The sequence below is a fragment of the Homoserinibacter sp. GY 40078 genome, from assembly GCF_008017545.1.
Lineage (GTDB): Bacteria > Actinomycetota > Actinomycetes > Actinomycetales > Microbacteriaceae > Homoserinibacter.
In genome coordinates, this window is sequence record NZ_VRTZ01000003.1 from 1 (window position 1) to 225314 (window position 225314).

Sequence of the window (225314 nt, forward strand, 5' to 3'; positions counted from 1 at the left end):
CGTGCGATCCGGTCGCGCTGGCACGTGACGCGGGGCTCCTCGACGGGCTGGGATACGAGCTCACGGGGCTGCGGGCCTTCGATCTCTTCCCGAGCACGCATCACGTCGAGGCGGTCGCCTCCTTCGTGCGCCGCTGAGCACAGCCCCGGGTCCGACAGGCCTGTCGCGGTGTGGGACCGGTACCATGGGCTCCGGCGGAGAACCCGCCGCTGATCGGGGGAGAACATGAGCACCGTCGCTGAGTCGTCGGACGCGCCGAGCGAGACGCAGTCCGCGCGCGTCGCCGTCGTCGACGATCACGAATCGGTGCGGGTGGGCCTCCAGGCGGCGTTCGTGGAGGCGGGTCACGACTTCATGCTCGCTGCGCCGAACGTCGACGAACTCATCGCCGGGCTCGCCGGTCGCGAGGTCGACGTCGTGGTGCTCGACCTCTCGCTCGGCGACGGATCCAGCGTCACCCGGAACGTGAAGAGCGTCCAGGCGATCGGCGCCCCCGTCCTCGTGCATTCGATCGCCGACCGCGTCGACCTCGTCCGCGAGGCGCTCGCGGCGGGAGCGGCCGGGGTCATCCCGAAGTCCGCGTCGATGCGCACCGTGGTCACCGCTGCCGCGACCGTCGCGCGCGGCGAGGTGCTCAACAACCTCGAGTGGGCGACCGCGATCGATGCGGACCGCGACTTCGCGAAGGCCGAGCTGGGTCGTCGTGAGCGGGAGATCCTGCACCTCTACGCCTCGGGTCTTCCGTTGAAGCTCGCCGCGGAGCAGCTGGGCATCGGGTACTCGACCGCACGCGAGTACCTCGATCGCATCCGGGCCAAGTACGTCGAGGTGGGGCGCCCCGCGCCCACGAAGGTGGACCTTCTGCGTCGTGCGGTGGAGGACGGCATCCTGCCGGGCCTCGACCCCGACGGCGATGGCTGATCTTCCCGCGGCGTTCATCGCGCCGCCGCCTCGCGGGCGTAGCGTCCGCAATCCGCTGAGCCTCGTCCGCGTCGACACGGCCATCGCCCGCACGGCCGCGGGTTTCGGGATCGCGTTCTTCCTGCAGTCGATCCCGGCGATGATCGAACAGTTGCCGAACCTGCAGCCGGTCTGGTCGAGCGTCATCGTCACCGCGCTCGTCGTGTCGCTCGCTCTGACCGCCCTCGCCTCGGCGGTGCGCAAGCAGGTGCGCGCGGCCCACATCATGTTCGCGGTCATCTATCTCGTGGCGTTGGTGAGCTGGCCGTTCGCCGTCATCGATCCGGATCGCGCCACCCAGGACAGCTACTGGCTCTACTACCTGCTGACGATCGCGACGGCGATGGCGACGGTCGGCTTCCCGCTGCGTGTCGCCACGGCGTACCTGCTCCTCGCCCCGGCGATCTACTCGGTCATCCGCGTCATGCCCGCCGGTGGTGGCGTGACGTCGGTCCAGACGGCGCTCGACTCGGTCTACGCGGTCATCCTCGGCGGGGCGATCACGATCATCACGGCGATCCTGCGGACCGCCGCCTCGTCGGTGGACCGTGCCCAGGCGACCGCGCTCGACCGCTACGGTCACGCGGTCCGGCAGCACGCGATCGAGTCGGAGCGTGTGCAGGTCGACGCGATCGTGCACGACAGCGTCCTGACGACCTTCCTGTCGGCGGCCCGGGCCGAGACGCCGGAGGCGAAGGAGCTCGCGGCACGCATGGCCGGCAATGCGATCGGATACCTTCGGGACGCCGTCTCGGTGGCGCCTCCGAGCGAGGCCGACATCTCGATCGAGGTGCTCGCGAGCCGGATCGTCGATGCGGCGGGCGCGCTCTCGGAGCCGATCGAGATGGACGTCGAGGATGCGGTGGGCGGGCATGTGCCTGTCGCGGTCGCCGAGGCGATGTACTCCGCTGCGGTGCAGGCGATGGTCAACAGCCTGCAGCACGCCGGCCAGAACGTGGAGCGGTGGGCGCGCGTTCGTACCGAACGCGGTGGCGTCGTCGTGGAGGTGGGCGATCGCGGAGCCGGATTCGATGCCGCCCTCGTGCCGAACGAGCGTCTCGGCGTGCGGGTGTCGATCCTCGAGCGTGTGGCGAGCGTCGGCGGCGCTGCGGTCGTCGACACCGCCGTGGGAGAAGGCACCGTCGTGCTGCTGCAGTGGCCCATGCCTCCGACGGGCGGCTCGCGACCATGAAGATCGGTGTGCCTCGGGCGCTCATCGTCGCGCTCGCCGCCCTGTTCTCGGGGTACCACCTGCTCCTCGCGGGGTACTCGCTCCAGTTCCCGTACGCGTCTGATCCGGGCGCGGTCGTCGCGGGAATGATCATCTACGCGGTCGTGACTCTCACGGTGCTGCTGCCCGGGCGCGAGACCCGCATGCCGGTCTGGATGGCGGCGTTCTCACTCGGCGTCACGATCGCCCTGCCGCCGCTCGTCACGGCGGTACTCGACCCCATGCGTGAGGGTGGGAACGGCTACGCCACGTGGTACGTCGCCGCGGTCGGCACCCTGATGACCATCACGGCCGTGCGTCTGCGACCCGGATTCGCGTGGGCGGGGGTCATCTTCCTCGGCGTGCAGACGCTGTTCTGGGCCGGACCGCAGGCGCTTGCGACGATCGGCGTGATCGGCTCCGCGTCGTGGGTGGGTGTGGCGCATATCCTCACCAACACCCTGGCCAAGGCTGCGCGCGACTCCGAGCGGTTCGCGCTGGCGGAACGTGAGGCCACGGAGTGGCAGGCGGCGCAGGAGGCGCACCTCAATGAGCGGCAATACCGCTTGGGGCAGACGAGCATCACGGCGCTGCCGATGCTGCGCACCATCCGCTCCTCGGGGGGTGAGCTCACGGCCTCCCAACGCGCCGAGTGCCTCCACCTGGAGGCCGCGATCCGCGACGAGATCCGCGGGCGGCGTCTCCTCGACGACGCCGTGCGCGAGCAGGTGATGCTCGCGCGTCGTCGCGGCACCGTCGTGACGCTCCTCGATGAGGGGGGCATCGATGAGCTGTCCGAGGAGGACCGCGAGCGGGTGCTCGGGCGCCTGGCGCTCGCCTTGCGCGACACCACTGCCGACCGCGTGATCGCCCGGACCGTCCCGGAGGGGTCGGATGTCGCCGTCACGGTGGTCGGGCTGCGCACGGTCGACGATGAGTCGGTGACGTTGCTCGGTGGGGAGCCGGACGACGAGGTGGAGCTCTGGCTGGAGATCCCGCGGCAGGCGCCGGCGGCGGACTGATGGCGCCGGTCCGGCGCACGATCTGGATGCAGGTCTCCGGATATGAGTGAGGGGCCGGACGCTTGGCGCCCGGCCCCTCAACTATTCGAGTCAGGGCGACAACCCGAATATCGCCCTGACTCGCCCCCACATCATCGGCCTGCTTACCCTAGACGACCGGTGATGCTGTGTAACTCGATGAAGAGATACACCTGCTGAAACAAGTATGGTGATCTGCGCCCCGCCTATCAGTCGTCATTTAGGGGGACATTCGGGGTACAATTTCGGGTGACGACCAGGGATTACCGGGGAAGTTTGGCCCTTGGTAGGGGTACACGCAGCTTACCTCCTACGGAATCCGCTGTTTGTGAGCGCTCCCGCGACGGAATTCGTCGTGATCAGGAGGCCCAGGTGGTCCAGCTGCCCCGTTCCAGGGGCTGACGCAACCCTCGACGGTTGCGTTCCCACGCCGAGCGTCGACGCCCCGCCATTCGCTGCATGCCCGCGAACTCGTCGAGAGCGGCCTGCAGCACGGCGCTCGCGGCGGCGAGCTCCTCCGGGGTCGGATCGCCGCCCAGTACTCGCAGCGTCTGGTCGGGCTGTCGTTCCTCGCTCACAGCGGGATGTTCCCATGCTTCTTGGGCGGCATCGACGCGCGCTTGGTGCGCAGCGCCCGGAGGGCCTTTACGATCACGAGACGCGTCGCGCTCGGCTCGATGATTCCATCCAGCTCGCCGCGCTCCGCCGCCAGGAACGGCGACGCGACGTTGTAGGTGTACTCGTTGGCGAGGCGAGTGCGCACGGCGGCGACGTCCTCGCCGGCGGCCTCGGCGGCCTTCAACTCGTTGCGGTAGAGGATGTTGACCGCCCCTTGCCCGCCCATCACGGCGATCTCGGCGGTCGGCCATGCGTAGTTGAGGTCGGCGCCCAGCTGCTTCGATCCCATGACGATGTACGCGCCGCCGTAGGCCTTGCGCGTGATGACCGTCACGAGAGGCACGGTCGCTTCCGCGTAGGCGTAGAGCAGCTTCGCGCCGCGGCGGATGACGCCCGTCCACTCCTGGTCGGTGCCGGGGAGGTACCCGGGCACATCGACGAGCGTGATGATCGGGACCGAGAACGCGTCGCAGAATCGCACGAACCGCGCGGCCTTCTCGCCGGCCTCGATGTTGAGAGTCCCCGCCATCTGGCTCGGCTGGTTAGCGATGATGCCGACCGACCGGCCCTCGATGCGGGCGAAACCGATCACGATATTGGGTGCGAAGAGCGGTTGCACCTCGAGGAAGTCGCCCGCGTCGACGATGCGCTCGATGACGTCGAGCACGTCGTACGGCTGGTTCGGGGAGTCCGGGATGATCGTGTCGAGTCGGCGGTCGGAGTCGTTGACCTCGAGCTCGGTCTCGGATTCGTAGACCGGCAGCTCCGCCTGGTTGTTGTCGGGGAGGAACGAGACGAGCGCACGCGCGTAGTCGAGCGCGTCGTCCTCATCAGAGGCGAGGTAGTGCGCCACACCGCTCGTCTTGTTGTGCGTGAGGGCGCCGCCCAGCTCCTCGAATCCGACGTCCTCGCCGGTGACCGTCTTGATGACATCCGGACCGGTCACGAACATGTGCGAGGACTTGTCGACCATGATCACGAAGTCGGTGAGGGCCGGGGAGTAGACGGCGCCACCCGCGGCCGGTCCCATCACGATCGAGATCTGCGGGATCACGCCGGATGCGGCGGTGTTGAGGCGGAAGATCTCGCCGTACTTGCCGAGCGCGACGACACCTTCCTGGATGCGCGCACCGCCCGAGTCGAGCATGCCGATGATCGGCACCCCGGTCTTGAGCGCGAGCTCCATGACCTTGATGATCTTCTCGCCCGCCACTTCGCCGAGCGACCCGCCGAAGATCGTGAAGTCCTGCGCGTACACGGCGACCTGCCGACCATGGATGGTTCCCGTGCCCGTCACGACCGCGTCGCCATAGGGGCGGTTCTTCTCCATGCCGAAGGCGTGGGTGCGGTGCCGCACGAACTCGTCGAGCTCGACGAAGGAGCCCTGGTCGAGCAGCTGCTCGATGCGCTCGCGCGCGGTCTTCTTGCCCTTCGCGTGCTGCTTGGCGATGGCGGCCTCGCCGCTCGCGGTGACGGCCTCGTGGTAGCGCGCCTTCAGATCGGCGAGCTTGCCGGCAGTCGTCGAGAGCACGGGGTCGGGAGTGGCGTCAGTCACGCCGTTCAGCCTATCCGTGACCCTCCGGCCCGCGGCGTTGTGGATCGTCGACAAGTCCTGGGCCCCGCGCTTGGTCGGCTGCTCCGTTCCGCCGGCCGCCCAGCCGCCTCCGGACCCCCCAGACGGTGGTGCGCCAGATCGCCTCGGCGACGACGCCTCCCGACATCTTCGACGTGCCGGCGCGGCGCTCCCGGAAGGTGATGGGCACCTCGCGCACCGCCCACCCCGATTCGATCGTGCGGAGCGTGAGGTCGATCTGGAAGCAGTAGCCGCGGGAATCGACCACCTGGTGCGCGATGCGGTCGAGCACCGGGGCGCGGTAGGCCCGGTAGCCGGCGGTCACGTCGCGCACGGGGATCCCGAGCACGATGCGCGCGTACACGTTCGCCGTCTTGCTGAGTCGGCGCCGATAGGCGGGCCAGTCGACGAGGCGGCCGCCCTCGACCCAACGGGAGCCGATCACGAGACCGACGCCGGGCTCCTCGAGCACGGCGAGCATGCGCGGCAGCACCTCGGCCGGGTGGGAGCCGTCGGCATCGAACTCGACGACCACGTCGTATCCGTGATCGAGCGCCCACGCGAAGCCTGCGAGGTAGGCGCGCCCGAGGCCGTCTTTGGCCCCGCGATGCAGCACCTGCACCGCCTCGTCGGAGGCTGCGAGGCGGTCGGCGAGCTCGCCCGTGCCGTCCGGGCTCGCGTCGTCGACGACGAGGATGTCGGCCTCCGGTGCACTGCGGCGGAGGGCTTCGATCGTCGTCTCGAGGCTCTCGACCTCGTTGTAGGTCGGGGTCACCACGAGGACGCGCCCGGGCGGTCGGGCTCGCGCGGACGACATGAAGCTCATCCTAGGCTGACCGCCATGACCTTCGACCGGAGCCGCGAGGTGACCCCCGCCCTCTACGAGCTGCCGTCGTCGAGCTCCACCAACGGTGAGCTCGTGGCGCGTGCCGATCGGGAGGGATTGGGAGATCTCACCGTCCTGCTGACCCGCTACCAGAGCGCCGGACGCGGTCGCCTGGGCCGTTCGTGGAACGCGCCCCCCGGCGCGAGCGTCGCCGTCTCGGTGCTGCTGCGGCCGACACTCGCCGATGGCACGACCACGACTCCCGACCGTCTCGGATGGATTCCGGTGCTCGCGGGTGTGGCGATGACCGAGGCGGTCCGCAGCGTCTTGCCGGACGCGGAGGTCGGATTCAAGTGGCCCAACGACGTGCTCGTCGGCGGGCGCAAGATCTGCGGCGTCCTGGGCGAGATGCTGCCGTCGGGGAAGGGTGTCGTGATCGGTGCAGGCCTCAACACCCGCATGACGACAGACGAGCTCCCGGTGCCCACGGCGACCTCCCTCGCCATCGAGGGCGCATCGGTCGACGACGCTCTCGAGGATCTCGTGATCGCGACCTACCTCGAGGGCGTGCGGGCGCGGATCGCGCGCTATCTCGAGGTCGGCGCCGATGCGGACGCATCCGGGCTTCGGGCGCAGGCGCGTGCCGCCTGCCTGACTCTCGGGCGGCAGGTGCGCATCGAGCTGCCGGGGGGCGAGGAGCTACGGGCGACCGCGGTCGACCTGGACCCGGATGGTCGCCTCGTGGTCGCCGACGCGGAGGGGAACGCGCGGTCTGTCGCGGCCGGAGATGTGACCCACGTGCGTTAGAAAGTAGGCATGTCCGACCCGGCCTTCACCGACGCGCTCACGGGTGGCGCGTCGACGGTGCAGCCGGAAAGCGTCGTCGCGCGGCTCCGGTCGCACGGCCGCGTGCTGTTCTGGCCCTGTGTCGTGCTCATCGCGGATGCCGGTGCGGCGGGCTTCTTCGCCGGGTCCTTCGCGGAGCCGTGGCAGAACTGGGGCGTGCTGATCGCGGCGGCGCTCATCGCGATCCTGCTGGTGCTCTTCCCGCTCGTCGCCTGGCTCGGACGCAACTACACGATCACCACGCGTCGGATCGTGCTCCGGGGCGGGTTGTTCGTTCGCACCCGGCAGGAGCTCCTCCACAGCCGCGGATACGACATCACGGTGCGCAAGAACGGGCTGCAGGCGATCTTCGGCTCGGGCGACGTGATGATCAACACGGGCCTCGACCGGCCGGTCGTTCTCCGCGATGTCCCCGGGGCGACGCTCGTGCAGGCGACCCTCAACGACCTCATGGAGCACTCGATCAATCCGGTCGCGGCGCGCCGCCAACAGGAGCAGTCCCGTCCCCCGGACGAGACGACCGTGATCGGCGGTCGCTGAGCGGACGACAGGCGGACGTCGCGAAGGGCGGCGAACGCATAAAGTCGTGGGGTGAAGATCTCCGTTTTCGGTTGCGGATACCTGGGCGCCGTTCACGCTGCCTCCATGGCGAGCATCGGCCACGACGTCGTCGGCGTCGATGTGGATGCCGCCAAGATCGCCTCGCTCTCCGAGGGGAGGCCGCCGTTCTTCGAGCCCGGATTCGACGAGATCCTGCAGGCGGGCCTCGACAGCGGTCGGCTGACGTTCAGCACCGACGCCGCTGACGCGGCCGACGCCGAGGTGCACTTCATCGCCGTCGGCACGCCGCAGAGCGCCGACGGCTCCGCCGACCTGCGCTACGTGAACGCCGCGGTGGATGCCGTCCTCCCGCACCTCGCGGAGGGGGCGCTCATCGTCGGCAAGTCGACGGTCCCCGTCGGCACGGCGGCCGAGCTCGCGCCGCGGATCGACGCGGCGGGCGGGCGGCTCGCGTGGAACCCCGAGTTCCTGCGCGAGGGCTTCGCCGTGCAGGACACCCTGACCCCGGACCGGCTGGTCTATGGCGTCGCCGCGGGCGACGATGCCGCCGCGGCGAAGCTCGACGAGCTCTACGCCGACGTGCTCTCGCACGGGATGCCGCGGATCGTCACCGACCTCGCGACGGCCGAACTCGTGAAGGTCGCCGCCAACGCGTTCCTCGCCACCAAGATCTCGTTCATCAACTCGATGGCCGAGATCGCCGAGGGGGTCGGGGCGGACGTGACTCAGCTCGCCGACGCGATCGGGCACGACGCCCGCATCGGCCGCCGCTTCCTCAACGCCGGGGTCGGCTTCGGCGGCGGCTGCCTCCCGAAGGACATCCGCGCTTTCCAGGCGCGCGCCACCGAGCTCGGTTACGGCGACTCAGTCGCGTTCCTCGGCGAGGTCGACCGCATCAACCTCCGCCGCCGTGACCGGGTCGTCGACCTGGCCTCCGAGATGCTCGGTGGGGTCGAGGGGCGCCGGATCGCCGTGCTCGGCCTCGCGTTCAAGCCCGACTCGGATGACGTGCGCGATTCTCCCGCGCTCGACATCGCCAGCCGCCTCCGCGAGGCGGGGGCGCTCGTGACCGCGACCGATCCCCACGCGATCGAGACCGCCCGCCGCGTGCGTCCTGAGCTCGACTTCCGGCCCGACACCGACGACGCGCTCGCCGGCGCTGACCTCGTGATCCTCCTGACCGAGTGGCGCGAGTACCGCGACCTCGACCCGGAGACCGTGGCGGGGCTCGTGTCGGGCACGCGCGTCATCGACGGACGCAACGTCCTCGACGGTGCCGCCTATCGGGCCGCGGGCTGGGAGTACCGGGCGCTCGGACGGGGCTAACGCGACCCCGCGGAGACGCGGATCGCTCCCGTGTCGGACCCCGGTTCACCTGCCCGCGCGGACTCCGAGGCCGTGCCGTCGGCGGGGAACATCGGCGGCGAGGTGTCGCCCCGGTGCGGCGCGAACACCCACAGCCGGTAGAAGCTGAACCGGAAGAGGGTGCCCAGCGCCAGCCCGACGACGTTGGTCGCGATGTTGTCGGCGAGGATGCTCGTGAACCCCAACAGGTAGTGCGAGACCCAGAGCGACGCGAGACCGATCGCCATCCCGCCGAGGCTCACCACCAGGAACTCGGCGAACTCACGCCACAGCTGGCGCCCGCGATGCTCGCGGAAGGTCCAGTAGCGGTTGCCGATCCAGTTGGCGATGATCGCGAGCGCTGTCGAGATCGCCTTCGCGATGACGGGACCCTCGTGCAGCTGCTCGGGGCTCAGCACCGTCAAGCGCAGCAGGTTGAAGACACCGAAGTCGATCACCAGTCCGACGAGCCCGACGACACCGAAACGCGTGAACTGGGTGATGAGCTTCCGCATGCGTCCTGCCTCGCCCCGTCAGGCATCTAGGGTCGTAGAGGCGGCAGTCTAGCCGCCGACGACGAGACGACGATGTGAGGTTCCCTGTGAGGGTCGGTGTGATCGGCGGCGGGCAGCTCGCGCGGATGATGATTCCTCCCGCGGTGGCGCTCGGCATCGAACTGCGCGTGCTCGCGGAGGTGGACGGCAGCTCGGCAGGCCTCGCCGCGACCGCTGTGGGCGACTATCGCGACGAGGCGACCGTGCTCGCCTTCGCCGCCGACGTCGACGTCGTCACCTTCGACCACGAGCACGTCCCGCCGCACGTCCTCGAGGCGCTCGTCTCCGCGGGAGTCGCCGTGCATCCGGGGCCCCACGCCCTCGCGGTCGCCCAGGACAAGCTCGTCATGCGCGAACGACTCGCTGCCATCGGCGCGCCCGTACCCGGGTTCGCGCGCATCCGCGACTCGCGTGAGCTCGCCGCGTTCCTCGACGACCACGGCGGCGTCGCCGTGGTCAAGACGCCGCGCGGCGGATACGACGGCAAGGGCGTGCGTGTCGTGCGCGACGAGCACGCCGCCGACGACTGGCTCGAGACCGCGGGGGAGGAGGGGCTTCTCGTCGAGGAGTTCGTCCCGTTCCGCCGAGAGCTCGCGCAGCTCGTCGCACGCCGACCCTCCGGCGACATCGCCGCCTGGCCCCTCGTCGAGACGGTGCAGCGCGACGGCGTGTGCGCCGAGGTGTTCGCTCCCGCGCCGCGCGCGGGCTCTCTCGTCGCGGAGGCGCGGGCGCTCGCCGAGCGCATTGCGACCGAGCTCGATGTGACCGGCGTGCTCGCTGTCGAGCTGTTCGAGACCGAAGACGGCCGACTGCTCGTCAACGAGCTCGCGATGCGCCCGCACAACACGGGTCACTGGAGCATCGATGGCGCGATCACCAGCCAGTTCGAGCAGCACCTCCGTGCTGTGCTCGACCTGCCGCTGGGCGACACGTCGATGCTCGCGCCCGTGAGCGTCATGGTCAATGTGCTCGGCGGACCGGCGGGGGAGCGGATGCCCGATCGATACCGTGCTGCGATGGCCGATCGCCCCGAGGCGAAGCTGCACTCCTACGGCAAGGAGTCCCGGCCCGGCCGCAAGGTGGGGCACGTCACCGTGACCGGCGACGAGCTCGACGACGTCGTGGCGCGCGCGCGTGCCGCGGCGGCTTTCTTCCAGAACTGACCCGTAGCATGACGGGGTGACCCAGCACCCCCTCGTCGGCATCGTCATGGGATCCGACTCCGACTGGCCGGTCATGCAGGATGCTCGAGCCGCGCTCGAGGAGTTCGGCATTCCGCACGAGGTCGAGGTCGTCTCCGCACACCGAACCCCGCGCGGGATGATCGACTACGGCACCGCCGCCGCGGGTCGTGGTCTCCGCGTCATCATCGCGGGAGCCGGCGGCGCGGCGCATCTGCCCGGAATGCTCGCCTCGGTCACGACGCTTCCCGTGATCGGCGTTCCCGTACCGCTCGCGCGCCTCGACGGTCTCGACTCCCTGCTCTCCATCGTGCAGATGCCGGCCGGGATCCCCGTCGCCACGGTCTCGATCGGCGGGGCACGCAATGCCGGGTTGCTCGCCGCCCGCATCATCGGCGCCGGCGACCCGGACCTCACGCAGCGTCTCGCCGCCTACGCCGAGAGCCTCGAACAGCTCGTGGCCGAGAAGAACGCCGCGTTGCAGCAGAAACTTCGATGACGTCGGTCCTCCGCCATCCCGACCGCGGCGATCGGGCTTTCATGACCAAGCGCGCCTGGTGGCTCGTGGGGTTGAACATCCTCGTTCCGGGATCCGCGCAGGTACTCGCCGGGAGTCGACGCGCCGGGCGGTTCGGGCTCGGTGCGACCCTCGTGCTCTGGGTGCTGGTCGTCGTCGGCATCGTGATGGCGATCGTCGCCCGGGGCACGCTCATCTCGATCTTCACCAACACGATCGTGCTGTCGGTGCTCGTCGTCGCGTTGCTGTTCTATGCCGTGCTCTGGCTGAGTCTCACCCTCGACACCCTCCGGCTCATCCGGCTCGTCCGGGTGGCGCCGTCCGCTCGCGGATTCGTCGCCGGGCTCTCGGTGGTCGCGCTTGCTCTCGTCTCGGGGACGGCGGCCTATGGGGCGGTGTCGGTCACCGCAGGCATCGGCCTGCTCGACAGCGTCTTCGCCGAGCGCGCGTCCGAGCCGCCCATCGACGGCCGCTACAACATCCTGCTGCTCGGCGGCGACGCCGGTCCCGACCGCGACGGCCTCCGGCCCGACTCCATCTCGGTTGCGAGCGTCGACGCCGAGACCGGAGAGGTGGTGCTTCTCGGAGTGCCGCGCAACCTCGAGCAGGTGCCGTTCTCCGACGGCTCGCCGCTCTACACGCGATTCCCGGACGGGTACGACTGCGGCAGCAACTGCCTCATCGACTACCTCTACAGCTACGCCACCGTCTTCCACCCCGAGCTCTATCCGGATGCGGAGGATCAGAACTCGAACCCCGGCATCGAGGCGATGCGCGATGCCGTCGAAGGTGTTCTCGGCATCACCCTGCAGTACTACGTGCTCATCGACATGCAGGGCTTCGCGGACCTCATCGATGCGCTGGGGGGGATCGACATCACTGTCGAGGATCGGGTGCCGATCGGTGCCAACGAGAACCTCGACGGCACGCACGCCGAGCCGGTGGGCTACATCGAGGCCGGCGAACAGCACATGGACGGGCGTCGAGCGCTCGCCTACGCGAGGTCCCGCTACGCGACCACCGACTACGCCCGCATGGAGCGGCAGCGGCAGGTGCAGGAGGCGATCCTCGCCCAGGCGAGCCCCGCGAACGTGCTCACCCACTTCACCGATATCGCGCGCGCCGGCGCGCAGGTGGTACGCACTGATATCCCGAAGCAGATGCTGTCGTACTTCGTGCAACTCGGCGAGAAGTCGCAGGACCACGAGGTGGTCTCGCACGACTTCGTGCCTCCGGAGATCGATCCGGAGGATCCCGACTACGAGCTCATCCGCCAGACGGTGCAGGACCTGATCGCCCCGAAGGACGAGGGATAGCCGGTCCTGTCGGTTCGCCGAGCCTCAGAGGTCGGCGTGCAGCTGCCACACCTTCTCGGCCGAGTCGCGCCAGCTGAAGCCACGTGTGCGATCGCGGCCCTCGATGCCGAGCCTGCGGGCGAGATCCGGATTGTCGAGAACGCGACGCAGGCCCTCGGCGAGCCGCTCCGGGTATCCCTCGGGCTCGTCGCGCTCCACCGTGATCCCGGCGCCGCCGGCGACCTCCACGAGAGCGGGGGCGTCGGAGTGGACGACCGGTGTCTCGAGGCTGAACGCCTCGAGGATGGGGAGTCCGAACCCCTCGGCGAGGCTCGGGACGGCGACGACCTCGGCGGCCGCGAGAGCCACGGCGAGATCCTCGTCGCTCAGTCGGCCGAGCGCGTGGACGCGGCCCGCCACTCCGGCTTCCTCGGCGACGCCGGCGACGTCGACGTCGCCCCAGCCCGCGGGGCCGACGATCGCGAGTTCGACGTCGCTCGGCAGGTGGCGCATCGCCTGGATGAGAGCGGGGATGCCCTTCCGTGGCTCGAGGGTGCCGACGCTCAGCACGAAGCGGCGGGGGAGGTCGAGCGCGTCCGCGCGCTCTTCCGCATCCTGGGGAAGGTGGAGTCTCGAGCCCACCGCCCCACCGATCACGCGGATCCGCTCGCCGAGGTCGAGAACCTCTCCGAGCTCGTCCGCCACCGCGTGCGTGGGCACGACCACGGCGTCGGCGAAGCGCTCCGCACGACGGCCCATCGCACGGTGCCACGCGGCGCCGTGGGAGGTGAGGGTTTCCGGATGCGTCCACGGGATCGCGTCGTGGATCGTCACCACGGTCTGCCGGCCCGGCGAGTGCACGCGGTCATGGGCGGTGAGCGGCGCCATGATGCTCATGGCGTGCACCATGCCGCGCGCCGTGCCGCCGATGAAGCCGCGCTGCCAGGCGAGCGCGAGTGTCCGGTGATCGAGCGCCGACTTCTCGAGCCGCGCGAGCCCGGGTAGACGCTCGAGCAATTCGGCGTAGCGCTCCTCGGGGGAGGCGGGCACGAAGCCGACGACATCGACGCCCGGCGGGGCGGTCTCGATCATGCGTCGCCCGAGCTCTTCGGCGTACCGCCCGATGCCTCCGGGTATCGGGGCAACCAGCTGGTCGAGGATGACGCGCAGCTCGGTCATGCGACGAACTCCGGCATCGCCTCGTGGAGGGCCTCGCGCCACGGCCGCAGCGCAGGCACGCCCGCGCGGTCCCAGGCGGAGTGCCCGAGCACCGAGTACGACGGGCGGGGTGCGGGCCGCGCGAACGCGCCGGAGTCGGTGGGGTGCACGCGCTCGGGGTCGTGGCCGGCCTCCGCGAACACGGCCCGTGCCAGGTCGAACCAGCTCGCCTCGCCCGCGTTCGTGCCGTGGTAGACCCCGGCGGGGAGGTCGCGGTCGAGCAGCAGCGCGATCTGCCGCGCGAGGTCGATCGCCGACGTCGGCTGCCCGCGCTGGTCGTCGACGACGTCGACGGTGTCGCGTTCGCCGGCGAGACGCAGCATCGTGCGCACGAAGTTGGCGCCACCCGGGCCGTACAGCCATGCGGTGCGGACGATGTGGGCGCCCGGGTGCACGGCGGTGACGAGTCGTTCGCCCGCGGCCTTCGTGCGGCCGTAGGCGCCGAGCGGGGCGAGCGGCGCGTCCTCGGCGTATGGCGAGCTCGCGTCGCCCGCGAACACATAGTCGGTGGAGACCTGGACGAATCGAGCACCGACCTCGGCAGCGGCACGCGCGAGGTTCTCGGCCCCCGTGGCGTTGACGGCGTAGGCGTCGTCCTCGTACTCCTCCGCGTCGTCCACCGCGGTGAACGCTGCGGCGTTCACGACTGTGCCGATGCCACGCATGGCTTCACGGACGGCGTCCGCGTCGGTGATGTCGAGCTCGTGGCGACCGAGCGCGCGCACCTCGCGGCCCTCGAAGGCGCGCCGAAGCTCGCGGCCGAGCATGCCGTCCGCACCCGTCACGAGGTAGACCCCCGTCATGCGTGCCCGGCCCGCCGGTACTTGGCCTCGGTCGCTTCTTTCTGCGGGGCCCACCACGGCTCGTTGTCGCGGTACCAGTCGATCGTCGCGGCGAGACCCTCGGTGAAGTCCGAGTACCGCGGACGCCAGCCGAGCTCGGCGCGGAGCTTCGAGGAGTCGATTGCGTAGCGGAGGTCGTGCCCCGCGCGGTCGGTGACGTGATCGTACGCATCGCTCGGCTGCCCGAGCTCGGTGAGGATCAACTCGACGACCTCGCGATTGCTCTTCTCGCCGTCCGCGCCGATCAGGTAGGTCTCGCCCACTCGACCCCCGTCGAGGATCGCGAGGACGGCGGCCGAGTGATCGTCGGCGTGGATCCAGTCGCGCACGTTCTCGCCCCGGCCGTAGAGCTTGGGGCGCTCGCCGCGCAGCACGTTCGTGATCTGTCGGGGGATGAACTTCTCCACGTGCTGGTACGGCCCGTAGTTGTTCGAGCAGTTCGAGATGGTCGCGCGGACGCCGAAGGAGCGGACCCAGGCCCGCACGAGCAGGTCGCTACCCGCCTTCGTCGAGGAGTAGGGGCTCGACGGGTTGTAGGGCGTCGACTCGGTGAAACGCTCCGGGTCGTCGAGCTCGAGGTCGCCGTAGACCTCGTCGGTCGAGATGTGGTGGAAGCGGATCTCGTGGCGCCGGGCCGCTTCGAGCAAGGTGTAGGTGCCCACGATGTTCGTGTCGAGGAACGGGCGCGGGTCGGCGAGGGAGTTGTCGTTGTGGCTCTCAGCCGCGAAGTGCACGACGGCGTCGTGCGATCCGAAGAGCTCGTCGACGAGAGCGGCGTCGGCGATGTCGCCGCGGACGAACGCGACTCGGTCATCGGGCAGCCCGTCCAGCGAGGCGAGATTGCCGGCGTAGGTGAGCTTGTCGAGCACCGTGATTCGGTGATCCGTGTTGTCGACGAGGTGGTGCACGAAGTTGGAGCCGATGAACCCGGCTCCGCCGGTGACGAGGACGCGCACCCTGCGATCCTAGCGTCGCCCCTAGGATGACACCCATGCGCGCGACAGCCCTCGACGTCCCGCACGCGGTCCTCATCGAACCCGTCGTGCATCGCGATGCCCGGGGCGAGTTCCTCGAATGGTTCCGGGCCGACCGGCTCGCCGAGGCGACCGGCCGCTCGTTCGAGCTGCTGCAGGCGAACCTCTCGGTGTCGTCGCGCGGGACGGTGCGCGGCGTGCATTTCGCGGATGTGCCCCGCGGCCAGGCGAAGTATGTGACCGTCGTCGCGGGGTCGATCGTCGACATCCTCGTCGACCTGCGCGTGGGGTCGCCGGAGTTCGGCCGCTCGGTCGCGGTGGAGCTCGACTCGCGTGAGCATCGCGCCCTGTTCGTGCCGGAAGGCGTCGGGCATCTCTTCGCGGTGACGAGCGACGAGGCGACCGTCTGCTATCTCGCGACCGATGTCTACAAGCCCGAGAGCGAGCACACCGTGAGCCCCTTCGACCCCGAGTTGGCCCTCGCGATCCCGGATCCCGCATCCGCCGTGCTCTCGACCCGCGACGCCGAGGCGCCGATGCTCGCCGAGGCGCGCGAGCGCGGGCTTCTCCCCGACTGGGAGGCGTGCCTCGCGAGGTACGCCGAGGCGGCGACGGGGGCGGCGGCGTGAAGGGCATCATCCTCGCCGGAGGATCCGGCACCCGACTGCACCCGATCACGCGCGGCATCTCGAAGCAGCTCATGCCGGTCTACGACAAGCCGATGGTCTACTACCCGCTGTCGACGCTCATGGCAGCGGGCATCCGCGAGATCCTGGTGATCTCGACTCCGGAAGACAGCCCGAACTTCGAACGCCTGCTCGGCGACGGGTCGCAGCTCGGCATCGAGCTCTCCTACGCCGTGCAGCCTCGTCCGGAGGGGCTTGCGCAGGCATTCCTCATCGGTGCCGACTTCCTCGCGGGGGAGGGGGCGGCCCTCGCGCTCGGCGACAACATCTTCCACGGAGCAGGATTCGATCAGGCGCTCAGCGGCAGCGCCGCGGTCGACGGCGGGCTCGTGTTCGCCTATCCGGTCGCGGACTCACGTGCCTACGGCGTCGTCGAGTTCGACGCCGACGGGCGTGCGATCAGCATCGAGGAGAAGCCGTCGCATCCGAAGAGCGACTACGCGATCCCCGGCCTCTACTTCTATGGCGCGGATGTGGTCGAGATCGCCCGCGACATCCGCCCGAGCGCGCGCGGCGAGCTCGAGATCAGCGAGGTGAACGCCGCCTACCTCGCCGAGGGGCGCCTGCAGGTGCGGGCCCTCGATCGTGGCACCGTGTGGCTCGACACCGGGACGATCGACTCGATGGTCGCGGCCACGGAGTTCGTGCGTGTCATGGAGCAGCGCACGGGTGTGAAGATCGGCTGCATCGAAGAGGTCGCCTGGCGCCAGGGCTGGATCGACGACGCAGAGCTCGAACGCCACGCGGACGCGCTCGCGAAGAGCGGATACGGCGACTACCTGAGGGGTCTGCGGCGCGCCTGAGTCGCCTCGTTGGGCGAGCCTGACCGCGTGCTACTCTCACGCGAGTGGAGAGCACGGAGGTCACCCCGGAACTCATCGTCCGGGCCATTCTCGAGATCGGATTCCTGCTTCTCGTCATCGGGTATCTGCTCGCTGCGACCGACTTCCGACGACGGCTCGCGCCGTTGGGTGCGGGCGCCGTCGCGACGCTGCTGATCTTCCTCGGGGCGTGGGGCGCGATCCAGGCGATCGATCGCTGGCAATACGACTACCCGCAGGCCGTCTCGTTCATCCCCTTCACCCGGTTCGCGATGTACCAGGCGCAACTGAAGGAGTCGGTGTCCGAGAGCTATTCCTGGCAGGCGGAGCTCACCGACGGAAGTACACGCGAGGTCAACATCGCCGACGAGTTCTCCACGATCGGACTGCCACCGCTCTCGACCAGGATGCGGGTGCTTCTCGGGTGGATGGAAGACGAGGGCACTCCGGAGCAGCGCGCCGACGCCGAGCGTGAGCTCGAGCTCTACGCCGAGGGACTCCTCGCATCCTTGGAGGCCGACGGCGTCGAGGTGTCGAGCCTGTCGTTCGCGCGGGTCACCGGCACACCGGGTGACGAGAACGTCGAGGAGCTCGACTCCTGGAACATCGAGGAGCTGACCCGATGACCTCCTTCCGCAGCTGGGTGACCACGGTCCGCCTGCACCGCGGCGCGACGGCGCAGTCGCTCGCTCTCGCGCGCATCCTCGTGTTCGGCATCTGGACCGTGTTCGTGCTCGTCGATCCGCTCCATCAGCTGAGCCGCCTGCCGGTCGAGCTCTTCCACACCTACGGCGTTTTCCGGCTCCTGCCCGACAGTCTGTGGGTGGCCATGCTGACGCCCACGGGGCTGCTCGGCATGAAGCTGGTGTTCCTCACCGTGCTCGCATGGGCGATGATCGGATTCCGCGGTGCGCGGGTCGCAGGCATCGCCGCGCTCGTCGTCGGGCTCGTGTACCTGCAGCTGAAGAAGGGCTTCGGCGGCCACTGGGATCACCGCGAGCTGACGCTCGTCTACGTGCATGCGATCATGCTGCTCACCCCGGCCTGGGACGCCTTCGCCGCCCACCGTCGCCCGCGACCCGCTCGTCGCCCGGGCGTCTACGGCGCCTCCCTCGTCGCGATGTCGTTCATCGTCATCGTGCAGTACCTCTTCATCGGAACCGCGCGGACCTTCATCGGCGGTCCCGGTGTGTTCATGAACGGCACCCTGCAGCAGTGGGTCGAGAACAGGAACCTGCGCCCCAACCCCTTCGGGTTCGACATCGGTACGTGGTTCCTTGCGCCGTTCTGGTCGGTGCCGCTCGACCTGCTGTTCCTCGGGGGGACGGTCCTCGAGTTCGTCTCGGTCGCGCTGCTGTTCCTCAAGCCGGGTTGGATCAAGGTGCTCGTGGCGATCGGCCTCGTGGTCTTCCACGCGTCGATCTTCCTCATGATGAACGTCGCGTTCCCCGAGAACATGGTGCTCGTGCTGCTGTTCTTCGACCTTGCATGGCCCCTGCGCCGACTGCGTCGCGGTCACGACTCCGACGGCGTGCTGGTGTACGACGCCGAGAACCCGGTCGCTCGGGCGGTGGTCCGGCGTGCCTACGCGCGTGATCTCGACGGCCGGATGCGGTTCGCTTCGTTCGGTAGCGCGCCGGCATCGACGCTCGCCCTCGGCGACGCGTCGGCGGCGGATGGGGTTGCCTTCGTCTCCGACGACGGCGTGGCGCGGGGTCAAGCCGCCGTCACCGAGACCTACTTCCGGATGCCCGGCTGGGCGCTATTCGGCTGGCTGCGAGCTCGCCTCGTGGACGGCTCTCGACCGCTGCCCGCGCAACGCGGTGCCGCCGCCGAATGGTTCGTCGGCCCAGTCACGGACCCGGAACCGGCACTGCCGCACGGCGACCGCGTGCTGTCCTGACCGCCCGCGGCGTCAGTCGCCGAGCTCCGGCATCTGCGTGATGCCGAACTCGTGCCGGAGCGCGCTTCGTGCGGCGTACCACCCGCACATGCCGTGCACGGCGGTTCCGGGTGGGGTCGACGACGAGCTGAGGTAGATCCCGCGGGCGGGGGTGCGCCAGGGGTCGGTCGAAAGCACGGGCCGCCGGATCAGCTGGGGGATCGTGACCGCTCCCGCAGAGATGTCGCCCCCCACGTAGTTCGGGTTGTACGCCTCGAGTTCGGATGCGCTGACCGCGCGGTGGTCGAGGATCACCTCGCGGAAGCCGGGTGCGAAGCGCTCGATGCGGTTGATGACCGCCTCGGCGGGATCCTCGGTGGAGCCCGCCGGCACGTGGGTGTACGCCCACAGCACGTGCCGCCCGTCGGGCGCACGCGTCGGGTCCACGCGAGACGGCTGCGAGATGAGGAGGTACGGGTTCTCGGGATGCCGCCCATCCGCGACGGCGCCCTCCGCCGCCTGGATCTCGGCGCGCGTTCCCCCGGCATGGATCGAGCCGGCTTCGGCGAGCGCGGGGTTCGTCCACGGTACGGGGGCCGATAGGGCGAAGTCGACCTTCGCCACGGCGTCTCCGTAGCGGAAGCGGCCCAGCGCGCGACGGTAGCGGTCCGGAAGCCGGTCGCCCGCGATCCGGTCGAGAGCGCGGGGCGTCACATCGAGCAGCACGGCGCGCGCGGTCGGCAGCGAATCGAGCGAGTCCACCTCGTGATCCACCACGATCTCGCCCCCGTGCGCGACGAGGTCGGACGCCAGCGCATCGATGATCGCCTGGCTGCCCCCACGCGGAATCGGCCATCCCCGCGCATGCCCATGGGCCGCGAGCATGAGACCGGCGCCAGCCGTTGAGAGCCGCGGCATGCGACCGATCGAGTGGGCGTTGACGCCCGCGAGGAGCGCCGGTGCGACGTCCTCGCGGAAGCGCAGCCCCCAGGCGGGTGTGCCCTGTTCCAGCACGCGCAGGCCGAATCGGAGCGCCGTCACCGGGTCGCGGGGGATCCGCAGAAGTTGGGATCCGGTGAAATCGGTGACCCCGTCGATGTGGTCGACGAGGGGCTTCATGAGCGAGCGCCAAGCCGCGCCGTCGCGTCCGAGGCCCTCGACCGTCCGCTCGAGGTCGTGGTACGCGACCCCCGCGCGACCGTCGTGCATCGCTTGGGCATACGAGATCTCGGGAATGACGAAGTCGACCTTCTCGCGCAGGCCCCAGGCCCGGAAGAACGGCGAGGCGAGGGCCGCGGGATGCACCGCGGAGCAGATGTCGTGGTGGAAGCCGGGGAGCGTGACCTCGGCCGTGCGCGCGCCGCCACCGATCGTCGGATTGCGTTCGTACACGCGCACGGACAGCCCCGCCCGAGCGAGGGTGACCGCGGCCGCGAGGCCGTTCGGCCCGGAGCCCACGACGATCGCGTCGAACTGCGGCATGCGGCGGCCTCCTCGGGGCGAACGGTGCAGCTCGACCCTATCCGTCGGCGGTGCGGAGGGTCCGCTCGGCGCGTCGGACGGCGACACGCATTCAGTTCGATGCGGTCATCTGCATCTGCCCAGGAAGTTTGCGTACTCTGCTTTTTCGTGGTTCAGCAGACGACGTTCCGACCGGAGATTCAGGCGCTCCGCGCTATCGCGGTCACTGCCGTCGTTCTCTTCCACCTGTGGCCGAACCGTGTGACGGGCGGCTACGTCGGAGTCGACGTGTTCTTCGTGATCTCGGGTTTCCTCATCACGAGCCACCTGCTGCGCGAAGCGGACTCGTCGGGCACCATCTCGCTCTCGCGCTTCTACGCCCGCCGCATCCGTCGACTGCTGCCGGCCGCATTCCTCGTGCTCGCGTTCGTCGTCGCGGGTGTGCTGCTCCTCGCCCCGGAGAGCGACTGGCCGTACTTCCTCGGCGGGGTGGTAGCGAGCGCGCTCTACGTCGCCAACTGGTTCATCGCCGTGAACGCGGTCGACTACTTCGCGACCGACAACGCGGCCTCGCCGATCCAGCACTATTGGTCGCTGTCGGTCGAGGAGCAGTTCTACCTCGTCTGGCCGTTGCTGATCCTGCTCGCGGTCGCCCTCACACGAAAGAGGCCCCGTGCTCGTCGCTGGGTGCTCCTCGGGGTGTTCGGGGCGATCTTCGTCGGCTGTCTGACGTATTCCATCGTCGCGACTCCCGTGAATCAGGAGTTCGTCTACTTCGCCACTCCCGCGCACGCATGGGAGTTCGCGCTCGGTGGCCTGCTCGCGTTCGCCATGACCACGCTGCGCACGGTGCGCTGGGACAGCATGCACGGGCTGCGCGCGGCAGTCCAGATCATCGGCCTCGTGCTCATCGCCGTACCCGTGTTCGTCTTCGACGCCGACACGATCTTCCCGGGGTGGATCGCCCTGATCCCCGTGCTCGGAACGGCCGCGGTCATCGCCGCCGGCGTTCCCGAGGTGCGATGGTCCCCGGTGCGCGTGATGTCGCTGCGGCCGGTCCAGTTCGTCGGCGACATCTCCTACGCGGTCTATCTGTGGCACTGGCCGCTCATCGTGTTCGGGCCGTTGCTGTTGCTTCGCCCCCTGACCTTCGTCGACAAGTTCGTCATCATCGTGCTGATGGTGGTGCTCTCGTGGGCGACGAGGCGCTTCGTCGAGGTCCCCGTGATCGGGGCGCCGGCATGGCGTCCCCGACGCGTCAGCTACGTGGCGGCTCTCGCAGCGACGGCGGCCCTGGTAGCCGGGTCGGTGGTTCCGTTGACCCTGCTCGACCAGCGTGCGCAGGCGGTTCAGGAGGACATCACCGAGCGGGCGGAGACCGGTGACGCGTGTCTCGGGGCCTCCGCGATCGAGTCCGAGGGATGCAAGTACCGCCTGTCGATCGATCCGGCGATCGGCATCAGCGACGCGAGCCTCGCCGCCGACGACCTGAACGGGGTGACTGCCGACGACGGTGCTCGGATCGCGTCGCGCTGCACGGTGGGCCCATTCGAGTCCGAGGAATGCGTGACCGGTCCCTCCGACCCGTCGGGAGTCGTGGCACTCGTCGGAGACTCGCATGCGCAGGCGCTCGAGCCGGGGGTCGAGTTCACGACGACCGAGCGAGACTGGCAGGTGCGCTCCTACACCCGTCGATCGTGTCCCGCCGTGATCTCCGACTGGGTCGCACCGAAGGCGGTGTCGTACAAAGAGAACCAGCCGGAGTGCCGCGCATGGCGAGCGGATGTGGTGCAGAAGATCGCGGATGACCCGAGCATCGACGTCGTGGTCGTCTCGAGCTTCGGCCGTCGGTATGGAGCCGGATCGTCCGAACACCTCGAAGACGCCGCCCAGGCGATGAGTGACACCTGGAAGGTCTGGGTCGATGCGGGCAAGCAGGTGGTCGTGGTCGGCGATCTGCCGACGACCCGGACGGATGTCGAGACCTGCGTGGAGGAGCCCGATCCGGCGATGGCGTGCTCCCGCCCGCGCCAGGACGCGATGCAGCTCGAGCCGCTCACACTCTCGGTGGCGCTCTCGCACTCCCGCGACGTGACGCTCCTCGATCTGAGCGACGGAGTGTGCGATGCCGAGCGCTGCTATGCGGCCGTGGGAGGTCTGCTCGTCTACGAGGACTGGCACCATCTCACCCCCGCTTTCGCTCGCTCGCTGGCGCCGTTGATGCTGCCGGAGCTCGACCGTGCCATGAGACGTGCGGGAGTCCCGACCGGGCAGGCCGCCGCGGGGCAGTAGAATCGACCCTTGGTCGACGCCTCTCGCTCCCAGGATCGGTAAAGAACCCCGTGCTCAAACGCCTCTCGCCGCGTGCCCGCAAGGTGCTGCGCTACTCCATCACCGCTGTCGTGCTGGTCGTCGTCGGCGTGTTCTTCGCGCAGGCCCTGATCGCCAACTGGGGCGAGGTCCAGGCCGCGAACCTCGGCTTCGACCCCCGCATGATCGTCGCGACCCTCCTGTTCGCGCTCGCAGTGCCGCTGTCGGGCATCCTCTGGGGCCGCATGGTCAACCGCCTGAGCGACGGACCGCGTGCGGGGATCGCCGAGTCGATCGCGGTCCACTGCGCGTCGTGGCTGCTGAAGTACGTGCCCGGCCAGGTCGGATCGCTCGTGAACAAGGTGGTGTGGGGTCAGCGCAAGGGTCTCAGCCGCACGCTCATCGCGATCACGTTCGTCTACGAGAACGTCTTCCTCGTGATCGCGGCGACCGTCCCGAGCGTCGTGATCCTCGCCCTCGCCCTCGGGCTTGAGGTATTCGGCGACAACCTCGGCACGCTCGCGCTGCCGCTCATCGCGCTCGTCCCGCTGCTGCTGATCTCGAATCGCCGGGTGTTCCGCTTCATGCTCGCGCCGCTCGTGAAGCGGGTGCTCAAGCAGGAGCTTCCTGACAGCTACTTCCTCTCCAGCCCCGCGACGCTGGCCTACCAGCTCGGGTACGTCGTCCCGCGGCTCATGAACGGCGTTGGCTTCGTGTTCGTGGTCGTCTCGATCGTCGATGTCGATCCGTCGGCCTGGCTGCCGCTCGCCGCGGCGTACATGCTCGCGGGTGCGGCGGGCCTGCTTGCGGTCTTCGTGCCCAGCGGGCTGGGAGTGCGCGAGGCGGTGATCGTGCTGTTCGCCAGTCAGTACATGTCGCTCGGCGCGGCGATCCTCACCTCGCTTCTCGCCCGCCTGCTGAGCACCCTCGGCGACGGGATCGTCGCTCTGATCTATGCGGGGCTGCGGTTCTCGCTGCCCCGCGCCCCCCAGGAGGCCGTCTCATGACCACGACCCCGCACGTCGCCATCATCGGGTCCGCCCTCTCGGGCAACAAGGGCGCGTCCGCGATGCTCGAGAGCTCGATCCAGACGCTCGGCGAACGCCTTCCGGGGGTGCGTTTCACGCTCTTCTCGATGTACCCGACGGAGGACCGTCGTCAGAACCGGTACGAGAACCTCGACATCGTCGCGGCCACACCGCGCAAGCTCGGCGTGACGATCAACACCCTCGCGCTGCTCTACCGGATCCTGCCGCCGCTGCGCGGACTCATCCGCCGTCGGTCGGCCGCGATCCGTGCGCTCACGTCGAGCCAGGTGCTGCTCGACCAGGGCGGAATCACGTTCACCGATGGCCGTGAGAAGTTCCTGCTCTACAACGTCGCCTCGATCCTGCCCGCGATCAACACCAAGACACCGGTCTTCAAGTGCGCCCAGGCGGTCGGCCCGTTCCGAAACCCCATCAACCGGACCGCCGCGAAGGTCTACCTGCCGAAGGCTCAGACCCTCGTCACGCGCGGCCGGATCACGCACGAGTACGCCGAGGGTCTCGGTCTCACGAACCTCTACGCGGGCGCGGACTACGCCTTCTCGCTCGAGCTCGACGGAACGGAGGAGCAGACGGCGGCTGCCGCCTTCGACCTCGGCTTCTTCGATGACGGGGTGGTTGTGGGGCTCTCGCCGAGTGTCGTGCTCCAGAAGAAGGTCGACGCTCGCGGAGGCGACTACGCGGGCCAGATGGTCGCGTTCATCGACGCGATGACCGCGTCGGGTCGCAAGGTGCTCCTCGTGCCGCACAGCGTGCGCACGGGCACCGACAAGACCCACAACAATGACCTGCCGCTGTGCCGCGAGATCTTCTCGCGGGCCGCCCAGCCCGAGAAGGTGCTGTTCCTCGATCGCGAGCTCGACTCCCAGGTTCTCCGCTACCTGATCGGACGCTGCGACTACTTCGTCGCAAGCCGGTTCCACGCGATGGTGTCGTCTCTCGCGATGGCGGTGCCGACCCTCGTGATCGGCTGGAGCCACAAGTACGAAGAGGTGCTCGAGATGTTCGGCGCTTCCGAGTGGGCCTTCGGGCACGACAAGCTCGAAACGGCGTACCTGCTCGAGAGGTTCGAGGCACTCGCCGCGCAGGGCGACGCGGTGCGGGCGCAGCTGCAGAGCAAGCTGCCCGAGGTGAAGGCGCGATCGCTCGCGCAGGCCGATCTCATCGCGGATGTCGTCCGCGGCCGGCTCGCCGCAGGCTAGAGCGGTCCGCGGTCGTTCCGGCGACGTCCCCGTAGCTCCCACGCGAGACGCACGGCGAGCCCGGCACGGATCACGGCGCGGATGGGCGCGAGCCACCACTCGGGGTGTTTCCGCGCCATGTAGCGGTAGGCGCTGTCGTGGTGGGCGCGCAGCGTCAGCCCCGGGCTCTTACGAGCGGTCGTCGCGCCGACATGAACGACGCGCGCCGTCGGCACGTACAGGTTGGTCCAGCCGGCCTCGCCGAGTCGGCGACCGAGGTCGACATCCTCGAAGTACATGAAATACGACTCGTCGAATCCGTCCAGCTGGCGGAACGCCTCACCGCGGACAAGCACGCACGAGCCGCTCAGCCATCCCACGGTGGTCTGTTCGCCGCGAGCCACGACATCGTCCTGACGGTAGCGGGCCGTCCAGGGATTGCCGCGCCAGACGTTCGCGAAGAGCGCGTGCCCGACTCCCGTCCGGAACGAGGGGAGTGCGCGTGCCGACGGGTACGGCGTGCCGTCCTCACCGACGATGAGGGGCCCTGCGGCTCCGACCTCCGGCAGCTCCGCCGCCGCGGCGATCAGTCGGTCGACGCTGCCGGGGTCGAGCACGCAGTCCGGGTTGACGACGAGGATCCAATCCGCCTCCGGTGCGACGGCCGCGACGGCCGCGTTCACCGCTCCTCCGTAGCCGAGATTCGCGCCGTTCTCGTGCACGATCACCCGGGGGAACCGCTCACGGATCTCGGCGACGCTGCCGTCCGTCGAGCCGTTGTCGGAGACGATGACCGTCGCGGACAGGGTCGTCGCGCTGTCCAGCGAGCGGAGAAGCCCCGGCAGTACATCGCCGGATGAGTACGAGACGGTCACGATGGCGAGGCGCGGATCGGCGGTGCTCATGCGGCTCCCACTGCCTGCCGATACCCGGAGGCGTGCGCCTCGGCCGACGCGGACCAGGTGAACTCGGCGGCTCGCGCGATCGCCCGGCGGGCGAGTTCCTTCCGCTCGTCCGGATCGCCGAGCAGGCGTTCCAGGGCCGACGAGATCGCGTCGGCGTCGGGCTCCGTGTAGGCCACCGCATCGCCGCCCACCTCGGGGAGCGCGAGCGCGCGCGTGGTGAGCACCGCGGCGCCGCTCGCCATCGCCTCGAGCACCGGCAGGCCGAATCCCTCGCCGAGGCTCGGATACGCGACGACCTCGGCCCCGCCGAGGAAGCCCGGCAGCAGGTCGGCGTCCAGGTAGCCACCCAGCCGCACGTCGATCCCGGACGGCAAGCGCTCGATCACGGATGCCGTCTCCGTGTCCCACCCCGGGGCGCCGCCGATGACGAGCGGCGGCAGCGGCATCCGTTCGGCGAGCGCGGCGTACCCGCGCACGAGTGCGGCGACGTTCTTGCGGGGTTCGACGGTGCCGAGGAAGGCGATCCAGCCATCCGGCACGGAGAGCGTCGTGGCGACGCGGGCGACCTCGTCGGCGGTCGGGGGCCGGAAGCGCCCGCCGTCCACTCCGTGGTGCGCGACCACCACGGGTGCGTCGACACGTGTCGAGCGGGCGAGCTCCTCCGCGGTGGCGTGGCTCGGCACCACGATCGCGCGTGCGCGTCGCGAGGAGATGCGGGTCCACGTGCGGAAGAAGGTGCGCTTGACCCGTGTGTGCAGCTCGGGGTGCGAGAAGAACGTCGCGTCGTGGACGGTCACGACGACCGGGATCCTCGTGGCGATCGGCATCGTGTAGTGCGGTGCGTGGATCACGTCGACGCGCTCCCGCGCGGCGAGGCGCGGCAGTCCCGTCTGCTCCCAGAGCAGGCGCTTCAGGCGCGACCCGCTGCTGACCGGGGTCACCACACGCGCCGAGGGGGAGGCCTCCCGGAACCATGCCGCGTCGCGCTCCTGCGCCGCGACCACGATCTGCGTGTCGGCTCGTGCCGCGAGCGCCGGGACCAGGTGCTCCAGGTAGCGGCCCACGCCGCCGAGGTCCGGGGGCATCGACGTCGCATCGACGAGGACGCGCAGCGGACGGTGGTCGGAACTCATCGCCGAGCGGCGATTTCCCGCTCGGCGATCCGCAGGTCGTGCTCCACCATCGCGCGGACCATCTGGTCGAAGCCCGTGGTGGGCTCCCAGCCGAGATCGCGGCGGATGCGGCTGGCGTCTCCGCACATGCGGGGTGTTTCGACCGGGCGCACGAAACGGGGGTCGGTGCGCACGCGACCCTCCCAATCGTCGATGCCGGCAGCGCGGAACGCGGCCTCCACGAAATCGCGGACGGAGTGCGTCGTGCCGGTTGCCACGATGTAGTCGCCGGGGTGATCGGCGCCAGCGATCCGCGCGATCGCGTCGACGTAGTCGGGTGCCCAGCCCCAGTCGCGTTCGGCGTCGAGCGCGCCGAGCTCGAGCGTGTCCTGCAGGCCGAGTGAGATGCGGGCGGCGGCACGGGTGATCTTGCGCGTCACGAACGTCTCGGGGCGTCGGAGCGACTCGTGGTTGTAGAGGATTGCGCTCGACGCGTGGAGGCCGCGCATCCGGTACACGCCGACGAGGTGATGTGCGTACGCCTTCGCTGCACCGTACGGGGAGACGGGTCGAAGCGGAGTGTCCTCGGTCTGCGGGCTCTCGGCCGCGTGTCCGAAGATCTCGGAGCTCGAGGCCTGTACGAACCGCACCGCTGCTCCCTCGTCGTGGAGCCGCCAGCACGCGTCGAGCAGGGTGGCGACCGATGCCCCCGTGACGAGAGCCGTCAGCTCGGGCTGAGCCCACGAGGTCGCGACCGAGCTGATGCCGCCCAAGTTCACGACGAGATCCGGCCGGATCGACTCCACGAGGTGCCGCAGGCCGTCCGCGTCGCGCAGGTCTCCGGAGTGCGCGACCGCGCCCTCCGCGAGAGGCTCTTCTCCCGTCGTGTCGTCGCGCACGACGGCGTGCACCTCGGCACCCTCGGCGAGGAGTCGCTCCGCCAGGTAGGAGCCATCCTGACCGGTCGCACCGGTCATCAGGGCCACGGTCACGGGATCGCTCCTAGCGGATGAGGGCCTTCTGCTCGGCCAGGTCGCTCTCCACCATCATGGTGACGAGCTCCTCGAACGAGACCTTCGGCTCCCAGCCGAGCACGGTCTTCGCCTTCGTCGGGTCGCCGATGAGCAGGTCGACCTCGGCGGGACGCATGAAACGCGGGTCCTGCTCGACGTGGCGACGCCAGTCCTCGATCCCGGCGGCGCCGAAGGCCACCTCGAGGAGACGCTCGATGGAGTGGGTCTCGCCGGTGGCGACGACGTAGTCGTCGCCCTGGTCCTGCTGCAGCATGCGCCACATCGCCTCGACGTAGTCGCCGGCAAAGCCCCAGTCGCGCTTCGCGTCGAGGTTGCCGAGGGTCACGGTGTCCTGCAGACCGAGCTTGATGCGCGCGACCGCCTGTGACACCTTGCGGGTGACGAACTCGGGTCCGCGGCGCGGAGACTCGTGGTTGAAGAGGATGCCGCTCGAGGCATGCATGCCGTAGGACTCGCGATAGTTGATCGTCATGTAGTGGCCGAAGACCTTCGCGACGCCGTACGGCGACCGCGGCCACAGCAGCGTCGACTCGCGCTGCGGCACTTCCTGCACCTTGCCGAACATCTCGGAGCTGGAGGCCTGGTAGAAGCGCACCTTGTCGAGGTTGTCGCCCGCGTAGAGGCGGGTCGCCTCGAGCATGTTGAGCACACCCTTGCCCGTCACGTCGCTCGTGAGGCTCGCGTTCTCCCAGGAGTAGGCGACGAAGGAGATCGCACCGAGGTTGTAGACCTCGTCCGGCTGCGCGACGGCGAACGCGCGCACCAGGCTCGACAGGTCGGTGAGGTCGCCGGTCAGGATCGTGGCGTCCGGCACGGTCTCCTGCACGAGGGCGATCTTGGGGTTGTTCTGACCGCGCACGAGACCGAAGACCTCGTAGCCCTTGGACAGCAGCAGCTCCGACAGGTAGAGGCCGTCCTGGCCCGTGATTCCCGTGATGAGAGCGCGTGGCATGTGAGTCCTTATGTCGTCGAGGGTTGAAGCGGGTCGGGGCGAGGCCTCGCGAGCCCGGGACAGTCTAGCGTCTCCGAACAGGGGCTCCCTGGGGCATGCGTCGGCGTCCAGGTAGGGTTTTCGGCATGCCGTCAGCGTCAGGGGGGTTCCCCACGTCCCGCGTCGCCGCCGTCCTCGTGGCAGCCCCGCTCGGAGTCGTCGTCGTCGCCGCGGCCTTCCTCTCGGCCGGCGTGGCGACAGCGGCGGGCAACGTGTTCACGCCGTGGCTCACGCTCCCGGTCGCCATCGTGCTAGCCGTGCTGGGGCTTCTCGCGCTGCCCCGCAACCGCCCCACGTCGTGGGCTCCGGTGCTGGGGGCGATCGCGGCCCTCGTCGTGGCGGTGGTCTGGGTACTCGCCCAGATCGCCTTCCCGACCGAGTTCGTGCGCCCCACCCGCGATCCCGGTCTCTACACGATCGCGGGGACCTGGCTCGCCCAGCACGGCGGGCCGTCGATCGACGTCTCGTCGGCGCTCGCGACGATCTCGGGCCATGACGGGTTCACGGGTGCGCTCGGTGGCTTCGTCTACGAGTCGCCCGATCAGGCCGTCCACCTCCAGGGCGGAGACGGCGCGCCGTCGATCGTCGCCTATGGTGTGTGGCTCGGCGGCACCGAGGTCGCGATCCGCATGAACCTCATCGTCGGAGGGGTCGCGCTCCTCGCCGTGTACGAGCTCTCCCGGCGCCTCATTCGCAACCCGGCGTTCGCGCTCGTGCCGGTGGTGCTGCTCGGCGCCTCCATGCCGTTCATCTACCTGTCGCGCGCTCCGTATACCGAGATCGCCACGACCGCGTTCTTCGCCGCCGGCGCCGCGGTCCTGATCCGTGCGCTCCGGAGCGGGCGCCGACTCGATCTCATCCTCGCGGGCGCGCTCAGCGGCGTGGGGTGCATGACGCGCATCGACACCGCCCTGCCCTTCGCCATGCTCATCGTCGGATTCGGTCTCCTGGCGCTCGGGTTCGCGAGTCCCCCTCCGGGAATCAGACTGAGCCGCGCCTTCCTCTACTTCGCCGTTCCCGGATGGGTGCTGGGGCTCGTCGGAGTCGTCGACGTCCTCACCAACTACCGCCGCTACGTGTCCGACCTGTCGAAGAACGTGTACCCGCTGTGGGCGGTCACTGTGCTCATCACGGTCGTCGTGCTCGTCCTGGTGCTCGTTCACGATCGGCGCGGGGGTATTCGATTCAGCCCCCGTGCCGCCCGCGGCTGGTGGATCGGCGCATCGATCGCCGCCGTCGGCCTGCTCGTCTTCTGGCTCAGCCGACCGGCCTGGCTGATCTCGCACCTCACGGTCAAGGAGGGGTACCAGCGTCACGTCGTCGCCCTCCAGAATGCGGCCGGTGTCGCGGTGGACGAGACGCGCAGCTATGACGAGTACTCGCTCTGGTGGTTCGCGTGGTACTTCGGCTGGCCGCTGCTCATCGGCGTCGCCGTGGGGCTGGTGCTCTTCGCCCGGCGGATCTTCCTCGATCGCGACTCGGGCGCGCTCATGTTCATCACCCTGACGCTCGGCACCGGGCTGCTCTACATCACCCGCATCGCCATCGCGCCCGACCAGCTGTGGGCGTACCGCCGCGTGATGCCCGTGATCACGCCCGGTTTCCTCATCCTCGCCGCCGCGGCCCTCGCGGCCCTCTGGGCCTGGAAGCGCGGCCGATGGTGGGGCAAGGTCGCGGCGGCGGTCGGAGTGGTCGTCCTCCTGGCGGGCGTCCGGATCTCGTGGACCCTGCCCCTCTACAACGACATCGAGTTCTCGGGACAGCTGACCGAGCTGGAGCAGATCTGCGACCGGGTCGAGGGGCACGACCTCGTGGTGACGACGGGCGCCTCAGGCGGGGTGGGCCTCAGCATCCGCGCGTTCTGCGGTGCGGACGTCGCGGCCCTGACGATCGAGGACGATCCCGTGGCAGCTCAGCAGGCGCTCGCGGGGCTCGTCGCGGACGGCGTCGACGTCGTGGTCGTCACGGAGCACCCGGATCGCCTCGTGGGCGGCGAGGAGTTGGGGGAGGCTGACATCGTGGAACCGATCCTCAGGTGGGACAACGTGCTCTTCGGGGCCCCTGAGCGCGCGGGCATCTCTCCGCGGAGCACCTGGGTTGCGGGCGTCTCGACGGACGGGTCGCTCGTGCCCGCTGCTGACCGATGAGAACGTCCGTGCGCACCGTCGGCGTGGCCCTCCTGGCGCACGCGCCGATGGGATCGGTGATCATCTGCGCCGCGTTGATCGCCTCCGGTGTGGTCACCGCGACTGCCGGATCCTTCGTCCCCTGGCTCACGCTGCCCCTCGCGGCGGTCCTCACAGCCCTGGGATTCATGCTTCTGCCGAGGGGCGAGGTCGTGACGCGCGGGCGGCTCGTGGCGAACGCAGCCGCGCTCGTCGCCGTCGTGGCCTGGGTGGCGGTCCAGTGGGCCTTTCCCACCGAGTACATGAGGCCGGCCCGTGATCAGGGCATCTACATCGTCATGGGGCAGTGGCTCTCCGAGCACGGTGTGCCCGTGATCGATGTCTCGGATGCGGCGCGCATGGTCGGCGGCGATCCTGCGTTCAGCATCGACCTCGGCGCTTTTCACGCCCATGACTTCGACCTCGACGTGCACATGCAGGGAGGCGATGCGGCGCCATCGGTATACGCCTTCGGTGCATGGCTCGCCGGAGTGGATGGCGGGCTGCGCGCCAACATCGTGCTCGCCGGTGTGGCGCTGCTCGCCGTGTACGAGCTCTCGCGGCGCATCATCCGCGCCCCGATGTTGTCGCTTCTCCCGCCGGCGCTGCTCGGTCTCGCGCTCCCGCTGACCTTCTTCGCCCGCGCCCCCTACACCGAGATCGCGACGCTGACGTTCTTCGCCGCCGCGGCCGCGTTGCTCATCGACGGCCTGAGACATGGGGGCCGTCGCACGTTCGCGCTGGCAGGCGCGCTCGCCGGGATCGGCGGGATGACCCGTGTTGACACCCCGATGGCGCTCGCCGCGCTCTTCGCATGCTTCCTCTTCGGTGTCCTCGGGTTCGCATCCGCGCCCCCTCGCACCGGATGGGGCCGAGCCTTCGCCGCGTTCGCGGGACCCGCCCTCCTGTTCGCGGGCCTCGGCGTGCTCGACCTCTATGTCAACTACCGCGCCTATCTCGACTCGCTGCAAGGCAACCTGATCCCGTTGTGGATCCTCGCCGCAGGCGTGATCGTGCTCACCGCTGTGCTGGTGGCCCTCCTCGGTCGCCACCGTCCGCCGGGCCGCGTCGTCATCTCCGACCGTGCGATCCGGAGGTGGACGACCGTCATCACGATCGCCGTCGTCGCGATCTTCGTGTTCTGGGCGAGCCGTCCGTTCTGGCTCGAGTACAACCGCACCCACAAGACGCCGTACATGGCGCATATCTCGCGTTTGCAGGCGGATGCGGGTGTCCCGGACGACCCGACCCGCAGCTACGACGAGTACTCGTTGTGGTGGTTCGCGTGGTACATCGGATGGCCGGCTGTGGCATTGATCGTCGCGGGGTTCGTGCTGCTGATCCGTCGCGCGCTGTTGCATCGAGACCCGGGATCTCTGGCCTTCGTCGTCCTCACCTTCGGCGTCGCGCTGCTGTACCTCAACCTCGTGGCGATCTCTCCCGATCAGCCGTGGGGCTTCCGGAGGATGCTCCCGGTGATCTTCCCGGGATTCCTGATCGCCGTGGGGTACGTGATCGCGCGCCTCTGGGACCGCGACGGACCCCGCCTGACCCTTCGGCGCATCGGCGCAGGAGTGGCCCTCGTCGCCACGGTGGTGGGGATCGGCAGCGTCTGGCGGCCGTCCCTGTTCATGACGGTGAGCCGAGGCGGCGTCCTTGCCGAGACGCAGCAGATCTGTGAGCAGTTGCGGGACGCGGATCTCGTCGTCGCTCACGTGTCACGCAACGCCGAGGCGACGTTCCGCGTGTTCTGCGACGTCCCGGTCGTCAAGTTCACCGAGCCCGAGCCCGAGGCCCGCCAGGCCGCACTCGCGCGTCTCGTCGGTCAGGGTCTCGACGTCGTCGTCATCTCGGAGTTCCCCACGCGGCTCGTGTGGCAGACCGAGGAGCCCGATCCCACGCTCACCACGCGTTACACGGACTGGAAGGACAATCTGCTGGGTCCGCCCTCCTATCCGTTCACGCGCACGCGTTCGACATGGATCGGTGTCCCGGACTCGAATGGCGTCGTCGTTCCGGTGGGGTGATGCTGCCCGAGCGGTGCGCTCCAGCGGCGCGGGGGCTGGCATTCTCGGGTGACCCACGTACTCTGTCGGGGTGGGTGGAATCAGTCGAGTCGGGGGACGAGTGCGTCGGGAGCCGGTGTCGCGCCGTTGGATACGGGGCGTCGCGGCGGGGGCCGCTGCGGTCCTTGCGGCCGGTGTTCTGACCGCCACACCCGCCCTGACAGCCGAGGCGGCGGTCGCATCGAACTTCGATCCGGGGTTCATCATCAGCGACCAGGTGATGTACGACTCCACCTCGATGACCTCGAGTCAGGTCGATGCGTTCATCGACACCAAGGGCGCGTCCTGCCGCCCCACCAGCTCGATCGACTGCCTGAAGGACGTCTCCATCAACTACGCCGCACGGGCGGCGACCTCCTTCTGCAGTTCGCTCGCCGCAGGCTCCGGTCGTACGGCGGGGCAAACGATCGTCGCGGTCGCGAAGGCGTGCGACATCAACCCGCAGGTGCTGGTGGTGCTCATCGAGAAGGAGCAGTCGCTCGTCACGCGCACGACCCCGACGTCCTACGCCTACAAGTACGCGACCGGGTACGCCTGCCCCGACACCTCCGGCTGCAACGACGAGAAGGCCGGATTCGTGGTCCAGCTCTACTCGGCCGCCTCCCAGTTCCAGCGCTACGCAGCGAACCCGTCGGGGTACAACTACCGGATCGGCAAGAACCGGATCCTCTACCACCCGAATACCGCGTGCGGGTCGAGCGAGGTCTACATCCAGAACCAGGCGACCGCGTCGCTCTACAACTACACGCCGTACCAGCCCAACCGCGCCGCCCTCTCGAACCTCTACGGCACCGGCGACTCGTGCTCCTCCTACGGCAACCGCAATTTCTGGCGGATCTTCACGGACTGGTTCGGGGCGTCGGCGAGCGTGCTGCGGAACGGATCCTTCGAATCAGGTGACGTCTCCTGGAGCTATTCCGGGACGATGGACCGGCAGAAGATCACGACCTCCAGCGCTGTCGGGGGAAGCGCCGTGATGCGCATCAAGGCGCGCTCGTCGGGGGCGTCCATCAGCCAGACCGTCGCGTCGTCCGTTGCCCTCGGCGACAGCTTCGACGGCAGCATCTCCATCCGCACGGTGGGTTCGAGCGCCAGCGCGAAGGTGCGTGTGGTCGTCTGGGGGCTGGGCGGCTCCAACGAGAACGGCAAGACGACGATCGATGTCGGATCCGAGTGGAGCCAGGTGAACGCGAACCTGCTGGTGTCGAAGTCGAGGCACACGCAGCTGCGGTTCCAGATCTACGTCGAGACGCCCGGGGTGCTGCTCGAGCTCGACGAAGCGCGGCTGTTCGCCGTCGCGCCGGTAGCGCTGCGCGACGCGGTGAAGCTGAAGTCGCCGTCCTTCGAAAGCGGATTCGGAAACTGGACGCCGGGCCACGGTTTCATCAACCGGATCATCTACACGAAGGCGGGCGCGGCGGTGACCGGCTCGTCGTTCCTCGCCACCAACACGACCGTTCTCGGGCGGTCGATGTCGCAGACGGTTTCGCGCGATGTGTCGCTGAGCGACTCCTACACGGCAACGGTCTGGGTGCGCGCATCGACTTCGAAGCCTTTCACCGGATCGCTCGCGCTGTGGGCGCTCGGGTCGAGCTCCCAATCCGCATCCACCCCGTTCACGGTCTCGAACGAGTGGACCCCGGTCTCCGTGACGCTGCCGGTGAAGAAGGACGGAAACACGCGCCTCAAGATCGAGATCTATCTGAGGACGACGGGTGTGACCCTCTACGTCGACGACGCGTCGATTCAGTCCAACATCGCAGAGAACCCGTCGCTCGAGAGCGGGGTGCTCCCCTGGGAGATCGGGGAGAGCGGCACCAACCTCGTCGACTACGCGTCCGGATCAGGGCAGTACGTGGCGGTCGATGGACGCAGGCTGGGCGCCACCAACGTCGCTGCGGAAGGGGGCTCGGTGCGTCTCGACGCCGAGCGGGTCCTGCGGGCGGGGGAGACGTACACCGCGACGCTCTGGGTCCGCTCCGCGACGGTCGGGCGAACCGCGGATATCTCTCTCCGGCTGACGGCGCGCGGGGGCGCGGAAGAGGTGAGCGCCTCGACGGACGGGGTTGCCGGAGACGACTGGACGCTGATCAAGGTCCGCCTCAAGGTAACCCGATCGGATGCGACGTCGCTGCGTCTCCAGCTCGTTCAACAGACCACGGGGCGCACAATTCTCTTCGATGGAGCGCAGATATACTGAATCTCTTTCCGCGCCGTGGGTCGGCGCGTCGAGTCCGGAGGTGTGATGTCGGGATCCGGCGTGTCGACGGAGGCCGTCGACCGCGCAGCGATCGACGACTGGCTCCGCGAGCGTGAGTCCGTCTCCGCGCGCGGCGGTGGTCGCCCGTCGTTCGCGGGCGCTCTCCGGTCGAGGGCAGGCGCCTTCGGCCGTATCGCCCGCGACGAGGGGTGGGGTGTCGCGGTGCGCACGGCTGTCGACGCCGTCGTCACACGGATCGGATCCCGCGCATGACGGGTGCGGACGCATCCGCCTCCCATCGGGCTCTGCTCGACCGGCTGAATGAGGTTGCGCCGGAACTCGTCGCGGATGCGAGGCGTCAGAGCGCTGTGGGCGACGTCGCTCTGCTCGCGCGTGAGGTCCTGACAGCCGTTCGGGATGGTGGAGAACTCGCGGGCTACTGGCTGGCGTATGTCGCGTTCGCGGCGGCCTTCCCCACCGAGCCTCAGCTCGACGGATTCCGGCGCGCGATCCACCTGGCGAGCGAGAGCGATCTCGTGACCGATGCGCTCGCGTCGATCGAGATCGCACATCGCACCCACCGCCGTTCCACCCGCACGATCCGCATCCTGCGGGACGAGATCCTTGTCGACGTCGGGTTCTCGGCCACGCACGTGCACAACACCGGCATTCAGCGCGTCGTTCGCTCAGTGCTGCCCCGATGGAGTGCGGCGGGCCACCCGTTCACGCTGCTGGCGTGGACGGCCGACGACGCCGGATACCGCGAGCCGAACGGCGTGGAGCAGGCGCGCGTCCTGTCGTGGGGCGCGGACGGCGGGGCCCACACGGCAGACAGCCCCGACGATGCGCTTCTGGTCCCGTGGCGCAGTCGGATCTTCCTGCCCGAGGTGCCCCAGTACGAGCAGTGCCGACTCCTCGCGTGTGTGGCGGCGTCGGGCGCGGCCGACATCGACCTGATCGGGTACGACGTGATTCCGATCACGAGCGCCGACACGGTGATGGCCGCCGAGTCGGAGAGATTCGCGATCTACCTCGACGTCGTCAAGCGATCGCGCGCCGTCCACGCCATCAGCGACACCGTCCGCGACGAGTTCGCGGGCTTCGTGGGGGCGCTCTCCGCGCAGGGCTTGCCCGGGCCCGTCGTGAATGGCGTCTCTCTCGCAGTGGACGTCCCCGCCGCGGCGCGTGCAGTGGCCGCCGCATCGGTGGGCACCGCCGAGCTCCCCACGATGGTGTGCCTCGGAAGCCACGAGCCCCGCAAGAACCAGGAGGCTGTACTCTTCGCCGCCGAGAGGCTGCATCGCGAGGGGCGTCGGTTCCGCCTGGTCTTCGTCGGCGGGGGCAGCCGACGCGCCTACGCAGGCTTCGACCGTCGGCTCGCGCTGCTGCGTTCGCGGGGGATGAACGTGGAGTCGGCCCGGCGGATGGGCGACGACGAGTTGTGGGCGCTCATCGGATCGAGCCGCTTCAGCGTCTTCGTCTCGCTTCACGAGGGTTTCGGGCTACCGGTCGCGGAGTCGCTCGCTCTCGGCATCCCGGTCCTCACGAGTTCGCACGGGAGCATGCACGAGATCGCCGGGCACGGAGGATGCGTGGAGGTCGATCCCCGCGACGACGAGGCGATCCTCGACGGCATGCGCGCGCTCCTCACCGACGACGCGTTGCACGAGCGCCTCGCCTCGGAGGCGGCCGCGATCGCGCCACGCACGTGGGACGACTACGCGCGGCTGCTCTGGGACGGCGTGTCGGAGGGGAGGCGACGATGAACCGCGTGGATGCGGCACTCGCCGCCATCGCCGCAGCCGTTTCGGGCGAGCAGGGTCCGGCGCCGCGGTCCGAGCTGATCGGTCGACTCGAGCGGATCCTCGATCCCGCAGATCTCTCCTCGTCGTATCTCGTCCTCGGAATGCTGCGCGCCCGGATCCCCTCCCCGACGGATGTCGTCTCCTTCGGGCGGCGTTGGGCTCTCGACGGACTCTCGACGGCGGTGAAGCCGGAGCTGCGCGCGGCACGGCGAGGTCCGCTGCCGCGGATCGAGAGCAGGCTCCTGGTCGACGTCTCCGATACGTCGCGGAGCCCGTACACGACGGGGATCCAGCGCGTGGCACGGGAGAGCATCGCCCGCTGGGAGCGCAGCACCGAGATCGTGCCGGTCCGATTCGACCGTGGGCGAGGAGTGCTCCGCACCGTCGCGGACGACCAGGTCGTCCTGCCGTTCCGTTCGCGCTTCGTGCTGCCCGAGATCGCCGTCGAGCGCGAGAGGTCGCGGTCGATCGCGTCGATCGCCCGGTTCTCGGCGTCGCGCACGATGGCGATCGGCTTCGACTGCATCCCGATGACCACGGCGGAGACCTGCGGACCCGGCATGCCGGGGGAGTTCGCGCACTACCTCTCGACCCTCGCGCACTTCGACACGGTCGCGCCGATCTCGACCGTCTCCGGTGACGAGTTCCGCGGATGGCGACGCATGCTGGTCGGCGCCGGCCTCGCGGGCCCCGAGATCGTCGATGTGGCGCTGCCCTTCGCGGTGGGAGAGCCTGCCGACCTCGATGTGCGCCGCGAACTCGCGCTTGCCGCCGACGAACCTCTCGTCGTCGTGGTCGGCAGCCACGAGCCCCGCAAGAACCACCTGCGCCTGCTCGAGGCGTGCGAGCTGGTCTGGCGTCGCGGCCGTCGATTCACCCTCGTGATGGTCGGCGGCAACGCCTGGAGCACCGAGCGCTTCGTCGCATTGCGGGATCGCCTCCGCTCCGCCGGGAGGGCCATCGTGACCCGCAGCACGGCGACCGACGACGAGGTGTGGGGGCTGTATCGCGCGGCGAGCGTCACGGCGTTCGTGTCGCTCAACGAGGGTTTCGGGCTTCCGCTGGCTGAATCGCTCGCCGCGGGCGTGCCGGCCGTGACCTCGGACTTCGGGAGCATGGCGGATCTCGGCGGCGGCCGCGGCGCGGTGCTCGTCGATCCCCGCTCGCCCGATCAGATCGCCGACGCGCTCGACGCGGTGCTGTCGGATCCGGAGTATCGGGCGGAACTCGCCGGAGCGACGCAGCTCCCCTCGCGCTCGTGGGACGACTATGCCGACGACCTTCTGACCCTCGTGCCCTCGGCCCCAGCGACCGCGTGATCGGAGCGCCATGACCTTTCCCCACGACCTCTTCCTGGCGCGACAGCTCACGCGGGAGCCGTCGCCGTCGTCTGCGGCCGCGTCATCCGACGATCCTGTCGATCAGCTGAAGTCCACCCTCAGTTGGCGGGTCACCGCGCCCCTCCGCGGAGGAAAGGCGCTCGCCTCGGAGCTGCGTCGCCGATCCGGGTCGCGTGTCGACGCCCTCCGCAGCCGACTCCTGGCCGTCGCGCCGGCGCTCATCGGGCCGGAGGTCGACCCCTCGACGAAGACGCGTGACCTCCTGCGCGCGCTCATCGACAGCGCGATCGACGACGAGGATCGCATCTGGCTCCTCTTCGCGGGTGCAGTCGGCGCCTATCCCGATGCCGACGAGTTCATCGCGCTGCGCCGCCACCTCCGGCGGCTCTCGCCGGCCCAGCGTCCGAAGGCGTTCCTGGCGCACACGGTTGAGGTGCTGTCGCGCACGCACACCCACTATCGCGAGGTGGATCTCCGTGTGGGTGAGACCGTCGTGGATGTCGATTTCTGCGCGACGGTCGGCTTCACCTCGGGCGTGCAGCGGGTCGTCCGAGAGACCGTGGGGCGGTGGCATGAGCGTCATTCGGTCACGCTTCTGGCCTGGGACGGTGGGGGAAGCGCGATGCGCGTGCTCGCCCCGAACGAGGAAGCGCGCGTGTCGGGGGCGTATCGGCTTCGCGAGCGCGATTTCGACATGCGCCACGCGGAGTCGGTGATGCGCACGGTCATCCCGTGGCGATGCAACGTGGTGCTCCCCGAGGTGGCGCGAGAGCGGTACTCGCGCAGCCTGATCTCACTCGCTCGGTTCTCGGGCAACCGGGTGCGAGCGATCGGATACGACATGATTCCTGCCGTCGACGGCTTCTTCGTCGATCCTGCTCAATCGCAGTCGTTCGCGCGATACCTCACTCTCGTGAAGCACGTGGACGAGGTCGTGGCGATCAGCGAGGCCGTCGCCGAAGAGTTCCGAGGGTTCGTCGATGCGTTGACAGCGCAGGGGGTGACCGGACCGACCGTGTCTGTCGTACCCCTGTCGGAGGAGGTCTCCTTCGACGACGTCGACGCGCCGAAGCCGATCGAGGTGCCGCTCGTGCTCGCGGTCGGCAGTCACGAGATCCGGAAGAACCAGATCGCCGTCGCCGATGCCGCCGAACGGCTCTGGCGGGACGGACTTCGCTTCTCGCTGCTCTTCGCGGGAGGTCCGGGGCCCGAGTGGTACACCGACCTCGACGATCGCGTCACCGAGCTCGTCCTCGACGGGCGGAGCGTCGCGGTCGTCCAGAGCATCAGTGACGAGGAGATGCGCCGCGCATATCGCACCGCTCACGTCCAGGTCTTCGTGTCGCTTCACGAAGGATTCGGTCTGCCCGTCGTGGAGGCGCTCGCGGCTGGCACTCCCGTGATCACCTCGCGGCGGGGGAGCATGGGTGAGATGGCGCGCGCCGGCGGCTGCATCGCGGTCGATCCCGAGGACGTCGGCGAGATCGCCGAGGCGCTGCGACGTGTCCTCACCGACGACGCGGAGTACGGTCGCCTGGTCGCCGAGATCGGCGAGCGCCCGTCTCGCACGTGGGATGACTATGCCGACGCGGTGTGGGCTCGGATGACGGAGGTGTCGCGATGAACGAGATCGAGGCAGCGGTCGGGCAACGCGTCACGGCGCTCGCGGCGTACTGGGAGGTGTCCGACGACCCCGCGGCGCTCGCGGACACGCTCGAGCGCGATCCGAGTCCCGAGCGGATGTGGACCTTCCTCGCCGCGATCGGCGCCGAGATCCCGTCTCGCCGAGCCTTCGGCCACGCCATTCGCGGCCTCGCGGTGGACGGCGGCCGCGCGACCGCCCTCGCTCTTCACGGTGAGGCGCTCCGACTTTCCGGGGAACGCGCGGTGCGGACCATCGAGATCGTGGCGGATCGGGTCGTCGTCGATGTCCATGACACTGTCGCCACGGAACGCACGAGCGGTATTCAGCGGGTGGTCCGCGAAACGGTCCGGCGTTGGCGGGTAACCGGTCGAGACATGCTCCTCGTGCGCTGGACGTCCGACGGGCGTTCGTTGCGCACTCTGTCCACCGATGAGTCGGACGCCATCGATCAGCCTCGGCACATGGCCGGTGCGGTCGATGGTGAGCGGGTGATCGTGCCGGCCCGCGGCGTGTTCGTCGCCACGGAGCTCGTGGCAGAGACCTGGCGTGCCCGTCGTCTCGAGGGTCTGGGCGCGAACCCGGCGATCCGGGTCGGCGCGATCGGTTACGACTGCGTCCCGCTGACGTCATCCGAGACGGCCTCATCGGGGATCGCGCGTCAGTTCCCCCAGTACCTCCAGGCACTCGGTTCGGCCGATCGGATCATCGCGATCTCCGAGGCGGCGGGAACCGAGTTCCGCGGGTGGAGGCGGATGGCCGCCTCGTACCGTGAGCGGGTACCCCGTATCGGTGTCGTCCCGCTCGCGGCAGAGATCGCACCCCCGTCCGAGGCGGATCTCGCCGACGCTGTCCGCGTGCTCGGGGCCTCGCCCAAGCGGCCCCTGGTTCTCGTCGTGGGCAGCCATGAGCCCCGGAAGAACCACCTGGCCGTCTTGGAGGCCGCCCGGCAGCTGTGGGCCCAGGGCGTCGACTTCCGGTTGTGCTTCATCGGCGCGACCAGCTGGGGAAGCGAGCGCTTCCACGACGAGGTCGACGAGCTCCAGCGCAAAGGTCGGCCACTCGTCGTGGTCACGGCCGCGTCCGACGGGCTCTTGGCGGCCGCATACTCGCGCGCGACGGTGAGCGTGTTCCCCTCGCTGCACGAGGGATTCGGTCTGCCCGTCGTCGAGTCCCTGATGCTCGGTACCCCGGTCGTGACCTCCGGCTACGGGAGCATGAAGGAGATCGTCGATGCGGGTGGCGGCGGTGTGCTGGTGGATCCACGCGACGACTCGTCGATCGCCGATGGCATCCGTCGCGTGCTGACCGACAGGACGCTCCGGGAGCGTCTTGTCGCCGAAGCCCGTTCGCGCGCACCGCGCAGCTGGGACGACTATGCGGCCGAGCTGTGGTCGCGCTTGGTCGAGGACGAGGCGGAGACGGTCGACGCCTAGGCCCGGTCGGGGCGGTCCCCGCGCCGGGTGACCTATCGGGCGGTGGGGCACACTCCCGCGGATCGCGCCTCGCGGTCGGCCGTGGCATGCCACGCCACGACCTCGAAACGGGCGGTCGTCCACCCCGCGTCCGGAGGTTGGGCGAGCAGCTCGAGTGAGCCGCGCACAGTCTGCGGGTCGGCGACCTGCACCGGCGACCCGGTGAGGACCTCGTCGAGGCCCGGCCCCCCATTGCGCACCTCGTAGATCACGAACTCGTCGGCATCCGGCCGGCAGGCCATGAAGTCGAGGATCCGTTCCGCGTCGAGCTGGCGGTCCGGTGCGAAGTTGTTGCGTGCCTGATCGGTGTCGACCATGTCGATCCCGTAGCTGCGCTGGAGCGGAACGGCGAACGCCATCCACGTGTTCGGGAAGAACCAGTCGTCGATCTCGCTCGGATCGCTGCTCGTCCACATCCGCGGCACGCTTTGCTCGGCGACTGCTGCCAGCTCTCCCACGAAGGAGCTCGCCCCCGTCATCAGCTGCCCTCGTGCCTGCAGCGCGAGCGACGGGATCGAGGGCACGACGATCGTCACCGCGAGCGCCGCTGCGAGCACGGCTCGCGCACCACGTGGAATCCCCCTGGAGAGGAGCGCGGCGAGCCCGACAGCCGCGATGACGAGGATCGCCGGGAGGGTCTCGGAGACGAGGTACCGATCCCAGTAGAGGTAGTAGGCGCTCGTGTTCTCGAGCCCGAGGCGAAGCGTGTGCAATGCGATGAACATCGCCGAGGTGACGCCGAGGAGTCCCAGCACGAGGGCTCGGTCGGGCCGGATCCGCGCGGGGAGCAGCGCGAGCGCGACGATCGCGGCGGCTGTCCACCAGATCCCCATGCGCAGCAGTGTCGCGCCGGTCTGCGCGCCCACCGCGACGACGAGGATGACCCCCACCGCGAGCACGGCGGCGAGCAGCAGCCCGGCGACGAGCGCGATCCTGCGGCCCGACTCCGTGGGCTGGATCCGCCGGTGGGCGAGCAGTGCGAGCCCGAGAAGCGCGAGCGGGGGCAGGACGCAGAGAGCCGCGGCGGCCGGGGTCGCGGCGAGCAGCCCCAGTGAGCGCATCGCGTCGATCACGGGCTGCGGGGCGAGCCCCCCGATCTGCATGGAGACGAAATACCGCGGGATCTCGGCGACCCCGTACCAGTAGCCCACCCCGACACCCGCCGCGAGGGCGGCCAGAGAAGCCAGCAGGCGCGCCGTCAGGGGGCGCCAGACCCCCACGACGAGGGCAGCAGCGAGCATGACGACCCCGGGGATCACGAGCAGCACTCCCGACCCGCGCAAGAGCGAGAGCTGCGCCGCAGTCAGTGCCTGGAGCACGAGCAGCGGCCCGAGCCTGTCGCGTGCCGCTCCGAGGCCGTCGGCGAGCAGCCTGACCCACACGACGAAGAGCGGCGCATTGAGGGATTCGCTGCTCGCGAAGGTCGAGAACCACACGAGGTGCGGCTGCACCGCCACGAGACCGCCGAGTGCGAGAGCAGTCCACCCGCGCACCCCGAGCAGGCCGGCGAGCCGCACGATCGCGACGAGAAGCGCGATGCCCGTGATGCCGAGGCTCGAGGCTGTCGACGGCGAGCCCCAGAGCGCCGCATCCCAGGTGAGAAGGGCGGGGAACAGCGGGGGCCACGAGGCGTGCAGCTCGCCCGTCCGGGCGAACTCGTTGGCCCAGTTCACGTAGGCGCCCATATCGCCCACCCAGGGCAGGAAGTCGACCTGCCGCACCCGGAGGATGAACGCGAGGACGAGCACGGCGGCCCAGGAGACCGGGAGGGCGAGGCGTCGTCCGCGGGGGATCGCGGGGACCGCCGGAAGAGGCGTACGCCGGGCGATGGCCCAGCCGATGAGGGCGACCCAGGCGACGGCGGCGCCGATTCCGCCGCCGATGCCGAGCCACCCGACCGCGGTGATCGACGAGGCCACGATTCCGAGGCCGAGCGGAAGAGCATCGGCCAGAAGGGCGATCCAACCGTCGGCGCGCCGCCTCACGAGAACCGCCGCCGGGGCGCCGACGATGATCGCCACGATGCCGAGAACGGCGATGTGCGCGGCGGTGTCGAGCACGGCGTTCTCCTCCGGTCGCGGCGACCTCGGTCCGGAACGTGCCGTGCACGCTGCATCCACTCAGAAGTGCCCGAAGACGATGCCTTAGGATATCAAGGCCGTGGGCCCCCACTCCGCGGCACGACACCCAGGAGCGAACGTGACGGATATCGCCCGACTCCGGGCCGACCGGATCGCGGCGCTCCCCTTTGAGCGGGTCGAGCCGACGGCCGGGATCGCGCAGGGCACGAGCCACGCGCTGCGCCAACTCTGGCGCTATCGCGAGCTGCAGGGCCTGCTGGTGCGCCGCGAGCTGAAGGCCCGCTACAAGGACAGCAGCCTCGGATTCATCTGGTCGTTCATCCGGCCCGTGATGCTGCTGCTGATCTACTACTTCGCGATCGGCTACTTCCTCCAGGCGCAGCGCTCGATCCCCGTCTTCGGCATCTTCGTGTTCGCGGGGCTCGTGCTCTGGGGGCTCTACAGCGACATCCTGGTCGCGGGCACGATGTCGATCCTCACCAATGCGGGGCTCATCAAGAAGGTGAGCCTGCCGCGCGAGATCTTCCCGCTCGCATCCGCGGGATCCGCGTTCGTCAACTTCTTGATCCAGTGCGCGGTGCTCATCGCGGCCGTTCTCGTCTTCGGCCAGATGACGTTCACGTGGGACGTGCTGTATGTCTTCCCAGCCGTGCTGCTCGTGATGGTCTACGGCACGGCGTTCGCGATCCTGCTGTCGGCCCTCAACGTCTACCTGCGTGACATCCAGTACCTCGTCGAGGTCGTGATGCTCATGCTGTTCTGGACGTCGCCGATCGTGTATTCGTACCGGATGGTCGCCGACGTCATCGGCGGTACCTGGCTCGAAGCGGTGTACCTGGCCAATCCCATCACGGTCGCGATCCTGTCGTTCCAGCGGGCGGTATGGCTCCCGAGCCCGTCGGTGCAGAGCCAGCTGACGGAGATGGGGATCGATCCGTCGACGATGCATCCGGCCGATCTCGATGTCCGGATCCTCGTCTTGCTGATCGTCGGGCTTCTGCTGCTCTGGGTCTCGCATCGCACGTTCCTGCGCCTGCAGGGGAACTTCGCGCAGGAGATCTGATGGCTTCATCCGGGTCGCCTGCTGTCGACGCGCCCCTCGTCGTGCGACTCGACGGCGTCTCGAAGCATTTCGTCGTGCGTCGCGAGAAGTCCCTCAAAGAGCGGCTCGTGAACTTCGGGCGTTCGCGGCGGCACCGTGAAGACTTCACCGCTCTCACCGGAGTGGGATTCGAGATCCCCGTCGGTCAGACGGTGGGTCTCGTCGGGCACAACGGGTCCGGCAAGAGCACGCTGCTCAAGGTGATCGGGGGGATCATCGCGCCCGACGCGGGCGTCGTCGAGCGGCGCGGTCGCATCGCTGCGCTCCTCGAGCTCGGAGCCGGTTTCCACCCGGATCTCACGGGTCGCGAGAACGTCTATCTCAACGGCTCCGTGCTCGGCCTCAGCCGCAACCAGATCGACGAGTTCTTCCAGTCGATCGTCGACTTCTCCGAGATCGGGGAATTCATCGACACCCAGGTGAAGTTCTATTCGTCGGGAATGTACGTGCGCCTCGCCTTCGCGGTCGCGGTGCACGTCGATCCCGATGTCCTGCTGGTCGACGAGGTGCTGGCCGTCGGCGACGAACCGTTCCAACGCAAGTGCATGGACAAGATCCGCCAGTTCCAGAGCGAGGGGCGCACGATCGTGATCGTCAGCCACTCGTCCGACCAGATCGCGGACGTCTGCGATCGGGTCATCGTGCTCAATCACGGGCACGTCGTGTTCGATGGCGAGACCGGTCCGGGGCTCGAGGCGCTCGCCGCGAGCTTCCACACGCCCCCTCCTGGTCCCGCCCCCGAGGAGCAGCCATGAAGGTCTTCATCCAGATCCCCTGCCTGAACGAGGAGCAGACGCTCCCGCTCGTGCTGGAGAGCATCCCCAAGGAGATCCCGGGGGTCGACGAGCTCGAGATCCTCATCATCGACGACGGCTCGAGCGACCGCACGGTCGAGGTGGCGGAGTCATACGGCGTCACGCACTTCGTCCGACACACCCGCAACATGGGTCTCGCCCGGTCGTTCCGCGACGGCGTGCACTACGCGCTTGCTCACGGTGCCGACATCGTGGTCAACACCGACGGCGACAACCAGTACCCGCAGGACCGCATCCCCGACCTCATCGCCCCGGTCATGAGCGGCGAGGCCGATATCGCGATCGGCGACCGTCAGACCCACAAGATCGCGCACTTCTCGCCCCTCAAGAAGATGCTCCAGCGTTTTGGCAGCTGGGTCGTGAACCTCGCCGCCGATACCAAGCTGCCGGACGCCGCAAGCGGATTCCGCGCGTACTCGAAGGAGTCGCTCCTGCGGCTCAACATCGTCACGCAGTTCAGCTACTGCATGGAGACGATCATCCAGGCGGGTAACAAGCGCCTGAAGATCGCGAGCGTGCCGGTCGACACCAACCCGAAGACCCGCGAATCGCGCCTGTTCTCGAACATCTTCGAGCACATGCTGAAGTCGGCGCAGGCGATCCTGCGCAGCTACATCATGTTCAAGCCGTTCGTGTTCTTCGCGTGGATCGGCGTGATCATGCTCGCGAGTGCGCTCATCCCGTTCGTGCGCTACCTGATCCTCATCTGGTTCTTCTCCGAGGACGCGGGCGCCCACCTGCAGTCCCTCATCCTCGGGGTGGCGCTGCTCATCGGGTCCCTGCTGGCCTTCGCCTTGGGCGTGCTCGCCGACCTGCAGCGCACCAACCGCGTCCTCATGGAGGAGCAGTTGGAGCGCGTGAAGGAGATGCAGTACGGCTTCCGCCCCAACGAATTCATCTCGCGCGAGACGGCCGACTGAGCCTCGCCTCCGGGCCGCGCCTCAGGATGCGAAGGGCTGCGGCGGCGGTGTGCGCAAGGCCGAGCGCCAGCTGAGTTCCCGGGATGCCGTGATGCAGCACACGACGAAGGTCGTCCAGCCGAAGTCGACGAGCATCGAACTCTCGGCGAGCGAGACGAGCAGCAGAACCACGAGCACGAGCGCAGGCCATGCGTAGATGACGCTCCGGCGTCGCCCGGCGAGCAGCCACGAGCGCGTGAACGCGAGTCCGAGCATCACGATGAACAGCAGCATGCCCACGACGCCGAGCTGGAAGAGCACATCGAGGTAGGCGTTGAGCGCGGATGAGGCCGGCCGGTCGCCGGAGACCGTCAGCCCGACGAAGGGCACCACGTCGCCGTGCCAGGGCCCCGCCCATCCCCATCCCTCGACGGCATTGTCGGGCAGCAGCACCACGATCTGGTTCCAGAGCGCGAGGCGGTAGTCGAGGGCTCCCTCGGCGTTGAACACCCGCACGAGCGGGCCGCGGATGAGCCAGGCGATGCCCACGAGCACGACGGCTGCAGCGAGGATCGTGAACTGCGCCGCGTGCCGCCGATCGGGCCGCACCCGCCGGATCCCATACAGCACCGCCGCCGCGACGGCCACGATGCCCGCGGTCGCGATGATGATGGGCGACTGGGTCAGCACGATTGCGAGTCCCGCGCCGACGAGCGAGAGCACCCCCACGATCGGCCGGACGGATCTGGTGCGCAGCTCGGTGGCGAAGCTCACCGCGCCGACGAGCGCGAGGAGGCCGAGCTGGTTGCGGGTCTGCATGACCCCGGAGATCGGACCGAGCTCCGCGATCCGTGCCTGGACGTTGAGGAAGGGGATCGCGGTGTCGATGAGGATGCCCGCGAACACCTCGATCGCGAGGGAGACCCCGATCGCGACGCGCAGGACGTCGCCGGCCATCCGCACGATCTGGATGGTGTCGCGAGTCCACGCGATGAACGCGCCGATCGCGGTGAACGCTGCGAGATAAGCGAACCCGCCGAAGGTCACCCACTGGTACTGGCTCCAGACGAGTGAGATCCCCGCCCAGCCGAGGAACGCGAGGAGCGAGATGGGCGGCACCCCGAGGTCGAGCTCATCGCGGCGCAGCACGACGACGACCGCCATGAGCGCGACGATCGTCGCCAGGATCGCCACGTGACCCGCCCACCCCATGAGCCTCACGAGAAGGAACGAGAACGCGCCGGCGCCGAGGCCAGCCGTCGCGAGCGCCGCCGAGAAACGCGGGCTGCGCAGGAGTCCGGCGAACGCGGCGGCGACCGCCCGAGCGGGCGGCGGGGTGGTCATCTGAGGGCCGCCTCGCGCTCGCGCCAGCCCGTTTTCACCGCGATGACGATGAGCAGCACGAAGTCGAGCTCGATCAGTAGACGACTCTCGGCGAGGCTCCGGACGAGCAGGGCGACGAGCAGCAGGAACCACGCGGCCGTCTCCGGCCAGCTGAGCAGGCTCGGCGCCACCCGGATGCGGCCGATCTCGGCGGCCATGCCCCAGCTGCGCACGAGCGCGCCCAGGACGACGAGGCCGAAGACGACGAGCCCGATCACCCCGAGCTGCAGGAAGACGTCGAGCCAGGCGTTGTGTGCCTGCAGGTAGGTGACCCCGCGGATCACGACGAGCCCGTCGAACGGTTCGACGAAGGGATTCCAGTAGCTCACCCAGCCCCATCCGGCGACGGGGCGCTGCACGGCGAGACCTGCGACGATGTCCCAGATCTCGAGCCGGTTGGTGAGGTCGGAGCTCTTACCCAGGAGCCCGAGCAGCGGCTCCCGCGCGATGATCGCGGTGACGACGGCGGCGACGGCGACACCCAGCCCCACCAGGTGCGCCGCCACGCGAGCCGCCCCGGAGGTCCGTCGCACGACGAGCAACAGCACGGCGGCGAGCGCCACCGCGACCCCTGCGACGAGCACCGTCGACGAGCGGGTGAGCGCGAGCACGGCGACCGCGGCGGCGATCCAGAACCAGCCCCACGGGGGCGATCCGCGCCGCGCGAGCACCCGCAGCACGAACACGATGAGGGCGAGGAGCGCGAGCATGCCCAGCAGGTTCGCGTTGCCGACGATCCCCTGGATGCGGCCGCCCTCGAGGAGCAGGTTGCGCGACCAGTAGAACGCCGCCGGGATCTTCTCGAGATCGCTGTAGTCGACCCAGAAGGGCAGCACCGGGCGCCGGATCGCGACCGCCACGAAGAGCTCGAAGACGAGGGAGAGGCCCAGCACCCAGCGGAGGGCGTCGCTCAGGGTCTCGAGCACCTCCTCGCCGCTGAGCGCGAGCGCGATGAACGTCGCGGCGGCTGCTTGCGCGACCGTCAGCACCGCCGCGATCGCGGTCGTCCCGGGGTAGGCGGACCACGCGATCGAGAGCGTGATGAGCACGAGGAAGGCGGCCACGCCGATCGGGAGGCGGCGCAGGTTCGCGCGCATCCGCACGAGCTCGACGACCGCGGCGACCACGAGCACCGCCGCGAGCGCGCCCCAGCCCCACCAGCCGATGAGGTAGCGCCAGAAGTCGCCCGCAGCGAGGGTGAAGAACGCGACCGCCGCGAGCGCGCGCTGGTAGCCCGTCGCAGCCCTCATTCCTTCAGGCTAGCGGCGCAGGAAACACCTCGGCGCGGCACTTAGGCTTTATCCCATGCCCGAGCGCTACACGCTGGGCCACCACGAGAGCGTTCTGCGCTCGCACCGGTGGCGCACCGCCGAGAATTCGGCGGCCTATCTCGTTCCTCATCTCCGCCCCGGAATGGACGTCCTCGACGTCGGTTCCGGCCCCGGCACGATCACGGTCGACATCGCCCGCATCGTCTTCCCGGGCCGTGTGGTCGGCATCGACGCCTCCGAGGACGTCGTGGAGGAGGCCGCGCGTCTCGCGCGCGAGCAGGGCGTCGAGAACGTCGAGTTCCGTGTCGCCGACGCCTACGACCCCGGCTACGACGAGGGCGCATTCGACGTGGTGCACGCCCACCAGGTGCTGCAGCACCTCGGGCGACCGGTGGAGGCGCTCGCCGCCTGGCGCCGGCTCGTCGCCCCCGACGGCATCGTGGCGGCGCGTGACTGCGACTACGAGGCCGCGGTCGTCGCGCCGGGGCGACCCGAGCTGCACCTCTGGCAGGACACCTACCAGCACCTCGCGCGACGCAACCACGGCACCCCCGACGCGGGGCGACACCTCAAGGAATGGGCGCGCGCGGCGGGGTTCTCGACGGTTCAGTCGGGAGCCTCGGTGTGGTGCTTCGAGAGCGACGACGAACGCGACTGGTGGGGCGGGCTCTGGGCGGATCGAGCCGCCGACTCCGAGTTCGCCACCGGGGTGCTCGAGACCGGGGGCACTCGCGAGACGCTCGACGCGATCCGCTCGGGCTGGCTCGCCTGGCGTGACGACCCGGACGGGTGGATGATCTTGCCGCACGGCGAGATCATCGCGCGCGGCTGAGCTGGCTGCGCCCCCGCGTCAGACGAACGCGGCGATGCCTGTGAGCGAGCGCCCGACGATCAGGGTGTTCATCTCGCGCGTTCCCTCGTACGAGTAGAGCGCCTCCGCGTCGGCCATGAACTGGGCCGTGCCGTAGTCGAGGACGATCCCGTTGCCGCCCTGCACCTCGCGTGCCCACGCCACCGTCTCGCGCATCCGGCTCGTCGCGAACGCCTTCGCGAGCGCCGCGTGCTCATCCTTCTGGGTGCCCTCGTCGAGCATCTCGGAGACCCGCGTGCACATCGCGATCGAGGCGGTGATGTTTCCCACCATCTTCGCGAGGAGGTCTTGGATGAGCTGGTGGGAGGCGATGGGCTTGCCGAACTGCACGCGCTCCTTCGCGTAGGCGAGTGCCGCCTCGTACGCTCCGACCGAGACGCCGACGGCCGCCCACGCGACCTCGGCGCGTGTGAGCCGCAGCACCGCGGCGGTGTCGCGGAACGAGTTCGCGTTCTCCAGCCGGAGCGACTCGGGCACGCGGACGCCGTCGAGCACGATGTCGGCGTTCTGCACGATCCGCAGCGCCTGCTTGCGCTCGATCTTGGTGGCCGTGTAGCCGGGGGAGGAGGTGGGCACGATGAAGCCCTTCACCTGTCCGTCTGCGGTGTCCTTCGCCCAGATCACGACGATGTCGCTCCAGGTGGCGTTGCCGATCCAGCGCTTCTCGCCCGTGATCACCCACTCGTCGCCGTCTCGTGTCGCGGTCGTGCGCAGGCCCTGCGCCGAGTCGGATCCGGAGAGCGGCTCGGTGAGCCCGAACGCGCCGATTACCTCGCCCGAGGCGAGCTTCGGCAGCCACTCGGCGCGCTGCTCGGCCGAGCCGGCGACACCGATCGCCCCCATCGCGAGGCCGTTCTGCACGCCCACATACGTGGCGATCGAGGCGTCGACGCGAGCGAGCTCGAGCGCCACCCACCCGCGGTACAGCGCCGAGTTCTCGAACGTCTTCGTCTCCTCCCACTGCATGCCGAACACCGGCTGGGCGTGGAAGGCGGGCAGGATCTCGCGCGGGAACTCCGCGCGCTCCCAGAAGTCGTTGACGATGGGCTTCACGTCGGCCTCGAGCCAGGCCCTGAGCCCGGCGAGCGCCTCGCGCTCGGTCTCGGTGAGACGGCCCTCGAATCCGTAGAAGTCGCTGGCGAGCGGCGAGAAGGTCATGCGGTGTACTCCCTCGTGACGGTGCATCCGTCCGAGAGCCTACGCAGCCCGTCCCGGGGCGCCCAAGGCGCTTGGTAATTTGATCCAATCGGAGAGGCTGGAGGGAGCCGCATGTTCGTCGAGATCGCCAACACACCCCGCGACTACGCCTGGGGGTCGACGACGGCGATCGCCGGACTGCTCGGTACGTCGCCGAGTGGCGGGCCGGAGGCGGAGCTCTGGCTCGGCGCGCACCCGGGGTCTCCGAGCCGCGTCGTCGGCGATGACCGCACCCTGCTCGATGTCGTCGAGGGTCGGTTGCCGTTCCTCATGAAGGTGCTCGCCGCGGACGCACCGCTGTCGTTGCAGGCGCACCCGACGATCGCTCAGGCCGAGGAGGGCTTCGCGCGCGAGGAGGCCGCAGGTGTCCCCGTCGATGCCCCGCACCGCAACTACAAGGATGCCTTCCACAAGCCGGAGATCATCTACGCGCTCTCGGATCCGTTCCGGGCGCTCTCGGGCTTCCGTCCGGTCGCTGAGACGCGCGCCGTGCTGGCACCGGTCGCGGACGATCCCCGGATCGCCCCGCTCGTCGAGCGCCTCTCTGGCGACGCCGCGCTCCAGGAGGTCTTCGCGTGGCTCATCGAGCGCGGAGAGGGCGTCGACGATCTCGTCGCCGCGGTCGTCGAAGCGGCGTCGACCGTCGATGGAATCAGCTGGCAGACCGTCCGCACCCTTGCGGAGCACTACCCGGGTGACCCCGGGATCGTGATCTCGCTGCTGCTCCACACGGTCGAGCTGCGACCCGGCGAGGTGCTGTACCTTCCGGCGGGCAACATCCACGCCTACCTCGAGGGCCTGGGGATCGAGCTCATGGCCTCGTCCGACAACGTGCTGCGCGGGGGGTTGACCCCGAAGCACGTCGATGTGCCGGAATTGCTCTCGGTGCTCGACTTCCGGCCGCTCCCGGCGCCCTTCCTCGCGCCTTCGGAACTGGAGCCGGGTGTCAGCGTCTATCGGCCCGGGGTGCCCGACTTCCAGCTCACGGTCGTCTCGCCGGATGCCGCCGAGAGCGGCGTCGAGGTGCGCCTCGGCGGTCCGGCGATCGTGCTGTGCACCTCGGGTGAGGTAGCGCTCGAGAACGGCCCGAGCATCGCCCGCGGAGGTGCGGTCTACGTCGACGGCGAGGACTGGCTCGGGGTGCGGGGGCGCGGGATGCTGTTCATCGCCTCCGCCGCCGACGCCTGATCCGGCTCAGCTCGCCGCGCGGGCTCCGAAGACGCGACGGTAGGCGGTCGGAGTGGTCTGCAGCACCTTGAGGAAGTGGTGCCGCATGACGGCGGCGGTGCCGAATCCGGCGCGCTGCGCGATCTGTTCGAGGCCGTCATCGGTCTGCTCGAGCTCCTGCTGCGCGCGCAGGATCCGCTGACGGTTGAGCCACGCGGCGGGCGTCGTGCCCGTCTCGGCGCGGAAGCGGCGGGCGAAGGTGCGGCTCGACATGAGGGCGCGCCGGGCGAGCTGGTCGATCGTGAGGTCCTCGTGGAGGTTCTCGAGCATCCAGTCCATGACGACCGCGAAGGTGTCGGCGCGGATCTCGGGCACCGGGGTCGGGATGAACTGCGACTGACCTCCGTCGCGCTGCGGGGGAACGACCATCCGTCGCGCGATGACGTTCGTCGCGGCGGCGCCGTACTCTTCCCGGACGATGTGGAGCGCGGCGTCGATCCCGGCCGCGGTCCCGGCGCCGGTGACCACCTTGCCGTCCTGCACGAAGAGCACGTCGGGGTCGACCTCGGTGAGCGGGTACTCGCGGGCGAGGCGGTCGGCGTGCATCCAGTGCGTGGTGGAGCGGCGTCCGTCGAGCACTCCCGCCTGGGCGAGCACGAAGGCGCCCGAGCACACGCTCATGACCCACGCGCCGCGTGCCTCCGCCGCGCGGATCACCTCGAGGTAGCGCTCGTCGACCGGTCCGATGCGGTGGGCCGGCACGGCCACGAGGTCGGCGTCCGCTGCGGCCGACAGATCGTCGTCGATCACGAGAGAGAACCCGAGGCTCGTCTCCACGGGCCCGGGGTCGGCCGTGGCCACGGTGAAGTCGAACTTCGGCCCGCCCATCTCGGTGCGGTCGATTCCGAACACCTCGCAGACGACACCGAACTCGAACGGGGCGGTGCCCGGGATGGCCAGACAGACGACCTTGTTCAACATCGCGACTCCTTGGCAGATATTCGACGAACAGTGTCGACTATGCCACTCGTGGCGGGATGACGCAATACATAGCGTTTCTGCCATGTTGATTCTCTCCCTCCTCATCGGCGGTCTGGCTGCGACCGGGCTCGGGGCGACGATCGTGGTGGTCGCACGCGACGGCTACCGACGGGTGCCGGTCCGTCGCCCCTGATCCGGGCCGATAGCCTGGCAGCATGACGTGGCTCGTGACCGGCGGAGCCGGCTACATCGGCGCGCACGTGGTGCGCGCACTCGACGAGGCCGGCATCGGCGCAGTCGTCATCGACGACCTCTCGAGCGGGCATCGCGAATTCGTGCGGGGCGACACGCCTTTCCTGCAGGGCAGCATCCTCGACGGGGAGCTCGTGCTCGACGTGCTGCGGCGTCACGCCGTGGAGGGGGTCATCCACGTCGCCGGGTTCAAGTACGCGGGAGTCTCCGTCGAGCGTCCGCTGCACACCTACAGCCAGAACGTCGAGGGCACGCGCGTGCTCCTCGCCGCGATGCAGGAGGTCGGTGTCGGCAAGATCGTCTTCTCATCGTCTGCCGCGGTGTACGGCAACACCGATCAGGACCTCGTCACGGAGGGGACTCCGAAGAGCCCCACGTCGCCGTACGGCGAGTCGAAGCTGATCGGCGAGTGGCTGCTGCGCGATCAGGGGGTCGCGGCAGGGCTCGCGCACACCTCGCTCCGCTACTTCAACGTCGTCGGATCCGGATATCCGGATCTATTCGACACGAGCCCCCACAACCTCTTCCCGCTCGTCTTCGACGCCCTCGTCGAGGGTCGTACGCCGCGCATCTTCGGGGACGACTACCCGACCCCCGACGGCACCAACGTGCGCGACTACCTGCATGTGGCCGACCTCGCGGCGGCACACGTCGCCGCCGCGCAGGCGCTCGCTTCCGGCGCGCCGCTCGAGCCGGCATACAACCTCGGCTCCGGCGACGGCGCCTCGGTCCGTCAGATCATGGATGCGGTCGCCCGCGTCACCGGCGTCGACTTCACGCCCGAGATCGCGGCTCGGCGCCCGGGCGATCCCGCCCGCATCGTGGCCTCCGGCGAGCTCGCCGCCCGCGATCTGGGCTGGAAGATGCGGCACACCCTCGACGACATGGTGCGCAGCGCGTGGGAAGCGCGCACGGCGGCGTCCTGATTCCGGCCCTCGAACGGGGGTCCTCGGCGCGTCGCGACACGCCCGAGCCGACAGCGACTACGATCCCGCGACTTGACTCCCGGGAATGACACGGGTGTAATTAGCTGCAACGCATTGGGCCGGCGTTGCGAGGGGAGAGCGGGATGACGAGAAACGACTACCGTCCGTCCGTTCCGGAGGATTGGTTCGTCGATCCGGTTCGCCTGGGGATGCCGGGGCTGCGACCCGCGATCGACGAGGACGACAACCAGCTGTCGTGGCAGACCGACGCGCTCTGTGCACAGACCGACCCGGAGGCGTTCTTCCCCGAGAAGGGCGGATCCACCCGCGATGCCAAGCGCATCTGCACGGGGTGCGCGGTGCGGGGGCAGTGCCTCGAGTACGCCCTCGAGAACGACGAGCGCTTCGGTATCTGGGGCGGTCTGAGCGAGCGCGAGCGCCGGAAGCTCCGCCGCAGCCGCAGCGCCTGAGGGTGCTCGCCCGGCGGGCGCGCGTGTCGCGTGGCTGAGCGGCTCGACCACGCCTAGCGTGGGAGGGATGCCCAGAGTCACCGCGATCCTCGTCGTCCAGGACGGCGAACGCTGGCTCGACGACGCCCTGGGCGGTCTCGCCGCGCAGACGCGGCGCCCCGACGCGACGATCCTCGTCGCCGAGCCCTCCACCGTGCTCGATCCCGGGGCGCTGGAGCTCGCGGGTGTGACGCAGGTGGTCACGGCATCCGGCGGGGGATACGGCACCGGGGTCGCGCGCGCGATCCACGCGGCCCCGCCCCCGGAGAGCGCCGACGAGCTGCTCTGGCTCCTGCGGGCGGACACGACACCGCATCCGGAGGCGCTGCGCACGTTGCTGCGGGCGGTGGAGCTCGCCCCCTCTCTCGCGATCGCGGGACCCAAGCTCGTCGACCCCGACGATCCGGCTCGGATCCGGTCGTACGGGATCACGATGTCGCGCCGCGGTGCGCGGGTCGAACTCGTGGACGACGAGCTCGACCAGGCCCAATACGACCCGGTCGTCGACGTCATGGCGGTTGCCGTCGAGGGCTCCATCGTGCGTCGCGCGGTCTGGCAGGCCGTCGAGGGGCTCGACCCGGGGCTGCCCTCCACCGACGCCGGTCTCGACCTCGGTGTGCGCGTGCGCCTCACCGCGCATCGCGTCGTGCGTGTCCCCGACGCGCGCGTGACCCGAGGCCGTCGCCCCGAAGACATCGGCCGCCGCAAGCCCGCGGGTCCCATGACGCGGCAGCGCCTCGCACGCGCCGCGCAGCTGCACCGCCGCTTCGTCTACGCGCCCGCGCTCCTCGTCCCCGTGCACTGGATCTCGTTGCTTCCGCTCGCGGTCATCCGCTCGCTCGGACAGCTGCTCGCGAAGCGCCCGGGGGCGGTGCCCGGCGAGATTGCGGCCGCGTTCATCGCCGCCTTCGATGGCACCGTGCCCCGGGCGCGATGGAGGCTGCGCCGTGCGCGACGCGTGGGGTGGCGGGCCGTCGCACCGCTCCGGATGCGGGGCGCCGAGCTGCGCGAGCACCGCGCCCACGAACGCGACCGTGCCGACGAGAGAGGTGGGCGCGAGCCGGACCTCGTGCGAGCGTCGTTCCTCGGAGGCGGAAGCTGGGTCGTCGGGCTCGCGATCGTCGCGGGCGTCGTCGCTTCGTGGCGACTGCTCGGGGCGACGGCTCTCGAAGGCGGTGCCCTGCTGCCGCTGTCGTCCGGACTCGACGCGCTCTGGAGTCGACCCGGATGGGGCTTCCGCGAGATCGGGGTCGGGTTCTTCGGCGCGGCCGACCCCGCCACGATCCTGTGGGCGCTGCTCGGCTCCCTCACCTGGTGGGATACCTCCTTCTCTCTCGTGCTGCTGTGGATCGCCGCGATGCCCCTGGCTGCGCTCGGCGCGTGGTGGGCGGCCACCCGACTCTCCGAGCGCGCCTGGCCTCCGGTCGTGGCGGCTGCGCTCTGGGCGCTGGCCCCCGTGCTGCTCGTCGCCCTCGGCGAGGGACGAATCGGTGCCGTCCTCGTTCATCTGCTCCTGCCGTGGCTCGTGCTCGCGCTGCTCGAAGCCGCGAGGTCGTGGAGCGCAGCGGGAGCCGCCGCGCTGCTCTTCGCCGCCGTGACCGCGGCGGCCCCCGTGGTGGCCGCTCCGCTGCTCGTGGCGATCGTCGCGTGGGCCTTCGCGCGTCCCCGCGGATTCGCGCGCATCATCGGGGTGCCGATCCCCGCAGCGGTGCTCTTCGCGCCACTCGTCGTGGGTGCCTTGCGCCGCGATACTCCATGGGCTCTGCTCGCCGATGCGGGCCCCGTCGTGCCGACGCAGCCGGCATCCGGCTGGCAGCTGCTGATCGCGCAGCCCGAGGGCGGCGACACGGCGTGGCACGCGCTCCTCGGCTACCTCGGCGTCGACGCATCCGGGTGGGCGACGCTCGCGCCGGCCGTTCTGCTCGCCCCGATCGCGGTGCTCGCCCTCGTGGCCCTGTTCCTGCCGGGGGCGCGCCGGTCGATCCCTGCGCTGGCGCTCGCCGCGGTGGGTCTCGCGACGGCGTGGATCGCTCCCTCCTTCCAGGTCGTGACGACGGGCGCCGAGGCAACCGGCCCGTGGTCCGGGGCGCCGCTGAGCATCTACTGGCTCGGCCTCGTCGGGGCGGCGGTCGTCGCCCTCGAAGGCATCGGCCGCGCGGCGGTCGCCGCCGGATCCGCCGCCGTCGTCGCGGCCACGATCGCGGTCGCGCCGATGCTCGGGCTGCTCGTGTTCGGCGCCGTCCCCGTGCGATCCGGCGACGGCGAGGTGCTGCCGGCGCTCGCCGCCGCCGAGGCGCGCAACGATCCGGGCATCGGCACCCTCGTGCTGACCGCCGAGGACGACGGCTCACTCGACGTGCGCCTGGAGCGTGGCGAGGGAACGCTGCTCGACGACCAGTCGTCTCTCTACGCGGGGCGCACGAGCCTCGACGAGGATGAGATCGCGCTCGCCGAGCTCGCAGGCAACCTCGCCTCGCGCGGTGGTTACGACCCCGAGCCCGAGCTCGAGCGCTTCGGGATCGGGTTCATCCTGGTGCGGCCGCTCGGTACGGATGCCAGCGAGCGTGCCGCGGCCGTGCGGGATCGGGCGGTGGCGTCGCTCGACCGGGTGGCGGTGCTCGCGGCGGAGAGCGAGAGCGGCTACGGCACCCTGTGGGCGTATCCGGGGCTCGAGGCGACCTCGAGCGAGACGCCCGACCGCGGCGCGTACGGCGTGCTCGTGCTCATCGTGCAAGGTGTCGTCGTGCTGAGCGCCCTGCTGCTCGCGCTCCCCACGCGCCGGCGTCGCCGTGTCGTCCAGACCCGGTCGTCGCTCGACGAGCCGCCGGCCACGACGTTCGAGGATTCCGATGGCTGACCCGACCAATCCAGACGAGCCGGTCGGACAGGACGCGGCGAACACGCCCGCGGACGACGAGGTGACGTCTCACGAGACGACGTCTCACGAGACGACGTCTCACGGGACGACGCCCGATGAGCCGACGCCTGACCAGGCGACGCATGACGAGGCGACGCCCGATGAGAGCACGGCGGATGCGACGCCGCGCCGCACGCCGCGCGCTCGATCGTCTCGGGCGCGCTCGGCGACGCTCGTCTCGCTGCGCATCGTCCGCGGCGTCGTCGGCATCGCGGCGGCGGCGGTCGTGGTCGGGACCGTCGGGCTCGTGCCCGTGCCGACCTCCGGAATCTCGCCGCTCGGCGTCACGGTCGACCCCGAGCCAGCCGATCTGCAGCGCCTGTGCGCGGGCTCGCTCGTGCGGCTGGGAGACGACACGGGTGCGGACGCCGGGCGCCTCACCGCGATCGGCGCCCCGACCGTCACGACCGCGGCGACCGGTGGCGAGGTTCGCAGCTCGGCGCTGACCGCATCCGACGTGGGCACGGGTGGGACCTCGCAGGCTCCGCGGCTCGTCGAGCTGGACCCCGCCGACGATGCCGCACTCGATGCCGTCCAGGCTCAGCGCGCGAGCGGCGAGGGCGGCCTCGCGGGTCTCGCGGTCTCCGGATGCCCCGAGCCCACGAGTTCCGCATGGCTCGTCGGGGGCGACACGACCGTCGGGCGCACCACCCTCCTGCTGCTGGCGAATCCCACCGAAGTCGCGGCCGAGGTGACCTTGAGGATGTGGGGCGAGGACGGCGAGATCACGGCCCCCGGCATGTCGCTCACGGTCGCCCCGGGCGAGCAGCGGGTGCTTCCGCTCAGCGGCTTCGCGCCGGGCGTCGCATCCCCGGTCGTGCAGGTGCTCGCGCGTGGCGGCCAGGTGACGGCCGCTCTGCAGACCTCCGTCATCCGTGTGCTCGATCCGGGCGGCGTCGCGATCGTCCAGCCGGGCACCGGTCCGTCGCGCGAGACGGTCATCCCCGGCGTCCGCATCTTCGACGACGTCGGGGTCTCGACGGCGCTCGGCCTCGCCGACTACGCGGACCTCGAGGCGGTCGCCCGTCTCGCCAACCCCGGCGACGTCGACGCGTCGGTCGAGGTGAGCCTCTTGCCGACCGAGACCGGCGGGGTCGCGAGCTCGTTCCAGATCGAGGTGGCGGCCGGCGATGTCGTCGACATCCCGCTGACAAGCGGCCTCGAGCTCGGTTCCGGACTCCTCCCCGACGGCTCATACACGGTCACATTGCGCTCGGACCAGCCGGTCGTGGCCGCGGTGCGGGCGGGCACGACCCCGGCGCCCGCGTCCGGATCCAGCGGGTCGCCCGATCCGGGCCCCGCCGACATCGCCTGGTTCGCCTCGGCGCCGACGTTGAGCGACGACGTTCTCGTCGCGGTCGCATCCGCCCCGCGTCCCGTGCTCGTCGTCGCCAATCCCGAGAACACCGAGCGGACGGTCGTCGTGGAGCAGCTCGGAGGCGGACCGTCTCGCGAACTCGTCGTGCCTGCTGCGGGCACCGCACAGCTCACGCTGACCACCGGAGCGGGCTACGCCCTGCGGGACATCGACGGCCTGCGCGCCGCGATCGGCTACGCGGGGGCGGCGCAGCTCGCAGGCTCGCTGATCCGCCCCGAGCGTGAAGCCGACCAGGCGATCGTGGTCCGCCCCTGACGAACGCCGGTCCTCCGCCGGGTCAGAAGTGCCGGTAGCGTTCCGGCGCGATTTCCCACGGATCGCGGCCGAGGAGTTCGGCGACGGCCCGGAAGACGCAGCTCTCGATGTACGAGCGGCGGTGCCAGTCGTCGTCGCGGTGCAGGTGCGCCATCCGTTCGATGGGCACACGGTAGAGCACCACCCGACGGGCACGCCGGTCGACCCGCCACCGCTCCACGCCTGCCGCACCGGGATCACCCGGCGGGGTCGTGCCGATCTCCACGCGCACCGAGGCGAGTTCCTCCGGCCAGAGCGAGCGCAGGTACTCGATCCCCGAGCCGACGCACGCGTCGAAGAACGAGAACCGGCTGTGCAGCATCGGCAGGTGGGGCCCCGTGACGGCCGAGCGGATCCCTCGACCGTGACGGTCGCGATAGCCCGTGCGGGTGAGCTCGCGACGGGAGGATCGGGGCATGTCGCCAGTCTAGGTGTCGGCCCCCGGCGATAGGCTCGGCAGCGATGAGCGCGCGATCGTGCACCAAGGTGGCCTGCGGCAGGGATGCCGTCGCGACGCTCACCTACGACTACGCGGATGCGATGGCCGTGCTCGGGCCTCTCGCGATCCGGCGGGAGCCGCACAGCTACGACCTGTGCGCGGCGCATGCCGAGCGTCTCTCCGTCCCCCAGGGGTGGAATGTGGTGCGCCACGCGACGGTCGATGAACTACAGTCGTGACCCGTGAGCAGCACTGATCTCTCCGCTTTCGTCAAGGCCTACGATGTCCGCGGCCTCGTCGGCTCCCAGCTGACGCCCGAGGTGGTCGAGGCGCTTGCCGCCGGATTCGTCGACGAACTGGGTGCCGCGGGGCAGACCGTCGTCGTCGGGCACGACATGCGCGACTCCTCGCCGGAGTTCGCGGCGGCGTTCTCGCGCGGGGCATCGGCTCGCGGCGCGGACGTCGTCAGCATCGGCCTGTGCTCGACCGACGAGACCTACTTCGCGTCCGGCTTCCTCGACGCCCCGGCCGCGATGTTCACCGCGAGCCACAACCCCGCGATCTACAACGGCATCAAGTTCAGCCGCGCCGGAGCGCAGGGCATCTCGCTCAGCACGGGTCTCGCGGCGATCCGCGACCGCGCCCAGGCCTATCTCGACGCGGGCGCCGTCGCTGCGGTAGCCGCGCCGGGTTCGGTGAGCTCGCGCGACGTCCTCGCGGACTACGCGGCGCACCTGCGTTCGCTCGTCGACCTGAGCGGCATCCGTCCGCTTCGCGTCGTCGTGGATGCGGGCAACGGCATGGGGGGCATGACCGTGCCCGCGGTCCTCGGCACCGATGCGGGGCTCCCGGGGCTCCCGCTCGAGATCATCCCGCTCTACTTCGAGCTCGACGGCACCTTCCCGAATCACGAGGCGAACCCGCTGGAGCCGGCGAACCTCGTCGACCTGCAGAAGGCGGTCGTCGAGCACGGTGCCGATCTGGGCCTCGCCTTCGACGGCGACGCCGACCGCTGCTTCGTGGTCGATGAGACGGGCGCGCCCGTCACCCCGAGTGCGGTCGCGGCGATCGTGGCCCAGCGCGAGGTCGCTCGGGTGCGTGCAGCAGGAGAGACCGGCGAGATCGCGGTCATCCACAACCTCATCACGTCGCGGTTCGTCCCTGAGGCGATCGAGCGGGCGGGCGCGGTCGCGGTGCGGACCCAGGTGGGCCATTCGCTCATCAAGGACCGCATGCACGAGACGGGCGCTGTGTTCGGTGGCGAGCACTCGGCGCACTACTACTTCCGCGACTTCTGGGGTGCAGACAACGGCATGCTCGCGGCCATGCACCTGCTGGCGGAGTTCGGCGGCCAGGGCACGGCACTCTCCGAGTTCGCCGCCGAGTTCGACCCGTATGCGCTCTCGGGCGAGATCAACTCGACCGTCACCGACATCCCCGCCGCGTACACGCGCATCGTCGATGCGTTCACGGGCCGCGGGGAGTTCGACGAGCTCGACGGCCTCACCGTCACCGGGGCACCCGACGAGGGCTTCTGGTGGTTCAACGTGCGGCCCTCGAACACGGAGCCCCTGCTGCGGCTCAACGTCGAGGCAGACGAGCCCGGTCGCATGGAAGCCATCCGCGACGAGGTGCTCGCACTCATCCGCGCATAGTTTCCGCGCGACTGCGAGAATGGGGCGCATGAGCATCCCCACCTCGACCTCGGTCCCCTTCAAGGTCGCCGACCTGGCCCTCGCCGCCGCGGGCCGCCACCAGATCCGTCTCGCCGAGAACGAGATGCCGGGCCTCATGGCGCTGCGCGAGGAGTTCGGTGCGCAGCAGCCGCTCGCCGGTGCGCGCATCGCCGGATCGCTGCACATGACCGTGCAGACCGCGGTGCTGATCGAGACCCTCATCGCCCTCGGGGCGCAGGTCCGCTGGGCGAGCTGCAACATCTTCTCCACCCAGGACGAGGCGGCGTCGGCCGTCGTAGTCGGCCCGACCGGCACCGTCGAGCAGCCCGCGGGAGTTCCGGTCTTCGCCTGGAAGGGCGAGACCCTCGAGGAGTACTGGTGGGCCACCTCGCGCATCTTCGACTGGAGCGACGAGGCCGCCGCAACGGGGGCCGAATGGACGGGCCCGAACCTCATCCTCGACGACGGCGGAGACGCGACGCTGCTCGTGCACACCGGTCGGGACTACGAGCAGGCGGGCGGCGTGCCGCCCACGGCACCGGATGCGAGCGAGGAGTGGGCGGTCGTGCTCGAGCTGCTGCGCGGTTCGCTCGCCGACGACCCGCAGCGCTGGACGCGCGTCGCGGAGGGCATCCAGGGCGTCACCGAGGAGACCACGACGGGCGTGCACCGTCTCTACGAGCTGCACCGCGAGGGGCGACTGCTGTTCCCCGCGATCAACGTGAACGACTCGGTGACGAAGTCGAAGTTCGACAACACCTACGGCATCCGCCACTCGCTTCCCGACGGCCTGAACCGCGCCACCGACATGCTGATCGGCGGCAAGGTCGCCTTCGTCGCGGGCTACGGCGATGTCGGCAAGGGTGCAGCCGAGGCGCTCCGCGGGCAGGGTGCGCGGGTGATCGTCTCGGAGGTCGACCCGATCAACGCGCTGCAGGCCGCGATGGACGGATTCCAGGTGGCTCGTCTCGAGTCGGTGATCCACGAGGCAGACTTCGTGATCACGGCGACCGGCAACAAGAACGTCGTCACCGCCGAGCACCTGCAGGGCCTCAAGCACCTCGCGGTCGTGGCGAACGTCGGTCACTTCGACAACGAGATCGACATGGCTGGCCTCGCGGCTCTTCCGGGTGTCGAGCGGGTCGAGATCAAGCCGCAGGTGCACGAGTGGCGGCTGCCGAACGGGCGCAGCATCCTCGTGCTGAGCGAGGGGCGCCTCATGAACCTCGGCAACGCGACCGGGCACCCGAGCTTCGTGATGAGCAACTCGTTCTCGAACCAGGTGCTCGCACAGCTCGAGCTGTGGGTGAACCGCGACGCCTACGAGACCGCCGTGTACGTGCTGCCGAAGGTGCTCGACGAGAAGGTCGCGCGCTTGCACCTCGCATCGCTCGGCGTCGAGCTCACGACGCTCACCCCGTCGCAGGCCGACTACATCGGAGTGAGCGTCGACGGCCCCTACAAGGTGGACCACTACCGCTACTGAGCGCGGGTGAGGCCCGTCGTCAGCGGCGGGCGTCGGAGGTCAGGACCGGCTCGAGCGCTGCGAGGCGCTGCGCCTCCAGCCCGAGGGCACGCGTCTCGCGGTCGCGGCGCGCGACGGCAACCCCGGCAAGGAAGATCTCGGGGTCCACGACCGGCAGGGGCGACACGTAGGCCGATGCCTCGAACGCCAGTTGCTGGGCGAGGTAGGCGCGGCGACCCGGGTCGAGATCGCGAGCCGATGCGAGGAAGGCGGCGATCCGGCGGGCGAGGGCATCCGGCATGCGGGCCACGTCGGCGACGGGAGCCCAGCCGACGAGTTCGAGCGGCATCCCGAAGACCGGAGTCGGCACGCGAGGGGCCCGCTCGTACTGGGCGTAGGTGCCGGCCAGGTGGTCACCGAGCCGCTTGGCGCGAGGCGAGAGCAGTCCGACGAGCGCGGCGAGGCCTCCAAGCGTCATCACGAGTTCGATGACGCCGACGAGCGATCGGATCGCCGCGTGCCGGAAGCCGGCGGCCCCGCCGTCGTCGCGCACGATGCGTGCGCCGACCGCGAGACGACCGAGCGACTTGCCGCGACTGACCGTCTCGACGAGACAGGGAACCACGACGAACGCGAGCACGAGGCTGCTGATCACGACCACGTTCACCCAGGCGGCCTCGAGCCTCAGCCACCCGACGGTCGTCATCCCGCCGATCAGGAGGGCCACGAAGACGAGGATCGATGCGACGACGTCGATCGCCGCGGACCCGGCCCGCAGAGCGAATCCCGCGGGCCGCAGATCGAGCGAGACGGCCTCGCCGGTGAGCAGCGTGTCGCCGTCGTCGAGTGTGTCCACCCAATCGGCATCGGGCTGCCTGGCCATGCGTATCATTCAAGCAGATGGACCTCGACGCGTACGCCTCCGCCCACGGCCCGGAGTGGGACCGTCTCGCGCGCCTCGCTCGCGGTCGGCGTCCGAGCGGCCCGGAGGCCGACGAGCTCATCGACGGGTATCAGGCGGGCGCGACGCAGCTCGCGGCTATCCGCACCTCGGTGGGCGGATCCACGCAGGGCGAGCACCTCTCGCTCGCGTTGTGGCGCGCCCGGCTTCTCTTCACGGGAGCGCGTCCCGAACCGCTGCGGTCGCTGACGGTGTTCGTCGCGGTGCAGCTTCCCGCGGCGCTCTACCGCATCCGATGGCTCACGCTTGCGCTCGCCGCAGCCACGGTCGCGATCGCTGCGGCGTACTTCATCTGGCTCTCGAGCGATCCGCGCGCATTCGCGACGCTCGGGTTGCCGTCCGAGCTCGAGAGGTACGCCGAGAGCGACTTCGTGGACTACTACTCGACCTACTCCGAGGCGGGATTCGCCGCGCAGGTATGGACCAACAACGCGTGGATCGCTGCGCAATGCGTGATGTTCGGCATCCTCGGGGTCTGGGTGCCGTTCGTGATCTTCCAGAACGCGCAGGGGCTCGGGATCTCGGCCGCGGTCATGAACCACCACGACCGCCTCGACCAGTTCTTCCTCTACATCGCGCCGCACGGCCAGCTCGAGCTCTACTCGATCTTCCTGGCGGGTGCTGCCGGCCTCATGATCTTCTGGTCGTGGATCGCCCCCGGCGCACGGACGCGCGCCCAGGCTCTCGCACAGGACGGACGGGCGTTCTTCACCGTCGTCGTGGGTCTCGTCGTGGCACTCCTCGTCTCGGGTCTCATCGAGGGATTCGTGACGCGGCAGGACTGGCCGTGGGTCGTGAAGATCGGCATCGGCACGCTCGCACTGGCGGCGTTCCTCGTCTACCAGTGGGTCGTCGGGCGGCGTGCCTTCCGGGCCGGCGAGCTGGGCGACCTCGACGAGTTCTCGACCGGGGCACGGCGCATCGTCTCGGTGTGAGGGGCGGCTCATGACAGAGCTCTCATGTCGCGCGTCGGGTGGTCTCATCCGACCGCGTCATGCTGAGGTCGTCGAAAGGAACCTCCCATGAAGAGAACCGGCATCATCGCCATCGCCGGAACGTGCGCCCTCGGCGCCTCGGCTCTCGTCGGAGGCGTCGCGTACGCCTCCTCTCTCGATCTCGCCGAGCAGGTGGGTGCGCCGCTCGCCATCGACGGTGTGAGCACGGCGCAACTGGTCGTCGAGGACACAGAGGACACCACGGATGTCGCGGCGGAGCCGACGGATGACGCGACGGAGGACGCGACCGACGACTCGACCGAGGCCGGCGACGACGACGGCACGGCCGACCAGGGTTCGGGTGACGTCGACGAGGTCGACCCCTCTGCCCCGGTCAAGCTGAACGACGACGACTCGAAGAAGGACGACTGCGACGGGGATCGCGGCGACGACGACGGCGACCACGACGGCGACCACGACGGCCGTGAGGATGGCGGCACCGACCGTCACCACCGCGGCGGCGACGACCGCGGAGACGATCACGACGGCGGAGACGACTGGGGCGGCGACGACCGCGGCGGCGACGACTGAGCCCAGCGATTCAATCCACGTGACCCCGGTCGGGGCGGGCCTCAGCGCCCGGCTCGGCCGGGGTCTCCTGTGAAGCGGTAGCCCATCCCGCGCACCGTCGTGAGGTGATCGGCACCGATCTTCTTGCGCAGGTAGCGCACATAGACGTCGACGACGTTCGAGCCCGGATCGAAGTCGAGGCCCCAGACGCGGCTCAGCAGCTGCTCGCGGCTGAGCACCTGCTCGGGGTGGCGCATGAACTCCTCGGCGAGTCCATACTCTCGCGCCGACAGATCGAAGGTGCCGGCCTCGGAGGTCACTCGCCGGGTGCGGGTGTCGAGCATCACCCGGCCGCAGGTGAGCACCTGGTCTCCGGCCGTCGAGTGCTGGCGGGCCTCGTGGAGCCGCACCCGGACGCGAGCGAGCAGCTCGTCGAAACGGAACGGTTTCGCGACGTAGTCGTTGGCACCGCCCTCGAATCCTGCGACGGTGTCGGCGGCCGAGTCCCGCGCCGTGAGGATGATGACGGGGGTCGTGTCGCCGTCCCGACGCAGTCGGCGCAACACCTCGAACCCGTCGATCCCGGGAAGACCGATATCGAGGAGCACCAGGTCGAACTCGCCGGACCGTGCCCGGGTGAGCGCGTCGACGCCGTCGGCGACGGTCTCGACGCCGAATCCTGCGGAGCGCAGGCCCTTCTCCACGAACGAGGCGATGCGCGCCTCATCCTCAGCGATCAGGATGCGCGGCATCCGGTTCCTCCTCGTCGTGGGCGGAGAGCGGCAGGCTGATCGCGACGCGGGCGCCGCCGCCTGTGGGGTTTCGGGCGTACGCGCGTCCGCCGTGGGCCGCGGCGATGGCGGACACGATCGACAACCCGAGACCGGAGCCCTCGGCCCCGCGGCCGACCTCGACGCGCGCGAACCTGTCGAAGATCCAGTCGAGCTGGTGCTGCGGGATGCCGGGGCCGTGGTCGCGCACCCACAGCTCGACGGCGGTGCCCTCCTGCTCCCTGACGAGCACGCTTCCGATCGAGATGAGCGTGCCCGCGGGCGCGTACTTGGCGGCGTTCTCGGCCAGCTGGAGCCACGCCTGGGTGATCCGCGAGGGGTCGAGGTCGGCACTCACGTGCGCGGATCCGGCGTGTCCCCACTCGTGGGCGGGGCTCAGCGCGCGTGCCTTGCGGAGCACCTGTTCGGTGAGGTCGGCGACGTCGGTCGGCTCGCGTCGGAGGAAGTCGGGGCGACTCGTCTTCACGAGCAGGGCGATGTCGTCGACGAGACCGTTCATCCGATCGAGTTCCTCGATCGCGAGGTGGCGGGTCGTCGTCACCTCACCGGGCGCGTCCGGGTCGAGGAGCTCGAGGTGGCCCCGCACGATCGTGATGGGCGTGCGCAGTTCGTGACTGACGTCGTCGAGGAGCTGCCGCTGCGTGTCGAAGGAGCGCTGGAGGCGGTCGAGCATCGCGTTGAACGCGCGCGAGAGCTCCGAGACGTCGTCGGTGCCTCTCGCGGGGATGCGCGCCTGCAGGTCGTTCTCACCGATCTCTGCGGCGGTCTTCCGCAGCAGCCGCAGGGGGCGCAGCAGGCGGCCCGAGACGAACCAGCCGACGAGCCCGACCAGGACGAGCGCGACGGCGGCGAACAGGGCATAGGTGCGGAACGCCTGGTCGATCTCGGCGAGCTCGGCGCCCAGGTCGTAGGCCGAGACGTAGAGCCCCGTCGAGGGGTCGTCCTGGATCGTCACCGGGATCGTCACGTAGCGCAGCGTCCCGACCGCCGTGTCGGCGGTGCCGCGTACGACGCGATCAGGGTCGGACTCCGCCACGATCCGCTCGATGAATGCCGGGTCGTCGGTCAGCCGGAAGCGGATCGCGCTCGAGGGCAGGAAGCGCGCCACTCCGTCGACGATCCCGAGCGTCGACTCGTTGTGGTCGGGAAGCACGCGCGTCATCGCGAGCGTGAGGAATTCCTCTACCGTCGTCGGCGGCTCGGCGTCCGCCGCGGGATCGCCGCCCTCCGCGAGGAACTGGAGGCCCTCGACCGTCAGGGTCAGCCGGTCGTCGATCTCGGCGAGCACCCGCTCGCGCTGGATGAGGTAGGCGGCGAGCCCCGCCACGGTCATGCCGAGCGCGGCGACGGCCAGCATCGAGGCGAGGATGCGGAATCGCGCCGAGCGCAGGGATTCGCGCCATCGAGACGGCATCCCCCGATTATCGCGTCCGGGGTCTGCGGGGGCCGGGCGCCTAGCGTGAGAAAGCTGTCATCATCCTCGCCCGTCAGCGCGTGGCGCCGAAGAGCGGACGGTGCAGCACCCCCGCGAGGAGTCCCCCGACGAGCGGCGCCACCAGGAACACCCACAGTTGCCCGAGTGCCTCCGGCCCACCGAGCAGAGCGGGCGCGATCGATCGGGCGGGGTTCAGCGAGGCGTTGCTGATGGGGATCATCACGAAGTGCAGCATCGTGAGCCCGAGACCGATCGCGAGAGGCGCGAAGCCGGCGGTCGTGGCACCAGCTGCGGTAACGCCCAGAACGATCGTCACGAACAGGAACGTGGCGACGATCTCGGCGATGAGGACCGCCCACAGCGTGAACCCCGCGGGGGAGTGCCCATCGAATCCGTTCGAGACGGCACCGAAGTCGATGGTCTTGCCGCTCACGATTCCCCACAGGCCGAAGGTGAGGACGGCGAAAATGGCGCCGACGATCTGGGCCACCCAGTAGGGGAGCACGTCCACCCAGCGCGAGCGACCCGCCACCGCGGCGCCGAGCGTGATGGCCGGGTTGAAGTGCCCGCCCGAGATATGCCCCACGGCGTAGGCGGCGGCGAGCACTCCGAGGCCGACGCCCAGCGCCACCGGGAGGGCGCCTCCGTTGTCGGGGGTGAAGAAGAGGGCTGCGCCGAGGACGGCGAAGACGAGGACGTAGGTACCGAACGTCTCGGCGATGAGGCGTCGGACGAGGGGTGCGGGGGCGGCGTCGTCGCTCATGTGTCCATTCCCTTGTCGAGGTGGTGGTGGGACGCCGTCAGGCTACTCCGATGCGCCTCCCCGCGGCACGAATTCTTGTTTTGAGTCATTCACGATATGGTCGTATTGTGCATCACCCCGCAAGCCCCGTCGACCGCCTCCGGCGGGCCGGACTCCGGGTCACGTCGCCTCGCGCGGCCGTTCTTGAAGCGGTCGATGCCCAGCCGCACTCCGACGCCGAGTCACTTGCTCGGGCTCTCAGCGCCGACCATCCGCGACTCTCCGTCCAGTCGGTGCACAACGTGCTGCGCGCGCTCACCGACCATGGCCTCGTCCGGCGTATCGAGCCTGCCGATTCGGCCGCGCTCTACGAGTCGCGCGTCGGCGACAACCACCACCACGTGGTCTGCCGTGGATGCGGCGCCGTGGCCGACGTCGCGTGCGTCGCCGGCCACGCCCCCTGCCTTGAGCCGTCGGACGCCGGCGGCTTCGAGATCGACCTCGCCGAGGTCGTCTTCTGGGGTATGTGCCCCGAGTGCCGGGCGACCGGCGTGGTTTCACCCAACACCGTCGAATCTCCGAGGAGGAGCATCCGTGACTGACACCGAATCGCCCATCGTCACAGGCGACGAGACCCCCGCCGAGGGGTGCCCCGTCGTACACGGCGAGCAGCCGCGACCCACCCAGGGCTCCGGCAACAGCGTGTGGTGGCCGAATCGGTTGAACGTCAAGATCCTCGCCAAGAATCCCGACGTCGCGAATCCCCTCGGCGGCGGGTTCGACTACCCGGCCGCGTTCCGCTCGCTCGACCTCGACGCGGTGAAGGCCGACATCCAGTCGGTGCTGACGACCTCGCAGGACTGGTGGCCCGCTGACTTCGGCAACTACGGGCCGCTCATGATCCGCATGGCCTGGCACAGCGCGGGCACCTACCGCGCCGGCGACGGACGCGGTGGCGCGGGCGCCGGTCAGCAGCGCTTCGCCCCGCTCAACAGCTGGCCCGACAACGTGAACCTCGACAAGGCGCGACGCCTGCTCTGGCCGGTGAAGAAGAAGTACGGCCAGAAGATCTCGTGGGCCGACCTCATGATCCTCGCGGGCAACGTGGCGCTCGAGTCGATGGGACTGCGCACCTTCGGCTTCGCGGGCGGCCGCCCCGACGTCTGGGAGCCCGACGACGACGTGTACTGGGGCGCCGAGACCACCTGGCTCGGTACCGACAAGCGCTACTCGGGCGATCGCGAACTCGAGAAGCCTCTCGCCGCGACCACCATGGGTCTCATCTACGTGAACCCGGAGGGCCCCGAAGGCGTTCCCGACCCGGCGGCCGCGGCCCGCGACATCCGCGAGACCTTCGGCCGGATGGGGATGAACGACGAGGAGACCGTGGCGCTCATCGCGGGCGGTCACACCTTCGGCAAGACCCACGGTGCCGCGGGCGATGACGCGGTGGGGCCCGACCCCGAGGCGGCGTCGCTCGAGTCGCAGGGGCTCGGATGGGCGGGAGCGCACGGCTCGGGTCGCGGCGACGACACCGTCACCTCGGGTCTCGAGGTCACGTGGACCTACCACCCGACCCGCTGGGACAACGAGTTCTTCCACATCCTGTTCGCCTACGAGTGGGAGCTCATGACGAGCCCGGGCGGCGCCCAGCAGTGGCGACCGAAGGACGGCGCCGGCGCCGACATGGTGCCGCTCGCCCACTCGGAGGGCAAGCGCGAGCCCCGCATGCTCACGACCGACCTGGCGCTCCGCGTCGACCCCGACTACGAGAAGATCTCGCGCCGCTTCCGCGACGATCAGGAGGCGCTGTCGGATGCGTTCGCGCGCGCGTGGTTCAAGCTGACCCACCGCGACATGGGGCCGCTCACGCGCTACCTCGGCCCGGAGGTGCCGGACGAGATCCTCATCTGGCAGGACCCGATCCCCGAGGTCGACCACGGACTCGTGCAGACGGCAGACGTCGCCGACCTCAAGGTGCGCATCCGCGAGTCGGGGCTGACTGTCGACCAGCTCGTGCGCACGGCGTGGGCGTCGGCCTCGACGTTCCGTGGCGGCGACAAGCGCGGCGGCGCGAACGGTGCCCGCATTCGGCTCGAGCCGCAGCGCAGCTGGGCGGTCAACCGCCCGGAGGAGCTCGCCTCGGTGCTGTCGGTCCTCGAGGGGATCCAGGCGGACTTCGCGGCTTCGCGCAGCGACGGCGTGCGGATTTCGCTCGCCGACCTGATCGTCCTCGCAGGAGGTGTGGGCGTCGAGATGGCGGCGCACGCCGCGGGGCGCGACGTGGTCGTGCCCTTCCACCCGGGACGCACCGACGCGACGCAGGAGCAGACCGACTTCCACTCGTTCGGCTACCTGGAGCCCGTCGCCGACGGCTTCCGCAACTACACGGGCCCGGCGGCGCAACTGCCTGCCGAGCACCTGCTCGTCGACAAGGCGAACCTGCTGACCCTCAGCGCCCCCGAGATGACGGTGCTGGTCGGCGGCCTCCGGGCGATCGGCGCCACCTGGGACGGCTCGACGCACGGCGTGCTGACAGCGACCCCCGGTGTGCTCGACGCGTCGTACTTCGTGAACCTGCTCGAACTCGGCACCGAGTGGACGCCGCTCGATCCGGGATCCCACGCGTTCCGCGGCCGCGCCGCCGACGGCACGAGCTGGATCGGCACCCGCGCCGACCTGGTGTTCGCGTCGAACTCGGAGCTGCGCGCGGTCGCCGAGGTGTACGCGAGTGACGACGCAGCGGCGAAGTTCGTGGACGACTTCGTGGCGGCCTGGACGAAGGTCATGGAGCTCGACCGCTTCGACCTGCACTGATTCGATCCGCACTGACCGGCAGCGTGGAATCGCGGGGGCGGGTGGCGAGAGCCGCTCGCCCCCGTGGTGGCTATAACCGCCCCGCTGCCTTGAGCGCGAGGTAGTGGTCGGCGAGCGCCGGGGGCAGGTCCTGGGGTGCTCCCGTGACGACATCGCCGCCGAGGCGCCGGACCGCCGCCGCGACCCGTGCCTGATCAAGCAGCGCGCGCTCAGCGGCGGACGCGCGGTACACCTCCGCTGTGTCGCGGCGCTCGCGGGTGGCGGCCAGCACCTCCGGGTCGGTCACCGACGCGATGACCACCGTGTGATGCCGTGTCAGCTCGGGCAGCATCGCCAGCAGCGGCCGCGCACTCCCCGGTGCGTCGAGCGCGGTGAGGATCACCACGAGCGCGCGGTGCGTGGTGATCGAACGCACGAGTCCGGGCACCCCGTACCAGTCCGGCTCGATGAGCTCCGGTTCGATCGGGGCGAGCACGTCGACCATGCGGGCGAGCAGCTGCGCGCCGGTGGCGCCCTGCACGCGTCCCCTCACGCGCCGGTCGTAGACCGCGAGATCCACCCGGTCTCCCGCGCGGGTCGCGAGCGCCGCGAGCAGCAGACTCGCCTCGAACGCGGTGTCGAGGCGCACCTCGTCGGCGATCCGGGCCGCGGCGGTGCGTCCCGAGTCGACGATGAGCACGATCCGTCGATCCCGTTCGGGGCGCCAGGTGCGCACGACGAGCTTCGCGCCGCCGCCCGCCGGATCACGGCGGCGGGCGGTCGCGCGCCAGTCGATCGAGCGCACGTCGTCGCCGCGCACGTACTCCCGCAGGCTGTCGAACTCGGTGCCCTGCCCCCGCACCAGCAGGCTCGTGCGACCGTCGAGCTCGCGTAGGCGCGCGATCCGCGACGGCAGATGGCGGCGTGACGAGAACGGCGGCAGCACGCGCAGCACACCGGGCACCGTCTGCGTGCGCTGCCGGGCGACGAGGAACAGCGGACCCCACGAGCGGATCGTGACGCCCGCGGCGTGCAGCTCGCCCCGACGGATCGGCGTGAGGGTCGTCGTCACCTCCCGCCGCTCGGATGCGGGGAGCGCGATGCGGCGGCGGCGCGGCGTCGCCCCCGCGGACGGCTGCCACGCGTCGCGCAGCGTGCCGCGTACGGTGCGCCGCCCGGTGTTCGTGAGCGTGAGGGAGGTCGGCGTCAGCTCACCCAGCCGCGCGCGCGCCGGGACGTCACGCGTGATCCGCACCGCCGCAGGGGATCCGGCGAGCAGCAGGTCGACGCTCGCGGCGACGAGCAGGAACGCGCCCCAGACGCCGAGCCCCGCCCATCCGCCGAGCACGACGACAGGGATCGCGCCGACGGCGAGCGCGAGGACGAACCAACCCGAGATCGCCACGGCTCAGATGGGGACGCGCACCTGCTGGATGACCGAGCGGAGCACGGCATCCGTGCCGACCCCTTCGAGCTCGGCCTCCGGGCGCAGCTGGATGCGGTGGCGCAGCACGGGCAGCGCCATCGCCTGGATGTGGTCGGGGGTGACGCCTGCGGCGCCGGACAGCCACGCCCACGCGCGCGAGGCCGCGAGGAGCGCGGTGGCGCCGCGCGGGCTGACCCCGAGGCGCACCGACGGGCTCTGCCGGGTGCCGCGTGCGAGGTCGACGGCGTAGCCGAGAACGTCGGCGCTCACCGGCAGGTGTGCGACGTCGGCGCGCGCGGCGGCGAGTGTCGCGGCATCGAGCACGGGGGTCACGCCGGCGGCTTCGAGGTCGCGCGGGTCGAACCCTCCCGCATGGCGGGTGAGCACCTCGACCTCGGCGTCGCGCACCGGAAGATCGAGGACGAGCTTCAGCAGGAACCGGTCGAGCTGCGCCTCGGGAAGCGTGTACGTGCCCTCGTATTCGATCGGGTTCTGCGTCGCCGCGACGAGGAACGGCGAGGGAAGGGGGCGCGTCACACCGTCGGCCGACACCTGACGCTCCTCCATCGCCTCCAGCAGGGCCGACTGGGTCTTCGGAGGGGTGCGGTTGATCTCGTCGGCCAGCAGGATGTTCGTGAAGACCGGCCCCTCGCGGAACTCGAACACGCCGCTCTTGGGGTCGTAGACGACCGATCCGGTGATGTCGCCGGGCATCAGGTCGGGCGTGAACTGCACTCGGCGGGTCTCGAGAGACAGCGACCGCGAGAGCGCACGCACGAGCAGGGTCTTCGCGACGCCCGGCACGCCCTCGAGCAGCACGTGGCCGTTCGCGAGGAGGGCGATCAGCAGCCCGGTGACCGCGCCGTCCTGCCCGACCACCGCCTTCCCCACCTCGACGCGCACGCGCGACAGGGCATCTCGGAGCTCATTGGTGGTGGTCATGTCGTCCATTCTTCCGTGGCGGTCATCGGGGCCTCACGCTGTGCGTGAGGTCGCGTTCAAGCGTCGCGAGCTGGTCGGAGAGATGGACGACCGCTCGGTCGTTCCGCGCCTCCAGCGTGCGCAGCAGCGCATCGACGTCGGCAGGGTCGCGTCCGGTCGCGGCGGCGGTCGCGGCGATGACCGCGTCGTCGTCGGCGGTGCGCGGCAGCCCGAGGGTGCGCGCCAGGCGATCGATCGTCGAGCGTCTCAGGATGTCGATGGCGTGGCCACGCGCTGCACCGCGCTCGTAGAGGCGAGCGCGGCCCTCCATCGTCTCGCTCGCGCGCACCTCGACGGGCAGGTCCTCGACGACGACCGGCCCCATCCGGCGTCCGCGCCACAGGATCGCAGCGATGCCGACGAGCAACAGGAGCACCATGAGCGGCAGGTACCAGTCGGCCTGGCGGGAGGCGAGGGTGCCGGTGTCCGAGGCGACCACGAGATCGTCGAGTCCCGGCTGGTACCAGACGAGACGCCCGCGCTCGCCGAGCAGCCCGAGCGCGAGGGCTGCGGCGCCGTGATCGGTGATCGTCTCGTTCGCGAGCACGTCGCCGCTCCCGAGCACCGTGATCTGCGTGCCCGAGCGCTCGAGGCGCACGAGAGATGCCGCACCGCCGGGCGTCGGGAAGCAGCGGATGGCGTCGTCCGGGGCGTCGTACGCGTCGCCGGTCGCGATGATCGTCTCGGCGCGTTGGGCGGCCGGCAGCTCGCAGTCGGCATCCGCCACGCTTGCGGGGAAGCCGGCGTACACCACCTCCGGCACGATGGCCTCGAGCGCCGCGTCGCGCGGCTGCACGAGCAGCACGGAGTCGGTCAGGTCAGCGACGCGCGCGTACGCGTCCGCGCCGAGCATCCACCAGTCGTCGTCGAGTAGGAGCGTCGTATCGCCGCCGTGCCCACGCGTCTGTGCGGTCGCCTCGGAGATCGAGTGGACGACGACGACCTCCACCCCCTGATCTCGCAGGACCTCCGCGACCGCGCGTGCGCCGGTCGGCGACGCGTCGTCCGGATCGCGTTCGTGCAGTCCCACCGACTCACCCCGTGACCCTGCCCAGACCGCGAGGACGACGAGCACGACCAGTATGCCGAGCGCGACCCATCCGGCGGCCGCGCCGGCTCGACCCCTCACGCCTCGACCTCCGCCGGTCGGAGTTCGGGCTCGGTCGCGGCCCGGCGCTCGCGATCGATCGCCGCGTCGAGGGTGGCCAGTCGCTCGTAGCGGGCCGCGTCTCCCGGGTCGCCGAGATAGCGCACGGCGTCGAACTCGTCGGCCGCAGCCGCAAGCGCGCTCGCGTGGGTGGGGAGTGCGGCTCCCGCCCGTCGCGCCACGTCGTGGGCCGTGCTGCCGGGCAGGCTCGTGACGAGTGAGCGCTCGTGCAGCGACCGTGCGAGCGCTCGGAACCGTTCCGCGATGGCCTCCGCCCACTGTCCGCGACCGGCGGCGGCATCCGCGGCGCGACGCATCGCCGCCGCATCCCGAACGTCGTCCGCCTCGAACACGTCGGCCTCGGAGGTGACTTTGCTGCGGGCGCGGAGGCGGGGCAGCCCGAAGACGAGGAACGCGATGACCAGCACGGCCGCGGCCACCGCGATCAGCACGCCCAGCCAGAGGGGTGCGCCGCCGCCGTCGCCGCCGATCGAGGAGAAGAAGCGGCCGAGGGCGTCGAGGAGGTCCTCGAGCCACGTGGGCGAGGCGTCCTCTCCGCCCGTGCCGTATCTCGCCTGCGACAGCTCGTCGCGCAGCAGTTCGCGCGCCTCTTCGGCGTCCGGATCCAGGGGGATGCTCGAGGTCATCGTCACGACCATGTCGCGCCCTCCGGAGTCGTGGCGGCGCGGGCGGCTGGCGTCTGAGACGTCGGTGCCGTGTCGGGGGAGCGGTAGGGGTCTGCCTCGGTCGGATCGAAGTGCGTGGACGGCCGACGCGTCTCCATGAACCGGGCGAGCATCAGGTCGAGGCCCTCGCGGCGCATCCGCTGGTCGAGGTAGAGCACGGCGTCGGTCGAGGTGACGATCACGAGCGCGACGGCGGAGATCACCGCTACGACGATCGCGGCGACGACGGTCGTGATCTCTGAGATCGTGAACAGGTCGCCCTCGTCGCCGTTGCCCGCGAGCACGAACCCGAGCCACTGTCCGAGAAGTTGGACGGGCGTCGTCACAATGCTCGTCGCGACGGCGATCATCACGCCGACGAGCAGCCGGATGCCGAACACGCGCCAGAACCAGCCGGAGCCTCGGGTGAGCCCCCAGGCCCGCCGGAGAGCCCGGGCGAGCACCAGGCGCTCGACGACGAGCACCTGCGGCACGAAGGCGAGCCGGGTGCCGAGCCAGACGAGAAGCACCGTCGCCCCGGGGTACAGCACCACCGTGACGATGACCGCGGCGACCGGGTTCGCCAACGCCGCGCTCGCGAGCACGAAGGCACCGGTCAGCCCGCCCAAGACGAGCACCGCGAAGACCAGCACCGCCCACCCGATCGTGCGGCCGAGAGCGCCACGGGTGCGGCGACGCAGACCGCGAACGGTCAGTCGCCGCCCGACGACCGCGTGCGCGACCTCCGCGGCCGACAGGCCGCGCTGAACGATCGCGGTCGCCTCGCCGAGCGCGGTCGTCGACACCCACACGAGAAGACCCGCACCGAATCCGTTGAGCCAGCCGTACAGCTCGGCGCCGGTGCGACGAGAGCCGAGTGCGTCGAGCACCGCGGGCGCGAGCAGGTCAGAGAGAGCGAACGACCCCAGAGTCGCCACGAGCGAGAGCAGGATGGCGGGCCCCATCGTCACCTGCGGGTTGTGTCGAAGTGCGCGGATGCCACCGCCGATGATCTGCCCCAGAGTCAGCGGACGCAGGGGGAGGAACGGCTCGCGTGGCGGGGGAGCCCAGCTGGGGGCCGGGAATCCGCCACTCGGCTCCGTCACCCGGCCTCCGATCGTTCGCGAGGGACGCTCACTCGCCTGCGGGATATGCTCCCACACCACGGCTAGTGTTGTCAGAACCGAACAGCCCGTGTGGGACGAGACGGAGCGAACGAGGTCAATGAACGCGCGCATTCTCGTGGTCGACGACGACCCGGCGATCGCCGAGATGATCGGCATCATCCTCGACGGCGAGGACTTCGAGACGATCGTCGCGGCCGACGGGCGCGCCGCCATCGACGCCTTCCGCGAGGAGCGGCCCGACCTCGTGCTGCTCGACCTCATGCTCCCGGGGATGAGCGGCATCGACGTGTGCCGCACGCTGCGCGCCGAGAGCGGTGCCCCGATCATCATGCTGACCGCCAAGGGCGAGCCCATGGACGTCGTCCAGGGGCTCGAGTCCGGTGCGGACGACTACATCGTGAAGCCCTTCAACCCCAAGGAGCTCGTCGCGCGCATCCGCGCCCGCCTGCGGCCGAGCCTGCCCGACACGACCGAGCGCATCCAGATCGGCGACCTCGTGATCGACGTGCCCGGCCACGAGGTCCGGCGCGGCGACGCGCGCATCGGGCTCACTCCGCTCGAGTTCCAGCTGCTGCTCGCGCTCGCGGCGAAGCCGCAGCAGGTCTTCACCCGCGAGATGCTGCTCGAGCAGGTGTGGGGCTACCACTACAAGGCCGACACGCGGCTCGTGAACGTGCACGTGCAGCGGCTGCGCGCCAAGGTCGAGCACGACCCCGACAACCCGCGGATCGTCACCACCGTGCGCGGAGTCGGCTACCGCGCGGGCGCCGTCACCTAGGGGCCTGGCGTGCGGTGGGACTGGCGCGCCTGGCGGGACCGCCTGGTCCACGTCTGGCGCGGCTCCCTGCGCGCGCGCACGATCGTCATCACCGTGGTGCTCTCGGCGATCGCGGTCACGGTCATCGGCGTCGTGATCTCGACCTCCGTACGGTCGAACCTCTTCGACTCAAGGCGCGAGCAGGTGATCTCGGAGGCCGGGCGCGCCACGGAGCAGGCACAGCAGATGTTCACCTCGGCCGAAGGGCTCGGCGAGAGCGTCGACGTCGAGGCGACGGTCAGTTCCGCGATCCAGGCCGTGCAGCTCTCGACCACGGCCGCCTACACGGCGCTCCTCTGGGAGCCCGGACAGGACATCCCACAGGTCGTCGACAACCGTGCGAGCCGCGACTTCCTCGATGCGTACGCGACGCCGCAGCTGCGGGCGCAGGTCTCGTCCGGCGGCGTCGAATCGATCTCGTGGCAGTCGGTCGCCCTGGTCGACGGCGGGGGAGCAGACCCCGGCATCACGACGGGATCACTGCTCGACACCTTCTCCGGCGGCCGCTACCAGCTGTTCCTCGTCTACGACCTCTCCGACGTGCAGCAGACCCTCGATTTCGTGCAGTCGACGCTGCTTCTCGGCGGCATCGCGCTCGTCGTGCTCTTCGGGGGCGTCGCGTACCTCATCGTCCGGCTCGTGGTCGGTCCCGTGCGCATCGCCGCCGACGTGTCCGAGAAGCTCGCGGAGGGCGACCTCGAAGAGCGCTTGCCCGTGCGGGGGGAGGACGAACTGGCGACGCTCGCACGCTCGTTCAACCGGATGGCCGACAGCCTGCAGACCCAGATCCGACGCCTCGCCGAGCTCTCGCGGGTCCAGCAGCGCTTCGTCTCCGACGTCTCGCACGAGCTGCGCACGCCTCTCACGACGATCCGTCTTGCCGGCGACGTGCTGTACGACCAGCGCGAGCGCTTCCCGGCGCCCACGGCGCGCACGGCCGAGCTTCTGCACGCACAGGTGGAACGGTTCGAAGAGATGCTCTCGGATCTTCTCGAGATGAGCCGCTACGACGCCGGCGCCGTCGAGCTCGAGACCGATCCGACGAACCTCGTGCGCCTCGTCGAGGAATCCATCCAGGCGGTCGAACCGCTCGCACGGGAGCGGGGGACCGAGATTCGCCTCGTCGCGCCGGGCGGTTACTTCGAGGCGGATGTCGACGTGCGCCGCATCCGCCGCATCCTTCAGAATCTGCTCGGCAACGCCATCGATCATGGGGAGTCGAAGCCGATCGTCGTCTATGTGGATTCCGACGAACGCGCCGCGGCGATCGCGGTGCGCGACTACGGCATCGGGATGGAACCGCAGGACGTGGAGCGTGTGTTCGACCGCTTCTGGCGCGCCGACCCCTCGCGCCAGCGCACCACGGGGGGCACGGGACTCGGACTCGCGATCTCGCTCGAAGACGCCGCGGTGCACGGGGGCGAGCTGGCGGTGTGGTCGGAGCCCGGCGGGGGCAGCTGCTTCCGTCTCACCTTGCCGCGTCGGCGCGGCGATGTGCTCGACGGCGCATCGCCGCTCGGACTCCCGCCGGATGGCGAGGTGCCCGCATGAGCGGCTGGGCACGGACGTCCGTGCTGCGGTCGGCGGGCGTCGCCCTCGTCGCCGCACTGCTGCTCGCCGGGTGCGCGGGCATTCCGAACGCGGGGCCCGTCGGCTCCGAACCGATCGGCGCGGACCAAGACGGCGACGACCTCATCTCGCTCCCCGAAGGGCCGCAGACGGGAGCCACACCCGACGAACTGCTGCTCGGATTCCTCCGGGCGCAGCGCTCGCCCAAGAACGACTTCATCGTCGCGCGCGACTACCTCACCGACGAGTTCCGCACCGAGTGGCGGCCGACCTCGAACGTGCTCATCTCCGACACCGCGGTCGTGCCGGTCGCCGTCGACGAGGACAGCTACACCGTGTCGGTGCGGGTCGATGCGGTCGTCGGAGCGCACGGCGACTACGCGGATCTGGCGGAGCCGCAGAACGAGACGCTCGCGTACGAGTTCGCGAAGAACGCCGACGGCGAGTGGCGCATCTCCTCGGCACCCGACGGATCGCTCCTGCCATCCGGGCGATTCACGGTCGCCTTCAGCGCGTCTCCGCTGTACTACTTCGACCCGAGCTATCAGTACCTCGTGCCGGACCTCAGGTGGTTCCCGGATACGCCCTCGCGAGCGGACCGGATCGTGACGGAGCTGCTGCGCGGCCAGTCGGACTGGTACGGGCAGGGGGTGCTCGTGACCGCCTTCCCGGCCGGGAGCGCCGTCGAGAGCGTTCAGGTGGCCAACGGGGTCGCCACCGTGGATCTCTCCGGAGACATCGCGACCCAGCCTGAGCTCGCGCGATGGCGGATGCAGCAACAGCTCGCTGCGAGCCTTGCGACCCTCACCGATTCGAGTTCGGTGCAACTGACGGCCGACGGCTTCGCGGTCACCGTGGGTGATCGCACCTCGGTCGACCGGGTGCTCGCCGTCTCGCAGAAGACGCTCGGCGGCACAGGCGACGCGTTCGGCTTCCTCGCGCGCGATGCCGTCGAGACCGTGCCGGGGCTGTCGCGGCCGGTGCAGGGGCTCGACCCCCACGGGGCGACACTTGCGCGGGATGCCGAGTCGGCAGCGGTGCGCGCGGATGATGGTGCCTGGCTCGTCGAGGCGGGCGACGATCCGCTCCGGGTGGACGGCCGGTCGAATCTCATCGATCCGGGAATCGACGACCTCGACTACGTGTGGACCGTGCCGGCCGACGAACCCTCGGCGATCGTCGCCACCGGGGCGGACGGCGTACCGCATCCGGTGTCGGCGCCGTTCCTCGACGGCACGGCGCGCACGCTCGATGTGTCGCGGGAAGGTGCCCGGCTGCTCGTGGCGACGCGCGTCGGAGACACCTCGGCGGTGTGGATGATCGGCATCGTCCGCGATGCCGACGGGGTTCCGACGGGCCTGGGCACGCCTCTTCAGCTCGTGGTCCGCGACGCGCCTCTCATCGACGCTGCCTGGGTCGATGCGTCGACGATCGCCGTGCTCTCGGGGTCGGACGGCGAGTCGCAGGTCGAGCTCTACCGCATCGGCGGGCGCGCGGAGTCGTTCGGCGCCCTCGACGGCGGCGTGCAGATCGTGGGAGGCAACACCGCGGACGGCATCCGGGTGCGCGACGCCGATGGCGACGTATGGCGTCGCACCTCGAGCGGTGGATGGCAGTCGACGGGGATCGTCGCCTCCTTCCTCGGCACGCAGCAGTAGGCACTCTCCCCAGCCGTACCCCCTGGGGCCGCGAGGATGCGGTCGTCGCACCAGGATCGGCGGATGGATCGAGCACTCGTCGCAGGCCTCCGCGAAGCGATGCGCGACGCGCTGGCGATCGTGTCGCCTGTCGAGTGCGCCGGATGCCGTGCTCCGGATCGGGAGCTGTGCGGCCGCTGCCAGCGTGCGCTCGCACCCGAGCCGGTACTGGTCACGACTCCGGGCGGGCTCACCGTCACCGCCGGGGCTGCCTACGAGGGGGTGGTCGCCTCCGTGCTCCTCGCCCTCAAGGCGGGACGCACGCCGCTCGCCTCCGCGCTCGCCCCGCTCCTGCGCTCGGCGCTCGCGGAGATCGATGCTGACCCGCGCACCCCACTCTGCCCGGTGCCGTCGTCGAGATCCGCGTGGCGTCGTCGTGGCTTCGACCCGGTGCGGGTCGTGCTCGCCCGGGCCGGGCTCGAGGGAGTTCGGGCGCTTCACCCACCTGCCGCCAGGCCTCAGCAGAAGACCCTCGATCGCGCGGCGAGGTCGCAGAACATGGTGGGTGCGCATCGGGCGCGCGGTTCGTTCGCCGGCCGTCGGGTGCTCCTCGTCGATGACATCGTGACGACCGGTGCGACCCTCGACGAGGCCGCAAGGGCCGTTCGCGCTGCGGGCGCCGTGGTGCCGGCAGCGGTCGTGATCGCCGCCACGCCGCTCTCGGCAGGAACTGTCTGAACTCACAGCATCCGCAGGACGAAAGTCGGGTGACATCCATGGTGGCGACGACTACGGTGGGCGAAAAGGCGCGAAGGAGACGACCGCCTGATCCGATGGGCGGCACTTCGGCTGGATCAGGGAGGTCACCATGGATGTCACCATCAGCGGACGGAATGTTCGGATCCCGGATCGGTTCGAGGATTACGTCACCGAGAAGTCCGAGAAGATCGAGCACCTCGCGCCCCGCGTCCTCGCCCTCGAGGTGAAGGTCTGCCGGCACCACGAGACCAAGGGATCGAGCGGCGATGACCGCGTGGAGCTGACCCTCGTGGGGCCTGGGCCCATCGTGCGCGCGGAGGCGGGTGCGTCGGACAAGTACGCGGCGTTCGACGTGGCGTTCGACAAGCTGGTGGAGCGCATCCGCCAGGCGAAGGACCGCCGCAAGGTGCACCGCGGCCAGCGTCGGCCCACCTCGCTGCGCGAGGCCACGGCGGATGGCTTCAGCGCCGTCGGACTGCACGCCGCACCCGTCGATGTGATCGAGAAGGTCTCGACGGGGGCGATCGACGTCGTGACCTCCTCCGAGGACGAGGAGTGGAGCCCCGTCGTCATCCGCGAGAAGGTGTTCCCCGCCGAGCTGATGACCGCCGAGGAGGCGGTCGACCGCATGGAACTCGTCGGGCACGACTTCTTCCTCTTCATCGACGCGCGGACGGATCGTCCGAGCGTCGTCTATCGACGGAAGGGCTGGGACTACGGCGTGATCGGACTCGAGCAGCAGGAGCTCGCGCTGGCGGCCTCGCGCTAGGAGAGGGTTCAGCCCCTCTCCAGCGCGCACTCAGGGCCGTCACGACTAGGCTGGTCCGGTCAAAGGGCGCTTTCGCGCGCCTGGAAGCCCAGACTGGAGGCCATCCGTGGCGAACGTTGTCGAGAAGGTCCTGCGCGTCGGCGAGGGGCGTACCCTCAGGCGGCTGAAGGCGTATGCGGAGGCGGTCAACGCCCTCGAGGACGCCTTCACCGAGCTGAGCGATGAGGAGCTGCGCGGCGAGACCGTCGAGTTCCGCGAGCGGTACGCCAACGGCGAGACTCTCGACGACCTGCTGCCCGAGGCGTTCGCGGCGGTCCGCGAGGCCTCGAAGCGCACGCTCGGCCTGCGTCACTTCGACGTGCAGATCATGGGTGGCGCGGCGCTCCACCTCGGCAACATCGCCGAGATGAAGACCGGTGAGGGTAAGACCCTCGTCGCCACGACTGCCGCGTACCTCAACGCGATCGCCGCCCGCGGGGTGCACGTGGTCACGGTCAACGACTATCTCGCGAGCTACCAGTCCGAGCTCATGGGGCGCGTGTTCCGGGCCCTCGGCATGACGACCGGCTGCATCCTCGCCGGGCAGTCGCCCGCCGAGCGCCGGGAGCAATACGCGGCCGACATCACGTACGGCACGAACAACGAGTTCGGATTCGACTACCTGCGCGACAACATGGCCTGGCAAGCATCCGACATGGTGCAGCGCGGCCACTTCTTCGCGATCGTCGACGAGGTCGACTCGATCCTCATCGACGAGGCCCGTACTCCGCTCATCATCTCCGGCCCGTCGTCGGGGGAGGCCAACCGGTGGTTCGGCGAGTTCGCGAACATCGCACGGCGTCTCGTCGAGGGCGAGGACTACGAGGTCGACGAGAAGAAGCGCACCGTCGGCGTGCTCGAGCCCGGCATCGCGAAGGTCGAGGACTACCTCGGCATCGACAACCTCTACGAGTCGGCGAACACGCCGCTCATCTCCTTCCTCAACAACTCGATCAAGGCCCGCGCGCTCTTCAAGCGTGACAAGGACTACGTCGTGATGAACGGCGAGGTGCTCATCGTCGATGAGCACACGGGCCGCATCCTCGTGGGGCGCCGCTACAACGAGGGCATCCACCAGGCGATCGAGGCGAAGGAGGGGGTGCAGATCAAGGCCGAGAACCAGACGCTCGCGACCGTGACGCTGCAGAACTACTTCCGCCTGTACCAGAAGCTCTCGGGCATGACCGGTACCGCCGAGACCGAGGCGGCCGAGTTCATGTCGACCTACAAGCTCGGCGTCGTTCCGATCCCCACGAACCGGCCGATGGTCCGCAAAGACCAGTCCGACCTCATCTACAAGAACGAGTCGGTCAAGTTCGAGCAGGTCGTCGAAGACATCGTCGAGCGGCACCGTATCGGCCAGCCGGTGCTCGTCGGCACAACGAGCGTCGAGAAGAGCGAGCACCTGTCGCGGATGCTCGCCAAGCGCGGAGTCAAGCACGAGGTGCTGAACGCGAAGAACCACGCGCGTGAGGCTGCGATCATCGCGCAGGCCGGGCGCCTCGGCGCTGTGACCGTCGCCACCAACATGGCCGGTCGCGGTACCGACATCATGCTCGGCGGCAACGCCGAGTTCATCGCCGTCGCCAACATGAACAACCGCGGTCTCAGCCCAGTCGACACTCCCGACGAGTACGAGCAGGAGTGGGACGCGGTGTTCGCCGGCGTCAAGGACGAGGTCGAGGTCGAGGCCGAGAAGGTGCGGGAGGCCGGCGGCCTCTACGTGCTCGGCACCGAGCGCCACGAGTCGCGCCGCATCGACAACCAGCTGCGCGGTCGCTCCGGACGTCAGGGCGATCCCGGCGAGAGCCGCTTCTACCTCTCGCTGCAGGACGACCTCATGCGCCTGTTCAACACCGGCGCGGCCGAGATGCTCATGCGTGGAGCGCCGGATGACCTTCCCATCGAGTCGAAGGCGGTGTCGCGGGCGATCCGTTCCGCTCAGACGCAGGTCGAGCAGCGCAACGCCGAGATCCGCAAGAACGTGCTCAAGTACGACGACGTGCTGAACCGTCAGCGCGAGGCGATCTACTCCGACCGTCGTCACATCCTCGAGGGTGACGACCTGGGCGAGCGCGTGCAGAAGTTCCTGGACGGCGTCGTGGAGGACGTCGTCGACCAGCACACCGCCGACGGGCCCTCGGACGACTGGGATCTCGACGCACTCTGGACCGAGCTCAAGACCCTCTACCCCGTGTCGATCACGGTCGACGAGGTGCTGAGCGAGGTGGGCTCGCGCGGCAGCCTTCGGGCGAAGTCGCTCAAGGACGAGGTGCTCTCGGATGCGCGGATCGCGTATGAGCACCGGGAGGAGCAGCTTGGCTCGCAGGCGATGCGCGAGCTGGAGCGTCGCGTGGTGCTGAGCGTGATCGACCGCCGCTGGCGCGATCACCTCTACGAGATGGATTACCTGAAGGACGGCATCGGCCTACGCGCGATGGCGCAGCGCGACCCGCTCGTCGAGTACCAGCGCGAGGGCTATGCGCTGTACCAGAACATGATGGGCGCGATCCGCGAGGAGTCGGTCGGGTTCCTGTTCAACCTCGAAGTCGAGGTGACGGGCGCCGACGGTCAGGCTCGTGTCGCAGCGAAGGGGCTCTCGTCGACGCAGCCTCAGCAGGGTCTGTCGTACTCGGCTCCGAGCGACGACGCGAGCGGCGGTGTCGAGGTGCGCAACCAACGCGGCCAGGTGGAGCGAGCCGCGACGGCTCGCGCCCAGCAGGTGGCCGCACGTCAGGCTCCGGCGGCTCAGCAGCCGCAGCAGGGGCAAGACGGCGGCCAGCGCGGTGCGTTCGGTCAGCGGGTCGAGGGTGATGCGGGGCAGCAGGCTCCGCAGAACCGCGCGCAGCGCCGGGCTCAGGAGCGCAAGGGGCGCTGACCCCGATTCGTCGCTCGCGGCGCCGCGATCACAGCACGTGGATCGCGGTGGCGCGCCAGCGGCGGTCGAATCCTTCGAGACGGATGGCGACGGCCCGCGCTCGTGCGCGCCCGCTCACGACGACCGCCGCCTCGACCACACCGTCGCGCGGCTCGCACACGAAAGGCTCGCCCACCGAGAAGGCGGGGCGCCGCGGTGCACGGCCCGTGGCCTGGCGCGCCTGCGCGGAGAGCACGACGCGCTTGAGGAGTGAGGTGTAGACCTCGTCGTCGAGCCAGCGGGCGATCTGCTCCAGATCGCGCGCCCCGGCGATGATCTCGATGACGCATCGCGTGAGGTTCTCGAGCAGCGGGCGAGGATCGGGGAGCTCGCAGGTGGCGGACGGCTGGCGACCGAACAGCTCCTCGTCGGCGATCTGCGCCGGGAGGCGCCGGGCCGTGGCTCCGTCGATGACGAGGTGATCGTGTCCTCGCATGAGTGCTGTCTCCTCGCGGTGCAAACGCTCTGTCTACCCCCGAATGGGGGGCGTCTGATCACACTCGCACACGCTCGTCGTCGGTGTCGAACCGGGCCCGTCGACTGTGGAGAACCCGGCGCCCGTGGTGAGCGGCCCGATTAGCGTCAGCCCATGCGATGGGACCTGCTGTTCGCCGATCTCGAGGGGCAGCTCGCCCACGCGGAGGCCGCCGACGACCGCGCCGTCTTGGGGGAGGAGGAACTCCACCGCGCAGCGGCGGAACCATTGCGAGATCGACTCGCCACTCTCGCTGGCGCGCACAGGGAGGTGCGGGTCGTGCTGCACGGCGGAGAGGCGCTCGAGCTCCGCCTCGCCTCGGCCGGTGAGGACTGGGTGGCGGGGGCCGCGGATCGGGTCGCTCTCGTCATCCCGCTGTGCGCCGTCGCCTCCGTCATCGTGTCCGACTCGCCGGGACCGGCCGCGGGACCGGGACTCGGGGCGTCGGCGAGCCGCGCGTCCCTCACCGCGGTGCTCCGCGATCTGGCGCGTCGTGGCGAGCGTCTCGAGGTGATGCTCGCGAGCGGCGCGGTGGGAGGGCGGGTCGTGCGCGTGGGTCGCGACCATCTCGAATTGCGGGAAGGCGGAGACGAGCGGGTGCGCTCGCGTCTCGTGCCCTTTGCCGCGATCCGCTGCATCCGCTGCTGAGCGGTCTCAGTCGATCCTCGGGGCGCGCGTGAAGAGCTCCGGAAGATCCGTGAACTGCGCCTGCCGCCACAGACGCATGCGACGTGCCTCCTCGTGTTTGAACTCGACGAAGCGCTCGATGGCGGCCTGCTCGATGCGCCACGACCCGCGGACGCGGATCCCCTCGAGTTCACCGGAGCGCACGAGCGCGTGGACTTCGGCGACCTCGAGATCAAGCAGCTCGGCAACGTCAGCCAAGGAGAGGAACCGGCCCAGCTCGGAGGGGTCGGCTGCCGTGGACATGCCCTGATTATGAACGCTGCTGCCAGATGGCGAGGGAGAGTCGCAGGGCCCTGTGGAGAACCACTGCGAGACCGCGCTGTGCCGCGACACGATATGCCGATCCCCGAACGTAAGGAACCTCCGTGACCCGTGCTCGCCGCCGCATCGCCGATCCGCGCCTCATCCTCGGGCTCCTTCTCGTCGGGGCGTCCACCGCGGGCGTGGTCGGCCTGGTGACCTCCCTCGACGATCGCGAGGCGGTCTACGTCGCGGCGCACGCGCTCGTACCGGGGGAGCGGGTGCGCGTGGAAGACCTGCGAGAGCGGCCTGTGGCGGTCGGTCAGGCCGGGGAGCGATACCTCACGCCCGGCAGCCTGCCCGAGGGTGGTGCGGTCGTACTGCGTCCCGTGGAGCCGGGTGAGTTCGTGCCGCGTTCGGCGCTCGGCGACCCGTCGGGAATCGACACCACAGCCGTCGTGCTCGAGGTCGCCGATCCGCTCGCGTCGCAGATCCGTGAAGCGCGCACCGTCGAGGTCTGGGCCTCGCGAGCGAGTCACGGCGGCGATTCGGTGGGTGAGCCCGTCGTGATCGTTCCGGAGGCCGTCGTCATGCGCGTGCGCGACGGCACCGGTCTCGTGTCCACCTCGTCGGGGGTCTGGGTGGAGGTTCTGGTGCCGCATGACCGCGTCGCGCGCGTGCTTCAGGCGCGCGCCGATGGCGAGCTGCTGGCGCTCGTACCCGTCGGCATCCCGATCGGCGGCTGAGATGCGCGTAGCGCTGGCGCTCGCGGCGCACGACGCACAGGCGCTGACCGAGACAGCGGAGTATCACGGGCACGAGATCGTCGCGTCAGGCGGCGGCCCGGATCTCGCCGTACGTCTCGCCGAGGTTGGCGCAGACGTGGCGCTGGTCGCGGCGACGCGCGGACTCCTCACTGCCGAGCTCATCGAGGCCACCGATCTGCTGGGCGTCCGACTCGTCGTGGTCGCCGATGATCCCGACGCCCGCCGCTTCGCAGAGGTGCTGGGGATCATCGATGCGGTCGACGGTCCGCCATCGTGGGATCTGCTCGCGGCGAGCCGTGTGGCCGCTGCGCCGGAGGCCCGCGCGCTCGTGCACCGCGACGTACGCCCGCCAGATCGGCGCCCGCCGGATGCCGCCGAACCGCTCACGACGCCGTCGCGCGGGTGCCTCATGGTTGCCGTCTGGGGCACCCATGGCGCCCCGGGCCGAACCACCATCGCGATCGCGCTCGCCGCAGAGTTCGCCGCCGGGGGTCGGAGGGTGATTCTCGCCGATGCGGATACGCACGCGGCGTCCCTCGCTCCCGCCCTCGGGCTGCTCGACGAGGCGCCCGGATTCGCCGCAGCCTGCCGTCTCGCGGGCCTCGGCAGCCTCGATGCTGCCCAACTCGACCGGCTCGGTCGCCCGCACCCGGCCATGCGCCGTCCGTTCCGCGTGCTCACCGGGATCTCGCGGGCATCACGATGGCCCGAGCTCGGCCCCGAGCGTGTGCGCGGCGTCGTCGAGGCGATCCGCGCGGTGTGCGACGTGCTCGTGGTGGACGTCGCGGCGAGCATCGAGCGTGGGGACGACGACCCGCATCCGGCGGTGCCCGACGGCCCGCTCCGCGACGGAACGGCGCTCGAAGTGCTCGCGCTCGCCGACCGCGTGGTGGTCGTCGGCGCCGCGGACCCGATCGGGATCGCGCGTCTCGTTCGCGGGCTCGCCGAGCTGAGCGACATCGTGCCCCGAGAGCGGAGGGTCGTCGTCGCCAACAAGGTCAGGGCGAGCGTGATCGGATCGGATGCGGGGGCGCAGGTGCGACGCACCCTCGCGCGGCTCTCGGGAGTGGAGAGGTGCCAGCTGATCCCGTGGGACCCGTCCGCGTGCGACGCCGCCCTCCGTGAGGGTCTGCCGCTGCCGGAGGTGGCACCACGCTCACCGGCGCGCCAGGCGATCCGGGCGATCGCCGCGGAGCTGGCCCCGGACCCGCAGGCTGCGCCCGGCGGACGGCGACGGGGTCGGCGGCGGTTAGCCTAGGTGGGTGTCCACGCTCTCCGAGCTCATGCTGGCCCAAGGCCGCGCCACGGAAGCCGACGTCGACTGGCTGCACCTCTTGGTGGCCGACGGCCAGCTCCTCGCCGACCTCGCCTTCGCCGACATCGTGCTGTGGGTGCCCACCGACTCCGGCAGCTTCGTCGCGGTGGCGCACTCGCGCCCCTCGTCGGCGGCGACCATCTTCTACCGCGACTTCGTCGGCCAGGAGGTGCGGCCCGAGTGGCGGGCGCAGGTGACCCGCGCATTCGACGAAGTGCGCATCGTCGACACCTCAGCCCCCGACTGGTACGAAGAGACCCCCACGCGCGTGCGGGCCGTACCCGTGCTCCGCCGCCTCTCACCGAGCGACGCCCGCACCACCACCACTCCGATCGCCGTGCTGACCCGGCACTCCAACCTCTCCGAGGCACGCACGCCGAGCCGGCAAGAGCTCACTTTCAACCAGTGCGCCGACGACCTGTTCGGCATGATCTCCCACGGCGACTTCCCCGACCTCGGCGCACCGACCCTGCCGCGCCGTGGCGCGCCCCGCGCATCCGACGGCCTCATCCGGCTCGACGTCGACGGCATGGTCACCTTCGCGAGCCCCAACGCGCTCTCGGCCTTCAACAGGATGGGGTTCGCCGGCGAGCTCGAAAGCGAGTCGCTCGCCGAGGTCGCGACCGACCTGCTCTCGGGCAAGCTCACCGTCGACGAGTCCCTGCCGCTCGTGGTCACCGGCCGGGCGCCGTGGCGCACCGACATCGAGGCACGCGGCGTCACCGTGACTCTTCGTGCGATCCCGTTGCGCCACCGCGGTGAACGGGTGGGCGCGATCGTGCTCATCCGCGACGTCACCGAGGTGCGTCACCAGGAGCAGGAGCTCATCACCAAGGACGCCACGATCCGCGAGATCCACCACCGGGTGAAGAACAACCTGCAGACCGTCGCCTCACTGCTGCGCATCCAGAGCCGCCGCACCCACAACGACGTCGCACGCGAAGCGCTCACCCAGGCCATGCGCCGGGTCGCCGCGATCGCGGTCGTGCACGACACCCTCTCGGAAGGGCTCAGTCAGAACGTCGACTTCGACGACGTCTTCGACCGGGTGCTGCTGCTCGTCGCCGAGGTGGCCTCAAGTCACAACACCACGGTGCGCCCCCGCAAGACCGGCTCGTTCGGAACGCTCCCCTCGGAGTACGCGACGCCGCTCGCGCTCGCCCTCACGGAGCTCGTGACGAACGCCGTGGAGCACGGGCTCGCCGAGCGCGACGGCGAGGTCGTGATCTCCGCGAAGCGTAAGAACAACACCCTCTCGGTGCGTGTCCGCGACAACGGCAGTGGCCTTCCCGAAGGGAAGGTGGGATCGGGGCTCGGCACGCAGATCGTCCGCACCCTCATCCAGGGCGAACTGGGCGGCACGATCGACTGGCACACCCTCGAGGGTGAGGGCACCGAAGTGACGATCCAGGTGCCGCTGCTCTATCTCACGCAGCGGGTGTGAGGCGTTCGCAGAGTCGGGGTGCCCTGCGGCGGCTCAGACGTGACGCCGGGGATCAGGAGGCGCGGCGGGCGCGGGCGGCGCGACGCTTGAGGGCGCGGCGCTCGTCCTCGCTGAGGCCACCCCACACGCCCGAGTCCTGGTTGGTCTCGAGGGCGTACTGGAGGCACTGCTCAGACACGGTGCACCGACCGCACACGGTCTTCGCCTTCTCGATCTGGTCGACGGCGGGACCCGTGTTCCCGACCGGGAAGAAGAGCTCCGGGTCGACGGTGAGGCAGGCGGACTTGTCGCGCCAGTCCATGGTGAGGTGCTCCGTTTCGTGTTGCTGTAGACGCTGTACGCACACCGCATTGCTGCGTGAGCGCATGGCTGAGAGGGGTCCGAATCGGATGGGGGGAGTGTCGTTTCGGACGAACTCACCGCGCTGTGAGCGTCACATCAACCGAGATTCACTGTTTCATACTTGTTACGCCTAATCAATAGTTCTGAATGGGATATCGCTGTGAGAAGCAGGCCTCGTCCGCCCTTGTTCTGGCTGCTCGTGAGCCTCCTCGCGGTCGAGCTGGCGGCGGTCTCGATCGTCACGATCGTGCTCGTGATCGACCTCGTCACGCTCGAACCGACCTCCCTCGCGACAGCTCTCGCGCTGACCGCGCTCGTGCTCCTTGCGGCCGCCTGGATGGCGGTCACCGTGGTGGGGCTGCTGCGCGGGCAGGCGTGGGTGAGGGCATCGGCGATCGTCTGGCAGGTGCTGCAGTTCGCGATCGGGCTGGGCGCTCTGCAGGGCACCTTCGCTCAACCGGCGTGGGGTTGGCCGATCGTGATCGTGTCGGTGCTGACCTTCGCCGTACTGTTCGCGCCATCCGTCGTGCGGGCGACTCAGGCGCGCGCCGCCGGCGACTGACGGGAGCGGCAGGCTGACGGTCTGCTCAGGCGGTGAGGCCGAGCCGCTTGCGGAGCATCGCGACGTGCCCCGTCGCCTTGATGTTGTAGAAGGCGCGCTCGATCACGCCCGCCTCGTCGATCACGAACGTGGCGCGGATGACACCCTGCACGGTTCGCCCGTAGAGCTGCTTCTCGCCGAACGTGCCATACAGCTCGTGCACACGACGGTCGGCATCCGACAGCAGGGGGAACGTCAAATGCTCCTCCGCCGCCATCTTCGCGATCGGCGCGACCTCGTCGCGCGAGACGCCGACGACGCGGTACCCCTCGGCGGTGAACGCCTCGAGCCGGTCGCGGAAGTCGCACGCCTGGCCGGTGCAGGCGGGGGTGCCGGCCTCGCCGTAGAAGTAGAGGATCACCTTGCCGCCCCGCAGCTGCGACAGCGTGACCGGATCGCCATTCTGATCCGGCAGCGTGAAGTCGGGCGCGGTCTCGCCCTCGGACAGTCGGATGGGTGCGGGGGCGGATGAGCTCATGCTCCGGTCATGCTATCGTTGTCGTTCGGTTCGCTTGTTCGAACCATGCACCTCTAGCTCAATTGGCAGAGCAACTGACTCTTAATCAGTGGGTTCCGGGTTCAAGTCCCGGGGGGTGTACGGAAGCCCCGCGACTCTCGCCAGTCGTGGGGCTTTTTCCATGCCTCTCGGTGAGTTGCGAGCTGTGAGAATTCGCCTCTTCTTCGCGTCGGACCCCGTGTGTACGCTGTCCACATCTGACGGGAGGCCACCACCATGAGCGACGCCCTGACTCACCCCCGATCCGACGATCTCGAGCTTCTGAACCCGGGAGATCCGGCGTTCGAGGCGGCGCGTCCGCGCTACTCGGGCGTCGGCGATCCGGCCGTGATCGCCCGACCCGCGACCGACGCTCAGATCGTCGCCGCGCTCGCCCTCGCCCGCGAGCGCGGGCTGCCGATCTCGGTGCGCAGCGGCGGTCACGGCGCGCGTGCGTTCCCGAATCCCGGGGGGCTTGTGATCGACATGGCCGCCTTCGACGACATTGAGCTGCTGGACGACGGCACCGTGCGCATCGGCACCGCCGCCACGTGGGGTGAGGTCGCCGAGGCTCTCGCCCCGCACGGCCTCGTCATCACCTCCGGCGACACCCGCGATGTCGGGGTCGGGGGCCTCACGCTCGGCGGGGGGATGGGCTGGCTCGTGCGGGCGGTCGGGCTCACGATCGACAATCTCGAGGCGGTGGAGCTCGTCACGCTCGACGGCCGCAGCATCCGCGCATCGGCCACCGTCGAGCCCGAGCTCTTCTGGGCGCTTCGCGGGGGAGGGGGCAATTTCGGCATCGTCACCCGGTTCGCGATCCGGCCCACCCGACTGGCGGCGATCGTCGGCGGGACCATCCGGCTCGACCCGTCCGACCTGGCCGCTGCGCTCACCGCCTGGCGCGATGCGATGCGCCAGGCGCCTGACGAGCTCTCGGCTACCTTCCTGTCCCTCCCCGCGATGGGGCCCGGGGTCCCGCCGAGCGCGCAGATCATCGTCTGCTACGCGGGCGACGACGAGGCGGCGGGACGAGCAGCGATCGCGCCGCTGCTGGAGCTGCCGGGGGTATTGGGCGACGACATCGCGCGCCGCCCGTATCTCGACCTGGTGAATCCGGCGATGACGCCGCCTCCCGTCCGCATGGTCGGCGGGCACGGGCTCGTGGATCTCGACGACGACCTCATCGCCGATTACGTCGCGGCCGTGGCGGGTTTTGAGGCTCCGACGGTGGCGTCGATCCGCTATCTTGGCGGGGCGTTCGGACGGGTTCCCGCCGGCGCCACCGCGTTCGCGGTTCGCGACAAGGAGGCCATGATCTTCCGCCTCGTGATGCTCCCGGCGGATGCTCCGGACGAGCTGGCTGCCGCAGCCGCCGCGCCGTGGGAACGGGTTCGCACACGGATCTCCGCCACCTACGGCAACTTCGTCGAGGCGGCGGACCCTGCACTGCTGCCGCTGCTCTACCCACCGGCGACGCTCGAGCGGCTTCGCGCCGTGAAGCGCGAGTTCGATCCCGAGAACCTGCTGACGAGGAACCACAACATCGTCTGAGGTGCCCGGAGGATGAGCCGAGCGATTCATCCGTGTGCCCTATGATCATGATGTGTAGCCGAATGGCTGTTTGAGGCAACCGGGAGGCCCCATGGCATGCAACCGACTGTGGCGTAGCGCATCCGCGGCCGTGCTCGCGAGCATTGCCCTCGCGGGGTGCACGGCCACGACCACACCGGAGCCAGAGCAGCCGAGCAACTCCGCGCGATCCGGGCCCGAGAACTGCCTCGGCCCGGTGAGCTACCCGGAGCTGCGGGTGTGGGATCTCAACGAGAGTCTCCCCGTGCGCGACGTCGGGATCGAACACACCCAGTGGGAGGTGGCGATCCCTCGGGGTGAGGGATGCGTGGACGTGCCGCAGGTGCAGGTGCGGTCGCAGCCGTGCCCTGTGGTGAAGGGCCCCGGCGACGAGATCGCCGAGATCCTCCTCGGGTCCCCTCGCGACGGGGTCACCAGGAGCGAGTTCGCGCGCGGCAGTGTGGGCACCGTGACCGAGCTTGTCACCGGCTACGCGTCCGGTGGGGAGTGGTTCACGTACCGGATGTCGGCATGGCGCTACGAATCCGAGGCCCTCGCCGCCGAGAGCCGGATCCTCGCGATGGTCGCCGCATGCGTCGACTCGGTCGACGAGGAGGTGCGCGGCGTGCCGCGCGCCGCCGTGTACGAGGGTGACGAGCCGCACCGCGTCGCGTTCCGGGTCGACGAGACGGTGTACCTCATCGAATCTCTCCGCACCCTCGACGACGGCGGCGCCGAGGCGCAGATCGTCGACACTGCATCCGGTCTGCTCCCCGCTTCGGCGATCGGCGAGATCCAGGACTGGTGGATCCCCCGGGGCGCCGAGGTACTCGCGGAACTCGACACTACGGCCGCCGCGTCAGGCGCCTGACAGCACGGAACCCGCCCCGTACGGATGGGGCGGGTTCCGCGTCGTTCAGGTGTTCAGGGCTTCGGCTCGGACCCGAACACCTCGCCCTCCATGGCGTCGTACCCTTCCGCCTGGGGGTCGCCGTGCAACCCGCCGGAGAGCGCGTACTCCTCCTCCGGCGACAGCACGAGTCGATTGCGTCCGACGAGCGCGAACAGCAGGATGCCGACGACAAACACGATAAGGAACGTGATCACCGCCGTCTGGAACACCCCGTTCAGCAGGATCCCGAGGAACGCCGCGAACGCGATCACGAACGCCACCACCGCTCCCGCGACCCCCGTCGGCGACTTCCACGGCCGGTTCGCGTTCGGGAACTTCCGCCGCAGGATCACGAACGAGACCATCTGCATCATGTACGAGATGACCGCGCCGAAAACGGCGATGAAGAGGATCACCCCGGATGCCGATGCGGCGGCGTCCGGGTTCACCGCGGGCAGCACGACCAGCACCAAGGTGAGGATCAGATATCCGATGACCCCTCCGACCAAGAGCGACACCCACGGCGTCTGCTGCTTCTGGCTGGTGAGCGAGAGGAACTTCGGGTAGTACCCGGCGCGCGACAGGGAGTACATGTTGCGGCCGTAGGCGAACATGATGCCCTGCAATGAGGCGAGCAGACCGATCAGTGCGAACAGTGCGAGCACCGCCGCGAGGCTCTCAGGCAGGAACGCACGGAACCCCGCGAGAAGAGGCTCGTCGCCGTCGCCGGGCGACACGGTGATCGCCTCCGTGCCGGTCACGGCCGGGTTCAGGAAGAGCACGAGCAGTGCGGTCGCGGTGAGCGTCACGACTCCCCAGACGCTCGCCTTCGGGATATCCCTCGCGGGCGTGTGGGATTCCTCCGCCGCGAGCGGCAGCTCCTCGATGCCCAAGAAGAACCAGATGGCGAACGGCAACGCGAACAGGATGCCGATGCCTCCGAATGGCAGGAAGTCGCTGTTGCCCTCTGTCGGTGCGATGTCGAGCAGGCGGGAGAAGTCCACCGACCCCGTCGCGATCGCCGAGATCGCGAAGAACGCGATGACGCCGAGCGAGATGATCGCGACGACCAGCGCGAAGCGGAAGCCGATCGACGCGCCCGCCGCGTTCAGTCCGATGAAGAGGAGATACAGGATCGCCCACCAGACGGGCGCCGGTAGCGAGACGTCCGTGAGCGTCGAAAGCGCCGAGTCGGCGTAGACGCCCGAGAACCAGACGACCACCGCGGTCGTCACGACGTACTCGATCGTCTCAGCCAGCCCCGTCACGAATCCGCCCCACGGACCCATCGCCGCGCGCGAGAAGGAGTAGGCGCCACCGGTGTGCGGCATCGCGGCCGACATCTCGCCGATCGAGAAGATCATCGTGAAGAACATCACCGTGATGATGAGCGTCCCGAGGAGCATCGCGCCCCAACCCGTGGTGCCGAGCCCCACGTTCCACCCTGAGAAGTCGCCTGAGATGACCGCCGCGATCCCGAGACCCCATAGGCCCCAGATCCCGGCGCTCCGCTTGAGTTTGCGCTTCTCGAAGTAATCCGCGCCGGCGGCGGTGTAGCTGACGCCGGCCACAGTCTTGTCTGCCATGACGGTCCTTCCACAGTGGGGGAGTGGACACACCCGGACTCCGGCGTCCACGCTTGGGGGAAAGAATGGCGTTCATTGGTACCTGATGTCTACCTTTGAATGTAAACAATGCATGACGGCTACTCATGAGTGCGCGAGGATGCCTAGGGTGTAATGGTCGGTTCTACGACCGACACGATGACGGGAGAGACATGGCGGTGCGCTCCGGCAACCTCGAGCTCGCGGCCCTCGAGGGCCTCATCCACGACGGTGCGATCGACACCGTGATCGTCGCCTTCCCCGACATGCAGGGCAGGCTCGTCGGCAAGCGCGTATCGGCGCGGCTCTTCCTCGACGAGGTCGCCGAGCACGGCGCGGAGGCCTGCAACTACCTCATCGCGGTCGACGTCGAGATGAATACCGTCGACGGCTACCGCCTCTCGAACTGGCAGACCGGCTACGGCGACATGGTGCTGCACCCGGATTTCGACACGCTGCGTCTCCTTCCGTGGTTGCCCGGCACCGCTCTCGTGATGGCCGATCTGCAGAACCTCGACGCGACCCCCATCGTTCAGAGCCCGCGGGAGGTGTTGAAGGCGCAGCTGGAGCGTCTCGCAGAGCGCGGGCTCACGGCGTTCGTCGGAACCGAGCTGGAGTTCATCGTCTTCGACGACACCTACCGCGAGGCGTGGGCGAAGGGGTACCGCGAGCTCACCCCCGCATCCGACTACAACATCGACTACGCCCTGCTCGCCTCCACCCGCATGGAGCCGCTGCTGCGCGACATCCGCCTCGGCATGGAGGGCGCCGGGATGTACTGCGAGGGCGTGAAGGGCGAGTGCAATCTCGGCCAGCAGGAGATCGCGTTCCGGTACACCGAGGCGCTCGCCACCTGCGACAACCACACCATCTACAAGAACGGCGCGAAGGAGATCGCGGACGCCCACGGCAAGGCGCTCACCTTCATGGCGAAGTTCAACGAGCGCGAGGGCAACTCGTGCCACATCCACCTCTCGGTGCGCGACGCCGACGGCGCCGCCGTGATGGCGGGTGACGGCGAGCACGGGTTCTCGCCGCTCATGGAGCACTGGATCGCCGGGATCCTCCACACCATGCGCGAGCTCACGCTCATGTTCGCCCCGAACATCAACTCCTACAAGCGCTACGCCGAGGGCAGCTTCGCGCCGACGGCGATCGCGTGGGGGATCGACAATCGCACCTGCGCACTGCGCGTCGTGGGCCATGGGGCGTCGTTGCGCGTCGAGAACCGGGTGCCCGGGGGAGACGTGAACCCCTACCTCGCGGTCGCGGCGATCATCGCGGGCGGGCTCTACGGGATCGAGAACGAACTCGAACTCCCGCCGCTGCTCGCGGGCAATGCCTACACCTCCGATGCGACGCGGGTTCCGTCGACGCTGCGGGAGGCGGCGGAGCTATTCGCCGACTCGGCGGTGGCGCGCACGGCGTTCGGCGACGACGTCGTCGACCACTACCTCAACAACGCGCGTGTCGAGCTCACCGCCTTCGACGCCGCCGTGACCGACTGGGAGAGGGTGCGCGGCTTTGAGCGCTTCTGAGTACGACGAGGCTCCGATCATCGGCCTCACCACCTACCTGGAGCAGGCGCAGCAGGGCGTGTGGGATGTGATGGCGTCGTTCCTGCCGCAGGTCTATATCGGCTCGGTCACGCGAGCGGGCGGCATCGCGGTGCTGCTGCCGCCCCAGCCGCTCGGCCCGGGCACGGCGGATCGGGTGCTCGACGGCCTCGACGGCCTGATCATCACGGGCGGCAAGGACGTCGACCCCGCCCGCTACGGCCAGGTTCCGCATCCGACGACCGACATCCCCCGTCGCGACCGCGACGCGTGGGAGGACGCACTGCTCGGCGGCGCGATCGAGCGCGGGCTGCCGTTCCTCGGCATCTGCCGGGGCATGCAGCTGCTCAACGTGCACCTCGGCGGAACCCTCGTGCAGCACCTGCCCGATCGGATCGGGTCGACCCGTTACAACGCGGGCGGCGGCGTGTTCACCGTCAACGAGGTGGGCATCGACCCGGGCACCCGGCTCGCCGAGCTGATCCCCGACACCTCGATCGCGGTCAAGAGCTACCACCACCAGGGCGTCGACGACCTCGGCGCGGGGCTCGTCGCGACCGCCCGCACCGACGACGGCACCGTGCAGGCAGTCGAACTGCCGGGCGTGCCCTTCGGCGTGGGGGTGCAGTGGCACCCCGAGGAGGACGCCGAGGAGGATGCGCGACTGTTCGCCGGACTCGTGGACGCCGCGCGTGCCCACCGGGCCGCGCGGATGGAGGGCGCGCGATGAGCGCCACGACGCTCCTCGACCCCTCGACCGAGGAGATCATCGGCTCCGTCGAGCACACGAGTCTCGAGGCGGTCGACGAGGCGGTCGAACGGGCGCGGCTCGCGGGGCGCCGCTGGGCGGCGCTCCCGCCCGCCGACCGTGCCGCCGCGTTGCGGAGATTCGCGGATGTCGTGGGGGAGCACATCGACGAGCTCGCGCACCTCGAGGTGCGTAACTCGGGGCATCCCATCGCCTCCGCCCGCTGGGAAGCCGGCCACGTCCGCGACGTGCTGCACTACTACTCGGGTGCGCCGGAGCGCCTCATCGGGGCGCAGATTCCCGTGGCGGGTGGCATCGACCTGACCTTCCACGAGCCGATCGGCGTAGTCGGGGTGATCGTGCCGTGGAACTTCCCGATGACGATCGCCTCGTGGGGGTTCGCGCCGGCGCTCGCGGCAGGCAACGCCGTGCTCCTGAAGCCCGCCGACTGGACACCGCTCACCGCGATCCGCCTCGGCGAGCTCGCCCTCGCCTCGGGGCTGCCGGAGGGGCTGTTCCAGGTTCTGCCCGGCCGTGGATCGGTCGTGGGGGAGCGCTTCGTGACCCATCCGGGAATCGGCAAGGTCGTCTTCACCGGGTCGACCGAGGTCGGCCGGCGGGTCGCCGCCGGGTGCGCCGCCATGCTCAAGCCCTCCACCCTCGAGCTCGGGGGCAAGAGCGCGAACGTCGTGTTCGCCGACGCGGACCTCGAGGCGGCCGCCGCATCCGTGCCGGGCTCGGTGTTCGACAACGCGGGCCAGGACTGCTGCGCGCGCAGCCGTCTGCTCGTCGAGCGTTCGGTGCTCGACCGCTTCCTCGAGCTGCTCGAGCCCGCGGTCGCCGCGTTCCGGGTGGGCGACCCCTCGGCCGACGACACCCAGATGGGCCCGCTCGTCTCGGCTGCGCATCGCGATCAGGTCGCCTCATTCCTCGACGACGGCGTTGAGATCGCCTTCCGGGGATCCGCGCCCGACGGGCCGGGCTTCTGGTTCGCGCCGACGGTCGTGCGCGCCGACCGCCACGACCGCATCGCGACCGAGGAGGTCTTCGGGCCGGTCGTGACGGTGCTTCCGTTCGACGACGAGGCGGATGCGGTGACCCTCGCCAACGACTCCGTCTACGGCCTTTCCGGTTCGATCTGGACCCGTGATCTCGCCCGCGCCATCCGCGTCGCCCGCGGGGTGCGCTCGGGGACGCTGAGCGTCAACTCGCACTCGTCGGTGCGCTACACGACCCCGTTCGGCGGGATGAAGCAGTCGGGACTCGGACGCGAGCTCGGCCCGGATGCCCCCCTCGCCTTCACCGAGACCAAGAACGTGTTCTTCGCCAGTCAGGAGCTCTCATGACCGTCGCCCCCGTCGACCTCACCCGGCGTCTCGCCGACCGCGTCGCCGTCATCACGGGAGGGGCGAGCGGCATCGGTCTCGCGACCGCCCGCCGTTTCGCGGCGGAGGGCGCGCGCGTGGTGATCGGCGATCTCGATCCGGAGACCGGGCGTGCCGCGGCGGAGGAGGTCGACGGGCTGTTCGTGCCGGTCGACGTCTCCGACCGCGAGCAGGTCGACGCCCTGTTCGACACGGCGGCGGAGCGCTTCGGCGGGGTCGATATCGCCTTCAACAACGCCGGGATCTCACCGGCCGACGACGACTCGATCGAGACGACAGATCTCGACGCCTGGGACCGCGTGCAGCGGGTCAACCTCACGAGCGTCTACCTCTGCTCCCGCGCGGCGCTGCGTCACATGGTGCCCGCCGGGCGCGGATCGATCATCAACACGGCCTCGTTCGTCGCGGTGCTCGGATCGGCGACCTCGCAAATCTCGTACACGGCGTCGAAGGGCGGCGTACTCGCCATGACGCGCGAGCTCGGGGTGCAGTTCGCTCGCCAGGGCATCCGGGTGAACGCGCTCTGCCCGGGCCCTGTCAACACGCCGCTGCTGAAGGAGCTCTTCGCGAAGGATCCGGAACGCGCCGCGCGCCGCCTCATCCACGTGCCGGTGGGGCGCTTCGCGGAGCCGGAGGAGCTCGCCGCCGCCGTCGCGTTCCTCGCGAGCGACGACGCGAGCTTCATCACCGCGTCCACATTCCTCGTGGACGGCGGCATCTCATCCGCCTACGTGACACCCTTGTGAGTGTGAGCGACTCGACGGCGAGCGGCGACAGTTCCCTCGTCCACGACCTGGTCTTCCGCCCGGTGCGCTCGGGCAACTCCCTCGAAGACACCGTCTCGCGTCTCATGCAGACGATCCGGCTCGGGGTCGTTCCGCCGGGCGGTGCTCTGCCCTCCGAACGCGAACTCGCGACGCGCTTCTCCGTCAGCCGCGACACGGTGCGGGAGGCCATCAAAGAGCTGTCGGAGGCCGGCTATCTGACCGCCAAGAGGGGACGCTACGGCGGCACCTTCGTGGTCGATCCGCTTCCCCATTCGGGTGACGCGTCGCCGCCGGAGCCCGGGGAACTCGACGATCTGGTCGGACTCCGTGAGGTGCTCGAGGGGGCCGCCGCACGTCGCGCGGCCGAACGCGACCTCGGCGCTGCGCAACGGGCGGAACTCTGGACGCGCCTCGCGGAGGTTCAGGCCGCATCGACGGCGGACTATCGACGGCTCGACTCCCGGCTGCATCTCGCGATCGCCGAGCTCGCCGGTGTCCCATCGCTCGTGGCGCTCATCGCCGACAACCGCACGAGGATCAACGAGTTGCTCGACAGCTTCCCCCTGCTCGCGCGGAACATCGAGCACTCCAATCGCCAGCACGAGGCTGTCGTGCTCGCGATCCTCGCCGGTAACGCGGCGGGGGCCGAAGAGGCGATGCGCGAGCACCTCGCCGGCTCGGCGACTCTGCTACGCGGCTTCTTGGCCTGAGCCTCGGGCGCGCAGCGATGCGCTCAGCTCGCCGGAGGCGTCTTCGGAGTACGCGGCTTCGTGGGCCTGCGAGCCTTCGTGGCCGGTCCGAGGCCCGTCGCCGACGACGACGCGTGCGATCTGGCTGAGCGAGGCGCTTCGCCCGGAACCTCGTCGACCGCGGCGTCATCCTCCGAGTCGTCGGATGCCACGGGCGCCTCGTCCGACGACGCGGCGGGGGTCTCGGGGCTCGGCGGCGTGGGCGGAGTGACGAACGGCCGGCTCGGCGGGGTCGCCGGCCCAGCCCCGTGCTCGTCGATGTACAGCTGCGCCGCGCGGGTCGCGACGAGCAGGAATCGCACGAGCAGCACCAGGACGCCGACGAGCGCCGTAGCGATGACGATCGTGCCGATCACCGTCGCGATCGCCCCGAGGATGTGGAAGAACCCGGAACCCCAGCCCCATCCGAAACCGTGCATCATCACCACTCCAGTTCGTCGTTCTTGGTTTCCTGGACGACCGTGCCGATCGCGATGGCCACCGAGCACGCCCACGACACCCACATCAGGATGAGGCGCCAGTCTCGCGGACCCTTCCGGGAGGCCTGGATCACGCCCACGGCGCCGAACACCGAGCTCAAGACGCTCGAGTTGAGAATGAATTTGCGCACGCGACTTCCTCCTTCGACCTCCGACCACGCTACCCGCGGATGACGGAACCGTGTCGGGAAGATGGGTGTTCGCTGTGCATTCACTCGCAGGTTGACCGGATGGTCAGTTCCTGACCGATCGGTCAGCTACGTTCGAGAGCATGCAGACCACCGCATCCGAAGTGCGCCAGGCTGCGCTCGAGGAGTTCGCCTCCTCCGGCTACCTGGGCGCCACGATCCAGGCGATCGCCGATCGCGCGGGTGTCTCGAAGGCGAGCGTGCTCTATCACTACGCGAGCAAGGAGACGCTGCTCGATGCGGCTCTCGGTCCCGCCATCGACGAGATCGCGACCCTCCTGCCCGGCACCCTGGCTCGAGCGCGCACGCCCGAAGAGCAGCGCGTGTTCCTCGTCGAGTTCGTCGACCTGCTGATCCGCCACCGGCTCGCCGCCCAGATCTTCATCACCCAGTCGGGCACTCTCGCCGATCTGCCGATCGTCGTGCGTGCGCAGGACATGATCCGGCGCATCGCGGAGGACCGACCGGAACGCGACATCGACGACATCGTCCGTTCCGCGGTCGCACTCGGCGGTGCCGCCTATCTGCTCGCCCAGACCCCCCGCACCGGAGCTCTCGCCCCTGACGAGAGCGTCCTGCGGGATTCACTTGTACGCATCCTCGGCGAACTCCTCGCCCCTGCCGTCGTCTGAAGGAGACCCATGGCCATCCTCCTCTCCCGCCTCGGGCGCTTCGCCTACCGGCGTGCGATCCCCGTGCTCATCGCCTGGCTGCTGATCGCAGCCGGCACGGTCGCCGTGGGGGTGGGACTCGGCGGCACGATGCAGGACTCTTTCAAGATCCCCGGGACAGAGTCGCAGCAGGCCATCGATCGCCTCGCGGCCGTGTTCCCGCAGGCCGCCGGTGCCAGCGCGCAGATGGTCGTGCACTCGACCGACGAGCGCGTCGACAGCGACGCGATGACGAGTGAGATCGAGGACGTCGTCGACGCGCTCACCGACGTCGACGGGGTCGAGCAGGCCGTCTCGCCGTTCTCGGAGTACGCGACCGACGCCGTAAGCGACGACGGCATGACCGCGATCGTGCAGCTGCAGTTCACGGGCGCCTCCGAGGAGGTCACCACGGAGACGCTCGACGAGGTGCAGAAGGTCGGGCGCGAGATCGAGTCCGACACGGTGCAGGTCGAGTTCGGCGGACAGGTCTTCCAGCACGTCACGTTCGGCATCACGATCATCGAGGTGCTCGGGGTGCTCTTCGCCGCGGTCGTCCTGCTCGTGACGTTCGGCTCTCTCGTCGCGGCCGGGCTGCCGCTCCTGTCCGCACTCATCGCCCTCGGGATCTCGATGGGTGGCGTGCTCGCCCTCTCGGCCTTCACGACCCTCTCGACCGCCACGCCGATGCTCGCGCTCATGATCGGCCTTGCGGTCGGCATCGACTACGCGCTCTTCATCCTGTCGCGCCACAGAACCCAGCTCGCCAACGGCGCGGATCCCGAGGATTCGGCGGCGACGAGCGTCGCGACCGCCGGCGGGTCCGTGGTGTTCGCGGCCGTGACGGTGATGATCGCGCTGCTCGGTCTGCTGATCGTCGGCATCCCGTTCCTCGGGCTCATGGGTGTGACGGCGGCGTTCGCCGTGCTGCTCGCGATGCTCGCGGCGCTCACGCTCCTCCCCGCGTTCATGGGACTCCTCGGGCGCCGTCTCGCGCCCCGCCCGGGGTCGCGTGCTGCGCGCCGTGTCGCCGACGACTCCGCGGCGCACGGCACCTCGTCGCACGATGCCGCCTCGCAGCAGCCCGGCTCCGAGTCCACCCCGACCGAGCCGCGTCGACGCCCCACACTCGGCGAGCGGTGGGTCGGCCTCGTGCTGAAGGCCCCGATCGTCTTCATCCTCGGGGTCGTGGCGCTCCTCGGCGTGGCCGCAGTCCCCGCAACCCAACTCGCGCTCGCGCTCCCCGACGGGGGCTCGCTCTCCGAGGAGGAGACCTCTCGTCGCGCCTACGACCTCATCGCGGATGCGTTCGGCCCCGGACGCAATGGCCCTCTCGTCGTCATGGTCGACATCACCCAGACCACCGACGTGCTCGACGACCTCGACGCGATCGCCGACCAGCTCTCGGACATCGACGGCGTCGAATCCGTCGGAACGCCGACGCCCAACGCCACCGTCGACACCGCGATCATCCAGGTGATCCCCGAGACGGGCCCTGCGGATCCCGAGACGACCGCGCTCGTGCAGCACATCCGCGATCTCGGCCCCTCGATCGAGGCGAAGTACGGGACGGCGATCGCCGTGACCGGGTCGACCGCCGTCGCGATCGACGTGTCGAGTCAGCTCAACAACGCCCTGATCCCGTTCGGGATCGTGGTCGTCGGCCTCTCGATCGTGCTGCTCATGATGGTGTTCCGCTCCATCGTCGTGCCGATCAAGGCCGCGCTCGGGTACCTGCTGTCGGTGCTGGCATCGTTCGGCATCGTCGTGGCCGTGTTCCAGTGGGGCTGGGGTGCTGAGCTCTTCAACGCCGTGCCCGGGCCGATCCTCAGCTTCATGCCGATCCTGCTCATGGCGATCCTCTTCGGTCTCGCGATGGACTACGAGGTGTTCCTCGTCTCCGGCATGCGTGAGGCGCACGTGCACGGCGCGACCGCGCGCCAGGCGATCACGCGCGGCTTCTCCGGCGCCGCCCGGGTCGTCACCGCCGCGGCGCTCATCATGTTCTTCGTCTTCGCCGCGTTCGTGCCGGAGGGTGCCGCGATGATCAAAGTGATCGCGCTGGGCCTCGCCGTCGGTGTCGCGATCGACGCCTTCCTCGTGCGCATGACACTCGTCCCCGCCGTGATGGCGCTCTTCGGAGACCGAGCGTGGTACCTGCCCCGCTGGCTCGACCGGCTGCTCCCCAACGTCGACGTCGAAGGCGAGGGTCTCCGTGCTCACCTCGACGACCTCGCGTGGGCGCGCTCACGTGTCGAGGCGGGCGACGCGATCACGCTCCAGGGGCTCGTCGGAGGTGCCGACGGGATCCAGGTCGGACCGTACGACGGTTCGATCCCGGTGGGTGCCATCGCGCTCGTCGGGGGAGATCCGGCGCGCCGCCGCCTCCTCGCGGCGACGGTCGCCGGCCGACTCCCCGCCGTCGCGGGGCGAGCGCAGGTCGCCGGTCGCCCGCTCCCGAGTGAGACCGCAGAGGTCGCCGGGGCGGTCTCCTTCGCGGAGTTCGGCGACGCGGTCCGCGAAGCGGATGTGCCGCTCGGCGATCTGCTGACCGAACGGCTGCGCTACACGGGGCACTGGTACCGCGTGTTCTCCGCCGATCGGCGCGCACGGGCTTGGCTCGCGCGCATCCACGACGCGGTGGCCGCATCGGGCTCCGCGGTTCCGATCGGATGGGGAACCACGCTCGCATCGCTGCCTCCCGTCGAGCGGGCCATCGCGACCGTCGCCGTCGCGTTGAGCGAGCGCACCCCGGTGGTCGTGGTCGACTCCGTCGCCCCGCTACCCGGTTCCGACGGAGGCGCGACGTTCCTCATCGCGATCGATCGCCTCGCCCCCGCCACCACGACCGTCGTCGTCGGCGTCGGTGACGCCGAGCACGTGGCAGCGCCCGTGCTCAGCCGACCCGTCACCCGTCATCTGCCCGCAGCCTTCCTCGAAGGAGTCTCCCGATGAACCTCGCCACCCCCACGACGCCGGCCGTGCCCATCGCGCGCCGCCGGTGGGTGCGCATCCTCGCGGTGATCGCCGCCACGGTGGTGCCGCTGTCGCTCGCGGGCCTCAGCATGGCCGCGCTCGCCGACACCGAGGCCGGCATCGACCGCATCCCCGCGGCGATCGTGAACGAGGACGAGATGGTCACCCAGACCGCCGACGACGGCACCGAGACCAAGGTGCTCGCCGGCCGACTGCTCGTCACCGAGCTGACCGGCGACGACTCGCCCGGGCTCGACTGGCAGCTCTACAACGCCGACGGTGCCGCCGCCGCGCTCGCCGACGGCGAGGTGTATGCGGTGCTCACGATCCCCTCCGACTTCTCGGAATCGGTGGTCTCCCTCTCGACGGACTCGCCGACGCAGGCGGAACTGACGCTCGACACCGACGACGCCCACTCGTACCTCGCGGGCACGGTCGCGCAGTCGCTCGGCGACGGCATGGTGCGCGCCTTCGGCGCCGACCTCACGAAGCAGTACCTCACGGGGATCTACGCGCAGATCGGTGAGATCGGCGACGCGTTCAGCCAGGCGGCGGACGGCGCCTCGCAGCTCGCGGACGGGGCGGCATCGGCCGCGGACGGCGCGGAGCAGTACGCCGACGGCGCGGCACAGGCTGCATCGGGGGCCGCGACCTACGCGGATGGAGTCGGCTCGGCGGCCTCGGGCGCCTCGGACTTCGCGGATGGAGTCGGGGACTACACCTCGGGCGTCTCGTCGCTTGCCGCGGGCCTCAACACGCTCGCGAATGAGACCAAGGACCTCGGCGACCTCGGTACGGGCGTGGAGTCGTACACCAAGGGCGTCTCGACTCTCGCGGGGCTCATCCAGCAGAACCTCGACGTGCTCGCGGACCCGGGCGCAAGCGCGGGGGACCGCGCCATCGCGGAGGCGACCCTGCAGAACCTCGGCGACCAGCTTGAGCTGACGGCCGCTCGCGGCACCAAGCTTGGGGAGGGTGCCGCCGGTCTCGGCGAGCTGCAGTCGGGCATCGCGCAGAGCGCGGCGGGTGCCTCGAAGCTCGCCTCGGGCGGATCCTCGCTCGCGACGGGTGCCGATGGCCTCGCCGATGGCGTCGGCCAGCTCGCCTCGGGCGCGAACAGCCTCGCGGACGGCATCGAAGGTCTCGCGACGGGCGCATCCGGCCTCGCTTCCGGGATCGAGCAGCTCGCCGATGGAGCCGACAGCCTCGCATCGGGTCTCAACGAGGGATCCGATCAGCTGGCGAGCGCTGAAGAGGTGACCACCGACGAGTCGGCCGCGGTCGCGTCCGACCCGGTCGGCCTCGACGTCGCGACCGCGAACGCGGTCACGCAGATCGGGCAGATCCTCGGTACCTATCTCGTGCCTCTCGGGCTCTGGATCGGCGCCTTCGCGATCATGCTGGTCGTGCCGGCGCTCAGCCGCCGGGTGCTCGCGACCACGGCGCGCTCGAGCCGTGTGCTCGGGTCCGCGCTCCTGCGCGCAGGCCTGGTGGCCGCGGTCCAGGCGATCCTGCTCGTCGCTCTGCTCCACCTCGTGGCGGGAGTCGACTGGGCGCTGCTCCCGGCGACGCTCGGCTTCTCGCTCGTGGCCGCTGCCGCCTTCACCGCATTCCACCAGCTGCTCACAATCGTCTTCGGTCGGGTCGGGCTCGTGGTGTCGCTGCTGCTGCTGTCGCTGCAGATCGCGACGGTCGGCGCCATCGTCCCGAGTCAGGCGCTCGCGGGCCCGTTCAGCTGGCTCGGATCGTTCATGCCGCTCGGCTGGGCGACGACCGGCCTCCAGCAGATCGTCGCGGGCGGCGAGGTGGGAGTCGCCATCGGCTCCGTCTTCGCGCTGGCCGTCTTCGGTCTCGCGAGCGTGCTGATCGCGCGCCTCGCGATCCGACGCACCCGCCGCGCGAACGCCCTCGGGCTCCTGCTCCCCGCGACGGCCGCCTGACGCGGCCCCCTGCCCCGTGAGAGTACGCACCTCTGCGTACTCTCACGGGCGAGAGCACGCAGAAGTGCGTACTCTCACGGGGAAGCGGGCGGGCTCTAGCCCTTCGCGCTCTTCTTCTCGTGGCGACGGGCCTGCCGGATCTTGAGCGGCAGGTCGCTGCCCACGGCGAGCGGCTCGCGGGTGGCGTGCTCCTGGCTCAGGTGCTCACGCGCGAACGCGACGGTCTGCACGAGCTTGTCGAGCCGGTACTGCTCGTCCATCTCCTGCCGCACGTTCACTTCGGCGACGATGTTGCCGTCCCATCCGCTCTGGGCGAGGAACTGCAGCGTCTCGGCGACCGGTTGCGTGCCCTCGCCGGGCAGCAGGTGCTCGTCGAGGATCGCGCCGTCCGCCGCAGAGGTGGCGCCGTCGCAGAGGTGGATGTGGGTGAGCTTCGAGCCCATCGCCATCGCCATCTCGAGGCTGTCGCGCCCCGAAAGCGAGGCGTGCGAGAAGTCGAGCGTCATGTGGTCGACGTCGAGGTCGAGCGGGTCGGGGCTCGGCGCGTAGGCCTTCATGCTGCGGCCGCGCACCGTCCACGGGAACATGTTCTCCACCGCGATCTTCACGCCGGTGTTCGCGGCCGTCTCGCGCACGATCCGCTCGAAGTTCTGCGCGTATCCCGACTGCCAGCGGAACGGCGGATGCACCACGACGGTGTCAGAGCCCACGGCGGCCGCCAGCTCGCCCGACTTCTCGAGCTTCACCTTCGGGTCGCGCCCCCACACGAAGGTCGTCAAGAGAAGAACGGGCGCGTGGATCGCCGTGATCGGCAGCTCGTACCGGTCGCTGATCTCACTCAGCTTCGCGGCGTCCTGGGTCACCGGGTCGTTGGTGACCATGATCTCCATGGAGTCGAACCCGGCCAGCCGTGCGATCCGGAACGCGTGCTCCACCGCGAACGGATACACGCACGTGGTGCTCATCCCGACGGAGATCATCTACACACGGTATCCACCCGGATGTGTCGAGCGCATGAAGTCACAGCGAACACCAATGCGGTCGCCAGCTGGAGCACGGTCGGCTGCGGGCCGGGTCCGCGGGATCAGGTAGCGTTGAGGGATGACTGACGAGCTATACAGCTTCGTCGTCGTGTCCAATCGTCTCCCGGTCGATCGTGTGATCGACGAATCCGGCACCGCAAGTTGGAAGCAGTCGCCGGGGGGCCTCGTCACGGCGCTGGAACCCGTTATGCGCGCCGCCGACGGCGCCTGGGTCGGATGGGCGGGCCAGGCCGACCTCGAGTTGGAACCCTTCGACGAGGGCGGCATCCGGATCGTTCCGGTCAAGCTCAGCGAGTCGGACCTCGAGATGTACTACGAGGGCTTCAGCAACGACACGCTCTGGCCGCTGTACCACGACGTCATCGCGCAGCCCAGCTACCACCGCATCTGGTGGGAGCGCTACGTGCAGGTCAATCGCCGGTTCGCCGAGGCGACCGCGGCGTCCAGCGCTCCCGGCGCCACCGTCTGGGTGCAGGACTACCAGTTGCAGCTCGTCCCAGCGATGCTGCGCGAGCTGCGTCCCGACCTCGTGATCGGGTTCTTCAACCACATCCCGTTCCCGGCCTACGGGATCTTCTCGCAGCTCCCGTGGCGCGGGCAGATCATCGACGGCCTGCTCGGAGCGGATGTCGTCGGCTTCCAGCGGGTGGCCGACGCCGGCAACTTCTCGCGTGCGGTGCGCCGCCTCCGGGGCTACTCGACCAAGACGCCCTACATCGACGTGCCCGGCACCGACGATCAGCCGGCCCGCCGGGTGATCGCGCGCGCGTTCCCCATCTCGATCGACGTGACCGGCTTCCAGGAGCTCGCCGCCCGTCCCGAGGTCCAGGAGCGCGCCGCGCAGATCCGCGCCGATCTCGGTAACCCGAAGACGATCATGCTGGGTGTCGACCGCCTCGACTACACGAAGGGCATCGGTCACCGGCTGAAGGCATTCGGCGAGCTGCTCGCCGAGGGGCGCCTCTCGGTGGAAGACATCACGCTCGTGCAGGTCGCCACGCCGTCGCGTGAGCGGGTCGAAAGCTATCGGCAGCTGCGCGACGAGATCGAGTTGACCGTCGGGCGCATCAACGGCGACTACGGAACGATCAGTCACCAGGCGGTGAGCTATCTGCATCACGGGTTCCCCCGGGAGGAGATGGCCGCCTTCTACCTCGCCGCCGATGTGATGCTGGTCACGGCTCTCCGCGACGGTATGAACCTGGTCGCGAAGGAATACGTCGCGGCGCGTGGCGACGAGGACGGCGTGCTGATCCTCTCCGAGTTCGCGGGCGCATCCGACGAGCTCCGAGCCGCCTTGCTCGTCAACCCGCACGACATCGACGGGCTGAAGGACACCATCCTGCGGGCCATCGCGATGCCGCGTGTGGAACGGCGCAAGCGCATGCGGATGCTGCGCCGCCGCGTCTCCGAGAACGACGTGACGCACTGGTCGAACTCCTTCCTCTCGACCCTGCGCGAAGTGAAGGGGTCGGCATCCTGGGGTGGATCGGACCTCGCACCCGAGACCGAATGGACCATCGAGAAACCAAGCCCTTGACCGAACCGCTGCCCGAAGCGCTCGTCGGAGCGCTGCGTGAACTTGCCCGAGTGCGACGTCTGCTCGTCGCCCTGGACTTCGACGGAACCCTCGCACCCGAGGTCGACTCGCCGGAGCACGCGCGTGCGCTGCCCGAGGCGCGGGAGGCGGTGCTCCGCCTGCTGGAGCTCCCCAACACGCGCGTGGCGCTCGTCAGCGGGCGGGCGATCGGATCCCTCATCGAGGTCTCCGACCTGCCCGACAACACGCTGCTCGTGGGGTCTCATGGGATCGAGTTGCGGCTCGACGACCCGGATGCGCACGTGGCGCTCGACTCGTCCGAGCTGGAGCGGGTGGATGTGCTGCACGAGGTGCTGAGTCAGGTCGCCGACTCGATCGACGACGTCTGGCTCGAGTCGAAGCCCGCCGGGTTCGCCCTGCACACGCGGCTTGCGACCGAGGAGGACTCCCGACACGCGCACCTCGTGGCCCTCAGCGAGGCGCAGGCGGAGGTGGATGACCTCACCATCCGGCAGGGCAAGAACGTGCTCGAATTCGCGGTGCGCTCGACCACGAAGGGCGAGGCGGTCGAGCATCTGCGGCGTTACACCTCGGCGGATGCCGTCTTCTACGCCGGCGATGACGTGACCGACGAGGACGCCTTCGATGCGCTCGGCGCGCACGACGTGGGCGTGAAGTCCGGCCCCGGCGCGACCCTCGCCGACCACCGTGTCGCGGGCCCTGCCGAGATCGCCCACGTGCTCTCCACTCTCGCGACCTTCCGCGAGGGCGACGTCCACGAGCAGTAGCCGCGCGCTCCGCGCGCCCTTCCCCGTTCCTGAGGGGTCGCAAACTGCTCGAATGGCGGCGTGTCCCGGGCACTTTGCGTCCCCTCCTGCCTGAGGGGTCGCAAACCGCCCGAACGGCGGCGTGTCTCGCGCAGTTTGCGTCCCCTCAGGGGAACAGGGGAGGTCAGCGCGGGCATACGGGCGGGAGTAACCTCGATCTCATGCCGGATAGCGACTTCCCGGGTACGACCGCGCCCGCCGACCACAAGCCCCGCTCCCGAACCGTCACCGACGGCATCGAGGCGACGACGTCCCGCGGCATGCTCCGCGCAGTCGGTATGGGCGACGCCGACTGGAACAAGTCGCAGATCGGCATCGCGAGCTCGTGGAACGAGATCACCCCCTGCAACCTCAGCCTCGCGCGCCTCGCACAGGCCGCGAAGGAGGGCGTCCACGCGGGCGGCGGATACCCGCTCCAGTTCGGCACCGTCTCCGTCTCCGACGGCATCTCGATGGGCCACGAGGGGATGCACTTCTCCCTCGTCTCCCGCGAGGTGATCGCCGACTCCGTCGAGACCGTCATGCAGGCCGAGCGCCTCGACGGCTCGGTCCTGCTCGCCGGATGCGACAAGTCGATCCCGGGCATGCTCATGGCCGCGGCCCGACTCGATCTCGCATCCGTGTTCCTCTACGCCGGATCGATCGCGCCCGGGTGGGTGCGCCTCTCGGACGGCACCGAGAAGGACATCACCATCATCGATTCCTTCGAGGCGGTCGGCGCGGTGAAGGCCGGAATCATGTCTGAGGCGGATGCGCACGCGATCGAGTGCGCCTTCGCGCCGGGCGAAGGTGCCTGCGGAGGCATGTACACCGCGAACACGATGGCATCCGTGGCCGAGGCACTCGGGCTCTCGATCCCCGGATCCGCGAGCCCGCCGAGCTACGACCGCCGCCGCGACTACTACGCCCACCGTTCGGGCGAGGCGGTCGTCGAGCTGCTGCGCAAGGGCATCACTGCGCGCCAGATCCTCACGAAGAAGGCGTTCGAGAACGCGATCGCCGTAGGCATGGCGCTCGGTGGCTCGACCAACATCGTCCTGCACCTGCTCGCGATCGCACACGAGGCGGAGGTCGAGCTCACCCTCGACGACTTCAACCGCATCGGATCGAAGGTGCCGCACATTGGCGACCTGAAGCCCTTCGGCCGCTACGTCATGAACGACGTCGACCGTCGCGGCGGCCTGCCGGTGCTCATGAAGGCGCTGCTCGACGCGGGCCTCATGCACGGCGACGCACTCACCGTCACCGGCAAGACCCTCGCCGAGAACCTCGCCGACATCGGCCCGATCCCGCCGCTCGACGGCGAGGTGCTGCGCACGCTCGACAACCCGATCCACGAGACCGGCGGGCTCACGATCCTGCACGGCTCGCTCGCGCCCGAGGGCGCCGTGGTGAAGACGGCCGGATTCGACGCCGCCGTGTTCGAGGGCCCCGCGCGGGTCTTCGACCGCGAGCGCGCCGCCATGGACGCGCTCACCGAGGGCCAGATCAAGCACGGCGACGTGGTCGTGATCCGCTACGAAGGCCCCAAGGGTGGACCGGGGATGCGCGAGATGCTCGCGATCACCGCGGCGATCAAGGGCGCGGGCCTCGGCAAAGATGTCCTACTATTGACCGACGGACGATTCTCAGGCGGCACAACCGGCCTGTGCATCGGCCACATCGCTCCCGAAGCGGTGGACTCAGGTCCCATCGCCTTCGTTCGTGATGGTGATCTGATACGGGTCGATATCGCAGCCCGGTCGATCGACCTACTCGTCGATCCGACCGAGCTGGCAGCCCGCCGCGAAGGCTGGGCGCCGCTTCCTCCGCGCTATACCCGTGGCGTACTCGCGAAGTACTCCCGTCTCGTGCACTCCGCTGCAGAGGGTGCCGTCACGGGATGATCTCGCGGCCCGGCTCACCGCCGGTACCGGACTCATCTACGCATCGAAGGACTCATCCATGACTGCGGATCCCGCACCCGCACCCGCTCCGGCCCCCGCGCCGGCGAAACGCGACTCCCCTCCCATCCTCACCGGCTCCGGTCAGGTGCTCGCCAGCCTCGAGAAGCTGGGCGTCACCGATGTGTTCGGTCTGCCCGGTGGCGCCATCATGCCGTTCTACGACGAGCTGATGGCGCAGACGAGCATCCGCCACATCCTCGTTCGCCACGAGCAGGGTGCCGGCCATGCGGCCGAGGGGTACGCCTCCGCGTCCGGCAAGATCGGCGTCTGCATCGCCACCTCCGGCCCGGGCGCGACCAACCTCGTCACGGCCATCGCCGACGCCTACATGGACTCGGTGCCGCTCCTCGCGATCACCGGCCAGGTGTTCTCGACCCTCATGGGTTCGGACGCCTTCCAGGAGGTCGACATCACCGGCATCACGATGCCGATCACGAAGCACTCGTTCCTCATCACGGATCCGGCGCAGGTGCCCGCGACGATCGCGGCGGCGTACCACATCGCCACGACCGGACGCCCGGGGCCGGTGCTCGTCGACATCACGAAGGACGCGCAGCAGAACTCCGCTCCGTTCATCTGGCCGCCGAAGGTCGAGCTGCCCGGGTACCGTCCGGTCACGAAGGCGCACGGCAAGCAGATCCTGGCGGCGGCCGAACTGCTCGCAACCGCCCAGCGCCCCGTTCTCTACGTGGGTGGCGGCGTGGTGCGCGCGGAGGCGTCTGCCGAGCTGCTGAAGCTCGCGGAGCTCACCGGCGCTCCCGTCGTGACGACCCTCATGGCGCGCGGCGCGTTCCCGGATTCGCACCGCCAGCACCTGGGGATGCCGGGCATGCATGGCTCCGTTCCCGCGGTGCTCGCGCTGCAGGAATCCGACCTCATCGTGTCGCTCGGTGCGCGCTTCGACGACCGCGTCACGGGCAAGGTGGCCGACTTCGCACCCCACGCCAAGGTCGTGCACGTCGACATCGACCCCGCTGAGATCGGCAAGATCCGTCACGCCGACGTGCCGATCGTGGGCGACGCGCGCGACGTGATCGCCGACATCATCGACGCGTTCGAGCAGCAGGCGCTCACCCCGGACATCGCCGAGTGGTGGACGCGCCTCGAGCAGCTGCGGGTGAACTATCCGCTCGGCTACACGGAGCCCGAGGACGGCCTGCTCTCTCCGCAGCACGTGATCGAGCGCATCGGTCAGCTTTCTGGTCCGGATGCCGTGTACGCCGCGGGCGTCGGGCAGCACCAGATGTGGGCGGCGCAGTTCGTGAGCTACGAGCGGCCGCATGCCTGGCTGAACTCGGGCGGTGCAGGCACGATGGGCTATGCGGTGCCCGCGGCGATGGGTGCGAAGGTCGCCCAGCCGGAGCGGCTCGTGTGGGCGATCGACGGCGACGGATGCTTCCAGATGACCAATCAGGAGCTCGCCACCTGCACGATCAACGACATCCCGATCAAGGTCGCGATCATCAACAACTCCTCGCTCGGCATGGTCCGCCAGTGGCAGACGCTCTTCTACGACGGACGCCACTCGTTCACCGACCTCAACACGGGCCACCTCGACGGGCAGAACGTCACCCGCATGGTGCCCGACTTCGTGAAGCTCGCCGAGGCGTATGGCGCCCTCGGCATCCGCGTCACGAAGAAGGAGGAGATCGACGCCGCGATCAAGCTCGCGATCGAGACCAACGACCGCCCCGTGGTGATCGACTTCGTCGTCAGCCGCGACGCGATGGTGTGGCCGATGGTGCCGCAGGGTGTCGGCAACTCGCAGGTGCAGTACGCCCGCGACCACGCGCCCGCCTGGGAAGAGGAGTAAGACGATGTCGCACCATGTGCTCTCTCTCCTCGTGGAGGACAAGCCCGGCCTGCTGACCCGCGTGGCGGGACTGTTCGCCCGCCGCGGCTTCAACATCAACTCGCTCGCGGTGGGTCCGACCGAGATCGACGGCCTCAGCCGCATCACGGTCGTCGTCGATGTGGAGGACCTGCCGCTCGAGCAGGTGACGAAGCAGCTGAACAAGCTCGTCAACGTGATCAAGATCGTGGAACTCGATCCGGCCCAGTCGGTGCAGCGTGAGCATCTGCTGATCAAGGTGCGGGTCGACAACACGACGCGCAGCCAGATCCTCGAGGCGGTGAACCTGTTCCGCGCCCGCGTGGTGGACGTGGCGCCGGATGCGCTCGTCATCGAGGTCACCGGCGACTCCGGCAAGGTGCAGGCGCTGCTGCGCGTGCTCGAGCCGTACGGCATCCGCGAGATCGCCCAGTCCGGGCTCCTCGCGATCGGCCGCGGCGGCAAGAGCATCACCGAGCGCGTCTACAAGAACTAGAACCCCAACACAACGAAGGAAACGAACATTGGCTGAGATCTATTACGACCAGGACGCCGACCTCTCGATCATCCAGGGCAAGAAGGTCGCCATCGTGGGCTACGGCTCGCAGGGCCACGCTCACGCGCAGAACCTGCGCGACTCGGGCGTCGAGGTCGTCATCGCGCTGAAGGACGGCTCGAAGTCGGCCCCGAAGGCGCAGGAGGACGGATTCGAGGTGAAGTCGGTCGCCGACGCCACCGCGTGGGCCGACCTCATCATGATCCTCGCGCCCGACCAGCACCAGCGCTCGATCTACAGCGACGAGATCCAGCCGAACCTGGCCGCCGGCAAGACCCTCGCGTTCGCGCACGGGTTCAACATCCGCTTCGGCTACATCGAGGCGCCCGAGGGCGTGGACGTGATCCTCGTCGCGCCGAAGGCACCGGGGCACACGGTGCGCCGCGAGTACGTCGCGGGCCGAGGCATCCCGGACATCATCGCCGTCGAGAAGGACACCTCGGGTTCCGCGTGGGACACCGCGCTCTCGTACGCGAAGGCGATCGGCGGCACGCGCGCCGGCGTCATCAAGACGACCTTCACCGAGGAGACCGAGACCGACCTGTTCGGTGAGCAGTCGGTGCTCTGCGGTGGCATGTCGCACCTCGTCCAGTACGGTTTCGAGACCCTCACCGAGGCCGGCTACCAGCCGGAGATCGCCTACTTCGAGGTGCTGCACGAGCTGAAGCTCATCGTCGACCTCATGTGGGAGGGCGGCATCGCCAAGCAGCGCTGGTCGATCTCCGACACGGCGGAGTACGGCGACTACGTCTCCGGCCCCCGCGTGATCGACCCGAGCGTCAAGGAGAACATGAAGGGCGTGCTCGCCGACATCCAGTCGGGTGCCTTCGCGAAGCGCTTCATCGACGACCAGGACGCCGGCGCCCCCGAGTTCCACGCTCTCCGTGAGAAGGAGGCGCAGCACCCGATCGAGAAGACCGGCAAGGAGCTGCGCGCCCTGTTCTCGTGGAAGCAGACGGACGCCGACTACACCGAGGGCTCCGCCGCCCGCTAACCGGTCGCTCTTGGCGCCATAGACATGGCTATGGGCAGATGGACACCCGCGCGCGGGTGTCCATCTGTCGTTTCGGGTGTCCGTGGGTGGGCCCCGAACATCCCGCCTGACATCGCGTGCTAGCCTCAACGGGAGCTGACGAAGTATCGACTTCCTCATACCCGACCCGGAGGACCACCATGACGTCTGCGCGCATTCGCGCACCCCGCTCGGCTGTGCGCGCAGGAGTGATCGCCCTGGCTGCGATGCTCATGGCCACGTTGCTCCAGCCGGCTGCCGCCCACGCTGATCCCACGCAGCACCTCAAGGGACGCGTCGGGCTCGGAGTCGCGTCCGCCTACGCCGGTGCGGGTGACGTGAAGGTCAGCATCCGCGAACGGGACGCGGCAGAGTCCGCGAGTTCCGTGCTGACCGACGAGGAGGGGCGGTTCGAGTTCGGCGACCTCGAGGGCGACACGGTCTACGTCCTGAGCTTTGACTACCTCGGCGACGACTCGTTCATGCGGACATATGCGCCATCCACCACGTACTGGCCGAGTGGGACCGAGCGTCAGATCACGATCCCCGTCGCGCACCGCCTGGGGGGCTCGGTGCTGGTGGGTCTGGATCGTACTCCCGCGACCGAGGGCCAGGTGCGGGTCACCCTTTCATCGAGCGCCGGCTCGACCCCGAGGGCGACGACCTACACGGACGCCTCGGGCAGGTACCTCTTCGATCGGGCCACGTCTCTGACCCAGGGGTACCTCAACTTCGAGGTGGTCGATGATCCGAGCTATCCGGTCTGGTACTACGCCGGCGCGGAAAACACCGGGTCCCGCTTCTCGAAGAGCGCGGTACGGCTTCAGTTCTCGGGCGATCGGACGGATCTGGACACCATCGTCGGTGACGGTTCCGTGATCAGCGGTGTCGTCCGCGACAGCTCGGGTGCCCCCGTCTCCGGAATCACGGTGTACGCCAACGAGCGCCCCAACGGAGGAACCGGCGAAGAGCGCCAGGTGGACACAGATGCCGACGGCGCTTTCGTCTTCCGGTCGACGACCCCCGGGCGCTATAGGGTGTTCACCTCGATGGGCGTATACGCGCAGGTACAGGGGACGACGAGCGACCTCTATCACAGCGACGTCGTCGAGGTGGCTCCGCAAACCGCCGTCGCTCTCGATTTCACCGCATACCTCGCGTCGACATTGCGGGGAAAGGTCACCGGTAATCGAGATCTGCTGGCGGCGTACGGTCCGCTGGTCGTGAACGTGCTGTATCGCAGCCCGGGCACGTCGACGTACACCGCGGTCCGCGTCGACGAGGTCGACTCCGCGGGGGCGTTCACGTTCAACTATCTGCAGCCGGGAACGTACCGGATCGACACGAAGTACCTCTCGCGTTCGGAGACCCGAAAGGGGAAGTCGTTCGCCATTGCAGAGGGCAGCGACATCACGGTCGCCACGCTCAAGGGACCGGATATCGCGCTTCCCGCCGATCTCAACACCTATCTCACCGCGCTCTACACAGACTTCCTCGGCCGCAAGCCGGGCAGGACCGAGATCCTCAACTGGCATCTGAAGCTCTGGGTCTCGCCGAACACGAAGATCGTGCCGACGTTCGCGAACAGCGACGAGTATCGGCTGATCCGGATCGACGCCGCCTATCAGGACATCCTGGGCCGAAAGGCCGACAAGCCGGGCCGGAGCAACTGGCTCAAGCAGATGCAGCGCGGTCGCATCACGACCGACGACATCGAGCGGCAGTTCTACTCGTCGGCGGAGTACGAAGCGAGGGCGCGCCTCGCATTCCCGTCCGCGACGAGTTCGAAGGCCGCGTTCGTCATGGCGCTCTACCGGGATCTTCTGGGGCGCAAGGTCGATAGCGCCGGACTCGCGGCGTGGACCAATCGTGCGCTGAAGTCGGGAAACGCGTCGGTGGTGAAGGCGCTCTGGGGTGCACCGGAGGTGGCGCGCTCTCGTGTCGCAGACATGTACCGCCACTACCTGCTCCGCACGCCCGACCCCACAGGCCTGAAGAGCTGGACGAAGTTCATCCTGAAGCACGGTGACACGGCCACCCGAGCCACGCTGACGCAGAGCTCGGAGTACTACAACCTCTCGGGCCGCCGGTTCCCGGAGATGTACAACGCGTACGACTAGAGGGTCGACGGATTCCGGGGGAGCGGAAGCGCGCCGGGGTGGTCGGCCGTGCACGCGCGCGGTTGAATGGAGCCCGTGACAGCGACGGCGGTGCATTTCGGAGCAGGCAACATCGGGCGCGGATTCGTGGCCCCCTTCCTTCGGGAGAGCGGATACGAGGTCGTCTTCGCGGACGTGAGCGACGAGCTCATCGGCGCGCTGCAGGCGCAATCGAGCTACCGCGTGCACGAGGTGGGCGAGGGGGGTCGCGACCTCCTGATCGACGGCTACCGCGCCGTCAACTCGCGCGAGCATCCGGATGACGTGATCGCCGAGATCGCGGCGGCCGAGATCGTCACGACGGCGGTGGGTGCGCGCATCCTGCCCTACATCGCGCCGTTGATCGTCGGGGGTCTCGCGCAGCGTCCGGCCGACGCCGCCCCGCTGGTCGTGATCGCGTGCGAGAACGCGATCGGCGGCACCGACATTCTCGCCGCCGCGGTGGCCGAGCTCGGCGGCGCGATGGAGCGTGCGGTGTGGGCGAATTGCGCCATCGACCGGATCGTCCCCGAGCAGCACGGCGGCCTCGACGTCACCCTCGAGGCCTTCTGGGAGTGGGCCGTCGATCGCAGCCCCTTCGGCGGAGACGAACCGCAGATCGCCGGCGTGCACTGGGTCGACGACCTCGAGCCCTACATCGAGCGCAAGCTCTTCACCGTCAACACCTCGCACGCGGCGACCGCGTACCTGGGGTACCACCGTGGCATCGACACGATCGCGGAGGCGCTCGCCGTCCCGGAGGTGATGGCCGAGGTGCGCGCGGTGCTCGCGGAGACGTCGGGTCTGCTCGTCGCGAAGCACGGCTTCAGCGCGCAGGAGCAGCAGGCGTACGTCGACACGACGCTCACGCGCATCACGAACCCCGAGCTGCCGGACACCTGCGTGCGGGTGGGGCGTGCGCCGCTGCGGAAGCTCTCGCGGCACGAGCGATTCGTCGATCCTGCGGCGCAGCTCGCCGAGCGCGGCCAGGACGCCTGGAACCTGCTCACCGCGATCGGTGCGGCGCTGCATTTCGACACCTCCGAGGATCCGGAGGCCGTCGAGCTGCAGGCGAAGCTCGCGTCGGGAGCGGATGCGTCGAGCCTCGTCGCGGACATCTGCGGCATCGAGCCGGGTCACCCGCTCCACGCGGGGCTCATCGAGGTCGTCGAGCTACGTATTCAGTCCTGAGCATGTGTGCAACGGGGTGCTGGTAGACACCCCGATTGTCATGTATGTTGAGGCAGCCTCGTAGAATTCGCGCGGCCTTCGATCCCGACGGAGTTCTCTGATGCGTACCCTTGCCGTCCTGGCCCTCTCGTGGGTTCTCGTCCTCACCGGCACTGTGTCGGCGGAGCCAGCTGCTGCCGCACCGCGAGCCACGTTGTCGGGAACCGTGATCGCTGACGCGGACGAACTTGCGGCGGGGACGTTCACCGTGTGGGCCTCGAGCCTCTTCAAGAACACCGAACCCGTTGTGGTGGCCGCGGACGGAACGTGGACGCTGACCGACCTCGCGCCGTGGGACTGGTCCTTGCACGTCGAACATGAGGGGTCGATACCGATCCTCTATGGGGAGGACAACCGCACGCGATCCATCCCGATCAAGCCGGCCGAGGGGGAGGTCATCGACGGCATCGAGATCGTCTGGCAGGAGAAGACCGCCCTCACGGTGAACGTGAACTGCGGCCGCTGCAGCACCTCGGGCGACAGCAGGCGCGAGGCGAACCTGCGCCTGCAGGAGAAGCGCGACGGTGTGTGGGCGGATCTGGGCCCCGCGAGCCTCGAGCGGCTTTCCGCCAGCTCCCCATGGGAAAGGAACTTCTTCTTGTTCCCGGGGACCTACCGCTTCCGGGTCGAGCCGTTCGATGACGACAAGTTCCAGACGGTCGTCAGCAAAGAGGTCACCTTGACCGGCGGACGGCAGACGCTCGATGTCGTGTACCGACCCGAGGTGAGCAAGTGGGACCTCACAGGGGATGGCGATCGCCTGTTCCTGGTGCGCCCGACCGGCGAACTCCGGGCATTTCCCATGGGTGACTTCTCCCAGCTTGGCAAGAGTGCGCGGATCGGCACGGGGCGAAGCTGGTTGTCGTATTCGACGATCATGCTCGCCGGCGATTTCGATGGTGACGCCTGCGCCGACATCCTCGCTCGCGACAAGTCGGGCGGGCTCTGGCTCTTCCGGGGGAACGGTGCAGGCGGCCTTCGCTCGAGGGTGAAGGTCGGCTCCGGCATGCAGAAATACACCGCTCTGGTCGCGCCGGGGGACATCAGTGGCGACGGAAAGCCGGATCTGCTGGGCCGGACGGCCTCCGGCGCCTTGGTGATGCTCCGCGGTGACGGCGCCGGTGGATGGGCCGGCACTAAGACCCTGTCGTCGGGTTGGAACTCCTACAAGCTGCTGATCGCTCCGGGGGATGTGGATGGTGACGGCCACGCTGACCTGATCGCTCGCCGCTCGAACGGCGACATGTATCTGTTCCATGGCGACGGTCACGCTCACCTCACCTCCCCCGTCCGCATCGGGACAGGGTGGAACAAGTACTCCCAAGCCGTCGGTGCAGGCGAGTTCGGAGGCGCTTCCCAGTCCAGCCTCGTGGGGATCGCGAAGTACGGCTTCACGTACCGCCACGCCATGACGAGCACGGGACGCATCCAGGGCGACAGTATCGCGGCGATTCTGAGCAACGTCCGACTCGTCGGCTGACGTTCGGGCGGCATCCGTAGGATGGTCGGGATGCGCGACGCGACGACCGACCCGGCCGATCCGGATGACGAGGCCCTCCACTGGGCCGGGGATGAGGCGCGCGGTCAGGCGGCTCCTCGGCTCGCAACCGCGTCGGATGCAGACGCGACGGCACCCGACGCGCAGGGCGAGGTTTCGGCGGCCGTCACTCCCGCTGTCCGCCCGACCCGCAGCCGCGCCGAGACCGCGGGGCTGCTCGCCACGGGCATCTTCGCGGGGCTCTACCTCGCGGTGACCGTCGGGTGGGTCATCTCGGTGCAACAGCTCGGATACCCGGGCCTCGACCTCGCGGGCGAGATCATGTGGCAGTTCGCCGAGTTCCTCGCGATGGTCGCCCCGGCGCTCTGGTTCCTCGCCGTGCACACCCTCACCCCGGAGGGCACGCGGCACCGCGGCATCAAGCGTGTGGGGTGGTTCGCCCTCGGCCTCGGGGTGCTCGTCCCGTGGCCGTTCCTCCTGTTGGGAGCGTTCGGATGAGCGACGAGGCCGCATCCGGATCCGTGCCTGAAACGGAACCCCAACCCGCTGCCGAGCAGTCGACGGAGTGGACGCCTCGCGCCTGGCCGGTCTCGGCGATCATCGTGGCGGTGATCTTCGCACTGCTGACGGCATGGTTCCTGTTCCAGGCGTTCGGGAACCTCATCAACGTGCCCGACGCGTACAAGGCCTACGGTCTGGGGGATCGCATCCCGTGGGCGGTGCTGATCGCGGGCGTCGCGCTTCCGCCGCTGCTCTTCGCCGCCGCGGCTCTGCTCGGCATGCGCCGCGCGCTCACGGCTCGGGTGCTGATCTTCGCCGCCGCGCTGGGCGCGACCGCCGCGACCTCGTTCGCCCTCTACGCGCTCTCGGTGTATCTCGTCACCGCGGGGTGATGCGAGTCCGCCCCGCGGATCCGCTCGACCTGTGGACGGGAACGTCACGGAATCCGGTGTCCGGTAGGCTTCCTGTGCCGCGCCGTCGTCGGTTCCGGCTCATCTCGCGCGGTCTCCTGGGCCGCCGCTCTCGCACGAAGGAACAGCTGTGTCCAAGCCGGTCGTCCTGATCGCCGAAGAACTGTCCCCCGCAACGGTCGAGGCCCTCGGCACCGACTTCGACATCCGCTCCGTCGACGGCACCGACCGTTCGGCGCTGCTCGCGGCGCTCGCCGACGCGGATGCGGTGCTCATCCGCTCCGCGACCCAGATCGACGCGGAGGCGCTTGCCGTGTCGTCGCGGCTGAAGGTCGTCGCCCGCGCGGGCGTCGGCCTCGACAACGTCGACATCAAGGCCGCCACCGAGGCGGGCGTCATGGTCGTCAACGCGCCGACCTCCAACATCATCAGCGCCGCCGAGCTCACCATCGGCCACATCCTGAGCCTCGCCCGGCAGATCCCGGCCGCACACGCGAGCCTCGCCGCAGGGGAGTGGAAGCGCTCGAAGTACACGGGTGTCGAGCTCTACGAGAAGACGGTCGGCATCATCGGCCTCGGCCGCATCGGCGCGCTCATCACGGCCCGCCTGCAGGCGTTCGGGGTGGAGGTCATCGCCTACGACCCCTACGTGACCCCGGCGCGCGCCCAGCAGCTCGGGGTGCGCCTCGCGACCCTCGACGAGCTGCTCGAGCAGTCCGACTTCATCACGATCCACATGCCGAAGACGCCGGAGACCACCGGAATGATCGGCACCGAGCAGCTCGCCCGGATGAAGTCCAGCGCGTTCATCGTCAACGTCGCCCGTGGTGGTCTCATCGACGAGGCCGCGCTCGCCGATGCCCTCGCCCGAGGCGTGATCGCGGGTGCCGGGCTCGACGTCTTCTCGTCCGAGCCTCCCGCAGACGACGCCCTTACCTCGCTGCCGAACGTGGTGGTCACCCCGCACCTCGGTGCCTCCACGCACGAGGCGCAGGAGAAGGCGGGTGTCTCGGTCGCGAAGAGCGTGCGCCTTGCGCTCGAGGGCGAGCTCGTTCCGGATGCGGTCAACGTCGCGGGCGGCATCATCGACCCGTTCGTACGCCCCGGCATCACCCTCGTCGAGAAGCTCGGTCAGGTGCTCGCGGCAGTCGCCGGCCACGGTGCGCTCACCGACCTCGAGGTGGATGTGCGCGGCGAGCTCGCCGCCTACGACGTCAGTGTCTACCGCCTGGCGGCGCTCAAGGGCTACTTCACCAACCTCGTCACCGAGAACGTGTCGTACGTGAACGCCCCCCTGCTCGCCGAGCAGCGCGGCATCGCCTCGAGCCTCAACGTCTCCGAGGAGAGCAAGGACTACCGCAACACCACGACGCTGCGCGGGGTGCTCTCCGACGGCACCTCCGTCGAGGTTGCGGGAACCCTCGCGGGCACGAAGATGACCGAGAAGATCGTGGGCCTCAACGGCTACGACATCGAGGTGCCGATCGGCGAGCACCACATCGTGATGTTCTACACCGACCGCCCCGGCATCGTCGCCGTCTACGGCAAGGAGTTCGGCGAGGCAGGCATCAACATCGCGGGGATGCAGATCGCGCGTCGGAGCGCCGGCGGCCAGGCGCTCAGCATCATCACGGTCGACTCTCCGGTGCCGGATGACGTGCTCGAGCGCGTGCGGGTGGCGACGGATGCCGACGAGGTGCGCGAGATCGACATCGTCGAGGCCTGACGCCCGAACGCCTTCCAGTCGCGCCCCCGGCCGCTCTCGCGACCGGCCCCGGACACGGAGGAGCGCCCGCCCCCTCGAGGGCGGACGCTCGCAGGTCCGTTTCGGGAAGCTCAGGGCTCCACGTCGGTCTGGGTCGAGCGCTGCTCGACCCGCGATCCGGTCGCCGGGTCGACGTCCGAACGCACGGTCGTGACCGACTGGCGCTTGCGAACGACGAGGACGATTCCGATCAGGGTCACGATGACTCCCGCCCCCATCAGCAGGTAGCCGACGAGGTCGAGGTCGATCCAGTCGACCTGAACGTTGAGCGCGAATGTCAGGATCGCGCCGACGACGAACAGAAAGATGCCGAGCCCGATGCTCATGAGGGTTCTCCTTCGTGATGATGGGCCCTCGTGGGGCCCAGCAGAGACGTTAGGGCGACCGGCGAGAGACGGACAGGGCGTTGACGGCGGGGTCGACGGGGCGGTATACGCGTGCACGGCCACCCCGGCGCGCGCCCGATAATCTGGGGGGATGACGCGCACCATCGACCTCGCCGTGATCGCGGGAGACGGCATCGGACCCGAAGTGATCGCGGAGGCGGTGAAGGTGCTCGACCAGGCCGTCGCCGGTGAGGCGCAGCTCGCCACGACCGCGTACCCCTTCAGCGCCGCCCACTACCTCGAGACCGGCCGCGTGCTGGATGAGGACGACCTTTCGGCGCTCGCGCAGCACGACGCGATACTCCTGGGCGCGGTAGGCGGGGATCCGCGCGACCCGCGTCTCGCGGGGGGCCTGATCGAGCGCGGCCTGCTTCTCAAGCTCCGTTTCGCGTTCGACCACTATGTGAACCTCCGGCCGACCGTGCTGTTCCCCTCGGTCACGAGCCCGCTGGCCGAGCCGGGCGAGGTGGACTTTGTGGTGGTGCGAGAGGGGACCGAGGGCCCGTACGTCGGCAACGGCGGCAGCATCCGCACCGGCACCCCGCACGAGATCGCGAACGAGGTGAGCGTCAACACCGCCTACGGTGTCGAGCGGGTCGTCCGCTTCGCCTTCGCGCAGGCCGAGAAGCGCCGCAAGAAGCTCACGCTCGTCCACAAGACGAACGTCCTGACCCACGCCGGCGGGCTGTGGGCGCGGACCGTCGAGGCCGAGGCGGCCAATCATCCGGACGTGGCGTGGGATTACCTCCATGTCGACGCCGCGACCATCTTCCTGGTCACCGATCCTGCTAGGTTCGACGTCATCGTCACCGACAATCTCTTCGGCGACATCCTCACCGATCTGGCCGGCGCCATCAGCGGCGGCATCGGACTGGCGGCCTCCGGCAACATCAACCCGGATGGCACCTTCCCCAGCATGTTCGAGCCGGTTCACGGATCCGCGCCTGACATCGCCGGGCAGCAGAAGGCCGACCCCACGGCCGCGATCCTGTCGACCGTGCTCCTGCTCGATCACCTCGGGCTCCCGGATGCGGCCCGCCGGGTCGAGCGGGCGGTGGCGGCGGATCTCGCCGAACGAGGAACCACCCCGCGCACCACCTCCGAGGTGGGCACCGCGATCGCGGCCCGCCTCGCCTGAGGCGGTCGACGGGCGCACAATAGACTCCACACCCAGCAGAAGACGAGCCAGACATGTCCCTGAACCTCCTTCCCATGGCGAACCAGGATCTCCAGTTCCAGGTGACCCGCAACGAGAACGCCGCCTCGCCCGAGGAGCGCGCCCAGGTGCTCGAGAATCCCGGATTCGGGCAGCACTTCACCGACCACATGGTCGACATCTGCTGGTCGGAGCGGGGCGGGTGGCACCGCCCGCGCGTGCAGCCGTACGGGCCGATCCAGTTGGACCCGGCCGCGGCGGTGCTGCACTACGCGCAGGAGGTCTTCGAAGGGCTCAAGGCCTACCGTCACGCCGACGGGTCGATCTGGACCTTCCGTCCGGAGGCGAACGCGGCGCGGATGCAGCGTTCGGCGAAGCGCCTCGCCCTGCCCGAACTGCCCACCGAGTACTTCCTCGACTCCCTCGCCCAGCTGATCGCCGTCGACGGCGACTGGGTGCCGTCGCAGGCGGAGACGAGCCTGTACCTGCGGCCCTTCATGTTCGCGAAGGAGGCGTTCCTCGGGGTGCGCCCGGCGAAGAAGGTCAACTACTACGTGATCGCATCCCCGGCTGGCGCCTACTTCCACGGCGGCGTCACGCCCGTCTCGATCTGGCTGTCGACCACCTACACCCGTGCCGGCCACGGGGGGATGGGTCAGGCGAAGACCGGCGGCAACTACGCCGCATCGCTCGTCGCTCAGCAGGAGGCGTACGCGCACAATTGCGCCCAGGTGCTGTTCCTCGACGCGCAGGAGGGCCGCTACCTCGAAGAGCTCGGCGGGATGAACGTCGTACTCGTGAAGAAGGACGGCACGCTCATCACCCCCGACTCCGACTCGATCCTCGAGGGCATCACCGTCGACTCGGTGCTGACGCTCGCCCGCGATCGCGGGCACCGCGTTGAGCAGCGTCCGGTGACGATCGACGAGTGGCGCGACGGCGTGGCCTCGGGCGACATCGTCGAGGCGTTCGCATGCGGCACGGCCGCGGTGATCACGCCGATCGCCGAGATCAAGGCGGCGGACGGTCGCGGGATCGTGATGCCGGAGGTCTCCGACCGGCTGGCGATGTCGCTGCGGGCGGAGCTCACCGGCATCCAGTACGGCCGCGTCGAGGACCGCCACGGCTGGCTCCACCGCCTCGACGCCTGACCTCCGACCCCGTCGCTCACCCGGGCGCCCCTCTCGTTCCCGTGAGAGTACGCACTTTTGCGTACTCTCACGGCCGAGAGCACGCAAAAGTGCGTACTCTCACGGGGTTGAGGGCTCCGGGAGGTGTGCGGCGACAGCCGCGGCCGTCGCGTCCAGGTTGTCGGCGAGGGTGTGGCCGGATGCCTTGCGGGGCTTGAGGTCGTGGTCGCCATCCGGAAGCCAGTTCAGATCGATCGCATCCGAGAGGGCGTAACCCGCGACCTCCTCGCGAGATCCCATGATGTCGCGCTCGCCCTGACAGATGAGCGCAGGGGTGCGCAGCTGGGCGAGGTGCGCGGTGCGCAGCTGCCCGGGCTTACCCATCGGGTGGAACGGATAGCCGAGGCACACGAGCGCGGTCACGTCGCCCGTCGTGTGCAGCTCGTCGGCGATCATGCTCGCCACCCGACCCCCGAACGACTTGCCCCCGATCGCCGGAACGCGGCCGGTCTCCGCCCGCACCTGCTCGATCACCGCGCGGTACTCGTCGAGCACCGCCTCCGCCCGCGGATTCGGCCGCCGGACACCCTCGCGCCGCGCCGCCATGTACGCGAACTCGAACCGCGCCACGCGGATGCCGCGCTCGCCGAGGCGCGCCGCCATGTCATCCATCCAGGGCGAGTCCATCGGTGCCCCGGCTCCGTGGGCCAGCACCAGGATGCGGGAGGCGTCGGCGGGCCCGGTCCACAGCAGCTCGGTCATCGGTCCAGTATTGCGGTGCTCGAACACAACAAGCGCCTCTCGGCCGCCCCGGTAGGCTCGCAGGGTGAGAGTCGCGCGTTTCAGCACCGGAGGCGACCCGCGCTACGGCATCGTCGATGACGACGAGGTCGTGGTGCTCGCGGGCGACCCCATGTTCCAGGGATTCGATCCGACCGGCGAGCGGGTGCCGCTCGCGGACGCCCGGCTCCTCGCTCCGGTGATCCCGCGCTCGAAGGTGGTGTGCGTCGGCCTCAACTACGCCGAGCATCGCAAGGACCTCGCCAACGTCGACGCCCCCGACAACCCCCTCATCTTCCTGAAGCCCAACACCGCGGTGATCGGGCCGGACGATCCGATCCGCATCCCGCCGGTCGAGGGTCGCATCACGCACGAGGGCGAGCTGGTCGCGGTGATCGGCCGCATCGCGAAGCAGGTGAGTGCCGAGAACTGGTCCGACTACGTCTTCGGATACACGGTGGGCAACGACGTCTCGGCGCGCGACCAGATGTTCGCCGACGGGCAGTGGGCGCGGGCGAAGGGTTACGACACCTTCGCGCCTATCGGTCCCTGGATCGAGACGGAGCTCGACCCGAGCGCCCTCGAGATCACTACGTGGGTCGATGGGGAGCCGCGGCGTCACGGAAACACCCGCGACATGATCCACGGCCTGCCGGAGCTCATCGAGTACATCTCCGACATCTGGACGCTGCTGCCCGGCGACATCATCATGACGGGGACGCCGTCCGGGCTCGGCGGGTTCGTCCACGGGCAGACCGTGGAGATCGAGATCGAGGGGATCGGGCGCCTGCGTAACCCCGCGCTCGACCGCGACGCGACGTCGTGACGGGCGGCATCCGGCTGCGCGTTCCCGGTGTGGCTGTGGCGCTCGCAGGGGCGGGCGTCGCCTTCCTGATCCACCTGGCCCTTCCGGCGGTGCCGTGGCTCACGGCCGCGTTCGTCATCGGGTTCGTGGCGGCGGCTATCCCGCCCGTGCGTCCTGCGCTCGATGGCGTGCTGAGATCCGGGCTCGCGTTCTCGGCGCGCACCCTGCTGCGCGCGGGGATCGTGTTGCTCGGACTCGATCTGGCGATCGGCGATGTCGCGGCGCTCGGGATCACGGGGGTCGCCGCGATCGTCGGGCTCGTGGTCATCGCGTTCGCCGCCACCTACGGCATCGCCCGCGCACTCCGGCTTCCGGGTGACGAGCCCGTGCTGCTCGCTGCCGGGTTCTCGATCTGCGGAGTGTCGGCCGTCGGGGCGATGTCGGCCGCGCGGGGGCGTTCGTCGGATGACACGGCGACTCCGACGGCGCTCGTCACGCTCTTCGGTACCGCGGCGATCGCGGTGCTCCCGGCTCTCGCCCAGTTCGCTGCGGCGCTCGGCGCGCCGATGAGTCCCGAGTTCTTCGGCGCGTGGGTGGGTGCGAGCGTTCACGACGTTGGGCAGGTGGTCGCGACGGCGCAGACCGCGGGCGCCGCGGCGCTCGCGGCGGCGATCGTGGTGAAGCTCACGCGCGTGCTCATGCTGGCGCCGATGGTGGCCGTCGCATCCGTGCGCACTCGCCGGGCGGCCCGCGCGGGTGGCACAGGAGACGCCGCGCTGCCGCCGATCGTGCCGCTGTTCATCGTGGGGTTCGTCCTCCTGGTGCTGGTGCGCACGTTCGTGCCGGTTCCCGATCTCGCGCTCGATGTCGCCGACACGGTGCGGAACGTGCTGCTCGCGGCGGCACTCGTGGGCATCGGGGCGTCGTTGCGGCTCGAACGTCTCGTGCGCACCGGTGGTCGGGCGGTGCTCGCGGCTGCGGCGTCGTGGGCTGTGATTCTCGTGCTCGGCTGGGGTGTGGCGTTCGTCGTCACCTCCTGAGAGAAATCTGGATATCCAGCGCTCTCCCCGGCGGGAGCGGGCAGGCTGGAGGAATGTCCGAGCCGCCTCTCGACCCCGCACGCGTGCGGGATCAGCCGGCGCTCACGACGTCGAGGGGCACGGGCTGGCTCGTGATGGGCGGTCTGCTCTCGGTCGTGTCTCTCGGCGCCCTTGTGCCGATGGCGGTCATGCGGATGCCGCCGACCGGCATTGCGGCGACGGCCGTCTTCGTGATCGTGTCGCTCACGGCGAGCATGGTGATCGTGCGGTTTGCGACCCCTCCGGGGCGGCTCCGCATCGGGCTTCTCGCGCTTGAGATGAGCGGCATCGCCTTCGTCGCGCTGCTCGCGGTGGTCGTCGTGGCGCAGCGCGCGGCCATCGCCTGAGGCGCAGCGCGCCGCGGACGCCTGAGGCTCAGCGGGCGCGAGTCGACGCGCGCAGTACGAGGCGGGTCGGCAGCGGAGTGTCCTCCGTGACGGTGTCGGGGTCCTCCACCGCGAGAAGCACCTTCTGCATCATGAGCCCGCCGAGGGCCGCGAAGTCCTGCCGCACGGTCGTGAGCGGCGGGAAGAGGTAGCCGGCCTCGGGCACGTCGTCGAATCCGACGACGCTCACGTCGTCGGGCACGCGGAGCCCGCGCTCGCGGAACGCCGAGAGCAGGCCGATCGCCATGTGGTCGTTGCCGACGAACACGGCCTCCCCGGGTTCGACGGGCAGGTCGAGCCCGACCCGGTAGCCGCTCTCGGCAGACCAGTCCCCTCGCGGCGCATCCACGAGGTCGAGCCGCCGGCCCACGAGCTCGTCACGCCATCCGCGTTCGCGCTCGATGGCATCCGGGTTCTCGCTCGGTCCGCCGAGATGCAGGATGCGCGTGTGACCGAGTTCCGCGAGGTGCCGCACGGCGGCGCGGGCACCGCGGTACTGGTCGATCGAGACGATGAGGGGACTGGGCCGTGGGGACGCCGCGACCGCCACGACGGGGATCGCGAGGTCGAGCCCGCCTACCACCTCGAGCACGGCGATGTCGACGACGATCAGCACGATCGCATCCACTCGCTGGCGCAGCAGCGACTCGACCACCGAGCGCACGGCGCCGGGATCCTCATCGAGCGAGCTGACCGCCTCCACGCTGTAGCGCGCGGCGCGCGCCGCGAAGTTGAAGTGCATCGCGATGGAGCTCGGACCGTAGTCCGAGACGCCGGGCGAGACGAGGCCGATCGTGCGGGTGCGTCGGGTGACGAGCGCACGCGCGGCAGGGGAGGGGCTGTAGCGCAGTTGTGCGATCGCCTGCTCGACGCGCGCGCGGGTGGCGGGCCGTACGTTCGGCAGGTCGTTGAGCACGCGCGAGACAGTTTGGTGCGAAACACCCGCGAGCCGGGCGACGTCGAAGATGTTGGCGGCGCGGGCGCCCTTCTCCTCCTGGCTCATCGTGGTCCGATCATCCCTCGTCGTCCGGGCGGGCGACGAGCGCGAGCAGGGAGTCGACCGTGAGCGACTCGGCGGCACTGCTCGCCACGATCTCGCCGTCGCGCATCACGAGGATGCGGTCCGAGACGCGCAGCACCTCCTCGAGCTCCGCCGAGATGAACACGACCGAGAGCCCGTTGTCGGCGAGTTCGGTCACGAGGTTCTGGATCTCGACCTTGGCGCCCACGTCGATGCCGCGCGTCGGCTCGTCGAGCACGAGCGCCCGCGGCGCGAGCGCGAGCAGGCGCGCGAGCAGCACCTTCTGCTGGTTGCCGCCGGAGAGCGTCCGGGCGGGACGCTCCGGATCCGCGGGTCGGATGTCGAGCGCGTCGATCCAGCTCGCGGCGAGTTCGCGCTGGCGCGCCGCGGGGATGCGATGGAGCACGCCGCGCTGCGCCTGCAGTGCGAGGGTGATGTTCTCGCGCACCGACAGCTCGCCGATGATGCCGTCGGCGCGGCGGTTCTCGGAGGAGTACACGACGCCGAGCGAGATCGCCTGCCGCGGATGCCGGGCGTGGATCGGCGCGCCCGCGATGCGGATCACCCCGGACGTGATGGCGTCGACACCGGTGAGGGCACGCGCGAGCTCCGTGCGGCCGGATCCGAGGAGCCCCGCGACGCCCAGCACCTCTCCCTCGACGAGGTCGACGTCGGCGCCCCCCACCCCGGGTGCGTCGACGCCGCGGGCGCTCAGGTAGGGCGTCGCGATCTCGCCGCTCGGCGGGTCGGACCTCTGCCGGGCGACGAGCTCACCCGACTCCCGGCCGAGCATCTTCTGCACGAGGTCGATCCGCAGCAGCTCACGGGTGAGGTACTCGCCGACGAGTCGCCCGCCGCGCAGCACGGTCACGCGGTCGCAGATCTCGTAGACCTGATCGAGGAAGTGCGACACGAAGAGGATCGCAACACCTCGGCTCTTCAGTTCGCGGATCACGCGGAACAGCTCGGCGACCTCGTCGAGGTCGAGGCTCGAGGTCGGCTCGTCGAGCACGAGCACGCGCACCTCGGTCGAGATCGCGCGGGCGATCGCGACGAGCTGCTGCACGGCGAGGGAGTGCGTGCCGAGCAGGGAGGCGGGATCGACATCGAGCCCGAGGTCGGCGAGCACGGTACGGGCGTCTTCGCGCATCCGCGCCCCGTCGATGAGTCCGAGTCTGCGCGGCTCGCGTCCCAGCCAGATGTTCTCGGCGACCGAGAGGTTCGGCAGCAGGTCGATCTCCTGGTACACGGTCGAGATGCCCGCGTCGATCGCCTCGCGCGGGTTCGCGAAGCGCACCCGATCGCCGGCGAGACGGATGGTGCCCGCGTCGAGCGGCAGCGCACCCGTGAGCGCCTTGATGAGGGTCGACTTGCCGGCCCCGTTCTCGCCCATGAGCGAGTGCACTTCGCCCGGGAACATCCGGAAGTCGACGCGATCGAGTGCCAGCTCCGCCGGGAAGCGCACCGTTGCGCCGGTCACCTCCACGACCGGCCGAGTCTCGTCGACCATCCTCATATCATGCCCGCGCGGGACCTCCCGCGGCCCGTGCACGGCGCTATCGGCGGTTCGAGCGGGCGACGATGATCCGCTGTACGACCACGAACACGAGCAGCAGCGTGCCGATCGAGATGCGCGTCCATGACTGGTCGGCCCCGAGGAACGAGATCACCGACTTGATCGTGCCGTACACGAACACGCCGATCATCGATCCGACGACGAAGCCCGAGCCGCCGGTCAGCAGGGTGCCGCCGACGACCACCGCGGCGATCGTGTCGAGCTCGGTGCCCATGCCGTTGAGCGGATACGACGCGCCCGTGTAGGCCGTGAAGACGACTCCGGCGAGCCCAGCGCAGACTCCGCTCACGACGTATGCGAGCAGCTTGGTGCGCACCACCGGGAGGCCCATGAGGCGGGCGGAGCTCTCGTTGCCGCCGATGGCGTAGATCGTGCGACCGAAGCGGGTGAGGGCGAGAACGAGCGCACCGACCAGCACGACGAGCAGGGCGATGATGCCCGTGGGGGTGATGTACCAGCTGCCCGGCGCCACCTGCAGGCGCGTGGACTGCAACCACAGGATGGCGGTGTCCTCGACCTTGATCGAGTCGAGGCTCACCATGAAGGCGAGCCCGCGGGCGGCGAACATCGCGGCGAGGGATGCGATGAACGGCTGCACGTCGAAGAACTGCACCATGACGCCGATCGCGAGACCCATCGCGGCTCCGATGAGCAGCATGATCGGCACGACCGCGGCGCTCGGCACCCCGTCGCGCAGCAGGCTGGCGCCGAACATCCCCGTGAACGCCATCACGGCGCCGACCGACAAGTCGATGCCGCCGGTCAGGATCACGAACGTCATGCCGACGGCGAGAATGAACAGGTAGGCGTTGTCGAGCAGGAGCGACGAGATCACCCGAGGGGTGAGGAAGTTGCCGAACCGCGCCTGCGCGAGAGCGAAGATCACGATGAGCAGCGCCAGGGCAGCGAACACCGGCACCCAGGAGGCGCGGCGGCTCATGAACCGTGCGACGACCCCGGGGGAGCGGCGCTCGGCGGTGGTGGTCGCGGTGGTCATCGGGCGGTCTCCGTCTTCTGGGGGCGCAGCGACTGCGCGAGCCGGGCGATGTGGCCGCGCAGGCGCGGCGACTGGACGAGCACGACGATCACCACGACGATCGCCAGGAACAGCGGGGCGACCGCCGACGGCACACCGAGGAAGAGGATCGTCGATCGGAGCGTCTCGATCGTGAAGACACCGATCACGGTGCCCGCGACGCTGAACTTGCCGCCCATGAGCGAGGTGCCGCCGAGCACGACCGCGAGGATCGCATACAGCTCGATGTAGAGGCCGGCGGCGTTCGCGTCGGCGGCCATGATGTTCGAGCTGTAGAGGATCCCGGCGAATCCGGCGAGCAGACCGCTCGCCGCGTACGCGCCCCAGATGATCCCGCGGGCGCGCACCCCGGCGAGGCGACTCGCCTCGGGGTTGATGCCGACCGACTCCGTGAGCACGCCGAGCGCTGTGCGTCGTTCGATGAGCGCCACGATCGCCACTGCGGCGACCGACACGAAGAACGCGAACGGCAGGCCGAGCACGTATCCCTGCGCCATGAACCGGTACGGCTCGGAGTTGATCGTCGTGATGAACCCGCCGGTGATGAGCAGCGCGACGCCGCGCCCCGCGAGCATGAGCACGAGGGTCGCGATGATGGGTTGGATTCCCACGACGGCGACGAGGAACCCGTTCCAGACCCCGAGGAGCAGCGCCACCAGCACACCCGCGCCGATCGCGACGAGCACGGTGCCGAGCGAGTCCGGCGTCGGCGAGTCGGCGATGATCGTGAGCGCGACGGCCCCCGAGACCGCCATGATCGCGCCGACCGAGAGGTCGATGCCGCGCGTGGCGATCACGACCGTCATGCCGAGCGCGACGAGCATGAGGGGCGTGCTGTTGCGCAGGATGTCGATGAGCGCGCCGTAGAGCTGCCCGTTCTGGACGGTCACGCTGATGAACGTGGGGCGCGCGACGGTGTTGACGACGATGAGCGTCAGGAGTGCGGCGATCGGCCAGAACAGCCGGTGCTTCACGATCTTCTTCATGCCACGGTCTCCGGGCTCTGCGTGGTCGTGCTCTCGGATCCCGGAGGGTGCTCCTCGGGATCGTCGTGCTCGTGGGCGATGAAGTCGACGAGGTCGCCGACTTCGATGTCGTGCGAGGTGAGTTCGCCGATCTTACGCCGATCCCGCATCACGACGATGCGTTGTGCGAGGCGGATGACCTCCTCGAGCTCCGAGGAGATGAAGACGACGGCGAGCCCCTGCTCCGACAGCTCGGCGACCTTGCGCTGGATGTCGGCCTTCGCACCCACGTCGATGCCACGCGTCGGCTCGTCGAGGATGATCAGCTGCGGCGCCGTCGCGAGCCACCTGGCGAGCAGGACCTTCTGCTGGTTGCCGCCGGAGAGGTTGCGCACGAGAGCGTCGGGGTTCGCGGGGCGGATGCCGAGGGCCTGGATGTACTCGGAGACGATCTGCTCCTGTTCGGACCGGCGCACGCGGCGGAGGGCGCCGCGCTTGGCCTGGATGCCGAGCACGATGTTCTCGGCCACCGTGAGGTCGCTCACGAGTCCCTCCGCGCGGCGATCCTCCGACGACAGCGCGATGCGGCGATCGATCGCGTGCCGGGGCGTGTTCATGCGCGTCGCCCGGCCGCGGACCTCGATGCGACCGGTATCGGCGCGGTCGGCGCCGTACAGCAGGCGCACGAGCTCGGTGCGGCCGGACCCGAGAAGGCCGGCGATGCCGACGACCTCGCCGTCGAAGACGTCGATGTCGACCGGTTCGAGCACGCCGCGGCGACCGACGCCGGTCGCACGGATGACGGGCACGTTCTGCCGGTCGATGCTCCGATCGGCGCTCGTGGAGATCGCGGCGAGCTCGTCGAGCTCGCGGCCGATCATCTTCGAGATGAGTTCGGCGCGGGGGAGGTCGGCTGCCGCGTACTCGCCGACGAGCGCGCCGTTGCGCAGCACCGTGATGCGGTCCGAGATCTCGTAGACCTGGTCGAGGAAGTGCGTGACGAAGAGGATCGCGACGCCGCGATCGCGGAGCTCGCGCACCACGCCGAACAGGCGCACCACCTCGCCGCGGTCGAGGCTCGAGGTGGGCTCGTCGAGCACGAGCACGGTCTGGTCGGTCACCATCGCGCGGCTGATGGCGACGAGCTGCTGGATGGCGATGGAGTGGCTCGACAGCACCGAGCGGGTGTCGAGCTCGACCCCGAGGGCGCGGAGGTGTCCGGCGGCCGCGCGATGCGTGGCGTTCCAGTCGATCGCTCCGAGCGCCGTGCGGGGCTCGTGGCCGAGCATGACGTTCTCGCCGACCGAGAGGTTCGCGCAGAGGTTGACCTCTTGATAGACGGTCGAGATCCCGGCAGCTTGCGCATCCGCCGTCCCGCGGAAGGAACGGCGGACGCCTCCTACCGTGATCTCGCCGGCGTCGATCGCGTAGACCCCCGTGAGGGCCTTGATGAGGGTCGACTTGCCGGCGCCGTTCTCGCCCATGAGGGTGTGCACCTCGCCGCCGCGGAGAGTGAAGTCGACGCGGTCGAGCGCGCGGACGCCGGGGAACTCGATCGTGATGCCGCGCATCTCGACGATCGGCGCGGATGCGTGCGCGGGTGCGGGTGCCGGAGGCATGGAGGCGTCCTCGTGTCGTGAGTGGACCGTCGGGGACCGACGCAGGGCCGGTCCCCGACGGATGGTGGTGGTGCGTCGGATCAGTAGGGGCGCGTCGGCAGCAGCTCGATCGCGTCTTCCTGGGTGAAGGCCCCGTCCGGGACGATCGTGGTCTTGTCGACCTCTTCGCCGGCGAGCACCGCCTTCACGAGCTCCGCGACCTTCTCTCCGAGCAGCGGGTTGCACTCGACGATGTAATTGAACTTCCCGTCGGCGAGAGCCTGCATGCCGTCGTGCACCGCGTCGATGGTGACGATCTTGATGTCCTCACCGGGGGTCAGGCCTGCCGCCGTGATGGCGTCGAGAGCACCGAGACCCATGTCGTCGTTGTGCGCGAAGAGCAGGTTGATCTCGCTGCCGTACTTCTGCAGGAAGCCCTCCATGACCTTCTTGCCGCCGTCGCGGGTGAAGTCACCCGTCTGCGAGTCGAGCAGGTTGATGCTCGAGCCCTCGATGGCCGAGTTGAATCCCGCGGCCCGATCGAGCGCGGGGGCCGATCCCGTGGTGCCCTCGAGCACGACGAGGTTCGAGCCGTCGGCGTTCGCCGCGGCCCATTCACCCGCGGTGTGGCCCTCCTTCTCGAAGTCGAGGCCCACCCAGCTGGCGTAGAGGTCGTCGCTCGCCGAGACGGTGCGGTCTTCGAGGATCACCGGGATGCCGGCGTCCTTGGCCTCCGTGAGCACGTCGTCCCAGCCATCGACCGTGATGGGCGCGATGACGATCGCGTCGACGCCCTGGTTGATGAAGCTGCGGACGGCCGCGATCTGGGCCTCCTGCTTGTTGTCGGCGGCGTTGAAGATGAGGTCGAAGCCGTTGTCCTTCGAGAACGCTTCCTTCATCGACTCGGTGTTCGCCGAGCGCCATCCGGATTCGGAGCCGGTCTGGGCGAAGCCGACGGTGATGAGTTCATCTCCGCCGTCGCCCGTGCCGTCGCTTGCGCAGCCGGTCAATGCGAGAGCGATCGCTCCCGTGATCGCCACGCCCGCCAGGATCTTCTTCATTCCAAAACCTCCTCGTTTTGGCCCCGGCGTCGCTGCCGGTGGTGATGGTGGTATGTCTCTTGGCGCGATGTCACCAGGGGGGTGGACATCGCCTGAATGTTAGCCTTCACATTTCCCGCCTTGGCAAGGAAAGTTCCATAACGGTTTGATAACGTGACTGAAATGTTGGGGGTTCGATGCCTTGCCGACGGTGAGTTGTGGGAGCGCTCGCGTGATCGCTCACATCGGACATCCCGAGGCCACTCCCGCTGCCGGCTGCGACGGATCGCGAGCCCAGCCGTGTGGATGCGCGATGATGTCCGCCATGAGGTTCGCGACGACCCTGCTGAAGATGGGCAACAACACCGGCATCGAAGTGCCCCCGGAGGTCATCGAGGGACTCGGAGCTGGGAAAAGGCCTCCCGTGATCGTGACGGTCAACGGATTCCGCTATGAGTCGACGGTCGGCGTCATGGGAGGGAAGTCGCTCATCCCGTTCTCGTCCGACAAGCGCGCTGCGACAGGGCTCTCGGGTGGTGAGGCGATCGAGGTCGAGCTGGAGCTCGATGCGAGCCCTCGGATCGTCGAGCCGCCGACCGACCTCGCCGAGGCGCTCGCCGCGGATCCGGCTGCCGCCGCTGCCTGGGAGCGCCTCGCCCCCAGCCGCCGCAAGGCGCACGTGACGTCCGTCGAGTCGGCCAAGGCGGCCGAGACGCGGGCCCGGCGGGTCGCGGCCGTGGTGGCGAAGCTCTCCGACGCCTGAACCCGTGCCGCTAGCCTGGGCCGGTGGCGCAGGCGTCGAGGAACACCCCCAACATGCACGACGTGGCTGCGCGCGCCGGAGTGAGCCACATCACCGTCTCGCGAGTGCTCAACGACTACCCGTCGATCCGACCGGAGACGCGCGATCGGGTGCTCGCGGCCATCGCCGAGCTCGGCTACCGGCGCAACCTCGCCGCTCGCGCGCTCGTCACGAGCCGCACCCGCGCGATCGGCGTGCTCTCTCCTGAAGTCGCTCAGCACGGTCCCGCGTCGAGCGTGCTCGCGGTCGAGCGCGCCGCGCGCGAGCACGGTTACCACCCGCTCGTGACCGCCGCCGCCGTCGAGCATGACGCGAGCGTCGCAGCCCTCGGCTTCCTCCTCGATCAGGCGGTCGAGGCGCTCGTGGTGATCGCTCCGCACGAGACGGTGCTCGCCGCGATCCGTGATCTCGACATCCGCGTGCCGCTCGTCACCCTGCAGGCGCCCGACCGCCCCACGGGCGTCGGGGTGGACCAGTCGGCCGGGGCGCGGCTCGCGGCCGAGCATCTGCTCGGGCTCGGCCACACGCACGTGCAGCTGTTGTCCGGGCCCGAGGGGTACCTCGAGGCGACCGCGCGTCGGCAGGGCGTGCTCGCGGCTCTCGACGATGCGAGCGTGGTGCCGGGGCCGGAGCTCCGCGGCGACTGGAGCGCGGCATCCGGATTCGCGGTCGCAGCCGAGATCGAGGCGTCGACCACCGCCGTGATCGCCGCGAACGACCAGATGGCCATCGGTCTGATCGCCGGACTCGCCGATGCCGGGCGGGATGTTCCCTCGCAGGTGAGCGTCGTCGGGTTCGATGACATCCCCGAGGCGGAATATCAGCGGCCCGCGCTCACGACCGTGCAGCAGGACTTCGAGCTCGTCGGGCGCCGCGCCGTAGAGGCGCTGCTCGCACGTATCGCTCCGGATCCGGACGCGCCCCCGGTGGAGGCGGTCATCGCGCCACGGCTCGTGGTGCGCGCGTCGACCGCGGTGCCGCGGAGCGTGACGCCCCGGAGGGAGTGAGCTCGCTCACCCCCTCCCGACCGGTCACGCGACGATCGCCGACTCCGCGGCCGTCCACTCCACACGGTGCGTTCCCGAGCCGAGCTGGACCGCGAGGGCGCCGTCTGCCTCGGTGACGCGGTCGGATCCGGCGAGGGTCTCGCCGTCGATGCTCGCCGACTCGGCTCGCCCTCCCCGCAGCGTCATGGTCGCGCTCGCCCCCGCCGGAATGCGGACGGTCGCCACCGCGTGCACGCCTTCGAGCGACCACTCGATGCCGAGCGGGCCGAACGGCGTACCGGTCTGGGCGCTCACCCGGTCGATGCGCCGGTTGAGCAGCGGGTCGACAGTGATGCGCGCCCACCCGGGCGCCGCGGGCCGGATGCCCGCGAGCCGCTCATACAGCCACCGGGCGGAGGCGCCGAGCGAGTAGTGATTATGCGACATGATCGCTCGGCCGTTCTCGTCGTGTCCCGTCCAGGACTCCCAAACCGTGGTGGCGCCTGCCTCGACCTGCCCGAGCCACGACGGAGCCGAGGTCTGCAGCAGCAAGTCGAGGGCGACGTCATCCGCGCCGTTCTCCGAGAGCTGCCCGAGCAGGAACCCGGTGCTGAGAAAGCCCGTGCCGAGGTGTGTGCCGCGCTCGCGGATTCGCTCGACGAGACGCGCTGTCGTCGCGGCGCGACGTTCCGCCGGCACGAGGCCGAATTCGAGAGCGCGCACGTACGTCGCCTGCGCCTCCGGCAGCAGCCCGTTCTCGGGCATGTAGTGCCGCTGCCAGGCATCGCGCGCACCCTCGGCGTACACCGTGAAGTGCGCCGCATCCTCTGCATGCCCGAGCAGTTCGGCGATCTGTGCGAGGAGTCGGCTCGAGTGCTCGAAGTAGGCGGTCGCCACCCACGCACGCGGATGCACATGCAGATCCTGCGTCATCGACATGATGTCGAGGACGCCGTCGCCTTCGCCTGCGGGCTCGAGCCATTCGCCCCAGTGGTAGCCGGCGTTGACGAAGTAGGGGTCGTCGGCTCCGCTGCTCGCGGCGAGCGTCGCATAGCGCTCGATCCATCGCGACATCGCGGTGTAGTTCTCCTCGAGTGCCGTGGTGGACCCGGTGGCGAGGTAGATCGACCACGGGATGAGCACGATCGCGTCACCCCAGCCTGCAGAGCCGGGAGGGGGCAGCGGCATGCCGGGGGCCATCTCCTCGCGCTCGGCACCCTCGCGCCAGTTGTTCGCGTCGACCGGCACGATGTCGGGGATGGTGCCGTCGGTGTGCTGCTGGAGGCGCGCATCGACCATCCAGTTCGCGAGGTACGGTGCGGTGTCGGCCATGAGCAGGGCCGTGCGGGCGAACACCTGGGCGTCGCCGGTCCATCCGCTGCGCTCGCGAGTGGGGCAATCGGTCGGCACGTCGAGGAAGTTGCCGCGCATGCTCCACGTGACGTTCTCGTGGAACCGGTCGACGAGCGGGTTCGACGAGGTGAAGCGGCCGTCGTAGTCGATCGCCGCGTGGATGGGCACCGCAGCCGCCTGCAGGATCTCGACGCCCTCGGGAGCGGTGATCGCGATGTAGCGAAAGCCCTGGGTACTGAACGTCGGCTCGAACTCGTCCTGTTCACCGGAGAGGATGAGGCGGTTCGGGCCGAGGTGGATGTCGACCGGCATCCCCGCGAAGAGGTAGTCGAGATCGACTTCGCCCTCGGGGGTCAGCACCTCGCTGTGGTGGACGACGACCTCCGTGCCCGCCGGTCCGCGGGCGGTGATCCGCGCGACGCCGTGCAGGTTCTGCCCGAAGTCGACGATGAGCGCTCCGGAGGGTGCGCGGGTGCGCGACACTTCGGCGATCGGCGCTGCAGCGGCGAACGGAGCAGGCCCCTCGCCCACGAGCGAGCGCCGCTCCTCGACCGCGACGACGCGCTCGGGATGCGGAATGGATCCGCCGATCCGATCCCACGCGCCGCGCAGGCGGGCGTCGATGGTCTCGCCCTCCCGAGGGTCGGATGCGCCGATCTCGCCGGTGCCGCCCTCCCACGAGTCGTCGGTCGCGATCTCGACGATGCTGCCGTCGGCGAGTTCGATCTCGAGCCGCGCGATCACCGCCGTGCGGTTGCCGTAGATCGCCGGCTGACCGAGAGCGCCGATGCGCCCGCGGTAACGGCCGTCGGCGAGCAGCAGCGATACCGCGTTGTCGCCTTCGTGCAGGAGCGAGGTGATGTCGCGCACCTGATACTCAACGCGTGCCTCGAAGGCGGTGAATCCGGGGAAGATCCCGGGTCCCAGGGCGTCCTGCCCGTTGACGCCCAGGCGGTACCAGCCGAGTGCGGTGGAGTAGGAGCGGGCACGCACGGGCGCGCTCGGAAGCGTGAACTCGTGACGGAGGTACTGCACCGGCGCCGTCTCGCCGACGGCGGGCTCGTCGCCCACGCGGATCCATCGCGCCGGCTCGAGGCCTGCGCCGAGAAGGCCCGTCGAGAACTGCGCGGGCTCCGACCAGTCGGACTCCGTGCCGTCGGCGTCCCAGACGACGACCTGCCAGGTGAAGGTGCTGCGCGGGGGAAGCTGCGGCCCGGCGTAGCGGATCGTGGGCACGGTCACGGGCATCGCACCGGAGTCCCACACCGGCTCTCCTGCGAGGTCCCGCACCACCACCTGCGCCGTCCCGAGAATCACCCCTTTCGCGTCGGTGGCGAGTTGCCAGCTGAACTCGGGGGTCCCATCGAGGCCCTCGGGGGATATCCGCCCGGAGGTGCGGAGAGCGGTCGGGACGAGCATGGGATCTCCTGTCGCGTCGTTGCGCCTACCAACTAGTAGGTAGGCCGACTCTATCAGGGGCCAGACTAGGAGCCATGACCGAGATCGCCAGCCCCCGCGAGCGCATCCTGGATGCCGCCGAGCGCGTCTTCGCCGAGAGCGGCTACCGGGGCGGAAGCCTCAACGACGTCGCGGTGGCGGCCGGCTACACGCGGGCCGGACTGCTGCACCACTTCCCGAGCAAGGAGGCGCTTCTCCTCGCGATCCTCGAGCGCCGCGACGACCGTCTTGGTGTCACGCAACTCGCCGAGACCTCCTCCGGTGTCGAGGAGATGCTGGACCGAATGGTGGGGCAGATCGAGGAGGTGCTGCAGATCCGTCCGCTCATCCGCCTCGGGCACATCCTCGAGGCCGAAGCCGCCTCGAGTGACCACCCGGCGCACGAATGGGCGGCCGCCCGTGAACGCACGCTCCGTGAATTGATGGCCGAGGGGATCCGCCGGTCTCAGCGTGCGGGATCTCTGCGTGCGGATATCGACCCGATCCTGCTCGCCGCCGTGCTGCTCGCCGCCGAGGAGGGGCTTGAGGCGCAGTGGCTGCTCGACGAAAGCGTCGATGTGGTCGCAGGCATGCGGCTCGTGAGAGAGATGCTCGGCTCGCTCGCCCCCGAGTGAGCGGAGGCTGCGGTGCGGGCGCGCAGCCATCTCCATGCTCACCTACCAACTGGTTGGTATGTGTGATACGTTTCACTCGCTCAGCAGCGGGGCGCCCCTCACGCCCTCGCGAATAGCCGATCACTCATTCAAGGGAGAATGTCATGAGCGAAAGAAGCCAGCCCCGCCCGTGGTGGGTCGGCGTGGTGTCCGGAATGGCGTCGTACATCGACGCCGCAGCGATCATGAGCTTCGGCATCGCGATCGTCATCCACCAGGCGGTGCTCGGCCTTGATGCGGCCCAGGTGGGCGCCGCGTCGGCGATCCTCACGGTCGGTATCGCGATCGGCGCCCTCGTCGGTGGCAAGCTCGGCGACCGCTTCGGCCGTCGCCCCGTCTTCACGATCACGATGATCGTGGTCGTGCTCGGGTCGGCACTGCTCGTCGTCGGCGGATCCTTCGGCCTGATCGTCGCGGGCGCCGCCCTCGTCGGGCTCGGCACAGGTGCCGACCTGCCCGTCTCCCTGTCGACGATCTCGGAGGCCGCGAACGACACGAATCGCGGTCGCATCGTGGCGTTCTCGAACGTTCTCTGGCTCGCGGGCGTCGTGTCCGGGATCCTGATCGGCACAGTCGTGGGCAACCTCGGCGAGCTGGGCGCGCAGATCCTGTTCATCCACGTCGGAGGGGTCGCCTTCATCGTGCTCCTGCTCCGGCTGACGATCCCAGAATCGGCTGTGTGGCTCGCGGCGCGGCGCGCCCGCCAGGCGGGCGAGGCATCGGTGCGCGCCGAACGCACGACCGTTCGCGAACTCCTCCGCGCGCCCTACCTTGCCCCACTCCTCGGGCTTGCGGTCTTCTACGCGCTCGTCAACCTCGGCTACAACACCTTCGGACAGTTCGGCCCCTACCTGCTCGTGAACGCGGCCGGAACGGATGTCTCGACGGCGTCGGCGCTGAGCCTGGCGTCGGTTCCGGTCGGTCTGATCGGAATCCTGTGGTTCATGAAGATCGTCGACAAGCCGCGACGCTTCGTGTACTTCACCGTCGGCGCGGTGCTCTCGGTCGTCGGCCTCCTGATCCCGGCAGTCTTCGGGTTCTCGGTGGCGACCTATCTCGTGGCGGTGATCCTGCTGATCGGCGGCGGAACCTTCGCAGGCGAGGCCATCATGAAGGTCTGGACGCAGGAGCAGTTCCCGACTCTCCTGCGCACGACGGCGCAGGGCACGGTCATCGCGGTCGCACGGTTCGTCGCCGCCGCGGGTGCCGCCGTCACGCCGATGATCGTCGAGGCCGGGGCCAGCGTGCTGTTCCTGCTGCTCGCGATCGTGAGCGGCATCGGCCTGCTCGTGGCGTGGCTCGTGTTCCGCACGCGGGACCGTCGCAACGAGTTCCTGGGCGAGTCGCGGCCCGACGAACTCGTGGCCACCCCGGGCAGTTAGCCAAGGACGCTCGACAGGTGGAGGCCTCGATCGCCGATCGGGGCCTCCACCGTCGTTCAGGCGCGCGCGGTAGGGTATCGTCGCGATGTTCGTTAACGTGAACATCGACGATCAGCTCCGACCGGCGAGGAGGCCGTGACCCACATGAGCGCCGAGACGTACCTGGGGATCGAGCTCGGATCCACCCGCATCAAGGCATGCCTCATCGATGGATCCGGGGCCACGCTCGCCACCGGCTCCCACGCCTGGGAGAACCGTCTCGTCGACGGCCTGTGGACGTATCCGCTCGACGAGGTGCGCGACGGGTTGCAGGCCGCGTACGCCGACCTCGTCGGGGCGCTCGACGCTCCGCTCGCGACGGTCTCGGGCATCGGCGTCTCGGCGATGATGCACGGCTACCTCGCCTTCGACGGAGACGACGAACTGCTCGTCCCGTTCCGCACCTGGCGGAACACCAACACCGGTCCCGCAGCCGAGCAGCTTTCGGCCGCGCTCGGCGTGAACATCCCGTTGCGCTGGTCGATCGCGCACCTGCATCAGGCGATTCTCGACACCGAGCCGCATGCCCCTCGAGTCCGCCGCCTCACGACCCTCGCGGGGTACGTGCACGGCTTGCTCACCGGTCGGCACGTGCTCGGCGTGGGCGACGCCTCGGGCATGTTCCCGATCGACTCGTCGACCGGCGACTACGACGCCGAGCTCGTCGCGCGCTACGACGAGCTCGCGACCGCCGCCGGCGCGACGACACAGCTCACCGACCTCCTTCCGCAGGTGCTCCCCGCGGGAGCGGATGCCGGCGCGCTCACCGCCGAAGGGGCGGCGCTGCTCGACCCGAGCGGCGCGTTGCGGCCGGGCATCCCGTTCTCTCCGCCCGAAGGCGACGCGGGCACCGGCATGGTCGCGACGAACGCCGTGAGCCCGCGCACCGCGAACGTCAGCGCCGGCACGAGCATCTTCGCGATGGTCGTGCTCGAGCGCGCGCTCGCGCGGCCGCGACCCGAGATCGACGTGGTCACCACACCGGCGGGCCTGCCGGTCGCGATGGTGCACTGCAACAACGGATCGAGCGAACTCGGCGCCTGGGTGGGGGTGTTCGCGGAGTTCGCCTCCGCGCTCGGCTCGACCGCCGGCTCCGACGAGATCTTCGCGGCCGTGCTCGGTGGCGCGCTCGACGCGGGCGATGACGGTGTGCTCGCCTACAACCTGCTCTCCGGCGAGCCGGTGCTCGGCACCGATGAGGGTCGCCCGCTCGTTGTGCGCACCCCTGGATCCCGCCTGACTCTCGCGACCTTCGCGCGCGCCCAGCTGTTCGGTGTGTTCGCCGCCTTGAGTGTCGGGATGCGCGGCCTCGCCGACGAAGATGTCACGGTCGACGCGGTCGTCGGCCACGGCGGCCTGTTCCGCGCAGGCGAGGTGGCCCAGCGTGCGCTCGCCGCGGCGCTCGATGCCCCCGTCGCCGTCGGTGAGAGCGCCGGCGAGGGCGGCGCGTGGGGGATGGCGCTCCTCGCGGCCTACCGCGGCGCGGTGGACTCCGGGGTGGCGTCCGGCCGCGACCTCGGCACCTGGCTCGCGGACGAGATCTTCGCGGATGCGCCGATGCGCACCGTTGAGCCCACCGCATCCGAGGTGGAGGCCTACGCCTCCTACCTCGAGAACTGGCAGGCGGGGCTCGCCATCGAGCGTGCCGCCATCGGATCGATCGGCGACCGCGCGGTCGCCGCGCAGGAGGAGAGCGAATGAACGCGCGGGATGCCGCGATCGAGGCCGTCCGAGAGGACGTCGCCCGGCTGCACGCGGAGCTCATCCGCTACGGCCTCGTGATCTGGACCGGAGGCAACATCTCGGGGCGCGTGCCCGGCGAAGACCTCTTCGTCATCAAGCCGAGCGGGGTGAGCTACGACGACCTCGCGCCCGACAACATGATCCTCTGCGATCTCGACGGCAACGTGATCCCCGGAACCCCGGGCTCTGAGCGGAGCCCCTCGAGCGACACCGCCGCGCACGCCTACGTCTACCGCAACATGCCGCACGTCGGTGGGGTCGTGCACACCCACTCCACCTACGCCACCGCCTGGGCGGCGCGGGGCGAGGCGATCCCGTGCGTCATCACCGGGATGGCCGACGAGTTCGGCGGCGAGATCCCGGTGGGGCCGTTCGCGATCATCGGCGACGACTCCATCGGACGCGGCATCGTCCAGACCCTCGACGGTCACCGCTCGCGCGCGGTGCTCATGCAGAACCACGGCGTCTTCACGATCGGCAAAGACGCCAAGGACGCCGTGAAGGCGGCCGTCATGTGCGAAGACGTCGCCCGCACCATCCACATCTCCCGGCAGCTGGGCGACCCGTTGCCGATTCCCCAGGAGAGCATCGACGCGCTCTTCGACCGCTACCAGAACGTCTATGGCCAGAAGCCGCAGGGAGAACTCCAGTGACCAGCATCATCCCCGACCTGAAGACCTACACGGTCTGGTTCCTCACCGGCAGCCAGGACCTCTACGGCGAGGAGACCCTGCGTCAGGTCGCCGAGCAGTCGCAGGGTGTGGCGGCGCTGCTGCAGGAGGCATCCGACATCCCCGTGACGATCGAGTGGAAGTCGGTGCTGAAGAGCTCGGATGCGATCCGCCGTGCCATGATCGACGCCAACTCCGACGATCAGGTGATCGGCGTGATCACCTGGATGCACACCTTCAGCCCCTCGAAGATGTGGATCCACGGCTTCGACGCGCTCCAGAAGCCGCTGCTGCATTTCCACACGCAGGCGAACGTGGCGCTGCCGTGGTCGGAGATCGACTTCGATTTCATGAACCTCAACCAGGCCGCGCACGGCGACCGCGAGCACGGCTACATCCTGAGCCGCATGTCGGTGCCGCGGAAGACGGTCGTGGGTCACGCATCCGACCCGGAGGTCACCGCGGCGATCGGCACCTGGAGCCGAGCCGCCGCCGGGTGGAAGGCGTCGCAGGGCATGCGCGTCGCCCGCTTCGGCGACAACATGCGCAACGTCGCGGTGACCGAGGGCGACAAGACGGAGGCCGAGATCCGTCTCGGCGTGAGCGTCAGCACCTGGGGCGTCAACGAGCTCGTCGCGCGTGTCAACGCGCAGACGGATGCCGACATCGACGCGCTCGTCGAGGTGTATCTCGCCGAGTACGACGTCGTGCCCGAGCTGCTGGTGGGGGGCGAGCGGCACGAGTCGCTGCGTTCCGGCGCCGCGATCGAGCTCGGGCTGCGGTCGATCCTCGAAGAGGTCGGCGCGACCGCGTTCACCGACTCGTTCGAAGACCTCGGTGAGCTGACCCAGCTTCCGGGCCTCGCGGTGCAGCGGCTCATGGCCGACGGCTACGGCTTCGGCGCGGAGGGCGACTGGAAGACGGCCGTGCTCGTGCGCATCGCGGCCGTCATGGGGGCGGGCCTGCCCGGCGGGGCGAGCCTCATGGAGGACTACACCTACGACATGACCCCGGGCGACGAGCTGATTCTCGGCGCCCACATGCTGGAGGTGTCCCCGGCGCTGTCGTCGGCGAAGGCGAGCCTCGAGATCCACCCGCTCGGGATCGGCGGCAAGGACGACCCGGTGCGTCTCGTCTTCACGGCGGATGCGGGCCCGGCCGTCGTCGTCGCCCTGAGCGACCAGCGCGAGCGCTTCCGCCTCGTGGCGAACGCCGTCACCAACGTCGAACCGCCCGCGGCGCTGCCGAAGCTGCCCGTCGGTCGTGCGGTGTGGAAGCCCGCGCCCGACTTCCGCACGAGTGCCACCTCGTGGCTCATCGCGGGTGCTGCGCACCACACGGTCATGACCAACCAGGTGGGCATCGAGGCGTGGGAGGACTTCGCGCGCATCGCGGGTGTCGAACTGCTCATCATCGACGACGCGACGACGGTGCGGTCGTTCGAGGACCAGGTGCGCGCGAACGCGGCGTTCTACCGGCTCGCGCAGGGGCTCTAGCGCAGGCGAGCACTGGTCAGCGGAGCGAGACGGGGTACGGGCCGCGGCCCGCGTCCCCCGCGTATCGCCTGACGGCGATGCGCTCCCGCCAGTCCCGAGCCAGCGGCCCGCGGCCCGTACCCCGTCTCGCTCCGCTCAAGGGGTCGTCACCAGCCTCAGCGCGAGGAGTTTGTCGTGCGGCCGCGCACGATGCCGATGAAGGTGTCGATGCGCGGGTCGTCGGCATCCGCGCGCCAGACGAGGGAGATGCCCGTGTCGGGGGCGTCGGTGACGGGCCGGGCGATCACATCGCGGCGTGAGTGGGCGCGTGCGACCGACATCGGCATGACCGCGAGTCCCACGTTGGCGGCGACGAGCTCGACCGTGTCGGCGCCCTGGCCGTCGAGGATCGTCTCGCCGGTGAGGTCGGCGAGGGCGAGTTCGTCGAACGCGGCGACCGCGTGATCCTTCGGTGCCACCACGACGGGCCGCTCACGGTACAGCGGGATCGCGTGAAGCGTGTCGTCGGCCGCGATATCCCGCAGGAACGCCATCCGTGCGGAGGCCCCCAGCACAGCGTCGAGCGCCTCCGGCTGGGGGAGGGGCGTCAGCTCGAGCGACGAGCGCGGCATCCGATCCCGCCAGATCCGCTCCCACTTGCCGGGCGTCACACCGGGCACGAACGCGACGACGAACGGGACGGACACGCTGACGAGGCTACCCTCGGAGGATGACCGAGGAGCCCCGCGAGGACCGCCGCCAGCAGCCGAAGCCCCCGAAGCCCCCGAAGCCGCAGTACCTCTCGGCGCAGACGGCCGCCAAGAAGCTCGGCATCTACCTGCCGGCAGCGCCGCCCGAGTTCCGGGACGTGCAGCACTCGCGCGACGAGCTCGCCGCCTTGCAGGCAGATCCGCCCGAGTGGTTGCGCACGCTCCGCGCCGAGGGACCGCATCCGCGGCAGGAGGTCTCGCGGCGGCTCGGGATCACCAACTCGGGCCTGGCCCGGGCAGGCGTCTCGGATTCGATGACGACCGCCGAGATCCAGGCGCTCATCGCGGATCCGCCCGAGTGGCTCCACGCGGAGCGGGGTCGGGCTCGCCCCCGCACATGAGCAGACTCTCATGTGGTCTACCCCCGTTCGGGGGGTAACGTCGCTCGCGTCCGTGTCGTCTGAACAGCGGACGGCACACGTGAGTAAGGGGAACACGTGAGAGCAACACGGAAGTCGATGATGACGGCCACCGCCGTCGCGACAGGCGCGATCCTGGTTCTGGGATCCGCCGCACCGGCCATCGCAGGCACCGGCCCGGGTCATGGCGGAGATAGACACACCTCGGTGTCGCAGCAGTTGCAGCGCGCGGTCTCCGCGCACTCGATCGAGAAGCGGCTGCGCACGTTCCAGTGGATCGCCGATCGCTACGACGGCAACCGAGCCGCCGGCACGGAGGGGCACGAGAAGACGGCCGCCTACATCGAGAAGCTCCTGAAGCGCGCCGGCTACAGCACCGAACGCCAGCCGTTCAGCTACGAGAAGGTCAACATCGACCGGGCGGAGTTCTCGCAGGTCTCGCCGGATCCGGTGGACTACGTGCTCGAGGACGAGTTCTATCCGATGGACTACTCGGGCGAGGGTGCCGTCGAGGAGGGTGCGGTCACTCCCGTGGACATCAACCTCGACGGAGATCGTGCGTCGACCTCCGGCTGTGAGGCCGAGGACTTCGCCGGCTTCCCGGCCGGCGACATCGCGCTCGTGCAACGCGGCTCGTGCGACTTCGCCACGAAGGCCGCGAACGCGGAGGCGGCGGGGGCATCCGCGGTGGTCGTGTTCAACCAGGGCAACGACGTGCCGGGTGACGACCGCTTCGGCGTGATCTTCGGAACGCTCGGCGAGCTGGGCATCGGCATCCCGGTGCTCGGCACGAGCTTCGAGATCGGTGAGACGCTCGCGACGGCGACCGATCCGACGGTGAGCATCGTGCTCGAGACGACGACCGTGACGGTCGACACCTTCAACCTCCTCGCGCGGTCGAAGAAGGGCGATCCGACCGAGCAGGTCGTGGTCGGTGCCCACCTCGACTCCGTTGCGGAGGGACCCGGCATCAATGACAACGGCACCGGATCGGCGACGATCCTCGAGGTGGCGCTGAAGCTCGCGAAGCTCAAGGCCAAGCCGGCCAACCAGCTCGTGTTCGCGTGGTGGTCGGGCGAGGAGGACGGCCTGCAGGGGTCGGACTACTACGTCTCGCAGCTCGGTGAGGAGGGCGTCGCGAACACGGCGCTGAACCTCAACTTCGACATGGTCGGATCGCCCAACCCGGTGCGTTTCGTCTACGACGGAGACGGCTCGGAGTTCGGAGACGAGGGCCCCGAGGGCTCGGCCGAGATCGAGGCGACGTTCGTGGAGCACTTCGCATCGAAGGGGCTCGAGACGGCGCCGACCGAGTTCGACGGTCGGAGCGACTACGCCGCGTTCATCGACGCGGGCATCCCGGCGGGCGGTCTGTTCACGGGAGCCGAGGGGATCAAGACCGAGGAGGAGGCCGCGATCTTCGGCGGCACGGCGGGGGAGCCGTACGACCCCTGCTACCACCAGGCCTGTGACACCAAGGACAACGTCGACGGGGCGGTGCTCGGTCAGATGGCGGATGCCGTGGCCCACGCGGTCGCGACGTTCGGCTCGGTCTCCTCCTGGGGTTGGGGCTGGCACGGACACCACGGTCACGACGGCTCGTGGAAGAAGTGGAACAAGAACCACGGATGGGACGGCCGCGGGTTCCACGGCTCCCACGGAGGTGACGGTAAGCGCTGAGCGCACCACGCTCCGCACATGAGCGGCACCCGGCCGGGCAGCATCCACCCCCCGCTGCCCGGCCGGTCCGCATCCGGATACCGTCCCGCCCCGCGCCGTTCGCCCACGGCACGTAGGCTCGTCGGGTGCCGGAATGCATCCACGGGTTCGACGAAGGTCTCTGCGACATCTGCTACCCGCGGAAGGCGCCCGAGCCGGTGCGGGCGGCTCGCAGCAGCACCGCCACTCGCGCGCCGCGCGCGACGACCGTGCGGACCGCCTCGGCGCCCGCCGCGCCGGCGACGCTGAAGCTCCCCGGCCGCCGCGTCTTCCACGTGACCCACGTGCGCACCCTCGAGTCGATTGCGCTCGATGGTGCGCTCGTGGCCGGCGCTGAGCCGGATGTCGACCTCAGCTCCGCGACGACCCGCGAGCTGCGCGCCTCGGCGACCGTTCCGGACGGCCGCAGCGTCGCCGAGCTGGTCCCGTTCTATGTGGCCCAGGATGCGAACCGCTGGCGCGAGCTGCGATCCGGCGCCGAGGGCGCCCACTGGTCGGATGCGGCCCGCGCCTCCCGAGCCACCGAGTTCGTCGTGCTCGCGGTGCCGGTCGACGCCCTCGGTGATGACGTGATCCTCGCCGACGCGGATGCCGCGGGCGTCACGACCCGGTTCGCCGCCGGACGCGACGCGGGCACGGCGGCGCTGCGCCGGATCCACGCGCTCGATCCCGACTTCCGGGACGCGGAGTTGCTGGCCCCGGGCCCCGTGCCGCTCGCCTCGGTCGCCATCATCACGGTCGCGAACGACAAGATCCGCGATCGGGTGCGCGAGATGTTCTCGGACGCGGGAGCGACCGTGCCGCGGATCGCGGTGCACCCGCCGAGCTTCCAGCCCGCCGAGTAGCTGCCTTCGGCCTCAGTCCCGCTCGGGCTCCGGCCCGCGGCGGAAGCGGCGGCCGGTCACGTGCCGCGGCCGGATGCGCACCCAGCGGTATTTGAGCGTCGGCGCCCACGGCGTGAGCGGCACCGCGCTCTCGGCGTGCTCGATGTCGGCGGCGGCTTCGAGCCGCTCGGCGACACCCTTCACGACAACGCTGTACGCCTCGCCCTCGTCCCAGCCGTCGATCTCGAGGGCCACCTCGGGGTGGGCGGTGAGCTCGACGAGCTTCGTGCCGGGGGCGGTGCGCAGATACAGGGCGCCGTCGTGGATGGCGTAGTTGATCGGGAAGATGTCGATCTCGCCGCCCGCCGCAAGGGCGAGCCGTCCGAACGGGGCGAGCTCCAGAAGCTCCCAGCACTCGCGCTCATCGAGTTCTTCGACCGGGTTCATCGCATCGCTCATGTCGCCACCTCGCACGTCATCCGTGTCCATCGTCGCGCGATGCCTCTCGCGGCGCCAGGGACCTTCGACCCGCGGGGGTGCTCCCGGTCGAAGGCGCGCCCCACGGTGTCGTCCGCATCCGCTTGGATGGGCACATGATCGTCCTCCTCGGGCTCGCGAGCGCCGTGATCTACGGCGTCTCCGACTTCTTCGGGGGGCTGGGGGCGCGGCGCATCCCGCCCGTGCTCGTGAGTCTCGTGAGCTTCGCGGCCGCCGTCGTGCCGATCGCGGTGGTGACGCCGCTCATGGGCTCGGTCTGGTCGGTCGAGGCAGTGACACTCGGTGTCCTCGCCGGTGTCGCGGGCGCCCTCGCGATCTGGGCGTTCTACGCGTCGCTCGCGATCGGCCCGATGAGCGTCATCTCGCCGACGGTCGCGGCCGTGGCGGCGCTGCTGCCCGCGGTGGTCGGCATCCTGCGGGGCGAGCGCTTCACGCCGGTGGGGTACGCGGCGCTCGCGGCGCTCGTCGTGGCGGCGGTGCTGCTGGGGGTCACGCGCGAGCAGTCCGGCGGACGGGTCGGCGTGCGTGTCGTGGTGCTCGCCGTGCTCGCGGGCATCGGATTCGGCGGCTACAACGTGCTCATCGAGGCGACGCCTCCCGAGTCGGAGCTCGTGCCGCTCCTGGTCGACCTGATCGTGGGGCTCGCCGTGTTCGTGGTGGTCGTGGCGGTGCTGCGGATGCGACGGGGTGCGGCGCTGCCGGTACTGAGCGCGGATCGCCGGGGGCTCGCTCTCGCGGCAGGCGCGGGCCTCCTGCTCGCGGCCGCGAACGCGCTGCTCGTGTGGGGTCTGCACCTGGGCGAGCTCGCGATCATGGGGGTGCTCGGCGCGCTGTATCCGCTCGGCACCGTGCTGCTCGCGCTCGTCGTGCTGCGTGAGCGTCTCACGACGGTGCAGGTCGTCGGCGTGGCCCTCGCGCTCGGGGCATCCGTCGCGCTCGTGTTCGGCTGAGGCTCGCGCGCGGCTCGGTAGGATCGAGGGGATGTCGCTCCCCTTCTCGCAGGCCTCCGGCGCCGATGTGCGCGTGCGGTTCTGCCCCTCGCCCACCGGCACCCCCCACGTCGGGTTGGTGCGCACCGCGCTTTTCAACTGGGCGTACGCCCGGCACACGGGCGGCAAGCTCGTGTTCCGCATCGAAGACACGGATGCGGCACGCGACTCGGAGGAGAGCTACCTGCAGCTGATCGACGCTCTGCGTTGGCTGGAGCTCGACTGGGATGAGGGCGTCGAGGTCGGCGGCGAGCACGGGCCGTACCGCCAGTCGCAGCGCACCGAGATCTACCTGGAGCTCATCGAGCGACTGAAGGCATCCGGTCACCTCTACGAGTCGTTCGTGACTCCGGAGGAGATGGAGGCGCGCAACGTCGCCGCGGGCCGTGACCCGAAGCAGGGCTACGACAACTTCGAGCGAGACCTCAGCGACGAGCAGCGGGCCGCGTTCCGCGCGGAGGGCCGAGTGCCGGCGCTGCGTCTGCGTGTGCCCGACGAGGACCTCTCGTGGCACGACCTCGTGCGTGGCGACATCACGTTCCCCGCGGGCAGCTTCAGCGACTTCGTCGTGGTGCGCCCGAACGGCGCCCCGCTGTACACATTTGTGAATCCGGTGGACGACGCGCTCATGGGTATCACGCACGTGCTCCGCGGTGAGGACCTGCTGCCGTCGACGCCGCGACAGATCGCGCTATATCTCGCCCTTATCGAGGCGGGGGTCACGGACTTCATCCCGCAGTTCGGCCACATGCCGTACGTGATGGGGGAGGGCAACAAGAAGCTCAGCAAGCGCGACCCCGAGTCGAACCTGTTCCACCACCGCGACCGCGGCTTCGTGCATGAGGGGCTGCTGAACTACTTGGCGCTGCTCGGCTGGTCGATCGCCCCGGATCGCGATGTCTTCACCCGCGACGAGCTGGTGGCGGCGTTCGACATCCGCAACGTGAACCCCAACCCTGCCCGCTTCGATCTGAAGAAGGCGGAGTCGATCAACGGCGACCACATCCGCATGCTGCAGGTGGACGACTTCACCGCTCGGATCGTGCCCTACCTCGAGGGGTTCGTCGCCGATCCGCCGACGGCCGCCGAGCAGGCGATCCTGCGGGAGGCGGCGCCGCTCGTGCAGGAGCGCGTGGGCCTGCTGGGCGAGACGCGTGGCATGCTGCAGTTCCTGTTCACACCCGACGACGAGCTGGTGTTCGAGGCCGATGCGCTGCCGAAGGACGTCGACGAGGCGCGCCTCGTGCTCGACGCGGCCGAGGCGGCGCTCGAGCAGCTCGACGAGTTCGGTCGAGTGGAGATCGAGGCGGCGCTGCGTGCGGCCCTGTTGACACCGGCCGAAGAGGGCGGACCGGGACTCAAGCCCCGCACCGCCTTCGGGCCGCTGCGCACGGCGATCTCGGGTCGCAGGATCAGCCCGCCGCTGTTCGAATCGATGGAGATCCTCGGCAAGGAGTCGACCCTCGCCCGCATCGAGCGGTTCCGCCGCAGCCTCGCCTAGGGCGCTCGCCGTGGCGGAGCTCGTGCAGGTTCGGGTGAAGCCGGGCTCGTCGAAGGGCCCGCTCGTGGAGGAGGGCCCGGATGGCGTGCTCGTCGTGCACGTGCGGGAGCGCGCGGTCGAGGGAGCCGCGAACGAGGCCGTCGTGAAGGTCGTCGCCGCGCACTTCGGGATGCGCCGCCGCGACGTCACGATCCGCCGCGGGCACACCTCCCGGCAGAAGACCCTGGAGCTCGATCGCTGAGCGACCGGAGCACCCCCGCGCGTGCGGTAGAGTAGGCGGTCGGTTCGGTTTTCCGAGCCACCGCGGATCGGCCCCTGGCCGAGCCCTTGGGGTATGGTGTAATTGGCAACACGGCTGATTCTGGTTCAGTTGTTCTTGGTTCGAGTCCAGGTACCCCAGCTTTGAAAAGTCCCGGTCACCGGGACTTTCTCGTTTCTGCGAGCGTTTCGAGCGCCGCCAGCTGGCCGCTCGGGCACGCCAACGAGGAGATCACCCACGCGTCGAGGTCCGAGGCCGGATGTGCGGGGGTGCCGTCATGGCACCACCGGGGATTTCATGGTTCCGCGTTCACTACGCCGCGTTGGCGACTGTCTCGATGATGTGCGCGAGCCACTCGCGAGCGGAGGCGATGTCGGGGAGCACCGGCGTTTGACCGTCCACCTCGGTCTCGTCCCGCACATCGGCGTAGGCGAGATCCCAGTCGTCCATCGGTCGCAGCGGCAGCGGCGGCCAGGGCTGCTGGCGGCGCCAGTCGAAGGTCCGCTCGCACAGGTTCCGCAGGGTCGTGAGGTCGGGCCCGGTGTTCCAGAGCAGTTGCAGGTCGACCAGGTCGTGTGCTCGCTCGTAGGTGGGATCAGTGACGGCATGGATCTTCTGGGCGAGCTGATACTCCAGATCGACCAGCTCGACCGGCTGCAGGTCGCCGAACCCGAAGCGCGCGCCGAACTCCACAAGCTCGCCGTCGATCTCTCTCGGCGTGTGGGCATGCGTGTCGATCTCGGGATCGGAGACCTCGACCTCCAACGCGCCCCACGCGCTGCCGAGGAACGCGATCGACACCCGGTACGGGTGCATTACGTACTCGGGGCGGGCGAGCCCCGGATCGTGCCGCCGCGCGGTGCGCGCCGTCGCGGTGAAGGCGACCCGATCGGGAGCCTCGGGATCGCGACGCAGCTCGCCTCTCGACGGAGGCACCGTCCCCCACCCCGCGGCGAGCCGAGCACGGAACGCCTGCTCGAACTCCTCGCCGCGGGCGTGAGTCGACAGGTCGAGGTCGGAGGTGGCGCGTGTGCCGCGTTCTCCCAGGCGCAACTTCACGCCCATGCCGCCCTTGATGGCGACCGCGTCGGGAAGCATCTGCGACACGATGAGGGTGCACAGCATCACGCGGGCGCGGGCGATCGGGATGCTCAGCTCGCTCGCAACGTGGGCGAGTCGGTCGTTGAGCTGGGTTACGTTCAGCGGCGGCGCCACTTCGCTCATGCGGGCGCCGCAGCTTCCGCCGGGAGCTCCCCGACGTCGATGAGGTCGCGTCGTAGCGCCTGATCGACGAGCTTTTCCCAGCGTTCGGGTGGCATGCGGTGCCGCATGTCTTCCAGCGCCCGCCGCACGGTCGTCGCCGGGATGCCTTCGTACTCGGTGAGGTCCTCTGCAGGCATGTCGGTGCGGTACTTCAGGTCCATCCATCCCGGCAGGGCACGCCGAACTCGGCGACGGGTGCCGACCCGCACCCTGGGCGGGTTGAACTGCCCCAAGCCCAGGAGGTCGAGCACGGACTCGCGTTGCAGGAAGGCGCCCTCGCCGGCAAGCGCGACCGCGACGGCCGGCTCGGTGAACGGGGTCGTCGGCACGTCACGGTGTGTGTAGACGCCCTGCCCGTATGCCCGGAGCGCACCGCGCCCAGCAAGCTTCCGCACCTCGACCGCGGGCACCCCGACGTCCTCCGCCTCCGCAATGGTCACTACGCCGTTGCGGGACGCTGCGATCTCCCACAGGTCACGCCGGTATCCCATCACCGCACCTCCGTGTCAATAGCGTACCAATAACGGTACTCTATTGACGGAACGGATGTTCTGGTGCGTGTGGCATATCCGGGACCACCTAGCCCTACCTCGCCTCCGTCAGCACGCCTCCGCGATCGAGCCGCAGTTCGGCCGTGAGGCCGAGCCGGTCTAGGAACGCACGGTCGTGGCTCACGACGATGAGCGCTCCGCGGTAGGCGCCGAGCGCATCGACGAGCTGGTCGATGCTCGGCAGGTCGAGGTTGTTCGTCGGCTCGTCGAGGAGGAGCAGCTGGGCGGGGGGAGTGGCGAGCAGCAGCTGCGCGAGGGCCGCGCGGAACCGCTCGCCGCCCGAGAGCGACCCGACCGTCCGGCCGACCATCGCGCCGCGCAGCAGCAGTCGTGCGAGCTGGTTGCGCAGCTCGGCGGTGGGGGTGCCGGGTGCCGCGCGCTCGATGTTCGTCAGCACGCTCGCCTCATCGTCGAGCGCGTCCAGCCGCTGCGTCAGCATTCCCACATGATCGACGAACGCCTCTGCATGCGCGCGCCCGTCGGTCAGGCCCGGATCCGCGTTCGGCACGAGCTGCCGAAGCAGTGTCGTCTTGCCCACCCCGTTCGGCCCGGTGAGCGCCACCCTCTCCGGGCCCTGCAGGACGAACTCCCGGCCGTCGCCACCGACGAGCCGTGCGATCCGCCGTCCCGCGGGCACCCCCGGGTCGGGCAGGTCGATCACGATGCGGTCGTCGTCGCGGATGCGCGACTCGGCATCCGCCACCGCCTCGCGGGCGCTCGCGACCTTGTCGTCGAGCATGCCCCGCTTCGCGCCCTGCGCCTTCTCGGCCGAGTTGCGGCGATCGTTGATCGCGGCCTTCACGAACCGGCGGTTCACGGCGTCCTTCCGACCCTTGCGCTCGCTGTGCGCGATGCGCTCCTCCGCCTCGATGCGCTGCCGCTTCTCGACCGCGAGGGTCTTCTCGGCGGCGCGCAGCATCCGCTCGGCCGCCTGCTGCTCCCCGTCGACCTGCGCGCGGTACGCGCTGAACGAACCGCCGTACACCGCGAGGGATCCGGCGCGCAGCTCGGCGGTGTCGTCCATGAGCTCAAGCAGGGCGATGTCGTGACTCACCACCACGAGCGCACCGCGCCACGAGCGGACGACGTCGGAGAGGCGCTCGCGCGCATCCGCATCCAGATCGTTCGTGGGCTCATCGAGCAGCGCCACATCGGGACGCCGCAGCGTCACGCCCACGACAGCGGCGAGCATCGCCTCGCCGCCCGAGAGCGTCCCGACGGTCCGATCGAGGCTCGCTACCTCGAGCCCCGCGGATGCGAGCGCCGCAAGCGAGCGCTCCTCGATGTCCCAGTCGGTGCCGATCCGGTCGAACAGCTCCGGCTCGGTGCGGCCCGACTCCACCGCGCGGATCGCGGCGACCGTGTCGTGAACGCCGAGCAGCTCGGCGAGAGTGAGCGACGGATCGGCCGCGAGCCGCTGCTTCAGCCGCACCACCGATCCGGTGGTCGTGATTCGACCCGAACTGGGCGCGAGCTCGCCGGCGATCAGGCGCAGCAGGGTCGACTTGCCGACCCCGTTGAGGCCGACGAGGCCGGTGCGACCCCTGCCGAAGGCGCCCGAGACGTGCGCGATGGGGGTCTGGCCATCCGGCCAGGCGAAGGTGACGTCGTGCAGCACGACGGAAGGTGTGACGGACATGCGGATCTCCAGGACGTGTCAGAAGGTGGCACTGACACGGGATCCGCGGAAAGGAGGGCGCGGCTCGGTCAGCGGGGAACGCTGGAACCGAGATCCGTCACGAGATGTCCTTACTCACGCTCCTTCTCACGCGCGGCGGGGTGTGCCGCAGGAGCCTCGGAGAGTATGCCACGCCCGGCCTCAGCACGCGAGCGCCGAGCGTGTCGCCACAGCAGCCAGGCGCTCAGCACCCCTTGCGCCATGACGATCGCGCTGATGGTCGAGGCGATGAGCCCCGCGGCCTGGTCCGCCGCCGTCAGCAGGTCGAACCCCGCGTGCCAGAGCAGTACGGGCACGATGCTGCCGCCTGCACCGAGCGTCATCCATGCGAGCAGGAACGAACCGCACACGAGGGCCAGCATCCACCCGACGATCCCGGCACCCATCTCCATGTAGGTGGGGTTGAAGAAGAACGCGGGAGCGTGCCACGCGATCCACACCCCGCCGACGACGAGCGCCGCCCAGAACGGGCTCATGCGGCGCGAGAGCGCGGGCAGCAGCCAGCCGCGCCATCCGGACTCCTCACCCAGTCCGAACGTCAGCACCCACACGAGCGCCACCAGCGGCCATGCCAGCCCGGAAAGCTTCTCGGTGAGGCCGAAGCCGCCCGCATCCGGCCAGCTCCCCTCGACCGCGAACACCGTCACCCACGCGATCGCGAGATAGGCGAGCGGCATGCCGACCCCGGCGAGCCACCAGACCCAGCGGAACCGGACCGAGAACGCCCGCCGCGCCCACGCCGCGATGCCCCGACCTCCGCCCTCCCACGCGGCAGCGGCGACAGCCCCGCAGAGCGGCCCCATCGACGCGAGGAAGAAGGTCCACGGCATCTCGTCGAGGCCGACGGTCTGCGCCTCGACGAGGATCGGCAGCCAGATCGCCCACGTCACGAGGAAGGCGACTACGAGGAAGACCGCGACGCCGCCGGGGCGCCGTCTCTCGGCGGCAGGGGTCGCGGGAACCGTCTCAGACATCGGCAGCAATCCTCTCGCGCCCCCGGCCCGGCCACCACCACGCCGCACGACCCATGAGCGTCATCACCGCGGGCACGAGGAGCAGGCGTATGACGGTCGCGTCGATGAACACCGCCACTGCGAGGCCCACCCCGAAGACCTTGATCACCGGGTTGGCGCTGAAGGTGAAGCTCAGGAACACGGCGATCATGATGATCGCGGCGGCCGAGATGACGCCGCCCGTGCGGGCCAGGCCCTCCGTGACCGCGTCTCGCGGGCTCACGCCCCGCTGCCACGCCTGGCGCACCGCGGTCAGCAGGAACACCTCGTAGTCCATGGACAACCCGAAGAGCACCGCGAAGAGCATCATCGGCACATACGGGTCGAGCGGCATCGGCCCGTCGAGCCCGAAGAGCTCGACGCCGTGACCCTCCTGGAACACCCACACGATCGCCCCGAAAGCCGCTGTGATCGAGAGCACGTTGCACACGGCAGCCTTCAGCGGCAGCAGTACGGAGCGGAACGTGAACGCGACGAGCGCCATCGCGGCCGCGATCACGATGCCGATGAGCCAGGGCAGCCTCTCGGCGATCCGGTCGCTGAGATCGAGGCGCGTGGCGACCACGCCGCCGACATGGGCCTCGATCCCCGTCGCAGGGATCACGTCCGTGCGCAGGTCGTCCACCAGTTGCGCGGTCGCGGCGTCGTTGGGACCGCTCGTGGGGATGACCTGCATCGTGATGATCCCGTTCTGCGCGGATGCCCGCGAGACCGAGGCGACATCGTCGCGCGCCGCGATCGTGCTGTTGAGCGAGCCCCAGAGGTCAGCATCGTCTCCTTCGGCGACGATCAAGAGCGGTGAATTCTGGCCGGCGCCCCAGTGCTCGGCGGTGAGGTCGAACGTCGCGCGCTGGTTCGAACCGGGGAGGGCGTTCCCCGCGGATGACTGGCCCAGCTCGAGCGAGAGCGCCGGCAGTGACACGGCCGCGAGGGCCGCGATCGCGGCGGCACCCGCCACGACCGGATGCCGGGTGAGCCGCGGTGCGATCCGGTCCCATCCGCCCCGGGGCGGCGCGGGCGCGTCGGAGGCGGGCCGCTCACGCCGCGGCAGTGCGCGACGTCCGATGAGGGCGAGCACCGCGGGGGTCAGCGTGAGGGTTGCCGCCACCGCCACGAGCGCGACGATCGCCGTTGCGAAGCCGAGCCACGCCACGAACTCGACCCCGGAGATCGCGAGACCGGTGGCGCAGAGCGCGACCGTGATGCCGGCGATCGCCGCTGCCTCGCCCGCGCCGCGCCCTGTCGCGGCGACGGCGTCGATGACCTCCGCACCCTCACGCAGCGATTGGCGGAAGCGCGAGAGCAGGAAGAGGGCGTAGTCGATGCCGACCCCGAGGCCCACCATCACCGCCAGGGTCACGGCGCTCTCGGGGATGCCGAATCCGTGGCTCAGCAGCCACACGCCGCTCGCTCCACCCGCGACCGCGATGATGCCGGTGGCGACAGGTACGAGCGCGGCGAGCGCCGATCCGAGTGCGATGAGGAGCACGACGAGCGCCGCGATCACACCGACGAGCTCGCTGTTGACGCCCCCGGCGCGGTCGAGCTGGGTGCCGAGCGGAGACCCGATCGCGACCTCGAGCCCGGCATCGCGCGCCGGGTCGAGGGCGGCATCGACCTCGCCCTGCCACGCGCGCCCTTCTTCCTTCGGATCGCCCGGCACCGAGAGCGTGAGCGCATCGCCATCGGGCGAGATCACTCCGGTGCGCGTCGCGGTCGGTACATCGTCGAGCGGATTCTCGATCTCCTCGCCGGTCGCCTCCTCGAGGGCGGTGACCACCTCGTCGATGGCGTCGGCGTGCGTGGCGATGTCGTCACCCGCCACCACGATCCGGCTCGTCGGGGTGCCCGTGTCGTCCGAGTCGCCGCGCTCCTCGAGCAGCCGATTCGCGGTCTGGCTGTCGCTGCCGCTCACCTCCACGTCGTCCTGAAGGGTGGGCCCGATGAGGAAGGCCGTCGCGAACAGCGCGCCGACCACGCCGACCCAGACGAGCACTACGAGGAGGCGGTGACGGGCGCAGGCGCGCGCGAGCGCGGCGACGAGGTTCTTCATCTCAGTCCTCCGAAGCGGTGTCGAGGCAGTCGCGGACGCGACCGAGGGCGGACCCGGATCCGGAGGACCGGTCGGTGGGGGCCGAGACGGTCACCTCGACGGCTCCCGCACGGAAGTCGACCTGCTCCACGGCGAGTGATCCCGCCGAGAGCGGTATGCCATCCAGAAGCCGGCGTCCCAGCCCGTCGTCGCCGCCCAGCGCAGTCAGCACACGCTCAGCGGGCAACGAGATGCCGGCGACGCTCACCGAGTCCGCCGTCAGCGTCCAGCCGTCGGAGGTGCGGTGCGGCACGAGCAGCACCTCGACCGGCACCGTCATGCCGCGCAGCGTGCGCTCGGTGCCGACCACGAGACCGTCCGGCATGGCGTGCACCGTGAGCTGCTGGTCGATGCGGCACGCGGCGATGTCGGCGAGCGCGGCGTCGGTCGCCGTGAGCCGCACCTGTACGTGCCCCGAGAGCACCTGCCCGAGGGCCGAGCCTCCGGCGGGCTCCACCGACATCCCCGGGAATCCGGCGGAGAGAGAGCTCATTCGATCCTCGATGCGGGCCTGCGCGACCGCTTCGCCGGTGACAGCCAGAGCGCCGACGCCGACCACGGCGATGCCGGCGACGATCAGAATCGTGCGTGTTCGACGGGAGACCATGCCGCAACCCCATCGTCCCGGCCTCTCGGAATCCGCCCGAGCGCCTGACGGAAGGCTGACGATCGGTGCTACGGCATCGCCGAGGGAAGCGAGACCGTCACACGGGTTCCCTCGCCCGGTTCGGAATCGAGCGCGGCGTATCCGCCGTGGGATACCGCGATCGCTTGCACGATGGCGAGACCCAATCCGCTTCCGTCTCGGCGGTCGCCGCTCACGAACCGCTCGAACGCGCGCTCGCGGAGTTCTGGCGACATCCCGACGCCGTCGTCCTGCACCACCAGTTCGATCGCATCGCCCGCGCGGTGGGCACCGAGCGTGATGGAGGCGCCCGGTCCCGCGTGGCGCAGGGCGTTGCCGAGCAGATTGCGCACGAGCTGGTCGAGCGCGAGCGGGTCGCCCACGACGATCGCCGGGCCGGGCGCGTCGACCGTGACGGATGCCTCGGGCGCGAGCAGCGCCGCGTCTCCGGCGGCGGAGCGGCACACGGATGCGAGATCGACGGGCTCCCGCACCTGCACCGCAGCCTCGCTCCGCGCGAGCAGCGCCAAACGGTCGACGAGGGTGCGCATGCGCTCCGACTCCTCCACGATGCTCGCGAAGGCGTCGTCGGCGGTCGCCGGATCGTCGGGTCGCTGGAAGTGCAGCTGCGACCAGCCCTGGATCTTCGTGAGCGGGGTGCGCAGCTCGTGCGAGACGTCCGCGACGAAGTCGCGCAGCTGACGCTCCGTCTCTCCCCGCCGGGCATCGAGGCCCTCGATCGCGGTCGCGATCCCCTCGGTCTCTGCGAAATCGGCGGCGGGGGAGGTGGCCAGATCGTCGAGCTCCCCGCGATCCACTCGCTCGGCGAGAGTCGTGAGCGAACGCGTCGTGCGCGACACGACGATCGTGACGACGACGCCCGTGATCGCCAGCACGAGCATGAGAAGCACGAGCGCCGCGACGGCGAGAGCCTGGATCAGAACATCCGCGGCCTCGACCCCGACCCCCACGAGCGCCGCCGACACCGGGCGTCGGCTGTCGTCGTCGTCGAAGACCGTGCCGCTCGGCAACTCCACCACCGTGAACAGCATCGTGCGTCCGCCCACGTCGGCCCGGACGGTGTCTGCATCGCGCAGCCGCACGACCGTGTCCTCGAGCACACCGATCGGGGCCGGAGCTTCGGATGCCGCGACGACCCGGCCGTCGGAGTCTATGAGCGCCACGATCGTGGTACCCGCATCGGCGGCGGCGAGACGCTCGCCCGAGATGGCGCGCTCTCCGCCGTCCGGCTCCGCCCACGAGGCGACCGTCTGCGCCGTGACCTGCACCTGGCGGTCGGCGGCCCGGAGGGTGACGATCCGGAGCCCCCAGACGCTCGCGACGGCGAGCACGACACCGGCGATCGCCACGACGAGGAGCAAGCGTCGCCGCAAGGTCCGCACCATCGAGGGGCGCGGGTGGATGCTCATCACGGGCCCTCGACGCGCAGGCAGTAGCCGAACCCGCGCACGGTCTGGATCAGCGGATCCCGTCCGGCGTCGACCTTACGGCGCAGCGTCGACACCGCCTTCTCGACGACCTCGCCGCTGCCACCGAAGTCGAACTGCCACACCCGTTCCAGGAGCTGACCGCGCGAGAGAACCCGCTCGGCGTTCTCGAGCAGGAACCGCAGCAGCCGGAACTCGGTCGGCGTGAGCGCGATCGGGTCTCCCGCCCGGCGGACCTGCAGGCCCGCGAGGTCCATCTCGAGGTCGGCGTACCGCAGGAGCTGCGGGTCGTCGGAGGGTCCCGCGGAGCGCCGACGGACCGCGTCGATCCGAGCGAGCACCTCCGACACGTGGAAGGGCTTGCCGAGGAAGTCGTCCGCCCCCGCGCGGAGCCCCGAGATGCGGCCGTCGACGTCGTCCACGGCACTCAGCATGACGATCGCGGCACTCGGTGCGGCGGCGCGCAGTGCCGGAACCAACTGCACCGCGTCGACCTCCGGCAGGAACCGGTCGAGCAGGATCGCGTCGAAATCCTCGGCGCGTGCGGCCACGAGCGCGTCCGCCGCGGTTCCCGTGGTGACGACACGGTAGCCGGGGGCCGCGAGCACCGATTCGAGGAGCAGGCGGATTCCGGCGTCATCGTCGACGACCAGCACCCGCGTAGGGGTCTCGTCGCCCGGCACCGTCATCGTGCGATCGTATCCGGATCGCGTTCAGCCCCGGAGCGCCCGCGCGATGGGCAGCCGGGTCGCCGCGACAGCCGGGACGAGGCTCCCCAGAAGGCTCGTCGCCATCGCCGCGACGACTCCCGCGGCGCATGCGAGCCAGGGGAACACAGGGGGCGAGATCGAACTCGCCGCGGGGATGAGCGCCGGAACGAGCACGTAGGTGCCGATCACCGCCAGCAGGATCGCGAGCGCGCTGACGACGGTTCCGATGAGCGCCGCGCCGGTGAGCACCTGCGCGAAGACGTCGAGGCGTGTGGCCCCGAACGCCCGGCGGACGACGAGCTCCCGCGCCCGCTCGGCGACGGAGGCGATGCCGACGTTCGCGATGCCGAGCGTCGCCACCGTGAGCAGCAGGGCGCTGCTCACGCCGAACAGCAGGGTGAGCGTGGCCACCTGTTCGCGCACCTGCTCGACCGTGTCGAGCCGGTGGAATCCCGCCTCCGCGACGCGGTGGCGGGGAGCCGCCTGCCGGAGCACCTCGTCGAGCACCGGCTGAGCTCCTGGGTCCGCGTGGGCCCGCACCGTGAGCTGCGCGGCGAGCAGTAGCGGCTCGTCCGCGCAGGCGAGCGACTCCCACGCCCCGTAGGCCTGAGCTTCGGCGTTCCCGTCGGCGACGATCCCCGAGACCGCCAGCGGGAGCGCCGCGCCGTTGTCGCCGATCCGGTGGATGAGGGTTCCGGGGCCCGCCCCGAGCCGTGCCGCCGCCTCCTCGTTGAGCGCGACGGCCGCCGGGTAGCACGAGGCGGGCGGCATGCTGCCCTCGATGACGGGCATCCGGCGGATCTCGTCGACGGTGGCACCGATGGTCCAGCTCGACGTGACCTGCACACCGCCCGCGGGAGGCGCGTCCGGATCCCTCGACAGCGACATCGGCACGGTGGCCTCGAGGTGGACCGCGACCGAGGGACCGGTCGTCGCATCGAGTTCGTCGAGAAGCGCCACGAGCGAAGCCCCTGCGTCGTCCCGCGGATACTCGGCCAGAGGCGCCTCGAAGGTCGCCTCGCGTCCGTTCAGCTGCTCCTGCTGGGCGACGAGCATCTCGGCGGCCACAGAGTTCGCGAGGGCGATCGCCACGGTGCCGACGACACCGAGCAGCATGCTGAGGCTCACCAGCACGTAGCGCCGCAGCTGCGTCGAGAACTCGTGGCGCACCACTCCGCGGGCGATCACGGCGTGCCCTCCGGATGCAGTACGCCGTCGTCGAGACGCAGCACGCGGTCGGCGGACGCCGCGACGACCGGATCGTGGGTGACCATGATGAGGCAGGAGCCGGCCACCCGCGTGACGCCGGCCAGCAGGCGGATCACCTGATCGCCGGTGGCCGTGTCGAGCGCTCCGGTGGGTTCGTCGGCGAGCACGATCCGTGGCCGGGTGACCAGCGCGCGCGCGATCGCGACGCGCTGCTGCTCTCCTCCCGAGAGCCGCCCCGGCCGCATCCGTTCGCGTCCGCCCATGCCGACGGCATCGAGTGCCGCGGCCACGCGCTCGCGTCGGTCGCGGCGGGAACGGACACCCGCGTAGTCGAGGGGCATCTCCAGGTTCCCCCGCACATCGAGCTCGCGGATGAGCGCGTAATCCTGGAACACGAATCCGATCGCCCGGCTGCGCTTCCGTGCGCGGGCGGTGTCGCCGAGGCGGCGGGTGCTCGTCCCGGCGATCAGCACATCGCCCGCGGCGGGCGGTTGGAGCAGGCCCAGGATCGTCAGGAGGGTCGACTTACCCGACCCCGAGCGGCCGACGATCGCTACCGATTCCCCCTCCTCGACCGAGAGATCGACGTCGCGAAGAATGGGGCTGCCGCCGCGACCCGGCACGCGCGCCGTCAATCCTGTCGCCTGGAGCACGGGCCCGGTCATCCGAGTCCGGGGGCGAACGCGAGCACCTCGTCGCCCTCCTCGAGGCCCGCGACGATCTCGACCCATGCGCCGTCGCTGACGCCGAGGGTCACCTCGACGACCTCGCGCGCCCCACCGCGCAGCAGCGTCACCCGACCGGTGTCGACCGATCCGAGTACCGCCGAGACAGGCAGCGCGAGCACGTCATCGCGCTGGGCGGTGCGCATGCCGATCTTCGCCGGGAGGCCGGCCACGACCGTCGCGTCGAGGGGGAGCAGGCACACGAGCGGCGCGGTCGGCGCGTCGGTGTCGTCTGCCGGATCCGTGGCGTCGGACGTCGTCGGCATGAGACGGCAATCGATGCCCGCCGGGCCCGCATCGATGCTTACCGTGGCGGAGGTCGGCGTCGAGTACACCCGGAAGGCGAGCTCCGGCGGCACATCCACCATCACTCCGAAGCCGGCGTAGGCGAGCGTGGCGATCGGCGCCCGCTCGACGACCGTGGCTCCCTCGGGGTAGGTCACCTCCAGCACGCGCGAGGGCACCGGGGCGCGGGTCTCCTCGCCCGCGACCGTCGCGATGCGCGCCCCCTTCACCACCGAGGGGGCTGCGATCGCCTCGGATGCGTAGTCGATCGCCCCGGACGCCCGCGCGGCGAGCACGAACGTCGGTGAGGAGACCACGCGGCCCGGCACGACGATCACCGAGGTGATGCTGCGCGTTTCGACGGTGACCGTCGGCGGAGGGCTGTTCTCGGCGGGTGTCGGCACGAGAGCTTCTGCAGTGCACGCGGAGAGCGTGAGCGCGCCGGCGAGGGCCAGAGCGAGCGGAACTGCTTTCTTCACTTCGGACATCCGCCATCCGTGATCGACTGCATGGCAGACGGGTCCCCGAGCCGAGCCCTCTCGATCGCGTCTCGGATGACGGGCTGCATGCTTGCAGGGTCGTAGCTGTTTGCGAAGACGTCGGTGTCGACGATCGTCGCGAACACCTCGAGCGCTTCGGTGGCGGTGGTCGGATCTTCGCCGAAGGCAGTGAGATAGGTCGTGCCCCACGCGCATCGCCAGACCCGGACTGCCTCACCCCGCCCATATCCGGTTTGGTAGGAGCCGGAGACGTCATTGAATGAGGGGTCGGGGTAGGAGTACCCGTCGGGCAGCTCGAACTCGTCGGCCGTTTCCCAGTACTCGTCGACGGCCGATCCGAAATCGGTGAACGTGGTCTCGCCCTGGGCGGACGGCGGCGGTTCCACCGGGTCGGGCGCCTCCACCGCGCAGGCGGCGAGCGTGACCGCCGCACTCAGTGCGCACCCGATCAGGGGGATCCGCCTCACTGGGGACACCCCCCGTCGATCACGCTCTGCACGCGCGAAGGGTCCCCGAGCTTTGCCTTCTCGATGCTGTCATAGACGGCGGACTGGGCGCTCTCGGGGTCGTAGGAGCGCGCGAACGCGTCGGTCTCGACGAGGCGGGAGTACTCCGCGAGTGCTGTCGCCTCCCGTTCCGGGTCCGTACCGAAGGCCTCGAGGTATTCGCGACCCCACGCGCAGTTCCAGGCGCCGACGGCCTCGGTCTCGCCGTATCCCGCCTGGTAGGAGCCCGAGGCGTCGTCGAACGTGGGTTCCGGGTACTCCTCGCCCGCGGGAAGCGGGAACTTCTCTGCGGTCGCCCAGTACTCCTCGATGGCCGCGTCGAAACTGGTGAAACCGTCTTCGTGAATCGTCGCCTCGGTCGGCTCGTCCGAAGCGGTGTCCGATGTTGTCGAGGCGCATCCGGCAAGGAACGCCAGAACCAGCGCGAGCGCCGCCGCGCCCGGGATCGTCATGCCGCGCATCAGTAGTACAGGGTCCCCGAGAAGTAGTTGTCGCACTTCCCGTCGGAAGCGGGCATCTTGCCGTACATCGTGAACTCGGTGTTCTTCAGCCAGTACGTCGACGACAGCACTGCATCAGGCCGAACGGGAAGGGACATGCTCGTCAGCCCCTGGTACTTGCCCGTGGTCACGATCTTGATGCCGAGATAGGTCATGTCCGTGCCGTACTGACTACCCGCGGAGTCCTTCAGCCGGTACTCGACATTGTCGCTACCCGAGGTGTAGCGCGAGACGTTGTAGAACACCGTCGACCCGGAGCAGTTCAGCGTGCCCCACGTCGACGCGGTCTTGGCCTGCGCGGGGATGGACGGAGTGATCGCTACCAGCGCGGCAGCCAGAACGGCGGTGGCAAGAAGCGGAAGAGAGCGGCGCCGTCGAGCGGCGGTCGTGGTGATGTGCATGCTCGCCATCGTGGGTCGCGGACGGCACACGTAAGCCGCGAAACGGGACGATTGCAGTGCAAACGGGTCAGCCGAGCAGCTCACTTAAGTGCATAGACGGCTGCCTTAAGTGCAGATCGCCCTGCACTGCATCGCTCATCGCCCGCGGAGCAGGCCGCGCTCGGCGAGGTTCGCCATGAGCGCCCCGACCCCGAAGGTCCACGGCGGCAGATCCTCCGAGCGTCGCACCCAGTTCACGAGCGAACCGAGCCGGGGCGACGAGATGCGCACGACGTCGTCCGGGTGGTGCGTGAAGCCCATGCCGGGCTGGTCGCGATCCTTCGTCGGGGCGAACATCGTGCCGAGGTAGAGGGCGAAGCCGTCGGGGTACTGGTGGCGCGCGCCGATGGTCTGGCCGACGAGGTCGAGCGGATCGCGGCTGATCGCGGCGAGCGGCGACGTCGCCTCGAGCTCGAATCCGTCGTCGCCCGACACGTGGAGCGTCACGACCTCCTGGCGCAGCTCCTCGATGCCGAATCCGCCGTCGAACAGCCGGATGAACGGACCCACCGCGGCCGAGCCGTTGTTGTCCTTCGCCTGCCCGAGCAGCAGCGCCGAGCGCCCCTCGATGTCGCGCAGGTTCACGTCGTTGCCGAGAGCCGCGCCCACGGCCCGCCCCGCGGACGAGACCACGAGCACCACCTCGGGCTCGGGGTTGTTCCACTCGGAGTCGCCCCGCACGCCCACCTCGGCACCACTGCCGACGGTCGAGAGCACGGGCGCCTTCGTGAACACCTCGGCATCCGGTCCGATGCCCACTTCGAGGTAGGCGCTCCACATGCCCTCCGCGACGAGGGTGCGCTTGAGCCGCATCGCCGCCTCGGATCCGGGAACGAGCTCCGAGAGGTCGGCGCCGAGCGCCGCGAGCACGGTCTCGCGGATGCGATCCGCCGAGCCGGCGTCGCCGCCCGCGCGCTCCTCGATCACCCGCTCGATCATCGAGACCGGGAAGGTGACTCCAGCCGCCTTCACGACGTGGAGGTCGAGAGGGCTGAGCAGGCGAGGCTTCGCCGGGTCGCCATCCATGGACGCGTTCGCGAGCAGGTCACCCACCTCGCCGACCGCGGGACCGGATGCCTCCCTCGCGGACAGGGCAGGCTCCGGATGCTCGGTGAGCGCCCGCATCGTGGGGAAGCTCTCGCCGATGTCATAGGCGACCCCGTCGCGCACCGTCACGACCGCAGGTCCCCCGACCCCCGGGACCCAGATGCGGCCGACGAGCACGGCGTCCGCGGAGTCGTGGGGGAGTGCCTGCGCGGAGTCGCCCGCCCAGCCCGCCCGGCCCGCGAGGCCCGCCTCAGTGGGACTCACGGCTCACCGTCGATCCGCTGCCGCCGACCAGGAAATCGAGGTCGGCGCCCGTGTCGGCCTGGGTGACGTGGTCGACGTACAGTCGCTCCCATCCGCGCCGCGGACTTGCGAATCCCGCGAGCGTCGCCTCGTTCGGTGTGCGCGCGGCGAGCTCCTCCTCCGACACCTCCAGATCGACGCGTCGCGCCGCGACGCTCAGGGTGATCCAGTCGCCGGTGCGCACGAGGGCGAGCGGGCCGCCCGCCGCCGCCTCCGGAGTCACATGGAGGATCACCGTGCCATATGCCGTTCCCGACATGCGTCCGTCGCAGATGCGCACCATGTCGCGCACGCCCTGCTCCAGCAGCTTCTTCGGGAGCGGCATGTTCGACACCTCGGGCATCCCCGGGTATCCCTTCGGACCGCAGCCGCGGAGCACCATGACGCTCGTCTCGTCGATGTCGAGCTCGGGGTCGTCGATGCGGGCGTGGAAGTCCTCGATCGAGTCGAACACCACCGCGCGTCCGCGGTGCTCCAGCAGGTGCGGGGATGCCGCGGCGGGCTTGATGAGCGCCCCGCCGGGCGCGAGCGACCCCCGCAGCACGGCGATCCCGGCGGAGGGCTGCAGGGGCTCCTCGCGCGGGGTGATGACCTCGCGATCCCAGATCGTGGCGTCGCCCAGGTGGTCGACGAGCGGACGCCCATCCACCGTGAGCGCCGTCGGGTCGAGCAGGTCGCCTACTTCGCGCAGCACCGCCTGGAAGCCACCCGCCCGGTACAGGTCGTCCATGAGGAAGCGCCCCGCCGGCTGGAGGTTCACGAGCAGCGGCACGTCCGCGCCGATCCGGTCGAAGTCGTCGATCGTGAGGTCGATGCCGAGGCGGCCGGCGATCGCGAGAAGGTGCACGACAGCGTTCGTGGAGCCGCCGATCGCGGCGAGCGCGACGATCGCGTTGTGGAAGCTCGCCGGGGTGAGGAAGGTGCTCGGGCGCCGGTCGTCGTTCACGAGCTCCACCGCGAGGCGGCCGGTCTCACGCGCGCCGACGAGCAGGCGCGCATCCGGTGCTGGGGTGCCGGCGAGGCCCGGCAGCACGGTGCCGAGCGCCTCCGCGACGAGCGCCATGGTCGAGGCGGTGCCCATCGTGTTGCAGTGGCCCTTGCTGCGGATCATCGAGCCCTCCGACTTCATGAAGTCGGCGTTGCTGAGGCTGCCGGCGCGCACCTCCTCGCTGAGCCGCCACACGTCGGTGCCGCATCCGAGCGCCTCCCCCCGAAAGTGACCCGAGAGCATGGGCCCGCCCGGCACGACCACGGCAGGGATGTCGACGGACGCCGCCGCCATCAGCAGCGACGGGATCGTCTTGTCGCATCCGCCGAGCAGCACGACGCCGTCCACCGGGTTCGCGCGCAGCATCTCCTCCGTGGCCATCGCGGCCATGTTGCGCCACAGCATCGCCGTCGGGCGCACCTGCGTCTCACCGATCGACGCGACCGGCAGCTCGAGCGGGATGCCGCCCGCTTCGGTGATCCCGTCGCGCACCGAGGCCGCCACCTCGGTTAGGTGGCGGTTGCATGGCGTGAGGTCGGATGCCGTGTTCGCGATCGCGATCTGCGGCCGCTCGGCGAAGTCGTCGGGCACCCCGCGACGCATCCACGCTCGGTGGATGTAGGCGTTGCGGTCGTCTCCCGCGTACCACTCGGAACTGCGCAACGACGTCATCCTCGACTCCTCATCCGCTGAACGGGGCTCACTCTATCCAGCTGTGCCGACTCGCCTCCGTCCCCGCGGGGTTCGCGACGCCTGACCGATGCTCGATTCCCGCCTCGCAGTGAGTCTGCTTGGCATCGACCGCGACACGTGCTTGCGTACAGGTGTCGGCCCGCCCATATCCGATCGAGGAACCGTGATCTCTGCACATCTCACCATCGACCCGCATTTCGTGGTCGGTCCCATCAACCGCCGACTGTTCGGCTCGTTTGTCGAGCACCTCGGGCGCTGCGTCTACGACGGCATCTATGAGCCGGGCCATCCGGATGCCGACGAGCACGGCTTCCGTCGCGATGTGATCGAGCTGGTGCGCGAGCTCGGGGTGTCGACCATCCGCTATCCGGGCGGCAACTTCGTCTCGGGTTATCGCTGGGAGGACGGCGTCGGCCCCCGCGACGAGCGGCCGCGCCGACTGGATCTCGCCTGGCATTCGACGGAGACCAACCAGGTGGGCCTCGATGAGTTCGCGCTCTGGCTCGACAAGGTCGGCAGCGAGCTCATGTACGCCGTGAACCTCGGCACGCGGGGCGTGCAGGAGGCGCTCGACGTGCTCGAGTACGCCAACATCCGCTCGGGCACCGAGCTCTCGGATCAGCGGGTCGCCAACGGGGTCGAGGAGCCGTACGACATCCGGATGTGGTGCCTCGGCAACGAGATGGACGGCCCATGGCAGCTGGGGCACGGCACGCCGCGCGAGTACGGCCGCCTCGCCGTGAAGACGGCCCGCGCGATGCGGCAGGTCGATCCGTCGCTCGAACTCGTCGTGTGCGGCAGCTCGAGCGCCCAGATGCCGCTCTTCGGGGAGTGGGAGCGGGTCGTGCTCGAGGAGACCTACGACGAGGTCGACTACATCTCGTGCCACGCCTACTACGAGCCGGTGGGCGGCGACTACGGCAGCTTCCTGGCATCCGCGGTGAACATGGACCGCTTCATCGAGTCGGTCGTCGCTACAGCCGACCACGTGAAGGCCATCCGCGGCAGCGAGAAGACGATCGACATCTCCTTCGACGAATGGAACGTCTGGTACCACTCGCGCTACGCGGAGGTCGACCGGATCACCGACGTGAACGAGTGGCCCGTGGCCCCCCGGCTTCTCGAGGACTCCTACTCGGTGGTCGACGCCGTGGTGTTCGGCAACCTGCTGATCTCGCTCATCCGGCACGCCGATCGCGTGACCGCAGCGAGCCTCGCCCAGCTCGTGAACGTGATCGCCCCGATCATGACCGAACCCGGCGGCCCGGCGTGGCGGCAGACGACGTTCTTCCCGTTCGCGCTCACCTCCCGCCTCGCGCGGGGCGTGACGCTCGAACTCAAGCTCGACTGTCCCAGCTACACCACAGAGCGGCACGGCGAGGCGTCCGTCGTCGACGCGGTCGCGACCCATGACGACTCGACGGGCGCCACGGCGGTGTTCCTCGTGAACCGCAGCCTCGATGAGGAGGTCGAGCTCGTGATCGACACGAGCATCCTGGGCGACGTCTCGATCGGCAGTGCGCAGAGCCTCCACGACGACGACATGCACGCGGCCAACACCCTGGATGCGCCCGACCGCGTGCGGCTACGGCCGAACGACTCCGCACGCCTCGCCGACGGCGAGCTGCACATCACGCTGCCGCCCGTCTCGTGGACGGCGGTGACTCTCGGATGACGGATGCCCCAGGCATCCTGCGGGTCGACGGCGCGCGGATCGTCGGCGACGCGGGTCCCGTGGTGCTGCGCGGCTTCGGGCTCGGCGGCTGGATGAACATGGAGAACTTCATCACCGGGTACGCCGGAGCCGAGTCGCAGCAGCGCCGGGCGCTGCGGCGGGTGCTCGGCGAGGAGGGATACGAGCGGTTCTTCGCGCGCTTCCTCGAGGTGTTCTTCACCGACGAGGACGCCGCGTACCTCGCGAGCCTCGGTCTCAACTCGCTGCGTGTGCCGTTCAACTACCGCCACTTCGAAGACGACGACGCACCGATGCAGCTGAAGGAGGAGGGGTTCCGGCTGCTCGATCGGGTGGTCGACGCGTGCGCGCGGCACGGCATCCACACGATCCTCGATCTGCACGCTCTGCCCGGCGCCCAGAACCAGCACTGGCACAGCCGGGAGGCGATCGCCGAGCACTACCGGGGCAACCCGTGGGTGGCGCGCTACAACCCGATCAACGAGCCGGGGGCAGTACATCGACCGCGACGAGGTGGAGCGCATCTTCCTCGCACGCACTGCGTACGTGCGCGACATCCTCGAGCCCATCGAGCGGCTGTTCGCCACGGAGTTCCCGGATTTCGCCCCCTACCCGTGGGGAGCACCGCGGTGGGTCACCGGTCTTCCCGGTGTGATGGTCGGGAAGGGCGGGGTCGCCCGGTCGGCATGCCGTACCGGGCGACCCTCGTCGGTGGGCGCGGGGAGGTAGCGGCTCAGAGAGTCGAGAACCGCGCCACCTCCGCCGCGGTCAGCGCGCGGTCGAAGATCTCGACGTCGTCCACGGCGCCCGCCATCGGGTCGACGTTCGCGGCCGAGGGGTAGCCGACTCGGAGGGGCGAAGTGCCCGTCGCGATCGCGCCCGAGATCGGCGCGGTGCCGGTTCCGACGAGCGATCCGTCGACGTAGAGCCGCACGGTCGATCCGTCGTAGGTTCCGACGAGGTGATGCCACGTGCCGACCCCGAGGGAGCCGCCCTTCGCGGTCGTGCCTGCCGAGTACCAACCCGAACTCGCGGTCTTGACCGCGAACGTCACCACCCCGCTCGCGTTGACGGCGAGACGATACGACGCCTGAGCGCTCGTGCCCGAGTCCTTGCCTACCGGCACGCAGCTCTGCGCGGGCATTGCGTCGAGCCGCGTCCACACGGACAGGGTCAACTGCGCCATCCCTTCGAGGGTCGCGGAGTCGGGGATCTCGACGTAGTCGTCGACCCCGTCGAGCTGCACGGCCGTCCCGCGGACGCCTGCCACGCGGGTCGCGCCTCCGAGCAGGGCGCCGTCGAGTCCGGCGGGGGAAGAGGCCACGGCTGTCGTACCGGTCGGCTCGTCGAAGCCCCACTCGCCGAGCGGAGGCGTGATCGGCGCCCCGGACCGCAGCTCGATGTCGAACACGTGCAGCGCCGACGGCGCCCCCGCCGACGGCTGCGCCTCCTGCAGGTAGACGGAGAGCACGCCGCTCGAGCGCCAGCGGTACCAGTCGACGAGCGGTTCGCCCCCGTAGGACCCGGGCAGCGTCGCGATCGCCTGCCAGTCGGAGTAGCCGCTCGACACCGTGCCTCGTGCGATCCGCAGCTCGGTGCCCGAGCGGTAGACCGCGTACGCGTCGCCCTCGGCATCGACGACGATCTTCGGCCGGGAACCGGTGATGTCGAGCTCCGACACGTGCCAGACGCCCGAGGTGTCGCGCCAGTAGTGGTGGTAGACCCGCGCGGCGAGGGCGTCCGCCCCGGTCGCCGGAGTCGGCAGAGACGCCGGCATGTGCTGGGTGAGCACGTGGACGACGCCGTCACCGTCGACGTACGAGGACTCCTGGTTCAGCAGCCCCCGGTTCATGCCGATGGCCGTCACGCGTACCCCCGTCGTCGCGATCGAGATCGGGCTCGAACCCGTCGTTCCGGCGAGGGCACCCGAGCCGTCCCGCCAGGTGAGGCCGTCATCGTCGCTGTAGGCGTAGTTGAGGTCGTGGTTGGACCCGGAGTCCGCGGTCTCGCGCCACATCCAGGTGAGGTGGAGTCGGCCGTCATCGTCGTACTGCGGGTAGTCGAGGTAGGCGTTGCGGTTGCCGTCGCCGCCCGGGTAGGTGCCGGATTTCGCGATGAAGATGCCGCGCTTCGCCCACGTGTGGGTCGTCCCGTCGTACTGGTAGAGCAGGCTGTCGCCGTTGCCCGAACCGCTCTGGCGGCGGATGAAGATGAGCTTCCCCTCGGAGCTCGTGATGAAGCGCGGGTACGTCACGCTCGACTCCGTCACGCCCGTGACCAGCTGACTGCGCACGCTGCTGAACAGCGATGTCGACCAGGGGTGGGAGGCGGGGTCGGTCGCCACACCCGCGACCGAGACGCGGTAGTGGAGCGCATCGACGTGGTGGTGGAACGCGAGGTGGATGGTGCCATCCACGGGGCTGATGCCGAGCACCGGATCGTCGTGTGTGTCGGTGCCCGTCACCTCGTAGTCGGAGAAGCATGCGCGCTCCCACGATCCGGATGGCAGCTCACGCCGTGCGACGCAGACCTGCCGGTCGGCGTCGTAGTAGGTGGCGTACTGATGATCGCCGAACGTCGCCAGGCCGTCCTGCTGGAACGAGACCCCGTTCGGGTACACCCCATACGTGCCCGAGGTGAAGGTCAACGCCTCGTCGTCGACGATCGAGTCCGAGATCAGATTGACGTGGGCCGCGTGCGCGGCGGGTGGCGCCGGCGGTGCCAGTGTGCATGCGAGGGCGACCGCAGCGGCGGCGACCGCAGCGACGGCGATGCGTCGTGGGTTCGAGAGGGTGGATGTGCGCATGTCGACTCCTTCGTCGCGCGGTGGTGAGGCGATCAGGCGAGCTCGCGCCTGATCGCCTCGAGGTAGGCCATGCCGTGATGCGTGTCGGGCTCGAGGTAGCTGCCCTCGGTCCACTCGTTCCAGGCATTGACGGTGATGATCCCGTGGCCGTTCTCGACGTCGTCCGCCCAGGCGCGCGCCTCGGCCAGCTGGGCGGCGAACGCCTCCGGGGTGGCGCCGGTGAGGATGCCGGTGAAGGGGTACCGGTCGAGGTCCTCGTAGACGTCGGACTGCACGGTGCGCGGGCTCGCATCCCAGCCGACGGTCACGTTCGGGAAGAACGGCACTGGCACGGTCGCCGCGAGCTCGCGCATCCGCGAGCGGGCGTCGTCGAGGTGGGCACTGTAGTCGGTGGCGGGTGTTCCGCGCAGCGGCGCGTGATGCAGCGAGACGTAGGCGGTGGTCGAGTCGAAACCGAGCCGTTCGACGAGCTCGCCCGGGTCGGGCAGCGCGCGGTCGGTGACGAGGATCCCGGAGCCGACGAGCACGGCGTTGAGGTGCAGGTCGGTGCCGATCGCGCGCCGCGCGCGCTCCCGGAAGTCGGCGAGCGCGTCGGCCGTCGCATCCACGCCGCCGAGGCCCGCGATGAGGGTGGGGAGGTCGTAGAACGACACGTAGGGGCGCCCGTCCGGACGCCAGTACTCCGGGCGTCCGAGATAGGTCTCGATCATGTAATCGGTGGCATGGACGAACACCTCGGGCGAGACCGCCCCCTCCTCGAGCACGGTGGGGTTCGTGCCGCGTTTGACGGGGTGGATGTTGACCCAGTCGTGGTTCGCCCACATCAGCGCGAACTTCAGACGCTCGCGGTCGGGGGATGCGAGGTATCCCCGTTCGAGCGCCCCCTCGAGGAAGGGGGCGTCGCCGTACCAATACCAGTCGTAGATGAATGCGGTGATCCCGTGGTCGGCTGCGGCGCGGATGCTGCGACCGGCGACCTGGGGGTCAGACTCGTCGCCGTACCCCCAGGCAGGTACCCGGGGCTGCTCGTGCCCGGGGAACCGTGGCTCGGCTCGCCGCACGAGTTCCCACTCCGTCCAGCCGTCGCCGTGCCAGTCGCGGTACCGCGGGTCGTGGTGGTACCCGGGGAAGTAGTACACGGCTGTCTGGTAGCGGGTTGACCTCGATGTCATAGTTCATATGTTAGAACGAGTTCATAAGTGTGTGCTACGGTCCGATCGTGGCCGATGAAGGCCAGGAGGAACGTTGACGTCGATGCGCGAGGGTCTGGTCGACCAGGGCGACCCCGGAGGATCCCCCGGCAAGATCCTGGTGGCCGTGCCGGATGCGGCGCTCGCAGACGGCATTCGCGAGGCGGACCGCGGCCTGGCGGTCATCTGGGACGGCGTGGGTGAACCCGACGGGGACCTCGCCGACGTCGCGCTCTGGGTGCCCGCCAAGCGCGTGGCATCCGACGCCCAGCGCAAGGCCGCGCTCGGCCGTCTCCCACGTCTGCGCGCGGTGCAGCTGCTCTCGGCGGGTGCCGACGTGTGGATCGACATCATGCCGCCCGGCGTCGAGCTCTTCGATGGACGTGGCGTGCACGGCTCGTCGACCTCGGAATGGGCGATGGCCGCGATGCTCGCCTGGCTCCGCGAACTGCCCCGGTTCGTCCGGGCGCAGGACCGCGGCGAGTGGGATCGGCCCTTCGAGACCGACGAGCTCGCCGGCAAGCGGGTCATGGTGATCGGTGCGGGGGATGTGGGCGCCTCCCTCGCGCGCCGTCTCACCGCCTTCGATGCCCTCCCGGTGCTCGTCGCCCGCCGCGCGCGCGACGGCGTCGCGGCGATCGAGCAGGTGCACGAGCTCTTGCCGGAGGTCGACGTCGTCGTGCTCGTCGTCCCGCTGACGGATGAGACCCGGGGGCTCGTCGACTCGGCCTTCCTCGCCCGGGTCCCCGACGGCGCCTTGCTCGTGAACGCATCCCGTGGGCCCGTCGTCGACACCGATGCCCTCGTGGGCGAGCTGCGCAGCGGGCGGATCTCGGCGGCGCTCGACGTGACCGATCCCGAACCGCTGCCGCCGGGGCATCCGTTGTGGTCGATGCCGAACGTCCTGATCACGCCCCATACGGCGGGCCTGGTGTCGGGCTTCTCGGCCCGGGCGCGTGCGCTCGTGCTCGATCAGCTGCGCCGCCTCGACGAGGGGCTGCCGATGCGCAACAGGGTCGCCGACGGCTACTGACCGCGACGCCTCGGGGCGCGATGCCTCAGGTGTCGAGCCGCCGCAGGAGTTCGTCCCGTGCGTCCTGGAGCAGTGGAACGACGAGCTGGGCGCTGTCGTCGCGCAGCCGGGGCACCGGTATCGCGACGCTCACCGCCATGAGGGGGATCGCCGTGTGGCTGAGTGCAACGGAGAAGCAGTGCACGCCGATGGTGTTCTCCTCGTCGTCCTCGGCGTAGCCGCGGTCGCGGGCCAGGTGGAGATCGCGATCGAGGGAGGCGCGGCTCGTGATGGTGTGCGAGGTGAGAGGTTCCAGTCGCGCGGGCAGATGCGCGTCGAGCTGGGTCTGGTCGAGCGTCGCGAGCATCGCCTTGCCGAGACTCGACGCATACGCCGGCAGCCGCCGACCCGGATGGAAGCGCACGCCGAGTGCGTGGTCGGAGTACTTCGACGACAGATAGAGAAGCTCGGTCCCGTCGAGCACCGCGAGGTGGGTGGTCTCATTGAGGGCGTCCCGCACGCTCGCAAGCACGTCGTCGGCGAGCTCGGTGAACTCGGTCTCGTCGAGACCACCGACCCCGAGCATTCGGACGCGGTAGCCGAGCTTGAGGTTGCCCGTGCTGCGGTCTACAGCCAGCCAGCCGCGCGCGGTCATCGTACTGACGAGGCTGTGAGCGCTCGACTTCGGCAGCTCCATCGCGTGCTGCAGGGCGGTGAAGCTCATCGGGCCGCGTTGGCCGATGACCTCGAGCACGCGCAACGCGCGGTCTGCGGACTTCACCGGCTGCGGGGCGGATGCCTCGACTCCTGCCACGATCGCGGCTCCTTACTCGCTTGACGGACTGAGGTTAGCAGTCCTACTATCGGTACAGCATTCAGAACCAGTTCACATATGAGGACGAAGGAGTCCGGTGATCGACACGATGATCGAACGGCGAGAAGCGCTCCCGGAGGTGCTCACACCGCCTCCGGCGCGTCGCGGCATGACCCGTGAGCGGCGCGCACAGGTGAGGGGACTGCTCTTCGTCTCACCGTGGATCGTGGGTCTCCTCGCCTTCGTGGTTTTCCCGATCGTGTACTCGGTGTACATCAGCCTGACGGATTACTACGGGATCGGCACCCCCAAATTCGTCGGGCTCAAGAACTTCGAGACGCTCTTCAGCGACCCGATCGCCCTCCTCGCAGGGCTCAACACGATCGGATACGCGGGCGCCGCGGTGCCGCTCACCCTCCTCGTGGCTCTTCTGCTCGCGTTCGCGATGAACCGGAAGGTCCGCGAGGTCGCCATCTATCGCACCGCGCTCTACCTCCCGACGCTGATCCCGCTCTTCGCGCTCGCCTTCGTCGTGATCGTGCTGATCAACCCCTCGACCGGCCCGATCAGCTCGCTCCTGGGAGCCGTCGGGCTCGGCAACCGCGACCTGCTGAGCGACCCGAATCTCGCACGCTGGGTGATCATCGCCATGGCGCCGCTCACCGCTGGTAACGCGGCGATCATCTTCCTAGCGGGCCTCAACAACATCCCCGGGTCGCTGTACGAGGCCGCGCGCCTCGACGGGGCGAACGCCATCCAGCAGTTCATGCACGTGACCCTGCCGCTGCTCTCGCCGGCGATCCTGTTCAACCTCATCGTCGGTATCAGCGCCGGCCTCGAGGTCTTCACCCAGGGCTACGTCATGACGGGCGGCGGGCCGAACAACGCGACCCTCTACTACCTGCTGTTCATCTACCAGAACGCCTTCAGCTACAACCGCTTCGGATACGCGTCGGCTGCGGCGCTGGTGCTGTTCCTCGTCGGCCTCGTACTGGCCGCGATCGTGTACCAGATCTCCAAGCGCTTCGTGAACTACGACGCAGCGGCCTGACCGAGGACACCATGATCGACATCTCAACCCCCGCGAAGCGGATCAGCCCTCGACGAGCCGGACGCTCCGGTGGCACCCGTGCCGCGCGCACCGCGCGCAAGCTCTGGGACAACGTCATCGTCCGTGCCTTCCTGATCGTCGCGTCGCTCGCCTTCCTCTTCCCCCTCGTGTGGATGATCACGACGGCACTCAAGTCGCCGGCCGACCTCGCGATCTCGCCCCCGGAGCTGCTGCCGCGCGACTGGACCTGGGGCAACTTCGCCGAGGTGTTCAGCTACATCCCGTTCGCGCGGTTCTTCGTCAACACGCTCATCGTGACCGTGCTCACGGTGCTCGTGACGGTGGTGTCGAACTTCCTCATCGCCTACGGCTTCGCGTGCCTCGACTGGCGCGGACGCGACGGACTGTTCTACACGGTGCTCATCACGCTCTTCCTGCCGTTCCCCCTCGCGATCATCCCCACGTTCAACCTCTTCTCGTGGCTGCACTGGATCGACACGTTCCTGCCGCTGATCGTGCCGCACGCGTTCGGCAGCGCGTTCTTCATCTTCCTGCTGCGCCAGTTCCTGCTACAGGTGCCGCGGGAGTATCTCGACGCCGCACGGCTCGACGGCGCCAGCGAATGGCGGATCGTCTGGCAGATCGTCTTCCCGCTCGCGCGGCCCGCGGTGATCGCGGTCGCGATCCTCGCCGCCACGAAGGCGTGGAACGAGTTCCTCACACCGCTGCTCTACCTGCACTCGGCCGAGAACCAGACCCTCGCGATCGGCATGCAGCTGTTCAAGAGCGAGTTCCAGACCGACATCCGGTTCGACCTCATGATGGCCGCCTCTGCGATGGTCATCGTCCCTCCGGTGATCCTGTTCTTCCTCTGCCAGCGGTACTTCATCCGCGGCATCACCCTCGGTGCCGCGAAGTAACTCCTTCGGTCAACCCGAGGAACCAAGAAAGGTGAAGCAATGAAACGAATCACAGCGCGGCGCGCCACAGCAACGATGCTTGCCGCCGCCGCCGCGATCGCGCTCGTCGGATGCTCCGACGGCGGGTCGGGGTCGGACGAGAAGCCCGAGAAGCTCGTCGTCTGGACCGGTCAGGCGAACGAACCCGGCTTCGGTGCCCAGCAGGAGATCGCCGAGAAGTTCGAGGCGGCGACGGGTATCGCGGTCGAGATCGTTCCGAAGCCCCCGGCCTTCGCGGGCGACAACACCTCGCTCGCGACTTCCGTGGGTGCCGGTGTGCCGCCCGACCTGTATGTGATGGACCGCAACAGCCTCCCGGGGCAGGGTGCCATCGGTATGTTGACCGACCTGGGGCCGCTGCTCCAGGGCGAGGACGCCGACCTGCTCGACAACTACCTCCCGGGACCGGTGAAGACCTCGAGCTTCAACGGCCAGCACTACGGCCTCCCGCTCTTCGCCACCGCGCGCGGCCTCTACTTCAACAAGACGCTGCTGAAGGAGGTCGGGGTCGATCCGGCCGTCCTGGACCCGGCGAACGGCGCGCCCACGATCGAGCTCATCACCGAGATCGCAGAGAAGCTCGACCACCGCGACGCCTCGGGCGACTACGACCGCCTCGGTTTCGTGCCGTGGTACTCGCAGGCCAAGCACATGACGTGGAACGTCTCGCACGGCGCCCAGTTCTTCGACGAAGACACCTGCTCGATCCCCGAGGCGGGGGACGTGCAGGTGCAGACCTTCGAGTACCTGCAGGAGACCGCCGAGCGTCTCGGGTACCAGGACGTGCAGACCTTCATCGCGACGTACGCGTCGACCCCGAACAGCTCGCCGTTCTTCACCGGCAACCTGGGGATGACGATCGACGGCAACTTCTTCATCGACGCCCTCGAGAAGTACGCACCCGACCTCGACTACGGGGTGACCTACATCCCTGTCGCCGAGGAGGGCGACCCCATCGGCACCTACATGGGCGGCTGGTCGGTGGTCATCCCGCGCGGGGTCCACTCGGAGCACTGGTCCTGGGAGCTCGCGAAGTTCTTCGCCGGTGAGGAGGGGCAGCGCATCTTCGAGACGGCTACCCAGACGATCCCCACCTGGACCGACCTGATCGACGACCCCGAGGTGACCGGCCGACAGGGTCTCTTCAGCTCGATGCTCGAGGACTACGGCATCGAGTTCCCGCCGCTGCCTGTGACGACGCCCTTCTATTCGGCGATGGATCAGGCCCAGCAGGCGGTGCTCCTCGGCGAGTCGACGCCCGAGGAGGCGCTCGCGAGCGTCGCCCAGCAGGTGAATACCCAGATGCAGGGGTACTGCCCGTACACGATCGGGTGATCGAACCGGCGGGGAGGGGGCCTGCCCTCCCCGCCGGCTCAACCTCGCCCCTCCGCACACCGACCAGAAAGGGCCCCGTGCCTCCCACGCCTCATCCCTCACGACCCGCCCTCGCCGATGGCTGGGTCGACGTCGTGAAGGCTCCCTCGCATGACGACCTCGGAACGCCGCTCATCATCGACGACGTGACGCTCACGGAGCTGCCGTCAGGCGCGCTCCTGTGCGGATACACCTTCAACAGGGACTCCCGGGAGCGCTCATACCCGCGCGACGGTGTGAACCACGACTTCCAGTGGAGCAACCCGTTCCAGCTTCGGCTCGCTCGCAGCGACGACGACGGCGCCACCTGGCACGAGATCGCCGCGCTCGACCTCAACATGGGGTTCCCGTTCGTGTACGAGGGGCGGCTCTACCTGTTGGGCAACCGTCTCGGGCGCCGCGACGTGGTGATCTGCGCGTCGGATGACGAGGGGCGGACATGGACGGATCCGGTGACGCTCTTCGAGGGCGGCTACTGGAACACGCCCGCAGGCACCGTGATCGTCGACGGCGTGCTCTACCGCGGTATGGGCACTCCCACTGATCTGTCGTGGGGCGGCGGATGGAACGCGATCTGCGTGATCGCCGGAGACCTCGCGAATCCGCTCGATCCGGCGTCGTGGCGGATGTCGAATCCCGTTGTCTACCCCGGAACGCCGAGCGAGCTGATCCACCGTGCACCGGGCGTCGACGTACCGGAGCCCGGAACCCTCCTGCCGGGCCACTGGCTCGAAGCGAACGTCGTCGAGCTCGCGGGTGCACTGCGGCTCATCGCGGTCACGCGCCAGCAGAACCTCGTGGGCGTGTGCTCGATCACCGATGCGGACGGCGAGCTGCGACTCGACTTCGACTGCCTGTATCCGGTGCCCGGCGGCCACGCCAAGATGTTCATCATCCGCGACCCCGAGACGGGACTCTTCTGGTCGCAGGCCGACATCGCTCCCGACCCGCTCGACCTCACCGGGTGGAACTCGGGCGCGCACGGCGACGGCTACACGGGCGAGCCGGAGCTCGACCGTCACATCCTCACCGCCGTGTACAGCGTGGACGCCCTCAACTGGTTCCAGGCGGGTGCCGTCGTGATCGGCGAGCGCCGCGAGTACGGGTTCCAGTACGCGGCGCCGCTCATCCGGGGCGACGACATGCTCTATGCGGTGCGCACGGGTGTCGGCGACGCCGCGAATCAGCACGACGCGAACCGCGTGACCCTGCATCGGGTGCGCGACTTCCGTCGGCTCGCACACGAGCTCGTCCCGGGAGGACTGCGATGATCCGGGTCGACGACGGCGTGCTGTTCTTCCCGGTGACCCCGTTCGACGGCGAGGGCGAGTTCGCCCCCGACGCGTTCCGTGCCCACCTGGCCGACGGTCTTCGCTTCGAGCCCGGTGGGGTCTTCGCCGCGTGCGGCACCGGGGAGTACTTCTCGCTCGACGAGGACGAGTACCGCTCCGTCGTTCGGATCGCCGTCGAGGAGGCCGCGGGGCGCGTGGACGTCGCGGCAGGTGCCGGCGGGCCCACCCGCCGCGCGATCCGCGACGCACGGGCCGCGATCGAGGAGGGCGCGACGACGATCCTCGCGATGCCGCCGTACCTCGTCCGGGGAAGCCAGGCCGGTCTCGTCGACCACTTCACCCGCATCGCCGATGCTGTCGACGCGGACGTGATCGTGTACCACCGCGACAACGCCGTGCTCTCGCCGGAATCCGTGCGGCAGCTGGCGCGGCATCCGCGAGTCGTGGGCCTCAAGGACGGGCACGGCGACGTCGGGCTGCTGGAGCGCATCGTCGCCACGGTCGACGAGTCCGACTTCGTCTACTTCAACGGGATGCCGACCGCCGAGCTGTACGCGCGTGCGTTCCGCGGTGTGGGTGTGCGCGCGTACTCCTCGGCCGTATTCTGCTTCGCTCCGGAGATCGCGGTCGCGTTCCATCGCGCGCTCGCTACGGGCGATGAGGAGACGATCGCGCTGCTGCTCCGCGACTTCTTCGTGCCGCTCGTCGAGATCCGCGACCGGGCACCGGGATACGCCGTCGCGCTCGTCAAGGCGGGTGTCGCGCTCCGGGGGATCGACGCGGGGGGCGTGCGTCCGCCCCTCCGCGACGCGGACCCCGACGATCTCGCGGACCTCTCGCGACTCGTTGATCGCGCCCGCGCTACGGCAGGGGTGTGAGGTGCTGACGGGGGAGTCGCTGATCGCGGGCGAGCGGGTCGCCGGCACCGGGCGGGTCGTGCACGCGTTCGCGCCGCGGACCGGCGCGCAGCTCGAGCCGGGCTTCCCCATGGTCGATCCGGGACAGGTCGATCGCGCCGCCCGATCCGCCCTCGAGGCATTTGCGCAGCTGCGGTCGAGCACACCGGCTGATCGGGCGCGGCTTCTCGAGTCGATCGCGGACGCCATCGAAGCCCTCGGCGATGCGCTCATCGAGCGCGCCGACGCCGAGACGGCGCTCGGAGTCGAGCGTCTGCGAGGTGAACGTGCCCGCACGACGGGCCAACTGCGGTTCTTCGCACGGATGCTCCGCGACGGCTGGGGCACCGGGGCTCGCATCGAGCACGGTGATTCTGACCGGCGACCTGCGCCCCGCCCGGATCTGCGTTTGCGCATGGTGCCCGTTGGACCGGTTGCGGTGTTCGGCTCGAGCAACTTCCCGCTCGCGTTCTCGAACGCGGGCGGCGACACGGCCTCGGCGCTCGCCGCAGGCTGCCCGGTCATCGTCAAGGCCCACAACGCCCACCTCGGGACGGCCGCGCTTGTCGCCGACGCCGTGGCGGATGCGGTGAGAGCCGTGGGGATGCCAGGAGGCGTCTACTCCTCCCTCGTCGGCGACGGCGCGGGCATCGGTCAATCGCTCGTCGCGCACCCCGCGATCGCGGCTGTCGGATTCACCGGGTCGCGTGCCGCAGGGCTCGCCCTCGTGGGTGTCGCGGCGTCGCGGCCGGCCCCCATCCCCGTCTACGCCGAGATGAGCAGCGTGAATCCGGTGATCGTGCTCCCGTCGGCTCTCGATGCCGAGCGGGCCGCCGGCTACGTCAGCTCGCTGACGCTCGGCGCGGGTCAGTTCTGCACGAATCCCGGGCTGCTGTTCGTTCCGGTGGGAGCCGAGGGCGACCGTTTCGTCGGGCACGTCTCGGAGACCGTTCGTGCGACGAGCGGCGCGACCATGCTCTCCTCGGGTATCCGCACCGCCTTCGAGTCCGCCCGTGATGAGCTCGCAGCGCAGCCCGGCGTGACGGAGCTCGCCGAGGGCCTCGCAGGAACCGACGACGATGCTCCCGCGGCGCGTGTATTCGAGGCGGCTGCGGGAGAGCTCATCCGTCGTCCCCGACTGCAGCACGAGATGTTCGGGCCCGCCGGTCTCGTCGTCCGCTACGACGGCACGGACGAGCTCCGAGCGGCGATCGGCGCCCTCGAGGGGCAGCTCACGGCTACCGTGCATGCCGAGGACGACGATCACGTGACTCTCGCCGAGCTGCTCCCCGACCTCGAGCGGATCGCGGGCCGGATCATCGTGAACGGCTGGCCCACCGGAGTCGAGGTCTCGAACGCGATGGTCCACGGCGGTCCGTGGCCCGCCACGTCCGCGCCGCATACGACATCCGTCGGATCGCTTGCGATCGCGCGCTTCCAGCGGCCCGTGTCGTACCAGAACGTGCCCGAGCGACTGCTGCCGCCCGAGCTGCGGGATGCGAACCCGCTGGCCCAGGAGCGCCGCGTCGACGGGCGGATGGAGCTGCCATGAGCGCACCCCGGATCGAGTCGCTCGAGGTGGTGCCGGTCGCCGGTCACGACAGCATGCTGCTGAACCTGAGCGGCGCGCACGCCCCGTACTTCACGCGCAACGTGCTCCTCGTGACCGACAGCGACGGCCGCGTGGGCCTCGGCGAAGCGCCCGGCGGGGCCGCGATCGCCGAGGTGTTGCGCGACTCTGCGCCGCTCCTCGTCGGCCACTCCCTCGCGCGGATGCAGGAGCTCCTGCGCACGGTCTCCACAACCTTCGGTGAGCTCGACGCCGCCGGCCGCGGTCTGCAGACCTTCGATCTGCGCACCACGATCCACGCCGTGACGGCGCTCGAATGCGCGCTGCTCGACCTCACCGCACGCTGGCAGGGCGTGCGCGTCGTCGACCTGCTCGGGCAAGGAGCGCTGCGCGAGAGCGTGCCGGTGCTCGGCTACCTGTTCTTCGTAGGAGATGGGACCGCGGGCGAGCTGCGGTACGAGGCCGGGTCGGGCGATGGCTGGTTCCGTCGTCGCCGTCAGCCCGCGCTCGACCCCGCGGGGGTGGTCGAGCTCGCCCACGCAGCGCGTGAGCAGTACGGCTTCCGCGACTTCAAGCTCAAGGGCGGAGTCTTCGCACCGAGCGTCGAAGCCGATGCGGTCGAGGCTCTCGCCGCCGAGTTCCCGGACGCGCGCATCACCCTCGATCCCAACGGCTGCTGGTCGCTCGCGGAGGCGGTCGAGATCGGGCACCGACTGCGTCCGGTGCTCGCCTATGCGGAGGACCCCTGCGGTGCCGAGGGCCCATTCTCCGGCCGGGAGACCATGGCCGAGTTCCGCCGGGCCACAGGGCTTCCCACCGCCACCAACATGATCGCAACGGACTGGCGCGAGCTGGCCCATGCGATCCGCGCGCAGGCGATCGACATCCCGCTCGCCGACCCCCACTTCTGGACGATGTCCGGCTCGATCCGCGTGGCGGAGCTGTGCGCGGCGTTCGGGATGACGTGGGGTGTGCACTCCAACAACCACTTCGACATCTCGCTCGCGATGCTCGCCCACGTGGGTGCCGCCGCCCCGGGGCCGATCACCGCCCTCGACACGCATTGGATCTGGCAGGACGGCGAGCGGCTGACGGCCGCGCCCCCGACGATCCGGGCCGGCGCCCTCGCGGTACCCGACGGGCCGGGTCTCGGCGTCGAGATCGACAGGGAACGGCTCGACGAGGCCCATCGCCTGCACGAGGAGCAGGTACTCGGCGGGCGCGACGACGCGCGAGCCATGCGCACGCTCGTGCCCGACTGGGTCTTCGACCCCAAGCGCCCCGCGTACGTGCGATGACCCGCACGCCGTCCGACGAAGGAGAGACGAGACCTGTGACCGAGCCGGAGATCGCTGCGATCTACTTCCCGAGTTGGCATGCCGACCGCCGACGCGACGCGTACCTCGGTGACGGGTTCACCGAATGGGAGCTCGTGCGCGCCGGCCGACCGCGGTTCCCCGAGCACCGGCAGCCCATCGTGCCCCTCGACGGTCACCTCGACGAGAGCGATCCGGCCGTCATGAGCGGGATCGTGCGGCGAGCCGCGGACGCAGGGGTCTCCGCATTCCTCTGGGACTGGTACTGGTACGACGAGGCGGACTTCCTGAACCGTCCGCTCGACGAGACATACCTCGCGTTGCCCGATCCCGCCGTGCAGTTCGCCCTCATGTGGGCCAACCACGACTGGAGAGATGTGTTCCCAGCACGCACCGAGGGTGAACCTGCCCTGTGGTGGCCCGGTGCCGTCGACGCGGAGCAGTTCGACCGGATGTGCGAGGTGATCGTTCACCGCTACCTCGTGGAGCCCTCCTACTGGAAAGTCGATGGTGCCGCCTGGTTCAGCGTGTTCAGCTACGAGACCCTCCTGGAGGGACTCGGTGGCGCAGAGGCCGCCGCCGCGGCGCTCCGCCGCTTCCGCGACATGGCACGCGCGGCGGGGGTCGGTGAGCTGCACCTGAACGTGCTGAACCACTGGTTCGACGTCGACCCGGCGGAGCTCCGCGCGGTGGGTTTCGACAGCATCGGCAGCTACGGCTGGGGTGACGTGATGCCGCTCGACCGCGGACCGACGCTCGCCTACGGTCCCTGGGCCGAGGAGAACGAGGCGCGCTGGGAGGCGGAGGCTGCTCGGCAGTCGCTTCCGTTCGTCCCGACGGTCACCATGGGGTGGGATTCGACGACCCGCGTGCACCAGGACGACCCCATGGTGGTGACGGAGTGGCCCCACCTGCCGGTCGTCGTCGACCCCGACCCGGATCGCTTCGAGCAGTCGGTGCGCCGGGCGCGCGAGCACGTGGAACGCCACCGCACCCCGCCGGTCGTCATCGTCAACGCCTGGAACGAATGGACCGAGGGCAGCTATCTGGAGCCCGATGAGCGATTCGGCGACGCATTCCCCCTCGCGCTCCGGCGAGGATCTGGACGGTGACCGTCCGCTACGCGGGCTCGGATCCGGTGATCGCGGCCTCGATCGCGGGAGCCGCGCAGGTGCGTGCCGACGGCGACGCGCTCTCGATCGCGCGTCTGCCCGACGAGGTCTTCGGGCGGGCGCCGGATGCCGGACTCCGCCGCGCCGCGGAGCAGCTCTCGGGCGTCTCGCTCGTCATCCGCACGCGCGCGTCGCGGCTCCGGCTCGACGTGCACCTGACGCGCTGGCGCCGTGCCGTGGGCCCGTCGTACTTCCGCCCGGCGCCCTTCGCGGTCTGGGTGGACGGCGCCTGGGCAGGTCGGAACGAACTCGACGCGGGCGACGTGGTCTGGATCGACACCGACGAGGGACGCGTCCCGGGTGAGCCGGGTCGTGTCGAGTTCGCGTTCGCGAAGTCGGGGGGAAAGCACGTGCGGGTGCGTTTCCCGTCCGCGGTCGGTGTGCGCATCCTCGGGGTCGAGGCGGACGCACCGCTCGAGCCGGGCGAGAGGCACGCCATCCGCTGGACGCACTACGGCAGCTCCATCAGCCACGGGTCGCTCGTCGAACCGGGTGAGCCGTGGCCGGTGCGCGCGGCCGCCGCGCTCGGCTGGGAGGTCCGCAACCTCGGACTCGCGGGCGAGGCGATGCTCGATCGGGGCGTCGCGGAGGTGATCGCCTCCTCGCCCGCCGACATCATCACGGCGAAGGTCGGGATCAATCCCGTGAACCACGCCGCCTTCACCGAGCGCACCTTCGAGCCCGCGGTCCACGCTTTCCTCGACGTCGTGCGGAGCGCACAGCGCACGACACCGATCGTGGTGATCTCGCCCGTCGCATGTCCGATCCACGAGCGCACGCCCGGGCCCACGCTCACGCGCCCGGATGGCATGCGCGATGCAGTGGGAGCCGAGAAGCCGGGGGCGTTGACCCTCGAGGGCATCCGGGGCATCCTCCAGCGCGTCGTCGCGCGCAGAGACGACACCCACCTGAGCTACCTCGACGGGCTGACGCTTCTGCGCCTCGACGAGGGCGAGCTGCTCTTCGACCGACTGCATCCCGACGCGGAAGGGCTCCGGCGCATCGCCGAACGCTTCGTCGATCGGGCACGGACCTGGGGGATCGGAGACACCGACCCCGTCTGAGAAGGAGAACAGCATGGGAACGACGATGTTCCGACGAGTGACCGCGCTCGCCCTCGGTGTAGCAGTGGCGGCGGGCGCATCCGTCGCCGCGGCACCGGCGAACGCCGCCGACGCGTATGACGACATGCGAGACGCCTGGGTCGAGCGTCTCACGGGTGGCGACGACTTCGACCCGACCTCCGCCCCGTACGCCGATCAGGTCGCCGCGATCGACTCCGCCGCCGAGGCCGCCTGGGACGCGCTCGACCTCACACAGCCCGAGATCTGGCCGGACCTCGACACGGCCGCTGCCGTCGAGGACATCACCGAGGCATATCGGCGCGCCGAGGCGATGGGGCTCGCGTTCCGCACGCACGGATCCGATCTCGAAGGGGACACCACGCTCGCCTCCGCCGCGGTCGCGGCCCTCGACTGGCTCGAGACGAACCGCTACAGCGCCACCACCTCGCCGTACGGCAACTGGTGGCACTGGCAGATCGGCATCCCGCTCGAGCTCCACCGCGCAGTGGCGCTGCTCTACGACCAGCTGACGTCCACGCAACGTGCCGACATGCTCGCGGCGACGGCGCACTTCAGCCCGGCGGTCACCCTCACCGGTGCGAACCGGGTTTGGAAGGCGCTCGTCGTGGGCGCCCGCGGCGTGCTCGGGAAGAGCTCGTCCGAGCTATCGAGCGCGCGCACCGGCGTGGTGCCCGCACTGGAGGTGGTCGCGAGCGGCGACGGATTCCACGCGGACGGATCGTTCATCCAGCACACGAAGTACGCATACACCGGCGGCTACGGTCTGTCGTTCCTGCAGAACCTCGTGGACCTGCTGGCACTGCTCGCCGGCAGTGCCTGGGAGGTCACCGATCCCGCCGTCGACAACGTATACGAGTGGATCGCCGAGTCCTACGACCCGTTCCTCGTGCGCGGGGCGCTCATGGACACGGTACGGGGGCGTGAGATCTCGCGGCAGACGTTCGGCGAGCATGACGCCGGCCGTCGCCTCATTCAGACCGTGGTGACCCTCGCCGAGATCGCGCCCCCCGCCGAGCAGGCGTGGCTGAAGCCGATGCTCAAGCAATGGATCGCCTCGGCCACCCTGCGCGATCCCCTCGCGAGTGGTCCGCTCTTCGTCCTGTCACGCGGCGAGGCGCTGATGGCCGACAGCGCGATCGTCGCCCGCCCCGAGCCGGAGTCGGCCAAGGTCTTCCCCGACATGGGCCGCGTCTCCCAGCGGGCGGAGGGCTACGCGGCCGTGGTGTCGATGGTGACCCCCTCGATCGCGCCGTATGAGTCGATCAACGGCGAGAACCTGCGTGGGTTCTACACCGGTGACGGCTCGCTCACCGTCTACACGGACGACGACTCGCAGTTCAGTGAGGACTACTGGGCCACGGCGCATCCCTACCGTGTGCCGGGTACCACGATCGACACCATGACGCGGGCGAGCGCCTCGGGCGCGGGCTACCTGCCGACCTCTTCGTCTGCCTACGGCGGGGGAGTCGAGTCGGCATCCGGGCGGTGGGCGGTCGCGTCGTACTCGCTCGACGCGTGGAACTCTCCGCTCGTCGCGAAGAAGTCGTGGTACTTCTTCGATGACGAGATCGTCGCGCTCGGCTCGGGCATCTCGGCGCCCGGCCAGTCGGGCACCGGATGGAACGGGCAGCCTCGCGCTGTGCAGACCATCGTCGAGGCCCGGAAGCTGCAATCGTCCGCCCAGCAGCTCGTCGTGGACGGCACGGTGCGCGCGGCGACCACACTCACCGCCGATGTCGTCTCGGACCCCGACTGGGCGCACCTGGAAGGCGTTGGAGGTGTGGGACAGCTCGGGTACGTGTTCCCCGGAACCGAGTCGGTGACCTTCTACCGTCAGAACGCACGATCCTGTTCGTGGAGCCAGATCAACAGTCTCGTCGGGTCGAGCACGACCGTCACCGAGGACTACATGAGCGTGTGGTTGGAGCATGGCAGCAGCCCGAGCAACGCCTCCTACCGCTACATCGAGCTCCCCGGGGCGACGGAGGCCGAGACCTCCGCGTACGCGGCGTCACCCGATGCCCAGATCCTCGCCGATACGACCACGGTGCACGCCGTCCGGGAGACGTCGCTCGGCGTGACCGCCGCGACGTTCTGGGGCGCGGGAACGCTCTCCATCTCGGGGACGCCGCTACTCTCCTCGACTGCGGCGGCGTCCATCATCGTCGAGGATCTGCCGGGCGGCGGGTACGCGATCACAGTCGCCGATCCCACGGCAGTGCGGACCGGCACCATCGACGTCGAGTTGTATGCGTCGGGCGGATCGGTGGTATCGGCCGATACCGGGGTGACGGTCAGCCGCACCTCGCCGACCATCCGGCTCTCGGTCGACGTAACCGACTCGCATGGGGCCGGGTTCACGACGGTGATCGGCTGACCGGGGCGGCACCGGCACCCGTTGACTTCACCGGGTGCCGGTGCCACAGTGAGCGCACCGAACCGTGCGCAGTCCCCTGGGAGTCGAGTCCCATGCCCACATCAGCACCGCCGGACGTCGCCCGCGACGTCACCGCTCTGAACGTCGCTCTCGACGCATCCGGGATCCCGGCCAAGTCGGACGACAATCTGCTCATCGCCACCTGGAACCTGCGCGGCTTCGGCGGCATCTCGGCCACGTGGGACTCCGAGCCACGCACCACGCCGAAGCGCGGATGGCGGGCGGTAGCGCTCATCGCCGAGATCATCCGGAGGTTCGACGTCGTCGCGGTGCAGGAGGTGAAGCGCGACACGACGGCGCTGCGCTTCCTCGTCGAGCAGCTGGGTGGCTCCTGGCGGTTCATCACCACCGACACTTCGGAGGGCGACGCCGGCAACGACGAGCGTCTCACCTACCTCTACGACTCGACCCGCGTCGATCCCTCGGGCCTCGTCGGCGAGATCGTGCTCCCCGCGGTGGCGGGTTCGCCCGTCGACCAGTTCGCCCGCGCGCCGTATGCCGCGAGCTTCGCCCGCAAGGACGTCGAGTTCATCCTCACGACCGTGCACATCCTGTGGGGCGATGTTCCGCAGGACCGGATCCCGGAGCTCGTCGCGTTCGCGGACTGGATGCGCGGCTGGGCGGACCGCGCAAACGACTGGAACGGCAACCTGCTGGTCCTCGGCGACTTCAATGTCGACCGCGACGACAGCCCTCTCGCGCGAGCTCTGTTCGGAACAGGGCTCTCGGGGCCGCCCCAGCTGAATGCCGTTCCCCGAACCATCTTCGCCGACGACAAGAACAAGAACTTCTACGACCAGATCGCGTGGTTCTGGGAGATCGGCGCCGACGACCTGCACCAATACCTGCGCGGCATGAAGTTCACCGACGCCGCCGGCTACATCGACTTCGTGCCCCACGTCTTCGCGGGCCTCAGCAAGACGAAGCTGTCGTGGCGGATCTCCGACCATTACCCTCTGTGGGTGGAGTTCCGGGTGTAGAGCATGCAGGTGCTCGGCGTGCTGCTGCCGCTCGCGTTCGCGGTGGCCTTCTCCAGCGTGCCCATCATGGCGATGCTCGGCATCCTGTTGTCGCGATGGGGTCGCTCGTCGGGACCCGCCTATCTGCTCGGGTATGCGATCGGGCTGGCCGTCGTGACCGTCGGCTTCACCGCGGGACTTCGCGCGATTCCGCGGGTCGCCTCGCCCATCCCGCCGGTGCTGTTCGGAGTGATCGAGCTGCTGCTCGGTGCCGTGTGCATCGCGACGGCCGTGCTGTCGTTCCGGGCGGCACGCCGGAGCATCCGCGCCGGTGAGAGGCGCGAGCCGTCGCTATTGCTTCGTCATGCAGGCAACCTGCGTCCGGTGCCGGCGTTCGGCATCGGGCTCGCGCTCAACCTCCGCCCTAAGGCGCTCGTGCTCGCGACGGCCGCTGCCGTCGCCCTCACCGCCGGGAGCATCACGCCTGTCGGGTGGGTGATCGTGACGGTCGTCTACCTCGTGATCGGACTGTCGACGGTCGCGGCGCCAGTGTTCCTCGCCTGGCGGGAGGGCGAGCGCTCACGCGTCGTACTCGAGCGGATGCGCGGATGGCTGGAGGGCAACAGCTACATCGTCACGTCGGTCGTGGTGTTCATGGTGGGCGTCGTGCTCGTCGGCGACGGCCTGACGCGCTTCTAGCCGGGTGCGACGTTCGTCAGTAGCGGGGGAGCGTCGGATCGACGTCGTCTGTCCACGCGTCGATGCCGCCTGCCAGGTGGCGGACGTCGTCGAAGCCGTGCTGCATCAGGTATCCGGCGGCCTGCGCCGAGCGGATGCCGTGGTGGCAGTACGCGACGATCGGGCGATCCGGGTCGATCGCATCCGTCAGCTCGGGCAGCCGACCGAGGGGGAGGATCATCGCGCCGGGCAGGGCGACGATCTCGGCCTCCCACGTCTCGCGCACATCGATCAGCTGGACGTCGTCTCCCCGTTCGAGCATCGCGGCGAGCTCGACGGGGCTGAGCTCCACGGGCGACGTCACAGGTCGATCGACTGACCGGGCTCGAGCACCTGGAACTCGCCGCCGCCCTGCGCCGTCGCCCAGCTGAGACGGTCACCCGCCATCGTCTTTCCGGCAACCGAGAGGGTCATGTCGTGCACGGGGAACGCGTGCTTCGGGGCCACCTCGAGCACGTAGTCCATCGCCTCGCCGATCTTCAGCCACGGGGCGCCGATCGGTGCGGCGAGCAGCTCGACCGGCACGCCCGGCGCGGTGTACGAGTCGCCGCCGTAATAGAAGGTGTCGTCGATGAGCACGCCGATGTTGTCAATCACGGGGATCGAGGAGTGGATCACAGCGTGCTTCTCGCCGAAGAACTGAAGCGTGAACGGCTCAACCTCGATCGTGTCGCCCGCCTGCACGACCTCCACCTCGATGTCCTCGGCGGCTGCCGCATCCGCGACGCCCTGGGGGCCGAAGACGCGCGCCTCGGGGTTTTGCGCGAGCACCTCGCGCACCCTGTCGGCCGAGAGGTGGTCGGCGTGCTCGTGGGTGATCACGATGGCGGCCACCCCGGATGCCTCGGGGAGCGTCGCGAGGAACACGCCCGGGTCGATGACGATGCGGGCTCCGGCCTTGGTCACGACCATGCAGGCGTGCTCGTACTTGGTGACGTTCATGGTCCGACATTAGCCCCGCGGACCCTGTCACGCCCGGAGCCCCTGAGGGGTCGCAAAGTGTTCGAGACACGGCGCGTCTCGAACACTTTGCGACCCCTCAGGGGACGGGGCCGGTGCCATGATGGGCGCATGACGACGAGGCCGGCGCGGGTGGTCGTCGCCATCAACCCGTCGGCGTCGTTCGGGGCCAGCCGCGACGTGGGGCCCGCCGTCGTGCAGACCCTTCGCGCGATGGGGCACGAGGTCACCTCCCTCACCGAGCCCGACTTCGAATCGCTCATCGCGGCATCCGAACGTGCCGTGCGCTCCCGCCCCGACGCTCTCGTGGTGGTCGGCGGCGACGGCATGGTGAACCTCGGCACGAACGTCGTCGCAGGCACGCGAGTGCCGCTCGGCATCGTGCCCTCCGGCACCGGCAACGACATGGCCCGCGGCCTCGGCATCCCGTACGAGGACACGGAGGCCGCGATCCGCTTCCTCGGCGACGCGCTCACGAAGCCGCCGCGCGAGATCGACGCCGTCCGGATCCGCTGGAGCGACGACGGCACCCCCGCCGAGCGCTGGTTCGCCTGCGCGTTCTCCGCCGGATTCGACGCGATCGTGAACGAACGCGCCAACCGGATGCGGCACCCGCGCGGCCCGAGCCGCTACATCCTCGCGCTCCTCGCCGAACTCGTGCGGCTGCACCCTCGCCGGTACCGCCTGCAGCTCGATGGCGAGTCGCTCGAGGTGGATGCGCTCATGGTCTCGGCAGGCAACGGCGTCTCGCTCGGAGGCGGCATGCGCATCACGCCCGATGCGCTCTACGACGACGGCCTGCTCGACGTCATGATCGTGAAGCCGCTCTCGCGGTTCTCGTTCCTGCGCATCTTCCCGCGGGTGTTCCAGGGCACGCACACCAGCGATCCGCGGGTCGTCATGCGGCGCGTCCGCCGGCTCCGGATCGACGCGGATACGCCCCTCGTCGCCTACGCCGACGGCGAGCGGATCGCCCCGCTCCCGGTCGAGCTGGAGGTCGTGCCGGGCGTCCTGCGTGTGCTCGCGTAGCTCGATCCAGACCCGGCCGTGCCTCGGTTTGGAGCACCCCGTCGCGCTATGGCATAATCGTCAAGTTGTCGCAAAACGGCCCCATCGTATAGCGGCCTAGTACGCCGCCCTCTCACGGCGGTAACGCGGGTTCGAATCCCGCTGGGGTCACCAACCTCGAAACCCCCGGTCATGCCGGGGGTTTTCTGCATCCGGGATGCCCGCAGCGCCGCCCATGCGCCGCCCCCGCCGCCCGATCAGGACCGGAGAAGCATCGCCGTCCGCGCCCGCCCTAGCCTGAGGGCGAGGAAGGGACGTGCCCACGATGGCCACCACGAAGAAGGACTCCGGCAGCTTCACCGAGGACGAGCGGGCGGCCATGAAGGCGCGCGCCGCCGAGGCTCGTGCCGAGAAGAAGGGTGCGAAGAAGGAGGCTGAGCGCCAGATGCTGCTCGATGCGCTCGCCGAACTGGAGGGCGACGACAAGGCGCTCGCCGAGCAGCTCCACGCGGTCATCACCGCCGCGGCGCCAGACCTCGACTGGCGCACCTACTACGGCATGCCCGCGTATGCCCGAGACGGCAAGGTCGTGGTGTTCTTCCAGCCCGCGGGAAAATTCAAGTCCCGCTTCTCGACCCTCGGGTTCACCGACTCCGCGAACCTCGACGACGGAGGGATGTGGCCGACGTCGTGGGCGATCACGGAGCTCACGGCGGCCGACGAGAAGCGCATCGCCGAGCTGGTCACGGCGGCGCTCGCATAGCCCGCCGCACGAGCCCTTGACGCCGCGCCCGCAACCCCATAACCTACAACCAAATGGTTGTATCAATTGAGCTCAGCGACGCGGATGTGGATCGTCTGTTCCACGCGCTCGCCGACGCGACGCGGCGCGACATCGTGCGGCGCTCCGTCGACGGCGACCTCTCGGTCAGCCGGCTCGCCGAGGACTACCCGATGAGCTTCGCCGCCGTGCAGAAGCACGTCGCGGTGCTCGAGCGGGTCGGGCTCGTCACGAAGGTCCGTCGCGGACGGGAGCTGCTCGTGCGATCCGAACCCGAGACGCTGCGGCGCGCCCGCCTCGCCCTCGACCAGCTGGCCGAGGTGTGGGAGGGCCGCGTGCAGCGCATGGCCGCCCTGCTCGACGACGATTCGACCCCGGAGCACCAGACACGCACGAAACGAGAGGGATGACATGGAGCTGACGGTCGACAAGGACCTCGACGCGCACACGCTGACGGTGGTTGCCACCTTCGACCACCCGGTCGAGAAGGTGTGGGAGCTGTACGCCGATCCGCGCAAGCTCGAGCGCTGGTGGGGTCCGCCGACGCATCCGGCGACGATGCTCGAGCACGACTTCGTCCCTGGCGGCAGCGTGCACTATGTCATGACGGCTCCCGACGGCGAGCAGTTCCACGGCCGGTGGGACGTGCTCGAGGTCGAACCGCGGCATCGCTTCTCTGTGGTGGACGCCTTCGCCGACGTGGACGGCGTCGCCGTGCCCGAGATGCCGCTCACGCGCATGGAGTTCAGTTTCGAGCCCACCGCCACCGGCACTCGCATGGTGACGGTCTCGCGCTACGACTCGCTCGAGGCGCTCCAGCAGGTGCTCGACATGGGTGTGGAAGAGGGCCTGCGCGGCGCGATGAGCCAGATGGACGCCGTGCTCGAGGAGGGGTAGCCGAGCTCCGGCGGCGCGGCATTGTCCGACCTACTGATCGGTCTGATTGCACTGCCTCCACAGGCGCCGCTAAGGTGTGTCGCGTGGGAGCCAAGCTCGGGCAGAACAACGTCAAGGGTGAGCAGACGAAGCACGCCATCCTCGTCGCCGCCGAGCAGGTGTTCGCCGAGGCCGGATATCGCGGATCGAGTCTCGCGTCGGTCGCCGAGCGCGCGGGAGTCACGCAATCCGGGCTCCTGCATCACTTCAAGACCAAGGAGGAGCTTCTTCTCGGGGTCTTGGAGCAGCATGAGGTCGTCGATGACGCTCTGCTCCTGAACCCACTGAGCCGGGGAGGCGCGAGCGTCCTCGACGGCCTCGCAGACCTTCTCGTGCAGTACTCGGGCAATCGCGTGGGTGCGCGGCTCTTCTCGGTATTGGTGGCCGAGAGCACGGCGGTCGAGCATCCGGGCCACGAGTACATGAGGCGCCGCTACGACAAGCTGCGCAATCGCCTCGTGGGTGCGCTCGCCGTCGGCATCGAGTCGGGCGAGATCCGACCCGACGCCCCGCTCGAGGAGTTGGCGGGGGCGCTCATCGCGCTGATGGATGGCATCCAGCTGCAGTGGATCTACGACCGCGACATCGACATGAGTGCGGCCTTCCGCTTCGTCGCGACGGTGCTGCGGGATTCCCTCGCCCCGGCGTCGACGCCGGCCTGACACGACTCGGCTTCGCCCCCTTCGCGCCTCGGATTCCTCCGGGGCGCGCTGTCGTTTGGGGGCGTCCGGATCGCGTGGCGCAGAATGCGGGTTGATTTACCGACCGAGTACACGGTAGCTTAATCGAACCCAGCGCCCTCAAGGGAGAGAACCGTTGATCGGTCGACGCACGTTCGAGACCATCGTCAAGGCGCCCTGGGACACCCGCACCACACGGCAACGAAGGAGTTGACATGAGAAAGCGCAGCGCGGCTGCGATCGCCCTCGCCGCGATCGTGGCCCTCACCGCGACGGGATGCAGCAGCAGCCCCGAGTCGGAGGCCGCCCCCACCGGCGGCACCCTCACGATCGGGGCGGCCCTGGATGCGGCGTCCTGGGATCCCGCCGATGCCGAGTTCGGCAACCGCCTGCAGTACATGCAGCCGGTCTACGACTCGCTCCTGCACATCGACGAGAACCTCGAGATCACTCCCTGGCTCGCGTCGGCGTTCACCTACGACGACGCCAAGACGGCCCTGACCCTCACGCTCCGCGATGACGTCGAGTTCAGCGACGGCGAGGCGTTCGACGCAGACGTCGCGAAGGCGAACCTCGAGCACTTCCAGTCGGGCACCGGCCAGAACTCGATCACCCTCGCGGCCGTCGAGAGCGTCGAGGTGACGGGCGACTACGAGATCGTCCTCCACCTCTCGGCTCCCGACCCGGCGCTGCTGCGCAACCTGGCGCTCGTGGCCGGCATGCAGGCGAGCCCGGCCGTGCTCGACGACGAGAGCCTCGCGACCACCCCGGTCGGATCCGGCCCGTACGTCCTCGACGCCGACCAGACGACGACCGGCAGCCAGTACGTCTACACGCGGAACGCCGACTACTGGAACACCGACGCGTTCCCGTTCGACGAGATCGTCATCAAGCCTCTGACCGATCTCACCGCCCGCCTCAACGCCCTCAAGAGCGGCGAGATCGACGCGACGCTCGCCGACGCGAAGAGCATGGCCGAGGCGGAGTCGAGCGGCCTGACGGCGCAGACCATGCTCGGTGACTGGCAGGGCCTGTTCATCGTGGATCGCGCCGGCGAGATCGTGCCGGCCCTCGCAGATGCGCGTGTGCGTCAGGCGATGCAGTACGCCATCGACGGCGCCGGTCTCCTCCAGGCCGTTCGTCTCGGCCAGGGTGAGGTCACGACCCAGATCTTCAACCCGTCGAGCCTCGCCTACGACCCCGACCTCGACAGCGCCTACAGCTACGACCCCGACAAGGCTCGTGCGCTGCTCGCCGAGGCCGGGTACGCGGATGGCTTCACGATCACCATGCCGGAGTTCGCCGGGTTCACCGACATCACGACGGTCGCCTACCAGCAGCTGCGCGACATCGGCATCGACGTCCAGACCGAGACGGTGGCCCCCGACCAGCTCATCTCGGCGCTGCTCGCCGGGAAGTACGCGGCGTTCCCGTTCTCGTGGGGCTCCTCCGACGCCTGGCAGGACATCCTGAAGCTCGTCAAGCCGGACGCGCCGTGGAACATGCTGCACTCGTCCACGCCCGAGCTCGACGCACTGATCTCGGCCGCTCAGACCAGTGGAGAGGCCGCCGACTTCCAGGCGGTCAGCGCCTACCTGGTCGACCAGGCGTGGTTCGCGCCGTGGTACGTGCAGAACAACGTGTACCTGACGGGTCCGGACGTGACGGTGGCCATGCAGCCGCAGAACGTCGTGCCCTACATCTGGAACTACGCGCCCGCCGCGTGACAGACACTCGGGGTGGGAGTGCGGCTCCCACCCCGAGACGTCGGAGAGTCGATCATGTTCTTCTTCCTCGTGCGCCGGGTGGTATCCGGTGTGGTGCTGGTCTTCGCGGTTGCGACCATCACCTTCCTGCTCATGAGCCTCACGGGAGGCAACGCCGCCCGGAACATCCTGGGTGAGACGGCCACCGAGGCGCAGGTCGCGGCCAAGGCGGCCGAGCTCGGCCTCGACCGCCCGATCCTCGAGCGCTACCTCGACTGGCTCGGCGCCGCGCTGCACGGCGACTTCGGCACCTCGTGGTTCAGCCGCGAGCCCGTGATCGAGTCGCTCGCCAACCGTTTCCCGGTCTCGCTGTCGGTGGTCACCGTGGCCGTGCTCGTCACAGCGGTGCTGGCGACGGTTCTCGGCATCACGGCGGCGGTGCGGCGCGGATGGGTCGATCGATTCGTGCAGGTGTTCGCGGTCATCGGCTTCGCGCTGCCGAACTTCTGGGTGGCGCTCATCCTCGTGACGATCTTCGCCGTGACTCTGCACCTGCTGCCGGCGACCGGCTATGTGCCGATCACGACGGATCCGGGGCGCTGGGCGCTCGGCCTGATCCTTCCGGTCACGGCACTCGTGATCGGCACGATTGCCTCGACCGCCCAGCAGGTGCGGGGCGCGACGATCGACATCCTCGAGCGGGACTTCGTGCGGACGCTTCGCGCGCGCGGAATCTCGCGCACCTCATTGCTCTTCCGGCACGTGCTGCGCAATGCGGCCGGGCCCGCACTCACCGTGCTCTCCCTGCAGTTCGTCGGACTGCTCGGCGGGGCGGTCATCATCGAGAAGGTCTTCGCCCTGCCGGGGATCGGCAGTCTGGCCGTCAACGCCACGACGCAGGGCGACCTCCCGCAGATCCTCGGACTCGTGGTCGTGATGGTCGTGCTCGTCGTCGTCGTCAACCTCGTGATCGATCTGCTCACCGGCTGGCTCAACCCGAAGGCGCGTGTCTCATGACCGAATCCGCCGTGTCCGCACCGGCTCTGGCTCCCGTGACGAGTGGCGGCGGGTTGACCCGTCGACTGCTGCGCGAACCGATGGCCGTCGGCGCACTCATCGTCTTCGCACTCATCGTCCTCGCGTCGATCCTGGCGCCGCTGCTGACCCCCTGGGATCCGAACCGGGCCGAACTGTCGGACGTGCTCGCGCCTCCGTTCGGGGAGCACATCCTCGGCGCCGACAGCGCCGGCCGAGACGTGCTCGCGCGTTTGCTCTACGGAGGCCGCGCGAGCCTGCTGGGAGCGCTCATCGCTCTCGTCGTCGCGCTCGCGATCGGCATCCCAACGGGCCTCATCGCCGGGTACTACCAGCGATGGTTCGACTCGCTCTCGACCTGGACGGCGAACCTGCTCATGTCGATGCCGGGGCTCATCGTGCTCCTCGCGGTGATCTCGGTTCTCGGACCCCGGATGTACACCGTCATGGCGGTGTTCGGCATCCTTCTCTCGCCGGGAGTCTTCCGGCTGACACGCAGCAGCGTCATGGCGGTCCGCAAGGAGCTATACATCGACGCCGCCAAGGTCTCGGGCGTGAGCGACGTGCGGATCATCGGCAGGCACGTGCTCGGAGTCGTCCGCGCGCCGCTCGTGATCCAGGCCTCGATGATGGCGGGCATCGCGATCGTGCTCCAAGCGGGACTCGAGTTCCTGGGTGTCGGCGACTCGACGACCGCCAGCTGGGGCCAGATGCTCAACGACGCCTTCACCAACATCTACGTCGCGCCCACGATGCTCGTGTGGCCGGGTCTGATGATCGGCATCACCGTCGGTTCGCTCGCGCTCTTCGGCACCGCGCTCCGCGACGCGGTGCAGGGCACCACCTCGGTCGGGAAGCGTCGGCGCCCCCAGGGCGAGGAGACGGTTCCGGCGCCGGTCGAGGTCGTCGCCGAGTCGATCAGGCCCGTTGCGGAGGGCGCGCCGCTGCTCCTCGTCGAGGGTCTGCGGGTCGGCTATCCCGCAGCCGATGGCGGCACGACCGTCGTCGTCGACGGCGTCGATCTGCGCATCGCCCGCGGTGAGGTGCACGGCGTGGTCGGCGAGTCGGGTTCAGGCAAGAGCCAGACGGCGTTCTCGATCCTCGGCCTGCTCCCCGTGGGCGGCGAGGTGCTCGAAGGCAGCATCCACTTCGACGGCGTCGATCTCGTCTCGCGCGGACGCGAGCGCGAGCTGCTGCGCGGCAGCCGGATCGGGTACATCCCGCAGGAGCCGATGAGCAATCTGGATCCGGCCTTCACCCTCGGGTGGCAGCTCGTGGAGCCGATGCGTCGGCACCTGGGCCTCTCGCGATCGCAGGCGCGGACGCGGGCGCTCGATCTGCTCGACCGCGTCGGCATCGCCGACCCCCGGCGCACGTTCGACGCGCACCCGCACGAGGTCTCGGGCGGAATGGCGCAGAGGGTGCTCATCGCGGGGGCGGTGTCGTGCGATCCGGATCTGCTCATCGCCGACGAGCCCACGACCGCGCTCGACGTGACGGTGCAGGCCGAGGTTCTCGACCTTCTCCGCTCGCTGCAGGCCGAGCGCTCCATGGGGGTGATGCTCGTGACCCACAACTTCGGCGTCGTCGCCGACCTGTGCGATCGCGTCACCGTCATGCAACGCGGCCGGGTGGTCGAGAGCGGCACGGCGAACGAGATCTTCTCGGACGCGCGGCACCCGTATACCCGCATGCTGCTCGACTCCACGCTCGAGGACGCCTCGGTGCGACCCGCGCTCACACCCACGGAGGCAGGACGATGACGACACCGTTGCTCGAGGTCGACGACCTGGTCGTCGAGTTCCCGATGCGGGGGCTCGTCGCGAAGCCGTTCCGCGCGCTCCACGGCGTCTCGATCGAGATCGCACCCGGCGAGACGCTTGGACTCGTCGGCGAGTCGGGGTCCGGCAAGACGACCCTCGGTCGCGCGGTGCTCGGCCTCGCGCCGGTGCGCGGCGGCTCCATCCGGTTCGCGGGGGAGGACATCACGCGTGCGCGCCGCAGTCGTCGCCGTGAGCTCAGCCGCGACATCCAGGTGGTCTTCCAGGACCCGTACTCGTCGCTGAACCCGGCGATGACGATCGGCGCGATCCTCGAAGAGCCGCTGCGGGTCGCGGGTGTCTCGCGCCGCGAAGCGCGGGACCGCATCCGGGAACTGCTCGACCAGGTGCAGCTCCCGGTCGACGCGATCGACCGGATGCCGCGCAACTTCTCCGGAGGTCAGCGCCAGCGGATCGCGATCGCGCGCGCGCTCGCCCTGCGCCCGCGGATGATCGTGTGCGACGAGCCCGTCTCGGCCCTCGACCTGTCGACCCAGGCGAGAGTCCTCGATCTCCTGATCTCGATCCAGGAGTCCACCGGCGTGGCCTACCTCTTCGTCTCGCACGACCTGAGCGTGGTGCGCCACATCAGCCACCGCGTGGCCGTGATGTACCGGGGAGAGATCGTCGAGCAGGGCGACGCCGTGCAGGTCACCGACGCGCCCGAGCACCCCTATACGCGTCGGCTGCTCATGGCCGCGCCCGTGCCGGACCCCGCACGTCAGGCGGACCGTCGGCGCGAGCGTGAGCGCTTCCTCGCGGAGGTCGGTGGACGATGACCGTCGTACAGACGAGCCACGGCCCGGTTCGGGGAACGACCACGCTCACACGCCGTGCGGACGTCGAGAGCTATCTCGGGATCCCGTTTGCGGCACCTCCCGTCGGCGCGCTGCGGTTCCGCCCGCCGCAGCCGCCCGAGGCGTGGACCACCGAGCGCGAGGTCAAACGCTTCGCACCGGCGGCGCCTCAGAACCCCGATCCGGTCCTCGCGGCCGGCGGATTCTGGCAGCCGCCGCACGACGAGGCGGAGTGCCTCAACCTCAACGTGTGGACGCCGAGTGCCGATGACCGGGCGCGCCCGGTGCTGGTCTGGATCCACGGCGGCGCGTACGTCAGCGGTTCCAACTCCACCGGCTACAACAACGGGGCCGAGCTCGCCGCTGCGCTGGATGTCGTGGTGGTGTCGATCAACTATCGGCTCGGGGTGTTCGGATTCCTGTACCTCGAGCATCTGCTCGGTGCGGAGTTCGCCGACTCGGGCAACCTCGCCGTGCTCGACCAGATCGCGGCGCTGCACTGGGTGCGAGACAACATCCGTGCGTTCGGTGGCGACCCCTCCAAGGTCACGATCTTCGGCGAGTCGGCGGGCGCCGCCGCCGTCGGCACGCTGCTCGGCACTCCTCTGGCCCAGGGTCTCTTCACCCGCGCCATCATGCAGAGCGGTACTGCCGAGCGCGCACGGGAGGTCGAGGAGTCCGTGGCGGTCACGGCGGAGTTCCTCGACGCCGCGGGGGTGACCGCGTCCGACGCGGAGACCCTGCTGCGGATGAGCACCGCCGACCTCCTCGCGGCGCAAGCGGTGGTCGCGGCCGCGCACGCGGAGCGCACCATCGGGCTGCCTCTCCCGTTCATGCCGACCATCGACGGCAGGGTGCTCGCGCAGTCCCCGCTCGACGCCATCGCGGACGGCGTCGGGTCCGACGTCGATCTGTTGGCGGGCACCAATCTCAATGAGGCGTCCTTCTTCATCGTCGCGCGTGCCGACGCCGACGAGACGCGGACCTCGGATGAGAAGCTGCGTGCGCTGATCGCGGAGGACTTCGCGGATCCCGCTGCGGTGCGGGCGGACTACGTCGCGGCTCTGTCCGTGGAGCTCGGGCGCGAGCCCAGCGACGACGAGGTGCTCGAGTCGTACCTTTCGGATCGCCTCTACCGTCAGCCGACGACCCGGCTGCTCGACGCACGGCAGGCCGCCTCCGGTCGCACGTTCGCCTACCTCTTCACGTGGGCGAGTCCGCTCATGGATGGCGCACTCGGCTCCTGCCACGCGCTCGATGTGCCCTTCGTGTTCCGCCAGCTCGACCGCCTGGAGTCCGCGTCGCTCGTTGGCCCGAACCCGCCCGTGGAGCTCTCGGAGTGGATGTCGGGCGCGTGGGTCGAGTTCGCGCGACGTGGCGCTCCGAACTCGCCGGCACTGCCCGACTGGCCGCAGTACCTCTCCGAGGGGCGACTCACCATGGAGCTCTCGCCCCGCCCCCGCGTCCTGAGCGACCCGCGCGAGACCCTCCGACGGTTCTGGCGCGCGGAGGTGACCGCGTGAGCGGGCCGCTCGACGGGTTGCTCGTCATCGATCTGACCCGGGCGCTCGCGGGACCCCACGCCGCGATGGTGCTGGGTGATCTCGGTGCGCGTGTGATCAAGGTGGAGGCCCCCGGGCACGGAGACGACACGCGTGGCTGGGGTCCGCCGTTCGTGACGGGCGCCGACGAGACCGCGCAGTCCACGTACTTCCTCAGCTGCAACCGCAACAAGGAGTCGATCGCGCTCGATTTGAAGGGCGACGACGACCGTCGCGTGCTCGAATCGATGCTGCGCGAAGCGGATGTGCTGCTCGAGAACTTCCGACCCGGAACGCTCGACCGGCTCGGCTTCGGTGCCGACCGCCTGCGCGAGCTGAACCCTCGCCTCGTGCTGCTGTCGATCTCAGGCTTCGGGCACGACGGACCGGAGAGCGCTCGCGCCGGGTACGACCAGATCGCACAGGGCGAGGCGGGTCTCATGTCGGTGACGGGTTCGTCGCCGGACGACCCGCAACGCGTGGGAGTGCCGATCGGCGACCTCCTCGCCGGGATCTACGGAGCACTCGGCGTGCTGGCGGCGCTCTCTGAGCGCGAGCGGACCGGCGAGGGAGGCATCGTGCGCACCTCGCTCCTCGCGGCGATCGTCGGCGTCCACGCCTTCCAGGGCACCCGCTGGACCGTCGCGGGGGAGGTCGGTCGCGCGGCGGGCAACCACCACCCCTCGATCGCGCCCTACGGACTCTTCCGGTGCGGGGACGGCGCGGTGCAGATCTCGGTCGGCTCCGAGTCGCTCTGGGCGCGCTTCTGCGCTGGCTTCGGCATCGATCCGGCGGAGCCCCGATTCGCGCTGAACGCCGACCGCGTGCGCCATCGCGAGGAGCTCATCGCGATCGTGGAGGATCGATTCGCAGCGTTCGGATCAGAGGAGCTGCTCGCGCGACTCGGGGAGCTCGGCATACCCGCCGGCAAGGTTCGTACGATCGACGAGGTGTACTCCTGGGATCAGACGCTGTCGCAGGGTCTGCTCGTGGGCGTGGACCACACCTCGCTCGGGCGCATCTCGCTCCCGGGGCCGACCCTGCGTTTCTTCGACCAGAGCGATCACGAGACGACGCGTCGGGAACATCAGGCTCCGCCGCTCCTCGACGAGCACGGGCCGGCACTGCGCGGTGAGTTCGGTGTCGGGCGGCGCTGACACCCGTCGCGCCCGGCCCGGGGCGCGGGACCTCATCGAGCTGGTGCTCGAGAAGGGGTCGTTCCTCTCGTGGGACGAGCCCATCCCCGATCGCCGACCCGACGAAGCGTATGCGGAGGAGCTCCGCGAGGCGCGGCGCCGCACGGGCGTCGACGAGTCGGTGCTCACCGGTGAAGGCCGGGTGGGCCAGCACCGAGTCGCGGTCGTGGTGGGGGAGTTCGGATTCCTCGGCGGGTCGATCGGCGTCGATGCCGCCGCCCGGATCATGGCCGCGGTGCGTCGCGCGACGCGTGAGGGTCTGCCCGTGCTCGCGGCTCCCGCATCCGGAGGAACACGGATGCAGGAGGGCACCGTCGCGTTCGTGCAGATGGTGGGCATCACCGCGACCATCGCCGAGCATCGCAAGCAGGGGTTGCCCTACCTCGTCTACCTTCGGCATCCCACGACCGGAGGCGTGTTCGCCTCGTGGGGATCTCTCGGGCACGTCACCGTGGCCGAGCCAGGCGCGATGATCGGCTTCCTCGGCCCCCGGGTCTATCGGGCGATGTACGGTGCCGACTTCCCGGAGAACGTGCAGACGGCCGAGAACCTGCAGGCGCACGGCCTCGTGGATGCCGTGCTGGCTCCCGAGCAACTCGGCGCGCTCGCGGCCGGGGTGCTCGACGCCTGGTCATCGCATTCCGCCGAGGCTCTCGCGCTGCCCGAGGCTCCCGCGACCGATGAGGACGACTGGCAGGCAGTCGTACGCTCGCGCAGCTCGGCGCGCCCCGGCCTGCGCAGCGTGTTGCGCCACGCGACGATGCGCACGCTGCTTCTCAGCGGAACCGGGCGGGGAGAATCCGACCCGACCCTCACTCTCGCGATCACGCGTTTCGGAGGCCAGGGTGTCGTCGTCCTCGGCCAGGACCGGCGGAGTCAGGACGCCGAGGTCGCCCTCGGACCGGGCGCGCTGCGCGTCGCCGGCCGCGGCATCCGGCTCGCGGTCGAGCTCGGCCTGCCGCTTGTCACCGTGATCGACACGCCCGGTGCGGCGCTGTCGCGGGAGGCGGAGGAGGGCGGCCTCGCGAGCGAGATCGCGCGATGCCTGCTCGCCCTTCTCGAGGCCGACGTGCCGACGGTGTCGGTCATCCTCGGGCAGGGCGCCGGGGGAGCGGCGCTCGCGCTGCTCCCCGCCGACCGGATCCTGGTCGCAGAGAACGGCTGGCTCTCGCCCCTCCCGCCCGAGGGGGCGGCGGCGATCGTGCATCGTGACTCCACCCGTGCTCCCGAGCTCGCGCGCCGTCAGCGGATCGGGGCCCCCCACCTGCTCGCCGACCGCGTCGTCGACGAGATCATCCCCGAGGGCGGCGACGCGCCCGCCGCCGTCGCCGCTGCGATCACCCGCGCGCTCGCGTCGGTCGTCGCCATCCCGCCGGGTCGTCGACTGCGCGACCGGCGCTCGCGCTTCTCCGACCTGGTGCCATCCGTCTTCCGAGAGGACACGAAGTGACTGACCCCATCCGATCCGACGACCCGCGCCTGCGGGCCCTCCTCGAACGTCTCGACCTGGAGGAGAAGGTGCTTCTGCTCACGGGTCGCGACTTCTGGACGACCTGGCCGCTCGAGAAGATCGGGCTGCGCCGGATGCTGCTCTCCGACGGGCCCGCGGGTGTGCGTGGCGAGCACTGGGATGAGCGCGATCCCTCGCTCAACCTGCCCTCCGGCACGGCGCTCGGGGCGAGCTGGGATCCGGAGCTGGCCCACCGCTACGGGGCGATCGCGGCCGCCGAGGCGCGGCGGAAGGGCGTGGACGTCGTACTCGGCCCGACGATCAACCTGCACCGATCACCCCTCGGCGGGCGTCACTTCGAGGCGTTCAGCGAGGATCCGGTGCTCACCGCCGAGCTCGCTGCCGCCTATGTCGACGGGGTGCAGAGCAACGGCGTCGCCGCGACACCGAAGCACTACGTGGCCAACGACTTCGAGACCGATCGCTTCACGGTCGACGTGCGGGTCGAGGAACGCGCTCTGCGCGAGCTGTACCTCCTCGCCTTCGAGAAGGCGGTGACCGAGGCCCACGCCTGGGTTGTGATGAGCGCCTACAACGGCATCAACGGTGCAACCGCCACCGAGAACGATCTGCTCGAGACGCCGCTCAACTCCGAGTGGGGGTTCGATGGCGTCGTGGTGAGCGACTGGACGGCCGTGCGGAGCATCGAGAGCGCCCGCCACGCTCAGGATCTCGTGATGCCCGGACCCGCGGGTCCCTGGGGCGACGCTCTTGTCGAGGCGGTGCGCGACGGGCGGGTTCCGCTCGACGCGGTCGATCGCAAGGTGCTGCGGCTTCTCGCGCTCGCGGCACGTGTGGGAGCCCTCGAGGGCTTCGGCGCGCCCGTCTCGCCGGCCGAACCCGCCGAGGACGGCATCGCCTTCGCACGGCACGCCGCGGCCGAGGGGATGGTGCTGGTCGCCAACGACGGCGTCCTCCCCGTCGTCGACGCACCCGCGCGGATCGCGGTCATCGGTCACAACGCCACCGTCGCGCGCACCCAGGGCGGCGGAAGCGCGACCGTCGTGCCCGAAACCGTCGTGTCACCGCTCGACGGCATCCGCGCCGCGTTCCCGGATGCCGTGGTCGAGTACCGTGTGGGCGCCGTGGTGCAGGAGGGCATCGCTGAGCTGCCGCTCGCCGAGCTCACGAACCCGATCACGGGCGACAGCGGTGTGCGCGTGAGCTTCCTCGATGCCGCCGGCACTGAGATCTTCGCCGAGGATCGGCGCTCGACCGCGCTCGTCTGGATCGGCTCGGCCGCGCCCGTGGAGCAGTCGGCTTCGCTTCGGCTCTCGACACGGTGGACGCCGGCGGAGGGGGGCGAGCTCGACCTGGGCTTCGCCGCCGTCGGTCGTGCGCGCATCACCCTCGACGGCGCGACGGTGCTCGACGCGGATTCGCAACCGGTCGGAGACGATCTCGGCGCGGCGCTGCTGTCGCCGGGCACCGTGACCGCACCCGTGCGGGTCGAAGCGGGCCACAGCTACGAGCTCGCGATCGAGTACCGGCGCGAGGTCACCGAGCAGTTCGCCGGGGCGATGACGTTCGCGTTCGGTCTCGGGCCCTCGACCGCATCCGCCGACGCGCTCGAGGCCGAGGCCGAGAGCGCGGCGCGTGAGGCGGATCTCGTGGTGCTCGTCGTCGGCACCAACTCCGCCGTCGAATCCGAGGGCTTCGATCGCACGAGCCTGTCGCTCCCCGGACGGCAGGATGCCCTCGCCGAGCGGGTGCTCGCGGCGAATCCCCGCAGCGTCGTCATCGTGAACGCCGGAGCTCCGGTGGCGCTGCCGTGGCGGTCGCACGCCGGTGCGGTGCTTCTCGGGTGGTTCGGCGGCCAGGAGTTCGGGAATGCGCTGGGTGACGTTCTCACCGGACGCGCGGAGCCGGGCGGGCGGCTCCCGACCACCTGGGCGGATCAGCAGACCGATGTGCCCGTCATCGATGTCACGCCGCGAGACGGGGTGGTCGAGTATCGCGAGGGCATTCATATCGGATATCGGGCGTGGATTCGTGAAGGTCGCACTCCCGCATTCCCCTTCGGATTCGGCCTGGGCTATACGAGCTGGCAGCGAGTGGGGTCATTTGTCGAGGCCGCGAGCGACGAATTCGACGGGTTCGTGGTCGAGGTCCGACTTCGAAATTCCGGAGACCGTGCGGGAAAGCAGGTCGTTCAGGTCTATGCGTCTCGTACCGAGAGTGCGGTGGATCGCCCGGCTCGGTGGCTCGTCGGGTGGGGCGTCGTCCGCGCCGGTGCCGGCGAGCACGCAATCTGCAGGATTCATATTCCGCGGCGGGCGTTTGCGCACTGGGACGGCGAGTGGCGTTACGAAGCGGGGGTATTCGAGTTGAGCATCGGATTCGACGTCACCGACACGCTTGCGGCGCATACCGTCGCTATCGCGTGAGCGTGGTGACAAGGCGGGGTACGCGGAGGACCTAAACTCATCACATGGCGAAGAAGACAATTACCATCCTCACCGACGACCTCGACGGGGGTGAACTGCCTCTCGGAACACGCACAACCCGCTTCGCCCTCGAAGGCGTGGACTACGAGATCGACCTCGGCCCCGACAATGCGCGTGCCCTCGCGGATGCACTGGCCCCGTATGTCGCGGCTGGTCGCCGCGTGAGCGGTTCGACCCGCGCGAGTTCCTCGCGCTCGCGCTCGAAGGGCGCGGATGCCGAGCGGCTCGCCGCGATCCGTTCGTGGGCACAGGGAGCGGGGTACACGGTGGGCGACCGCGGGCGCATCAAGGCCGAGGTCGTCGAGGCGTACGAGCGCGCGAACGGCTGAGCGTCGGCGGTCCGGCGGATGATGATCCCATGTGCGGGAGATTCGCAAACGACGCCGAGACCAACGAGCTGATCGAGGAGTTCGTCGCCCAGGGCAACGACTTCCGCGACTGGCGTCCGCAGTTCTCGATCGCCCCGACCGAGGTTGTGCCGATCGTGCGCGAACGGCGGGATTCCGCATCCGGCGAGATCGTGCGCTCCGTCGTGCCCGCGGAGTGGGACTTCCATCCGCCGTTCCTCACGGCGAAGTCGCGGCCGCAGTTCAATGCGCGCATCGAGACGATCGCCGTGAACGGGCTGTGGAAGTCCGCGTTCGCCGGTACCCGCTGCATCGTGCCCATGCGGGGGTACTTCGAGTGGACGGGTGAGAAGGGCGACAAGCAGCCGCACTTCTTGCATGGGCAGCGGCCGATCCTCGCGGCGGCGGGGCTGGCGACCGCCCGCAAGGTCGATGGAGACTGGGTCGTCTCGACGGCCATCGTCACCCGTGAAGCCCGAGACGCATCCGGCGAGGTGCACGACCGCATGCCGGCCTTCCTCACGCGCGAGACCTACGACGAGTGGCTCTCGCCGGTGAAGCTCGAGTCCGAGGCTGATCGCGACCGGATGCTGGGCATGCTCGACGCCGTCTCGGCCGAGGTCGCGGCGCACATCTCCAGCTTCGAGGTGGATCGCCGAGTGAACAACTCCCGCGCCGTCGACCCCGCGGATCCTGGCCTCATCGAGCCGCTCGTGCCCTAGACTGGGCGACGCGAAGGGGAGTATCCCACCTCGTCGCGGCCGTCATCACGGGCTCCGATGCCGCAGCCCCGGTCGCGACCGCGGCATCCGGACATCGGGCCGCGCGGGAGAGACGTTCGAGATTCGTCCTACCCTCGAAAGGCTTCCGCATGCAGCTCGCACTCCCGTTGTGGTTCGAGATCGGCACCTATGTGGTGCTGCTCCTGATCCTCGCGTTCGACCTGACCCTCGCCTTCAAGCGCCCGCATGTGCCATCGACGCGCGAGTCGGCCCTCTGGATCGGGTTCTATGTGGCGCTCGCGCTGGCGTTCGCGGGCCTGATGCTGTGGCTCGGCGATGCGGAGCACGCGGGGCAGTTCATCGCGGGCTGGCTCACCGAGTACAGCCTCTCGATCGACAACCTGTTCGTGTTCCTGCTGATCATGGCGAGGTTCCAGGTGCCCCGCCGCTACCAGCAGGAGCTGCTGATGATCGGCATCATCCTGGCGCTCGTCTTCCGCGGGGTGTTCATCCTTCTCGGGGCGGCGCTCATCGAGAACTTCAGCTGGGTGTTCTACATCTTCGGCGCGTTCCTGGTGTTCACGGCGATCCAGCAGGTGCGCACCGGCCACGAGGACGAGGTGCAGACCGAGAACCGGATGCTCACCTGGGTGCGTCGCCGGGTGAACATCACCGACGAGTTCGACGGGGCGAAGATCCGCACGACGATCGACGGTAAGCGCGTCTTCACCCCCGTGCTCATGGTGCTCATCGCCCTCGGCACGACCGACCTCGTCTTCGCGCTCGACTCGATCCCGGCGATCTTCGGCATCACCCAGAGCGCGTTCATCGTCTTCACGGCCAACGTGTTCGCGCTCATGGGCCTCCGGCAGCTGTACTTCCTGCTCGGCGACCTCGTGGATCGCCTCGAGTACCTGCGCTTCGGCATCGCGTTCATCCTGCTGTTCATCGGTGTGAAGCTCGTGTTCCACGCGATGCACGAGAACGAGCTCCCGTTCATCAACGGCGGCGAGCACATCGAATGGGCGCCCGACATCAGCACCTGGACCTCGCTCGCCGTGATCGTCGCCGCGATGACGGTCGCCGTGGTCGCGAGCCTCGTACGGATGCGCGTGCTGGCGCGCCGAGAAGTCATCGCCCCGCCTCACGACGACGCTTGACGCGGTCCGCCGCCGCCGAAATGATCGACGCATGGACGATCAGCCGCCGGGGTACTTCCCGAACGACGAGCCCGTGCTGCGTCCGCCGTGGTTGCAGGACGGCGACGGTGTGCTGCCCTCCGAGCTGATCGACACGCGCACGAAGCTCGTGGGTCGCGGGCTTCCGCCGCGCGATCCCTCGGAGCCCGTGTTCTTCCCGGGGGGTTCGCCGCGTCACAACTCGGTGGGGTGGGTGCTCCTCCTCGCCGACGGCGAGCGCGTGAGTGTCGACGGCCCCATCGTCGTGGGTCGTAAGCCCTACGACGTCGAGGGGTTCCCGGGTGCACGCCTCGTCGCGGTCGAGGACCGCGAGAAGACGGTGTCGAAGAACCACGCGATCCTCCTGCCCTACGACGGCGGCCTCTTCGTGCTCGACCTCAATTCGACCAACGGCGTCGCCGTCGTGGCGAACCGCTCACGGCGCACGGTCACGTCGACGGAGTTCTCGCCTGTGCCCGACGGCGCAGTCATCGAGCTCGGCTCGTACCTGCTCGGCGTGGACCACGTCGTCGACGCCGACAGCTGACCCGTCGCGCTCGTGGCACGGCGCGGCGGCGTGCCGGGTGTTATTCTTCGTGGATGCTCGCACGGCGCCTCCTTCTTCGTCGCCGCGACGAGGCCTAGCCCCGGCCTCCCTCGTCGCGGAGTCCGCCCGTCCCCGAGGCAGCGCGGCCGAACCACATCGATGAAGGACCCATTCCCATGAGCATCGCGACCTCGACCGAGCCTCACAGCGCGGAATCCGAGATCCCCGACCGTCCCCGCACCCTGGCCGAGAAGGTCTGGGATGCGCACGTCGTCACGAAGGGCGAGAACGGCCAGCCCGACCTCGTCTACATCGACCTCCACCTCGTCCACGAGGTGACGAGCCCGCAGGCCTTCGACGGCCTGCGCCAGGCAGGCCGCCCCGTGCGGCGCCCCGACCTCACGATCGCCACCGAGGACCACAACACCCCGACCCTCGCGATCGACCGCCCCATCGCCGACCTCACGAGCCGCACCCAGATCGAGACGCTGCGGCGCAACGCCGAGGAGTTCGGCATCCGCCTGCACCCGCTGGGTGATGTCGAGCAGGGCATCGTGCACGTCGTCGGACCGCAGCTCGGCCTCACCATGCCGGGCATCACGGTGGTGTGCGGCGACAGCCACACCTCCACCCACGGTGCGTTCGGCGCGATGGCGTTCGGCATCGGCACCTCAGAGGTCGAGCACGTTCTCGCGACGCAGACGCTGCCGCTCAAGCCCTTCAAGACCATGGCGATCACGGTCGAGGGCGAGCTGCGACCGGGCGTCACGGCGAAGGACATCATCCTCGCGGTCATCGCGAAGATCGGCACCGGCGGCGGGCAGGGCTATGTGCTCGAGTACCGCGGCAGCGCCATCCGCTCGCTCTCCATGGAGGGCCGGATGACGATCTGCAACATGTCGATCGAGGCCGGCGCCCGCGCGGGCATGGTCGGTCCCGACGAGACCACCTTCGCCTACGTGAAGGGTCGCGCCCACGCTCCCGAGGGCGAGGACTGGGACGCCGCGGTGGAGTACTGGAAGACCCTCGCGACCGACGAGGGCGCTGCCTTCGACGCCGAGGTCTTCATCGATGCGGCCGAGCTCGAGCCCTTCGTCACGTGGGGCACGAACCCCGGGCAGGGTGTCTCGCTGTCGGAAGCGGTGCCCGACCCGGCGCAGTACGTCGACCCGAACGATCAGGCTGCCGCTCAGCGGGCCCTCGACTACATGGACCTCGAGCCCGGCACCCCCATGAAGGACATCCGCGTGGACGCCGTCTTCATGGGCTCGTGCACGAACTCCCGCATCGAGGATCTGCGCGCCTTCGCCTCCATCGTGAAGGGGCGTCGCAAGGCCGACCACGTGCGCGTCATGGTCGTGCCCGGCTCGGCGCGCGTGCGCCTCGAGGCCGAGGCCGAGGGTCTCGACAAGGTGTTCGAGGAGTTCGGAGCCGAATGGCGCTTCGCCGGATGCTCCATGTGCCTCGGCATGAACCCCGACCAGCTCGCCCCGGGCGAGCGCTGCGCCTCCACCTCGAACCGCAACTTCGAAGGCCGCCAGGGCAAGGGCGGCCGCACCCACCTGGTCTCGCCGCTCGTCGCGGCGGCGACCGCGATCCGCGGCACGCTCTCGAGCCCGTGGGATCTGGAGACCGCCGGAGAGGAGGCCCGCTGATGGAGAAGATCAGCGTGATCGAGGGCGTCGCGGTGCCGTTCCGCCGCTCGAACGTCGACACCGACCAGATCATCCCGGCCGTGTTCCTGAAGCGCGTCACGAAGACGGGCTTCGAGGACGCCCTCTTCCACGGCTGGCGACAGGACCCCGATTTCATCCTCAACCGTCCCGAATACGCAGAGCCCCGCATCCTCATCGCGGGGCCCGACTTCGGCACCGGCTCGAGCCGTGAGCACGCGGTGTGGGCGCTCCGGGACTTCGGGTTCCGCGCGGTCATCTCGCCCCGGTTCGCCGACATCTTCCGCGGAAACTCGGGCAAGCAGGGGCTCCTCACGGGCACCATCGCGGAGGAGCAGGTGATGGAGCTCTGGGATCGCCTGGAGGCGGAGCCGGGAATGAGCGCACGGGTCGACCTTGTTGAGAAGACGGTGACCGTGGGCGAGCTCAGCTTCGAATTCGACATCGACGATTACACTCGGTGGAGGCTGCTGGAGGGGCTCGACGACATCGGCCTCACACTGCGCGATGAAGCGCGGATCACCGAGTTCGAGGGCAGCCGGGAGAGCTGGAGACCTCGGACACTTCCCGTCCGTTAGCCCCCGGGGCATAGGCAAGGCAATAGGTAGCACGTGGATTCAGTCGCGATGAACCTCGCGCGTGACGCTCACAAGGCAGGAGCGCGAGTGGGACTCACAGCCGAACGGATCACGATCGACGGCGGAAAACCGCTGCGCGGCCGGATCGAGGTGCGCGGGGCCAAGAACCTCGCCACGAAGGCCATGGTGGCGGCACTGCTCGGCGACAGTCCGAGTCTTCTGCAGAACGTCCCCGAGATCAGCGACGTCCACGTCGTGACCCGCATGCTCGACGCCTACGGCGTCGCCGTGACGAGCCCGGCCGAGGGGGAGCTCCTGCTCGATCCCGCGAACGTCGAGCGCGCGCACTTCGCGCAGATCGACGCTCTCGCGGGATCGAGCCGGATCCCGATCCTGTTCTGCGGTCCGCTCCTGCACCGCCTCGGCGAGGCGCTCATCCCCGACCTCGGCGGATGCCGCATCGGCGACCGCCCGATCGACTTCCACATGGACGCGCTGCGCGCGTTCGGCGCGATCGTCGACAAGAGCTACGAGGGCATCAGCATCACCGCCCCCGACGGCCTCAAGGGCGCGAAGATCGAGCTGCCGTACCCGAGCGTGGGCGCGACCGAGCAGGTGCTACTGACCGCCGTGCGCGCCGAGGGCGTCACGGAGCTCAAGAACGCGGCGATCGAGCCCGAGATCATGGACCTCATCGCGATCCTGCAGAAGATGGGCGCGATCATCTCGGTCGAGCCGAACCGCACGATCTTCATCGAGGGCGTCGACCGGCTCGAGGGCTACACGCACCGCGCCATCTTCGACCGCAACGAGGCCGCCAGCTGGGCTTCGGCCGCGCTCGCGACCGATGGCGACGTGTTCGTCGGCGGCGCGAAGCAGCAGGACATGATGACCTTCCTCAACGTCTTCCGGAAGGCGGGCGGCGGATTCGACATCCAGGAGGATGGCATCCGCTTCTTCCGTGCCGGCGAGCTGAAGCCCGTCGTCGTCGAGACCGACGTGCACCCCGGCTTCATGACCGACTGGCAGCAGCCGCTCATCGTGGCGCTCACCCAGGCGGTGGGCACCTCGGTCGTGCGCGAGACGGTGTACGAGAACCGCTTCGGCTTCACGAAGGCGCTCGGCGAGATGGGTGCCGACATCGTCGTGCACAAGGACGGCTACGACTCGCCGGACTGGCGGGTGCCCAAGCGGCCGCTCGAGCAGGTCGCCGTGATCACGGGCCCCTCCAAGCTGCACGGTGCGGACGTGAACGTGCCCGACCTGCGCGGCGGCTTCAGCTACCTGATCGCGGCGCTCACCGCGCAGGGGCGCTCGACGATCACGAACGTGGGCATCATCAGCCGCGGCTACGAGCGCTTCGTCGAGAAGCTCGGTCAGCTCGGCGCGGAGTTCACGATCGACTGATGGGCGCGGATGCCGGGCGCCCGCGGCGGAAGCGGGAGAAGACGTTCGGCTGGCGGGTGGTCGCCGGCCTCGCGATCCCGTTCCTGCTGCTGCTCGCCCGGTACCGCATCCGCAATCCGGAGCGGATTCCGCAGGAGGGCGCGTTCGTGCTCTCGCCGAACCACTACTCCAACTTCGACCCCCTGACGACCGGCTACATGCTGTGGAGGCTGGGGCGCGTGCCGCGGTTCCTGGCGAAGGCGAGCCTGTTCAAGGTTCCCGTGCTGGGGGCGATCCTGCGAGCAACGGGGCAGATCCCCGTGGAGCGGCAGGGCTCCGGCCACAACCGGCAGCCGCTCGCCGCCGCGGCGAACCTCGTGGACGACGGACTCGCGGTGATCGTATATCCCGAGGGGACGCTCACGCGCGATCCGGAGATGTGGCCGATGCGAGGCAAGTCGGGGGCCGTGCGCACGGCTCTCGAGCACGATGTGCCGGTCATCCCGATGGCGCACTGGGGTGTGCAGCAGATCCTTCCGCGGTATTCGAAGAAGCTCAGCGTCTTCCCGCGGAAGACCGTCGACGCGATCATCGGCGAGCCGGTCGACCTCTCACGGTGGCGTGGTCGCCCCATCGACCGCGAGGTGCTCGCGGAGGCCACGGAGGCCGTCATGGCCGCGATCACGGCGTTGCTCGAGGAACTGCGGGGCGAGCAGGCACCTGAGGTGCGCTGGGATCCCTCCGCTCACGGCCAGACCGAGACCGGCCGCTTCGAGTCCTGACCCGCGCCGCCGAGCGGCGTGTCATCCTCCCCGAGGGTGTGTGGGGGAGAATGGCCGGATGAGTTCCCCCGAGGGCGCCGCGCCGCGCCGCGTGGCAGTCCTGGGCGCCGGATCGTGGGGCACCACGTTCGCGAAGATCCTCGCCGACGGCGGATCCCGGGTGTCGATCTGGGCGAGGCGCCCCGAGCTGGCCCGCGAGATCATGCAGTCGCGCCGCAACTCCGACTACCTCCCCGGCATCAACCTCCCGCGCGGCATCTCGGCATCCGCCCGACTGCCCGAGGTGCTCGACGGCGCGGAGCAGGTCTACCTGTCGGTGCCGAGCCAGTCGCTGCGCGAGAACCTGCGGATCGTCCGCGACCTGATCCCGAGCGGCGTGCCGATCGTGTCGCTCATGAAGGGCGTCGAGAAGGGCACCCGCTATCGCATGAGCGAGGTCATCGCCCAGGAGCTCGAGGTCGGTCCCGAGCGCATCGCGGTGGTCTCGGGCCCCAACCTCGCGCTCGAGATCGCGAAGGAGCAGCCGACGGCGGCGGTCGTGTCGTCGGCGGTGCTCGAGACGGCGTCCGAGGTGGCGCTCGCCGCACGCAACCCGTACTTCCGCTCGTTCGTGAACACGGATGTGATCGGTACCGAGTTCGGCGGAGTGCTCAAGAACCTCATCGCGGTGGCGATCGGCATCGTCGATGGCGTCGGGTACGGCGAGAACACGAAGGCCTCGATCATCACGCGCGGGCTCGTCGAGATGACCGACTTCGCGGTCGCGTTCGGCGGCCGCCCCGAGACCCTGAGCGGACTCGCGGGGCTCGGCGACCTGATCGCGACGTGCGAGTCGCCTCTCTCGCGCAACAACACGGCGGGCCGCCTGCTCGGCCAGGGCTACGCCTACCACGAGGTCATCGCGCAGATGAACCAGACCGCCGAGGGCATCTCGTCGGTCGCGCCGATCCTCGAGCTCGCGGCGAGCCGCGGAGTGGAGATGCCGATCGTCGGCCAGGTCGCCGAGGTGCTGGCGGGTACGCTGGAGCCGCGGGACATCGCCCCGCACCTCACGACCGACACCGACGTGCCGCAGGGCGAATGACCCGGCCCGTTCCCGACACCGGAGGCCGCATGATCCGCGTCGCGTTGCTGTTCGGAGGCCGCTCGAGCGAGCACGAGATCTCGTGCGCCACGGCGGCGGGCGTGCTCTCGGCGATCGACCGCGACCGGTTCGAGGTGGTGCCGGTCGGGATCACGCGCGACGGCGCATGGACGCTGCAGCCCGACGATCCGGAGCGTTTTGGCCTGCGCGCCGAGCTGCCGTCCGTCGACGACAACGGCACACGGGTTCGCCTGCCGGATGCGGCCGGTTCGCGCGAGCTGACCGTGCAGTCGCCCGACGGGTCGGTCTCGTCGCTCGGCGACATCGACGTGTTCTTCCCGATCCTGCACGGCCGCTTCGGCGAAGACGGCACGATCCAGGGGCAGCTGGAGCTGCTCGGCCTGCCGTACGTGGGCAATGGGGTGCTCGCCTCCGCGCTCGCGATGGACAAGCATATGACGAAGCTCGTGCTGCAGGCGGCAGGGATCGAGGTGGCGCCGTGGGTGGCTCTCACGCCGACGCGCTGGGCGGAGGATCGCGAGCTGTTTGAGCGCCGCATCCGCTCGCTGGGACTCCCGGTGTTCGTGAAGCCGTCGCGTGCAGGCTCATCGGTGGGCGTCACACGGGTGACCGACTGGGCGGAGCTCGACCCGGCCATCGACATCGCGTTCGACGAGGACGGCACGGTGCTCGTCGAGGCGGCGGTGCCGGGCCGCGAGGTCGAGTGCGCGGTTCTCGAGGGTCGCGATGGCGGCGCTCCGCGCGTGAGCGTCGCGGGCGAGATCGTCGTCACGGGCCGCGCGTTCTACGACTACGAAGCGAAGTACCTCGACCCGGATGCGGCACAGCTGATCTGCCCCGCGTCGCTTCACGAGGGCGAGCTGCGAGAGATGCAGCGGATCGCCGCGCGCGCGTTCGAGGCGATCGAGGGTGCGGGTCTCGCGCGGGTCGACTTCTTCCTCGGCGACGAGGGCTTCGTGGTGAACGAGATCAACACGATGCCGGGCTTCACCCCGATCTCGATGTTCCCGAGCTGCTGGCAGGCGAGCGGGATGAGCTACCCCGACCTCATCACCGAGCTCCTGGAGCTGGGCCTCACGACCCGACGCTGAGAGAGTCCTCGGCGTCGACGCAGCGGTGGCCGTTCGGCTGGGTCGTGGCCACCGCATCCGCGAGGGCCGTGAGCACGGAGGCGGCGCTCGCCTCGTCGGTGTCGACGACCACGTCGATCGCGGGCTCGCGCCCATAGAGCCGGAACGTGACCGTGGGTTCCTGCTCAGCGTTGCGGAGCCACCACACCCCATCGACGTCGATGCAGGTGTAGCTCGAGGCGCTCGGCACCTCCACGCCGCACAGCACGAGGACCGCGGGAGGACTGCCCCACGCGGCGGTCGCCTGCGCGTCGGTGTCGCGCCTCGGGAGCCCGTCGAGCGCGTCCGGCAGGCGCACGACGACGTCGGCGCAGCCGGGATCCGCCGCATCCGCAGCGGGATCGAGCGAGACGACGGGCTGGCACCCGGTGAGCGCGATCGCGGCGAGGAGGGTGCCGATCAGGGCGCCCAGGGGCCGGGAGGTGCGCACCCGTACAGGCTAGCCTGGCGGGGTGCCCGCACCGGATGAGACCCTCGGCTCCCTGGGCGAGGCGGCGATCCTGCGGCGCATCTTCCCGCGCCTGCCGCACGGGCCGGAGGAGCTTCTCGGGCCGGGAGACGACGCCGCTGTGCTGGCCGCGCCGGACGGTCGCGTGGTCGTGACGACCGACACGCTCGTGCACGGTCCCGATTTCCGGCACGCGTGGTCGAGCCCGTTCCAGCTCGGCTGGAAGTCGGCGGCCGTGAACCTCGCCGATATCGCCGCGATGGGTGCCCGGCCGACGGGCCTCGTGGTGGCGCTCGTCGCGCCGTCGTCGACGACCGCGAGCTGGATCGAGCGCTTGGCCGACGGCTTCCGCGAGGCGTGCGCCGCACTCGCGCCCGGCTGCGGTGTGGTCGGCGGCGACCTGTCGGTGTCCGAGACGCTCATGGTGGCGGTGACCGCGTTCGGCGACCTCGGTGGGCGCAGCCCCGTGCTGCGTTCGGGCGCGCGTCCCGGCGACGTGGTCGCCGTGTGCGGGGAGCTCGGCCTCGCAGGCGCCGGTCTCGCACTCCTCTTCGCCCAGGGCGTCGACGACGAAGGAACGCCGGACGCCAAGCGAGCGGCGGCACTGCGCCCCGCGCACGACGCGGAGCTCGACGCGCAGCTGGCCCCGTCGCCGCCGATCGCGGCCGGGGTGACGGCGGCGGAGGCCGGTGCGACGGCGATGATGGATGTGAGCGACGGGCTCGTGCTCGACGCCCGGCGCCTGGCCGAGGCATCCGGGGTCGTGCTCGACCTCTCGTCGCGCGCCGTCGGCTCCCGAGACGCGCTCGTGGGTGGCGAGGATCACGCGCTCCTCGCCACGTTCCCTGCCGACGCACCTCTGCCGTCCGGGTTCCGGGAGATCGGACGCGTGCAGGAGGCCACGGACGTGGCCGAGCTGCGGGTCGACGGCCGCGCGTTCGACGGGCGCGGCGGCTGGGACCCCTACGAGGACTGGGACGGCGCGGTCGGCTGATCGCCGGCGGGCGCGTGCGGCTCGGCGGGGGAGAGCCAGAACACGGCCGTCTCGCCGTAGGCGGTCCTGCGGTCGAGATCGAGACCTGCGGGCCACGCCGGCTCGGTGTCGCGCGCCGAGCGCTCGACCACGATCACGGCATCCGGAGCGACCCGCGTGGCGAGCAGCAGCAGATCGTCGACGAGCTCACCGCCCGTGAGCTCGTACGGGGGGTCGAGGAAGACGAGGTCCCAGCCGCCCGCGGCCCCCGCGAGGAAACCCTGGACGGGCTGCACCACGGTGCGGATGGTGGGGATCGCACCGGCCGGAGCGGCCCGCACCACGCGCTCGGCGTTGCGGCGGGAGCTCGTGGCGGCGTCGCGGGAGTGATCGACGAGCGTCACGCTGCCCGCTCCGCGGGAGGCCGCCTCGAGACCGAGCGCGCCGGATCCGGCGTAGAGGTCGAGCACGTTCGCCCCGGCGACCAGCCCGCGCGCGTCGAGCGCCGAGAAGATCGCCTCGCGCACGCGGTCGCTCGTCGGGCGCGTCCCCGACTTCGGCACCGCCAGTGCGAGCGATCCGGCGTAGCCGGCGATGATCCGTGTCATCCGCTCAGGGTAGCGAGGCGGCCGCAGGTCGCGCGCGCCGAGTGAACAGGGCGGCCCGTCCCGCGGGCCCGTGATTGGCCCGTGACGACGCGCGCGCGCCCGTGCGAGGATGCGCAACCGGGAGGCACCATGAACGTCGGGTTCGCGGGTATCGGGATCATGGGCGCGCCGATGGCGGGTCGACTGGTGGATGCGGGGGTGCCGCTCACGGTGTGGAGTCGGAGCCCCGAGGCGTGCGACGAGCTCGTCGCTCGAGGTGCGGATCGCGCCTCCGATCCGGATGCGCTCTTCGCGCGGTGCGACACGGTGATCCTCATGCTGCGCGACGACGTCGCCACCGACGAGGTGCTCGGCCGTGGCACGGAGGCGTTCGCCCGCCGCATCGCCGGGCACCGGATCGTGGTGATGGGCACCCACACGCCCGCGTACTCGCTCGCGCTGGAGTCCGACATCCGTGCCGCGGGCGGCCACTACGTGGAGGCTCCGGTCTCGGGCTCGCGCGTTCCGGCCGAGCAGGGCAAGCTCGTGCTGCTGCTCGCGGGTGCCGACGAGGCGGTGCTCGGCGAGGTCGGCGAGCTGCTGGCACCGCTCGGGGTCGCGGCGGTGCCATGCGGCGCGGTCCCCGGGGCGCTTCGCACCAAGATCGCGGTGAACCACTACATGATGGCGATGGTCGCGGCCCTCGCCGAAGCGGTCACGACGGCCCGCGCGACGGGCGTCGACCTCGACGCGATGCTGCGGGTGCTCGAGGCGAGCCCCATGGACAGCCCGATCGGACGGGTGAAGGGCGCGAAGCTCGTCGCTCGCGACGAGGTACCCCAGGCGGCGATCTCGGATGTCGTGAAGAACTGCGGCTTCGTGCTCGAGGCGGCGCGGGCGGCGGGTGCGACGACGCCGATCATCGATCTGGTCGCCGAGCTCTACGGCCGCACGGCCGATGCCGGGTTCGCCGACGCCGACATGGTGGCCGTCGCGCGGGTGCTCGGCGGGCGCTGATATCCGCGGTATCCGGCCCCGGCGCGACGGCCGATGCCCGGGGCGCTCGATACCCTCGTAGGCGTGGATTCGCCGCTCGATCAGAAGCTCGCCTCGGCGCTCGGCGGCCGCACGGCGCAGGTGCTCGAGAAGGCGTTCGGCATGCGCACTGTGGGCGAGCTGCTCGCCCACTATCCGCGGCGGTACGCCCGTCGCGGTGAGCTGACGGCGCTCTCGGAGCTGCGGATCGACGAGCCGGTCACGATCGTCGCCGAGGTCCGGTCGGTCTCGGAGCGCAGGATGCACAACCGGCGCGGGTCGATCCTCGAGGCGACGATCAGCGACGGGCACGGCATCCTCACGCTCACCTTCTTCAACCAGCCTTTCCGCAAGGCGGAGCTGCGTCCCGGGGTGCGCGGTATCTTCTCGGGCCGTATCGGCGCCTATCGCGGCACGCGCCAGCTGGCGCACCCCGACTACGAGCTGTTCGACCCGGATGAGGCGGCGGCGATGGACGCCGACCAGGCCCGCCGGTGGGCCGAGACCCCCGTGCCGCTGTATCCGGCGACCGCGACGTTCCCGAGCTGGAAGATCCAGAAGTCGATCGAGACCCTGCTCGACGTGCTTCCGGAGCTCGACGATCCGCTTCCGGTCGGAGTGCGTTCGAGTCGCGGCCTCATGGGATTCCGCGACGCGCTCGTCAAGGTGCACCGACCCGAGTCGGATGCCGACTGGCAGCGCGCCCGCGACTACCTGCGTTTCGAGGAGGCGCTCGCGCTGCAGCTCGCCCTCCTCGCGCAGCGGGCCGAGCGCCGGGCGGTGACGGGGCCGCCGCGGGTGCCGGGCGAGGTCTCGCGTGCGTTCGAGGCGGCACTTCCCTTCCAGCTCACGGCGGATCAGCGCGAGGTGGGCGACGAGATCGAGGCCGAGCTCGCGGGGGGCGTCCCGATGAACCGCCTCGTGCAGGGCGAGGTGGGGTCGGGGAAGACCCTCGTCGCGTTGCGCGCGATGCTCGCGGTGGCGGAATCCGGCGGGCAGTCGGCGTTCCTCGCACCGACCGAGGTGCTCGCCGCCCAGCATCTGCGCTCGATCGTTGCGATGCTCGGTCCGGATCTCGCGGCGCGGCTGCGGGTCACGCTCCTCACGGGGGCGATGTCGACCGCCGAGCGCCGCAAGGCGATGCTCGCGGCGGCGTCTGGTGGTGCGGCGATCGTCGTCGGCACCCACGCGCTCCTCGGCGATGATGTGAGCTTCGCCGACCTCGGCCTCGTGGTGGTCGACGAGCAGCACCGCTTCGGCGTGGAGCAGCGCGAGGCGATCCGGCTGAAGGGACGCGCCCCGCACGTGCTCGTGCTGTCGGCCACGCCCATCCCGCGCACGGTCGCGATGACGGTCTTCGGCGATCTCGACGTGTCGACGCTGCGGACGCTTCCCGCGGGTCGTGCGTCGATCGAGTCGCACGTCGTGCCTCTCGCCGAGCACCCCGGCTGGGAGGCGCGCGTCTGGGAGCGGCTCGCGGAGGAGCTCGCCGCCGGACGCCAGGGCTTCGTCGTCTGCCCCGCGATCGAGGTCTCGACCTCCGGCACCTCGCTGGGGGAGGACGACGCGCCGGCGGAGGCGGATGCGGAGGCCGACGCGCCGCCGCCATCCTCCGTGACCGAAGTGCTGGGTCGCCTGCGCGCGCATCCGTCGCTCGCGGGGCGCTCGGTCGAGCCGCTGCACGGACGGATGCCGTCGGACGAGAAGGACCGCGCGATGCGCGAGTTCGCCGCGGGTCGCATCGACGTGCTCGTCGCGACTACCGTCATCGAGGTGGGCGTCGACGTGCCGAACGCGTCCACGATGATCGTGCTCGACGCCGACCGCTTCGGCGTGGCCCAGCTGCACCAGCTGCGGGGCCGCGTGGGCCGCGGCGGGGTGCCGGGCATCGCGCTGTTCGTGACCCGCGCCGAGCAGGCCACGCTCGCCCGCGAGCGGGTGGATGCCGTCGCGGGCACACTCGACGGCTTCGAGCTGGCGCAGGCCGACCTCGAGCTGCGTCGCGAGGGCGACGTGCTGGGTGGAGCCCAGTCGGGGCGTCGCTCGACGCTCAAGCTGCTGCGGGTCGTGGAGGATGCCGAGCTCATCGCCGAGGCGCGCGATGCGGCCGCCGGCATCCTCGAGGAAGACCCGGCTCTCGCCGAGCACGCGACGCTGCGGGAGGCCGTGGGGCGTCGTTTCGACGCGGGGGAGCGCGCCTTCCTGGGCAAGGCGTGACCGGCTCTCCGCCCGCCCCTTTCTGTAACGAAACGGTCACACGCGCCTTGTAGGATCGGCCCATGACCAGGATCGCCGTCGTTCCCGGATCCTTCGACCCCGTGACCCTCGGGCATCTCGACGTGATCGATCGCGCGGCGCGGCTCTTCGACGAGCTGCACGTGCTCGTCGTCCACAATCCCGACAAATCGGCGCTGCTGCCAATCGCGCAACGGGTCTCGCTCATCCAGGAGTCGATCCAGGAGGCGCGGATCGGGGGCGAGATCCTCGTCACGAGCTGGAGCGTGGGGCTGCTCGTCGACTACTGCACCGATGTCGGCGCGAGCGTGCTCGTGAAGGGCATCCGCTCGCAGGTCGACGTGGCCTACGAGACGCCCATGGCGATCGTGAACCGCAACCTCGCGAAGGTCGAGACGGTGTTCATGCTTCCCGATCCGGCGCACGCGCACGTGTCGAGTTCGCTCGTGCGGCAGGTGGCGTCGCTCGGCGGCGATGTGTCGCCGTACGTTCCGCGAGTCGTCGCCGACTTCCTGGAGCAGCCCCGCTGATTCCGTCGCCGCGCGACGGGCCCGGCGACCGGGCGCGTCAGCGGAGGTCCCAGACGACCGTTCCGTCGGAGTGGATGTCGACCTGGAGCGGGATCGCTTCGCCCTCCGAGCTGAGCCCCGTGCACTCGACCGAGTCGACCTCGGCTCCGGTGATCGCGATCCCCTGAGGGCAGGCGACGCTCGCGATATCGATGCCCTCATCGGCGGCGCTGTCGACGATCGTCTGCTCGATGGAGGCCGTGTCCCAGGTGGTCATCGCCACGGCGAGCGAGAGCACGAGAGTGATCACGACGGCGGTGCTGCTCGCGAGGCCGAAGAGCAGCCCGGCCAGGGCGGCACCGAATCCGGCGTGAGCGCGGCGGGAGATGACGAGTCCCGCGATTCCCACGACGACCGCGACGAAGCCGAGCACGCTCGGCACGATGAGGATGCTTCCGAAGAAGACGAGCACGAGCGCCGCGAGCGAGCTGATGCCGGCCGAGAGGGCGAGGGCGGCGGGCTTGTTCGATCCGCGGAACTGGTGGGTCGCCTCGGGGACGTACATCGTGATGCCGTTGGGGGCCAGGCCGTCTTGGGGCAGCGGCATGCCCGGCCATCCCGGGGTCGAGGGCGAGAGGGCGGCGGGTGCGGCCGCCGGAGGGGCGGGCAGGGGAGCGAGCTCCGCGACGGGCTCGGGCGCGTGGATCGCCGCGCGGTAGCGGTTCG

General features: G+C 69.8%; 201 protein-coding genes, 3 tRNA genes and 3 pseudogenes. 137 read left to right on the forward strand and 70 right to left on the reverse strand.

From position 1 onward, the window contains the following. From FVQ89_RS14660 to FVQ89_RS13315, 4 genes and pseudogenes are all read left to right on the forward strand, one after another. Nucleotides 1-137: pseudogene (locus FVQ89_RS14660) on the forward strand (class I SAM-dependent RNA methyltransferase); the annotation flags it as partial. A gap of 88 nt (nucleotides 138-225) precedes the next feature. Beyond that, complete coding sequence (locus FVQ89_RS13305; RefSeq protein ID WP_147902480.1) at nucleotides 226-921, forward strand: response regulator transcription factor; 696 nt, start codon at nucleotides 226-228, stop codon at nucleotides 919-921. Continuing rightward, nucleotides 914-2152 (forward strand): sensor histidine kinase, encoded by a 1239-nt coding sequence (locus FVQ89_RS13310; RefSeq protein ID WP_147902481.1) that lies wholly within the window; start codon nucleotides 914-916, stop codon nucleotides 2150-2152. Before FVQ89_RS13305 ends, FVQ89_RS13310 begins: the two co-directional genes overlap by 8 nt. Next, the gene (locus FVQ89_RS13315; RefSeq protein ID WP_147902482.1) at nucleotides 2149-3192 is read left to right on the forward strand and encodes a hypothetical protein; all 1044 of its coding nucleotides are present in this window, start codon (nucleotides 2149-2151) and stop codon (nucleotides 3190-3192) included. Before FVQ89_RS13310 ends, FVQ89_RS13315 begins: the two co-directional genes overlap by 4 nt. 377 nt (nucleotides 3193-3569) lie before the next feature. On the opposite strand, the gene FVQ89_RS13320 is transcribed toward FVQ89_RS13315, so the two are convergent. Genes FVQ89_RS13320 through FVQ89_RS13330 form a run of 3 tightly spaced genes read right to left on the reverse strand, consistent with a single transcriptional unit; the run spans nucleotide 3570 to nucleotide 6218 of the window. Further along, on the reverse strand, nucleotides 3570-3788 hold the full coding sequence (locus FVQ89_RS13320; protein ID WP_147902483.1) for an acyl-CoA carboxylase epsilon subunit: 219 nt from the start codon (nucleotides 3786-3788) through the stop codon (nucleotides 3570-3572). Next, nucleotides 3785-5392 (reverse strand): acyl-CoA carboxylase subunit beta, encoded by a 1608-nt coding sequence (locus tag FVQ89_RS13325; protein WP_187265055.1) that lies wholly within the window; start codon nucleotides 5390-5392, stop codon nucleotides 3785-3787. The genes FVQ89_RS13320 and FVQ89_RS13325 overlap by 4 nt, the downstream gene beginning before the upstream one ends. Nucleotide 5393: 1 nt before the next feature. Further along, a complete protein-coding gene (locus FVQ89_RS13330; RefSeq protein ID WP_187265042.1) occupies nucleotides 5394-6218 on the reverse strand; it encodes a polyprenol monophosphomannose synthase in 825 nt (274 codons plus the stop codon). 24 nt (nucleotides 6219-6242) lie between these two features. Here FVQ89_RS13330 and FVQ89_RS13335 point away from each other — a divergent pair, with 24 nt between their 5' ends. Genes FVQ89_RS13335 through FVQ89_RS13345 form a run of 3 tightly spaced genes read left to right on the forward strand, consistent with a single transcriptional unit; the run spans nucleotide 6243 to nucleotide 8960 of the window. Further along, nucleotides 6243-7034, forward strand: coding sequence for a biotin--[acetyl-CoA-carboxylase] ligase (locus tag FVQ89_RS13335; RefSeq protein ID WP_147902486.1), 792 nt, complete (start codon nucleotides 6243-6245; stop codon nucleotides 7032-7034). A gap of 9 nt (nucleotides 7035-7043) precedes the next feature. Beyond that, nucleotides 7044-7613, forward strand: a complete 570-nt coding sequence (locus tag FVQ89_RS13340) for a PH domain-containing protein (protein WP_147902487.1) — start codon at nucleotides 7044-7046, stop codon at nucleotides 7611-7613. A 51-nt stretch (nucleotides 7614-7664) separates the two neighbouring features. After that, nucleotides 7665-8960 (forward strand): UDP-glucose/GDP-mannose dehydrogenase family protein, encoded by a 1296-nt coding sequence (locus FVQ89_RS13345; protein WP_147902488.1) that lies wholly within the window; start codon nucleotides 7665-7667, stop codon nucleotides 8958-8960. On the opposite strand, the gene FVQ89_RS13350 is transcribed toward FVQ89_RS13345, so the two are convergent. Then, the gene (locus tag FVQ89_RS13350) at nucleotides 8957-9493 is read right to left on the reverse strand and encodes a GtrA family protein (protein WP_147902489.1); all 537 of its coding nucleotides are present in this window, start codon (nucleotides 9491-9493) and stop codon (nucleotides 8957-8959) included. The two genes, FVQ89_RS13345 and FVQ89_RS13350, sit on opposite strands and share 4 nt — an antisense overlap. A gap of 86 nt (nucleotides 9494-9579) precedes the next feature. Here FVQ89_RS13350 and FVQ89_RS13355 point away from each other — a divergent pair, with 86 nt between their 5' ends. The 3 genes from FVQ89_RS13355 to FVQ89_RS13365 are packed head-to-tail and all read left to right on the forward strand — an operon-like array spanning nucleotide 9580 to nucleotide 12546. Then, a complete protein-coding gene (locus FVQ89_RS13355) occupies nucleotides 9580-10695 on the forward strand; it encodes a 5-(carboxyamino)imidazole ribonucleotide synthase (RefSeq protein ID WP_370454482.1) in 1116 nt (371 codons plus the stop codon). Between the two features lie 46 nt (nucleotides 10696-10741). Continuing rightward, entirely contained in the window at nucleotides 10742-11212 is a 471-nt protein-coding gene (gene purE, locus FVQ89_RS13360; protein ID WP_147902665.1) for a 5-(carboxyamino)imidazole ribonucleotide mutase, read from the forward strand. Nucleotides 11213-11253: 41 nt separating this feature from the next. Beyond that, nucleotides 11254-12546 (forward strand): LCP family protein, encoded by a 1293-nt coding sequence (locus FVQ89_RS13365; protein ID WP_147902490.1) that lies wholly within the window; start codon nucleotides 11254-11256, stop codon nucleotides 12544-12546. Between the two features lie 24 nt (nucleotides 12547-12570). Here FVQ89_RS13365 and FVQ89_RS13370 read toward each other — a convergent pair whose 3' ends face one another. From FVQ89_RS13370 to rfbB, 3 genes are read right to left on the reverse strand one after another with little or no spacing between them, the layout of a single operon-like run. Continuing rightward, complete coding sequence (locus FVQ89_RS13370; protein ID WP_147902491.1) at nucleotides 12571-13704, reverse strand: glycosyltransferase family 1 protein; 1134 nt, start codon at nucleotides 13702-13704, stop codon at nucleotides 12571-12573. Beyond that, nucleotides 13701-14546, reverse strand: coding sequence for a dTDP-4-dehydrorhamnose reductase (gene rfbD / locus FVQ89_RS13375; protein WP_147902492.1), 846 nt, complete (start codon nucleotides 14544-14546; stop codon nucleotides 13701-13703). Before rfbD ends, FVQ89_RS13370 begins: the two co-directional genes overlap by 4 nt. Continuing rightward, the gene (gene rfbB, locus FVQ89_RS13380) at nucleotides 14543-15541 is read right to left on the reverse strand and encodes a dTDP-glucose 4,6-dehydratase (protein ID WP_147902493.1); all 999 of its coding nucleotides are present in this window, start codon (nucleotides 15539-15541) and stop codon (nucleotides 14543-14545) included. Before rfbB ends, rfbD begins: the two co-directional genes overlap by 4 nt. 35 nt (nucleotides 15542-15576) lie before the next feature. On the opposite strand from rfbB, the gene FVQ89_RS13385 reads away from it, so the two are divergent. Genes FVQ89_RS13385 through FVQ89_RS13400 form a run of 4 tightly spaced genes read left to right on the forward strand, consistent with a single transcriptional unit; the run spans nucleotide 15577 to nucleotide 18969 of the window. Next, on the forward strand, nucleotides 15577-16188 hold the full coding sequence (locus FVQ89_RS13385; protein ID WP_147902494.1) for a dTDP-4-dehydrorhamnose 3,5-epimerase family protein: 612 nt from the start codon (nucleotides 15577-15579) through the stop codon (nucleotides 16186-16188). Continuing rightward, nucleotides 16185-17048: a glucose-1-phosphate thymidylyltransferase RfbA gene (gene rfbA / locus FVQ89_RS13390; protein ID WP_147902495.1), complete on the forward strand. Its 864-nt coding sequence runs from the start codon at nucleotides 16185-16187 to the stop codon at nucleotides 17046-17048. The genes FVQ89_RS13385 and rfbA overlap by 4 nt, the downstream gene beginning before the upstream one ends. Before the next feature lie 44 nt (nucleotides 17049-17092). Then, nucleotides 17093-17692: a hypothetical protein gene (locus FVQ89_RS13395; RefSeq protein ID WP_147902496.1), complete on the forward strand. Its 600-nt coding sequence runs from the start codon at nucleotides 17093-17095 to the stop codon at nucleotides 17690-17692. Continuing rightward, entirely contained in the window at nucleotides 17689-18969 is a 1281-nt protein-coding gene (locus tag FVQ89_RS13400; RefSeq protein ID WP_147902497.1) for a hypothetical protein, read from the forward strand. The genes FVQ89_RS13395 and FVQ89_RS13400 overlap by 4 nt, the downstream gene beginning before the upstream one ends. Nucleotides 18970-18981: 12 nt before the next feature. Here FVQ89_RS13400 and FVQ89_RS13405 read toward each other — a convergent pair whose 3' ends face one another. Beyond that, nucleotides 18982-20430 (reverse strand): NAD(P)/FAD-dependent oxidoreductase, encoded by a 1449-nt coding sequence (locus FVQ89_RS13405; RefSeq protein WP_147902498.1) that lies wholly within the window; start codon nucleotides 20428-20430, stop codon nucleotides 18982-18984. Nucleotides 20431-20577: 147 nt separating this feature from the next. On the opposite strand from FVQ89_RS13405, the gene FVQ89_RS13410 reads away from it, so the two are divergent. Genes FVQ89_RS13410 through FVQ89_RS13420 form a run of 3 tightly spaced genes read left to right on the forward strand, consistent with a single transcriptional unit; the run spans nucleotide 20578 to nucleotide 24967 of the window. Next, nucleotides 20578-22701, forward strand: coding sequence for an acyltransferase family protein (locus FVQ89_RS13410; RefSeq protein WP_187265043.1), 2124 nt, complete (start codon nucleotides 20578-20580; stop codon nucleotides 22699-22701). A gap of 50 nt (nucleotides 22702-22751) precedes the next feature. Further along, nucleotides 22752-23726, forward strand: coding sequence for a lysylphosphatidylglycerol synthase domain-containing protein (locus tag FVQ89_RS13415; RefSeq protein WP_187265044.1), 975 nt, complete (start codon nucleotides 22752-22754; stop codon nucleotides 23724-23726). After that, nucleotides 23723-24967: a polysaccharide pyruvyl transferase family protein gene (locus tag FVQ89_RS13420; RefSeq protein ID WP_147902501.1), complete on the forward strand. Its 1245-nt coding sequence runs from the start codon at nucleotides 23723-23725 to the stop codon at nucleotides 24965-24967. The genes FVQ89_RS13415 and FVQ89_RS13420 overlap by 4 nt, the downstream gene beginning before the upstream one ends. Here FVQ89_RS13420 and FVQ89_RS13425 read toward each other — a convergent pair. From FVQ89_RS13425 to FVQ89_RS13440, 4 genes are read right to left on the reverse strand one after another with little or no spacing between them, the layout of a single operon-like run. Then, nucleotides 24964-25851 carry a glycosyltransferase family 2 protein gene (locus FVQ89_RS13425; RefSeq protein WP_147902502.1) on the reverse strand — a complete coding sequence of 296 codons (888 nt, stop codon included), beginning with the start codon at nucleotides 25849-25851 and terminating at the stop codon, nucleotides 24964-24966. The genes FVQ89_RS13420 and FVQ89_RS13425 overlap by 4 nt on opposite strands. Beyond that, entirely contained in the window at nucleotides 25848-26984 is a 1137-nt protein-coding gene (locus FVQ89_RS13430) for a glycosyltransferase family 1 protein (protein WP_147902503.1), read from the reverse strand. The genes FVQ89_RS13425 and FVQ89_RS13430 overlap by 4 nt, the downstream gene beginning before the upstream one ends. Then, the gene (locus tag FVQ89_RS13435) at nucleotides 26981-27955 is read right to left on the reverse strand and encodes a GDP-mannose 4,6-dehydratase (protein WP_222706102.1); all 975 of its coding nucleotides are present in this window, start codon (nucleotides 27953-27955) and stop codon (nucleotides 26981-26983) included. The genes FVQ89_RS13430 and FVQ89_RS13435 overlap by 4 nt, the downstream gene beginning before the upstream one ends. A 10-nt stretch (nucleotides 27956-27965) precedes the next feature. Next, entirely contained in the window at nucleotides 27966-28949 is a 984-nt protein-coding gene (locus FVQ89_RS13440; protein WP_147902504.1) for a GDP-mannose 4,6-dehydratase, read from the reverse strand. A gap of 125 nt (nucleotides 28950-29074) precedes the next feature. Here FVQ89_RS13440 and FVQ89_RS13445 point away from each other — a divergent pair, with 125 nt between their 5' ends. The 8 genes from FVQ89_RS13445 to FVQ89_RS13480 all read left to right on the forward strand — a co-directional run bounded on the left by FVQ89_RS13445 (nucleotide 29075) and on the right by FVQ89_RS13480 (nucleotide 41642). Next, nucleotides 29075-31135: a glycosyltransferase family 39 protein gene (locus FVQ89_RS13445; protein WP_187265045.1), complete on the forward strand. Its 2061-nt coding sequence runs from the start codon at nucleotides 29075-29077 to the stop codon at nucleotides 31133-31135. A gap of 8 nt (nucleotides 31136-31143) precedes the next feature. Beyond that, nucleotides 31144-33180: a hypothetical protein gene (locus tag FVQ89_RS14485; protein WP_187265046.1), complete on the forward strand. Its 2037-nt coding sequence runs from the start codon at nucleotides 31144-31146 to the stop codon at nucleotides 33178-33180. 70 nt (nucleotides 33181-33250) lie between these two features. Further along, entirely contained in the window at nucleotides 33251-35419 is a 2169-nt protein-coding gene (locus FVQ89_RS13455; protein ID WP_147902506.1) for a carbohydrate binding domain-containing protein, read from the forward strand. Between the two features lie 45 nt (nucleotides 35420-35464). Next, nucleotides 35465-35692, forward strand: a complete 228-nt coding sequence (locus FVQ89_RS13460; RefSeq protein ID WP_147902507.1) for a hypothetical protein — start codon at nucleotides 35465-35467, stop codon at nucleotides 35690-35692. Further along, the gene (locus FVQ89_RS13465; protein WP_147902508.1) at nucleotides 35689-37185 is read left to right on the forward strand and encodes a glycosyltransferase; all 1497 of its coding nucleotides are present in this window, start codon (nucleotides 35689-35691) and stop codon (nucleotides 37183-37185) included. Before FVQ89_RS13460 ends, FVQ89_RS13465 begins: the two co-directional genes overlap by 4 nt. Continuing rightward, a complete protein-coding gene (locus FVQ89_RS13470) occupies nucleotides 37182-38543 on the forward strand; it encodes a glycosyltransferase (RefSeq protein WP_187265047.1) in 1362 nt (453 codons plus the stop codon). The genes FVQ89_RS13465 and FVQ89_RS13470 overlap by 4 nt, the downstream gene beginning before the upstream one ends. Nucleotides 38544-38553: 10 nt before the next feature. After that, entirely contained in the window at nucleotides 38554-40188 is a 1635-nt protein-coding gene (locus FVQ89_RS13475; RefSeq protein ID WP_147902510.1) for a glycosyltransferase, read from the forward strand. Then, a complete protein-coding gene (locus FVQ89_RS13480) occupies nucleotides 40185-41642 on the forward strand; it encodes a glycosyltransferase family 1 protein (RefSeq protein WP_147902511.1) in 1458 nt (485 codons plus the stop codon). The genes FVQ89_RS13475 and FVQ89_RS13480 overlap by 4 nt, the downstream gene beginning before the upstream one ends. Nucleotides 41643-41674: 32 nt before the next feature. On the opposite strand, the gene FVQ89_RS13485 is transcribed toward FVQ89_RS13480, so the two are convergent. Next, nucleotides 41675-43741 carry a hypothetical protein gene (locus FVQ89_RS13485; RefSeq protein ID WP_147902512.1) on the reverse strand — a complete coding sequence of 689 codons (2067 nt, stop codon included), beginning with the start codon at nucleotides 43739-43741 and terminating at the stop codon, nucleotides 41675-41677. A 139-nt stretch (nucleotides 43742-43880) separates the two neighbouring features. Between FVQ89_RS13485 and FVQ89_RS13490 the strand changes: the two genes are divergently transcribed. From FVQ89_RS13490 to FVQ89_RS13500, 3 genes and pseudogenes are all read left to right on the forward strand, one after another. Further along, nucleotides 43881-44825, forward strand: coding sequence for an ABC transporter permease (locus tag FVQ89_RS13490; protein WP_147902513.1), 945 nt, complete (start codon nucleotides 43881-43883; stop codon nucleotides 44823-44825). Next, nucleotides 44825-45574 (forward strand): annotated as a pseudogene (locus FVQ89_RS13495) (ABC transporter ATP-binding protein); the annotation flags it as partial. The gene FVQ89_RS13490 and the pseudogene FVQ89_RS13495, both read left to right, overlap by 1 nt. Before the next feature lie 41 nt (nucleotides 45575-45615). After that, the gene (locus tag FVQ89_RS13500; protein WP_147902515.1) at nucleotides 45616-46599 is read left to right on the forward strand and encodes a glycosyltransferase family 2 protein; all 984 of its coding nucleotides are present in this window, start codon (nucleotides 45616-45618) and stop codon (nucleotides 46597-46599) included. 21 nt (nucleotides 46600-46620) lie between these two features. Here the strand turns inward: FVQ89_RS13500 and FVQ89_RS13505 are convergent, their stop codons facing one another. Next, nucleotides 46621-47922 carry an O-antigen ligase family protein gene (locus FVQ89_RS13505; RefSeq protein ID WP_147902516.1) on the reverse strand — a complete coding sequence of 434 codons (1302 nt, stop codon included), beginning with the start codon at nucleotides 47920-47922 and terminating at the stop codon, nucleotides 46621-46623. Beyond that, nucleotides 47919-49211 (reverse strand): O-antigen ligase, encoded by a 1293-nt coding sequence (locus FVQ89_RS13510; protein WP_147902517.1) that lies wholly within the window; start codon nucleotides 49209-49211, stop codon nucleotides 47919-47921. Before FVQ89_RS13510 ends, FVQ89_RS13505 begins: the two co-directional genes overlap by 4 nt. Nucleotides 49212-49266: 55 nt before the next feature. Here FVQ89_RS13510 and FVQ89_RS13515 point away from each other — a divergent pair, with 55 nt between their 5' ends. Beyond that, the gene (locus tag FVQ89_RS13515; RefSeq protein WP_147902518.1) at nucleotides 49267-50064 is read left to right on the forward strand and encodes a class I SAM-dependent methyltransferase; all 798 of its coding nucleotides are present in this window, start codon (nucleotides 49267-49269) and stop codon (nucleotides 50062-50064) included. An 18-nt stretch (nucleotides 50065-50082) separates the two neighbouring features. On the opposite strand, the gene FVQ89_RS13520 is transcribed toward FVQ89_RS13515, so the two are convergent. Further along, on the reverse strand, nucleotides 50083-51261 hold the full coding sequence (locus tag FVQ89_RS13520) for an acyl-CoA dehydrogenase family protein (RefSeq protein ID WP_147902519.1): 1179 nt from the start codon (nucleotides 51259-51261) through the stop codon (nucleotides 50083-50085). 111 nt (nucleotides 51262-51372) lie between these two features. Here FVQ89_RS13520 and manA point away from each other — a divergent pair, with 111 nt between their 5' ends. Then, nucleotides 51373-52488, forward strand: coding sequence for a mannose-6-phosphate isomerase, class I (gene manA, locus FVQ89_RS13525; RefSeq protein WP_147902520.1), 1116 nt, complete (start codon nucleotides 51373-51375; stop codon nucleotides 52486-52488). A gap of 6 nt (nucleotides 52489-52494) precedes the next feature. Here the strand turns inward: manA and FVQ89_RS13530 are convergent, their stop codons facing one another. After that, nucleotides 52495-53448, reverse strand: coding sequence for a helix-turn-helix domain-containing protein (locus FVQ89_RS13530; RefSeq protein ID WP_147902521.1), 954 nt, complete (start codon nucleotides 53446-53448; stop codon nucleotides 52495-52497). Nucleotides 53449-53663: 215 nt separating this feature from the next. On the opposite strand from FVQ89_RS13530, the gene galE reads away from it, so the two are divergent. From galE to FVQ89_RS13550, 4 genes are all read left to right on the forward strand, one after another. Continuing rightward, a complete protein-coding gene (gene galE / locus FVQ89_RS13535; RefSeq protein ID WP_147902522.1) occupies nucleotides 53664-54626 on the forward strand; it encodes a UDP-glucose 4-epimerase GalE in 963 nt (320 codons plus the stop codon). Between the two features lie 143 nt (nucleotides 54627-54769). Then, nucleotides 54770-55096 carry a WhiB family transcriptional regulator gene (locus FVQ89_RS13540; protein ID WP_147902523.1) on the forward strand — a complete coding sequence of 109 codons (327 nt, stop codon included), beginning with the start codon at nucleotides 54770-54772 and terminating at the stop codon, nucleotides 55094-55096. 67 nt (nucleotides 55097-55163) lie between these two features. Next, a complete protein-coding gene (locus tag FVQ89_RS13545; protein ID WP_147902524.1) occupies nucleotides 55164-57992 on the forward strand; it encodes a glycosyltransferase family 2 protein in 2829 nt (942 codons plus the stop codon). Continuing rightward, nucleotides 57985-59685: a DUF5719 family protein gene (locus FVQ89_RS13550; RefSeq protein WP_147902525.1), complete on the forward strand. Its 1701-nt coding sequence runs from the start codon at nucleotides 57985-57987 to the stop codon at nucleotides 59683-59685. Before FVQ89_RS13545 ends, FVQ89_RS13550 begins: the two co-directional genes overlap by 8 nt. A 22-nt stretch (nucleotides 59686-59707) precedes the next feature. On the opposite strand, the gene FVQ89_RS13555 is transcribed toward FVQ89_RS13550, so the two are convergent. Beyond that, on the reverse strand, nucleotides 59708-60142 hold the full coding sequence (locus FVQ89_RS13555) for a metallopeptidase family protein (protein ID WP_147902526.1): 435 nt from the start codon (nucleotides 60140-60142) through the stop codon (nucleotides 59708-59710). Between the two features lie 44 nt (nucleotides 60143-60186). Here FVQ89_RS13555 and FVQ89_RS13560 point away from each other — a divergent pair, with 44 nt between their 5' ends. The 3 genes from FVQ89_RS13560 to ahcY are packed head-to-tail and all read left to right on the forward strand — an operon-like array spanning nucleotide 60187 to nucleotide 63325. Beyond that, on the forward strand, nucleotides 60187-60402 hold the full coding sequence (locus tag FVQ89_RS13560) for a DUF3499 family protein (RefSeq protein ID WP_147902527.1): 216 nt from the start codon (nucleotides 60187-60189) through the stop codon (nucleotides 60400-60402). Between the two features lie 3 nt (nucleotides 60403-60405). Continuing rightward, nucleotides 60406-61818: a phosphomannomutase/phosphoglucomutase gene (locus tag FVQ89_RS13565; protein WP_147902528.1), complete on the forward strand. Its 1413-nt coding sequence runs from the start codon at nucleotides 60406-60408 to the stop codon at nucleotides 61816-61818. A 28-nt stretch (nucleotides 61819-61846) separates the two neighbouring features. Next, entirely contained in the window at nucleotides 61847-63325 is a 1479-nt protein-coding gene (ahcY, locus tag FVQ89_RS13570) for an adenosylhomocysteinase (RefSeq protein WP_147902529.1), read from the forward strand. Between the two features lie 19 nt (nucleotides 63326-63344). Here the strand turns inward: ahcY and FVQ89_RS13575 are convergent, their stop codons facing one another. Next, nucleotides 63345-64187 (reverse strand): RDD family protein, encoded by an 843-nt coding sequence (locus FVQ89_RS13575; protein WP_147902530.1) that lies wholly within the window; start codon nucleotides 64185-64187, stop codon nucleotides 63345-63347. Nucleotides 64188-64204: 17 nt separating this feature from the next. Between FVQ89_RS13575 and FVQ89_RS13580 the strand changes: the two genes are divergently transcribed. Both FVQ89_RS13580 and FVQ89_RS13585 read left to right on the forward strand, forming a co-directional pair. Next, nucleotides 64205-65200 (forward strand): stage II sporulation protein M, encoded by a 996-nt coding sequence (locus FVQ89_RS13580; RefSeq protein WP_147902531.1) that lies wholly within the window; start codon nucleotides 64205-64207, stop codon nucleotides 65198-65200. Nucleotides 65201-65287: 87 nt separating this feature from the next. Continuing rightward, entirely contained in the window at nucleotides 65288-65791 is a 504-nt protein-coding gene (locus tag FVQ89_RS13585; RefSeq protein WP_147902532.1) for a hypothetical protein, read from the forward strand. 41 nt (nucleotides 65792-65832) lie between these two features. On the opposite strand, the gene FVQ89_RS13590 is transcribed toward FVQ89_RS13585, so the two are convergent. The 3 genes from FVQ89_RS13590 to FVQ89_RS13600 form a co-directional block, all read right to left on the reverse strand. After that, nucleotides 65833-66522, reverse strand: a complete 690-nt coding sequence (locus FVQ89_RS13590; RefSeq protein ID WP_147902533.1) for a response regulator transcription factor — start codon at nucleotides 66520-66522, stop codon at nucleotides 65833-65835. Next, complete coding sequence (locus tag FVQ89_RS13595; protein WP_147902534.1) at nucleotides 66500-67975, reverse strand: cell wall metabolism sensor histidine kinase WalK; 1476 nt, start codon at nucleotides 67973-67975, stop codon at nucleotides 66500-66502. The genes FVQ89_RS13590 and FVQ89_RS13595 overlap by 23 nt, the downstream gene beginning before the upstream one ends. A gap of 73 nt (nucleotides 67976-68048) precedes the next feature. Beyond that, complete coding sequence (locus tag FVQ89_RS13600; RefSeq protein ID WP_147902535.1) at nucleotides 68049-68759, reverse strand: aquaporin; 711 nt, start codon at nucleotides 68757-68759, stop codon at nucleotides 68049-68051. Nucleotides 68760-68866: 107 nt separating this feature from the next. On the opposite strand from FVQ89_RS13600, the gene FVQ89_RS13605 reads away from it, so the two are divergent. Together FVQ89_RS13605 and katG are read left to right on the forward strand one after the other, a co-directional pair. Continuing rightward, nucleotides 68867-69340, forward strand: a complete 474-nt coding sequence (locus FVQ89_RS13605; protein WP_255513627.1) for a Fur family transcriptional regulator — start codon at nucleotides 68867-68869, stop codon at nucleotides 69338-69340. Beyond that, the gene (gene katG, locus FVQ89_RS13610) at nucleotides 69333-71555 is read left to right on the forward strand and encodes a catalase/peroxidase HPI (RefSeq protein WP_147902537.1); all 2223 of its coding nucleotides are present in this window, start codon (nucleotides 69333-69335) and stop codon (nucleotides 71553-71555) included. Before FVQ89_RS13605 ends, katG begins: the two co-directional genes overlap by 8 nt. A gap of 70 nt (nucleotides 71556-71625) precedes the next feature. Here katG and FVQ89_RS13615 read toward each other — a convergent pair whose 3' ends face one another. Genes FVQ89_RS13615 through FVQ89_RS13635 form a run of 5 tightly spaced genes read right to left on the reverse strand, consistent with a single transcriptional unit; the run spans nucleotide 71626 to nucleotide 76859 of the window. Continuing rightward, nucleotides 71626-72939: a DUF58 domain-containing protein gene (locus FVQ89_RS13615; protein ID WP_147902538.1), complete on the reverse strand. Its 1314-nt coding sequence runs from the start codon at nucleotides 72937-72939 to the stop codon at nucleotides 71626-71628. Between the two features lie 3 nt (nucleotides 72940-72942). Continuing rightward, nucleotides 72943-73902: a MoxR family ATPase gene (locus FVQ89_RS13620; protein ID WP_147902539.1), complete on the reverse strand. Its 960-nt coding sequence runs from the start codon at nucleotides 73900-73902 to the stop codon at nucleotides 72943-72945. A 22-nt stretch (nucleotides 73903-73924) separates the two neighbouring features. Then, nucleotides 73925-75070 (reverse strand): DUF4350 domain-containing protein, encoded by a 1146-nt coding sequence (locus FVQ89_RS13625; RefSeq protein WP_147902540.1) that lies wholly within the window; start codon nucleotides 75068-75070, stop codon nucleotides 73925-73927. After that, the gene (locus FVQ89_RS13630) at nucleotides 75067-75735 is read right to left on the reverse strand and encodes a DUF4129 domain-containing protein (RefSeq protein WP_255513628.1); all 669 of its coding nucleotides are present in this window, start codon (nucleotides 75733-75735) and stop codon (nucleotides 75067-75069) included. Before FVQ89_RS13630 ends, FVQ89_RS13625 begins: the two co-directional genes overlap by 4 nt. A 2-nt stretch (nucleotides 75736-75737) precedes the next feature. After that, complete coding sequence (locus tag FVQ89_RS13635) at nucleotides 75738-76859, reverse strand: hypothetical protein (protein ID WP_147902542.1); 1122 nt, start codon at nucleotides 76857-76859, stop codon at nucleotides 75738-75740. Nucleotides 76860-76977: 118 nt separating this feature from the next. Between FVQ89_RS13635 and mtrA the strand changes: the two genes are divergently transcribed. The 6 genes from mtrA (at nucleotide 76978) to secA (ending at nucleotide 85348) form a co-directional block, all read left to right on the forward strand. Next, nucleotides 76978-77658 carry an MtrAB system response regulator MtrA gene (gene mtrA / locus FVQ89_RS13640; protein ID WP_147902543.1) on the forward strand — a complete coding sequence of 227 codons (681 nt, stop codon included), beginning with the start codon at nucleotides 76978-76980 and terminating at the stop codon, nucleotides 77656-77658. Between the two features lie 9 nt (nucleotides 77659-77667). After that, nucleotides 77668-79248: an MtrAB system histidine kinase MtrB gene (gene mtrB / locus FVQ89_RS13645; protein ID WP_147902544.1), complete on the forward strand. Its 1581-nt coding sequence runs from the start codon at nucleotides 77668-77670 to the stop codon at nucleotides 79246-79248. After that, the gene (locus FVQ89_RS13650) at nucleotides 79245-80924 is read left to right on the forward strand and encodes an LpqB family beta-propeller domain-containing protein (protein WP_147902545.1); all 1680 of its coding nucleotides are present in this window, start codon (nucleotides 79245-79247) and stop codon (nucleotides 80922-80924) included. The genes mtrB and FVQ89_RS13650 overlap by 4 nt, the downstream gene beginning before the upstream one ends. Before the next feature lie 63 nt (nucleotides 80925-80987). After that, on the forward strand, nucleotides 80988-81641 hold the full coding sequence (locus tag FVQ89_RS13655; RefSeq protein ID WP_187265048.1) for a ComF family protein: 654 nt from the start codon (nucleotides 80988-80990) through the stop codon (nucleotides 81639-81641). A 130-nt stretch (nucleotides 81642-81771) separates the two neighbouring features. Next, nucleotides 81772-82431 carry a ribosome hibernation-promoting factor, HPF/YfiA family gene (gene hpf / locus FVQ89_RS13660; RefSeq protein ID WP_147902547.1) on the forward strand — a complete coding sequence of 220 codons (660 nt, stop codon included), beginning with the start codon at nucleotides 81772-81774 and terminating at the stop codon, nucleotides 82429-82431. 106 nt (nucleotides 82432-82537) lie between these two features. Next, nucleotides 82538-85348: a preprotein translocase subunit SecA gene (secA, locus tag FVQ89_RS13665; RefSeq protein ID WP_147902548.1), complete on the forward strand. Its 2811-nt coding sequence runs from the start codon at nucleotides 82538-82540 to the stop codon at nucleotides 85346-85348. A 28-nt stretch (nucleotides 85349-85376) separates the two neighbouring features. Here secA and FVQ89_RS13670 read toward each other — a convergent pair whose 3' ends face one another. Further along, a complete protein-coding gene (locus FVQ89_RS13670; protein ID WP_222706103.1) occupies nucleotides 85377-85823 on the reverse strand; it encodes an Rv3235 family protein in 447 nt (148 codons plus the stop codon). A 153-nt stretch (nucleotides 85824-85976) separates the two neighbouring features. On the opposite strand from FVQ89_RS13670, the gene FVQ89_RS13675 reads away from it, so the two are divergent. After that, on the forward strand, nucleotides 85977-86510 hold the full coding sequence (locus tag FVQ89_RS13675) for a hypothetical protein (RefSeq protein WP_147902549.1): 534 nt from the start codon (nucleotides 85977-85979) through the stop codon (nucleotides 86508-86510). 6 nt (nucleotides 86511-86516) lie between these two features. On the opposite strand, the gene FVQ89_RS13680 is transcribed toward FVQ89_RS13675, so the two are convergent. After that, complete coding sequence (locus tag FVQ89_RS13680) at nucleotides 86517-86792, reverse strand: helix-turn-helix domain-containing protein (protein WP_147902550.1); 276 nt, start codon at nucleotides 86790-86792, stop codon at nucleotides 86517-86519. Between the two features lie 122 nt (nucleotides 86793-86914). Between FVQ89_RS13680 and FVQ89_RS13685 the strand changes: the two genes are divergently transcribed. From FVQ89_RS13685 to FVQ89_RS13695, 3 genes are read left to right on the forward strand one after another with little or no spacing between them, the layout of a single operon-like run. Further along, nucleotides 86915-87535: a hypothetical protein gene (locus FVQ89_RS13685; protein ID WP_147902551.1), complete on the forward strand. Its 621-nt coding sequence runs from the start codon at nucleotides 86915-86917 to the stop codon at nucleotides 87533-87535. A 1-nt stretch (nucleotide 87536) separates the two neighbouring features. Further along, entirely contained in the window at nucleotides 87537-88814 is a 1278-nt protein-coding gene (locus FVQ89_RS13690; protein WP_187265049.1) for a regulator, read from the forward strand. Nucleotides 88815-88818: 4 nt separating this feature from the next. Next, a complete protein-coding gene (locus FVQ89_RS13695) occupies nucleotides 88819-90315 on the forward strand; it encodes a sensor histidine kinase (protein WP_147902553.1) in 1497 nt (498 codons plus the stop codon). Nucleotides 90316-90367: 52 nt separating this feature from the next. Here FVQ89_RS13695 and FVQ89_RS13700 read toward each other — a convergent pair whose 3' ends face one another. Beyond that, nucleotides 90368-90616 carry a WhiB family transcriptional regulator gene (locus tag FVQ89_RS13700; RefSeq protein ID WP_147902554.1) on the reverse strand — a complete coding sequence of 83 codons (249 nt, stop codon included), beginning with the start codon at nucleotides 90614-90616 and terminating at the stop codon, nucleotides 90368-90370. 201 nt (nucleotides 90617-90817) lie between these two features. Between FVQ89_RS13700 and FVQ89_RS13705 the strand changes: the two genes are divergently transcribed. Further along, complete coding sequence (locus FVQ89_RS13705; RefSeq protein ID WP_147902555.1) at nucleotides 90818-91219, forward strand: hypothetical protein; 402 nt, start codon at nucleotides 90818-90820, stop codon at nucleotides 91217-91219. A 25-nt stretch (nucleotides 91220-91244) separates the two neighbouring features. On the opposite strand, the gene bcp is transcribed toward FVQ89_RS13705, so the two are convergent. Further along, nucleotides 91245-91736: a thioredoxin-dependent thiol peroxidase gene (gene bcp / locus FVQ89_RS13710; protein WP_147902556.1), complete on the reverse strand. Its 492-nt coding sequence runs from the start codon at nucleotides 91734-91736 to the stop codon at nucleotides 91245-91247. A gap of 47 nt (nucleotides 91737-91783) precedes the next feature. Between bcp and FVQ89_RS13715 the strand changes: the two genes are divergently transcribed. The 3 genes from FVQ89_RS13715 to FVQ89_RS13725 all read left to right on the forward strand — a co-directional run bounded on the left by FVQ89_RS13715 (nucleotide 91784) and on the right by FVQ89_RS13725 (nucleotide 94197). Beyond that, nucleotides 91784-91856: transfer RNA gene (locus tag FVQ89_RS13715), tRNA-Lys, on the forward strand. 135 nt (nucleotides 91857-91991) lie between these two features. After that, nucleotides 91992-93308, forward strand: coding sequence for an FAD-binding oxidoreductase (locus FVQ89_RS13720; protein WP_147902557.1), 1317 nt, complete (start codon nucleotides 91992-91994; stop codon nucleotides 93306-93308). A gap of 91 nt (nucleotides 93309-93399) precedes the next feature. Continuing rightward, on the forward strand, nucleotides 93400-94197 hold the full coding sequence (locus FVQ89_RS13725; protein WP_147902558.1) for a hypothetical protein: 798 nt from the start codon (nucleotides 93400-93402) through the stop codon (nucleotides 94195-94197). Between the two features lie 53 nt (nucleotides 94198-94250). Here the strand turns inward: FVQ89_RS13725 and FVQ89_RS13730 are convergent, their stop codons facing one another. Further along, nucleotides 94251-95804: an amino acid permease gene (locus FVQ89_RS13730; RefSeq protein WP_147902559.1), complete on the reverse strand. Its 1554-nt coding sequence runs from the start codon at nucleotides 95802-95804 to the stop codon at nucleotides 94251-94253. 191 nt (nucleotides 95805-95995) lie between these two features. Here FVQ89_RS13730 and FVQ89_RS13735 point away from each other — a divergent pair, with 191 nt between their 5' ends. Genes FVQ89_RS13735 through FVQ89_RS13755 form a run of 5 tightly spaced genes read left to right on the forward strand, consistent with a single transcriptional unit; the run spans nucleotide 95996 to nucleotide 100988 of the window. Beyond that, nucleotides 95996-97360 carry a glutamine synthetase family protein gene (locus FVQ89_RS13735; protein ID WP_147902560.1) on the forward strand — a complete coding sequence of 455 codons (1365 nt, stop codon included), beginning with the start codon at nucleotides 95996-95998 and terminating at the stop codon, nucleotides 97358-97360. Next, the gene (locus tag FVQ89_RS13740) at nucleotides 97347-98108 is read left to right on the forward strand and encodes a gamma-glutamyl-gamma-aminobutyrate hydrolase family protein (RefSeq protein ID WP_255513630.1); all 762 of its coding nucleotides are present in this window, start codon (nucleotides 97347-97349) and stop codon (nucleotides 98106-98108) included. Before FVQ89_RS13735 ends, FVQ89_RS13740 begins: the two co-directional genes overlap by 14 nt. Beyond that, complete coding sequence (locus FVQ89_RS13745; RefSeq protein ID WP_147902561.1) at nucleotides 98105-99472, forward strand: aldehyde dehydrogenase; 1368 nt, start codon at nucleotides 98105-98107, stop codon at nucleotides 99470-99472. The genes FVQ89_RS13740 and FVQ89_RS13745 overlap by 4 nt, the downstream gene beginning before the upstream one ends. Continuing rightward, nucleotides 99469-100257 (forward strand): 3-oxoacyl-ACP reductase, encoded by a 789-nt coding sequence (locus FVQ89_RS13750; protein WP_147902562.1) that lies wholly within the window; start codon nucleotides 99469-99471, stop codon nucleotides 100255-100257. The genes FVQ89_RS13745 and FVQ89_RS13750 overlap by 4 nt, the downstream gene beginning before the upstream one ends. 2 nt (nucleotides 100258-100259) lie before the next feature. Then, nucleotides 100260-100988, forward strand: a complete 729-nt coding sequence (locus FVQ89_RS13755; protein WP_255513631.1) for a FadR/GntR family transcriptional regulator — start codon at nucleotides 100260-100262, stop codon at nucleotides 100986-100988. A 23-nt stretch (nucleotides 100989-101011) separates the two neighbouring features. On the opposite strand, the gene FVQ89_RS13760 is transcribed toward FVQ89_RS13755, so the two are convergent. Next, entirely contained in the window at nucleotides 101012-101455 is a 444-nt protein-coding gene (locus tag FVQ89_RS13760; protein ID WP_147902563.1) for a hypothetical protein, read from the reverse strand. After that, entirely contained in the window at nucleotides 101449-101637 is a 189-nt protein-coding gene (locus FVQ89_RS13765) for a hypothetical protein (RefSeq protein ID WP_147902564.1), read from the reverse strand. The genes FVQ89_RS13760 and FVQ89_RS13765 overlap by 7 nt, the downstream gene beginning before the upstream one ends. Before the next feature lie 140 nt (nucleotides 101638-101777). Here FVQ89_RS13765 and FVQ89_RS13770 point away from each other — a divergent pair, with 140 nt between their 5' ends. Genes FVQ89_RS13770 through FVQ89_RS13780 form a run of 3 tightly spaced genes read left to right on the forward strand, consistent with a single transcriptional unit; the run spans nucleotide 101778 to nucleotide 107260 of the window. Further along, a complete protein-coding gene (locus FVQ89_RS13770) occupies nucleotides 101778-102326 on the forward strand; it encodes a TetR/AcrR family transcriptional regulator (protein WP_147902565.1) in 549 nt (182 codons plus the stop codon). 9 nt (nucleotides 102327-102335) lie between these two features. Further along, entirely contained in the window at nucleotides 102336-105299 is a 2964-nt protein-coding gene (locus FVQ89_RS13775; protein WP_147902566.1) for an MMPL family transporter, read from the forward strand. Further along, entirely contained in the window at nucleotides 105296-107260 is a 1965-nt protein-coding gene (locus FVQ89_RS13780; protein WP_147902567.1) for a YhgE/Pip family protein, read from the forward strand. Before FVQ89_RS13775 ends, FVQ89_RS13780 begins: the two co-directional genes overlap by 4 nt. A gap of 95 nt (nucleotides 107261-107355) precedes the next feature. On the opposite strand, the gene FVQ89_RS13785 is transcribed toward FVQ89_RS13780, so the two are convergent. Beyond that, nucleotides 107356-108240 carry a sugar phosphate isomerase/epimerase gene (locus tag FVQ89_RS13785; protein ID WP_147902568.1) on the reverse strand — a complete coding sequence of 295 codons (885 nt, stop codon included), beginning with the start codon at nucleotides 108238-108240 and terminating at the stop codon, nucleotides 107356-107358. Nucleotides 108241-108361: 121 nt separating this feature from the next. On the opposite strand from FVQ89_RS13785, the gene otsA reads away from it, so the two are divergent. The 12 genes from otsA to serA all read left to right on the forward strand — a co-directional run bounded on the left by otsA (nucleotide 108362) and on the right by serA (nucleotide 123518). Further along, the gene (otsA, locus tag FVQ89_RS13790) at nucleotides 108362-109843 is read left to right on the forward strand and encodes an alpha,alpha-trehalose-phosphate synthase (UDP-forming) (protein ID WP_187265051.1); all 1482 of its coding nucleotides are present in this window, start codon (nucleotides 108362-108364) and stop codon (nucleotides 109841-109843) included. Then, the gene (gene otsB, locus FVQ89_RS13795; RefSeq protein ID WP_255513632.1) at nucleotides 109840-110631 is read left to right on the forward strand and encodes a trehalose-phosphatase; all 792 of its coding nucleotides are present in this window, start codon (nucleotides 109840-109842) and stop codon (nucleotides 110629-110631) included. The genes otsA and otsB overlap by 4 nt, the downstream gene beginning before the upstream one ends. A 200-nt stretch (nucleotides 110632-110831) precedes the next feature. After that, entirely contained in the window at nucleotides 110832-112556 is a 1725-nt protein-coding gene (ilvD, locus tag FVQ89_RS13800; protein WP_147902570.1) for a dihydroxy-acid dehydratase, read from the forward strand. A 58-nt stretch (nucleotides 112557-112614) separates the two neighbouring features. Continuing rightward, nucleotides 112615-114429 carry an acetolactate synthase large subunit gene (locus FVQ89_RS13805; RefSeq protein ID WP_147902571.1) on the forward strand — a complete coding sequence of 605 codons (1815 nt, stop codon included), beginning with the start codon at nucleotides 112615-112617 and terminating at the stop codon, nucleotides 114427-114429. 4 nt (nucleotides 114430-114433) lie between these two features. Further along, the gene (ilvN, locus tag FVQ89_RS13810; RefSeq protein ID WP_147902572.1) at nucleotides 114434-114943 is read left to right on the forward strand and encodes an acetolactate synthase small subunit; all 510 of its coding nucleotides are present in this window, start codon (nucleotides 114434-114436) and stop codon (nucleotides 114941-114943) included. A 28-nt stretch (nucleotides 114944-114971) separates the two neighbouring features. Continuing rightward, complete coding sequence (gene ilvC, locus FVQ89_RS13815) at nucleotides 114972-115997, forward strand: ketol-acid reductoisomerase (protein WP_147902573.1); 1026 nt, start codon at nucleotides 114972-114974, stop codon at nucleotides 115995-115997. Nucleotides 115998-116176: 179 nt separating this feature from the next. Then, complete coding sequence (locus tag FVQ89_RS13820; protein WP_147902574.1) at nucleotides 116177-118135, forward strand: DUF4214 domain-containing protein; 1959 nt, start codon at nucleotides 116177-116179, stop codon at nucleotides 118133-118135. Between the two features lie 75 nt (nucleotides 118136-118210). Next, nucleotides 118211-119344, forward strand: a complete 1134-nt coding sequence (locus FVQ89_RS13825; RefSeq protein WP_255513633.1) for a mannitol-1-phosphate 5-dehydrogenase — start codon at nucleotides 118211-118213, stop codon at nucleotides 119342-119344. Nucleotides 119345-119444: 100 nt separating this feature from the next. Next, nucleotides 119445-120863 carry a VCBS repeat-containing protein gene (locus tag FVQ89_RS13830; RefSeq protein ID WP_147902576.1) on the forward strand — a complete coding sequence of 473 codons (1419 nt, stop codon included), beginning with the start codon at nucleotides 119445-119447 and terminating at the stop codon, nucleotides 120861-120863. A gap of 30 nt (nucleotides 120864-120893) precedes the next feature. Beyond that, on the forward strand, nucleotides 120894-121379 hold the full coding sequence (locus tag FVQ89_RS13835; protein ID WP_147902577.1) for a hypothetical protein: 486 nt from the start codon (nucleotides 120894-120896) through the stop codon (nucleotides 121377-121379). Then, the gene (locus FVQ89_RS13840; RefSeq protein WP_147902578.1) at nucleotides 121376-121774 is read left to right on the forward strand and encodes a hypothetical protein; all 399 of its coding nucleotides are present in this window, start codon (nucleotides 121376-121378) and stop codon (nucleotides 121772-121774) included. The genes FVQ89_RS13835 and FVQ89_RS13840 overlap by 4 nt, the downstream gene beginning before the upstream one ends. 148 nt (nucleotides 121775-121922) lie before the next feature. Then, the gene (serA, locus tag FVQ89_RS13845; RefSeq protein WP_147902579.1) at nucleotides 121923-123518 is read left to right on the forward strand and encodes a phosphoglycerate dehydrogenase; all 1596 of its coding nucleotides are present in this window, start codon (nucleotides 121923-121925) and stop codon (nucleotides 123516-123518) included. A gap of 110 nt (nucleotides 123519-123628) precedes the next feature. On the opposite strand, the gene FVQ89_RS13850 is transcribed toward serA, so the two are convergent. Next, complete coding sequence (locus FVQ89_RS13850) at nucleotides 123629-123883, reverse strand: DUF6458 family protein (protein ID WP_147902580.1); 255 nt, start codon at nucleotides 123881-123883, stop codon at nucleotides 123629-123631. Nucleotides 123884-124034: 151 nt separating this feature from the next. On the opposite strand from FVQ89_RS13850, the gene FVQ89_RS13855 reads away from it, so the two are divergent. Beyond that, nucleotides 124035-125081 carry a 3-isopropylmalate dehydrogenase gene (locus tag FVQ89_RS13855; protein WP_147902581.1) on the forward strand — a complete coding sequence of 349 codons (1047 nt, stop codon included), beginning with the start codon at nucleotides 124035-124037 and terminating at the stop codon, nucleotides 125079-125081. A 53-nt stretch (nucleotides 125082-125134) separates the two neighbouring features. Further along, on the forward strand, nucleotides 125135-126250 hold the full coding sequence (locus FVQ89_RS13860; protein ID WP_147902582.1) for a branched-chain amino acid aminotransferase: 1116 nt from the start codon (nucleotides 125135-125137) through the stop codon (nucleotides 126248-126250). 99 nt (nucleotides 126251-126349) lie between these two features. On the opposite strand, the gene FVQ89_RS13865 is transcribed toward FVQ89_RS13860, so the two are convergent. Next, a complete protein-coding gene (locus FVQ89_RS13865; RefSeq protein ID WP_147902583.1) occupies nucleotides 126350-126991 on the reverse strand; it encodes an alpha/beta family hydrolase in 642 nt (213 codons plus the stop codon). Between the two features lie 64 nt (nucleotides 126992-127055). Here FVQ89_RS13865 and FVQ89_RS13870 point away from each other — a divergent pair, with 64 nt between their 5' ends. Genes FVQ89_RS13870 through FVQ89_RS13880 form a run of 3 tightly spaced genes read left to right on the forward strand, consistent with a single transcriptional unit; the run spans nucleotide 127056 to nucleotide 129240 of the window. Then, nucleotides 127056-127835 (forward strand): fumarylacetoacetate hydrolase family protein, encoded by a 780-nt coding sequence (locus FVQ89_RS13870; protein WP_147902584.1) that lies wholly within the window; start codon nucleotides 127056-127058, stop codon nucleotides 127833-127835. Then, the gene (locus FVQ89_RS13875; protein ID WP_147902585.1) at nucleotides 127832-128854 is read left to right on the forward strand and encodes a YeiH family protein; all 1023 of its coding nucleotides are present in this window, start codon (nucleotides 127832-127834) and stop codon (nucleotides 128852-128854) included. The genes FVQ89_RS13870 and FVQ89_RS13875 overlap by 4 nt, the downstream gene beginning before the upstream one ends. 53 nt (nucleotides 128855-128907) lie before the next feature. Then, on the forward strand, nucleotides 128908-129240 hold the full coding sequence (locus tag FVQ89_RS13880) for a hypothetical protein (protein WP_147902586.1): 333 nt from the start codon (nucleotides 128908-128910) through the stop codon (nucleotides 129238-129240). A gap of 28 nt (nucleotides 129241-129268) precedes the next feature. Here FVQ89_RS13880 and FVQ89_RS13885 read toward each other — a convergent pair whose 3' ends face one another. The 6 genes from FVQ89_RS13885 to FVQ89_RS13910 form a co-directional block, all read right to left on the reverse strand. Next, nucleotides 129269-130282, reverse strand: a complete 1014-nt coding sequence (locus FVQ89_RS13885; protein ID WP_147902587.1) for a LacI family DNA-binding transcriptional regulator — start codon at nucleotides 130280-130282, stop codon at nucleotides 129269-129271. Nucleotides 130283-130292: 10 nt separating this feature from the next. Next, nucleotides 130293-131816 (reverse strand): sugar ABC transporter ATP-binding protein, encoded by a 1524-nt coding sequence (locus FVQ89_RS13890; protein WP_147902588.1) that lies wholly within the window; start codon nucleotides 131814-131816, stop codon nucleotides 130293-130295. Between the two features lie 40 nt (nucleotides 131817-131856). Next, nucleotides 131857-132873 (reverse strand): sugar ABC transporter permease YjfF, encoded by a 1017-nt coding sequence (locus FVQ89_RS13895; protein ID WP_147902589.1) that lies wholly within the window; start codon nucleotides 132871-132873, stop codon nucleotides 131857-131859. Further along, nucleotides 132870-133898, reverse strand: coding sequence for an ABC transporter permease (locus FVQ89_RS13900; RefSeq protein ID WP_147902590.1), 1029 nt, complete (start codon nucleotides 133896-133898; stop codon nucleotides 132870-132872). The genes FVQ89_RS13895 and FVQ89_RS13900 overlap by 4 nt, the downstream gene beginning before the upstream one ends. Further along, a complete protein-coding gene (locus FVQ89_RS13905; RefSeq protein WP_147902591.1) occupies nucleotides 133895-135496 on the reverse strand; it encodes a sugar ABC transporter ATP-binding protein in 1602 nt (533 codons plus the stop codon). Before FVQ89_RS13905 ends, FVQ89_RS13900 begins: the two co-directional genes overlap by 4 nt. A gap of 80 nt (nucleotides 135497-135576) precedes the next feature. Then, nucleotides 135577-136536, reverse strand: a complete 960-nt coding sequence (locus tag FVQ89_RS13910) for an ABC transporter substrate-binding protein (protein WP_147902592.1) — start codon at nucleotides 136534-136536, stop codon at nucleotides 135577-135579. Nucleotides 136537-136840: 304 nt separating this feature from the next. On the opposite strand from FVQ89_RS13910, the gene FVQ89_RS13915 reads away from it, so the two are divergent. Further along, on the forward strand, nucleotides 136841-137278 hold the full coding sequence (locus FVQ89_RS13915; RefSeq protein ID WP_147902593.1) for a DUF1905 domain-containing protein: 438 nt from the start codon (nucleotides 136841-136843) through the stop codon (nucleotides 137276-137278). A 23-nt stretch (nucleotides 137279-137301) separates the two neighbouring features. Further along, nucleotides 137302-138324, forward strand: coding sequence for a LacI family DNA-binding transcriptional regulator (locus FVQ89_RS13920; protein ID WP_255513634.1), 1023 nt, complete (start codon nucleotides 137302-137304; stop codon nucleotides 138322-138324). Between the two features lie 24 nt (nucleotides 138325-138348). Here the strand turns inward: FVQ89_RS13920 and FVQ89_RS13925 are convergent, their stop codons facing one another. Continuing rightward, nucleotides 138349-141075, reverse strand: a complete 2727-nt coding sequence (locus tag FVQ89_RS13925; RefSeq protein WP_147902594.1) for an alpha-L-rhamnosidase — start codon at nucleotides 141073-141075, stop codon at nucleotides 138349-138351. A 74-nt stretch (nucleotides 141076-141149) separates the two neighbouring features. Between FVQ89_RS13925 and FVQ89_RS13930 the strand changes: the two genes are divergently transcribed. The 5 genes from FVQ89_RS13930 (at nucleotide 141150) to araA (ending at nucleotide 147098) form a co-directional block, all read left to right on the forward strand. Beyond that, a complete protein-coding gene (locus FVQ89_RS13930; RefSeq protein WP_147902595.1) occupies nucleotides 141150-141728 on the forward strand; it encodes a TetR/AcrR family transcriptional regulator in 579 nt (192 codons plus the stop codon). A gap of 143 nt (nucleotides 141729-141871) precedes the next feature. Next, on the forward strand, nucleotides 141872-143149 hold the full coding sequence (locus FVQ89_RS13935) for an MFS transporter (RefSeq protein WP_147902596.1): 1278 nt from the start codon (nucleotides 141872-141874) through the stop codon (nucleotides 143147-143149). Between the two features lie 144 nt (nucleotides 143150-143293). After that, entirely contained in the window at nucleotides 143294-144889 is a 1596-nt protein-coding gene (locus tag FVQ89_RS13940; RefSeq protein ID WP_147902597.1) for a xylulokinase, read from the forward strand. Continuing rightward, the gene (locus tag FVQ89_RS13945; RefSeq protein ID WP_147902598.1) at nucleotides 144886-145584 is read left to right on the forward strand and encodes an L-ribulose-5-phosphate 4-epimerase; all 699 of its coding nucleotides are present in this window, start codon (nucleotides 144886-144888) and stop codon (nucleotides 145582-145584) included. Before FVQ89_RS13940 ends, FVQ89_RS13945 begins: the two co-directional genes overlap by 4 nt. Beyond that, nucleotides 145581-147098, forward strand: a complete 1518-nt coding sequence (araA, locus tag FVQ89_RS13950; RefSeq protein WP_147902599.1) for an L-arabinose isomerase — start codon at nucleotides 145581-145583, stop codon at nucleotides 147096-147098. Before FVQ89_RS13945 ends, araA begins: the two co-directional genes overlap by 4 nt. 155 nt (nucleotides 147099-147253) lie before the next feature. Here araA and FVQ89_RS13955 read toward each other — a convergent pair whose 3' ends face one another. After that, nucleotides 147254-147784, reverse strand: coding sequence for a LysR substrate-binding domain-containing protein (locus FVQ89_RS13955; RefSeq protein ID WP_147902600.1), 531 nt, complete (start codon nucleotides 147782-147784; stop codon nucleotides 147254-147256). A 23-nt stretch (nucleotides 147785-147807) separates the two neighbouring features. Here FVQ89_RS13955 and FVQ89_RS13960 point away from each other — a divergent pair, with 23 nt between their 5' ends. From FVQ89_RS13960 to FVQ89_RS13970, 3 genes are all read left to right on the forward strand, one after another. Next, nucleotides 147808-148188: a DUF5997 family protein gene (locus FVQ89_RS13960; protein WP_222706105.1), complete on the forward strand. Its 381-nt coding sequence runs from the start codon at nucleotides 147808-147810 to the stop codon at nucleotides 148186-148188. Nucleotides 148189-148284: 96 nt separating this feature from the next. Further along, nucleotides 148285-149886 (forward strand): M28 family peptidase, encoded by a 1602-nt coding sequence (locus tag FVQ89_RS13965; protein WP_147902601.1) that lies wholly within the window; start codon nucleotides 148285-148287, stop codon nucleotides 149884-149886. A 125-nt stretch (nucleotides 149887-150011) separates the two neighbouring features. Further along, entirely contained in the window at nucleotides 150012-150770 is a 759-nt protein-coding gene (locus tag FVQ89_RS13970; RefSeq protein WP_147902602.1) for a DarT ssDNA thymidine ADP-ribosyltransferase family protein, read from the forward strand. A gap of 12 nt (nucleotides 150771-150782) precedes the next feature. Here FVQ89_RS13970 and FVQ89_RS13975 read toward each other — a convergent pair whose 3' ends face one another. Continuing rightward, nucleotides 150783-151208, reverse strand: a complete 426-nt coding sequence (locus tag FVQ89_RS13975; RefSeq protein ID WP_147902603.1) for a pyridoxamine 5'-phosphate oxidase family protein — start codon at nucleotides 151206-151208, stop codon at nucleotides 150783-150785. 134 nt (nucleotides 151209-151342) lie between these two features. On the opposite strand from FVQ89_RS13975, the gene FVQ89_RS13980 reads away from it, so the two are divergent. The 4 genes from FVQ89_RS13980 (at nucleotide 151343) to FVQ89_RS13995 (ending at nucleotide 154137) form a co-directional block, all read left to right on the forward strand. Next, a complete protein-coding gene (locus FVQ89_RS13980) occupies nucleotides 151343-152197 on the forward strand; it encodes an EamA family transporter (RefSeq protein WP_147902604.1) in 855 nt (284 codons plus the stop codon). Between the two features lie 31 nt (nucleotides 152198-152228). After that, nucleotides 152229-153737 carry a glutamate--tRNA ligase gene (gene gltX, locus FVQ89_RS13985; protein ID WP_147902605.1) on the forward strand — a complete coding sequence of 503 codons (1509 nt, stop codon included), beginning with the start codon at nucleotides 152229-152231 and terminating at the stop codon, nucleotides 153735-153737. Nucleotides 153738-153747: 10 nt separating this feature from the next. Further along, nucleotides 153748-153978, forward strand: coding sequence for a DUF167 domain-containing protein (locus FVQ89_RS13990; RefSeq protein ID WP_147902606.1), 231 nt, complete (start codon nucleotides 153748-153750; stop codon nucleotides 153976-153978). Nucleotides 153979-154065: 87 nt separating this feature from the next. Beyond that, nucleotides 154066-154137: transfer RNA gene (locus FVQ89_RS13995), tRNA-Gln, on the forward strand. Nucleotides 154138-154308: 171 nt separating this feature from the next. Here the strand turns inward: FVQ89_RS13995 and FVQ89_RS14000 are convergent. From FVQ89_RS14000 to FVQ89_RS14075, 16 genes are all read right to left on the reverse strand, one after another. Beyond that, complete coding sequence (locus FVQ89_RS14000; RefSeq protein WP_255513637.1) at nucleotides 154309-155220, reverse strand: nucleotidyl transferase AbiEii/AbiGii toxin family protein; 912 nt, start codon at nucleotides 155218-155220, stop codon at nucleotides 154309-154311. Beyond that, the gene (locus FVQ89_RS14005) at nucleotides 155217-155750 is read right to left on the reverse strand and encodes a type IV toxin-antitoxin system AbiEi family antitoxin domain-containing protein (protein ID WP_147902607.1); all 534 of its coding nucleotides are present in this window, start codon (nucleotides 155748-155750) and stop codon (nucleotides 155217-155219) included. The genes FVQ89_RS14000 and FVQ89_RS14005 overlap by 4 nt, the downstream gene beginning before the upstream one ends. Nucleotides 155751-155844: 94 nt before the next feature. After that, nucleotides 155845-157449 (reverse strand): ABC-F family ATP-binding cassette domain-containing protein, encoded by a 1605-nt coding sequence (locus tag FVQ89_RS14010; protein WP_147902608.1) that lies wholly within the window; start codon nucleotides 157447-157449, stop codon nucleotides 155845-155847. Nucleotides 157450-157559: 110 nt separating this feature from the next. Continuing rightward, nucleotides 157560-158462 (reverse strand): CPBP family intramembrane glutamic endopeptidase, encoded by a 903-nt coding sequence (locus tag FVQ89_RS14015; RefSeq protein WP_147902609.1) that lies wholly within the window; start codon nucleotides 158460-158462, stop codon nucleotides 157560-157562. Beyond that, nucleotides 158455-160554, reverse strand: coding sequence for an MMPL family transporter (locus tag FVQ89_RS14020; protein WP_147902610.1), 2100 nt, complete (start codon nucleotides 160552-160554; stop codon nucleotides 158455-158457). The genes FVQ89_RS14015 and FVQ89_RS14020 overlap by 8 nt, the downstream gene beginning before the upstream one ends. A gap of 1 nt (nucleotide 160555) precedes the next feature. Next, entirely contained in the window at nucleotides 160556-161200 is a 645-nt protein-coding gene (locus FVQ89_RS14025; protein WP_147902611.1) for a hypothetical protein, read from the reverse strand. A 68-nt stretch (nucleotides 161201-161268) separates the two neighbouring features. Further along, nucleotides 161269-162648 carry a HAMP domain-containing sensor histidine kinase gene (locus FVQ89_RS14030; RefSeq protein WP_147902612.1) on the reverse strand — a complete coding sequence of 460 codons (1380 nt, stop codon included), beginning with the start codon at nucleotides 162646-162648 and terminating at the stop codon, nucleotides 161269-161271. After that, nucleotides 162648-163355 (reverse strand): response regulator transcription factor, encoded by a 708-nt coding sequence (locus FVQ89_RS14035; RefSeq protein ID WP_147902613.1) that lies wholly within the window; start codon nucleotides 163353-163355, stop codon nucleotides 162648-162650. Before FVQ89_RS14035 ends, FVQ89_RS14030 begins: the two co-directional genes overlap by 1 nt. A 24-nt stretch (nucleotides 163356-163379) precedes the next feature. After that, nucleotides 163380-164564 (reverse strand): ABC transporter permease, encoded by a 1185-nt coding sequence (locus tag FVQ89_RS14040; protein WP_147902614.1) that lies wholly within the window; start codon nucleotides 164562-164564, stop codon nucleotides 163380-163382. After that, on the reverse strand, nucleotides 164561-165250 hold the full coding sequence (locus FVQ89_RS14045; protein WP_147902615.1) for an ABC transporter ATP-binding protein: 690 nt from the start codon (nucleotides 165248-165250) through the stop codon (nucleotides 164561-164563). The genes FVQ89_RS14040 and FVQ89_RS14045 overlap by 4 nt, the downstream gene beginning before the upstream one ends. Further along, nucleotides 165247-166083 (reverse strand): hypothetical protein, encoded by an 837-nt coding sequence (locus tag FVQ89_RS14050; protein ID WP_147902616.1) that lies wholly within the window; start codon nucleotides 166081-166083, stop codon nucleotides 165247-165249. The genes FVQ89_RS14045 and FVQ89_RS14050 overlap by 4 nt, the downstream gene beginning before the upstream one ends. Then, nucleotides 166071-166562: a hypothetical protein gene (locus tag FVQ89_RS14055; RefSeq protein WP_147902617.1), complete on the reverse strand. Its 492-nt coding sequence runs from the start codon at nucleotides 166560-166562 to the stop codon at nucleotides 166071-166073. Before FVQ89_RS14055 ends, FVQ89_RS14050 begins: the two co-directional genes overlap by 13 nt. Then, nucleotides 166559-167053 (reverse strand): hypothetical protein, encoded by a 495-nt coding sequence (locus FVQ89_RS14060; protein ID WP_147902618.1) that lies wholly within the window; start codon nucleotides 167051-167053, stop codon nucleotides 166559-166561. Before FVQ89_RS14060 ends, FVQ89_RS14055 begins: the two co-directional genes overlap by 4 nt. An 8-nt stretch (nucleotides 167054-167061) precedes the next feature. Next, nucleotides 167062-167502: a hypothetical protein gene (locus tag FVQ89_RS14065; RefSeq protein WP_147902619.1), complete on the reverse strand. Its 441-nt coding sequence runs from the start codon at nucleotides 167500-167502 to the stop codon at nucleotides 167062-167064. 135 nt (nucleotides 167503-167637) lie between these two features. Next, nucleotides 167638-168852 carry a fumarylacetoacetate hydrolase family protein gene (locus FVQ89_RS14070; protein WP_255513638.1) on the reverse strand — a complete coding sequence of 405 codons (1215 nt, stop codon included), beginning with the start codon at nucleotides 168850-168852 and terminating at the stop codon, nucleotides 167638-167640. After that, nucleotides 168839-170551, reverse strand: a complete 1713-nt coding sequence (locus FVQ89_RS14075; protein ID WP_147902620.1) for an IlvD/Edd family dehydratase — start codon at nucleotides 170549-170551, stop codon at nucleotides 168839-168841. The genes FVQ89_RS14070 and FVQ89_RS14075 overlap by 14 nt, the downstream gene beginning before the upstream one ends. Nucleotides 170552-170735: 184 nt before the next feature. On the opposite strand from FVQ89_RS14075, the gene FVQ89_RS14080 reads away from it, so the two are divergent. After that, nucleotides 170736-172247, forward strand: a complete 1512-nt coding sequence (locus FVQ89_RS14080) for an alpha-N-arabinofuranosidase (protein WP_147902621.1) — start codon at nucleotides 170736-170738, stop codon at nucleotides 172245-172247. Further along, entirely contained in the window at nucleotides 172244-173107 is an 864-nt protein-coding gene (locus tag FVQ89_RS14085) for a glycoside hydrolase family 5 protein (RefSeq protein WP_147902622.1), read from the forward strand. Before FVQ89_RS14080 ends, FVQ89_RS14085 begins: the two co-directional genes overlap by 4 nt. Here the strand turns inward: FVQ89_RS14085 and FVQ89_RS14090 are convergent. Together FVQ89_RS14090 and FVQ89_RS14095 are read right to left on the reverse strand one after the other, a co-directional pair. Continuing rightward, complete coding sequence (locus FVQ89_RS14090; protein WP_147902623.1) at nucleotides 172999-175071, reverse strand: BNR-4 repeat-containing protein; 2073 nt, start codon at nucleotides 175069-175071, stop codon at nucleotides 172999-173001. The two genes, FVQ89_RS14085 and FVQ89_RS14090, sit on opposite strands and share 109 nt — an antisense overlap. Before the next feature lie 32 nt (nucleotides 175072-175103). Then, a complete protein-coding gene (locus FVQ89_RS14095; RefSeq protein WP_147902624.1) occupies nucleotides 175104-176243 on the reverse strand; it encodes a glycoside hydrolase family 99-like domain-containing protein in 1140 nt (379 codons plus the stop codon). 82 nt (nucleotides 176244-176325) lie between these two features. Between FVQ89_RS14095 and FVQ89_RS14100 the strand changes: the two genes are divergently transcribed. Then, nucleotides 176326-177294, forward strand: coding sequence for an NAD(P)-dependent oxidoreductase (locus tag FVQ89_RS14100; protein WP_147902675.1), 969 nt, complete (start codon nucleotides 176326-176328; stop codon nucleotides 177292-177294). A gap of 25 nt (nucleotides 177295-177319) precedes the next feature. Here FVQ89_RS14100 and FVQ89_RS14105 read toward each other — a convergent pair whose 3' ends face one another. Next, nucleotides 177320-178087 (reverse strand): IclR family transcriptional regulator, encoded by a 768-nt coding sequence (locus FVQ89_RS14105; RefSeq protein ID WP_147902625.1) that lies wholly within the window; start codon nucleotides 178085-178087, stop codon nucleotides 177320-177322. A 97-nt stretch (nucleotides 178088-178184) separates the two neighbouring features. Between FVQ89_RS14105 and FVQ89_RS14110 the strand changes: the two genes are divergently transcribed. The 12 genes from FVQ89_RS14110 to FVQ89_RS14165 all read left to right on the forward strand — a co-directional run bounded on the left by FVQ89_RS14110 (nucleotide 178185) and on the right by FVQ89_RS14165 (nucleotide 192897). Then, nucleotides 178185-179138, forward strand: coding sequence for a carbohydrate ABC transporter permease (locus FVQ89_RS14110; RefSeq protein ID WP_222706107.1), 954 nt, complete (start codon nucleotides 178185-178187; stop codon nucleotides 179136-179138). A gap of 11 nt (nucleotides 179139-179149) precedes the next feature. Further along, nucleotides 179150-180058: a carbohydrate ABC transporter permease gene (locus tag FVQ89_RS14115; protein ID WP_147902626.1), complete on the forward strand. Its 909-nt coding sequence runs from the start codon at nucleotides 179150-179152 to the stop codon at nucleotides 180056-180058. 39 nt (nucleotides 180059-180097) lie between these two features. Next, nucleotides 180098-181432 carry an extracellular solute-binding protein gene (locus FVQ89_RS14120; RefSeq protein ID WP_147902627.1) on the forward strand — a complete coding sequence of 445 codons (1335 nt, stop codon included), beginning with the start codon at nucleotides 180098-180100 and terminating at the stop codon, nucleotides 181430-181432. A gap of 77 nt (nucleotides 181433-181509) precedes the next feature. Further along, a complete protein-coding gene (locus FVQ89_RS14125) occupies nucleotides 181510-182742 on the forward strand; it encodes a sialidase family protein (protein WP_147902628.1) in 1233 nt (410 codons plus the stop codon). After that, on the forward strand, nucleotides 182739-183641 hold the full coding sequence (locus FVQ89_RS14130; RefSeq protein WP_187265052.1) for a 5-dehydro-4-deoxyglucarate dehydratase: 903 nt from the start codon (nucleotides 182739-182741) through the stop codon (nucleotides 183639-183641). Before FVQ89_RS14125 ends, FVQ89_RS14130 begins: the two co-directional genes overlap by 4 nt. A gap of 1 nt (nucleotide 183642) precedes the next feature. Then, nucleotides 183643-185211 (forward strand): aldehyde dehydrogenase (NADP(+)), encoded by a 1569-nt coding sequence (locus tag FVQ89_RS14135; RefSeq protein ID WP_147902629.1) that lies wholly within the window; start codon nucleotides 183643-183645, stop codon nucleotides 185209-185211. Then, a complete protein-coding gene (locus FVQ89_RS14140) occupies nucleotides 185208-186527 on the forward strand; it encodes an enolase C-terminal domain-like protein (RefSeq protein WP_147902630.1) in 1320 nt (439 codons plus the stop codon). The genes FVQ89_RS14135 and FVQ89_RS14140 overlap by 4 nt, the downstream gene beginning before the upstream one ends. 35 nt (nucleotides 186528-186562) lie before the next feature. Continuing rightward, nucleotides 186563-187657, forward strand: coding sequence for a glycoside hydrolase family 99-like domain-containing protein (locus FVQ89_RS14145; RefSeq protein ID WP_187265053.1), 1095 nt, complete (start codon nucleotides 186563-186565; stop codon nucleotides 187655-187657). Next, nucleotides 187654-188781 (forward strand): GDSL-type esterase/lipase family protein, encoded by a 1128-nt coding sequence (locus tag FVQ89_RS14150; RefSeq protein ID WP_147902632.1) that lies wholly within the window; start codon nucleotides 187654-187656, stop codon nucleotides 188779-188781. The genes FVQ89_RS14145 and FVQ89_RS14150 overlap by 4 nt, the downstream gene beginning before the upstream one ends. 13 nt (nucleotides 188782-188794) lie before the next feature. Further along, nucleotides 188795-191179 (forward strand): polysaccharide lyase 8 family protein, encoded by a 2385-nt coding sequence (locus FVQ89_RS14155; protein ID WP_147902633.1) that lies wholly within the window; start codon nucleotides 188795-188797, stop codon nucleotides 191177-191179. Nucleotides 191180-191271: 92 nt separating this feature from the next. Continuing rightward, nucleotides 191272-192219, forward strand: a complete 948-nt coding sequence (locus FVQ89_RS14160) for an endonuclease/exonuclease/phosphatase family protein (protein ID WP_147902634.1) — start codon at nucleotides 191272-191274, stop codon at nucleotides 192217-192219. A 3-nt stretch (nucleotides 192220-192222) separates the two neighbouring features. After that, complete coding sequence (locus tag FVQ89_RS14165; protein WP_147902635.1) at nucleotides 192223-192897, forward strand: GAP family protein; 675 nt, start codon at nucleotides 192223-192225, stop codon at nucleotides 192895-192897. 16 nt (nucleotides 192898-192913) lie between these two features. On the opposite strand, the gene FVQ89_RS14170 is transcribed toward FVQ89_RS14165, so the two are convergent. Then, nucleotides 192914-193240 (reverse strand): rhodanese-like domain-containing protein, encoded by a 327-nt coding sequence (locus tag FVQ89_RS14170; protein ID WP_222706108.1) that lies wholly within the window; start codon nucleotides 193238-193240, stop codon nucleotides 192914-192916. Continuing rightward, nucleotides 193237-193878, reverse strand: coding sequence for an MBL fold metallo-hydrolase (locus FVQ89_RS14175; RefSeq protein WP_147902636.1), 642 nt, complete (start codon nucleotides 193876-193878; stop codon nucleotides 193237-193239). Before FVQ89_RS14175 ends, FVQ89_RS14170 begins: the two co-directional genes overlap by 4 nt. 129 nt (nucleotides 193879-194007) lie before the next feature. On the opposite strand from FVQ89_RS14175, the gene FVQ89_RS14180 reads away from it, so the two are divergent. The 24 genes from FVQ89_RS14180 (at nucleotide 194008) to FVQ89_RS14295 (ending at nucleotide 218762) form a co-directional block, all read left to right on the forward strand. After that, complete coding sequence (locus tag FVQ89_RS14180) at nucleotides 194008-194925, forward strand: diacylglycerol kinase family protein (RefSeq protein ID WP_147902637.1); 918 nt, start codon at nucleotides 194008-194010, stop codon at nucleotides 194923-194925. Nucleotides 194926-195002: 77 nt separating this feature from the next. After that, nucleotides 195003-195078, forward strand: a tRNA-Glu gene (locus FVQ89_RS14185). A 151-nt stretch (nucleotides 195079-195229) separates the two neighbouring features. Beyond that, nucleotides 195230-195667 carry an iron chaperone gene (locus FVQ89_RS14190; protein WP_147902679.1) on the forward strand — a complete coding sequence of 146 codons (438 nt, stop codon included), beginning with the start codon at nucleotides 195230-195232 and terminating at the stop codon, nucleotides 195665-195667. Nucleotides 195668-195720: 53 nt separating this feature from the next. After that, nucleotides 195721-196095 carry a helix-turn-helix transcriptional regulator gene (locus tag FVQ89_RS14195; protein WP_147902638.1) on the forward strand — a complete coding sequence of 125 codons (375 nt, stop codon included), beginning with the start codon at nucleotides 195721-195723 and terminating at the stop codon, nucleotides 196093-196095. Between the two features lies 1 nt (nucleotide 196096). Beyond that, the gene (locus FVQ89_RS14200) at nucleotides 196097-196582 is read left to right on the forward strand and encodes an SRPBCC domain-containing protein (RefSeq protein ID WP_147902639.1); all 486 of its coding nucleotides are present in this window, start codon (nucleotides 196097-196099) and stop codon (nucleotides 196580-196582) included. Between the two features lie 83 nt (nucleotides 196583-196665). Further along, nucleotides 196666-197283: a TetR/AcrR family transcriptional regulator gene (locus FVQ89_RS14490; protein ID WP_187265054.1), complete on the forward strand. Its 618-nt coding sequence runs from the start codon at nucleotides 196666-196668 to the stop codon at nucleotides 197281-197283. A gap of 233 nt (nucleotides 197284-197516) precedes the next feature. Next, nucleotides 197517-199028: an ABC transporter substrate-binding protein gene (locus FVQ89_RS14210; RefSeq protein WP_147902641.1), complete on the forward strand. Its 1512-nt coding sequence runs from the start codon at nucleotides 197517-197519 to the stop codon at nucleotides 199026-199028. Nucleotides 199029-199082: 54 nt separating this feature from the next. Further along, a complete protein-coding gene (locus FVQ89_RS14215; RefSeq protein WP_147902642.1) occupies nucleotides 199083-200024 on the forward strand; it encodes an ABC transporter permease in 942 nt (313 codons plus the stop codon). Next, nucleotides 200021-201805 carry a dipeptide/oligopeptide/nickel ABC transporter permease/ATP-binding protein gene (locus FVQ89_RS14220; protein WP_147902643.1) on the forward strand — a complete coding sequence of 595 codons (1785 nt, stop codon included), beginning with the start codon at nucleotides 200021-200023 and terminating at the stop codon, nucleotides 201803-201805. The genes FVQ89_RS14215 and FVQ89_RS14220 overlap by 4 nt, the downstream gene beginning before the upstream one ends. Beyond that, the gene (locus FVQ89_RS14225; protein ID WP_147902644.1) at nucleotides 201802-202641 is read left to right on the forward strand and encodes an ATP-binding cassette domain-containing protein; all 840 of its coding nucleotides are present in this window, start codon (nucleotides 201802-201804) and stop codon (nucleotides 202639-202641) included. The genes FVQ89_RS14220 and FVQ89_RS14225 overlap by 4 nt, the downstream gene beginning before the upstream one ends. Beyond that, entirely contained in the window at nucleotides 202638-204182 is a 1545-nt protein-coding gene (locus FVQ89_RS14230; protein ID WP_147902645.1) for a carboxylesterase/lipase family protein, read from the forward strand. The genes FVQ89_RS14225 and FVQ89_RS14230 overlap by 4 nt, the downstream gene beginning before the upstream one ends. Beyond that, nucleotides 204179-205357: a CaiB/BaiF CoA-transferase family protein gene (locus tag FVQ89_RS14235; protein WP_147902646.1), complete on the forward strand. Its 1179-nt coding sequence runs from the start codon at nucleotides 204179-204181 to the stop codon at nucleotides 205355-205357. Before FVQ89_RS14230 ends, FVQ89_RS14235 begins: the two co-directional genes overlap by 4 nt. After that, nucleotides 205341-206846 (forward strand): carboxyl transferase domain-containing protein, encoded by a 1506-nt coding sequence (locus FVQ89_RS14240; protein ID WP_147902647.1) that lies wholly within the window; start codon nucleotides 205341-205343, stop codon nucleotides 206844-206846. The genes FVQ89_RS14235 and FVQ89_RS14240 overlap by 17 nt, the downstream gene beginning before the upstream one ends. Then, nucleotides 206843-209293, forward strand: a complete 2451-nt coding sequence (locus FVQ89_RS14245; RefSeq protein ID WP_147902648.1) for a glycoside hydrolase family 3 C-terminal domain-containing protein — start codon at nucleotides 206843-206845, stop codon at nucleotides 209291-209293. The genes FVQ89_RS14240 and FVQ89_RS14245 overlap by 4 nt, the downstream gene beginning before the upstream one ends. A 44-nt stretch (nucleotides 209294-209337) precedes the next feature. After that, nucleotides 209338-209682 carry an Lsr2 family protein gene (locus FVQ89_RS14250; RefSeq protein ID WP_147902649.1) on the forward strand — a complete coding sequence of 115 codons (345 nt, stop codon included), beginning with the start codon at nucleotides 209338-209340 and terminating at the stop codon, nucleotides 209680-209682. Nucleotides 209683-209711: 29 nt separating this feature from the next. Beyond that, on the forward strand, nucleotides 209712-210422 hold the full coding sequence (locus FVQ89_RS14255; RefSeq protein ID WP_147902650.1) for an SOS response-associated peptidase: 711 nt from the start codon (nucleotides 209712-209714) through the stop codon (nucleotides 210420-210422). A 149-nt stretch (nucleotides 210423-210571) separates the two neighbouring features. Further along, on the forward strand, nucleotides 210572-211582 hold the full coding sequence (locus tag FVQ89_RS14260) for a TerC family protein (RefSeq protein WP_147902651.1): 1011 nt from the start codon (nucleotides 210572-210574) through the stop codon (nucleotides 211580-211582). Nucleotides 211583-211613: 31 nt separating this feature from the next. Then, complete coding sequence (locus tag FVQ89_RS14265) at nucleotides 211614-212147, forward strand: FHA domain-containing protein (protein ID WP_147902652.1); 534 nt, start codon at nucleotides 211614-211616, stop codon at nucleotides 212145-212147. A 176-nt stretch (nucleotides 212148-212323) separates the two neighbouring features. Then, on the forward strand, nucleotides 212324-213802 hold the full coding sequence (gene leuC, locus FVQ89_RS14270; RefSeq protein ID WP_147902653.1) for a 3-isopropylmalate dehydratase large subunit: 1479 nt from the start codon (nucleotides 212324-212326) through the stop codon (nucleotides 213800-213802). Further along, nucleotides 213802-214398 (forward strand): 3-isopropylmalate dehydratase small subunit, encoded by a 597-nt coding sequence (leuD, locus tag FVQ89_RS14275; protein WP_147902654.1) that lies wholly within the window; start codon nucleotides 213802-213804, stop codon nucleotides 214396-214398. The genes leuC and leuD overlap by 1 nt, the downstream gene beginning before the upstream one ends. Before the next feature lie 48 nt (nucleotides 214399-214446). Further along, nucleotides 214447-215805, forward strand: a complete 1359-nt coding sequence (gene murA / locus FVQ89_RS14280; RefSeq protein ID WP_147902655.1) for a UDP-N-acetylglucosamine 1-carboxyvinyltransferase — start codon at nucleotides 214447-214449, stop codon at nucleotides 215803-215805. Then, nucleotides 215805-216566 carry a 1-acyl-sn-glycerol-3-phosphate acyltransferase gene (locus FVQ89_RS14285; protein WP_147902656.1) on the forward strand — a complete coding sequence of 254 codons (762 nt, stop codon included), beginning with the start codon at nucleotides 215805-215807 and terminating at the stop codon, nucleotides 216564-216566. The genes murA and FVQ89_RS14285 overlap by 1 nt, the downstream gene beginning before the upstream one ends. 58 nt (nucleotides 216567-216624) lie before the next feature. After that, a complete protein-coding gene (locus FVQ89_RS14290; RefSeq protein ID WP_147902657.1) occupies nucleotides 216625-217650 on the forward strand; it encodes an NAD(P)H-dependent glycerol-3-phosphate dehydrogenase in 1026 nt (341 codons plus the stop codon). Next, the gene (locus FVQ89_RS14295) at nucleotides 217647-218762 is read left to right on the forward strand and encodes a D-alanine--D-alanine ligase family protein (protein ID WP_255513639.1); all 1116 of its coding nucleotides are present in this window, start codon (nucleotides 217647-217649) and stop codon (nucleotides 218760-218762) included. Before FVQ89_RS14290 ends, FVQ89_RS14295 begins: the two co-directional genes overlap by 4 nt. Here the strand turns inward: FVQ89_RS14295 and FVQ89_RS14300 are convergent. Beyond that, the gene (locus FVQ89_RS14300) at nucleotides 218746-219231 is read right to left on the reverse strand and encodes a DUF3515 domain-containing protein (RefSeq protein ID WP_147902658.1); all 486 of its coding nucleotides are present in this window, start codon (nucleotides 219229-219231) and stop codon (nucleotides 218746-218748) included. The two genes, FVQ89_RS14295 and FVQ89_RS14300, sit on opposite strands and share 17 nt — an antisense overlap. A gap of 22 nt (nucleotides 219232-219253) precedes the next feature. Between FVQ89_RS14300 and thiL the strand changes: the two genes are divergently transcribed. After that, nucleotides 219254-220243, forward strand: a complete 990-nt coding sequence (gene thiL, locus FVQ89_RS14305; protein WP_147902659.1) for a thiamine-phosphate kinase — start codon at nucleotides 219254-219256, stop codon at nucleotides 220241-220243. On the opposite strand, the gene FVQ89_RS14310 is transcribed toward thiL, so the two are convergent. Beyond that, a complete protein-coding gene (locus FVQ89_RS14310; RefSeq protein WP_147902660.1) occupies nucleotides 220213-220830 on the reverse strand; it encodes an RsmD family RNA methyltransferase in 618 nt (205 codons plus the stop codon). The two genes, thiL and FVQ89_RS14310, sit on opposite strands and share 31 nt — an antisense overlap. A gap of 129 nt (nucleotides 220831-220959) precedes the next feature. Here FVQ89_RS14310 and FVQ89_RS14315 point away from each other — a divergent pair, with 129 nt between their 5' ends. The 3 genes from FVQ89_RS14315 to coaD all read left to right on the forward strand — a co-directional run bounded on the left by FVQ89_RS14315 (nucleotide 220960) and on the right by coaD (nucleotide 224609). Continuing rightward, the gene (locus FVQ89_RS14315) at nucleotides 220960-221826 is read left to right on the forward strand and encodes an NAD(P)-dependent oxidoreductase (RefSeq protein ID WP_147902661.1); all 867 of its coding nucleotides are present in this window, start codon (nucleotides 220960-220962) and stop codon (nucleotides 221824-221826) included. A 33-nt stretch (nucleotides 221827-221859) separates the two neighbouring features. Then, on the forward strand, nucleotides 221860-224061 hold the full coding sequence (locus tag FVQ89_RS14320) for an ATP-dependent DNA helicase RecG (protein ID WP_147902662.1): 2202 nt from the start codon (nucleotides 221860-221862) through the stop codon (nucleotides 224059-224061). 62 nt (nucleotides 224062-224123) lie between these two features. Next, nucleotides 224124-224609 (forward strand): pantetheine-phosphate adenylyltransferase, encoded by a 486-nt coding sequence (gene coaD, locus FVQ89_RS14325; RefSeq protein ID WP_147902663.1) that lies wholly within the window; start codon nucleotides 224124-224126, stop codon nucleotides 224607-224609. A gap of 37 nt (nucleotides 224610-224646) precedes the next feature. On the opposite strand, the pseudogene FVQ89_RS14495 reads toward coaD, so the two are convergent. Then, nucleotides 224647-225314 (reverse strand): annotated as a pseudogene (locus FVQ89_RS14495) (hypothetical protein); the annotation flags it as partial.

Coding starts and splice junctions, on each gene's coding strand:
- FVQ89_RS13305 (WP_147902480.1), top strand. CDS start 226: ATGAGCACCGTCGCTGAGTCGTCGGACGCGCCGAGCGAGACGCAGTCC.
- FVQ89_RS13310 (WP_147902481.1), top strand. CDS start 914: ATGGCTGATCTTCCCGCGGCGTTCATCGCGCCGCCGCCTCGCGGGCGT.
- FVQ89_RS13315 (WP_147902482.1), top strand. CDS start 2,149: ATGAAGATCGGTGTGCCTCGGGCGCTCATCGTCGCGCTCGCCGCCCTG.
- FVQ89_RS13330 (WP_187265042.1), bottom strand. CDS start 6,218: ATGTCGTCCGCGCGAGCCCGACCGCCCGGGCGCGTCCTCGTGGTGACC.
- FVQ89_RS13335 (WP_147902486.1), top strand. CDS start 6,243: ATGACCTTCGACCGGAGCCGCGAGGTGACCCCCGCCCTCTACGAGCTG.
- FVQ89_RS13340 (WP_147902487.1), top strand. CDS start 7,044: ATGTCCGACCCGGCCTTCACCGACGCGCTCACGGGTGGCGCGTCGACG.
- FVQ89_RS13350 (WP_147902489.1), bottom strand. CDS start 9,493: ATGCGGAAGCTCATCACCCAGTTCACGCGTTTCGGTGTCGTCGGGCTC.
- purE (WP_147902665.1), top strand. CDS start 10,742: ATGGGATCCGACTCCGACTGGCCGGTCATGCAGGATGCTCGAGCCGCG.
- FVQ89_RS13365 (WP_147902490.1), top strand. CDS start 11,254: ATGACCAAGCGCGCCTGGTGGCTCGTGGGGTTGAACATCCTCGTTCCG.
- FVQ89_RS13370 (WP_147902491.1), bottom strand. CDS start 13,704: ATGACCGAGCTGCGCGTCATCCTCGACCAGCTGGTTGCCCCGATACCC.
- rfbD (WP_147902492.1), bottom strand. CDS start 14,546: ATGACGGGGGTCTACCTCGTGACGGGTGCGGACGGCATGCTCGGCCGC.
- FVQ89_RS13385 (WP_147902494.1), top strand. CDS start 15,577: ATGCGCGCGACAGCCCTCGACGTCCCGCACGCGGTCCTCATCGAACCC.
- FVQ89_RS13400 (WP_147902497.1), top strand. CDS start 17,689: ATGACCTCCTTCCGCAGCTGGGTGACCACGGTCCGCCTGCACCGCGGC.
- FVQ89_RS13405 (WP_147902498.1), bottom strand. CDS start 20,430: ATGCCGCAGTTCGACGCGATCGTCGTGGGCTCCGGGCCGAACGGCCTC.
- FVQ89_RS13420 (WP_147902501.1), top strand. CDS start 23,723: ATGACCACGACCCCGCACGTCGCCATCATCGGGTCCGCCCTCTCGGGC.
- FVQ89_RS13425 (WP_147902502.1), bottom strand. CDS start 25,851: ATGAGCACCGCCGATCCGCGCCTCGCCATCGTGACCGTCTCGTACTCA.
- FVQ89_RS13430 (WP_147902503.1), bottom strand. CDS start 26,984: ATGAGTTCCGACCACCGTCCGCTGCGCGTCCTCGTCGATGCGACGTCG.
- FVQ89_RS13440 (WP_147902504.1), bottom strand. CDS start 28,949: ATGCCACGCGCTCTCATCACGGGAATCACGGGCCAGGACGGCCTCTAC.
- FVQ89_RS13445 (WP_187265045.1), top strand. CDS start 29,075: ATGCCGTCAGCGTCAGGGGGGTTCCCCACGTCCCGCGTCGCCGCCGTC.
- FVQ89_RS13460 (WP_147902507.1), top strand. CDS start 35,465: ATGTCGGGATCCGGCGTGTCGACGGAGGCCGTCGACCGCGCAGCGATC.
- FVQ89_RS13465 (WP_147902508.1), top strand. CDS start 35,689: ATGACGGGTGCGGACGCATCCGCCTCCCATCGGGCTCTGCTCGACCGG.
- FVQ89_RS13470 (WP_187265047.1), top strand. CDS start 37,182: ATGAACCGCGTGGATGCGGCACTCGCCGCCATCGCCGCAGCCGTTTCG.
- FVQ89_RS13475 (WP_147902510.1), top strand. CDS start 38,554: ATGACCTTTCCCCACGACCTCTTCCTGGCGCGACAGCTCACGCGGGAG.
- FVQ89_RS13480 (WP_147902511.1), top strand. CDS start 40,185: ATGAACGAGATCGAGGCAGCGGTCGGGCAACGCGTCACGGCGCTCGCG.
- FVQ89_RS13500 (WP_147902515.1), top strand. CDS start 45,616: ATGAAGGTCTTCATCCAGATCCCCTGCCTGAACGAGGAGCAGACGCTC.
- FVQ89_RS13505 (WP_147902516.1), bottom strand. CDS start 47,922: ATGACCACCCCGCCGCCCGCTCGGGCGGTCGCCGCCGCGTTCGCCGGA.
- FVQ89_RS13510 (WP_147902517.1), bottom strand. CDS start 49,211: ATGAGGGCTGCGACGGGCTACCAGCGCGCGCTCGCGGCGGTCGCGTTC.
- FVQ89_RS13515 (WP_147902518.1), top strand. CDS start 49,267: ATGCCCGAGCGCTACACGCTGGGCCACCACGAGAGCGTTCTGCGCTCG.
- FVQ89_RS13520 (WP_147902519.1), bottom strand. CDS start 51,261: ATGACCTTCTCGCCGCTCGCCAGCGACTTCTACGGATTCGAGGGCCGT.
- manA (WP_147902520.1), top strand. CDS start 51,373: ATGTTCGTCGAGATCGCCAACACACCCCGCGACTACGCCTGGGGGTCG.
- FVQ89_RS13530 (WP_147902521.1), bottom strand. CDS start 53,448: ATGTTGAACAAGGTCGTCTGTCTGGCCATCCCGGGCACCGCCCCGTTC.
- galE (WP_147902522.1), top strand. CDS start 53,664: ATGACGTGGCTCGTGACCGGCGGAGCCGGCTACATCGGCGCGCACGTG.
- FVQ89_RS13540 (WP_147902523.1), top strand. CDS start 54,770: ATGACGAGAAACGACTACCGTCCGTCCGTTCCGGAGGATTGGTTCGTC.
- FVQ89_RS13545 (WP_147902524.1), top strand. CDS start 55,164: ATGCCCAGAGTCACCGCGATCCTCGTCGTCCAGGACGGCGAACGCTGG.
- FVQ89_RS13550 (WP_147902525.1), top strand. CDS start 57,985: ATGGCTGACCCGACCAATCCAGACGAGCCGGTCGGACAGGACGCGGCG.
- FVQ89_RS13555 (WP_147902526.1), bottom strand. CDS start 60,142: ATGCCCCGATCCTCCCGTCGCGAGCTCACCCGCACGGGCTATCGCGAC.
- FVQ89_RS13560 (WP_147902527.1), top strand. CDS start 60,187: ATGAGCGCGCGATCGTGCACCAAGGTGGCCTGCGGCAGGGATGCCGTC.
- ahcY (WP_147902529.1), top strand. CDS start 61,847: ATGAGCATCCCCACCTCGACCTCGGTCCCCTTCAAGGTCGCCGACCTG.
- FVQ89_RS13575 (WP_147902530.1), bottom strand. CDS start 64,187: ATGGCCAGGCAGCCCGATGCCGATTGGGTGGACACACTCGACGACGGC.
- FVQ89_RS13580 (WP_147902531.1), top strand. CDS start 64,205: ATGGACCTCGACGCGTACGCCTCCGCCCACGGCCCGGAGTGGGACCGT.
- FVQ89_RS13585 (WP_147902532.1), top strand. CDS start 65,288: ATGAAGAGAACCGGCATCATCGCCATCGCCGGAACGTGCGCCCTCGGC.
- FVQ89_RS13590 (WP_147902533.1), bottom strand. CDS start 66,522: ATGCCGCGCATCCTGATCGCTGAGGATGAGGCGCGCATCGCCTCGTTC.
- FVQ89_RS13595 (WP_147902534.1), bottom strand. CDS start 67,975: ATGCCGTCTCGATGGCGCGAATCCCTGCGCTCGGCGCGATTCCGCATC.
- FVQ89_RS13600 (WP_147902535.1), bottom strand. CDS start 68,759: ATGAGCGACGACGCCGCCCCCGCACCCCTCGTCCGACGCCTCATCGCC.
- FVQ89_RS13620 (WP_147902539.1), bottom strand. CDS start 73,902: ATGACCACCACCAATGAGCTCCGAGATGCCCTGTCGCGCGTGCGCGTC.
- FVQ89_RS13630 (WP_255513628.1), bottom strand. CDS start 75,735: ATGACCTCGAGCATCCCCCTGGATCCGGACGCCGAAGAGGCGCGCGAA.
- mtrA (WP_147902543.1), top strand. CDS start 76,978: ATGAACGCGCGCATTCTCGTGGTCGACGACGACCCGGCGATCGCCGAG.
- FVQ89_RS13650 (WP_147902545.1), top strand. CDS start 79,245: ATGAGCGGCTGGGCACGGACGTCCGTGCTGCGGTCGGCGGGCGTCGCC.
- FVQ89_RS13655 (WP_187265048.1), top strand. CDS start 80,988: ATGGATCGAGCACTCGTCGCAGGCCTCCGCGAAGCGATGCGCGACGCG.
- hpf (WP_147902547.1), top strand. CDS start 81,772: ATGGATGTCACCATCAGCGGACGGAATGTTCGGATCCCGGATCGGTTC.
- FVQ89_RS13670 (WP_222706103.1), bottom strand. CDS start 85,823: ATGCGAGGACACGATCACCTCGTCATCGACGGAGCCACGGCCCGGCGC.
- FVQ89_RS13675 (WP_147902549.1), top strand. CDS start 85,977: ATGCGATGGGACCTGCTGTTCGCCGATCTCGAGGGGCAGCTCGCCCAC.
- FVQ89_RS13680 (WP_147902550.1), bottom strand. CDS start 86,792: ATGTCCACGGCAGCCGACCCCTCCGAGCTGGGCCGGTTCCTCTCCTTG.
- FVQ89_RS13690 (WP_187265049.1), top strand. CDS start 87,537: ATGCGCGTAGCGCTGGCGCTCGCGGCGCACGACGCACAGGCGCTGACC.
- FVQ89_RS13700 (WP_147902554.1), bottom strand. CDS start 90,616: ATGGACTGGCGCGACAAGTCCGCCTGCCTCACCGTCGACCCGGAGCTC.
- bcp (WP_147902556.1), bottom strand. CDS start 91,736: ATGAGCTCATCCGCCCCCGCACCCATCCGACTGTCCGAGGGCGAGACC.
- FVQ89_RS13720 (WP_147902557.1), top strand. CDS start 91,992: ATGAGCGACGCCCTGACTCACCCCCGATCCGACGATCTCGAGCTTCTG.
- FVQ89_RS13725 (WP_147902558.1), top strand. CDS start 93,400: ATGGCATGCAACCGACTGTGGCGTAGCGCATCCGCGGCCGTGCTCGCG.
- FVQ89_RS13730 (WP_147902559.1), bottom strand. CDS start 95,804: ATGGCAGACAAGACTGTGGCCGGCGTCAGCTACACCGCCGCCGGCGCG.
- FVQ89_RS13735 (WP_147902560.1), top strand. CDS start 95,996: ATGGCGGTGCGCTCCGGCAACCTCGAGCTCGCGGCCCTCGAGGGCCTC.
- FVQ89_RS13745 (WP_147902561.1), top strand. CDS start 98,105: ATGAGCGCCACGACGCTCCTCGACCCCTCGACCGAGGAGATCATCGGC.
- FVQ89_RS13750 (WP_147902562.1), top strand. CDS start 99,469: ATGACCGTCGCCCCCGTCGACCTCACCCGGCGTCTCGCCGACCGCGTC.
- FVQ89_RS13770 (WP_147902565.1), top strand. CDS start 101,778: ATGCAGACCACCGCATCCGAAGTGCGCCAGGCTGCGCTCGAGGAGTTC.
- FVQ89_RS13775 (WP_147902566.1), top strand. CDS start 102,336: ATGGCCATCCTCCTCTCCCGCCTCGGGCGCTTCGCCTACCGGCGTGCG.
- FVQ89_RS13780 (WP_147902567.1), top strand. CDS start 105,296: ATGAACCTCGCCACCCCCACGACGCCGGCCGTGCCCATCGCGCGCCGC.
- FVQ89_RS13785 (WP_147902568.1), bottom strand. CDS start 108,240: ATGATCTCCGTCGGGATGAGCACCACGTGCGTGTATCCGTTCGCGGTG.
- otsA (WP_187265051.1), top strand. CDS start 108,362: ATGACTGACGAGCTATACAGCTTCGTCGTCGTGTCCAATCGTCTCCCG.
- ilvD (WP_147902570.1), top strand. CDS start 110,832: ATGCCGGATAGCGACTTCCCGGGTACGACCGCGCCCGCCGACCACAAG.
- FVQ89_RS13805 (WP_147902571.1), top strand. CDS start 112,615: ATGACTGCGGATCCCGCACCCGCACCCGCTCCGGCCCCCGCGCCGGCG.
- ilvN (WP_147902572.1), top strand. CDS start 114,434: ATGTCGCACCATGTGCTCTCTCTCCTCGTGGAGGACAAGCCCGGCCTG.
- FVQ89_RS13820 (WP_147902574.1), top strand. CDS start 116,177: ATGACGTCTGCGCGCATTCGCGCACCCCGCTCGGCTGTGCGCGCAGGA.
- FVQ89_RS13830 (WP_147902576.1), top strand. CDS start 119,445: ATGCGTACCCTTGCCGTCCTGGCCCTCTCGTGGGTTCTCGTCCTCACC.
- FVQ89_RS13835 (WP_147902577.1), top strand. CDS start 120,894: ATGCGCGACGCGACGACCGACCCGGCCGATCCGGATGACGAGGCCCTC.
- FVQ89_RS13840 (WP_147902578.1), top strand. CDS start 121,376: ATGAGCGACGAGGCCGCATCCGGATCCGTGCCTGAAACGGAACCCCAA.
- FVQ89_RS13850 (WP_147902580.1), bottom strand. CDS start 123,883: ATGAGCATCGGGCTCGGCATCTTTCTGTTCGTCGTCGGCGCGATCCTG.
- FVQ89_RS13855 (WP_147902581.1), top strand. CDS start 124,035: ATGACGCGCACCATCGACCTCGCCGTGATCGCGGGAGACGGCATCGGA.
- FVQ89_RS13860 (WP_147902582.1), top strand. CDS start 125,135: ATGTCCCTGAACCTCCTTCCCATGGCGAACCAGGATCTCCAGTTCCAG.
- FVQ89_RS13865 (WP_147902583.1), bottom strand. CDS start 126,991: ATGACCGAGCTGCTGTGGACCGGGCCCGCCGACGCCTCCCGCATCCTG.
- FVQ89_RS13880 (WP_147902586.1), top strand. CDS start 128,908: ATGTCCGAGCCGCCTCTCGACCCCGCACGCGTGCGGGATCAGCCGGCG.
- FVQ89_RS13885 (WP_147902587.1), bottom strand. CDS start 130,282: ATGAGCCAGGAGGAGAAGGGCGCCCGCGCCGCCAACATCTTCGACGTC.
- FVQ89_RS13890 (WP_147902588.1), bottom strand. CDS start 131,816: ATGAGGATGGTCGACGAGACTCGGCCGGTCGTGGAGGTGACCGGCGCA.
- FVQ89_RS13895 (WP_147902589.1), bottom strand. CDS start 132,873: ATGACCACCGCGACCACCACCGCCGAGCGCCGCTCCCCCGGGGTCGTC.
- FVQ89_RS13900 (WP_147902590.1), bottom strand. CDS start 133,898: ATGAAGAAGATCGTGAAGCACCGGCTGTTCTGGCCGATCGCCGCACTC.
- FVQ89_RS13905 (WP_147902591.1), bottom strand. CDS start 135,496: ATGCCTCCGGCACCCGCACCCGCGCACGCATCCGCGCCGATCGTCGAG.
- FVQ89_RS13910 (WP_147902592.1), bottom strand. CDS start 136,536: ATGAAGAAGATCCTGGCGGGCGTGGCGATCACGGGAGCGATCGCTCTC.
- FVQ89_RS13915 (WP_147902593.1), top strand. CDS start 136,841: ATGAGGTTCGCGACGACCCTGCTGAAGATGGGCAACAACACCGGCATC.
- FVQ89_RS13925 (WP_147902594.1), bottom strand. CDS start 141,075: ATGCTCGTCCCGACCGCTCTCCGCACCTCCGGGCGGATATCCCCCGAG.
- FVQ89_RS13930 (WP_147902595.1), top strand. CDS start 141,150: ATGACCGAGATCGCCAGCCCCCGCGAGCGCATCCTGGATGCCGCCGAG.
- FVQ89_RS13935 (WP_147902596.1), top strand. CDS start 141,872: ATGAGCGAAAGAAGCCAGCCCCGCCCGTGGTGGGTCGGCGTGGTGTCC.
- FVQ89_RS13940 (WP_147902597.1), top strand. CDS start 143,294: ATGAGCGCCGAGACGTACCTGGGGATCGAGCTCGGATCCACCCGCATC.
- FVQ89_RS13945 (WP_147902598.1), top strand. CDS start 144,886: ATGAACGCGCGGGATGCCGCGATCGAGGCCGTCCGAGAGGACGTCGCC.
- FVQ89_RS13960 (WP_222706105.1), top strand. CDS start 147,808: ATGACCGAGGAGCCCCGCGAGGACCGCCGCCAGCAGCCGAAGCCCCCG.
- FVQ89_RS13975 (WP_147902603.1), bottom strand. CDS start 151,208: ATGAGCGATGCGATGAACCCGGTCGAAGAACTCGATGAGCGCGAGTGC.
- FVQ89_RS13980 (WP_147902604.1), top strand. CDS start 151,343: ATGATCGTCCTCCTCGGGCTCGCGAGCGCCGTGATCTACGGCGTCTCC.
- gltX (WP_147902605.1), top strand. CDS start 152,229: ATGTCGCTCCCCTTCTCGCAGGCCTCCGGCGCCGATGTGCGCGTGCGG.
- FVQ89_RS14000 (WP_255513637.1), bottom strand. CDS start 155,220: ATGAGCGAAGTGGCGCCGCCGCTGAACGTAACCCAGCTCAACGACCGA.
- FVQ89_RS14005 (WP_147902607.1), bottom strand. CDS start 155,750: ATGGGATACCGGCGTGACCTGTGGGAGATCGCAGCGTCCCGCAACGGC.
- FVQ89_RS14010 (WP_147902608.1), bottom strand. CDS start 157,449: ATGTCCGTCACACCTTCCGTCGTGCTGCACGACGTCACCTTCGCCTGG.
- FVQ89_RS14015 (WP_147902609.1), bottom strand. CDS start 158,462: ATGTCTGAGACGGTTCCCGCGACCCCTGCCGCCGAGAGACGGCGCCCC.
- FVQ89_RS14020 (WP_147902610.1), bottom strand. CDS start 160,554: ATGAAGAACCTCGTCGCCGCGCTCGCGCGCGCCTGCGCCCGTCACCGC.
- FVQ89_RS14025 (WP_147902611.1), bottom strand. CDS start 161,200: ATGGTCTCCCGTCGAACACGCACGATTCTGATCGTCGCCGGCATCGCC.
- FVQ89_RS14030 (WP_147902612.1), bottom strand. CDS start 162,648: ATGAGCATCCACCCGCGCCCCTCGATGGTGCGGACCTTGCGGCGACGC.
- FVQ89_RS14035 (WP_147902613.1), bottom strand. CDS start 163,355: ATGACGGTGCCGGGCGACGAGACCCCTACGCGGGTGCTGGTCGTCGAC.
- FVQ89_RS14045 (WP_147902615.1), bottom strand. CDS start 165,250: ATGACCGGGCCCGTGCTCCAGGCGACAGGATTGACGGCGCGCGTGCCG.
- FVQ89_RS14050 (WP_147902616.1), bottom strand. CDS start 166,083: ATGTCCGAAGTGAAGAAAGCAGTTCCGCTCGCTCTGGCCCTCGCCGGC.
- FVQ89_RS14060 (WP_147902618.1), bottom strand. CDS start 167,053: ATGACGATCCCGGGCGCGGCGGCGCTCGCGCTGGTTCTGGCGTTCCTT.
- FVQ89_RS14065 (WP_147902619.1), bottom strand. CDS start 167,502: ATGCACATCACCACGACCGCCGCTCGACGGCGCCGCTCTCTTCCGCTT.
- FVQ89_RS14075 (WP_147902620.1), bottom strand. CDS start 170,551: ATGACGTCGTTGCGCAGTTCCGAGTGGTACGCGGGAGACGACCGCAAC.
- FVQ89_RS14085 (WP_147902622.1), top strand. CDS start 172,244: ATGACGGATGCCCCAGGCATCCTGCGGGTCGACGGCGCGCGGATCGTC.
- FVQ89_RS14090 (WP_147902623.1), bottom strand. CDS start 175,071: ATGCGCACATCCACCCTCTCGAACCCACGACGCATCGCCGTCGCTGCG.
- FVQ89_RS14095 (WP_147902624.1), bottom strand. CDS start 176,243: ATGACATCGAGGTCAACCCGCTACCAGACAGCCGTGTACTACTTCCCC.
- FVQ89_RS14100 (WP_147902675.1), top strand. CDS start 176,326: ATGCGCGAGGGTCTGGTCGACCAGGGCGACCCCGGAGGATCCCCCGGC.
- FVQ89_RS14115 (WP_147902626.1), top strand. CDS start 179,150: ATGATCGACATCTCAACCCCCGCGAAGCGGATCAGCCCTCGACGAGCC.
- FVQ89_RS14120 (WP_147902627.1), top strand. CDS start 180,098: ATGAAACGAATCACAGCGCGGCGCGCCACAGCAACGATGCTTGCCGCC.
- FVQ89_RS14130 (WP_187265052.1), top strand. CDS start 182,739: ATGATCCGGGTCGACGACGGCGTGCTGTTCTTCCCGGTGACCCCGTTC.
- FVQ89_RS14140 (WP_147902630.1), top strand. CDS start 185,208: ATGAGCGCACCCCGGATCGAGTCGCTCGAGGTGGTGCCGGTCGCCGGT.
- FVQ89_RS14155 (WP_147902633.1), top strand. CDS start 188,795: ATGGGAACGACGATGTTCCGACGAGTGACCGCGCTCGCCCTCGGTGTA.
- FVQ89_RS14160 (WP_147902634.1), top strand. CDS start 191,272: ATGCCCACATCAGCACCGCCGGACGTCGCCCGCGACGTCACCGCTCTG.
- FVQ89_RS14165 (WP_147902635.1), top strand. CDS start 192,223: ATGCAGGTGCTCGGCGTGCTGCTGCCGCTCGCGTTCGCGGTGGCCTTC.
- FVQ89_RS14175 (WP_147902636.1), bottom strand. CDS start 193,878: ATGAACGTCACCAAGTACGAGCACGCCTGCATGGTCGTGACCAAGGCC.
- FVQ89_RS14180 (WP_147902637.1), top strand. CDS start 194,008: ATGACGACGAGGCCGGCGCGGGTGGTCGTCGCCATCAACCCGTCGGCG.
- FVQ89_RS14190 (WP_147902679.1), top strand. CDS start 195,230: ATGGCCACCACGAAGAAGGACTCCGGCAGCTTCACCGAGGACGAGCGG.
- FVQ89_RS14195 (WP_147902638.1), top strand. CDS start 195,721: ATGGTTGTATCAATTGAGCTCAGCGACGCGGATGTGGATCGTCTGTTC.
- FVQ89_RS14200 (WP_147902639.1), top strand. CDS start 196,097: ATGGAGCTGACGGTCGACAAGGACCTCGACGCGCACACGCTGACGGTG.
- FVQ89_RS14210 (WP_147902641.1), top strand. CDS start 197,517: ATGAGAAAGCGCAGCGCGGCTGCGATCGCCCTCGCCGCGATCGTGGCC.
- FVQ89_RS14215 (WP_147902642.1), top strand. CDS start 199,083: ATGTTCTTCTTCCTCGTGCGCCGGGTGGTATCCGGTGTGGTGCTGGTC.
- FVQ89_RS14220 (WP_147902643.1), top strand. CDS start 200,021: ATGACCGAATCCGCCGTGTCCGCACCGGCTCTGGCTCCCGTGACGAGT.
- FVQ89_RS14225 (WP_147902644.1), top strand. CDS start 201,802: ATGACGACACCGTTGCTCGAGGTCGACGACCTGGTCGTCGAGTTCCCG.
- FVQ89_RS14230 (WP_147902645.1), top strand. CDS start 202,638: ATGACCGTCGTACAGACGAGCCACGGCCCGGTTCGGGGAACGACCACG.
- FVQ89_RS14250 (WP_147902649.1), top strand. CDS start 209,338: ATGGCGAAGAAGACAATTACCATCCTCACCGACGACCTCGACGGGGGT.
- FVQ89_RS14255 (WP_147902650.1), top strand. CDS start 209,712: ATGTGCGGGAGATTCGCAAACGACGCCGAGACCAACGAGCTGATCGAG.
- FVQ89_RS14260 (WP_147902651.1), top strand. CDS start 210,572: ATGCAGCTCGCACTCCCGTTGTGGTTCGAGATCGGCACCTATGTGGTG.
- FVQ89_RS14265 (WP_147902652.1), top strand. CDS start 211,614: ATGGACGATCAGCCGCCGGGGTACTTCCCGAACGACGAGCCCGTGCTG.
- leuC (WP_147902653.1), top strand. CDS start 212,324: ATGAGCATCGCGACCTCGACCGAGCCTCACAGCGCGGAATCCGAGATC.
- leuD (WP_147902654.1), top strand. CDS start 213,802: ATGGAGAAGATCAGCGTGATCGAGGGCGTCGCGGTGCCGTTCCGCCGC.
- murA (WP_147902655.1), top strand. CDS start 214,447: ATGAACCTCGCGCGTGACGCTCACAAGGCAGGAGCGCGAGTGGGACTC.
- FVQ89_RS14285 (WP_147902656.1), top strand. CDS start 215,805: ATGGGCGCGGATGCCGGGCGCCCGCGGCGGAAGCGGGAGAAGACGTTC.
- FVQ89_RS14290 (WP_147902657.1), top strand. CDS start 216,625: ATGAGTTCCCCCGAGGGCGCCGCGCCGCGCCGCGTGGCAGTCCTGGGC.
- FVQ89_RS14295 (WP_255513639.1), top strand. CDS start 217,647: ATGACCCGGCCCGTTCCCGACACCGGAGGCCGCATGATCCGCGTCGCG.
- FVQ89_RS14310 (WP_147902660.1), bottom strand. CDS start 220,830: ATGACACGGATCATCGCCGGCTACGCCGGATCGCTCGCACTGGCGGTG.
- FVQ89_RS14315 (WP_147902661.1), top strand. CDS start 220,960: ATGAACGTCGGGTTCGCGGGTATCGGGATCATGGGCGCGCCGATGGCG.
- FVQ89_RS14320 (WP_147902662.1), top strand. CDS start 221,860: ATGCCCGGGGCGCTCGATACCCTCGTAGGCGTGGATTCGCCGCTCGAT.
- coaD (WP_147902663.1), top strand. CDS start 224,124: ATGACCAGGATCGCCGTCGTTCCCGGATCCTTCGACCCCGTGACCCTC.